Genomic DNA, 227,042 nt, shown 5'->3' on the forward strand with positions numbered 1-227,042 from the left:
GCTGTCGAAGATCCCGATGAACCGTTTCCTTCTGCCGGAAGAAGCGGCGTCGCTGATCGTGTGGCTCACGTCGGAGGACTGTGCGTTCAGCACCGGCGCGGTGTTCGACCTGTCGGGCGGGCGCGCGACGTACTGAGCGGTTCGCCGGCCCGCGCGACGCGGCCGGATCGACAACGGCGGCCCACCGCCGGACTGGAGACAACGATGGAGAGCCGTTTGCCGCTGGCAACGGAGAACGCGATCGGCCGCGCGATGCGCCGCCTGCTGCCGTTCCTGTTGTTGATGTACGTGCTCGCGTTCCTCGACCGCGCGAACATCGGTTTCGCGCAGAAGGCGCTGCAGCACGACACCGGTCTGTCGAACACCGCGTTCGCGTTCGGCGCGGGCGTGTTCTTCATCGGTTATGCGCTGTTCGAGGTGCCGAGCAACCTGCTGCTGCATCGCTTCGGCGCGCGCCGCTGGATGTGCCGGATCATGGTCACGTGGGGGCTGGTGTCCGCCGCGACCGCATGGGTCAGCACGCCGACGGAGTTCTACGTGCTGCGGTTCCTGCTCGGCGTCGCGGAAGCGGGGTTCTTTCCGGGCATCGTCTATTACCTGACGCAGTGGTTTCCGCAGTCCGCGCGGGCGCGCGCGATCGGCGTGTTCTACTTCGGCGCGCCGCTCGCGTTCATCGTCGGCGGTCCGCTGTCGGGGCTGCTGATCGACCTGCACGGCACGTTCGGCCTCACCGGCTGGAAGTGGCTGTTCCTCGTCGAAGGGCTGCTCGCGGCGGCGGTCGGCGTGTGGGCGTTCTGGTATCTGGCGGACCAGCCGGCCGACGCGCCCTGGCTCACCGGCGACGAACGCCGCGCGCTGACCGACGCGGTGCGCCACGACGCGCGCGAAGCGGCGGCGCACGGTCCCGCCGACGTGCGGGCCGCGTTGTTCGACCGCCGCGTGCTCGCGTATGCGCTGATCTACGCGCTGATCCAGATGAGCGTGTACGGCGTGATCTTCTTCCTGCCGCAGCAGGTCGCGTCGCTGCTCGGCACGTCGGTCGGCCTGAAGGTCGGGCTGCTGACCGCGGTGCCGTGGCTGTGCGCGGTCGCGCTCACATGGAGCGTGCCGCGCCGCGCGGATAAGCGCGTATCGCATCGCGCGTGGGCAGTGCGGCTGCTGGTGCTGTCGGGGCTCGGCATCGTGGTGTCCGGTGTCGCCGGCAACGCGTTCGTCGCGATGCTCGGCCTGTGCTGCGCGGCGAGCGGCTTCATCGCCGCGCAGCCGCTGTTCTGGACGTTCCCGACGCGCCATCTCGCGGGCGCGGCGTCGGCCGGCGGCCTCGCGCTCATCAACGCGCTCGGCAGCCTCGGCGGCTTCTTCGCGCCGGCGCTGCGCGCGGCTGTCGATCGCGCGTTCGCGTCACACGCGGCGGGCCTCGAAGTGCTCGGCGTCGCGAGCGTCGCCGCCGCCGTGCTCGTGATCTTCGTCGTCCCGCGCTCGCGCGCGCCCGCGGACGGAACCCCGTTCGAGCCGCCCGCCCAGCGCGCGCGGTAATCCCCTCAAGGAGCAAGCGTCCATGGCCATGCCCACCATCAAACACGTCCGCGCGTCCGTCGTGCGCGGCGGCGGCGCCGACTATCACGACCAGCCCGACGGACACTGGATCGACGACCACATCTCGACGCCGATGGCGCGTTATCCGGAGTACCGGCAGAGCCGCCGCTCGTTCGGCATCGACGTGCTCGGCACGCTCGTCGTCGAAATCGAGGCGAGCGACGGCACGGTCGGTTTCGCGGTGACGACCGGCGGCGAGATCGGCGCGTTCATCGTCGAGCGGCATCTCGCGCGTTTCCTCGAAGGCCAGCGCGTGACCGACATCGAGAAGATGTGGGATCAGATGTACTACGCGACGCTCTATTACGGGCGCAAGGGCGTGGTGCTGAACACGATCTCCGGCGTCGATCTCGCGCTGTGGGACCTGCTCGGACAGATTCGCCAGGAGCCGGTGTATCAACTGCTCGGCGGCCCGGTGCGCGACGAGCTGCAGTTCTACGCGACCGGCGCGCGGCCGGACCTCGCGAAGCAGATGGGTTTCATCGGCGGCAAGCTGCCGTTGCAGCACGGGCCGGCCGAAGGCGAGGAGGGCTTGCGGATGAACATCGAGAAGCTCGCCGCGATGCGCGAGCGCGTCGGCGACGACTTCTGGCTGATGTACGACTGCTGGATGAGCCTCGACGTGCGCTATGCGACGCGGCTCGCGTCCGCCGCGCACGCGTACGGGCTGAAGTGGGTCGAGGAATGCCTGCCGCCCGACGACTACTGGGGTTATGCCGAACTGCGCCGCAACGTGCCGCGCGGGATGATGGTGTCGACCGGCGAGCACGAGGCGACGCGCTGGGGTTTCCGGATGCTGCTCGAAATGGGCTGCTGCGACCTGATTCAGCCGGATGTGAACTGGTGCGGCGGGATCACCGAGCTGATCAAGATTTCCGCGCTCGCGGACGCGCACAACGTGCTGGTCGCGCCGCACGGGTCGTCGGTGTACAGCTATCACTTCGTTGTCACGCGGCACAACTCGCCGTTCGCGGAGTTCCTGATGATGGCGCCGGGCGCGGACAAGGTGGTGCCGATGTTCACGCCGCTGCTGCTCGACGAACCGGTTCCGGTGAACGGCCGGATGAAGGTGCCGGACGCGCCGGGTTTCGGCGTGCGGCTCAATCCGGACTGCAAGCTGTCGCGGCCTTACACCCACTGACCCGCCCTGGCGGCCGAGGCGCCGCCGTCACGAGGAGAAACGCGTGCTGCTCAACGACAAGGTGGTGATCGTCACCGGCGGGTCGCGCGGGATCGGCCGCGCGATCGCGCTCGCGTGCGCGCGCGAGGGCGCGGACGTCGCGATCAATTACTGGGGCGACAACGACGCGTCGTACGGGCGTCGCGCCGCGATCGCCGAGGTGCTCGACGAGATCGGCCGGCTGGGGCGGCGCGCGATCGCGATCGAAGGCAACGTCGCCGCGCCGCAGACCGGCATCGACCTCGTGCGCCAGACGGTCGAGCGTTTCGGCAAGGTGGACGTACTCGCGAGCAACGCGGGCATCTGCCCGTTCCATTCGTTCCTCGACATGCCGCCCGCGGTGCTCGAACGCACGATCGGCGTGAACCTGAACGGCGCGTTCTACGTGACACAGGCGGTCGCGCGGCAGATGAAGGAGCAGGGCAGCGGCGGCGCGATCGTCGCGACAAGTTCGATCAGCGCGCTGGTCGGCGGCGGGATGCAGACGCACTACACGCCGACGAAGGCCGGCGTGCATTCGCTGATGCAGTCGTGCGCGATCGCGCTCGGACCTTACGGGATCCGATGCAATTCGGTGATGCCCGGCACGATCGCAACCGACCTGAACGCGGAGGATCTCGCGGACGAAACGAAGCGCCGCTACTTCGAGCAACGGATTCCGCTCGGGCGGCTGGGCCAGCCCGACGACGTCGCGGAATGCGTGGTGTTCCTCGCGTCGGACCGCGCGCGTTATGTGACGGGCGCGGCGCTGCTGGTCGACGGCGGGCTGTTCGTGAATCTGCAGTAGGCCGATTCAGCAGGCGGCGAGCGGCGACGCGCGCCGCGGGACCCGGGCGCCGCCGCCGGGCGAGAGCGGCTGTGTAAGCGGCGGCGGGAACGGTTGCGAAAAGCGGCGCAGCAGGCCGACGAAATGTTCGGCCGGCTCCGCGAGCGGTTCGTCGTTGCGCGTCAGGATGCCGAAACCGGGCAGGCTCTTGCCGATTTCGAGCGGCAGCGTGACGAGCAGTCCGCCGCGCACGTGATCGCGGACGACCGACTCCGGCAGCATCGCGACCGCGTCGAAGTTTTCGAGCAGTTGCAGCGTCGCGAAGATCGACGCGCATTCGGTCAGGTTCACCGGCGTCGCGAGTCCCGCGCGCGCCAGTTCGCCTTCGAACAGTTCGCGCGCGGGGCTCGCGATCGGCTGCGCGACCCACGGCCAGTCCATCAGTTCGGCGAGCGCGACGTTCGCGCGCCGCGCGAGCGGATGCCGCGCGCGCACGACGAGCACCAGCGTTTCGCGCGCGAGCGGCTCGAAGCCGAAGTCGTTGTGTTGCAGCGGCGTGGTGAGGCGGCCGAGCGCGAGATCCACTTCGCGGCGATGCAGCAACTGCACGACCTGGTCGCTGGTTTCGCCGAGGATGCGCACGTTCAGCAGCGGCCGTTCGGTCTTCAAGGCGGCGACCGCCTGCGCGAGCAGGTCGGGCGCGGCGCCCATGATCGCGCCGACGGTCAACTGGCCGTGGCCGCCGCGGCGCTTCACGTCGAGGTCTTCGGCGAAACGCGTGAGATCGGTGAGCGCGCGCCGCGCATAGGCGAGGGTGACGACGCCGAGCGACGTCGGCTGCATGCCGCGCGCATTGCGCTCGAAGAGGCGGAAGCCGAATGCCTCTTCGATGTCGCTCAGCATGCGGCTCGCGCTCGGCTGGGCGACGTTGATCGCGTCGGCGGCCTGATGCACGTTGCGCGCGTCGTCGAGCGCGACGAGCAGCGCAAGATGCTTGAACCGGAGCCGGTTGACGAGTGCGACAGCGGCTGTCTGGTGGTTCATGAACCCCCGCGATTCGGTTTGTGGATCGCCCGATCCCAACATCGGATTGTTTGGCTATCGGTGTGCGAATTATAGTCGCTGAACACGGCGGCGAGACAACCGGCGACACAACCGTCGATATAACGACAGGCAGGCTGGACGGAGACATCACGATGGAGACGATCGCCTTTCGGATGCGGCTCGATCCCGGTCAGCGGGACGAATACGAGCGGCGTCACCGCGCACTCTGGCCCGAACTCGCCGACGCGCTGCGCGACGCGGGCATCAGCGACTACTGGATCTTCGTCGACGACTCGAACGGTCATCTGTTCGCGGTGCTGAAGCGCCGCGACGATCACACGATGGACCGGCTGCCGCATCTGCCCGTGATGCGCAAATGGTGGGATTACATGGCCGACATCATGCAGACCGAACCGGACGGCGCGCCGGTGCAGCAGCCGCTCGACGCGGTTTTCCATCTGCGCTGAACGGACCGGAGCACGCGATGCAGGTCGTCGATCCGCACGTCCACTTCTGGGACCTCGCCGCCCATCATTACCCGTGGCTCGCGAATCCGGGCACGTCGTTCGTCGGCGATGCGCGCGAGCTGAAGCACGACTATCTGCCGGCCGATCTGCGGCGCGACGCCGGCGGCATCGACGTGCTGAAAGTCGTGCACGTCGAGGCGAATCACGATCCGGCCGATCCGGTCGAGGAGACGCGCTGGCTGCAATCGCTCGCCGATGCGAAAGAGCCAGGCTGGCCCGATGCGATCGTCGCGGCCGCCGACCTGAGCGATGCGAACGCGGAGCGCACGCTGGCCGCGCACGCCGCGTTCGCGCGCACGCGCGGCATCCGCCAGATCCTGAACGTGCACGACAACCCGCTGTACGACTATGTGGGACGCCATTATCTGCGCGACGAAGCGTGGCGCAGGCGCTTCGGGCTGCTCGCGCGTTACGGGCTGTCGTTCGATCTGCAACTGTATCCGTCACAGATGGCCGACGCGGCGGCGCTCGCGCGCGAGCATCCGGACGTGCAACTGATCGTCAACCACACGGGGATGTTCGTGGACCGTGACAGCGTCGCCGGTTATCGCGCGTGGCGCGACGGGCTGCGTTTACTCGCCGCCTGTCCGAACGTCGCGATCAAGATCAGCGGACTCGCGATGTTCGATCATCGCTGGACCGTCGAGAGCCTGCGCCCGTACGTGCTCGAAACGATCGACGCGTTCGGTGCCGAGCGTGCGATGTTCGCGTCGAACTTTCCGGTGGACCGGCTGTTCGGCACCTACGGCGACCTGTGGCGCGCGTATGCGTCGATCGTCGCGGGCGCGAGCGACGACGAACGCGCGGCGCTGTTCGTGCGCAATGCCGAACGCGTGTATCGATTAGGCGGCGAGCAACGATGACCTCGACTCCCGACTCGAACAGGGCGGCGCAACCCGGATCGCAAGCCCGACCGCAAGCCCGACCGCAAGCGCAGCCGCGCGGCGTGCCGCGTCTCGAACTGCGCCATGCGACGAAGGCGTTCGGCCGGGTGCGCGCGCTCGCCGACGGCACGCTCGCGCTGTGGCCCGGCGAGGTGCACGCGCTGCTCGGCGAAAACGGCGCGGGCAAGTCCACGCTCGTGAAGATTCTCGCCGGCGTGCATCAGCCCGACGGCGGCGAACTGCTCGTCGACGGCGTCGAGCGGCGTTTCGCGACGCCCGCGCATGCGCGCGACGCCGGCATCGCGGTGATCTACCAGGAGCCGACGCTGTTCTTCGATCTGTCGGTGGTCGAGAACATCCACATGGGCCGGCAGCCGGTGGACCGCTTCGGCCGCATCGACTACGACGCGATGCGTCGCGAGGTCGGCGAACTGCTTGCGTCGCTCGGCGTGGATCTGAAGCCGGAGCGGCTCGTGCGCGGTCTGTCGATCGCGGACCAGCAGGTGATCGAGATCGCGAAGGCGCTGTCGCTGAACGCGAACGTGCTCATCATGGACGAGCCGACCGCGGCATTGTCGCTGCCGGAAGTCGAGCGGCTGTTCGCGATCGTGCGCCGGCTGCGCGATCGCGGCGCGGCGATCCTGTTCATCACGCACCGGCTCGACGAGGTGTTCGCGCTGACGCAGCACGTGACGGTCATGCGCGACGGCGCGAAGGTGTTCGACGCACCGACCGCGACGCTGACCACCGATGCGATCGTCGCGAAGATGGTCGGCCGCGACCTCGCGACGTTCTATCCGAAGGCGGACGTGAAGCCGGGCGACGTGAAGCTGCGCGTGCGCGGCCTCACGCGCCGCGGCGTGTTCAGGGACGTGGCGTTCGACGTGCGCGCGGGCGAGATCGTCGCGCTCGCGGGGCTGGTCGGCGCGGGGCGCAGCGAGGTGGCGCGCGCGATCTTCGGCATCGATCCGCTCGACGCGGGCGACGTGCAAGTGGACGGCCAGCGGCTGAAGCCGGGGCGTCCGGCCGCCGCCGTCAAGGCCGGCCTCGCGCTGGTGCCGGAGGACCGTCGCCAGCAGGGGCTCGCGCTGGAGTTGAGCATCGCGTGCAACGCGTCGCTGACGGTGCTCGGGCGGCTCGTCCGGTTCGGTTTCCTGACGGGCGGCAGCGAACTGCGGCTCGCGCGGCGCTGGGGCGAACGGCTGCGCCTGAAGGCCGGCGACCTGAACGCGCCGGCCGGCACGCTGTCGGGCGGCAACCAGCAGAAGGTCGTGCTCGGCAAATGGCTCGCGACCGGGCCGAAGGTGCTCATCATCGACGAGCCGACGCGCGGCATCGACGTCGGCGCGAAGGCGGAAGTTTATGGCGCGCTCGCGGAACTGGTCCGCGAGGGGATGGCGGTGCTGATGATTTCGAGCGAGCTTCAGGAAGTGCTCGGCATGGCCGACCGCGTGCTGGTGATGCACGAAGGCCGGATCACCGCTGACATCGCGCGCGCGGATGCAACCGAAGAGCGGATCATGAGCGCGGCGCTCGGCGAGTCCGACGCTCACTGGGGGCATGCCGCATGATGCGCCACACTACGACGCCCCCGAACGGCCTGCACCCCGTGCACGCGACGCGCCGGCTGCGCGGCGCGGGCGGTTTGGCGGCCGCGCTCGCGAAGAGCCGCGAGACGACGCTGTTCGTCGTGCTGCTGCTGATCGTCGGCGGCACCGCGCTCGCGCGGCCGCAGTTTTTGAACCTGCAAAACCTGCGCGACGTGCTGCTGAACGTGTCGATCGTCAGCCTGCTGACCGCCGGCATGACGATCGTGATCCTGATGCGCCACATCGACCTGTCGGTCGGCTCGACGGTCGGTGTCAGCGCATATGCGGTCGGCAGCCTGTACGTCGCGTTCCCGCAGATGCCGGTGGTCGTCGCGCTCGCGGCCGGCGTCGCGATCGGCGTGGCCGCAGGCGCGATCAACGCGCTGCTGGTCGCGCTCGGCCGGGTGCCGTCGCTGGTGGCGACGCTGTCCACGCTGTACATCTTTCGCGGCGCGGACTACGCGTGGGTGCACGGCGGCCAGATCAACGCGACGAGCCTGCCGGACGCGTTCTCGCGGCTCGCGACCGGCGCGCTGTCCGGCATCCCGACGCTCGCGCTGATCGCGGTCGTGCTGCTGGTCGGCCTGTCCGCGTATCTGAAGCGGTTTCGCGGCGGCCGCGAGTTCTATGCGATCGGCTCGAACCCGGAAGCCGCGCGGCTCGCGGGCATCCGCGTGGAGCGCCGCGTGAGCGCCGGTTTCCTGATCAGCGGCGCGATCGCGGGTTTCGCGGGCGCGTTGTGGCTCGCGCGCTTCGGCACCGTCGACGCGAGCACCGCGAAAGGGATCGAATTGCAGGTGGTCGCGGCGGCGGTGGTCGGCAGCGTCGCGATTACCGGCGGCGTCGGCACGATACTCGGCGCGACGCTCGGCGCGCTGGTGCTGGGGGTCATCAGCATCGCGCTTGTCGTGCTGCACGTATCGCCGTTCTGGGAGCAGGCGATCGAAGGCGCGCTGATCGTCGCGGCGATCGCGGCGGACACGCTGCTCGCGCGCTCGGTTGCGAAACGGATGACGAGGAAACGCGATCATGGCTAGACCCGATTCCGTGTTGACCGCGCGCCGCGCGTCGCGCGCGCCCGGCTGGGAGGCGCTGCTCGTCGTGATCCTGATCGCGTCGCTCGGCGTCGGGCGCTGGTTGTCGCCGGTGTTCCTGACCGGCGCGAACCTCGAAAACGTGCTCGCGGACCTCACCGAGGTCGCGCTGATGGCGCTGCCGATGACGCTCGTGATCGTCGCGGCGGAAATCGACCTGTCGGTCGCGTCGGTGCTCGGCGCGTCGAGCGCGCTGCTCGGCGTGCTGTGGCACCTGGGTCTGCCGATGCCGGCCGCGATCGCGCTGGTGCTGGTCGCGGGCGCGCTCGCGGGCCTGTTCAACGGCCTCGTGATCGTGAAGCTGAACCTGCCGTCGCTCGCGGTGACGATCGGCACGCTCGCGCTGTTTCGCGGCCTCGCGTACGTGCTGCTCGGCGACCAGGCGATCGCCGACTTCCCGCCCGCGTACACGCTGTTCGCGATGAACACGCTCGGCAATACGTTCATTCCGCAGCCGTTCGCGATCGTGGTCGTCGCGGCGTTCGGCTTCACGTTGCTGCTGCAGGCGACCGCGTTCGGCCGCAGCCTTTATGCGATCGGCGCGAACAGCACGGCCGCCGCGTTCTCGGGCATCGACGTGCCGCGTCTGAAGCTGCGGCTCTTCGTGATCTCCGGCGCGATGAGCGCGCTCGCCGGCGTGCTGTACACGCTGCGTTTCACGAGCGCGCGCGGCGACAACGGCGAAGGGTTCGAACTGTCGGTGATCGCGGCGGTGCTGTTCGGCGGCGTCAGCATCTTCGGCGGGCGCGGGTCGATGGTCGGCGTGCTGCTGTCGCTCGCGATCGTCGGCGTGCTGAAGAACGCGTTGACGCTCGCGGACGTGTCGAGCGAGACGCTGACGATCGTGACCGGCGCGCTGCTGCTCGCGTCGGTGCTGATCCCGAACATGGCCGCGCGCTGGCGCGCGGTGCGCGACCGGCGGATCGTCGCGCGCTCGACGACGTAAGAGCAGCAGGCAGGCGTTGTGAAGAGGGCATGGACCCCGCCGGGCAGCAGCCCGGCATTCATCGAGGAGACACTTTCATGTTCAAGCCAGTACGTGGGGCCGGCGCGGCGCTGTTGTGCGCGCTGCTGCTCGGAGGGACGGCCGCGCACGCGGCCGGCATCAAGGACGGCCTGAAGATCGCGTTCGTGCCGAAGCAGATCAACAACCCGTACGAGGTGATCGCGGACAACGGCGGGATGGCGGCGATCGGCGAGTTCAAGGGCGTCGGCAAGGTGGTCGGACCGTCGGACGCGGGCGCGTCGTCGCAGGTGTCGTACATCAACACGCTGACCACGCAGCGCCAGGACGTGATCGTGATCGCCGCGAACGACGCGAATGCGCTGGTGCCGTACCTGAAGCGCGCGATGGCGCAGGGCATCAAGGTCGTCACGTTCGATTCGGATACCGCGCCCGAGGGCCGCCAGGTGTTCGTGAACCAGGCGGACGCGGAGAGCATCGGGCGCGGCCAGGTGCAGCTGGTCGCGAAGCTGATGGGCGGCGAGGGCGAGTTCGCGATCCTGTCCGCGACGCCGAACGCGACGAACCAGAACACGTGGATCAGGTGGATGCAGGAGGAACTGAAGAAACCCGAGTACGCGAAGATGAAGCTCGTGAAGATCGCGTACGGCAACGACGACGACCAGAAGTCGTTCGTCGAGACCCAGGGGCTGTTGCAGGCGTATCCGAACCTGAAGGCGATCGTCGCGCCGACGACCGTCGGGATCGCGGCGGCCGCGCGCTACATCTCGACGTCGTCGAGCAAGGGCAAGGTGGCCGTGACCGGCCTCGGCACGCCGAACCAGATGCGCGCGTTCGTGAAGAACGGCACCGTGACGGCGTTCCAGTTGTGGGACCCGGGCCAGCTTGGTTATCTGGCCGCGTATGCGGCGGCGAACCTCGCGTCGGGGACGATCACCGGCAAGGAGGGCGACTCGTTCGACGCGGGCAAGCTCGGCAAGCGGACGGTCGGCAAGAGCGGCGAGGTGATCCTCGGGCCGCCGACGACGTTCGATGCGTCGAATATCGACAACTTCAATTTTTGAGTGAGCGGCGGGCGGTGCGGCGCGAAGCGGCCGCTGGCGGGCGAAACAGGATGATCGCGAAGCCGGACCGGCCGTGCGGCGCCGGGTAGGCCGTCGCGTTCGCGAGGTCGGCTCCTGGGGCAGGGCGCGGATATCGCGGGGGCAGTTTCCCTGTGCTGCGGACGGTTAACCGGGAGGTTGCCGTCGAGCCATCCGTTGCGGGCCGGGCGCGACCGGCCGCTAGAACCGCACGCCGGTCCCGCATCCGCCCGCGAAACCGCCGCCGCTGCCGCCCGCCGCGCCGCAGAACACGCCGCAGCCGGACAGCGCCGCCGCGACCAGCACGCAGACCGCCGCCGCGCGAAGCCGGCGGACATAACGCGCGGTTCTCGCGAGCGCGTGAGTTGGCGCGACGCGACAGGACAGGCGCAAACCGCTGGCAACAGTGGGTCGTAGACGCATCATGGTTCGCTTACCGAACGTTTCGCCGCGCGCGGCCGGCCGGATCGACGGCCGCCGCATCGGCGCATGACGATCACCCTACCCGATCCGGCGACCGCGATCCGCGCGCGACGCTTCCGTCCCCACAATCGACCACGCGCGCCACGGCCGTCGCGCGCATCGGACACCGGCGTGCGCGCCGGAATTTGCCTGCTAGAATGCGTGAGCCGTAACGTAGTGGACCGCTGATGAAATTGCTTGATGCACTGGTCGAACAACGGATTGCCGCCGCTGCCGCGCGCGGCGAGTTCGACGATTTGCCGGGTGCCGGCGCGCCGCAGGAACTGGACGACGACGTGCTCGTGCCCGAGGAGGTGCGGGTGGCGAATCGCATCCTGAAGAACGCGGGTTTCGTGCCGCCGGCCGTCGAACAACTGCGCGCGCTGCGCGACCTGGAGTGCGAACTGGCGACCGTCGGCGACGACAAGGCCGGGCAGTGCCGGTTGCGTGCGCGGATGCTCGCGCTCGACATGGCGCTCGAATCGCTGCGCGGCGGGCCGATGGTCGTGCCGCACGAGTATCGCCGGCGCATCGTCGAACGGCTTTCCGGGCGCTCGCTCGCCGGGGGCGCGGACGCGGCGGAGAAGCCGTGACCGCTGCCACCGCGACGCCCGCCGACGTCGGCGCGACCCCGCCGGCGGATGCCGGGGCCGGGTGTTCGTCGGCGTCGAGTTCCGATCCTGTCCGTTCCGATTCCACGACTTCCCCGACTTCCCCGACTTTCCTAATGTCCGCCGATGCTTCGGGCGACGGCTCCGATTCGCATGGAGTCGCGGCCGGAACCTCCGACGACAGTCAGGCCGATTCCGGCGCACCGTCCACTGACGACGCCTACGTTGCGCCGGACACGTCCGCAACAGCCCCGATCACCGACCGCGACCGCCGCTTCATGCGGCTTGCGCAGGCCGCCGCCGAAGAGGCGCGCGCGGCCGGCGAAGTGCCGGTCGGCGCGGTGCTGGTGCGCGGCGACGAAGTGATCGCAACGGGCTTCAACCATCCGATCGGCGGACACGACCCGTCCGCGCACGCGGAAATGGCCGCGTTGCGCGCGGGTGCGCAGGCGCTCGGCAACTACCGGCTGCCCGGCTGCGAGCTGTACGTGACGCTGGAGCCTTGCCTGATGTGCGCGGGCGCGATCATGCACGCGCGCATCGCGCGGGTCGTGTTCGGCGCGTACGATCCGAAGACCGGCGCGTGCGGCAGCGTCGTCGATGCGTTCGCGAACGGGCAGTTGAACCATCACGCGGCGGTCGTCGGCGGCGTGCTGGAGGACGAATGCGGCGCGTCGCTGCGTTCGTTCTTCGCGGAGCGGCGGCGCGCGAGCCGCGCGGCCCGCGACGCGGCGCGGGCGGCCGGTTCTTCGCAGGTCCAGACGCAGGCCGGCTCGCCTGACACCGACAACGACACCGATCTCGACCCCCACCGAAGCGAATCCTCATGAGCGCCCACCGCACCATCGAACTGATTGCGCCTTCGGGCTATCCGCACGATCCGGCCGCGATTCATCGCGCGCTCGAACGGCTGCATGCGCAGGGCCATCGCGTCGAAGGCGTCGACGCGACCGAGCGGCGTTATCTGCGCTTCGCGGGCACCGACGGCCAGCGCGCGGCGGAGCTGAACCGGCTCGCGGACGCGTCGCGTCCGCTGCCGGACATCGTGCTCGCGGTGCGCGGCGGTTACGGCGCGGTGCGGCTGCTGCACGGCCTCGACTACGACGGATTGCAGAACCGCCTGCGCGGGCAGCCGGTCGCGTTCGTCGGCCACAGCGACTTCACCGCGATCCAGTTGGCGCTGCTCGCGCGCTCGGGGCTGACAACGTTCGGCGGCCCGATGCTCGCGAGCGATTTCGGCGCGGACGAGGTGAGCCACTTCACGATGCGTCACTTCTGGAACGCGCTGACGACGCCGACCTTCACGCTGAAGGTGAACGCGCCGCAGCCGCAGCCGGTCAGCGCGTCGGGGATGCTGTGGGGCGGCAACCTTGCGGTGCTGACGTCGCTCGTCGGCACGCCGTACATGCCGCCGGTGCAGGGCGGCATCCTGTTCGTCGAGGACGTGAACGAGCAGCCGTTCCGGGTCGAGCGGATGATCTATCAACTGCATCTGTCGGGGATCCTCGCGCAGCAGCAGGCGCTGGTGCTCGGTGATTTTTCGGGCGGCAAGGCGTTCGACTACGACAACGGCTACGACCTCCAGGCGATGGTCGAGCAGGTGCGCTCGGTCGTCGGCATTCCGGTGCTCACCGGACTGCCGTTCGGCCATATCGCGGACATGGTGACGTTGCCGGTCGGCGCGTCCGCGAAGCTCGAAGCGGACCGGCACGGCTTCGAATTGACGGTCAGCGATTATCCGCACCTCGGTTAGATTCCGGCTCGCCGCGCATCGCAGACAGGAAGCGCCCGCGAAGGGCGCTTTTTTACGTCCCTCTATGCAACTAACTGTCTGTTTCTATCGACGTCATCGAACGGAAATCGCCACCGGTTCTCCACAGGATTGTTGACAAAAAATCGTCCAGCAGGATGATGGGTTTTCCCCTTCAAGGTGCGAAATTCCCTTTAAAGATGCGGGATTCCCCATAATGCTGCATGCGCTTCGGCGCGCCGCCTGAGTATTTTCCCGACCGTGGCCGATAAAATTGTTGACAATCTTTATGTCCAATCTAGGATACCCACCATCAAGGCCAGCCCCATGCGAAACCCCGTGACCGACGCCGACACGACCAGCACGAAGCCCGACGCGATCGCCGCGCGCATCCGCGACGCGATCCTGGAGCATCGGCTGTCGCCCGGCGCGAAGCTGACCGAAGCGCAGTTATGCGAAGTATTCGGCGTGAAGCGCGGCCCGATCCGGCAGGCGCTCGCGCTGCTCGCGACCGACCATCTCGTGGACCTGGAGCCGAATCGCGGCGCGTTCGTCGCCAGCCCGTCGCTCCAGCAGGTGCACGAGGTGTTCGAGATGCGGCGGATCATCGAACTGGCCGTGGTCGAGCGCGTGTGCAGCGCGCATCACGGCGCGCGGCGGCTGAAGAGCATCGGCGAGTCGATCCGCCGCGAGCGCAAGGCGTTCGAGGGGCGCGATTTTCCGGCGTGGATCCGGCTGTCCGGCGAATTCCACACGGCGCTCGCGGAGCTGACCGGCAACACGGTGCTGTGCGACTGCCTGAACGGCCTCGTCGCGCGCTCGACGCTGATCTCTGCGCTGTACGAGTCGCCGGGACGCAGCCCGTGTTCGTTCGACGATCACGCGGCGATCCTCGCGGCGCTCGAAAGCGGGCGCGCGCAGGAGGCCGCCGAATTGATGACGCGCCATCTGCAGGCCGTCGAGTTGAGGATGCTGGATCGGCCGGCCCGCGCGGCCGTCGATCTGCAGGAGGTGTTCGGCGCGCGCGACAGCGCCGCCGGGTCGCGTTGACGTGACACCGCTCCCGCGAGGGACGCGTCGGCCGGCCAGGCAGAACAATCAGCGGATCGAACCGGGATCGGGCCTGGGCGCGAGCATACGCGACCGGCGGACCGCGTTCGTCCCTCGCCCGCGTAGTCGTGGCGGCATCGACCCGGTGCCGGCGGCAGACGGCGGGCGGCTGCGGTCCCGCGCGCGTCGAGCGGCGGGCATGGGGTCGGGCGTGCGTAACTGGCACGCACGATGCAAGCGGCTGTGACCGGTTTTTCCTGTCGGCGTATCCACCACGAGGAGCGGATCATGGCTCAGTTCAGCGCAGCACCAGGCAATCCCGCGGTTCCCGGTTTCGAATCAGACGACGGCGGCGATCCGTCCGGCGGCGGCCGCGTGCCGGCCGGCTACAGCGAGCGGCTGTACAACCACGACCTCGCGCCGCTGCGCGACCAGACCTGGGGCGCGTACAACATCTTCGCGTTCTGGATGTCCGACGTGCACAGCGTCGGCGGCTACGTGTTCGCGGGCAGCCTGTTCGCGCTCGGCCTCACGAGCTGGCAGGTGCTGATCTCGCTGCTGGTCGGCATCGGCATCGTGAACGTGCTGTGCAACCTGATCGCGCGGCCGAGCCAGCGTCACGGCGTGCCGTATCCGGTCGCGTGCCGCGCGACGTTCGGCGTGCTCGGCGCGAACCTTCCGGCGGTGATCCGCGGGCTGATCGCGGTCGCGTGGTACGGCATCCAGACCTATCTCGCGTCGAGCGCGCTGGTGATCGTCATGCTGAAGTTCTTCCCGCAGCTGATGCCGTATGCGGACGTGCACCGGCACGGCATGCTGGGCCTGTCCACGCTCGGCTGGACCGGCTTCATGACGCTGTGGGTGCTGCAGGCGCTGGTGTTCTGGAACGGGATGGAGACGATCAAGAAGTTCATCGACTTCGCCGGCCCGGCCGTCTACGTCGTGATGTTCGCGCTCGCCGGCTACATGGTGTATCGCGCGGGCTGGAGCAACATCGGCCTGAATCTCGGCGGCGTCAAGTATCACGGCGCGGAAGTGATCCCGGTGATGATCACCGCGATCTCGCTCGTCGTGTCGTACTTCTCCGGGCCGATGCTGAACTTCGGCGACTTCTCGCGCTACGGCAAGACGCTGAAGAGCGTGCATCGCGGCAACTTCTGGGGGCTGCCGGTCAACTTCCTCGCGTTCTCGCTCGTCACCGTGATCACGACGTCCGCGACGCTGCCGGTGTTCGGTCAACTGATCACCGATCCGGTCGAAACGGTCGGCCGCATCGACCAGCCGACCGCGGTGATCCTCGGCGCGCTGACGTTCACGATCGCGACCATCGGCATCAACATCGTCGCGAACTTCGTGTCGCCGGCGTTCGACTTCTCGAACGTCGCGCCGCGCCGCATCAGCTGGCGCGCAGGCGGCATGCTCGCGGCGGTCGCGTCGGTGTTCATCACGCCGTGGAACCTGTTCAACAACCCGGCGGTGATCCACTACACGCTCGACGTGCTCGGCGCGTTCATCGGCCCGCTGTACGGCGTGCTGGTGGTGGACTTCTATCTGGTGAAGCGCGGCCGTCTCGCGGTCGACGATCTGTACACCGTGTCGCCGTCCGGCGCGTACTGGTACAGCGACGGCGTGAACTGGCGCGCGGTCGCGGCGCTGCTGCCGGCCGCGCTGATCGCGGTGCTGTGCGTGATGGTGCCGGGCCTGAGCGGCGCGGCGAATTTCTCGTGGTTCATCGGCGCGGCGCTCGGCGCGCTGTTCTATCGCGCGCTGACGATGGGCGCGACCGCGCGCGCATGAACCGCATCGCTGGGGCAATAACGGAGGCGCCATGCGCATCAAGCTGATCAATCCGAACACGACGCAGCGGATGACCGCCGCGATGGGCCAGTGCGCGCGCGCGCTGGTCGCGCCGGGCACCGAGGTCGTCGCGGTGAGTCCGCCGATGGGGCCGCCGTCGATCGAAGGGTATTACGACGAGGCGCTCGCGACGCCGGGCCTGCTCGCGGAGATCGAGGCGGGCGAGCGCGACGGTTTCGACGGTTACGTGATCGCGTGTTTCGGCGACCCCGGCCTTTATGCGGCGCGCGAACTGGCGCGCGGGCCGGTGGTCGGCATCGCGGAAGCGGCGATGCACGCGGCCAGCGTGCTCGCGCCGGGTTTTTCGGTGGTCACGACGCTGGCGCGCACGCGCGGGATGGCGTGGCATCTCGCGGAACGTTACGGGATGACGCGCTTCTGCCGCAACGTGCGGGCGATCGACGTCGCGGTGCTCGAACTCGACGAGCCCGGCTCGTCCGCGCGGCTCGCGATCGTCGACGAGTGCCGCCGCGCGCTCGACGAGGACGGCGCGGACGCGATCGTGCTCGGCTGCGCGGGGATGACGACGCTGTGCGCGCAGATCGAGGACGCGCTCGCGGTGCCGGTGGTCGACGGCGTGACGGCGGCGGTCAAGTGGGTCGAAGGGCTGGTCGCGCTGCGGCTCGTGACGGCGAAGCGGGGCGAGTTCGCGCGTCCGCTGCCGAAGCGTTACGACGGCGAATTCGCGCGCTTCAGTCCGGCCGGCGCGGCGACGGACCCGGCTTCGGACCCGCCGGGCGCACCGGGCGCGCGTCCGCTGCGCTTCGGGTAAACGCGCAGCGGACCGGACGCGCTCATACCGGCGGGTTGACCCGCATTATCTGCATCGGTGTATGGGCGCGCCGGAGCGATTTCGCTACACTGGTCCGCACCTGAAGGGCGCGCGGCGCGTGGGTTCGGCACCGGTTCACGCTGTATCCCGCGTTGTTTTCCGCATGCCGCGCGCGTTCCGTTCCGTCATCGTTCAGTCGTCGCCTGTCAACCATGCCACTCGATCCCCACTACCCCCGCGATCTCATCGGCTACGGCCGTCATCCGGTGCAGGCCCACTGGCCGGGCCGCGCGCGCGTCGCGGTGCAGTTCGTGCTGAACTACGAAGAAGGCGGCGAAAACTGCGTGCTGCACGGCGACGCCGGCTCCGAGCAGTTCCTGTCCGAGATCGTCGGCGCGGCTGCGTATCCGTCGCGCCACATGAGCATGGAGTCGATCTACGAATACGGGTCGCGCGCGGGCGTGTGGCGGATCCTGCGCGAGTTCGAGAAGCGCGGGCTGCCGCTGACGGTGTTCGGCGTCGGCATGGCGATCGAGCGCAACCCGGAAGTCGCGCGCGCGTTCGTCGAGTTGGGGCACGAGATCGCGTGCCACGGTTATCGCTGGATCCACTATCAGGATGCGACGCCCGAACTCGAAGCGGAGCACATGAAGCTCGGCATGGAGGCGATCGAGCGGATCGCCGGCGTGCGCCCGCTCGGCTGGTACACCGGCCGCGACAGCCCGAACACGCATCGGCTCGTCGCCGAATACGGCGGTTTCCTGTACGACTCCGACTATTACGGCGACGACCTGCCGTTCTGGATGGAGGTCGAGGTGACGGGCGGGCAGACGACGCCGCAGCTGATCGTCCCGTACACGCTCGACACGAACGACATGCGCTTCGCGACGCCGCAAGGCTTCAACACCGCGGATCATTTCTTCACGTATCTGCGCGACGCGTTCGACGTGCTGTACGAGGAGGGCGACGAAGCGCCGAAGATGCTGTCGGTCGGCATGCATTGCCGGCTGCTCGGCCGTCCCGGACGCTTCCGCGCGTTGCAGCGGTTCCTCGATCACATCGAGCGGCACGACCGCGTGTGGGTCACGCGCCGCGTGGACATCGCGCGCCACTGGCGCGAAAAACATCCGTGGCAGCCGGGGACGACGGAATGAAAGTCATGCGCCATACGCTCGAACAACTGAACCGGATGTCGGCCGGCGCGTTCGTCGCGGCGCTCGGCGGCATCTTCGAACATTCGCCGTGGGTCGCGCAGGCGGCGGAGCCGCAGCGTCCGTTCGACAGCATCGACGCGCTGCACCGGACGATGGCGCACGCGGTCGAGACGGCCGGCGAGGCGCGCCAGCTCGCGCTCATCAACGCGCACCCGGAACTGGCCGGCAAGGCGGCGGTGCGCGGCGAACTGACCGCCGAATCGACCCGCGAGCAGAGCGGCGCGGGCCTCGACCAGTGCACGCAGCAGGAGTTCGATACGCTGCAACGGCTGAACCGCGCGTATCGCGAGCGGTTCGGCTTCCCGTTCATCCTCGCGGTGCGCGGTTACGACCGGCACGGCATCATCGCGAACTTCGAGGCGCGCGTGCAGAACAGCCGCGTCGACGAACTGCGCGCGAGCCTCGACCAGATCTACCGCATTGCGCGCTTCCGGCTCGACGAGCTGATCGACGCGTGACGCGACGCACGCGCCCGGCGACCGCCGCGGCGCGCCGCACCCGTACTCACGACAGACCCGAAGGACGACAACGATGGCAATTCCGACTCTCGACCCCAATGCGCCGGACTTCACGCGCCGCTACGTGAACCTCGCGGACCCGCGCCTCGGCGCGCTCGCGCTCGAAGCCAGCGACGATTTTTTCGCGCCGAAGGAGCGGATGCTGAACCCGGAGCCGGCGGTGTTCATTCCGGGCAAGTACGACGACCACGGCAAATGGATGGACGGCTGGGAGACGCGCCGCAAGCGCACGGCCGGTTACGACTGGTGCATCGTGAAGCTCGCGCGCGCGGGCGTCATCAAGGGCCTCGACATCGACACGAGCCACTTTACCGGCAACTATCCGCCGGCCGCGTCGGTGGAAGCAGCGTTCATCGCGGACGGCGAGCCGGGCGCGACGACGCAGTGGACCGAGATCGCGCCGTCGATGACGTTGCAGGGCAACAGCCACCATTACGTCGACGTGAGCGCGGACGCAGCCTATACGCATCTGCGCGTGAACATCTATCCGGACGGCGGCGTCGCGCGGCTGCGCGTGTACGGCCAGCCGCAGGTGGACTGGAACGGCGCGAGCCGCACCGAACTGTTCGACCTCGCGGCGATGGAGAACGGCGCGTACCTCGTCGCCGCGAACAACCAGCACTTCGGCCTCGCGTCGACGCTGCTGATGCCGGGCCGCGGCGTGAACATGGGCGACGGCTGGGAAACGCGCCGCCGCCGCGAGCCGGGCAACGACTGGGCGATCATCGCGCTCGCGCAGCCGGGCGTGATCCGCAAGATCGAAGTCGACACCGCGCACTTCAAGGGCAACTATCCGGACCGCTGCTCGTTCCAGGCCGCGCGCGTGACGGGCGGCACCGACAGTTCGCTCGTCACGCAGGCGATGTTCTGGCCGGTGCTGCTCGGCGAACAGAAGCTGCAGATGGACCGGCAGCATTACTTCGAGAGCGAACTCGCGTCGCTCGGGCCGGTCACGCACGTGCGCTTCAACATCTACCCGGACGGCGGCGTGTCGCGCGTGCGCCTGTGGGGGACGCTCGCGTGACCCCGGCCGACACGGAGACGCAACGATGACCGATGCCGCGAACAGGCTCGCGATCGAGCCGCTGACGCGCGAAGCGTTCGCGCCGTTCGGCGACGTGATCGAACTCGCAGGCGCGAAGCAGATTCCGATCAACCTCGGCACGACGATCCGCTATCACGACCTCGCGAAGATCGACGTCGCGGACGAAAGCGGGCGGCCGCTCGTCAACGTGTTTCGCGGCCAGCCGCGCACGCTGCCGTTCGAGGTGACGATGATGGAGCGCCATCCGCTCGGCAGCCAGGCGTTCGTGCCGCTGAACGACCGGCCGTATCTGGTCGTCGTCGCGCCGGCCGGCGACCTCGATCCGGCCGCGATCCGCGCGTTCGTCACGAGCGGATGGCAAGGCGTGAATTATGCGAAGGGCGTCTGGCATCATCCGCTGCTCGCGCTCGGTGAGGTCAGCGACTTCATCGTCGTCGATCGCGGCGGCGACGGGTTGAACCTCAACGAACAGGACCTGCCGGATTCGCTGTGGCTGACCGGTGACGCGTTGAAGGCGGCGCTCGGCTGATACGGTTCGATCGGCTGTGCGCATGAGGCCGCGATGGGAATCGCGGCCTTTTGGTTGTTCGTGATGGACACGGCTTCGCCGCGTGCGTTCGTCGTGCGCCTGTCTCGATCCGCCAGCGCGGCGGAATTCGCCGATTGATCTTCGCGGCGAGGTGGCTCATATTCGGATGACTTATTCGTCCGCCGTCCGGCGGCCCGATGTCGAGGCCGACGTGGTACGGACGGCGGCCGTTGTCAGACGCCATCGAAGCCGTAGCTCTGCCGATGTTCGACGAACCTGGTCGAGACGATGCCGGTCCATTGCAGTGTCCGAACTGCGGGACCCAACTCGGGACGCCGCTGATGTTTTGTCCCCGGTGCGGCGCGAACCAGCTTGCCGGCGCTTCGCCGGCGGAGGCCGCCGTGGGTGACGGCGAGCCCGAAACGCACGAGCCGCACGAACCGCACGAGCCGCCGAACGGCATCGCGCGCCGTCTGCGCGCTTGCTGGAGCGCATTGCCGGCCGGTGCCGCCGCTGCCGCTAGTGCCGCCGGCGCGGCGATGAACGGCGGCGAACACCTTGCGTTCGAATACGATTCCGTCGATGAGGAACGCGAAGCCCATCGCTCGCGATGGCCGCTTTATGCGTGCAGCGCGTTGGCGGTCGTCGCGCTTGCGCTCGCTGCTTACGTGATCTCGTATCGCAACGGGCGGCCGGCGGCTCCACGGGTTCAGGTCGTCGAAGGCGTCATCGCGAGGCAGCAGGGTGATGCGGCAGTTCAGACGCCCCGGTCGTCGGCGTCGCGCGGCGTGCCGACCGCCGCCGTATCCGCGCCGCCGGCTACCGCCGTCACGCGCGCGGATGCGGCCCGGCAGGGCGCGGCCGCTCAACGAAGTCTTGCCGATCAGCGCGCTTCCACGTCGAAGAACAACGCCGCGATAACCGGCAACCTCGCCAGTGCGCGCGCCGGTCTCGACAGGAACAGTCTGTGGCCCGCGCGCAGGGCGATCACGAGCGTGCTCGCGGTGCAGCCCGGCAACGCCGAAGCGCAGCGGCTGCGCGCCGACCTCGTGTCGCGCGAACAGCAGCGCGACGCGCTGCTCGGTTACGCGCGGTTATGCGAGCGCGAACGGCAATGGAGCTGCGCATGGGAGAACGCGGGCCGCGCGGTGACGATCGACACGTCGAGCCGCGAAGCGAAGCGGCTGCTCGCGCGCTCGATCGCCGGGCAGCGGTCCCGTTCGCGCAGCCGGTCGTATGGGCCGGCCGCGGACGCGCGGGATGCGCGGGATGCGCGAAATATGCGGGATACGCGAACCGGCCAGTCGTCGTTATGGGCGCATCATTGACGTCGCGGCGCAACGCACCACGCGTTTGATCGTGACGTCGCGGCCGCAAAGAGAGGCAAGCGCCGTCCGTCTCGCGCGTCGAATCACTTCGCCGCGCCGCCCTCGAACCACGCGGCGATCTTCTGCCGCTCGCCGTCGGTCATCTGCGTGACGTTGCCGAGCGGCATCGCCTTCAGCGTGACCGCCTGCTGATACAGCCGCTGCGCGTTCTGCGCGACTTCGTCGGGCGTGTCGAACAGCACGCCGGCCGGCGCGGCGCCCATCAGCGTCGGATGCGCGGAATGGCACGCGGCGCAGCGCTGCTGGAGGATCGGCATGATCTCCGCGAGCTTCGGCGCGGGCACATTCGCGGCCTCGGCCTGCGGCACCACCGGGCGCGGCAGCGTCCACCCGAGCGCGACGAACATCAGCACGACGCCCGCGACCGGCAGATACCACAGCACCTGGCCGCGATGGCGCATCACGAAGAACTGGCGGATCAGCGCGCCGGCCAGCATGATGACCGCGAGCACCGCCCAGTTGTACGGATGCGTGTACGTCATCGCGTAGTGGTTCGACAGCATCGCGAACACGACCGGCAGCGTGAAATAGGTGTTGTGCACGGAGCGTTGTTTGCCGCGCTTGCCGTAGATCGGGTTCGGCGTGTCGCCTTTCAGCATCGCGTCGACCATCTTGCGCTGGCCGGGGATGATGACGAAAAACACGTTCGCGGACATGATCGTCGCGAGCATCGCGCCGACGATCAGATACGCGGCGCGGCCCGCGAAGATGTGGCACGCGAGATACGCGGCCGCGAGCACGTACAGCCCGACGCAGACGCCGAGCAGCCGGTCGCGCGCGCCGAGCAGCCGGCACAGCGAGTCGTAGACGATCCAGCCGGCCGCGAGGAAGCCGAGCGCGGAGAAGATCGCGACGACCGGCCCCATGTCGAGCACGTTGCGGTCGATCAGGTAGGTGTTCGGCGCGAACAGGTACAGCACGGTGAAGAGGCTCGCGCCGGACAGCCACGTCGTGTACGACGGCCACTTCGACCAGTGCAGGTCCTCGGGCATCTCGGGCGGCGCGACCGTGTACTTCTGCATGTTGTAGAAGCCGCCGCCGTGCACGTGCCACAGCTCGCCGAACACGCCGCGGCGGCGCTGGTTCGGATCGGTCGGCGGCTTCAGCCCGTTGTCGAGCGCGACGAAGTAGAACGACTCGCCGATCCACGCGATCGCGACGACCACGTGGAACCACCGCAGCGCGAGATTCAGCCAGTCGGTAATAAAGCCTTCCATGAAACTCCTCCACTTCGGGTCGCGACGGCGCGCGCGTCGCGCATGCCGATGCGCGTCGCGCAATCGTTCGCGTGCGCGCCTCGCGGTATGTGAGCGTGCGGGCGCGGTGCGCTGGCGGCCGTCGCCGGTTGTTCTATGTCGATGGTTGCGGGGCTAAGCGCGCCTAGCTGCCGCGATATGTGCTGTACGACCACGGTGATACGAGCAGCGGCACGTGATAGTGCGCATCGGCATCGGCGACGCCGAAGCGCAGCACGACGCGATCGACGAAGCGCGGTTGCGGCAGCGCCGCGCCGGTCGCCGCGAAGTAGTCGCCGGCATGGAACACGAGTTCGTATTCGCCGGCGACGAACGCTTCGCCTTCGAGCAGCGGCGCGTCGCAGCGGCCGTCCTGGTTCGTGACCGTGGTTTTCAGCAGACGCCGCGCGTCGCCGCTGGCGAGCGCGTGCAGCTCGATCCGGATGCCCGCGCCGGGACGGCCGTTCGCGGTATCGAGCACATGGGTAGTCAGCTTGCCCATTCGCAGTATGTCCTTGTGTGAATGCGAGGTTCGGCGGCAGCCCGGTCCCGTCGGAGGTTGCGGCGGATCGAGGCTCCACGTCTGTGGCTACATACCCGTCGGCGGATCGAAGCGAGCGCCGTGTCACGCATTGTAGGAACGATCGTCCGATCCGCACATCACCGATAGGAAAGATAATGCCCGCGGCATGAGCCCGTTCGTCGCCGGCCGCCGGCGCGTCCCGGATGCGCGGCGGCGCGGACGATCAAGCCCACCCGCACGGCCGATCGTACCGGTGCCAAAATTGGCCGTTATATCGCCGCACTGAAGCCCGGTATCGGCGCTGCGCGGATTGCCAGCGCATTTTTGGCCGCAGAAGGTAGCAGCATGCGCGGCGCGGCTTCCGGGTTCGGCGCGATTCATCATTCATCCGCGGCGGCCGGTTTCGGCCGCCGCGGCACCCACCGGAGCGAAGAAGCCCATGCCACACCCCACGGACCCCGCCGCGAGCCGGGCTGCGACCCGCGCGAAAAAAACGCTGCTGGTCAAGCACGCGGACGTCGTCGTGACGATGGACGGCGCGCGCCGCGAGATCCGCGACGGCGGGCTGTACGTCGAGGACAACCGGATCGTCGCGGTCGGCCCGACCGCCGAATTGCCGGCGAGCGCGGACGACGTGCTCGATCTGCGCGGCCACCTGCTGCTGCCGGGGCTCGTGAACACGCATCACCACATGTACCAGAGCCTCACGCGCGCGGTGCCGGGCGTGCAGGACGCGGAGCTGTTCGGCTGGCTCAGCGGGCTCTACAAGGTGTGGGCGAACCTCACGCCCGAGATGATCGAGGTGTCGACGCTGACCGCGATGGCCGAACTGCTGCTGTCGGGCTGCACGACGTCGAGCGATCACCTGTACCTCTATCCGAACGGCAGCCGCCTCGACGACAGCATCCGCGCGGCGCGCGCGATCGGCATGCGCTTTCATGCGAGCCGCGGCAGCATGAGCGTCGGGCAGAAGGACGGCGGGCTGCCGCCGGATTCGGTCGTCGAGCGCGAGGACGCGATTCTCGCGGACACCCAGCGGCTGATCGAGACGTATCACGACGAAGGCCGCTACGCGATGCTGCGCGTGGTCGTCGCGCCGTGCTCGCCGTTCTCGGTGAGCCGCGACCTGATGCGCGAGTCCGCGAAGCTCGCGCGGCACTACGGCGTGTCGATGCATACGCACCTCGCGGAGAACGTGAACGACGTCGCGTACAGCCGCGAGAAGTTCGGGATGACGCCGGCCGAATACGCGGAGGATCTCGGCTGGGTCGGCCGCGACGTCTGGCACGCGCACTGCGTGCAGCTGGACGAGCACGGCATCGGGTTGTTCGCGCGCACCGGCACCGGCGTCGCCCATTGCCCGTGCTCGAACATGCGGCTTGCGTCGGGGATCGCGCCGGTCGGCCGGATGCGGCGCGCGGGCGTGCCGGTCGGGCTCGGCGTCGACGGCTCCGCGTCGAACGACGGCGCGCAGATGGTGGCCGAGGCGCGTCAGGCAATGCTGCTCGCGCGCGTCGGTTTCGGTCCCGACGCGATGACCGCGCGCGAAGCCCTGGAGCTTGCGACGCTCGGCGGCGCGCAGGTGCTCGGCCGCGACGACATCGGCGCGCTCGCGCCGGGGATGGCCGCCGACTTCGTTGCATTCGACCTGCGCCAGCCGCTGTTCGCGGGCGCGCTGCACGACCCGGTCGCGGCGCTGGTGTTCTGCGCGCCGTCGCAGGTCGCGCTGAGCGTGATCGACGGCAAGGTCGTCGTGCGGGACGGCGTGTTGCAGACCGTCGAACTGGGACCGCTCGTCGAGCGGCACAACCGGCTCGCGGCGCGGCTCGTCGAAGCGGCGGGTTGAGACGCGATGGCTTGCGATCAGGTGACGGCATGTGCGGGAGCGGATGCGCGCGACCCGTCGCGCCGCGCGCATCGCTGCGCGCACGGCTTACGCGTTCTCGACCAGCGTTTTCGTCGCGTCCGCCACGAGTCCGCGCAGCCAGCGCACCTCGTCCGAGTAATGGCAGCGTTCGTGCCACAACTGGTAGTACTGCATCGGCGGGAAGTCGAGCGGCGCGGGCACGACGGTCAGCGCCAGGAAGCGCGCGTAGTGGTCCGCGAACAGGCGCGTCGTCGTGAAGATCAGGTCCGACTTGATCAGCACGTACGGCGCGAGATTGAAGTACGGCAGCGTGACGACGACGTGGCGCTTCAGCCGCTCGCGGGCGAGGTGCACGTCGATCGCGCCGCGCTGGCCGACCGAGTACGGCGTCGGCGCGAGGTGCGGCGCGTTCAGGTACTGGTCGAGCGTGAGGCCGCCGCGCTTCGCGAACGGGTGCGAACTGCTCATCAGGCAGACGATCTCGTCGACGAACAGGTTCGACAGGTGCAACTGCTCGGGCGGCTCGGGCCAGTTGCCGACGACGATGTCGAGCTTGCCTTCTTCGAGCGCCAGTTCGTAGTCGAACGCGGGGCCGAGCGAGTGGAATTCGAGCGTCGCGTTCGGCGCGGCCTGGCGGAAACGCTCGACGACGGTCGGCACGAACAGCGTGTTCAGATAGTCGGGGCAGCCGATCCGGTAGCAGCGGATCGACGTCGCGGGGTCGAAGCTGTGCTGCTGGAAGCGGATCCGTTCGATCTCGCGCAGCGCGTTCTGCACGGGTTCGAGCAGGCGCAGCCCGTATTCGGTCGGCACCATGCCCGATTTGCCGCGCACCAGCAGCGGGTCGCCGGTGATGTCGCGCAGCCGGCGCAGCGCGGCGCTGATCGCGGGCTGCGACTGGTTGAGCTTGACGGCGGCGCGGGTGACGCTGCGCTCCATCAGCAGGGTGTGCAGGACGCGCAACAGGTACGTGTCGATCGCCTCGCGTTGCTGGCTCATGAACTCTCCGGGGTTATATGTTCTGGCTGATCGATGGGCTTCGTGGGTATATGACTTTTAGTATGGACATAAAAGGCCGTCAAGCGCCGTTTCGCCCGGAAAGCCACGCGGCGCGCGGGCGGCGGGATTTTTGGCGGCTCGACGCGCGGACGGCGAACAGGTATCGTTTTCGCCGCGGCTGCGGCAGTGCGCGGGGCGGCAGCCGCAACGCGGACAGCAGGCAATAACGTACTACGACGGAATTTTCATGGGCGACACTTCTTCAGCAGGCACTTCAGCCGGCGCTCCGCAACCGACCCGCACCGCAGGTGCGGTGCCGCGGCTCGAACTGGTCGGCATCAGCAAGCAGTACCCGGCGGTGCGCGCGAACGACGACGTGACGCTGACCGTCGCGCCCGGCGAGATTCACGCGCTGCTCGGCGAGAACGGCGCGGGCAAGAGCACGCTGATGAAGATCGTCTACGGCGCGGTGCGCCCGGACGCCGGCGAGATCCGCTGGGAAGGGCGGCCCGTCGAGATCGCGAGCCCGGCCGCCGCGCGCCGGCTCGGCATCGGGATGGTGTTCCAGCATTTTTCGCTGTTCGAGACGCTGACCGTCGCGGAGAACATCGCGCTGTCGCTCGACGAGCCGTTCGAGCTGAAGGCGCTCGCCAAACGCATCGGCGAGGTGTCGTCGCAATACGGGCTCGACGTCGATCCGCAGCGGCACGTGCACAGCCTGACGGTCGGCGAGCGGCAGCGCGTCGAGATCGTCCGCTGCCTGCTGCAGAACCCGCGCCTGCTCATCATGGACGAGCCGACCTCGGTGCTGACGCCGCAGGCGGTGCGCAAGCTGTTCGGCACGCTGCGGCGGCTCGCGGCCGAGGGGTGCAGCATCCTCTACATCAGCCACAAGCTCGACGAGATCCAGGAACTGTGCGACACCGCGACGGTGCTGCGCGGCGGCAAGGTCACCGGCAACGTGACGCCGCGCGAGGAAACCCACGCGTCGCTCGCGCGGCTGATGGTCGGCCGCGAACTGCCCGACTACACGCGCCGCGCGCACCGGCCGGGCGACGTGCTGCTCGACGTGAAGCGGCTGTCGATGCCGAGCGACGACCCGTTCGGCACGTCGCTCGCGGACGTGTCGTTCGCCGTGCACGCGGGCGAGATCGTCGGGATTGCCGGCGTGTCCGGCAACGGCCAGGCGGAACTGCTCGCGGCGCTGTCCGGCGAGCGGATCGGCGACCGGCGCAGCGTGCCGGACGATGCGGTGACGATCTGCGGCAAGCCGGCCGCGCGGCTGTCGGCGGGCGCGCGGCGCTCGCTCGGTTTCGCGTTCGTGCCCGAGGAGCGGCTCGGGCGCGGCGCGGTGCCGGCGATGTCGCTGTCCGAGAACGCGCTGTTGACCGCGCATCGCGAGGGGATGGTGCGCTCCGGCTGGCTGAAGCTCGGCGCGATGCGCGCGTTCGCGGAGCGCTGCATCGGCGCGTTCGACGTGCGCTGCGGCGGCCCGGACGCGCTCGCGCAGAGCCTGTCCGGCGGCAATCTGCAAAAGTACATCGTCGGCCGCGAGATATTGCAGGCGCCGAAGGTGCTGGTGGTCGCGCAGCCCACGTGGGGCGTCGACGTCGGCGCGGCGTCGTTCATCCGGCAGCAGTTGCTCGACCTGTCCGCGCGCGGCGTCGCGATCCTCGTGATCTCCGAAGAACTCGAAGAACTGTTCGACATCTGCGACCGGATCGCGGTGCTCGCGGGCGGCCGGCTGTCGCCGGCGCGGCTCGCCGGCGACACCAATGCCGAGGAGATCGGCCGCTGGATGGCGGGGCTGTTCGGCGACCGCGCCGGCGGCGAGCCGCCCGCGCAGGCCGAACCGGCCGCGCACGCGTGAACAGGCGATAGCGGCCACCGCCGCACGACCGGGACGCCGGCGCGCATGCGCCGGGTAGCTGACTCCCCGGCACAACAACGTTAAAGACCGACCACCGACTTCATCGCCATGATTCTTCCGTTCCGACTCGAAGCCCGCACGACGCCGTCCCGGACGATGCGCTTCGCCGTCCCGCTGATCGCCGCGCTGCTGACGCTCGCGTTCGGCTACCTGATTTTCGGCCTCGTCGGACGCGATCCGGCGCAGGCGATGTATGCGTTTTTCGTCGAGCCGCTGTCCACCGTGAACGGCTGGTCCGAACTGCTGCTGAAGGCGTCGCCGCTGTGCCTGATCGGCCTCGGCCTCGCGGCCGGTTATCGCGCGAACGTGTGGAACATCGGCGCGGAAGGGCAGATGGTGCTCGGCGGGATCGCGGCGAGCGGCGTCGCGATCTGGTGCGACCAGTTGAGCGGCTGGTGGATCCTGCCGGCGATGATGCTCGCGGGCATCGCGGGCGGCATGGCGTGGGCCGCGATTCCCGCGTGGCTGAAGACCCGCTTCAACACCAGCGAGATCCTGACGAGCCTGATGCTCACCTACGTCGCGACGCAACTGCTGATCTACCTCGTCAGCGGCCCGTGGCGCGATCCGAACGGGATGAACTTCCCGCTCTCCGAGATGTTCAGCGGCGACGCGCTGTTTCCGACCTTCGGCGGCGACTGGCGCTGGCACTGGCTGCGCGGCACGCGCCTGAACGCGTCGATCTTCATCACGGTGATCGCGGTGCCGCTCGTGTGGCTCTTCATGCGGCGCAGCTTCGCCGGCTACCGGATGAGCGTCGGCGGCCTCGCGCCGCTCGCCGCGCGCTACGCGGGTTTCTCGGAGCAAAAGACCGTGTGGACCTCGCTGCTGCTGAGCGGCGGCCTCGCGGGCCTCGCGGGGATGGGCGAGATCGCCGGGCCGATCGGCCAGTTGCAGGCGACGTGGTCGCCGGGTTACGGCTTCACCGCGATCATCGTCGTGTTCGTCGGGCGGCTGCATCCGGTCGGCATCGTGCTCGCGAGCCTGCTGATGGCGCTGCTGTATCTCGGCGGCGAGGCGGTGCAGACCTCGCTGCAACTGCCGCAGGCGCTGTCCGGCGTGTTCCAGGGGCTGCTGCTGTTCTGCCTGCTCGGCGCGGACCTGTTCGTGAACTACCGGGTGCGCCGCCGCACCACCAGGGTCACGGCTCCCGCCGCGCATTGAGCGCGCCGCGTCACTCCACCAACGATTAGCCCTTTCGAAGAATCATGGACATTCAACAAGCCAGCGCGCTCGCGTCGAGCGCCGTCACCGCCGCGATCCCGCTGATGTTCGCGGGCGTCGGCGAACTCGTGACCGAGAAGTCGGGCGTGCTCAACCTCGGCGTCGAAGGGATGATGCTGATGGGCGCGGTCACCGGCTACGCGGTCACGAGCGTGACCGGCAGCCCGTGGCTCGGCCTCGTCGCGGGGCTTCTGGCCGGCGCGGCGATGGCGCTGCTGTTCGCGTTCCTCACGCTGACGATGCTCGCGAACCAGGTCGCGACCGGGCTGTCGCTGACGATCTTCGGCGTCGGGTTGTCGGCGTACGTCGGCAAGCCGTACACGTCGGCGGCGGTCGCCGCGAGCATCGGCGCGTGGCCGATTCCGGGGCTGTCGCACCTGCCGGTGCTCGGGCCGGCGCTGTTCAGCCTGACGCCGGTGGATTACCTCGCGTTCGCGATGTTCGCGGTGGTCGGCTGGTTCCTGTACCGCACGCGCGCCGGGCTCGTGCTGCGTTCGGTCGGCGAGTCGCCGCAGGTCGCGCACGCGGTCGGTTTCCCGGTGATCGGCGTGCGCTACGGCGCGACGCTGTTCGGCGGCGCGATGGCCGGTCTCGCGGGCAGCTACTACTCGGTCGTGCAACTGCATCTGTGGCAGGAGCAGCTCACCGCCGGACGCGGCTGGATCGCGCTCGCGCTCGTCGTGTTCGCGACGTGGCGGCCGGGGCGCCTGTTGATCGGCGCGCTGCTGTTCGGCGCGGTGACCGGCCTGCAGTTCTACGCGCAGGCGATCGGCGTGCCGGTGCCGACGCAGTTCCTCGCGATGCTGCCGTACGTCGCGACGGTCGTCGTGCTCGTGCTGATCTCCCGCAACCCGAACACGATCCGGCTGAACGCGCCGGCCTCGCTCGGCAAACCGTTCTTCTCGGCGGCGTGAAGACGCCGCCGCTCAACCATCACTACACCAACGGATTTCACGACAGGAGATCGACAATGAAGAAAACCATCCTGACCGCGTTCGCCGTCGCCGCCGCGTGCGGCGCGGCCGCGCCCGCCGCGCAGGCGGCCGACGTCCCCGGCGTCGCGTTCGTCTACCTCGGCAACCCGGGCGACGCGGGCTGGACCTTCGCGCACGACCAGGGCTCGCGCGCGGCGGAAGCGAAGTTCGGCAACCGGATCAAGATCACCCGGGTCGAGAACGTGCCCGAGTCCGCGGACTCCGAGCGCGTGTTCCGCGACCTCGCGACGAAGGGCAACAAGATCATCTTCGGCACGAGCTTCGGTTATCAGGACTTCCAGCTGAAGGTCGCAAAGGACTTTCCGGACACCGTGTTCCTGCACGCGACCGGCTACAAGAAGGCGCCGAACTTCGGCACCTACGACGTGCGGATGTACCAGGGCGCGTATCTGGCCGGCGTCGCCGCCGGTTACGCGACCAAGACCAACACGCTAGGTTTCGTCGCGTCGGTGCCGATTCCGGAAGTCGTGCGCAACATCAACGCGTACACGCTCGGCGCGCGCTCGGTGAATCCGAAGGTCCACACGAAGGTCATCTGGATCAACAGCTGGTTCGATCCGGGCAAGGAGAAGCAGGCTGCCGAAACGCTGATCGGGCAGGGCGCGGACGTGCTGCTGCAGAACACCGATTCGAGCGCGACGCTCGCGACCGCCGAGGCGAAGAAGGTCCACGCGTTCGGCTGGGATTCGGACATGAAGAAGTTCGGCCCGGACGCGCACCTCGGGTCGGTCGCCGCCGACTGGGGCGTCTACTACAGCGCGGTGATCCAGCAGGTGCTCGACGGCAAGTGGACGAACGCGCCGGTCTGGTGGGGCATCCCGCAGAAGGCGGTCGATCTGGCGGACATCAACACCGGCGCGCTGCCGCCGGCCGCGGTGAAGGACGTCGCCGCGAAGCGCGAGCAGCTCGCGAGCGGCAACTGGGACGTGTTCACCGGCCCGATCAAGGACCAGACCGGCGCGGTGAAGATTCCGGCCGGCAAGACGCTGACCGATCCGGAACTGCAACGGCTGAACTGGTACGTGGACGGCGTGGACGGCTCGCTGCCGAAGTAAGCGGTGTGCGGCGGGGCGGCGGGGCTCGCGTGGCGGGTGCGCCGCCGTTGCCGGTTTTTGCGCAGGGATCGACTCATCGATGCACGGCCGCGCGGGGCGAACGCCCCGCGCGGCCGTTTTGCTTTTGCCGTGGACAGCCGCCGTGCGTCCGTCCGTGCGCTTACTCGTCGATCCGCAGCCCGACCTTGATCGTGACCTGCCAGTGGACGATCTTGTCGTTCTCGATCTGGCCCCGGGTGTCGATGACCTGGAACCAGTGCAGGTTGCGCAGCGTCTTCGATGCGCGCCCGATCGCGCAGCGGATCGCGTCGTCGCTCGACTGGGTCGACGAGCCGGTCAGTTCGATCTGCTTGTACACGTGGTCGTTCATGTTCGCGTCTCCTTTCGTTCGTCACAGGGTCCATCGAGTATAGGCAAGCGCCATGCCGCCGCTGCCGCACCCGCGCGGCGCCGGTATCATGGGCGCTCCGCGTTGTCCCGACGCGTCGCGAGGAAGCTGCAAGGTGGAAAAAGTACAACTGGGGTTTTGCGGGCCGGGGCTGATGGGCGCGCCGATGATCCGTCATCTGCTGCGCGCCGGGTTCCCGGTGCAGGTGTGGAACCGCACCGCCGCGAAAGCGCATGCGCTGGTCGCGGACGGCGCGCAGGTCGCCGCGACGCCGCGTGAGATCGCGCGGCGCGCGGATGTCGCGCTGCTGTGCGTCGCGGACGCGGCGGCGGTCGAAGCGGTCGTGTTCGGCGTCGACGGGCTGCTCGGCGCGCCGTCGTCGCCGGATCACGCGCCGCTGCGCGTGAAGCGGATCGTCGATCATTCGAGCATTCCGCCGGACGTCACGCGCGAGTTGGCCGCGCGCGCGGCGGCGCATGGCGTCGGCTGGGTCGATGCGCCGGTGTCCGGCGGCGTCGCGGGCGCGCAGGCCGGCACGCTCGCGGTGATGGCGGGCGGCGCGGCCGCCGACGTCGACGCGGTGACGCCGCTGCTCGGCGCGTACGCGGCGCGCGTCACGCACATGGGCGGCGCGGGCGCCGGGCAGACGACGAAGCTGTGCAACCAGGCGATCGTCACCGCGACCGTCGCGGCGATCGCGGAGGCGGTGAGTCTCGCGCGGCGCAGCGGCATCGACGCGACGAAGCTGCCGGACGCGCTCGCCTGCGGCTGGGCCGATTCCGCGCTGCTGCGCACGTTCGTGCCGCGGATGACGCAGGACGACCTGCTGCCGATCGGCGCGCTGAAAACGTTTCAGAAGGACGTCGACACAGTCGCGGCGGCGGCGCAGCAGACCGGCACGCCGATGCCGGTGTCCGGCGCGGTCCAGCAGGTGCTGCGCCTCGGCGCGGCGATGGGGCTCGCGGACGCGGACCTGTCCGCGTTCATCGACGTGCTGCGCACGCCGCGTCGCGGCTGACGCCGCAGCCGCGATACGGGCGGCCGCGGCGTCGGCCGCAACCCGTCCGCCGACCCGGCAGACGCCCGCGAAATGTCATAACCTGCTAAAATTACAGGTTTTTCGTCGATCCAGTTGATCGACTTACCAGGGACTTTCCAGGAACCCACCGTGCTGTCTACCGCCAACATCACCATGCAATTCGGGCCGAAGCCCCTGTTCGAGAACATCTCGGTCAAATTCGGCGAAGGCAACCGCTATGGCCTGATCGGCGCGAACGGTTGCGGCAAGTCCACGTTCATGAAGATCCTCGGCGGCGACCTCGAACCGTCGTCCGGCAACGTGATCCTCGAACCGAACGTGCGTCTCGGCAAGCTGCGTCAGGACCAGTTCGCGTACGAGGACGTGCGCGTGCTCGACGTCGTGATGATGGGCCACACCGAGATGTGGGCCGCGATGACCGAGCGCGACGCGATCTACGCGAACCCGGACGCGACCGACGACGACTACATGCACGCCGCCGAACTCGAAGCGAAGTTCGCCGAGTACGACGGCTACACGGCCGAATCGCGCGCGGGCGAACTGCTGCTCGGCATCGGCATCGCGATCGAGTTTCACAACGGCCCGATGAGCGGCGTCGCGCCGGGCTGGAAGCTGCGCGTGCTGCTCGCGCAGGCGCTGTTCTCGAAGCCGGACGTGCTGCTGCTCGACGAACCGACCAACAACCTCGACATCAACTCGATCCGCTGGCTGGAAGATGTTCTGAACGAGTACAACTCGACGATGATCATCATTTCCCACGATCGACACTTCCTGAACCAGGTCTGCACGCACATGGCGGACATGGACTACGGCACGCTGAAGGTCTATCCGGGCAACTACGACGACTACATGCTCGCGTCCACCCAGGCGCGCGAGCGTCAGCAAGCCGCGAACGCGAAGGCGAAGGAACGCGTCGCCGACCTGCAGGACTTCGTGCGCCGCTTCTCCGCGAACAAGTCGAAGGCGCGCCAGGCGACCAGCCGCCTGAAGATGATCGACAAGATCAAGATCGAGGAATTCAAGCCGTCGTCGCGGCAGAATCCGTTCATCCGCTTCGAGTACGAGAAGAAGCTGCACAACATCGCCGTGGTCGCGGACTCGATCACGAAGAAGTACGACCGCGAGATCTTCCGCAACTTCGGGATCAGCGTGCAGCCGGGCGAGCGCATCGCGATCATCGGCGAAAACGGCGCGGGCAAGACGACGCTGCTGCGCGCGCTGTATGGCCAGCTCGCGCTCGACGGCGGCTCGATCAAGTGGGCGGAGAACGCGAACATCGGCTACATGCCGCAGGACACGTACGAAGAGTTTCCGGACGACGTGACGCTGATGGACTGGATCGACCAGTACCGCAAGGAAGGCGACGACGAGCAGTCGGTGCGCGGCACGCTGGGCCGTCTGCTGTTCAACGCGGACGACATCCGCAAGTCGGTGAAGGTGCTGTCGGGCGGCGAGAAGGGCCGCATGATCTGGGGCAAGCTGATGCTCGGCCGCCACAACGTGCTGCTGATGGACGAGCCGACGAACCACATGGACATGGAGTCGATCGAGTCGCTGCAGATCGCGCTGGAGAAGTACGACGGCACGCTGATCTTCGTGTCGCACGACCGCGAGTTCGTGAACGGGCTGGCGAACCGCGTCATCGAAGTCAAAACCGACGGCACGATCAACGATTACAGCGGGAATTACGAGGACTTCCTGGCGAGCCAGGGGGTGCAGTAAGTCCCCTCCATTGCGTGCCCATTGAGGCGACGGAACGCGTCGCCTCAATGGGCCGCTGTATGCTCGACTCCGAAGTCGACGATCTTTGCCTCATCGATCTGTATCGGCCATGAGGCCGACTGTGACGCACCACGATTAGCCTGGCTCCGGGCCGATCCAGCCGCAACGCAATGACCCGGGCGGCCATCGCCCGCAGTTCCACGATGGCGGTGATCCCACGACAGTTGCGGCGCCGCACGGGTTTGTCCTGCTCCACGGCGATCGAAGCGTGACGATGCGTAGCGCGACTGCCATCTCCATTCAGCCTCCCGAAAGCCCGATCTGACAGGCGCGCGGAGCATTGCAAATGAATACGCGCTTCGTGTTGATGGCAATCATGAATACAACAGTATTCCGAAGTGTCGACGCCCATATTTGACTATTCGCAAAATGGGCAGTAGGCGGCAAGCGACTATTGACCCTTTCTCACGTTTATCGAGGATGCGGGTCATCATGTTTCCATCTCATTCGTTTGCGCCATTGAAGATTCGCGGCCGTACGCTGCTGCCCGTCGTCCAGGGCGGCATGGGTGTCGGCATATCGGCGCACCGGCTGGCTGGCAGCGTCGCCCGCGAGGGAGCGGTCGGCACGATCGCCAGCATCGACCTGCGCCATCATCACGACGATCTGATCGAAATGTGCCGCGCCGATCCGCAGCATGAGACGCTCGAACGCGCGAACCTGATCGCGCTCGCGCGCGAGATCGAAGCCGCACGCAAGCTGTCGGGCGGCAACGGGATGATCGCGGTGAACGTGATGAAGGCGGTCCGCGCGCATGCGGACTACGTGCGCGTCGCGTGCGAGAACGGCGCGGACGCGATCGTGATGGGCGCGGGCCTGCCGCTCGATCTGCCGGATATGACGCAGGGCTTCGACGTTGCGCTGATCCCCATCCTGTCCGACTCGCGCGGCGTCGCGCTCGTGCTGAAGAAGTGGATCAAGAAGGGCCGCTTGCCGGACGCGATCGTGATCGAGCATCCGGCGCACGCGGGCGGCCACCTGGGCGTCACGAACATCGACGACATGGCCGATCCGCGTTTCGAGTTCGACCGCGTGCTCGCGGAACTCGAAGCGGTCTACGCATCGCTGGGGCTGTCGCGCGACGACGTGCCGCTGATCGTCGCGGGCGGCATCAACAGTCACGAGGCCGTGCGCAGGTGGCTCGGCGCGGGCGCGAACGGCGTGCAGGTCGGCACGCCGTTCGCGGTGACCGAGGAGGGCGACGCGCATCCGAACTTCAAGCGGGTGCTCGCGGACGCCAAGCCGGAAGACATCGTCGAATTCGTCAGCGTGACCGGGTTGCCCGCGCGCGCGGTGAGGACGCCGTGGCTCACGCGTTATCTGCGCAACGAGTCGCGTGTGCGCGTGAAGCTCGGTCCGCTGAAGCTGCCTTGCACGACGAAGCTCGAATGTCTGTCGGTGTGCGGGCTGCGCGACGGCATCGAGAAGTTCGGCCAGTTCTGCATCGATACGCGTCTCGCGGCGGCGCTGCGCGGCGACGTCGCGAACGGGCTGTTCTTCCGCGGCCGCGAGGCGTTGCCGTTCGGCACCGCGATTCGCAGCGTCCGCGACCTGCTCGAACTGCTGCTGACCGGCGTGGCGCGACCGGCGGTCGCGCGAAGAGCGGCATTTTCACTCGGTTGATTGTTGTCAAAACTGCGAATTCCCCACGCTCTGACAATGCGTGAGCCCTACTGGGCGTACGAAAAAATAACGGGGAATTCGCCATGAAACGTCAAATCAAGTCAATCGCGGCAGCCGCCGCGCTCGCGCTCGGCACCGTCGCCTTCACCAGTCTTGCAGCGACGCCGGCCCGCGCGGCCGACGCGGCGCCCGCTGCGGCGCCTTCGGCCGCCGTGCCGAACGGCGGCATCTACGCCGGCGACTGGCTCGTGCGCCTGCGCGGGATCGGCATCATGCCGGACGCGTCGTCGAACGGCACGCTGAAGGCGCTGAACGCCGACGTGAACAATACGATCGTGCCGGAACTGGACTTCACCTACATGGTGATGGACAACGTTGGCGTCGAACTGATTCTCGGCACGTCGCGCAACCAGGTCACGTCGAGTCTCGGCCGGCTCGGCGGGGTCGGCGTGCTGCCGCCGACGCTGCTGCTGCAATATCACTTCAATCACGCCGGCAAGATCCGCCCGTATGTCGGCGCGGGTCTGAACTACACGCTGTTCTACAACAACGGGCTGCAGGCCGGCGGCCAGCACGTGTCGATCGACAACCATAGCTTCGGTCCGGCGCTGCAGGCGGGCGTCGACATCCAGGTCGCGAAGAACGTGTTCGTGAACGCGGACATCAAGAAGATCTGGATGCGCACCGGCGCGTCGTTGAACGGCTCGTCGCTCGGCACGCTGTACATCGACCCGCTGATCGTCGGTATCGGCGTCGGTATGAAGTTCTGATGCGCGCGGTTCGCCCGTGCGCGAACCCGTGCCTCGAAAGCGAAAACGCCGGCTTTGTCCGGCGTTTCTTTTTGCTCGCGCAAAATTTTCGCGCAAGAGCGGGCCGGTCAGGACGGCTTCTGCCGGAACCGCATCGCGGTGCCTTCGAACTGGATGCGGTCCCATACCGCGCGTTTTTCGTCGTCGGTCATGAACACCCAGTTCGACACTTCGATCGCGGTGCGGCCGCAGCCTTTGCAGATATCGTCGAACAGCGTCGAACAGACGCCGATGCAGGGGCTGTCGGGAAGGTCGTGCAGATTGGAAGCCATCGGAAAGCTCGGGGTCGCGGCGCGGCGGAAGGTTCGCGCCCGCCGGCGCTCGCGTATGTCGTAGCGGAAAGTCCCGCTATGGTAGCCGATTCGCGCCGCGGGCCTGACGGACGGCCGCGCGGACGCCGTCAGCGCGCGATGCTGTAGCCGATCCGCGCGATCCAGTGCTGCCGGCGGTTGTAGTCGAGGATGTCCTCGCCGTAGCCGTTGAAATAGCCGACCCACAGATAACCGCCCCACGCGCTGCCGAGCAGCCGCGCGAGCGGATAGGTGAGCTGCGCGTCGACGCTGCCGTACCAGTGTTTCGTGCCCTTGCGCAGCGTCGTCGCGAGTTGCAGGCCGTCCGGGCTGCCGTATTTGACCAGCAGATCCGCATAACCGCGATACGCGGCGATGTCCGGGTTGTCGTGCTTCGACAGGTAGTAGTAGAGCTTCGGCGATACGGTCAGATGCGTCGACGTCAGGTCGCCGAACTCCCATGTCGGCCGCACGAACACGATGTTGATCCCGCGCGAGTCGTCGCCGCTTTTGCCGTTCGACTCGTGGCCGACGCCGGCCGCGATGCCCATCCGCGAGTACCACGAACTGGCCCAGCCGGTGTCCGCGAGGTAGTAGAACAGTTGCGGCTCGTAGCTGGTGTCGCGGAACGGCGCGGACGTCGCGCTCAGATCCCAGATCGACGTCTGCGTGTACGCGAAATACAGGTTGTCGACGAAACGCTTCGAACGCAGGTCGTCGGGCATCAGGATCCGGTATTTGAAGCTCAACTGGAAACGCGCGCTGGTGTCGCCGTTCTTGCCGGCCGCGACGTAGATCGGCTCGTAGAACGACAGCCGGTCGAGCGCGTTGCGGCTCGTCGTCGAAAGCGTGTCGGCCGGCGTCGCGATCGCACCGACCGTCGCGGCCGGTGCGGCGCCCGTGCTCGTTGTGGTCTGCGTGGACGTCGTCGTCTCGCTTTGAGCCTGTTCGGCGGCGATCACCGCCAACTGGTCCGGCCCGCGGTTCAGCACGACGAGCGACGGCGACGCGTCGAATCCCACCGTGTCGACGCGCACCGCGCCGCGCGCGGCGGCCGGCCACGGCGCGCGAAAACGCACCTTGCGGTACTGGCCCGGTTCGAGCGTCAGCGTGTCCGGCACCCCGGGCTCGCGGCGCAGTTCGAGCGGCGCGGGCGGCTGGTCGCCGTTCGTCAGCGTCACGCGCAGCGTCGGCGGGACCGTCGCGTGCAGCGGCGCGGCGTCGTCGGCGGAATAGAGCAGCGTCAGTTCGAGCGGCTCGGACGCGGCGGCCTCGCGCGGCGGTTGCAGCAGCGCGACGGCCGCGTGGGCGGCGAGCGGGCCGCAGGCGCAGACGGCGGCGATGAGCGCGGCCACGGCGTGCGATGCGGGCCGCCGCAGCGGCGCTGCCAACGGCCCGCTCGGCGTGAACGGGAAGGCGGGCTTCAGCGCGCGGCGTCGGACAGGCGGCCGCGTATCGACATCGGCATCGGCGTTCTTCATGTTGTCGTCCCGGGCGAAGGCGCGCGAAGTCGCGCGGGCGGCGGCGTCGGGCGCCGCGGCGGATACGTTGACAGACGGCTTTGTATCATGCCTCGTCGTCTCAGGCAGCGCGGCGCGACGCGCCATGCGCGGCGGGTGGCCGCGTCACCCGGCGTCCATCCGCGCCGCGCGCGGCCGGACGGACGTTACGGAAAGCCCGGGTCTGGAAGCGCAACGCAAAGCGGCGCGCAGCCTCGGGCAATCCGGCCGCAGGGTCCGCTGGCCGAACGGGCTGCCCACGCATATTTTTGGTGGACACGCGCCGATAACCCGATAAAATTGCGCGCGATTTACCGTCCGGCCCGGTCCGGCAACGCGCGCGGAGAGGCCTGTCCTGTTTGCGCGACAGCGCGGGATTTATTTTGTCGCGTGCGATGATTGATGGTAGGTTTCGGTTTCTCAAGGGGGCCGCGCGGCGCGCGGCATGACGCGGGTGGACCGCTGGCGCTCGCCGGCGCGCACAGGGAAAAGGTGGAGAACGGGATGAAAAGACGGGTGATGGGCCAGCTGGCCGCGCTGGTGCTGTGTGCCGCGCCGTGGGTCGCGTCGGTCGCGAAGGATACGCAGTTGAACGTCTACAACTGGTCCGACTACATCGCCAAGGACACGATCCCGAACTTCACGAAGCAGAGCGGCATCAAGGTCCGCTACGACAACTACGACAGCGACGACACGCTGCAGGCAAAGCTGCTCGCGGGCAATTCCGGTTACGACATCGTCGTGCCGACCAGCAACTACGCGGGCAAGCAGATCGCGGCCGGCATCTTCGCGCCGCTCGACAAGTCGAAAATCCCGAACCTGAAATACCTCGATCCGCAACTGATGGCGCTCGTCGCCGGCGCGGACCCGGGCAACCGCTTCGCGGTGCCGTGGGCGTACGGCACGACCGGCCTCGGCTACAACGTGACGAAGGCGCAGCAGATTCTCGGCAAGGACGTCGCGCTCGACAGCTGGGACATCCTGTTCAAGCCGGAAAACATCTCGAAGCTGAAGGCGTGCGGCGTGTCCGTGCTCGACGCGCCGGACCAGATGTTCGCGGCCGCGCTGCACTACATCGGCAAGGATCCGATGTCCACGAACCCGGACGACTACCGCGCCGCGCTCGCGATGCTGAAGAAGATCCGTCCGTACATCACGCAGTTCAACTCGTCGGGCTACATCAACGACCTGGTCGGCGGCGACATCTGCTTCGCATACGGCTGGTCGGGCGACGTCGTGATCGCGAAGCACCGCGCGCAGGAAGCGAAGAAGCCGTACAAGGTCGAGTACTACATCCCGAAGGGCGGCGCGCCGATCTGGTTCGACGTGATGACGATCCCGAAGGACGCGCAGCACAAGGACGCCGCGCAGGAGTGGATCAACTACATCGAGACGCCGCAGGTCCACGCGGCGATCACGAACGAAGTCTATTACCCGAGCGCGAACGCGGAAGCCCGCAAGTACGTGTCGAAGGACATCGCGAACGACCCGGCCGTGTATCCGCCGCCCGAGGTCGTGAAGACGCTGTTCCTGCTGAAGCCGCTGCCGCCGGAAGTCCAGCGGCTGCAGACGCGGCTGTGGACCGAGTTCAAGTCGGGCCGCTGACGGCGGGCGCCGGCAGCGAAACGCAATACTCCGAGCCCCCGGCGATCGCCGGGGGCTTTGTTCGTCAATCCCCGTAAATCGACATGGCAGGGCCGGGAGAATCATGAGTGACCAGTCGAGCGCGCCGGCCGCACCGGGCGCGCTGCTTTCGGGCAGTGCCGCCGCGGGCGACGCGGCGGACAACTTCGTGCAGGTGGTCGACGTCGTCAAGCAGTTCGGCGACACGACGGCGGTCAGGAACGTCAGCCTGTCGGTGAAGAAGGGCGAACTGTTCGCGCTGCTGGGCAGTTCGGGCTGCGGCAAGTCCACGCTGCTGCGGATGCTCGCCGGCCTTGAGTCCGTCACGTCGGGCAAGATACTGATCGACGGCGAGGACCTCGCGGCGCTGCCGCCGTATCGCCGGCCGGTCAACATGATGTTCCAGTCGTACGCGCTGTTCCCGCACATGACGGTCGAGTCGAACGTCGCGTTCGGGCTGCGCCAGGAAGGCGTGAAGAAGGCCGAACTGAAGGAGCGCGTGCAGGGGGCGCTCGAACTCGTGCAGATGGCGCGTTACGCGAAGCGCAAGCCGCATCAGCTGTCCGGCGGCCAGCAGCAGCGCGTCGCGCTCGCGCGCTCGCTGGTGAAGCGGCCGAAGCTGCTGCTGCTCGACGAGCCGATGTCCGCGCTCGACAAGCAGATTCGCCAGCGCACGCAGATCGAGCTGGTCAACATCCTCGACAAGGTCGGCGTCACCTGCATCATGGTCACGCACGACCAGGAAGAGGCGATGACGATGGCCGGCCGCCTCGCGGTGATGAGCGAAGGCCAGATCGTGCAGCTCGGCACGCCGCACGAGGTGTACGAGTATCCGAACAGCCGCTTCTCGGCCGAGTTCATCGGCTCGGCGAACCTGTTCGACGGCCACGTCGTCGAGGACGAGCCGGACCACGTGTTCGTCGAATCGACCGAACTGCCGGTGCGGCTCTACGTGAACCACGGGATCACCGGGCCGCTCGGGATGCCGGTCACGATCTCGGTGCGGCCGGAGCGCGTCGCGCTCACGCGCAAGCCGCCCGAAGGCACGTTCAACTGGGCGCACGGCGTCGTGAAGAACATCGCGTACATGGGCGGTTATTCGCTGTATCACGTGCTGCTCGATTCGGGCAAGACGGTGATCGCGAACATGTCGAGCCTCGCGCTGTCCGAGATCGACTCGCCGACGTGGGACGACGAGGTGTACGTGCGCTGGAGCGCGTCGGCCGGCGTGGTGCTGACGTCATGAAGGCCGCGCTCACCCGCGTCGCGCAGTGGCCGGTGCGGCGCTTCGGGCTGTCGGGCCGCACGGCCGTGATCGCCGGGCCGTTCGTCTGGCTGCTGCTGTTTTTCCTCGTGCCGTTCCTGCTCGTCGTGAAGATCAGCTTCGCGGACCAGCAACTCGGCATCCCGCCGTATACGCAGCTCGTCACGTTCGCGGACGGCGTGCTGCACATCGCGCTCGACCTGTCGCACTACGCGTTCCTGTTCCAGGACAGCCTGTATTTCGCGACCTACGTGAATTCGGTGGTCGTCGCGGCGATCTCGACGCTGCTGTGCCTCGTGATCGGCTACCCGATGGCGTATTACATCGCGCGTTCGAGCCCCGCGCGGCGCAACCTGCTGATGATGGGCGTGATGCTGCCGTTCTGGACGTCGTTCCTGATCCGCGTGTACGCGTGGATCGGCATCCTGAAGAACAACGGGCTGCTGAACAACTTCCTGATGTCGATCGGGCTCATTCACGTGCCGATCGAGCTGTACCGCACGAACACGGCGGTCTACATCGGGATGGTCTATTCGTATCTGCCGTTCCTCGTGATGCCGCTGTACGCGCACCTCGTGAAGATGGACATGACGCTGCTCGAAGCCGCGTACGACCTCGGCGCGAAGCCGTGGCGCGCGTTCGTCGAGATCACGCTGCCGCTGTCGAAGAACGGGGTCGTCGCGGGCTGCCTGCTCGTGTTCATTCCGGCGGTCGGCGAGTACGTGATTCCGGAACTGCTCGGCGGCGCGAATACGCTGATGATCGGCCGCGTCATGTGGAACGAGTTCTTCGACAACGCGGACTGGCCGATGGCGTCGGCGGTCACGTGCGCGATGGTGTTGCTGCTGCTGGTGCCGATGGCGCTGTTCCAGCACTACCAGGCGAAGGAACTGGAGGGCCGCGGACGATGAAGCCGAACCGCGCTCTTCAGATCCTCGCGCTCGGCCTCGGCTTCGCGTTCCTGTACATCCCGATCGTCAGCCTGATCGTCTATTCGTTCAACGAGTCGCAGCTCGTCACCGTGTGGACGCGCTTTTCGACGCGCTGGTACGTCGCGCTCGTGAACGACGACGAACTGATCGCGGCCGCGTGGCTGTCGCTGCGGATCGGGCTGATGACCGCGTTCGCGTCGGTCGTGATCGGCACGTGGGCGGGTTTCGTGCTCGCGCGGATGGGCCGCTTTCGCGGCTTCACGCTGTACACCGGGATGATCAACGCGCCGCTCGTGATTCCCGAGGTGATCCAGGGCATTTCGCTCCTGCTGCTGTTCGTCGAGATGGGCAAGCTGCTCGGCTGGCCGGCGGGGCGCGGCGTCTTCACGATCTGGATCGGCCACGTGATGCTGTGCATCTCGTATGTCGCGATCATCGTGCAGTCGCGCGTGCGCGAACTGAATCCGTCGCTGGAGGAGGCCGCGCTCGACCTCGGCGCGACCCCGCTGAAGGTGTTTTTCACGATCACGCTGCCGCTGATCTCGCAGGCGCTGATGGCCGGCTGGCTGCTGTCGTTCACGCTGTCGATCGACGACCTCGTGCTGTCCGCGTTCCTGTCCGGCCCCGGTTCGACGACGCTGCCGCTCGTCGTGTTCTCGCGCGTGCGGCTCGGGCTGAACCCGGAGATGAACGCGCTCGCGACGCTGTTCATCCTCGTCGTCACGATCGGCGTCGTGCTCGGCAATCATTTCATGCAGCGCGCCGAACGGCGGCGCACGGCGATGGCGCAGTAGCCAGTAGCGGGCCGGCACGTTGGGCGCGGGGACATCGAAAGGCGCGGGGTGAACACCTCGCGCTTTTTTTTCGACGTGCGCTGGCGGTTCGGCCATGTGCGCACGGTCGTTTGCACGGCGCGCGGAGCATGGCGCTATGATCGGGGGCGGGCCGAACCGGCCCGGCAGCGGAAGCACGATGATCGAAGCTATGTTGGCGCGCGGCGCGTTCAGCGCGGGTTGGGACCAGTTGATCCGGCTATGGGAGCTGATCGTGATGGTCTGCCGCTTTCTGTGGGAACTGCTGCGGCTGTTGAGCGGCGGCGGATGACGCACGCGGCGCGCGAACCCCATGAGGGCACACGATGATTATTGAAGACTCCACCCGCCGCTTCAGCGACCGGGTCGCGGATTACGTGAAGTACAGGCCGACGTATCCGCGCGAAGTGGTGACGTTCGTGCACGCGGAATGCGCGGTCGCGCCGGGTGCGCCGGTCGCCGACATCGGCGCGGGCACCGGCATTTCGGCGCGGCTCTTTCTCGACGCGGGGCATCCGGTGTTCGCGGTCGAGCCGAACGCCGCGATGCGCGCGGCGGCCGATGCGTGGCTCGCCGGTTTCCCCGCGTACCGCAGCGTCGCGGGCACCGCGGAGGCGACGACGCTCGACGCCGCGAGCGTCGATCTCGTGATCGCCGCGCAGGCGTTCCACTGGTTCGACAAGGCGGGCGCGCGGCGCGAGTTCGCGCGCATTCTGAAGCCGCGCGGCGCGATCGCGCTGTTCTGGAACAGCCGCCTGCTCGAAGGCTCCGCGTTCCTGACCGGCTACGAGGCGCTGCTGCAACGCTATTGCCCGGACTATGCGCGGGTCGCGGAAAGTTATCCGGACGACGCGGCGATGGCCGACTGGTTCGGCGACGGCTTCGAGCACAGGACCGTGTTCCCGAACGCACAGTGGCTCGACTTCGACGGGCTGAAAGGGCGGTTGATGTCGTCGTCGTATGCGCCGAAGGCCGGCGATCCGCATCATGAGCCGATGCTGGCCGCACTGCGCGAACTGTTCGACGCGACCGCGCGCGATGGCCGCGTGAACTTCGAATACGAGACGCGCGTGTACGCGGGCCGCCCGCTGCGCGACCGCGCGTGAGTCCTGTGAGAGTGGCTCGCGGGATCAGCGCGCGAACACGTAGTCGCGTTCGCGCACGCGCCGCGTGCGGCGCCGGAACTCGAACGTGAAGCCCGGCCAGATGGCGGTGTTGCGGCCGTCCTTCGTCTGATACCAGCTGCGGCAGCCGGACTGCCACACCGACCGCTTCATGTCGCGCTGAAGCCGCTCGTTGAACGCGTGCTGCACGTCGGCGCGCACGGCCATCGAGCGCGCGCCGTTGCGCCGTAGCGCGCGGATGCAGTCCGCGACATAGCGGATCTGCGACTCGATCATGTAGATCATCGAGCTATGCCCGAGGCCGGTGTTCGGGCCGGCGAGCAGGAACAGGTTCGGGAAGCCGGCGACGGTCGTGCCGAGATACGCCTGCGGGCCGTCGCGTCGCCACGCCGCGCCGAGATCCGCGCCGTTCGCGCCGACGATCTCGAACGGCGCATCGGCGTCGTTGAAGCGAAAGCCGGTGCCGCAGACGATCGCGTCGAGCGGATGATGCGCGCCGTCGGCGGTCACAATGCCGTCCGCGACGATCTCGCGGATCGCGGTCGTCACGACGTCGACGTTCGGCTGCGCGAGCGCCGGATAATAGTCGCTCGACAGCAGCACGCGCTTGCAGCCGAGCACGTAGTCGGGCGTCAGTTTCGCGCGCAGCGCCGGGTCCGCGACCTTACGCGCGAGATACGCGTGCGCGAATTTCATCGAGCCGCGCATCAGCCGCGGGTTCGCGATGAACGCGAGCGCATGCGCTTCGAGTTGCCAGTAGATCGCGCCGCGCACGATCCGTTGCGCGAGCGGCAGGCGCGCGAACAGCCGCTGCGTTCGCGGGCCGATCGCAAGATCGCGGCGCGGCAGCACCCATGGCGCGGTGCGCTGGAACACGGTCAGACGCGCGACACGCGGCTGGATCTGCGGCACGAACTGGATCGCGCTCGCGCCGGTGCCGATCACGCCGACGCGCATGCCGTCGAGCGCATAGTCGTGATCCCAGCGCGCGGAGTGGAACAGCCGGCCTTCGAACCGTTCGATGCCGTCGATGTCCGGCATCGCGGGGCGCGACAGCGGACCGCTCGCGGCGATCAGCAGATCGGCTTCGACGGTTCGACGCGCGCCGTCGCAGTCGACGTCGATCGTCCAGACGCCGCGCGTGTCGTCGAAGCGCGCGGCGCTCACGCGCGAGCGGCAGCGGATGAACCGCTCGACGTCGTACCTGCGCGCGCAATGCAGCAGGTACGCGAGGATTTCGCGCTGCGTGCCGTACGTGCGCGACCACGCGGGATTCGGCTCGAACGAGAACGAATAGAGGTGCGAGGGCACGTCGCACGCGGCGCCCGGATAGGTGTTGTCGCGCCACGTGCCGCCCGGCGTGTCGCCGGCTTCGTAGATCGTGAACGATTCGATGCCGAGGCGTAGCAGGCGGATCGCCATGCCGATGCCGGCGAAGCCGCTGCCGACGATCGCGATGCGCGGCGTCGTTGACGGACCAGAGCGCATGCTGTTCCCGTGTGATGGAGATTGACGCGACGCCCGCGTTGCTACGCGGCGTCCGGAAAAGCGGACGGGCTCCGCGAGGAGCCCGTCGTCGTATGGCGTCCGGCGCGAGCGCCGACGCGTTATGCCGGCGCGGCCCGGTTTTCGATGGGTTAGCTGTTGTCCCAGTTGCCCGAGTCGCCGTTGCTGCCCATGTCGACGCCGCCGGAACCGCTGCCGTCGTCCCAGTCGTTCGAGCCCTGGCCGAAATCGACGCCGCCGTCGTTGTTGCTGCCGTCGCGCTGGATGCGGCGGCCCTCGTCGTCGACCAGCACGTCGCGTTCGATCACGCGGTCGCCGCGTCCGCCGCCGAGCACCTGGCCGAGCAGCACGCCGGTCAGCAGGCCGCCCATGCCGCCGCCGAACCCGCCGCCGCCTTGCTGTACGATCACCTGCGGCGGTTGTTGCGGCGGATACGGGCCTTGCGGCTGACGGCCGAAGTTCGCGTCGGCTTCGCGCGCATACGGGGAGTCGCCGCCCGCCGGCGCGGCTTGCGCGGGCGCCGCGTTCGGATCGGGGCGGCCTTCGGCGCGCGCCTTCAGGCTTTCCACCTGGCGTTCGAGATCCTCGATCTGATACGGCGGCACCGGATTCGCGCTGTTCGACAGCGCCTCGACGAGACCGCGCAGTTGCGTCTCCAGACCTTCGGTTTCGCGTTCGAGCACGTCATGGCCCGCGGCGGTCGACAGCTTCAGGTCGAGCTTCAGCGTGCGCACCGCGTTCAGCAGTTCGGTCGCGCGCCGCAACTGGTCACGGCGCTCGTCGCCCGCCTTCGAGTCCTCGGTGGACTTCGCGCGGCGCAGCGTCCAGCGCAGCACGAGCGCGACCAGCGCGATCACCAGCGCGATGCCGATCCATGCGCCGATCGACGGCCCGTGATGCGCGCTTGCGCCGAGCGCGGCGACGGCCGGCGCGGCCGCGGCCTGCGGCTGCACGAACGGATTGGCGGCGCGGCTCGTCGTGCCGCCGTTCGCGCGCGCGGCGTCGGAGCGGATGCGCGACTCGATCTGCGCGAAACGCGACGGCGACGCGAAGTGCAGTTGCGGATCGAGCGACTTCGCCTGCTCGATCTGCGCGAGCGCGTCCGCATAACGGCCTTCGCGATGCAGCACCTGCGCATACAGATAATGGGCGTGCGCGCTGTCCGGATGCGCTGCGAGCACCTGCACGAGCCCGGCGTCCGCGCGCTGCCAGTCGCCTTGCGACATCGCGGATTCGATTTGCTGGACGGTCGGTACCGCAAACGCCGCGCCGCTCGCGAACGCGAGCGAGGCGAGGAGGGCGGCGAGAAACTTTTTCATGTGCCAAGCCGGGCGGCTTCGACGCCCGTCTCCATGACGATTCGGAAAACGTGGATGCGGCGCACGATGACACCGCATCCGGTCACGTCCGCCGCGTTACTGCGCGGGCGTGTTCAACTGCTTCTTCAGTGCTTCGAGCCGGTCGTCGACGGACGGCCCCTTGTTCAGCGCGGCGAGCTTGTCCTCAAGCGCCTTGCCGCTCGACACGTCCGCCGAGTTCAGGCGTGCATCGGAGCGCGCGTTCGACAGCGAGACCTTTTCCTCCAGCCGCTCGAAGTCGCCGGACAGATTCTTGCCGCCGATGCCGCCGAGCGCGGTGGCCGCGACGTCCTTCGCCTGCGCGATCTGCTGCTTCGCCTGCAGGATGTTCGAGCGCGCGTTCAGGTCGTTGCGGCGCTGGCGCATCTCGTCGATCTGCTGCTTCAGTTGATCGACGGACGGTTCGAGTTTCGCGAGTTCGGTGGCGAGCGCGTCGCGCTCCGCTTCGGCGGTGGCCTGCGCGCCGAGCGCCTCGCGCGCGAGCGCTTCATCGCCGGATTGCAGCGCGCGCTTCGCGCCGTCCTCGTACTTCTTCGCCTTGTCGGCCGCGACATCGCGCTTGCTTTGCTGCGTCGCGACCTGCGCCTGGATCTCGATGAGCGAGTTCTCGGCCTTCGCGATGCTTTCGTCCAGTTCGCGCACGATCTGGCGCGCGTCGCGGGACGGGTCCTGCACGGATTCGGCTGCGTCGTTCAGCAGCCCCTTGAGCGTGCGCGAGATGGTGTCAAAAAGCGACATGAATTCCTCCATGGATTGAGATCGGCAGGCGGCCTGCCGAGATGCATGCATGCCCGGTTCGCGGGTCGGCTCTCGTGAGCTTACGCCGCTTTGTGCGAGCCGCGCATGTTGCGCGCAAATCGGGGCGGTAACGCCGATTGCAATAGCGCGCGCAGCGGTTTTGTCGCATTGCGTTCGCTCGCGTGAACTGCTACGGGCGCCGTTGCTGGCGGATATTACACCACGGCTGATCTTAAACGCGGCTTAAAGCCGCGGGTCGCGGCGGCGGGCATGGAAATGCTCAGCGCGTTGCGGGGTGGGGGCTAGCGGGGGTATCGAGCAGGGTGAAACCGTTTCGATGCGAGCGATGAATGACGTTGCGGGGCAACGGGTTACTTTGCGGAACACGGTGCGGGTCGAACGGGATCGCGCGTGCGCGTTCGGATAGATGCTTGCTGCGTCGGCGGCGCTGCCGCACCCGGCTTCGCGTCTCCGCTCAAGCGAAGTGGCCGTCCTCGGGCGCGGGGCCGCCGCGATGTTCGTCCGCGTCGTCGTGCGCGATCGCGGGCCGCATCGCTTTCGCGAACGGCGACGACGACAGCGAACGCGGCGGATCGTCTTCGAGACGCGTTTCGTTGGTGCAGGAAAGCCCGGCGTCGTCGGCTTCGGCGCTCAGGCGAGCGACCGCCTGCGCGATCTCGCGGGCCGCGCGTCCCACGTCCGGTTCGGCCGCGAGCGGTGAAGCCGCAGTGAGCGGATTCGCGTGTTGCGTTTCGTCGATCGCGGGAGCGTGGCCAGCCTGCTGCACGAGCGGCGCGGATTCGTCCGTGTGGTCGCGAGCCTCCGCGCGTTCATCGTGCGACTGCGCGGCCTCTGTCGCTTCCTGCGCCGCGAGCGTGCCGCGCAGCGCGCTGCCGCGCCCGTGCCGCAGCGGCCGCGCCGCCTTGCGCAGCACTTGCGCGAGCGCGTCCGGCTCGCGCGGCGCGTTCAGCCGGTCGACGATGCTCGCCGCCTTCACCTGGTCGCTGGTCGCGCTGAACGCGATCACCGCGCGGCGCATCAGTTCGCTGACGCTGATGCCGAGCCCGTCGGCGGTGGCAGCGATCGCGCGCTTCTGCGCGGGCGTGACGAAGACGACGATGCGTTCACTAGGCTTGTTCATGGTCGGCGGACTCGGCTTCGTGGGGCCGCGGTTCCGGTCGCGCGAAACAGCCGCGGGACGCGGGGCGTGATGCGAGAGGTTTGGCGTGCGGCTGGAATTCATCATACGGCGTCACCGCCGATCCGCAAGCGAAGCGTGTTCCCACGGTGCGGCGGCGCGCATACGGGCGGCGCAAGAATATGCCGCGCGATCAAGCGGTTGGCGCGTTTTCCGGCGACTTGTCCCCAAGCCTGTGAACAGTTTCTGTGTATAACCGCGGAAGCCGCGCATCGAGCGGCTTTTTTCGCGCCGTAGCCCCGGCGGGCCGCGCACGCGTGGAATTTCTTACAAAAAAAGCCGGTCCGGCCCGACGGAAATTTATTTAGAATGCGCTGTTACATTGTGCGCGGCGGCAAAACGTCGTCGCGCCGCGCGGCCGAACGGGGGACGGGGCCGCGCGAAAGCGGCGTTCCGCCGGGCGCCGCCGCGACGAGCCGCAGTGGCGCGATGACGCCATGACCCAGATTCTTGCGCGCGAGCCGCGCGCAGCAGGGGCGTGAACGATCCGCGCCATTCATTCCAGTCATGCCTATCATTAAACGACCGCCATCACCGCAGTACCCGAACGACGATCGGGAACCTTCCTTCCACCACGGCAACGGCAGCGAGCCGCCGCGCCACACCACGTCGCGCGACGGCGTCGCGCGCCGGCGTTCGCTCGGCGCGTCGATCGCGCTCGGGTTCTTCGGCCTGATCGCGACGCTGGTCGTCGTCGGCGCGCTGATCGCCGGTTATGCGCTCGTCGTGATGGGGCCGCAGTTGCCGTCGCTCGACGCGCTGACCGACTATCGCCCGAAGGTGCCGCTGCGCGTATATACCGCCGACCACGTGCTGATCGGCGAGTTCGGCGAGGAGCGGCGTCAACTGGTGCGCTTCCAGGACATCCCGGACGTGATGAAGAAGGCGGTGCTCGCGATCGAGGACTATCGCTTCTACGAGCACGGCGGCGTCGATTTCGTCGGCATCCTGCGCGCGGGTTTCGCGGACCTCTCGCATGGCGGCGCATCGCAGGGCGCGAGCACGATCACGATGCAGGTCGCGCGCAACTTCTTCCTGTCGAGCGAAAAGACCTACACCCGTAAGATCTACGAGATGCTGCTCGCGTACAAGATCGAACGCGCGCTGACGAAGGACCAGATTCTTGAGCTGTACATGAACCAGATCTATCTGGGCCAGCGCGCATACGGTTTCTCGGCCGCCGCGCGCGTGTACTTCGGCAAGGACCTGAAGGACATCACGCTTGCCGAGGCCGCGATGCTCGCGGGCCTGCCGAAGGCGCCGTCCGCGTACAACCCCGTCGTGAATCCGCGCCGCGCGAAGATCCGCCAGGAGTACATCCTGAAGCGGATGCTCGATCTGAGGTACATCACGCAGGCGCAGTACGACGAAGCGCTGAAGCAGCCGATCGTGACGCGCGGGGCCGGCAACGAGTACAGCGTGCACGCGGAGTACGTCGCGGAAATGGTGCGGCAGATGATGTACGCGCAGTATCGCGACGAAACGTACACGCGCGGGCTCACCGTCACGACGACGATCGACTCCGGCGACCAGGACGCCGCCTATCGCGCGGTGCGCAAGGGCGTGATGGACTACGAGCGGCGTCACGGCTATCGCGGGCCGGAAGGTTTCGTCGCGTTGCCGGCCGATAGCGACGACCGCGAGCAGGCGATCGACGATGCGCTCTCCGACCATCCGGACAACGGCGAGATCGTCGCGGCGGTCGTCACGTCGGCCGCGCCGAAGGAAGTGAAGGCGCAACTGCTCGACGGCACCGCGATCACCGTGAACGGCGACGGGCTGCGGTTCGTCGCGGCCGCGCTGTCGCCGCGTGCGTCGCAGACGCTCGCGATCCGGGCTGGTTCGATCGTGCGCGTCGTCGCCGACGACAAGGGCAACTGGCAGATCACGCAACTGCCGCAGGTCGAAGGCGCGCTCGTGTCGCTGACGCCGCAGGACGGCGCGATCCGCGCGCTGATCGGCGGCTTCGACTTCAACAAGAACAAGTTCAACCACATCACGCAGGCGTGGCGTCAGCCGGGTTCGAGCTTCAAGCCGTTCATCTATTCGGCCGCGCTCGAAAAGGGCCTCGGGCCGGCCACGATCATCAACGACGCGCCGCTGTACTTTCCGCCGACGACGCCGGGCGGCGACGCGTGGGAGCCGAAGGACGACGACCAGCCGGACGGCCCGATGCCGATGCGGCTCGCGTTGCAGAAGTCGAAGAACCTCGTGTCGATCCGGATCCTGTCGTTCATCGGCACGAAGTACGCGCAGGACTACGTGACGCAGCGCTTCGGCTTCGACGCGGACAAGACGCCGCCGTATCTGCCGATGGCGCTCGGCGCGGGGCTCGTCACGCCGTTGCAGTCGGCGGGCGCGTACTCGGTGTTCGCGAACGGCGGTTACCGGATCAATCCGTATCTGATCGCCGAGGTGGACGACGCGCATGGTCAGCCGCTGCTGAAGGCGCAGCCGCTCGTCGCCGGACAGAACGCGCCGCAGACGCTGACGCCGCGCAATGCGTTCGTGATGAACAGCCTGCTGCATTCGGTGGCGACCGCCGGCACCGGCGCGGGCACGAACGTGCTGCGCCGCTCGGACCTGCAAGGCAAGACCGGTACGACGAACGACGCGAAGGACGGCTGGTTCGCCGGTTATCAGCGCACGCTCGTCGCGGTGGCGTGGATGGGTTACGACCAGCCGAAGAGCCTCGGCAGCCGCGAGTTCGGCGCGCAGCTCGCGCTGCCGATCTGGGTCGAGTACATGCAGCGCGCGCTGCGCGGCGTGCCGCAGGAAGAGCCGCCGACGCCGGACGGCGTGACGACTGTCGACGGCGAACTGTTCTTCGCGGACAAGACGCCGGGCAATGGCTTCGTCGCGAGCATCGGTCTCGATGCGGCGAATCCGGCGGGCGGCGCGACCGACATGGTCGGCGGTGTCGGGCCGGCCGGGATGACGCCTCCGCCGCCCCCTCCGCCGGACGTATCGTCGAACGAGAAGAAGCAGATCATGGACTTGTTCGAGACGAACAAGCCTTGATCCGGGGGCCGTTCGCCGACGCGACCCGAAATGTCGCGTCGGCTGCGGACCGCATCACGACCATCACGCCATCACGCGCACGCGTCACATCTGCGATTGCAGGTAGTTCTGCAATCCTGTCTTGTCGATCAGACCGATCTGCTTCTCCAGCCAGTCCGTGTGATCTTCCTCGGTATCGGCCAGCATGGCGCGGAGAATTTCCCGCGTCTGGTAGTCGTTGACCTGCTCGCAATACGCGATGACTTCACGAAGGTGCGCGACGACCTTCAGTTCGAGTTCGAGATCGTTCGCCATCATCTCGGGAACTGACTTGCCGATGGTGAGCGGGTCGCGCTTCGACAGATCCGGGACGCCCTCCAGGAACAGGATGCGCGCGATCAGCTGCGACGCGTGATCGAGTTCTTCGGCCATCTCGTGAGCCACGTGCTCGTGGAGCTTCGGAAGCCCCCAATAGGCGTACATCCGCGCGTGAGTGAAGTATTGGTCGGCTGCGGTCAATTCGCCCGCCAGCAGCGCATTCAGATGGGCGAGGACTTTCTTGTCACCTTTCACGGCTTCTCCTTGTTCGTCCGGGGCAGACGGTCGTTTGGTCCAAACGAGCTTACAGACGGGCTGCCGGAGAAAGGCGCGGCGGGCGGTAGCGCAGGGGGCGGTGGAAAGACGCAGGTCATAGGGGCGGGGGGATGCGTAGCAACATCGAACTGCACTGCGAGCCGTATCGCCAGTTGACGGCGCTGCTTTTGCGACCTCGCCGCCGACGCGACGGTTCAGTTTTGGTCCGGTGGCGTTCATCGAGGATGGTTCTCCGGCGCTTCACCGAGAATCACGACGGCGCGATGCCTCGCGCGCTGCTGTTCCGTATCCGCATCGTGACGAACCCCTCGTGTAAGCGAACAGAATCCGTGGACAACCATGCAGGCTCGACATCGCCCGCTTCAAGCCTTGCTCGCCGCCGCCTCAAGCGCATCGTCGAGCCGGTCGTTACCCCAGTACATATCCTTGCCGACAAAAAACGTCGGCGCGCCGAACACGCCGCGTTCCCGCGCGGTCTGCGTCGCGGCGCGCAGCCGTTGACGGTTCTCGTCGCTGACGGCCGCGTCGAGAATCGCCCGGGCCGGCAGCCCGAGCCGGTCGAGTATCTCGGTGGCGACTTCCGGCGTATCGACGTCGCGATCCTCGCCATAGTTGAGCCGCATGATCTCGCGGCACCACGCCGGCTGCCACGGCTCGCCTTCGCCCAGCACCGCAATGCGCGCCGGCAGTACCGCGCGCCGCGGAAACACCGTCGGCTGCCGCCACGGCAGACCGTACCTGCGGCATTGGCGCTGCATGTCCTGCCATACGTACGCGCCTTTTTCCTTCTGCACGACGAACGGCGGCGCGTCCCAGCCGAGCGCGTCGAAGATCGGCCCGAGCATGAACGGACGCCACGCCACCGCGACGCCCGCGCGCAACGCGGCGTCCTCGATGCGCATCACGCTCAGGTAACTGTAGATGCTGCTGAGATCGAACCAGAATTCGATCGACGGCGGTTGCGGCGACGACATCGGCAATGTCTCCTGTTCGTTGCGGCGTCGCGCGACACGCGCGCGATGCGTTTACCGGATCAGCCGATGATACCGTCGGCGACCGCGCCGGTCATTCGCCGCCGGCCCGAGTCGCGTTGGTCGCACCGGCCGCCGCTGCGGACGTTGCAGCGGGCGACGACGCGCCGGCGTCGGTACCGACCGGCGGATTCCCCATCGCCTGAAAGAGCGCGGCGGTATCGGACAGCCGCGCGCCCCGATAGCGGATCTCGTCGAGCCGCGCGTTGCGCCATTGCTGTTCGCTGACGCGCACCGACGAATACGGCACCGCGCCTAGCCGGTAACGTTCGACCGTTTCGTCATGGACGGTTTCCGCGAGCCGCGCGGACCGGCTGGACGCATCGAGCGCCTGCGCGTCGTGATCGAGCGCGGCCAGCTGGTCCGCGACGTTCTGGAACGCGGTGAGCACCGTTTGCCGGTACGAATCGTTCGCGGCTTCGTACGACGCGAGCGCCGCGCGCCGCTGCGCGAGCAGCGCGCCGCCGTGAAAGATCGGCTGCGTGAGCGACGCGCCGATGCTCCACAACGCGCCCGCGCCCGACGTCGCGGCGGGCCACGTGAGCCCGGCCTGGCCGATCGCGGCGGACAGCGTGATGCTCGGGAACATCTGCGCGGTCGCCGCGCCGACGTCGGCGGCCGCGGCCTTCAGCGCGGCGTCCGCCGCCTGGATGTCGGGCCGCGCCTTCAGCAGTTCCGACGGCACGCTGACCGGCACCTGTTCCGGCAGCGCAATGCCGGCGAGGTCGAGGTCCGGCGGCGCGTTGTTTGGCGTGCGGCCGAGCAGCACCGCGAGCGCGTGGCGCGTCGCGATCCATTGCTGGCGCAGCGCCGGCAGGCTCGCGGCGATCGCGTCGGCGTTCTGCTGTGCGCTGAGCGCGTCCGCGTGCGACACCGCGCCGAGGTCGTAACGCTGGCGCTGGTCGTCGGCCTGTCCGCTGGCGAGCGCGAGCAGCCGCCCGGTCGTGTCGATCTGCGCGTGCAGCGTCGCCGAGCCGATCGCGGCGGTCACGATGTTCGCGGCGAGCGAACGCCGCGCGGCGTCGAACTGGAACGCCTGCATGTCGAAGCGCGACAGCAGCGCGGCGTTGTTCAGCCGCGTCGCGCCGAACAGGTCGAACGTGTATTGCACCTGCACGAGCCCGGCGAACAGGTCGTTTTCGAGCTTGTCGACGCCGAGCGCCGGAATGCCCGGCGAGCGTTGCCGCGCGGCGATGCCGAGCGCGTCGACGGTCGGCAGGATCGAACTGCCGACCTGCGCGCGCAACTGCTCGCGCGCCGCGTTCAGGCTGTGCTGCGCGGCCGCGAGGTTGGGGCTGTTGCGCAGCCCTTCGTCGACGAGCGCGTTCAACGCGTCGGAGCGGTACAGCGTCCACCACTGCGGCACCGGCGGCGCGCCGACGACGAACTGTTGCGATACGCCTTGCGCGGCGACCGTGCGTTCCGGCTGCGGCTCGGCACCGTAATGCGCGGGCTGCGGCATCGCGGGCGGCGCGCCGCCCGGCCCGAATGCGCACGCGGCGAGCAGCAGTGCGGCGGATGCCGCCGCGAGCGCGGCGCGAGGAAATGGCGCTTTGGGCGCGGGTGCAATGTCGCTTGCGTCTCGCTGGGCAGCATCGTCCGCGCAGCCGAAACGTGAGTTGGCCTTTATCGCCTCGTAACGAACAGAGAACCGAAGCCGCTTCATGATGCCACTCCATCGTCCGACGGCCCGCGTGGTTCGCCGGTCTCGCTCGCTTTCACCCGAAACGCGGTCGCGTACAGCGCGGGCAGGAAGAACAGCGTCAGCACGGTCGCGCTCGTGATGCCGCCCATCAGCGCGGTCGCCATCGGCCCGAAGAAGTTCGAGCGCAACAGCGGGATCAGCGCGAGCACCGCGGCCGCCGCGGTCAGCGTGATCGGGCGGAAGCGCCGCACTGTCGCGCCGACGATCGCGTCGAAACGCGGATGGCCGGCGCGGATGTCCTGCTCGATCTGATCGACGAGGATCACCGAGTTGCGCATGATGATGCCGAACATCGCGATCACGCCGAGCATCGCGACGAAGCCGAACGGCTCGCGGAACACGAGCAGCGCGAACACGACGCCGATCAGCCCGAGCGGCGCGGTCAGCACGACCATCATCACGCGCGCGAAGCTCTGCAACTGGATCATCAGCAGCGTCAGCACGGCGATCACGAAGATCGGAATCTGCGCGTTGATCGACGCCTGACCCTTCGCGCTTTCCTCGACCGAGCCGCCGACCTCGATCCGGTACCCGGCCGGCAGCGACGCGCGCACGGCTTGCAGCCGGCCTTCGACGACGCGCGTCACGTCGATGCCCTGCGCGCCGCCGATCACGTCGGCCTGCACGGTGATGGTCGGCTGGCGGTCGCGTTCCCAGATCACGCCGTATTCGAGGCTGTTCACCAGATGGCCGAGCGAGCCGAGCGGCACCGGACCGTTGGGCGTCGGCAGCGCGAGCGTCAGCACGCGCTCGGGATCGACGCGCTCGTTTTGCGGCGCGCGCAGATCGACGCCGATCAGCTTGTCGCGTTCGCGATATTGCGTGACGGTGTAGCCGGACAGCGTCATCTGCAGGAAATTCGCGACGTCCTGCGACGACACGCCGAGCTGCCGCGCGCGCTGCTGGTCGATCTCGAAGTGCAGCGAGCGTTCGGCGGGCTCGTCCCAGTCGAAGTTCACGTTGTCGGTGCCGGGCGTCGCGCGCATCACCGACGCGACGCGCGTTGCGATCTCGCGCACGGTCGCGATCTCGTTGCCGCTCACGCGGAACTGCACCGGATAACCGACCGGCGGCCCGTTTTCGAGCCGCGAGAGCCGCGTGCGGATCGCGGGGAAGTCGTTGCGCAGTTTCGGCGCGAACCACGCGGCGAGTTTCTCGCGATCCTCGACCGACTTCGCGGTAATGACGAACTGCGCGAAGTTCGGCTGCTGCAACTGCTGGTCGAGCGGCAGGTAGAAGCGGGGCGCGCCGGTGCCGACGAAGTTCACGAAATGATCGATTTCCGGGCGGCCATCGAGCGCCTGTTCGAGACGTTTCGTCTGCCGCAGCGTCGCGTCGAACGATGCGCCTTCGGGCAGCCGCACGTCGACGAGCAGTTCGGAGCGGTCCGAACTCGGGAAGAACTGCTGCGGCACGCGCGTGAAGCCGAACAGCGCGAGCACGAACAGCGCGATGGTCAGCGCGAGCACGAGCATGCGCCGCTCGACGCACCCCCGGATCCAGCCGCGCAGCCGCTGATAGAAACGCGTGTCGTAGATGTCGTGTTCGTGGTCGCCGGCTCCGGTTTCTTCGTGCGCGGCACGCCTGCGCTCCGGCAGCAGCCGGTAGCCGAGCAGCGGGATCAGCACGACTGCCGCGAACCACGACGCGATCAGCGCGATCGCGGACACCTCGAAGATCGAGCGCGTGTATTCGCCGGTGCTCGACTTCGCGAGCACGATCGGCAGGAAGCCGGACACGGTGACGAGCGTGCCGGTCAGCATCGGGAACGCGGTGCTCGTGTATGCGAACGCGGCGGCGCGCGTGCGGTCCCAGCCCTGTTCGAGCTTCACCGCCATCATCTCGACCGCGATGATCGCGTCGTCGACGAGCAGCCCGAGCGCCAGCACCAGCGTGCCGAGCGACACCTTGTGCAGCCCGATGTCGAACAGGTTCATCATCAGCGACGTGATCGCGAGCACGATCGGAATCGAGATCACGACGACCATCCCGGTGCGCACGCCGAGCGACACGAGGCTCACGAGCAGCACGATGCCGACCGCCTCGGCCACCGCCTCGACGAAGTCGTCCACCGAGCGCGACACCGCGTCCGGCATGCTCGACACCTCGACGAGCTTCAACCCGGCCGGCAACTGCGCGCGTAGCTGCGCGACGCGCGCATCGAGCGCGCGGCCGAGCCGGATCACGTCGCCGCCCGGCTGCATCGTCACGCCGACGCCGAGCACGGCTTGGCCTTCGAAGCGCATCTGCGTTTTCGGCGGGTCCTCGTAACCGCGCCGGATCGTGGCGATGTCGCCGAGCCGAAACGAGCGGCCGTTCACGTGGATCAGCGTGTCCGCGAGCGCGCGCAGGTCGGTGAACTGGCCGCTCGGACGCACGAACACGCGGTCGTCGGCGGTCGTCAGCGTGCCGGCCGGCGACACGCTGTTCTGCGCGTTCAGCGCGTCGCCGATCTGCGTCGGTGAGATGCCGAGTCGCGTCAACTGGGTGTTCGGAATCTCGATGAAGATCCGCTGGTCGGGGTCGCCGAAATAATCGACCTTCGCGACGTTCGGCACGCGCAGCAGTTCGGCGCGCAGCGTGTCCGCGTAGTCGTGCAGTTGCGCGGGCGAAAAGCCGTCGCCTTCGAGCGTGTAGATGTTCGTGTAGACGTCGCCGAATTCGTCGTTGAAGAACGGCCCCTGCACGCCGGCCGGCAGCGTCGTTGCGATGTCGCCGACCTTCTTGCGCACCTGGTACCACGTTTCGCGCACTTCGCTGACCGGCGCGGAGTCCTTCATCGTGAAGAACACCAGCGATTCGCCGGGCCGCGAATAGCTGCGCAGGAAGTCGATGTACGGCGTCTCCTGCAGCTTGCGGCCGATGCGGTCGGTCACCTGGTCCTGCACCTGGCGCGCGGTCGCGCCGGGCCAGAAGGTCTGGACCACCATCACGCGGAACGTGAACGGCGGGTCTTCGGACTGCGACAGCCGCGTATAGGACAGCGCGCCGAACAGCGTCGCGAGCGCGACGAGGAACACGACCAGCGCCTGGTGGCGCAGCGCCCATGAGGACAGGTTGAAACGCCCCTCGCGTTGGGGGGGGCTCATGACGCGAAGTCCTCGGGATGCAGCGGCGGCACCGGCCGCACCTTCTCGCCGGCGTTGACCGTGTGCACGCCTTGCAGCACGATGCGCTCGCCGTTGGCGAGACCCGACGACACGGTGATCGTGCGCGCGTCGTAGCGCGTCACCGCGATGCGCCGCAGTTCGAGCACGTTGTCGGCGCGCACGATCCACAGCGCGGGCGCATTGCCGTCGTGGAACAGGGCGGTCGCCGGCACCGTGAACGTCGCGCCGGCCGATGCGGTGTTCGCCGCGAGGATCACGTTCGCGGTCATCCCGAGCCGCACGTCGCCGTCCGGGCGATCGAGCGTGAGGTTCGCGCGCCACGTGCGGCTTTGCGGATCGGCGGCAGCCGCGAGTTCGCGCACGTGCGCGGCATAAGTGCGGCCCGGCAGCGCGGGCAGAATGACCTGCGCGGCCTCGCCGGCGCGCAGCGCGGCGATCACGTTCTCGGGCAGGTTGCAGACGACGTCGATGTCGCCGGACCACGCGAGGTTGTACACGGCCTGGCCGGCCTGCACGTTCTGGCCGGTGTCCGCGTTCTCGGCGGTGATCGTGCCCGCGTGCGTCGCGACGAGTTCGGTGTAGCGGCGCTGGTTCTGCGCGAGCGACCACTGTTGCTGCGCCTGGGTGCGGGCGGCGTCCGCGGACGCGTAGGAGTCCTGGGTCTGCTCCAGCTGCGCGCGCGCGATCAGGTTCGCGTTGGCTTGCGCGGTATCGCGGTCCAGTTGCTGTTTAGCGAACTGGTAGCGATGCTGCGCGGCGTCGAGCTGCGCCTGTGCGCTCGCGAGGTTCTTGTCGTAATCCGAAGGATCGAGCCGCGCGACGACCTGGCCGTTTTTCACGCTGTCGCCGAGCCGCACGCTGCGCTCGACGATCTTGCCCGCGACGCGAAACGACAGCGGCGTCGAATAACGCGCCTGCAGTTCGCCGGGGAACGACGCGCTGCCCGCGCGCTGGTCGGCATGCACGACCGCGGAGACGACGGGCCGCGGTTCGGGGGCGGCGGGCGCGTGCTTGTCGCACGCGGCGAGCAGCAGCGAGCCGCACAGCGCGAGCGCGCCGGCGACGCGCCGCAGTTCCTTCGCATTGCCCGATGGCCGGCGGGACTGCCGGTGCGCGATGCCGGATGCGCTACGACCGCAACGATTCACATGAACCTCGATACGCAGGGGGCGAACGGACCCGCAGTCGTGCGGCGAACCTGGTCGCGCCGTGGCCGGTGTCCGCCCGGGCATGCAGCGCACAGGCGGGCCTCGGCCCATGGATGATGAGGCGGATTCTAATACACCCTTGTATCTGGATGCAAAGATGTATTTTCATGCCCGATAGATGCTAGACTCGCGAGCATGAAACGTACACGACTCACGCGCGAACAGAGCCGCGAGCAGACGCGCGAGCGCCTGCTCGACGCCGCGCAGGCGATGTTCACCAAAAAAGGATTCATCGGCGCGAGCGTCGAGGATATCGCGCTGGCGGCCGGTTATACGCGCGGGGCGTTCTATTCGAACTTCAGCGGCAAGGCGGAACTGTTCGTCGAACTGCTGAGGCGCGATCACGAAACGATGCAGGCCGGCCTGCACGCGATCTTCGATACGCCGGCGCCGCGCGAGGAAATGGAAGCGCGTGTGCTGGCGTACTACAGCCTGCTGGCGCAGAACAACAAGGCGCTCGTGCTGTGGGTCGAGGCGAAGCTGCTCGCGACGCGCGACGCGCGCTTCAGGACGCGCTTCAACGCGTTCATGAAGGAAAAGCGCGAGGAGTTGAAGGCGTATATCGAGGAGTTTTCGGCGCGCGTCGGCACGCCGCTGCCGCTGCCGCCGGACGTGCTGGTGGTCGGGCTCATCGGGTTGTGCGACGGCGTGCAGTTCCTCGCGGCCGGCGATCCGCAGCAGATCACGCAGCCGCTCGTCGAGCAGGTGCTGTCGGTGTTTTTCTCGCGCGTGGTGTTCGGCCGCGATCCGTGAGCGGGGCGGCTTGCCGTCCTTGCGGTGCCTAGCCGCTGACGCCCGGCCCGTAGTTGCTGCCGATCAACTGCGTAACCGACTCGATGTCGCGATAGTCCTGCTCGGGCAGCCCGTCGAGGATCGCGAGCACTTCGTTGCTCGCGCCGGCCGCGCTCGCGGCGTCGACGATCTCATCCTTGTTCGCGGGCCATTGCACTTCGCGCAGCACGTCGCTGAACTGCAGGTCGATCGGCTCGTCGGGAATGCGGGAAGCGGGCATGCTGATGTCCTCGATTGCAGAGTGGGGTCGTCGTGGTCCGAGCATACACGATCCGGCGCGCGGCCCGCGTGCGGGCAGACGTCGGCAATCAACGTCGGCAGTCAGCATGGGAAGAGTCGGCGAGATGTCAGGTCTGCTGGTGCAGGTCCGGGGCCATCGAGCGGTCGAGGCGGCGCGACTTCGGCAGTTTCAGGTACTCCCAGCGTTGCGGGCCGGGACTGGATGCGGCGGGCACGTCGGGCGCGGGCGGCGCGACCGGCACGTCGAGCAGGTAACGCTGCGCGGCGACCGCGGGGGCGGCGGTCGGCTGGGCAGCGGGAATTTCCCGTGCGGTGTGGCTCGGTGCGGCGAAGCACGATGCCGACAGCAGCGCGGCGGTCAACAGCGTCGAGGTTTTCATCACTCGACCTCCTCTCTCAAGCGGCCCGCGCAATACAGCAAGCATTGTGCCGTCGCGATCGGCGGCCGCGCGACGATGCCGGCGGGATTCGCCGGACCATGCCGCGGCAGGTGCTTCATCATCGCAGTAAACGGATGCGTGCGTCGCGAACGGACGTACTTTTATTCGCGTATCCGATATGAACGAGCCGGGCCGCCATAACGAAGCGGCCATAACGCAGCCGCTATCAGCGCAATCCGTCGAAGCGCGTCCACGGCCACGACGGCCGGTCGCGCATGTAGCCGTTCAGCCAGTTCCATTGCGGATGGTGCTTCATGAACGACTGCGCATCGAACGCGCGGCCGCACGGGTGGCCCCAGCGCGCCCAGAACGCGAGGCCGCGCGCCATCTCGCTGTCGACGACCTTGCCGTCGTTCGCGCCCCACGGATTGAACGGCCCAGGGTCCGAGCCGCCGAAACGCGCGTCGTCGAGTTCGAGGTGGCCGCAGATCGTCCGCGAGCACGGATTGTCGTTGCGGTCCAGATAGACGTCGTGATGGTCCGCGATCATTTCTTTCGCGACTTCCACGTCGATCCTGCCATGGTGCAATTCGGCCAGTTGCATGAAGCGCAGCCGGCGCGCGCCGTTGCGGCGCACGTCGGTGTAGTCGTCGCCTTCGCCCACGCACTCCTGGTTGCGGATCTTCAGGTCGGTCGCCGCGTTGAAGCCGCTGAAGAAACCGTCCGTCGTGCGCTCGAATCCCGCGTGCTGGAGGCCCAGTTCGTAGCGCGCGATCTCGCCGGTGTTTGCATCGCCGAGCAGCCAGCTATTTGCATAACCGCCGTTGTTCGCGACCGAGAACATCTCGCACCATTCGCCGATGCTGCGCGCGTATTGCGTCGCGCGCCGCGACCGGTAGAACTCCGGCGCGCCGGACGCGCGATAGCCGACGAAGTTCGAAATCGTCGTCTCGGTAATCATCAGCCCGGCGGACGTGACGCAGAAGTCGGTGAGGCTGGCGATGCAGCCCGGCAGCCCTTGCATCAGGATGCGGTGGCCGGTGTCGGGCACGATGTCGAACACGACGTTGAACGCATCGCCGGCCGCGTAGCGGTCCCACGAGTTGTGCGCCATCACGATGCGGCCGTCGCGGGTCGCGCTGCCGGTCGCGATGAACGCGCTGCAATGGTGGCCGCGCCGGCCGCGCCACGGCTTCGCCGCGAGTTGCGGCTGCTGCGCGGCCGCGTGGTGAGTCGGCCACCAGCCTTGCAGCAGGTCCATGTAGCCGTTCCACGCCAGCACTTCGGCGAACGGCAGCTTCGCGCCGTCCGCGATGCCCTGGATTTCGTCTGCGAATTCGGCGTCGAGCTTCGGCGCGAACTGCGAAACGGCGGCCTTCACGAACGTGTCGAAGTCCTCGCCGGTGTCCCACCTGGCCAGATGGCGCGCGGTGCGGATCGCATTGCGGATCTCGTTCGCGAGCAACTGGCCGTGCTGTTCGCCGCGGTCGTACGGTTCGCCTTCGAGGTGGACGAAGATCCAGCCCGCATGGTCGCGGCGCACGGCATCGATGGACGGTTCGCTCATCTTCGCTCCGGTATGACCGCTGGGTTGAAACCGCCGCGCGGCTGGTGTTCATTGTAGAAAATCCGGCGGTCTTTTGGCGCGCAGCGGGTGGGGTGTGCCGTGCGACGTGTGCGGGAGGGGGGCTGGGAACATCGCTTGCGCGGGCATCCGAACGACGCGCGACAAACGAACGGCCGGAAGCCGGACAGGGCCGCGAACCGAAGGCTCGCGGAAACGCCGAACCACCTACCGCGCCGGATTCATCCGCTGATAGGCATCGAGCAACGCGGTCTTGTACACGACCCCGGCAAGCAGCGGCTCGCGCGCGCTCTCGATCACCGGCAGCCGCTCGCCCTGGAACGCCATGAAGTGCTGCAAGCCGACCGCGAGCGGCATGTCCGGCGTCAGCACGTCGAAGTGCGGCTGAAGATAGTCCGCGGCGGTCCGGCTCGACGTGTCGCGTCCTTCGAGCAGGTCCGACGTGATGTCCTTCAGCGCGACCGCGCCGACGAAGCGCCCGGCATCGTCCGTCACGTACAGGTACTTGACCGGATATTCGAGGAACACGCGCGTCATCTCGCGCACGGTCGCGCCGGTCGTCACGACGGTGTCGGCCGGGCGGATCAGCTCGCGCATCTGCGTCGAGCGCAGCCGCAGGCGCTCCGCTTCCTCGCGGTTGCGATGCAGCGTGATCTCGTACATCGACGCGTTGCCGGTCGAGCGCGCGACGAAATACGCGACCACGCACGCGAGCATCAGCGGCAGCATCACCTGATAGCTGAGCGTCATCTCGAAGATCATCAGGATCGCCATCAACGGCGCCTGGGTCGCGCCCGCGAGGAACGCGCCCATCCCGACCATCGCATACGCATACGGCTCGGACGTGCCGTGCGGCCATAGCGCGTGCATCCCCTGGCCGTACAGCGAGCCGAGCACCGCGCCGACGAACAGCGTCGGCGTGAACACGCCGCCGATCGCGCCGGAACCGACCGTCGCGGCGGTCGCCACCAGCTTGAACACGAGCACCGTCGCGAGCGCGGTCCACGTCCACGGCGAATGCAGGATCGAGTTCACGACGCTGTAGCCGTTGCCCCAGACCTCGGGCACCCACACCGATAGCACGCCGACCACGAGGCCGCCGGCCGCGAGCGTGACCGGCAGCGGCGTCGGCAGCCGCGCGAAGCCGGCCTTCGACGCATCGAGCAGCCGCAGGAACTGCGGCGCGAGCGCCCCGCACAGCAGCCCGAGCCCGACGAACAGGAACACCTCGACGCCGGCGACAGCCGGGAACACCGGCATCTCGTATGGCGGCCGGTAGCCGGCGAACTCGCGCATCGTGATGTTCGCGACGACCGACGCGACGACGATCGGCCCGAAGCTCTCCATCGCGAGCGAGCCGAGCACGATCTCGGTGACGAAAAACGCGCCGGCGATCGGCGCGTTGTACGCGGACGTGATGCCGGCCGCCGCGCCGCACGCGACGAGCAGGCGCAGCCGCGGCGGATCGAAGTGGACCCAGCGGCCGATCAGCGACGCGGCGAGCGCCGCCAGTTGCACCATCGGGCCTTCGCGGCCGATCGAGCCGCCGGTCGCGATCGTGAACAGCGACGACACGCTGCGCCAGAGGCTGCGGCCGACCGGCATCGCGCCGTCGCCGATCGCGACCGCCTCGACGTAGTCGGTGTGGATCGGCGCGCCGCTGCCGCCGCCGCGGTTCATGCGCCGCGCGACGAGCAGCACCAGCCCCGCGACGAAACCGCCGGCCGCGGGCATCCAGATCCGCGTGGTCCACGGCAGGCGGCGCGCCATCTCGACGAAGCTGCCGTCGGTGCCGGTGAGCGCGCGTTGCAACAGCGCGATTCCCTCGCGGAACAGCACCGTCGCGCATGCGCCGGCGACGCCGACGATCACCGACCAGATCAGCATCGTGTGCGCGTCGGACAGGCGAAAAAGGTCGCGTGCGCGGGTGCGCAGTTTCAGCAGGAATGACAGCACGGCGGGCAGGGCGAAAGGTTGGGGGAGCGGCGCCGGGCGCAAGAATAGCATCGCGCCCGGGCCGTGCGTAGCCGTGCAGGAGGCGGCGGAGGCGCCGCGCGGCATGGACCTAGCGCACCGCCTTGTCGAGTTCCGGGTAGTGCCGGAAGATGCCGCTCTCGTTGAACGGTATGCGCCGGCCGGACGCCGCGTAGGCGGCGATGTTCGGCCGCTTCGCGACCGCGTCGTGCAGCGCGACCACGTGCGGATAGTGGTCCGCGAAGTGTTTCGTTGCCTTCGGGAACGCGTAGCGCAGCCCTTCGACGATCTGGAACATCGACAGATCGACGTACGAAAGCGCGTCGCCGACCATGTGGCGTTTGTGGCCGTCCGGGTTTTGCAGCAGCACGCGCTCGAAGTAATGCATGAACTTCGGAATCCGATGCTGGATGAAGTCCGATGCACGCGCCTTCGCTTCGTCCTTCTGATCCTCGTAGTACAGGTTGCCCGAAATCGGATGATGGGTGTCGTGCGCCTCGGTCACGAGGTCCGCGATCGTCAGTTGCAGGCCGTTCGCGACGTAGCGCAGCCCCTCGTCCTTCGGCGCGAGCCCGAGTTTCGGGCCGAGATAGAACAGGATGTTCGCGGTCTGCGGCACGATCAGGTCGCCGTCCTTCAGGAACGGCGGCGCGTACGGCGGATGCGGTTCGCTGCGGCTGTCGAGCAGCGCCATCATCGCGCCGGTGCCCAGCCCGTCCTGCTCCGGCCCGCGCGTGACGTCGACATAGTCGGCTTGCGCTTCCTCCAGCGCGAGCCGCACGAATTCGCCCCGGCCTTGCAGGCCGTCCCAGTAATACAGTTCGTATGCCATCGGTGCTCCTTCCATGAAGGCGCCTGCAACAGGCCAGACCGCACAGTATCGCGCGCCAAGCGCGGTTGTGGCGCGGACGTGCGACGGTGCGGGGGCGGCGAGGTGCGGCGCGAGGTTCGACGTGTTTGCCAGGGCGGTTGTGGCGCGGCGCGATCGGGTTGCCTCGTCCACGGTCGCGCGGCGCACGCGGGTCGACGCGGCGGCGGCTGGCGCGTTGGCCGGTACGACGGCCGGCGTGATCGCTCCGCCCACTTCGACGGCCACGCGATTCGCACGCGCCGCACCGTTCGTATCGTTCGCACCGGCCATCGCAATCGCCCGCCACAACGCAGCAAGCCCCGCACCCGGCGGGGCCTGCTGCCCGACGCGCCGCGGCGCGCGGACCGGTCGTCATCCGAACAGCCGCTCCACCGCCCACGTGATCCCGAGTCCGCCGGCGATCAGCCACACATACAGGATCAGCCCGGTGGTCAGCGCGCGCGGGCCGGCCTCGCGGATCTGCGATACGCGGGTTTCGATGCCGAGCGCGGTCATCGCCATCGTCAGCGCGAACGTGTCGAGGGTGTTCGCCGTGTCGGTCGCGACGGCCGGCAGCACGTGCAGGGAGTTCACGACGACGAGCATCAGGAAGCCGAGCGCGAACCACGGCACCGCGAGCTTGCGGCTGCCCTGCGCGTGGTGCGCGCCTTCCGCTACGCGGCCGCGCGCCGGGCGGTTCAGCCACACGCCGAGCGCGAGCAATACCGGCACGAGCAGCATCACGCGGGTCATCTTCACGATCGTCGCGATGTGCGTCGCTTCCGGGCTCACGTTGCTCGCCGCGCCGACGACCTGCGCGACCTCGTGGATCGTGCCGCCGAAGAAGAGGCCCGCGCCGAGCGTGTCCAGATGCAGCCAGCCGGCGCGGTACAGCAGCGGGTACAGGAACATCGACAGCGTGCCGAACAGCACGACGCTGCCGACCGCCATCGCGCTCGTGTGCGGCTTCGACTGCAGCGTCGATTCGAACGCGAGCACCGCGGCCGCGCCGCAGATCGCGCTGCCGGCGGCGGTCAAAAGCGCGGTGTCGCGGTCGAGTTTCATCACCTTCATGCCGACCCACGTGCCGATCGCGAGCGTGCCGACGACGATCGCGACCGATTCGACGAGGCCGGGCAGGCCGACCTGCGCGATTTCCTGCAGGCTCACGCGCAGCCCGAAGAAGCCGACCGCGATCCGCAGCAGCTTGCGCGCGGAGAAGTTGACGCCGGCGGCCCAGCTTTCGGGCATGCCGTCGCGCAGCGCGTTGCCGTAGATCGTGCCGGCGACGATGCCGACGATCAGCGGGCTGATGCCGAGCCCGGCGATCGCCGGCAGCGAGGCGACGCGGGTGACCGCGGCGGCGAACAGCGCGACGAACAGCACGCCGTTCAACTGGCCGCGGGTGGAAGGCAGCGGATGGGCAAGGGTAGGGGACGAGGTGGACATGACGGTTCAGGTCGGTTGTCAGCGAATGGCCTAATCCTAATTCGCGTATATCAATATGAAAAATCGTGATTTGCGACGTAAAATATCGGCTGATCTGATAGATTTAGAAGATGACCCCGGAGCAACTGATAACCTTTGCCGTCGTCGCCGAGCAGCGGAACATCAGCCGCGCGGCGCTCGAACTGCATCTGTCGCAGCCGGCGGTGTCCGGGCAACTGCGGCTGTTGCAGGAGGAATTCGGCGAGCCGCTGTACCAGCGCGACGGCCGCGGCGTGCGGCTCACGCCCACCGGCGAGCAACTGGCCGTCTACGCGGCGCGGCTGCGCGACACGTGGCGCGACGCGCACGCGTTCCGCGACGCGCTGCGCGGGCTGGAGCGCGGCACGCTGAGGATCGGCGCGAGCACGACGCCGGCGAGTTATCTGCTGCCCTATCTGATCGCCGCGTTTCACCGTCAATATCCGGAGGTCCGGCTGGAGACCGCGAGCGGCAACACGTCCGACGTGGTCGGGATGCTCGGCTCGCTCGACGTCGCGATGATCGAAGGGCCGGTCGGCGCGCAACTGCCGCCGGACACGGCGGTGCATCCGTGGCGCGACGACGAGATCGTCGCGATCGTGCCGCGCGGGCATCCGCTGGCGGCGGACCCGCAGGAAACCGTCGTCACGCTCGACGCGCTCGGCGCGCACCCGCTGGTGCTGCGCGAGGAAGGCTCGGGCGTGCGGCAGATCGTCGAGCGCGCGTTCGCGCGCGCGGCGGTGCCGATGCGCGTCGCGCTCGAAATCGCGGGCGTCGAGGGCGTGAAGGAGGCGGTGCGCGCGGGGATGGGGATCGGTTTCGTGTCCGCGATGTCGATGCGGCACGAGGACAGCGCACTGTGCCGGCTGCGGCTCGGCCCGGTACCGCTCGCGCGGCGCTTCTCGATCCTCGTGCCGCACGTGCGCGCGGCGTCGCGCGTCGCGCAGCGTTTTCTCGACCTGTGCATGCAGGACGCGGCGCCGGACTGACGTCCAGGGATTTCCACAATGGCGCGCCAGGCCGCGCCGGCGCACTATCCGCCAAACTTCACTGGCGCTGACGCGCCTTTTTTCTGGATCGATCTGGAACCGGTTCCAGGCGAGATCGGGCGAAGTGGCGACACGGCAGGCATGACGGGCAGGACGGCAATGACGGAAGTGGCAATAGTGGCGAGCGCGTTCGGCGCGGAGACGATCCGGCGCGACGGACACGCCGCGTGGATCGACGCGGCGCGGCGCGCGGGCGCGGCGGCGTTCGAGGTGCGGCGCGAACTGATGGCCGACGCGGACGTGAATAACGACGCGCTGGCCGCGCTCGGCGCGCGGATCGCCGGCGCGGGCCTGTGGCCGGTCTGGTCGACGCCCGACACGTTGTACCGCGACGACGGCGCGCTCGACGAAGCGGCGCTGCGCGCGGCGCTCGATCACGGCCGCGCGCTCGGCGCGCGTTTCGCGAAGCTGCAACTGGGCGCTTTCGCCGGTGACGCGCACGCGGCGCAACTCGCCGCCGTGCTCGCGCAAACGGGCGGCGACGGCCGTTTGCGCGTCGTCGTCGAGAACGGCCAGTTGGCCCAGGGCGGCACGCTCGCGCAGTTCGTCGCGCTGTTCCGCGCGCTGGACAACTCGCCGGAGATGAACGCGCGCCGCGCGATCGGCATGACGTTCGACATCGGCAACTGGCAGTGGCCCGGCGAGCCGCTGCTGCTCGCGGCCGCGGCGCTCGCGCCGTACGTCGAGTACGTGCATTGCAAGGCGGTGACGGGAACCGGCGCGCGGCGCTTCGCGACCGCGCCGGCCGCCGACGATCCGCTGTGCCGCGCCGCGTTCGCCTGGCTGCCGCCCAGGGCGCCGCGCGGCATCGAATTTCCGTTCGATCCGCTTCGCGTCGCGGACGACGCCGCGCGTTATGTCGGATGGCTCGCCGCCGCTTGACCGCGCACCGATCGCCGGACCTCGCATCAGACCCATCCGTACACCAGCAGGAGCGCATTGCATGACCGCATCACTCGATGTCATCACCTACGGCGAAGCGATGGCGATGTTCGTCGCGACCGAAGCCGGCCCGCTCGCGAGCGTGTCGCAGTTCGCCAAACGCGCGGCCGGCGCGGAGCTGAACGTCGCGACCGGGCTCGCGCGCCTCGGCTTCAAGGTCGGCTGGATGAGCCGCGTCGGCGCGGACTCGTTCGGCCAGTTCGTGCGCGACGTGCTCGCCGCCGAACGCATCGACGCGCGCGCGGTGACCACCGACGAGCGTTTCCCGACCGGCTTCCAGTTGAAGTCGAAGAGCGACGACGGCAGCGATCCGGCGATCGAGTATTTCCGCCGTGGCTCGGCCGCGAGCCGGCTGTCGCTCGACGACTACCGGGCCGACTACGTGCTCGGCGCGCGTCACCTGCATCTGAGCGGGGTCGCGCCGGCGATCTCCGAAAGCTCGCGCGAACTTGCGTTCAAGCTCGCGCGCGAGATGCGCGCGGCTGGCCGCACGATCTCGTTCGATCCGAACCTGCGGCCGACGCTGTGGCCGTCGCGCGAGACGATGGTCGCGACGCTGAACGAACTCGCCGCCTACGCGGACTGGGTGCTGCCGGGCCTCGGCGAAGGCCTCGTGCTGACCGGCTCGGACCGGCCCGACGAGATCGCGCGGTTTTATCTGGAGCGCGGCGCGCGCGGCGTGATCGTGAAGCTCGGCGCGGACGGCGCGTATTTCCGCACCGCGGACACGGAAGGCTTCGTGCGCGCGCAGCCGGTCGCGCGCGTCGTCGATACGGTCGGCGCGGGCGACGGCTTCGCGGTCGGCGTGATCAGCGCGCTGCTCGACGGGCGTTCGCTGCCGCAGGCGGTCGCGCGCGGCAACCGGATCGGCGCGCTCGCGGTGCAGGTGATCGGCGATTCGGAAGGCTTGCCGGATCGCGCGCGGCTGGACCGCCTCGAAGCAATGGATGCGCAGGAGCCGGCCGCCGCCGAAGCCGGCTGACCGGCGCGGCATACGTCTTGCCACGGCGGCGGCAGCGAACGGGCCATGAGCCACGACCCGCGCCGCCGCCAACGACTACCTCAAAGGAGACAACGATGACCCCGACTACGCTCGCACCGCGCCGCTGGTGGGCGATCATGCCGATCGTGTTCATCACCTACAGCCTCGCGTATCTGGACCGCGCGAACTACGGCTTCGCGTCGGCGGCCGGCATCAACCGCGACCTCGGCATCAGCGCCGGGCTGTCGTCGCTGATCGGCGCGCTGTTCTTCCTCGGCTACTTCTTCTTCCAGATTCCCGGCGCGATGTACGCGGAACGCCGCAGCGTGCGCAAGCTCGTGTTCGCGAGTCTCGTGCTGTGGGGCGGCTGCGCGGCGCTGACCGGCGTCGTCACGAACATCCCGTCGCTGATGGTCATCCGCTTCGCGCTCGGCATCGTCGAGGCCGCGGTGATGCCCGCGATGCTCATCTTCATCAGCCACTGGTTCACGAAACGCGAGCGTTCGCGCGCGAACACGTTCCTGATTCTCGGCAACCCGGTCACGGTGCTGTGGATGTCGGTCGTATCCGGGTATCTCGTGCATTCGTTCGGCTGGCGTCACATGTTCGTCGCGGAAGGCGTGCCGGCGGTCGTCTGGGCGGTCTGCTGGTGGCTGCTCGTGCGCGACCGGCCGGCCGACGTGGCGTGGCTGACCGACGCCGAGAAGCGCGACCTCGACGCCGCCTTGCGCGCGGAGCAGGCGGCGATCCGTCCGGTGCGCAACTACGCGGACGCGTTCCGCACGCCGGCCGTGATGCTGCTGAGCGCGCAGTACTTCTGCTGGAGCATCGGCGTGTACGGCTTCGTGCTGTGGCTGCCGTCGATCGTGAAGAACGGCTCGTCGCTCGGCATGGTCGAGACCGGCTGGCTGTCCGCGCTGCCGTATCTCGCGGCGACGATCGCGATGCTCGCGACGTCGTGGGCGTCGGACCGCACGCAGCACCGCAAGCGTTTCGTGTGGCCGTTCCTCGCGCTCGGCGCGCTCGCGTTCGCCGCGTCGTATGCGCTCGGCGCGACCCACTTCTGGCTGTCGTACGCGCTGCTCGTGATCGCGGGCGCGGCGATGTACGCGCCGTACGGCCCGTTCTTCGCGATCGTGCCGGAACTGCTGCCGAAGAACGTCGCCGGCGGCGCGATGGCGCTGATCAACAGCATGGGCGCGCTCGGCTCGTTCGTCGGCTCGTACGTGGTCGGCTATCTGAATGGCGCAACCGGCTCGCCTGCGGCATCCTATGCGTTCATGAGCGCCGCGCTTGTCGTCGCGGTCGGCCTCACGCTCGCGGTGAAGTCCCGGCCCGACGACGCCTCCGCGGCCGTCACGCCCCTGCACGGAAAACAACGGACATGAAACCCACAATCGTCGCCTACAAGACCCTGCCTGCCGACGTGTCGGCGTATCTGCGCGAGCACGCGGACGTCGTCGAAGTCGACGCGGACCAGCCGGGCGCGCTCGCGGCCGCATTGCGCGACGCGGACGGCGCGATCGGCGCGAGCGTGAAGATCGCGCCGGCGATGCTCGACGGCTCGCGCGTGAAGGCGCTGTCGACGATCTCGGTCGGTTACGACAACTTCGACGTGGCGGACCTCACGCGGCGCGGCATCGTGCTCGCGCACACGCCGGACGTGCTGACCGAATCGACCGCCGACACGGTGTTCTCGCTGATTCTCGCGAGTGCGCGGCGCGTCGTCGAGCTGGCCGAATGGGTAAAGGCCGGCCACTGGAAGGCGAGCATCGGCCCGGCGCAGTTCGGCGTCGACGTGCAGGGCAAGACGCTCGGCATCGTCGGGCTCGGCCGCATCGGCGGCGCGGTCGCGCGGCGCGCGGCGCTCGGCTTCAACATGCGGGTGCTGTACACGAACCGCAGCCCGAATGCGGACGCGGAACGCCTGTATGGCGCGCGCCGCGTCGAACTCGACGAACTGCTCGCGACGTCGGATTTCGTGTGCCTTCAGGTGCCGCTCACCGACGCGACGCGACACCTGATCGGCGCGGCCGAACTGCGCAAGATGAAGCGCGACGCGATCCTGATCAACGCGTCGCGCGGCGCGACGGTCGACGAGCCCGCGCTGATCGACGCGCTGCGCGACGGCACGATCCGCGGCGCGGGGCTCGACGTGTTCGAGACCGAGCCGCTGCCGGCCGATTCGCCGCTGCTCGCGATGCCGAACGTCGTCGCGCTGCCGCACATCGGTTCCGCGACGCACGAGACGCGCCACGCGATGGCGCGCTGCGCGGCCGAGAACCTGATCGCCGCGCTCGACGGCACGCTGACCCGCAACGTCGTGAACCGCGAGGTGCTCGCGCGATGACGGGCGGCGTCGTTCCGCGGCGCGCGACGATCAGCGACGTCGCGCGCGAGGCGGGCACCGGCAAGACCAGCATCTCGCGGTATCTGAACGGCGAGCTGAACGTGCTGTCGCCGGAACTGCGCGCGCGGATCGAGGCGGCGATCGAACGGCTCGACTACCGGCCGAACCAGATGGCGCGCGGGTTGAAGCGCGGCCGCAACCGGCTGATCGGCCTGTTGATCGCGGACCTCGCGAACCCGTATTCGGTCGAGGTGCTGCAAGGCGTCGAGGCCGCGTGCCACGCGCTCGGCTACATGCCGCTGATCTGCCACGCGGCGAACGAAGTCGAGATGGAGCGCCGTTATCTGCAATTGCTGACCACGTATCGCGTCGAAGGCGTGATCGTGAACGCGCTCGGCGTGCGCGAGGCGACGCTGCGGCCGGTCGGCAGCGGCGGGATTCCGGCGGTGCTGATCGACCGCGCGGTGGAAGGGCTCGACGCGGACGTGGTCGGCCTCGACAACGCGGCGGCCGCGCGGCTCGGCACCGAGCATCTGCTGGCGCGCGGCTACGACGACATCCAGTTCGTCGTGCAGCCGTTCGAGCACGTGAGTTCGCGGCGCGAGCGCGCGCATGCGTTTCGCGCCGCGCTCGACGCCGCGCCGCCCGCGCGCGGCGGCACGCTGGTGCTCGACCTGCAGGACGAGGACGCGGTGGTCCGCGCGTTCGCGACGCTCGACGAGCGGATCGCGGACGCCGCGCGACGCGGCGCGCGCTGCGCGCTGTTCGCGGCGAACGCGCCAGTCGCGCTGCACGTCGCGCTACATCTGAAGGCGCGTTACGGCGTGCAATGGCAGCAGCGGGTCGCGCTGCTGTCGGTCGACGATCCGGACTGGGCCGAACTCGCGGGCATCACGACGATCCGGCAGCCGACGCACGAGATCGGCTATCGCGCGGTCGAATTCCTGAACGAGCGGATCGAAGGCGCGGCGGTCGCGGCGCGCGTGGCGGCATTCGCCGGGGAACTGGTCGTGAGGGCTTCGACCGGCGGTTGAGTGGGCGTCGTGTGGCGCGCAGGAATCGGGCTGTGCGGACTCGATGGCGGATTTCGGCTCGGTCGGCGAGGCCGAGTCGGCCAGGGCTGCGGGCAAGCAGGGCAGGCAAGTTTCCTCGCACTGCCCGATCGCGCATTCGATGCCGCGGCGTCCCGCTGCATACGGCGTTCGCCACACGTCAGGCGGCCTCATATGCGTCCGCGCCCGAATATCTGCGATCATTCGGGCTGCGGCGCGCATCGAGCGCGCCGATCGACGCAAGGAACGTTATGCCGGTAGCCCCCCTCACGCTGATCTGCCTTTCGCTCGCGACGGCGCTCGTCGCACTCGCTCCGATCATCCTTTATCGACGCCTCGCGAAGCCGTTCGCGCTCGACTGGCGCGACACCGTCGCCGGCATCGCGGTGTTCGCGCTGTTCGCGACGGTGATCGAGCGCGCGCTGAACGGCTACGTGCTGCGCGCCGACGGCCCGGCCGCCGCGTGGCTCGCGAATCCGGTCGCGTTCGTCGCGTATGGCGCGCTGGTCGCGGGCGTCTGCGAAGAGGTCGGGCGCTACCTCGCGATGCGGATGCTGAACGGGCGCAGCGGCGTGCGCGGCAACGCGCCGGTGGACAGCACGGGACTCGGCTACGGGATCGGTCATGGCGGCGCGGAGGCGTGGCTCGTCGGCGTGCTCGTGCAGGTGCAGTGGATCACGTTCGCGGTGCTCGCGAACCGCGGCGAACTCGATTCGCACCTGACCAACCTGAGCGTCGATGCGGTGCTGCGCGTGCATCTGATTCTCGCCACGCTGTCGCCGCAGTTCGCGGGCATATTCGTGATCGAGCGCATCGCCGCGCTGGTGTTCCAGCTTGGCCTGTCGGTGCTGATGTGGCGCGGCGTACGCGCGGGCTCGAAGACGATCCTGCCGGTCGCGATCGCCGCGCATGCGCTGATCGATCTGCCCGCCGCGATGTATCAGGCGCGGCTCGTTTCGCTGACGGTCGTCGATGGCGTTTATGTGGCCGCCGCGATTCTCGTCGCGATCGCGCTGTTCAGGGCCTGCCGTTCGAACCGGCCCATCGCGCGCGCCGCATGAGCGCGCGCCGGCCCGGTCCTCTCAACTGAATTCGTGGGAATCGATGGAAGCTTATCTGTACGAATGCGCGAGTCCCGATTTCGAGGAACTCGCGCGCGTGATCGCCGACCTGTTCCCCGAGCAGACGCGTTTCGCCGAACTGCCGGCCGACGACGGCACGCCGCAATTGACGGTCCACTGGGTCGCGATGCGCTTTGGCGCCGCCGCGCGCCGGATGACGATCACCATCGCGATCGCGCCGGCCGCGCTCGCGCGTTATCGCGCGTTGCCGGCGCGGCTGCGGAGCCGCAGCTTCGCGGTGCTGCGCGCGTATGTCGAAGCGACGCTCGGCTCGCTCGAAGAACAGCACGCGAAAGGCGAGAGCGTGCCGCGCGAAGTCGAGATCGCGCTGGACGAAGAGTTTGCGTGATGGGTTTGGGGTTTGGGGTTTGCGTGATGCGTTTGCGTCGGCGCGTTTGCGTCGGCGCATTTGCGTCGGATCACGCGCGGGTGGTGCGCCTGGCGAAGTCAGTCCGCGATGCGATACACCTTCGCGAACCGCGCGGCCTGCACGACGCCATAATCGCCCGGCGCGTACTGCATCACCCAGTCGCCGGCCGCGCCGGTCAGCCGGTCGCCGCCGGTTGCGGAGCGCACGATCGTGAACGGCTCGTCCATCCGTTTCGCGAGCACGACGGCCGGGCGGTTGCGATAGCGGCCCGGCTCGCCGTGTGCGAGTGACGGATCGGCGGGCAGGTACTTCGGATCGAAGCGTTCGCGCGACACGACCCAGCGGTCGCCGGTCGAGCCGGTGATGAGCGCGTCGCCGCGCGCATAACGGTTCGGGCCTTCGAGGCTCATCAGTTCGCCCGTGGCCGGGGCGAATTCGACGGTGACGGTTTCGTCCTTGACGACGCGTTGCGCGGCGGGATCGCTGCGCAGGTCGAGTTGGGTCAGTTCGATCATGAGAGGGCGGTGCGGGTCGTGCGTTCGGCAGGCGTGCTGAAAAGACGACGGCCGGGTCATGGTTCAACCATGGCCCGGCCGTCGCGCGGCCCGCAAGCGTACCGCGAAATCGACCGGCGCGCACGCCGGCCGATCGTCGATGTGGCGCGGGCCGAACGCGCCCGCTGCTGCTAGTGTTGCTTGTTGACGCCAGCGCGCTTATTGCGCGTCGGCGGCGCTGGCCGGCGCGGCTTCGGCCGGCTTCGCGCCGCGCTTGCCGTGATGCGCGCCACGGCGGGCCGGCGGCTGGCCATGCTCGCGGAACGTCGTGTCGGCGAGCGCCTTCTGTTCCGGCGACAGGCTGTTGTACAGCGGCTCGAACGCGCTGACGAGCTTCTGCATGTCGTCCGCGTGGACCTGCGAGATCTGCGCGTACTGCTTCATGTCGTCGAGCGCGGAACGCTTTTCGGTGGCCGCGCGTTGTTGAAACAGTTGGCTCATCGACTGGCCGTTCGCGCGCATCACGTCCGCGAATGCGTTCCACTGCGTTTCCTGCGCCGGCGTGATCTTCAGCGCGGAGTGCAGGTAGGCGATGCGTTCCTCGACGCGCTGTTCGCGATGCGCGGCGGCCGATGCGGCCGTGGGCGCGGCAGCCGGTGCCGCGGTCTGTGCGAACGCACTGCCGATCGACAGCGTGGCGGCAAGAACGACAAAAGCTTTCTTCATTGTTGCTCCTTGAATCGTTTCGTAGCGAGATGGCGCGATGCCTGTTCATCGCAGCCGCTATTAGTACCACGTTATCGCGGCATCGCACCCCGGTTGCGACAACTGCTTACAAACGAAACGCATCGTAAGCCCGCGGTATGTCGCGCGATAATGACGGCACTTCCCTTCACCGTGAGCCTTTGATTCGATGAGACCGCCGCGCCTCGACCAGCTCGACGAACTCGACCGCAGCCTCGTCGCGCTGCTTCAGGAAAACGCGCGGGAGAGCGTCGCGAATCTCGCGCGCCGGCTCGGCGTCGCGCGCACGACGGTGCTCGCGCGGATCGCGCGGCTCGAACGCACGCAGGTGATCGCGGGGTACGGCGTGCGGCTCGGGCAGGACGTGCTCGACGCGAGCATCCAGGCATGGGTCGGCCTCATCATCGGGCCGAAGCACGGCGCGGACGTGCAGAAGCGTCTCGCGAAGATGCCCGAGGTGCAGTTGCTGTGCGCGGTCAGCGGCGAGTACGACTATGTCGCGTGGCTGCGCGCGGATTCGCCGGAGCGGCTGAACGATCTGCTCGACCAGATCGGCGCGATGACCGGCGTCGAACGCACGACGACGTCGATCGTGCTCGCGCGCAAGGTCGATCGCGGCTCGGTCACCGGCTGACGCGCATCGCACGCGGAACGGTGTTTTCGACGTTTTGCAGTATGAGTTCGTCGAAATGACGAAAATACCGGTCGAAACGCAGCATTTTGCGGCTCGCAACTGATTTTGCACCTCCCTAGACTGGAGCCGATACGGGCGCGGCCTGTCCGGACACCAGAACAAAGGAGATGCTCATGAAAGTTGCGATCGCAGGCGCGGGCCTGATCGGCCACACCATTGCGCAGATGCTGCGCGAGACCGGCGACTACGAAGTCGCCGCATTCGACCGCGACGCGCACGCGCTCGACGCCCTCGCGGCGGCCGGCATTCCGACCCGCCGCGTCGATTCGGCGGACGCGGCCGCGCTGCGCGCCGCGTTGCAGGGTTTCGACGTGCTCGTGAACGCGCTGCCGTATTACCTCGCGGTGAACGTCGCGGCGGCCGCGAAGGGCGCGGGCGTCCATTATTTCGACCTGACCGAGGACGTGCGCGCGACGCACGCGATCCGCAGTCTCGCGGACAGCGCGGAGCACGTATTCATGCCGCAATGCGGGCTCGCGCCGGGTTTCATCGGCCTTGCCGCGCATGCGCTCGCGAACCGCTTCACCGGGATCCGCGACGTGAAGATGCGGGTCGGCGCGCTGCCGCAGTTCCCGACCAATGCGCTGAAGTACAACCTGACGTGGAGCGTCGACGGACTCATCAACGAGTATTGCCAGCCGTGCGAAGCGATTCGCGATGGCCGGACGCAATGGGTGCAGCCGCTCGAAGGCCTCGAACATTTTTCGCTCGACGGCGTCGAGTACGAGGCGTTCAACACGTCGGGCGGGCTCGGCACGCTGTGCGAGACGCTGGCCGGCCGCGTCGGCGCGCTCGACTACAAGTCGGTCCGTTATCCGGGCCATCGCGACCTGATGCAGTTCCTGCTCGAAGACCTGCGCCTCGCCGACGACCGCGACACGCTGAAGTCGATGCTGCGCCGCGCGGTGCCGTCGACCGGGCAGGACGTCGTGCTCGTGTTCATCACGGTGACGGGGATGCGCGACGGGCAACTGGTGCAGGAGGTGTTCACGCGCAAGGTGTTTGCCGGCACCGTCTGCGGGATGCCGATGAGCGCGATCCAGATCACGACCGCGGGCGCGATGTGCGCGGTGCTCGACCTGTTCCGCGAGAAGAAGCTGCCGCAGGCGGGGTTCGTGCGTCAGGAGCAGGTGCCGCTCGATGCGTTTCTCGCGAATCGCTTCGGACGGCTGTACGACGGCGCGCCGCTCGACGTGCGGGTCGCCGCGTGAGCGTGGCGCGGAGGCAGATGCAATGACGAAAGCCGGCGCTTCAGCCGGCTTTTTTCATGGCGTTTTTCAATCGGCGTTTTTCGCGGGATCGGCGACGATGCGGCGGACCAGCGCGTCGAAATCCGCATTGGTCGGCGCGGTGTTGTCGAATATCAGCAGACCGTCGCATTGCGCATCGGACGGCTCGAAGCGGCGCTGCCGGTATTCGTCCCAGTGCGAGAGCTTGTACGCGTCGCCCGGGTTGGCGCGCCGCTCGATGCGCTCGCGCGCGGCCGCTTCCGACGTCTGCACCCACACGACGCTGACCGCGACCTCGGGGCCGACGCGCAGCCATTCACGATCGAACAGCCGCCGGTCGCGCACCTCGCGCGACAGCGGCCCGACGACGATCGCGCCGACGCCCATTGCGAGGTTCTCGCGCGCGGTGTCGAGCAGCCCCTGATACTCGGGGTCGCGCAGATGCTGGAGGAACAGCGGGCTGTCGCGGTCGTTCGGATCGCCGGTGAGCATGCCCATCACGGCCGCGCTGTAGCGGCCGTACAGCGTGTCCTTGTCGAGCAGGCAGAGCGGTTCGCCAGTGGCCTGCGCAAGCGGCGCGGCGAGTCGTTTCGCGAGCGTGGTCTTGCCGGTGCCGGCGTGTCCGCAGACGAACACCAGCCGCGTCACGTGCGGGTGTCCCGGGTGTCGCCGCCCGATGTGCTGTTGGTGTCGCCGTCGAGGAGCTTGCCGTTCGCTTCGAGCCACATCACGTTGATGATGCCGAAGCCGAGCGCCACGCCGATGCCGAGAATCCACGAGAAGTACCACATCGCGCTGTCTCCTGTCGATCGGAGTTAGCGCTTTAGCGCTTACTCCGATCCCATGCAAAGCGGTCGATCGGAGTTAGCGCTTCAGCGCTTACTCCGGTCCCATGCAAAGCGGTCGATCGGAGTTGGCGCTTCAGCGCTTACTCCGGTCCCATGCAAAGCTGCCGATCGGAGTTAGCACTTCGCTTCAGCGCATACCCCGATCCCATAAAGACGGTTGCCGTTGTACCTGGCGTTCCTGCCGTGATTCCGGCGAACGACGCCGGACGATGCGGACAAGCATATACCATCGATCCGGAGCGCGACCAGCCGCGAGGCGGGGCAGAGCCGGGTCATGCCTGCCGGATGATCGACGACGGTTGACGCGCGCCTTCCGATGCACGGTCTAGCAGGCGTTTGCGCGAACCGCCCAGCCTGCAACGCCCAACCCGCAACGATCGTGCGCCCACCCACGCAAGCCGCCGCTCGCCGCGGCCGCCCGGCCCGCGCGGCGGTTATCATGGGCGCGGGTCGCGGTCGCGCGGCCGCCGCGTCATCCGGGGGGAATCCGCCTATGCGTCCACACACGGTCGCCGCGTTCGCGCTCGTCGTCGTCACGCTGGCCGGCTGCGCCGAGTCGCCCGCGCCGCCGGTGCCGTTCCGCCCGGTGCCGGCCGACCGGATCGTCGCCGCCGGCTTCACGCAGCCCGGCGACGGCCTCGTGCTCGTGGACGTGCGCCGCGAGCGGTCAGCGAACGTCATCGTCCGGTTTCGCGCCGCGCCGGTCTATGTCGACGGCGAGCGCGTGGCCGACTTGATGAACGGCGAGCATCTCGTGCTGTACCTGAAGCCGGGCGAGCATCGGATCGGCGTGTCCACGCAGTTCGATCCGGTCGTCGAGATCCGGTTCGTCGTCGATGCGCGCCGCGTGAACCGCGCGAGCGTCGGGTTCGACGCGGACGACCGGGTCGCGATCCGCCGCGTCGCGCGCTGAGCCGGCGGCGTGCGGCAGCGGCGGCCATGGCGGCCGGCGTGGGCGCGGCGAACGCCTGAACGCCCCGGGCGCCGCAATCGGCGTCGCCGCGCGGAACCCCTTAAACTGGCGGCCGATGCGTATTCGACGCACCCCCGCAACTCACCCCATCATTGCGCGTGCAACGCGCGCGCTGGCAGGACAGGACGACATGCTCATCAATTGCGCCGCGTATCAGGGCGGCAGAAAACTGGCCGACGTCGCGATCCCGGACATCAGCGACTATCTGTCGAAGCCCGAGTGCTTCGTGTGGGTCGCGCTGAAGGACCCGGACGCGGGCGAGATGGCCGCGATGAAGGAGGAGTTCGGGCTGCACGAACTCGCGATCGAGGACGTGATGAACGGCAACCAGCGGCCGAAGATCGACGAGTTCGGCAACACGCTGTTCGCGGTGCTGCACACGATCGAACTGGACGACGACGGCGAACTCGTCACGGGCCAGGTGAACGTGTTCGCCGGGCCGAACTTCGTGCTGTCGGTCCGGCATCGCGCGCAGCAGGGTTTTCGCGACGTGCGCGCGCGCTGCGAGCGCGAGCCGGAACTGCTGAACGAGGGCGCGGGTTTCGTGCTGTATGCGCTGATGGACAGCGTGGTCGATCGCTACATGCCGGTGATCGAGGCGCTCGCGAACGAGATCGACGAACTGGAGGACCGCATCTTCGAGAAGCAGACGCTCGCGGCATCGCGCGCGATCATCGAGGACCTGTACTCGCTCAAGCGCCGCCTCGTGATCTTGCAGCACCATGTCGCGCCGCTCGTCGATGCGGTCGGCAAGCTGGTCGGCGGCCGCATTCCGCAGATCTGCGTCGGCATGCAGGCGTATTACCGCGACGTGTACGACCATCTGGTCCGGGTCGCGAACTCGATCGACGCGCGCCGCGAGATGGTCGTCACCGCGGTGCAGGTGAACCTCGGCATGATCTCGCTCGCGGAGAGCGAGGTGACGAAGCGGCTCGGCTCGTTCGCCGCGCTGTTCGCGGTGCCGACGATGATCGCCGGCATCTACGGGATGAACTTCCAGTACATCCCCGAGCTGCACTTCCGTTTCGGTTATCCGCTGTGCATTGCGATGATGGTCGTGATCGACGTGGTGCTGTTTTTCCTGTTCCGCCGCGCCAGCTGGCTGTGACGGTCGCGCGCGCGGACCGGACCGCGCGCGTCGGGCCGCCGCATGCGCTGTGTGCGCAGCAGCACCGCCTGGCGTTGACACCGCGAACGCCGCGCGCCGAGAATGGGTGCGCGACAACGTTTTCCACGCGCCGCGCACGCTGTTCCGCATCCTCTACGGGTTCGCCCGGAGCCCCGCCGCCGCGGGGCGGATCCACGGGCGGACAGGCCGACAAAAAGACGAACCACCAGGAGACTGCCACGATGGAATCCCGCTATCGCCGCCGCGTCGTCGCGGCCGCCGTCGCGCTCTGCGCGGCCGCCGCGCTGCCGCTTGCCGCGCAGGCGCAGCAGCCGGCCGGCGGCAAGCCGAAGGTCGCGCTCGTGATGAAGTCGCTTGCGAACGAGTTCTTCCTGACGATGGAGACCGGCGCGAAGGACTACCAGAAGCACAACGCGTCGACGTTCGACCTCGTGACGAACGGCATCCGCAACGAGACCGACACCACCGCGCAGATCCAGATCGTCGAACAGATGATCGTGTCGAAGGTCGATGCGATCGTGCTCGCGCCAGCCGATTCGAAGGCGCTCGTGCCGGTCGTGAAGAAGGCGGTCGACGCCGGGATCATCGTCGTCAACATCGACAACCGGCTCGACCCGGACGTGCTGAAGTCGAAGGACCTGAACGTGCCGTTCGTCGGCCCGGACAACCGCAAGGGCGCGCGCCTCGTCGGCGACTATCTCGGCAAGCGGCTGAAGGCGGGCGACGAGGTCGGCATCGTCGAGGGCGTGTCGACGACGACCAACGCGCAGCAGCGCACCGCCGGCTTCAAGGACGCGATGCAGGTCGTCGGCGCGAAGATCGTGTCGGTGCAGTCCGGCGAATGGGAGATCGACAAGGGCAACGCGGTCGCGTCGGCGATGCTCAACGAATACCCGAACCTGAAGGCGCTGCTGTGCGGCAACGACAACATGGCGATCGGCGCGGTGTCGGCGGTGCGCGCGGCGGGGCGCCAGGGCAAGGTGCTCGTGGTCGGCTACGACAACATCGACGCGATCCGGCCGATGCTGAAGGACGGCCGCGTGCTCGCGACCGCCGACCAGTTCGCGGCGAAGCAGGCGGTGTTCGGCATCGACACGGCGCTGAAGGCGCTTTCCGGCCACAAGAAGCAGTCGGAGTTGTCCGGCGTCGTCGAAACGCCGGTCGTGCTCGTGACGAAGTGAGGAGGTCCGGCGTCGTAGTCCGGCGGCCATATCGCCGTCGTGATGTCTGAAATAAATGCTCAAGAAAAGCGCCGCGCGGCCGTTATTTGATACGTAACGACCATGCGGCAAAGCGCCGGCGAAGCGTTGGCAAAGCGTTGGCCGAGCCCGGCGGCGTCGCCGGATGCGGTGCGGGCCGGACCTCGCGCATCGCACGGCGCGGCGGCATGGTTCCGACTCAGCCGGCGCCGCAGAGGCCGCCGGGCTGCCGGGAGCGCGCGCCACGAGCGCGTCGGCGTCCCATGGCACGACCGTGCGCGGCAGGTGGCGCGCGGTTCGCGACAACAGGATCGTGATGGATGCAAACGCCCCCGACGGGCCGTCGTCGTCAGCACCGCCCGTGCTGACCGTGACGGGCGTCGGCAAGACTTACGAGCAGCCGGTGCTTACCGACGTGAGCCTTGCCCTGCATGGGGGCGAGGTGCTGGCGCTCACGGGCGAGAACGGCGCGGGCAAGAGCACGCTGTCGAAGATCGTCGGCGGGCTGGTCGCGCCGGATGCCGGCGCGATGCAACTGCTGGGCCGCCCGTATGAACCCGCGAGCCGCCGCGACGCCGAGGCGCTCGGCGTGCGGATGGTGATGCAGGAGCTGAACCTGCTGCCGACGCTGACCGTCGCCGAAAACCTGTTCCTGAACCGGCTGCCGCACGGCGGCCCGCTCCGTTTCGGCTGGATCGACCGCAGGCGGCTCGACGCCGACGCGCGCACGGCGATGGCGCGGGTCGGACTCGACGCGATCGACCCGGCGACGCCGGTCGGCGAACTCGGGATCGGCCATCAGCAACTGGTCGAGATCGCCCGCAACCTGACCGGCGACACCCGCGTGCTGATCCTCGACGAACCGACCGCGATGCTGACCGGCCGCGAAGTCGCACTGCTGTTCGAGCAGATCGCACGGCTGAAGGCGCGCGGCGTCGCAATCGTCTACATCTCGCACCGGCTCGACGAACTCGCGCGGATCGCGCAGCGCGTCGCGGTGCTGCGCGACGGCCGGCTGGTGCGCGTCGACGCGATCGGCAGCCTGACGCCCGAGAAGATCGTCGCGGCGATGGTCGGGCGCGAGATCGGCGAGCGGATCGACCTTGGCGAGCGCCGCATCGGCGCGCCGCTGCTGAAGGTGGAGGGGATCGGCCGCGGCAGCGTCGTGCGCGACGTGTCGTTCGACGTGCGCGCGGGCGAAATTTTCGGCCTCTCCGGGCTGATCGGCGCGGGCCGCACCGAACTGCTGCGGCTCGTGTACGGCGCGGACCGCCGCGACCGCGGCACGGTCGCGCTTGCGCCGCGCGGCGGCGGCGAGCCGGTCCCGGTGCGCATCGACTCGCCGGTGGACGCGGTGCGCCACGGTGTCGCGCTGATCACCGAGGACCGCAAGGGCGAAGGTTTGCTGCTGCCGCAGCCGGTCGCCGCAAACGTGACGCTCGGCCAGCTGGGCGCGGTGTCGCGCTACGGGATCGTCGACGCGGCGCGCGAAAACGCGCTCGCGCGCCGGCAGATCGACGCGCTGCGGATTCGCACGAGCGGCCCCGCGCAGCCGGTCGCGGAACTGTCGGGCGGCAACCAGCAGAAGGTCGTGATCGCGCGCTGGCTCGCGCGCGACTGCCGGGTGCTGCTGTTCGACGAGCCGACGCGCGGCATCGACGTCGGCGCGAAGTTCGACATCTACGCGCTGATGGGCGCGCTGGCGCGGGAAGGCCGCGCGCTCGTCGTCGTGTCGAGCGACCTGCGCGAGCTGATGCTGATCTGCGACCGGATCGGCGTGATGTCGGCGGGGCGGATGGACGCGGTGTTCGCGCGCGGCGAATGGAGCGAGGATGCGCTGCTCGGCGCGGCGTTCGCCGGCTACCGCAGCCGCGACGCGCTGCTCGGCCACGCGGCGGCCGGCGTGGAGCGCGCGCGATGACCGGCCAGCCGCTGCACGATCCCTCTCAAGCGGGCGCGAAGCCGGCCGGCACGCGCTTCGGGCTGTCGAACTATCTCGGCCTCGGGCTTGCGCTCGTTGCGATGATCGTGCTCTTCTCGCTGCTCAGTTCGCATTTCCTGACCTACGACACGTTCAGCACGATCGCCAACCAGATCCCGGATCTGGTCGTGATGGCGGTCGGCATGACGTTCGTGCTCATCATCGCGGGGATCGACCTGTCGGTCGGCTCGGTGCTCGCGCTCGGCGCGTCGGTGGTCAGCGTCGCCGCGCTGCGCTGGCACTGGCCTGCGCTGCCGGCCGCGCTGCTCGGCGTCGCGGCGGCGGCCGCGGCCGGCACGCTGACCGGCGCGGTCACGGTCGCGTGGCGGATTCCGTCGTTCATCGTGTCGCTCGGCGTGCTGGAGGCCGCGCGCGGCCTCGCGTACCGGATGACCGATTCGCGCACCGCGTACATCGGCGACGCGTTCGACTTCCTGTCGAACCCGATCGCGTTCGGCATTTCGCCGGCGTTCGTCGCGGCGGTCGCGGTGATGGGGGTCGCGCAGCTCGCGCTGACGCGCACGGTGTTCGGCCGCTACCTGATCGGGATCGGCACGAACGAGGAAGCGGTGCGGCTCGCGGGCGTCGATCCCAGGCCGTACAAGGTCGCGGTGTTCGCGCTGATGGGCGCGTTGTCCGGGCTCGCCGCGCTGTTCCAGATTTCGCGGCTCGAAGCGGCGGACCCGAACGCGGGCGCCGGCCTCGAACTGCAGGTGATCGCGGCCGTCGTGATCGGCGGCACGAGTCTGATGGGCGGGCGCGGCTCGGTCATCAGCACGTTTTTCGGCGTGTTGATCATCTCGGTGCTGGCCGCCGGTCTCGCGCAGATCGGCGCGAACGAGCCGACCAAGCGGATCATCACCGGCACGGTGATCGTCGTCGCGGTCGTGCTCGACACGTACCGCAGCCGGCGGCGCAGGCCATGACAGGCAGTTGACGTGAGTTCGGTCCGCGCGGGGTCGCCGGACCGTCGGGGGCAACCGCGGTTCCGGCGCGCGTGCGGCGCGGCCGGAGCGGCGACAGGCGGTAACGAGGCAGGGAGTATCACAGGGAAATGGCGACGATCAAGGACGTGGCTGCGGTGGCGGGGGTGTCGTTCACCACGGTGTCGCATGTCGTGAACAATTCGCGGCCGGTATCGGCCGACGTGCGGGCGAAGGTCGAACTGGCGATCCGCGAGCTGAACTACGTGCCGTCGGCGGTCGCGCGCTCGCTGAAGGCGCGCTCGACGGCGACGGTCGGCTTGCTGGTGCCGAACGGCACGAATCCGTATTTCGCGGAACTGGCGCGCGGCGTCGAGGACGCGTGCGCGGCGAAGGGTTACTGCGTGTTCTTCTGCAATTCGGACGACGATCCGGGCAAGCAGCAGAGTTACCTGCGGGTGCTGCGCGAGAAGCGGATCGACGGCCTCATCGTCGCGTCGGCCGGCGACGACGCGGTGCTCGCGCGGGCGCTGTCGGACGCGAGCGAGCCGATCGTGGTCGTCGATCGCAACATCGAGGGCCTGAACGCGGACCTCGTGCAGATCGATCACGAGCGCGGCGCGTGGCTTGCTACCCGCCATTTGCTGAAGCTCGGGCACGTGCGGATCGGCTGCATCACCGGGCCGGTGACGACGGCGGTCAGCGCGATGCGCGTGCACGGTTTCCTGCGGGCGCTCGCGCAGCGCGGGATCGAGATCGCGGAAGGGGCGATCGTCGAGAGCGACTTCACCGGCGCGGGCGGCTACCAGGCCGCGCAGCGGCTGTTCGACACGGTGCGGCCGACCGGGATCTTCGCGGGCAACGACATGATGGGCATCGGCGCGCTGCGCGCGGCGGCCGAGCGCGGGATCGCGGTGCCGACCGACTGCTCGATCATCGGCTTCGACGACATCGAACTCGGGCATTACACCTATCCGTCGCTGTCGACGGTCGGCCGTTCGGTGCGCGCGCTCGGCGAGATGGCCGCGCACACGCTGATCGAACGGATTTCCGGCATCGCGAAGGCGGCCGGCACGCCGATGCGCCGCCGCGTGGTCGCGCCGCGGCTGCTCGCGCGCGAATCGACCGGGCCGTGGAGCGGCGCGGCCGGGGAAACGTCGCTCGCCGCGGCGTAACCCCGGCGGCGTGCCGCGCGGGCGAGACGACCCGGCGGCGGAGTTTCTGCGAGGAGCGGACATGGCGGCGACAGACGAAGCAGGTCCGGAAGTGGCGGACGTTGACGAAACGGCGCTCGGCGCGCGCCTCGGCCGGGTCGCGGTGGTCGGCAGCCTGAACATGGATCTCGTCGCGCGGGCGCCGCGCCTGCCGCGCCCCGGCGAGACGCTCGCCGGGCACGCGTTCGCGCAGGTCGCGGGCGGCAAGGGCGGCAACCAGGCGGTCGCCGCCGCGCGGCTCGGCGCGGACGTCGCGATGATCGGCTGCGTCGGCGCGGACCCGAACGGCGAGCTGCTGCGCGCGGGCCTCGTCGCGGAGCGGATCGACTGCGCGGCGCTGGAAACCGCCGCGCATGCGTCCACCGGCGTCGCGCTGATCGTCGTGGACGACGCCAGCCAGAACGCGATCGTGATCGTCGCGGGCAGCAACGGCGAAGTGACGCCCGCGACGATCGCGCGGCACGAGGCGGCGCTCGCGCGCGCCGACGTGGTGGTCTGCCAGCTTGAGACGCCGCCCGACGCGGTGCGCGCGGCGCTCGCGACCGCGCGCCGGCTCGGCAAGACGACGATCCTGAACCCCGCGCCGGCGACCGGGCCGCTGCCCGACGACTGGCTGCCGCTGGTGGACTGGCTGGTGCCGAACGAACTGGAGGCGGCCGCGCTGACCGGGTTGCAGGTGACCGTGCCGGGCGAGGCCGCGCAGGCGGCCGTTGCGCTGCGCGGCGCGGGAGCGAACAACGTGCTCGTGACGCTCGGCGCGCAGGGCGTCTGCGTGCTGATCGGCGACGCGCCGGCCGAGCACTGGCCGGCCCCGCGCGTCGCGGCTGTCGATACGACCGCGGCCGGCGACACCTTTATCGGCGGTTTCGCCGCGCGGATCGCGGCCGGCGTCGAGCCGCGCGACGCGATCCGCTTCGCGCAGCGCGCAGCGGCGCTGTCGGTCACGCGCGCGGGCGCGCAGCCGTCGATTCCGACGCTCGACGAACTCGCGTGACGGCGTTTTTTCCGCACTTCTTCCCGCTGCTTTCCGCCGCTTCCCGCTGCTTCCCCCGCAATATTCTTTTTGCATCTTTTTTTGCCTGCGACTAGATAGTTTCCCTACGGATGCGCCTGTCAAGGCGATAGAAAGCGTTGCCGTAAACGTATTCAGGACGTCGGACGCTGCGCGGGACCGGCGCCTGGCGGCGGACTCGCTGCGCGTTCGCTGTCACGACAACAAGCCGACCAGGCCAACAGGCACTACGTGGTGGGGACGACGATGAACAAGGGCATCACGATCAAGGCGCGGATCGGGTTGGCGATGGCGTTTCTGGCCGCGCTGGTCGTCGCGATCAGCGTGCTCGGCCTGCTGGGCCTCACGCGCTCGAACAACGCGAACCGCGACACCTTCACCGAGCGGATGCCGGCCGCGATCGCGGTCGCGTCGGCGGAGCTGTATGCGTCGCGCGAGCGGCTCGTGCTCGACCGCGCGGCGTTCCTGATCGGCACGCCGGAAGTCGACGCGACGCTCGCCCGCGCGCGGATGATGCGCGGGATCTCGGACGACTGGTGGAAGAAGTTCCTCGACCTGCCGCGCAGCGCGGAGGGCGACCGGCTCGCGCAGACGGTGTCGGCGCGACGCGACGCGCTGCATGCGGCGGCGGATGCGTTCGCGGCGACCGTCAAGGCCGGCGACACCGCGAGCGTCGTGCCGGGCGCGAGGGCGCTGCAGGCGGCATACGACGGGCTCTCGAAGGCCGACGAGGAACTGAACCGCTATCAGACCGCGCACGCGCAGACCAGCTTCGACGACGCGCAGGCCGCGTTCTCGCAGTTGCGCATCGCATGCATCGCCGCGATGGTCGCGGGCATCGCCGGGGCGGCGCTGTCGTTCGTGTGGCTGCGCCGCGCGATCGCGCGGCCGCTCGCGGACGCGCTCGGCCACTTCGACGCGATCGCGGCGGGCGACCTGCGGCGGCCGGTCGTCGTGCACGCGCGCGACGAGATGGGCGAACTGCTCGCCGGCATCGCGAAGATGCAGCGCAGCCTGATCGACACCGTGCGCGCGGTGCGCTCGGGCAGCGAGTCGATCGCGACCGCGACGCGCGAGATTTCGGCGGGCAACCTCGACCTGTCGTCGCGCACCGAACAGCAGGCGTCGGCGTTGCAGCACACCGCGTCGAGCATGGATGAACTGACCGGCACGGTGAAGCAGAACGCCGACAACGCGCGCCAGGCGAGCGGGCTCGCGGCGACCGCGTCGGAGATCGCGAACCGCGGCAGCGCGGTCGTCGACCAGGTGGTCGGCACGATGGGCGACATCAACGACAGCTCCGCGAAGATCGCGGACATCATCACGATCATCGAGGGCATCGCGTTCCAGACCAACATCCTCGCGCTGAACGCGGCCGTCGAGGCGGCGCGCGCGGGCGAGGAGGGGCGCGGCTTCGCGGTGGTCGCGGGCGAGGTGCGCGGCCTCGCGCAGCGGTCGTCGGCGGCCGCGAAGGAGATCAAGGCGCTGATCGACGCGTCGGTCGAGCGGGTGCAGGCCGGCTCCGCGCTCGTCGACGAGGCGGGCCGCACGATGGGCGAGATCATCGGCGCGGTGCGGCGCGTGACCGACATCATGGGCGAGATCGCGGCGGCGTCCGGCGAGCAGGCGCGCGGGATCGACGACGTCGCGCGCGCGGTCGCGCAGATGGACGAGGTCACGCAGCAGAACGCGGCGCTGGTCGAGCAGGCGGCCGCCGCCGCGCAGTCGCTGGAGGACCAGGCGGGCCGGCTGCGCGAGGCGGTTGCGGTGTTTCGGGTCGATGACGGTGCGCAGGGGACGGTGGTCAGCGGCGCGCATGAGGTGGGTCGGCCTGCCGCGCGGGCTGTCGTTGCCGGCGCGGCGGCAACGGGCGCGGGGACGGCCGGCGCGGTGTCGCAGCGCGCGGCTGCGACCGCTTCGGCCTCGGCCATCTCGGCCACCTCGGCTGCCTCGGTCATATCCGCCCGTCCGGCTGCTGCCGTTCGCGACCGCTCACCGGCCCCGGCGCGGGCGGCACCGAAACCGCGTCGCCCCGCGCCGGCGCTCGCCGCGGCTCCCGTCGCGGCGAGCGCCGATCACGACTGGGAAACCTTCTGAGCCGCAGCAGCTGCGGACGCCGCCGTCCTGGATGATGGACAGAACCGCCGCAGCGGCAGCCGCGGCGGTTTTTTTATGCGCTTCGGTGACCCGACGCACGCTGCCGCACGAAGGTTCCGGTACATTGTCGGGCGCGGCGTCGTCGCGGGGCGATGCCTGCCGATGCGGCGATCCGCGCGCGGTACACTGCGCGTTGACCGGACGCAGGCGTCGCGCGGGGCCGGCCGCGCTGCCGCGTCACGCACCCAGGGGTAGCGTCCGGACCGGCGCGCAACGTCGCGCCGGCCGCGGCGCCGTACAACAAAAGGACTCGGATATGACGCATGACGATCTCGCGCAACGCCTCGTGAATGCGCGCCGCCGGCATCACCTGATCGAATCGGTCGCGCCGGAGCGCCTGCCGCCCGACGCCGCGACCGCGTATGCGATCCAGCAGGCGGTGATTGCCGGGCTCGGCACGACGACCGGCGGCTGGAAGATCGGCGCGCGCACGCCGGGCGGCGAAGTGTCCGGCGCGCCGATTCCCGCGCCGCTCGTCCAGGCGTCGCCGGCGCGCGTCGAGCGGCATGCGTTCTTTCGCGTGCTCGTCGAACTGGAGATCGCGTTTCGTTTCGCCGCGCCGATCGCGCCGCGCGCGGACGCCTATGCGCGCGACGAAGTGCTCGCGCAGGTCGGCCAGATCCTGCCGGCGATCGAGATCGTCGACAGCCGCTTCGCCGAATGGCCGAACGTCGCGCCGCTTGCGCAGCTCGCCGACGCGCAGAACAACGGCGCGCTCGTGACCGGTCACGCGCTGCCTTATGCGACGCTCGCGCGTTCGCTCGACTTCGTCGCCCCCGAACTCGAACTGTCGTTCGACGGCGTGTCGCTCGTGCCGGAAGCGACCGGCAACCCGGCCGGCGATCCGCGCGAGTTGCTCGTCTGGTTCGTCAACCATTGCGCGGCGATGGGCATCACGATCGAGCCGGGCTGGACCGTGACGACCGGCTCGTATGTCGGCGCGCACCGGATCGACGGCCCCGGGCTCCTGCATGGACACGTCGACGGCCTCGGCGAAGTCGAAGTCCAGTTCGTCTGATCGCTTCGCGGTGCGCGCGTCGCAGCCCGGCGCGCGCCGCTTCTTCTGTTCATTGCTTCGTCCCGCTTCTTCGTCCTCCCTCTTCGTTCCGCTTCTTCGTTCCGCTGCTTCGTCCCGCTTCTTCGTTCCACTTCCTCGCGCCACTTTCCGTTTGTTCCGCCCGCCGGCCAGCAGACGTCACTCAACGGGCGCATTGTTTCTGTCTCCGATCCAGTTCGACGCACGTTGCGCGTTCACGCAGCGCGTGCGCATGAATGCTTCGTGCGTGACTCAATGCGTGCGTCATGTTCGCTTCACGTTCGTATTCGCATCGGCGTGACACGCGTTTCGCGTTCGGGGCGCCCAGCGCATCGGCATAAAGCCACTACTCGCGAAAGGGAGTAACGCACCGCGTGCGGCGTCGACGTGCGCGTGCGCGGCAGCCCACCGACGCGCGTACATACGACGCGTAAGAAAGAAAAAATGTTGGTACGCAACGACAGCATCGAACAAAAAACATTTCGTTCGCCGAGCGTCGTTACGCGACGCCGATAGATGTTTCGGCGTCCGGCAAAGACGCGCGGCGCGTGCCGCAGCGTCGGAAACCGCTGCGATGTGGGCGGCCCGGTCTGAAAATTGCACAGCGGCGAAGCGGTGCCTGGTGAGGTCGTGTCGGACATCGTTCGGATAGGGGTTTTGACGGTCCGGGTCCGGCGCGAATTTGCAGTGAAAAAAAATTTGAAAAGGTTTAGGATGAATTCGAGCGATGTCGTTTCCCGATAGCGCGCCGCGCACGACATCGGTCGCAGACTTCGGCGAGGAGGTAGCATGGATATCTACAGCAGCTTCGCGACCCGCTTCGAAAAAACGCGAGAGGAGGAGTTCTCGCTTGAGGAGTATCTCGCGCTCTGCAAGGAAAATCCCAGTGCGTATGCCACGGCGGGCGAACGCATGCTGACGGCGATCGGCGAACCCGAACAGATCGATACACGTAACGATCCGCGCCTGTCGCGCATCTTTGCGAACAAGGTCATCAAGGTTTATCCCGCATTCCGCGAGTTCTACGGCATGGAGGACGTGATCGAGCAGGTGGTCTCGTACTTCAGGCACGCGGCGCAAGGACTCGAAGAGAAGAAGCAGATCCTGTATCTGCTCGGCCCGGTCGGCGGCGGCAAGTCGTCGATCGCCGAGCGTCTCAAGCAGTTGATGGAACGGGTGCCGTTCTACTCGATCAAAGGCTCGCCGGTGAACGAGTCGCCGCTCGGCCTCTTCGACTACGACGAGGATGGTCCGATCCTCGAAGAGCAATACGGCATTCCACGCCGCTACCTGAAGAGCATCCTGAGCCCGTGGGCGGTCAAGCGCCTGCACGAATACAACGGTGACATCCGCAAGTTCCGCGTGGTGCGCCGTTATCCGTCGATCCTGCGGCAGATCGGCATCGCGAAGACCGAGCCGGGCGACGAAAACAACCAGGATATTTCGTCGCTCGTCGGCAAGGTCGATATCCGCAAGCTCGAACAGTACGCGCAGGACGATGCGGACGCGTACAGCTACTCGGGCGGCCTGTGCCTCGCGAACCAGGGCCTGCTCGAATTCGTCGAAATGTTCAAGGCGCCGATCAAGGTGCTGCACCCGCTGCTGACCGCGACGCAGGAAGGCAATTTCAAGGGCACCGAAGGATTTGGCGCGATCCCGTTCTCGGGCATCATCCTCGCGCACTCGAACGAGTCCGAATGGAAGGCGTTCCGCAACAACCGGAACAACGAAGCGTTGCTCGACCGGATCTTCGTCGTGAAGGTGCCGTATTGCCTGCGCTACTCGGAAGAGATGAAGATCTACGAGAAGCTGCTGCGCAACTCGTCGCTCGCCGACGCGGTGTGCGCGCCCGGCACGCTGAAGATGATGTCGCAGTTCTCGGTGTTGACGCGCCTTGCGGAACCCGAAAACTCCAGCCTGTTTTCGAAGATGCAGGTCTACGACGGCGAGAACCTGAAGGATACCGATCCGAAGGCGAAGTCGTATCAGGAGTATCGCGACTTCGCGGGCGTGGACGAAGGGATGACCGGCGTCTCGACGCGCTTCGCGTTCAAGATCCTGTCGCGCGTGTTCAACTTCGACTCGACCGAGGTGGCGGCGAACCCCGTGCACCTGATGTACGTGCTCGAACAGCAGATCGAGCGCGAACAGTTCCCGCCGGAAACCGAGCAGAAGTATCTGTCGTTCGTGAAGGACGTGCTCGCGTCGCGTTACGCGGAGTTCATCGGCAAGGAGATTCAGACCGCTTACCTCGAATCGTATTCGGAGTATGGGCAGAACATCTTCGACCGCTACGTCACGTACGCGGACTTCTGGATCCAGGATCAGGAGTTCCGCGACCACGACACCGGCGAGAGCTTCGACCGCGCGGCGCTCAACGCGGAGCTGGAGAAGATCGAGAAGCCCGCCGGCATCAGCAATCCGAAGGACTTCCGCAACGAGATCGTCAACTTCGTGCTGCGCGCGCGCGCGTCGAACGCCGGCAAGAACCCCGCGTGGATCAGCTACGAGAAGCTGCGCGTGGTGATCGAGAAGAAGATGTTCTCGAACACGGAAGAACTTCTGCCGGTGATCTCGTTCAATGCGAAAGGATCGGCGGAAGAGCAGCGCAAGCACGAGGACTTCGTGAACCGGATGGTCGCGAAGGGTTATACGCCGAAGCAGGTGCGGTTGCTGTGCGACTGGTATCTGCGCGTGCGCAAGTCGTCATGAGCGACACCGCCGACACCGACGACGCGGCTTTACCGGCCGCGACCGCCGCCCGCCGGCGGCGTGCGTGGGCTTCCGGCGGGGCGCGGGCTGCATGGCCATAACGGGGCCGTAAAAGGGTCCTGGAACGGCGTGCATGCCCGGCGTCCCGCCCATTCGAAACTGGAGCGGGAGACTGGATGTGCTTCATCAAATCATCGACCGCAGGCTGGCAGGCAAGAACAAGAGCATTGCAAACCGCGAACGCTTTCTGCGTCGCGTGAAAAACTACATTCGTCACGCCGTTTCGGAGGCGGTGCGTGACCGCAGCATCAAGGACATACAGAACAACCAGAGCATCACGATCCCGCGCAAGGACATCGCGGAGCCGTCGTTCCGGCACGGCGCCGGCGGCCGGCGCGAGATGGTCCATCCGGGCAACGAGGACTACGTGCGCGGCGACCGCATCCCGCGGCCGCAGGGCGGCGCGGGCGGCGGCGGCAGCCAGGCGAGCAACGACGGCGAGGGGCAGGACGACTTCGTGTTCGAGCTGTCCCGCGAAGAGTTCATGCAGTATTTCTTCGACGACCTCGAACTGCCGCGTCTCGTGAAGACGCATCTGCTCGCGGTGCCGACGTGGAAAAGCATCCGCGCCGGCTGGGCGGCCGAAGGCACGCCGAACAACATCGACGTCGTCAGGTCGCTGCGCAGCGCGCTCGGCCGCCGCATCGCGCTCGGCGCGCCGCTCGTGAACGAGCTTCACGAACTCGAACAGCAACTGGAAACGCTGAAAGCGGACCCGTCCGACCGGCGCGAGGAAATCCGGGTGCTCGAAGAGGAAATCCACCATCTGCGCGGGCGCATCTGGCGCATTCCGTTCATCGATCCATTCGATCTGCGCTACATCAACCGGGTCAAGCAGCCGCAGCCGTCGAGCCAGGCCGTGATGTTCTGCCTGATGGACGTGTCCGGCTCGATGGACGAGCAGCGCAAGGACCTGTCGAAGCGCTTTTTCATCCTGCTGTACCTGTTCCTGAAGCGCAACTACGAGCGCATCGAGGTGGTGTTCATCCGCCACCACACGCGCGCGGAGGAAGTCGACGAAGACACGTTCTTCCATTCGACCGAAAGCGGCGGCACGGTCGTGTCGAGCGCGCTGGAACTGATGAAGCAGGTGATCGAGGACCGTTATTCGCCGACCGACTGGAACATCTACGGCGCGCAGGCGTCGGACGGCGACAACTGGACCGACGATTCTCCCAAGTGCCGGAAGATCCTCGCGGATGACATCCTGCCGAAGGTGCGCTATTTTGCGTATATTCAGGTGACGCCGGAAGAGCAGAATCTCTGGCTCGAATATGCGCAGCTCGCGCTGTCGCAGCCGCATCTGGCCATGAAGAAGGTCGATACGGCGGCCGACATCTATCCGGTGTTTCGCGAACTGTTCGAAAAGCAGGTGGCCACCACATGACGACAAGGCATCTGCACAACGAGGCGCGCGGCTATGAGCCGGAGCGCAGCAAGCGCGGCGGGCAGGAGCACGGTCAGGGCGGGGACGATGCGCAACGGCCGGCCGCGGAGGCGGGGGGACACGAAGTGGAGCCCGCGCCGCTCAAGTCCGGGTCGCCCGGGCAAAGGGAAGTCCGCATGAACGTAGCCGACAGAAGGCCGTTGCCGTGCCCGTCCGACTGGACCTTCGAACTGATCGAGGAGTACGACACGCACATCTCGCATGTTGCGGAGCAATACGAACTCGATGTCTATCCGATCCAGCTCGAACTGATCAGCGCCGAACAGATGATGGACGCGTACGCGTCCGTCGGGATGCCGGTCAACTACCGGCACTGGTCGTTCGGCAAGCACTTCCTCTCCACCGAGAAGAGCTACCGGCGCGGCCAGATGGGTCTCGCGTACGAGATCGTCATCAACTCGAATCCGTGCATCGCGTACCTGATGGAAGAGAACACGATGACGATGCAGGCGCTCGTCATCGCGCACGCGGCGTACGGACACAACTCGTTCTTCAAGGGCAACTACCTGTTCCGGCTGTGGACCGACGCGCACGCGATCATCGACTATCTCGTGTACGCGAAGAACTACATCGCCGAATGCGAGGAACGGTTCGGGCTCGATCGCGTCGAGGAACTGCTGGACTCGTGCCATGCGCTGATGAACTACGGCGTTGACCGCTACAAGCGGCCGCAGAAGCTGTCGCTCGAACGCGAGGCCGCGCTGCGGCGCGAGCGCGAGGCGTATCTGCAGTCGCAGGTGAACGAACTGTGGCGCACGCTGCCGGCGAGACAGGCGCCGCTCGCGGAAGAGATCGAGGAGCGTTTTCCGCCCGAGCCGCAGGAGAACCTGCTGTACTTCGCGGAAAAGAACGCGCCGCTGCTGGAGCCGTGGGAGCGCGAGGTGATCCGCATCGTGCGCAAGATCGGCCAGTACTTCTATCCGCAGCGGCAGACCCAGGTGATGAACGAAGGCTGGGCGACGTTCTGGCATTACACGCTGCTGAACACGCTGTACAACCAGGGCAAGCTGGAAGACGGCTTCATGATGGAGTTCCTCCATTCGCACAGCAACGTGATCTACCAGCCGCCGGTCACGAAACCGTACTACAGCGGGATCAATCCGTATGCGCTCGGCTTCTCGATGATGAGCGACATCCGCCGCATCTGCGAGTCGCCGACCGAAGAGGATCGCCGCTGGTTCCCGGAACTCGCGGGCAGCCCGTGGCTGAAGGCGCTGCACTACGCGATGCGCAACTTCAAGGACGAGAGCTTCATCGCGCAGTATCTGTCGCCGCACCTGATCCGCGAGATGCGGCTCTTCTCGGTGCTCGACGACGACATGCGCGACGCGCTCGAAGTGTCCGCGATCCACGACGACAGCGGTTATCAGTACGTGCGCCAGGCGCTGTCGCGTCAGTACGACATGCATCACCGCGAGCCGAACATCCAGGTGTGGTCGGTCAACATGCGCGGCGACCGCAGCCTGACGCTGCGGCATTTCATGAGCGACAACCGCCATCTGTCCGGCGACACCGACGAAGTGCTGCGCCACATGGCGCGGCTGTGGCAGTTCGACGTGTACCTCGAAAGCGTCGACGAGAACGGTACGGTCAGGAAGCGTTATGACTGCCGTTACTCGCCGCCGCCGATCAAGGTATAGATACCGGTTTTTACAGCGTTCCTTTCAGCAGTTGCTTTCGGCCAGCCTTCGGGCTGGCCTTTTTTATGGCGGCCGGCAGCGTGGCCGGTATCGGCAGCCGTCGCACCGCGGGAGTGAAACCGGATCGGTGTTTGCCCTGACGAGGTGCGCGGTTCCCTGAACCGGTGCGGCTGATATATCATGCTTCGATATATTCACGTGCCGTGCATCTTTGCTCCGGAAGACGCGGCACGCTTTTTATCGACAGCCGATACTCACCGTGCCCGATCCGATCCTCGACTGGTTTTCCCGTTTCCGTCCGTCGCAGACCCGCGTGCGCTGGCCCGAGCGCATGCGCGCGTGCGTCGGCGCCCTGGTTGGCATCGCGCTGACCGGCCTTGCAATGCGGTTCGCGCCGGGCGGCGGCGCGGCGATGCCGCTGCTGATCGCGCCGATGGGCGCGTCCGCCGTGCTGCTGTTCGGCGTGCCGGCGAGCCCGCTCGCGCAGCCGTGGTCGATTTTCGGCGGCAACCTGGTGTCGGCGTTCGTCGGCGTCACATGCGCGACGCTGATCGCGCAGCCGGTCGATGCGGCCGCCTGCGCGATCGCGCTTGCGATCGGCGCGATGTTCGCGCTGCGCTGCGTGCATCCGCCGTCCGGCGCGGTCGCGCTGACCGCGGTGCTCGGCGGCCCGTCGATCCACGCGCTCGGCTACGGGTTCGTGCTCGCGCCGGTCGGCGTGCAGACGCTGCTGCTGCTCGGCTCGGCGCTCGCGTATCACGCGGCGACCGGGCATCGTTATCCGCACGCGGCGGCCGCGTCGGCGCCCGACGCGCCGGCGGACCGGCAAAAGCAGCCGCCGACGTTCACCCATGCCGATTTCGAAGCCGCATTGAGCGGCCGCGACGACTGGCTCGACATCGCGCCGGACGATCTCGAAGCGCTGCTGCGTGACCTGCAACGGCATGCGTACGTCCGTGCGTCGCAGGACGTGACCGCCGCCGACATCATGTCGCCGCCGGCCGCAACGGTGCCGGCTACCGCGTCCGCCGCCGACGCGTGGCAACTGCTGCATCGGCACGATGCCGACGCGCTGCCGGTCACCGACGCGGCGCGCCGCGTGGCGGGCGTCATCACGCGCGACGGTCTGCACAGAGCGGGCTTCGCGCACGACGCCGCGCGTCCGCGCGGCCTCGGCCTGCGCCGGCCGGCGCGGCGCTTCGACCGGCGCGCAGCGGGCACGCCGGTCCATGCGCTGCTCGACGCCGCACATCCGACGATCCATCACGGACATCCGGTGGTCGATCTGCTCGCGCTGTTCGCGCGCGGCGCACACGCGCATCTGCCGGTGCTCGACGACGAAGGACGGCTTGCCGGCATCGTCACGCAGGCCGATCTGATCGCGGGCCTGCATCGGCAGACGCATCGCTACCGGCGGCAGCCGACCGCCTGAGCATCGGCCTTTACCCGCGCGAAGGTTCGCCCATTTATATCAAATTATGATATGTTTGCCGCTCGTCAAATCGAGCGTCGATTCATGAGCAAACGTCACAGCGGCCTCGCGAAGGCCGATTTCGAGCAGTTGTCCGAGTTCCGCTACCAGATGCGCCGCTTCGAGCGTTTCTCGGAGCAGGCCGCGCAGGCCGAGGGCATCACGCCGCTGCAATACCTGTTGCTGCTGCACATCAAGGGATATCCGCAGCGCGAATGGGCGACGATCGGCGAACTGGCCGAGCGGCTGCAGGCGCAGCATCACGGCGTCGTGTCGCTGGTGTCGCGCTGCGAGGCGCTCGGGCTCGTCGAGCGCCGGCCGAGCGAGGTCGACCGCCGGCAGGTCGAGGTGCATCTGCTCGAACCCGGCGAGACGCTGCTCGCGAAACTCGCGCAGAAACATCGCGCGGAACTGAAGTCGCTGGCCGGCACGTTCCGCGTCCCGCAGATCGATCGATAAACAAGGCCCGTCCATCGTCATGCACGCCGCCCCGCACAAACGCGATTTTTCCGTCAACGCGAGACTGCCCGGCATCTGCGCGCTCGCCGCCGCGATCGGCGTGTTGAGCACGGCCGCCGCGTACGTGCTGCTGCACCTGATCCGCTTCTTCACGAACCTGTTTTTCTTCGGCAGCCTGTCGTTCGCGGACCGCTCGCCGGCCGGCCATGCGCTCGGCGCGTGGGTCGTGCTGGTGCCGGTCGCGGGCGGCCTGATCGTCGGGCTGATCGCGCGTTACGGGTCCGAGCGGATTCGCGGCCACGGCATTCCGGAGGCGATCGAGGCGATCCTGTTCGGCCGCAGCCGGATGTCGCCGAAGGTCGCGATCCTGAAGCCGCTCGCGTCCGGCATCGCGATCGGCAGCGGCGGGCCGTTCGGCGCGGAAGGGCCGATCATCATGACCGGTGGCGCGCTCGGTTCGCTCGTCGCGCAGTGCGTGCGGCTGTCGGCGGCCGAGCGCAAGACGCTGCTCGTCGCCGGCGCGGCGGCCGGGATGACCGCGGTGTTCGGCACGCCGGTCGCCGCGGTGCTGCTGGCGGTCGAACTGCTGCTGTTCGAATGGCGTCCGCGCAGCCTGATTCCGGTTGCGCTCGCCTGCGCGGTCGCCGGCTTCGCGCGCGGCGCCGGGTTCGGCACTGGCGTGCTGTTCCCGCTCGCGACCGCGCCGGTCATGCCGCTGTCGCTCGTGTCGTGCGTGATCGCCGGCCTGCTGTGCGGCGCGCTGGCGGCGGGGCTGTCGGGCGCGCTGTACAAGGTCGAGGATCTATTCGCGCGGCTGCCGGTGCACTGGATGTGGTGGCCGGCGATCGGCGGCCTCGCGGTCGGCATCGGCGGGTGGATCGAGCCGCGTGCGCTCGGCGTCGGTTACGACGTGATCGGCGATCTGCTGCATCTGCAACTCGGCTGGCAGACCGCAGCGGCGATCCTCGGCGTGAAGGCGGTGATCTGGGTGATCGCGCTCGGCTCCGGCACGTCGGGCGGCGTGCTCGCGCCGCTGCTGATGCTCGGCGCGGGGCTCGGCGTGCTGACCGGCCACCTGCTGCCCGGCGGCGAGCCGCTGCTGTGGCCGCTCGTCTGCATGGCCGCGACGCTGGGCGCTACGCTCGGCGCGCCGCTGACCGCGATCGTCTTCGCGTTCGAACTCACGCACGACGCGAACGCGCTGCTGCCGCTGCTCGCGGCGACGCTGGTCGCGCATGCGCTCTCGACGGTCGTGATGCGCCGCTCGATCATGACCGGGAAGATCGCGCGGCGCGGCCGCCATATCTATCGCGAGTATGGCGTCGATCCGCTGGAGCGGCATTACGTGGACGAAGTGATGACGCGCGACGTCGAGACGATCGACGCGTCGCTCACGGCGCAAGCCGCGCTGGCGAAACACTTCGATGCGACGCAGACGCATCGTGCGTATCCGGTCGTCGATGAAGCGGGCGCGGCGGTCGGCGTCGCGGATCGCGCCTCGTTGATGGCGCTGGCGGCCGATGAGCGGTCGCAACATGCGCCGCTGCTGAATTCGCTGCACGTTCGCATGCCGGCGGTCGCGCTCGCCGACGAGACCTGCCGGCTCGTGGCGACGCGCCTTGCGGTGCATGGGCTCGAACGGCTGCCGGTCGTCGCGGACCGGCAGTCGATGCGGCTGACCGGCATCGTGTCGCGCAGCGATCTCGTGAAGCTGTCGCTCGCGCACTTCGACGACGAACATCGGCGCGAGCGTTTCAGGCGTGTGTTGCCGGCCGGCGGCGTTAAACGGCGAGGGCGGAAAGCGCGACGCGCGATGGCGGCGCGTTAGCGGTTCGGGCGAAGCATGACGACGTGCGCAGACACGCCGATCCTGCGGCTCGCTGCTTCGCTTGACCGATGACCGACGCGGCGTCGTCCGCCGCCCTGACAGCTTCAACGACTCACCTGCCCATAAGCGAGCGACAGCCGCGTCGCCCCCGATCCCGCGCTACCGGCTACCATACGCGCTTGTCCATAAAAACGGGGGCACGCGGATGCGCGAGCCGAAAGGAACAGGAACGGCCGATGGCGATTGAACTGCTCAGGGGCATACGCCCGCTGACGCGCGCGTCGGCGCTGCGCGACGCGCTGGCCGGCGCAACGCTCGCATCGATGAACGTTCCGCAACTGCTCGGTTATGCGCGCATCGCCGGGATGCCGGCGGTCACGGGCCTCTACACCGGCTTCCTGCCGCTGATCGCGTTCGCGTTGTTCGGCGCGTCGCGCCACCTCGTCGTCGCGGCCGACTCGGCGACCGCGACGATTCTCGCGGGCCGCCTGTCCTCGATGGCCGCGCCGTCGAGCGCCGAATACGTCGCGCTCGCGGGCGCGACCGCGCTGCTGACCGCCGGCCTGCTGCTGCTCGCGCGGATCTTCCGCCTCGGTTTCCTCGCGGACTTCCTGTCGCGCACGGTGCTGGTCGGTTTTCTCGCGGGCGTCGGCATGCAGGTCGGCATCGCGATGCTCGGCGACATGGCCGGCCTGTCGATCTCGTCGCCGCGCACGACCGAGCAGGTCAGGCAGATCGTGTCGCAACTGGGCGGCATCCACTGGCCGACGCTCGGCATCTCGGCGCTGGTCGCCGCATCGATCCTGATCTTCCGGCGCTACCGGCCGCACTGGCCCGTGCCGCTCGTCGCGGTGGTCGGCGGCATCGTCGCGAGCAGCACGCTGCACTTCGCCGCGCACGGCATCGCGGTCATCGGGCCGGTCGCGGGCGGGCTGCCGTCGCTGCGCCTGCCGCTCGTGAACTGGACCCAGGTGCTCGATCTGCTGCCGGTCGCCGCGTCGTGTTTCGCGATCATCGTCGCGCAGAGCGCCGCGACGAGCCGCGCGTTCGCGGAGCGTTACCGCGAGCGCATCGACGACGACACGAACCTGCTCGGCCTCGCGGCCGCGAACGCGGCGGCGTCGCTGTCCGGCGCGTTCGTCGTGAACGGCAGTCTCACGCAGACCGCGATGGCCGACCAGGCCGGCGCGCGCAGCCAGTTCGCGCAACTGACGTTCGCGGTCGTCGTGCTGGTGGTGCTGCTGTTCCTGAGCCGCTGGCTGCAATACCTGCCGCATTGCGTGCTGGCGAGCGTCGTGTTCACGATCGCGTGCGGGCTCGTGCAAGGGCGCGCGCTGCTGGACATGCGGCACGAGAGTCCCGGCGAACTCGCGCTCGCGATCGTGACCGCGCTCGCGGTCGTGACGGTCGGCGTCGAGAACGGGATTCTGCTCGCGATCGCGCTGTCGCTGCTGCGGCACGTGCGGCATTCGTATCGTCCGCACACGATGATGCTCGCGCCCGGCGACGGGGGACGCTGGCTGCCGGTGCCCGCGCAGCCGGGCCGCGAGACCGCGCCGGGGCTGATCGTCTACCGGTTCGGCGCGGACCTGTTCTACGCGAACGATCACCTGTTCGTCGACGAGACGCACCGGCTGATCGGCGCGGCGCCGACGCCGGTGCGCTGGTTCGTCGTCGATGCGGCGGCGATCACCGACATCGACTATTCGGCCGGGCGCTCGGTCTGCGACCTGTGCGACGAGCTGGCGAAACGCGGCGTGCGCGTGATTTTCGCGCGCGTGAATCCTTATCTGCGCGCGGACATGGACCGGCACCGGATCACCCCGGTCGTGGGCGCGCAGAACCTGTTCGAGACGCTGCACGAAGCGTTGGCGGCGGTGCACCCGGATCTCGGCGCGCGCTCGGAGACGTGATGCGCGACGAAGAAGGCGGGTGCGGCAGCACTTGGTGAACGGGCTCGCGCGGCATCCCTCATCACGCAGCGTCAACCCGCAAGCCGTTTTCAAACCCCCACGCGCCGGGCCTCGTTCGCCCGCGATCACGGCGGCTTGTCTTATTGACGCCACGACCGTCATCCGCGATCCTCGCGTTATTCAGCGTCCGCGCATAAGCGCGGTCCAGCGAGGAGATTCCGATGAGCGCGCAGTCCGCAAGATTCGCCGAACCGTCGAGGTGCGACAGGCGCGGCAGCCGGCCGGGTTGCGCACCCGCCGGTTGCAGCAGCAACGATGGACGCGGCAGCCATCCATTGCCTCGCGTCGTGCAGGCCGCGTGGCCGCGCGGTTCACATGGCGCGTGGACTGCCTGCCATTCGAAAGCGGGGCCGATATGGCGACATTGAAGGACGTCGCCGCGCTCGCGGGCGTCGGTCTGTCCACTGCGTCCCGCGCGATCTCCGGCAACGGCCCGGTGTCCGCCGACGCGGCCGCGCGCGTGCACGCCGCGATCGAGGCATTGAACTTCCGCCCGTCGTCGATCGGCCGCGCGATGGCGACGCAGTCGCTCGGCATCATCGGCATCTTCGTGCCGACGTTCTTCGGCTCGTATTACGGGACGATCCTGAAGGAGACCGACGCGGAACTGCGCAGCGTCGGCCGCCATGTCGTCGTCGCGACCGGTTATGGCGAACTGTCGCCGCGCGAGCAGGCGATCGAGGGGGTGCGTTTTCTGATCGGCCGCGACTGCGACGGCATCGCGGTCATCAGCCACGATCTGCGCGACGACGACCTTGCGATGCTGCACGGCCTGCATCCGCGAATGGTGTTCGTGAACCGCGCGTTCGCGCAGATAACGGAAGCGTCGTTCTGCGTCGATCACTTCGGCGGCGGCGTGCTGGCCGCGCGCACGCTGGTCGAGCACGGCCATCGCGACATCGCGGTGATCGCCGGGCCGGACACGGCGACCGACAACGTCGACCGGATGAACGGCTTTTTCGCGGAACTGGAACGGCACGGCATTACGCGCGAGTCGGTGCCGTTCGTCGCGTCGGACTTCTCGCTCGAAGGCGGCTTCAGGTCCGTGCGCGTGCTGCTCGACATGCGGCGGCGCTTCACGGGTCTGTTCTGCGCGAACGACACGATGGCGGTCGGCGCGCTCGCGCAGTTGCAGCAGTCGGGCATCTCGGTGCCGCACGACCTGTCGGTGATCGGCTACGACGACGACTATTCGGCCGCGTACACCGCACCCGCGCTGACGTCGGTGCATATCCCCACCGCCGAATTGACGCGCAACGCGGTGCGCTGGCTGCTGAACCAGTGCTATCGGACCACGTGGTCGATCGAGCGGGACTTCCCGGTCAGCGTGACGATGCGCGCGTCGGTCGCGAAAGCGCCTGACGCGCGCGTATCGGAGCCCGCGACGAGATAAAGCGAAGCGGGCGGCAACGGCAACGCGCCGCCGCCGCCCGCGTCATCGCGGTATCAATGCGCCGGCTGCCATGTGCCGGTCAGCGACTTCAGGAACGCGACGATCGCATCGACGTCCGCATCCGACAACTGCGTGCCGACCTGATACTTCGCCATGTCGCGCACCGCGTCGCGCAGATCGGCGCGGCTGCCGTCGTGGAAATACGGCGCGGTCAGTTCGACGTTGCGCAGGCCCGGCGTCTTGAACGCATGACGGTCGAGCGGATCGTGCGTGACGCCCCAGCGGCCGTTGTCCGCATCGGTCAGCCCGTTGCTGCGCGCGGCGAAGTAGTCGGCCGCGCGGCCCATCCGTTCGAACGACTGCCCGCCGAGGTTCTTGCCGACGTGGCACGTCGTGCAGCGGTTCGCCTTGAACAACTGGTAGCCGCGCACTTCCTCGCTGTTCAGCGCATGCGCGTCGCCGCGCAGGTAGGCGTCGAAGCGGCTCGGCGTCAGCAGGGTCTTTTCGAACTCGGCGATCGCGTCGGTGATGTTCGCGCCGGACCAGCCGTTCGGATACACCTTCGTGAACGCGGCGGTCAGCGCGTCGTCCTTCTTCAGCTTGCCGACGATCTGATCCCACGACGTGGACGCCATCTCGATCGGGTTCAGCGGCGGGCCGCCCGCCTGGTCCTGCAACGTGCCGGCGCGGCCGTCCCAGAACTGCATGTGGTTCAGCGCGGCGTTGAACACCGTCGGCGCGTTGATCACGCCGATCGTGCCGCCGACGCCCGGCGAGAGTTTTTTGTTGTCGACGCCGCCGGTGGACAGCGAATGGCAGCTTGCGCACGAGATCGAGTTGTCGGCGGACAGCCGCGGGTCGTGGAACAGTTGCAGCCCGAGCGCGACCTTGCGCGCGTTGGTCGGCAGCGATTTCGGCAGCGGCTGCACCGGCTCGTTCGCGAACTCGGGCGCGACGCCGTGCGTCCCGTAGGCGGTCTTGCGCTGCGACGCGATCCAGTCGAGCAGCGCGCTGCGGTCCGCGTCGGTCAGGCCGGTCGTCCAGTGCACCGAGCGGAACAGCGCCGGCGGCATCGAGCCGTCCTTCGCGACCGCTTCGAGCTTCGCGAGGTCGGCTTCGGGCGCGGGTTTGCCGTCCGCGAGCGCCGCATACAGCGTGTCGAGGCGGAAGTAGCGCAGGCCGGTTTGCACGTCGCGGTCGGACAGTTGCCGGATGCCGGGCAGCGCCGCATAACCGGGCAGCACGGCATTCGCCGAGTGGCAGTAGTAACACGCGTTGCGGTCGAGCACGTTGCGGATGCGGGCCGCTTCGGGCGAAGCGGCGGGCAGCGCGGCGGCCGCTGCGGCGTAGTGGGTATCGTGGCGGTATGCGAGGCCGGAGACGGCCAGGTAGCCGAGCACCACAGCGGCGATCAGCACGGTCAGGAGTTTTTTCACCTGTGTTCCTATCTTGATTTCTATCCGGATTCCTTAGCGGGGCGATCCGGACGGAAATCCGCAGGCTGAACGGGGCCGGCCGGATCAGGCGTCGATGCTACTGAATGCCGGCGAGCGCCTATTGCGGCGCATCAACAGGCGAGCGGGCGCCCGCGAAACATTCGCGTGTCCCTGGGCGTACGTCGAAGAAGAGCGCCGTCGCGCGTTCTTGCGCGTTCCCGCGCGGACGGCGTGCGGGTGAAGAAGGCGCGCGCGTTACGGCCTGGGCACGCGGCCCATCAGATAAAACTCGTCGTTCGGCCGCATCGAGATCGTGTTCGCGAGCCGGTTCGACAGCCCGAAAAACGCGGTGATCGCCGCGATGTCCCATGCGTCCTCGTCGCTGAAACCCTGCGCGCGCAACGTGGCGAAGTCCGCGTCGTCGACGGACGCCGAATCGCGGCACACCTTCATCGCGAAGTCGAGCATCGCGCGCTGGCGCGGCGTGATGTCGGCCTTGCGGTAGTTGACCGCGACCTGGTCGGCGACGCGCGGCGCCTTCTCGTAGATGCGCAGGATCGCGCCGTGCGCGACGACGCAGTACAGGCAGTCGTTCGCGGCGCTGGTCGCGACGACGATCATCTCGCGCTCGCCCTTCGTGAGCCCGCTTTCCTTCAGCATCAGCGCGTCGTGATACGCGAAGAACGCGCGGAACTCGTCGGGCCGGTGCGCGAGCGCGAGCAACACGTTCGGCACGAAGCCGGCCTTGTCCTGCACTTCGACGATGCGGCGGCGGATGTCGTCGGGCCACGCGGCGGGGTCCGGGACCGGATAACGGCTGATCGGCGGGGTGGTCATAGAGGGTCTCCCTGGGTATCGTTTCGGGCGATTGTAGCGGGCAAGGCACGCGCCTTGCGCGGGCGGCCAGTTTGATCGCCCGACGGAACACGCCGATGAACGGGACTCGCGCGCCATGCTTTGTCGTATCGCCGCATCTGGACGATGCGGTGTTCAGTTGCGGGATGCTGCTCGCGACGCATCCGGAATCGGTCGTCTGCACGGTGTTCGCGGGCGAGCCGCCGGGACGCCGCGAAACGCCGTGGGACCGCGCGTGCGGGTTCGCGGATTCGCGGCAGGCAATGCAGACGCGCTGGAACGAGGACCGTCGCGCGCTGGAGCATTGCGGCGCGCGTGCGGTGCATCTGCGTTTTCTCGATTCGCAGTATGCGCCGCTGCCCGCTGCGGACGACGTCGCGGCGGCAATAAGCGATGCCTGGCGGCGCAGCGGCCTTGCCACGCTCGTCGTGCCGCTCGGGCTTTATCACTCGGATCATCTGCTGACCGGCGACGCGTGCTGCCGGCTGCTGCGCAGCGGGCGGCCCGGCTCGTGCATCGCGTATGAGGACGCGCTGTATCGCACGCGGCCGGGGATCGTGCGCGACAGGCGCGACGCGCTCGCGCGGGCGGGCGTGACGATGTCGTCGCTGCCCGACGACGCGCTCGGCGCGCGAAGCGGCGGCGCGGCGGCGGCTGTCAAGCGTCGCGCGGTGCGCACGTATCGCACTCAACTGCGCGCGTTCAACGACGCTTATCCGTACGATCTCGCGGAACCCGAGCGATTCTGGATACTGGCGGCGATGTAGCAGGCGGTGTTCGTCACACGGTGAGCGTGCAACGGTCGGGTCGGTCCGCAACGCCGAAATGCCGCAACGCGACGATAAAACGGCCAATGTCCCGCAGACCTCAAGCCGGTTCCCGCATCTCAACCGACCACTTTCGCTGTTTCTTCCTGCCGCGTCGTCGTCTCGCGGTGAGCGGCCATACGTTCCTTTTTCGCCACGATCCTGCGCATTTCGACGACCCGCGGATCGACGGCATGGCGTCGGCGCATCGCCCAGCCGATGCCCCGCAGCAGAGCGCCGGTGTCCGCGAGCAAATGGCCGCCGCGCGCGCTCGCGACACACGCCTCCAGCGTCGCCGCCGCAACGTCGCGCCACGGCAGCCGCAGCCAGGCGACGAGCGCCGCGTTGCGCGCGAGCAGCCGCTGGCGCAAGCCGCTGTCGCGCCGTGCCGACGGCCGATGCAGCACGGTCATCGCATCGCAATAGACGATCGCGTGGCCCGCATCGAGCAGGTCGAGCGCGACCAGTTCCTCCTCGCCGCCGATGAAGAGCCGAGGTTCATATCCGCCGAGCGCGCGAAAGAGCGATGTGCGGAACACGCACGCGCCCGCCATGTAGCCGACGAGCGACGGCCCCGGCAGGTCGTGACGGTCGAGCGGACTCGCGCGCATCGCATCGCAGGTCGGGTCCGGGTCGCGCGCGTCGCCGACCACCACGCGCGCGCTCAGCACCGCGACGCGCGGCCAGCGGTCGAGCAGCGCGACCGCGTGCGCGAGCGAGCCGGCCTGCCATTCCGTGTCGTCGTCGCTGAACGCGACGTAGTCGGTCGATGCGAGCGCCGCCGCGCGATTGCGGCCCGCCGCGCCCAGGTTCGTCGCGCAGCGCACGACGCGCACGGACGGAAAGCGTTCCGCGAGCGCAGCGGCGGTGCCGTCGGTCGAGCCGTTGTCCGCGACGATCACCGGCACACGCTCCGGCAGCGATTGCAGATGCTCGACCGTGCGCAGCACTTCGCGGCGACGGTTGTGCGTGAGAACGACGACGGTGATGCGGGCCTTCATGCGCGGTCCTCCGGACGTGCGGCCCGCGACGCGCGGGCATTCGCGGCTGGTCCGCAAGGCGCGTTCCCGGCGCTGGCTTCAACGGGTCCGGGCGCGGCCGGCGCGACGTCCGCGGCACATCGATTGCGAACGATGACGGGGCGCGGTGTGCGCCGTTCACGCGGCACGATACGGCCGCATCCGGCATTCGCAAACAGATTCACCTGCAAAGGAGAGCGACGATGAGCAGATCGACGAAGACGACGAAGAGACTCGTGGCCTGTGCGTTCACGATGGCTTCGCTGGCCGTTTCGGGCGCGGTGTTCGCGCAGGGCGGCGGGGCGGGGGGCGGCGGCGGCGCGGGCGGTAGCGCCGGGGGCGGCGCGGGCGTGGGCGCCGGCGGCGGGACGGCCGGCGGCGCGGCGGGCCTGGGCGGCAACGGGGGCGCGACCGGCGGCGCGAACAGCAGCGGTTACGGCTCGCCGGGCGTGACCGGCACCGGCGGCGGCGTGGGGACCGGCACCGGCGCGACGCCGAACGCCGCGCCCGGCATGCGCGCGGGTCCGTCGATGAATGACGGCACGATGGGTTCGCCGCGCCCGACTCCGCCGGCCGCCATGCCGTACAACAACGACAACGGCCAGTAGCCTGGTGCGGCGCAACGAATCGACGTCGGCGAAACCGCCGCGAACGGGCTCGCGCAAGACGCTCGTTGCCGCCGCGCCACCCCAACCGGACATGCCGCGCTTTCATGCGCGGCGTGCCGGTCCCGATCGAACGCCAATCCGTATCACCAGGCACCCGGTTTGCTGACTGGGAACCGGACATCGGCGGAGCGTGTATCCGCCCGCCGCAATCAAGGATGAGGAGGTAATGCAATGGCTGCCAAGCTCGATAAATGCAGGGTCGCGATTCTGGCCGTGGACGGCTTCGAGGAAGCCGAACTGACCGAGCCGCATCGCGCGCTGACCGACGCCGGCGCGAAGGTCGATGTGATCTCGCAGAAGGACGGCGAGATCCAGGGGTTCCGTCACGTGGACAAGGGCAGCAAGGTGAAGGTCGATCGCACCTTCGGCAGCGCGCGCGCCGACGACTACGACGCGGTCGTGCTGCCGGGCGGCGTCGTCAACGGCGACGCAATCCGGCTGATCCCGGAGGCGCAGGCGTTCGTGAAGTCCGCGAACGCGGCGCACAAGCCGATCGCGGTGATCTGTCATGGCGGCTGGCTGCCGGTGTCGGCGGGCATCGTGAAGGGCCATACGATGACGAGCTGGCCGACGCTGCAGGACGACATCCGCAACGCGGGCGGCACGTGGGTCGATCAGCGCGTCGTGCGCGACGGCAACTTCATCACGAGCCGCAAGCCGGACGACCTGCCGGCGTTCAATGCCGAACTGATCTCGTGTCTCGCGGCGCAGAGCGGGGCCGCAGCGTGAGCGCCGACGTGTCCACCGCGCGCGACGGACAGGACCGGGCCGGCGCGGGCAACGCCGCCGCGCCGCGCGTGACGTTTCCGGACGAGCCGCCGGTATTCGACGGCGCGAACATGCTGATGCGCTTCGTCGTCGATCTGGACGGCGAGCCGGTCGTCTGCGCGATCACCGCCGAGGCGCTCGAAGACCACTTCGGCGCGGATTCCGCACTCGAAGCGGTGTTGTCCGCCGCGTTTGCGCGCGGCCGCGCGCGCATCTGCGCCGCCTGCGCCGAGGCGATCCGCGAGACCGGCGGCAGCGTCGTGCTGCACAGCGGACGCTTCCGCGCGGCCAGCGGCTGAAGCAGGACGGGCGACGCGCGTAGCGCAATGCGCTGCGCGTGCCGCCTGCAAGGAGGTCATATGTCTTTGATCGTGGCAGGACGCTTCACGACCTTCGACGACGCCGAGACGGCCATCGGCCGCCTGCGCTCGAACGGTTTCGTGGACGAGGACATCTCGCTGTTCTACGTGAACCCGGGCGGCCAGCACGCCCGGTTTCCGGTCGGCGGCGACCGTTATGCGGACCCGCAGGCGCGCACGGCGTCGCTCGGCGCAGGCGCGGGCGTCGCGGCGGGCGCGCTGATCGGCATCGTCGTCGCGCTCGCGCTGTCGTATTTCCTCTTTCATACGCTGCTCGTGCTGGCGATCGCGGCCGGGATCGGCGCCTATGTCGGCTCGCTCGCGGGCGCGATGTGGCAGACCCGCGGCGGCGGCCATCGTCCCACGCCGGACGCCGCGCACGAACCCGACGGCACGCCGCGCACGCGCGAATCCGGCGTGCTGCTGGCGGTGCACGTCAGTCCGCAGACCCAGCAGCGCGCGGCCGAACTGCTGCGCGACGCGGGCGGCATGGAGGTCGAGCGCGCATCGGGGCGCTGGCAGGATGGCCGCTGGGCCGACTTCGATCCGACCCGCACGCTCCAGCCGGTCGGCCGGATGAACGGCTAGGCGGCATCGGTATCGGCATCGGCGCGCAGCCGCTTTGTCGAGCGGCCCGCGCCGGAAAGCGCCGCGCAGCAGGCAGTGAAAAAACGCAGTACGGCAAACGGGCACGACCCGAAAACAGGAGGTAGTCATGCTTCAATACGCAGCCATCTTTTTCGTGATCGCGATCATTGCCGCCGTGTTCGGCTTCGGCGGCATTGCGGCCGGCGCAGCGGCCATTGCGAAGGTGCTGTTCTTCATCTTCCTCGTGATCTTCCTCGTCACGCTGCTGCTCGGCGTCGTGCGGCGCGGTTAGTGCGCGCGCCCCGTAACGGCGTAACGACCCGAACGACGGGCAGGACCGGCGCCGCGCAGCGGCGCGGCGTCGGACCCGGCCCGGGTTTTCTTTCGCGTGGGATTCGCCAGGAGGACTGACGCCATGCCGCGGGCAATCTGGAAAGGCGCGATCAGCTTCGGCCTCGTGTACGTGCCGGTCGAGGTGTATCCGGCGACGCGCGCGACGCATACGTCGTTCAATCTGCTGGACCGCCGCTCGCTGGATCCGGTCGGCTACCGGCAGATCAACAAGCGGACCGGCAAGGAGGTCGCGCGCAAGGACATCGTGCGCGGCTACGAATACGAGAAGGATCGCTACGTCGTCGTGTCCGACGACGAGATCGCGGCGGCGAGCCCCGAATCGACGCAGACCGTCGATATCGTCACGTTCGTCGAGGCCCCCGCCGTGTCGTTCCTGTATCTGGACACGCCGTATTACCTCGCGCCGGACCGGCGCGGCGACAAGGCGTATGCGCTGCTGCGCGACGCGCTCGCCGCGAGCGGCAAGATCGGCATCGCGCAGGTCGTGCTGCACAGCAAGCAGCATCTCGCGGCGCTGGTGCCGGCCGGGCCGGTGCTCGCGCTGAACACGCTGCGCTGGGCCGACGAGGTGAGGGCCGTGGACGAACTCGGCAAGCTGCCGGGCAGCGCGAAGGCGGCCGGCATCAGCGCGCGCGAGATGGAGATGGCGCGCAAGCTGATCGACGACATGAGCGCTACGTGGGACCCGGCCGACTATCACGACACGTTCCACGACGAGATCCTCGCGCTGATCGACCGAAAGGTGCGCGAAGGCAAGACGACGGAAGTCGAGCCGGTCGAGACGCAGGCGCCGCAACGGCGCTCGGCGGATATCGTCGACCTGTCCGAACTGCTCAAGCGCAGTCTCGGCCAGCGGCGCGGCGGCGACGCGGCGAACGACGGCGCGCGCCGCAGTGCTCGCGAAGCCGCGTCCGATGAAGAAAGTCCGGATGACGATGCGAACGCGCCCGCCGCGAACGGCCGCAGTACGCGCCGCAGGACGAAGACGGCCACCCGCGGCGAGCCGCCGGACGCGCCCGCGTCGGCGTCCGCCGCGCGCAGCCGCAACGGCGGCACGCCGAAGCGCAGCCGCCGCGCCGCGTGAAGGAAGGATGAGCGGTCCGCAGGGATTTTCGGGAGTCAGCGACGATGAATCGCAAGCTCGATACCTACCAGTCGATGCGCCGCTTCGGCGAGACGCCGGAGCCGCCCGGCGCGCGCGCCAAACGCGGCAGCGCGCGGGCCGCGCACGACCTTGCGTTCGTGATCCAGCGCCACGACGCGCGGCGGCTGCATTACGACTTCCGGCTCGAACTGGACGGCACGTTGAAGTCGTGGGCCGTGCCGAAGGGGCCGAGTCTCGACCCGTCGGTGAAGCGTCTCGCGGTGCACGTCGAGGATCATCCGCTCGAATACGGATCGTTCGAAGGCGTGATTCCGGAAGGCAGCTACGGCGCGGGGACCGTCGAGATATGGGACCGCGGCACGTGGCGTCCGGTGGGGACGCTGCGCGACGCGCGCGAAGGTTACGAACGCGGCCGGCTGAAGTTCGAACTCGACGGCGAAAAGCTGCACGGCAGGTGGATGCTCGTGCGCAGCCGGATGGATGACACGAAGCAGGAGCAGTGGCTGTTGATCAAGGAGCGCGACGAGAACGCGGTGGGCCAGGACGAGTTCGACGTCGTCGCGGACGGCGGCCCGCCGGTCGGGCGCAGGCGCGACGGCGCGGCGAAGCGGCGGCCCGCGGGCGCGAAAATCTCGAACGCGTCGAACGCGTCGAACGCGTCGAACGCGTCGAACGTGTCGAAGGCGTCGAAGGCCGCGGGCAACGGCCGCGAGGCGGAGGCGAACGGCGCGGCGTCGGCCCACGTCGCGCAGGCCGGCGTCGCGGCGAGCACGCTGCCCGATCCGGCGGCGGCCGCATCGAAGCGGACCGCGCGCGGCAAGCATGCGAAGGAGGCCCCGCTGGCAGGCGCGGTGCGCGCCCCATTGCCGGCCACGCTCGCGCCCGAACTGGCGACGCCCGCCGATGCGCCGCCGGCTGGCGACGACTGGCTGTACGAACTGAAGTTCGACGGCTACCGCGTGCTCGCGCGCATCGAGCGGCGCGGCGGCAAGACCGACGTGCGGGTGCTGACGCGCGCCGGCAACGACTGGACCGACCGTTTCCGCGCGCAGGCCGACGCGCTGCGCGAACTCGACGTCGACTCCGCGTGGCTCGACGGCGAGGCGGTGGTGCTCGACGCGCACGGCGTGCCGGACTTCCAGGCGCTGCAGAACGCGTTCGACGCGAACCGGCCGCAGGACATCGTGTTTTATCTGTTCGACCTGCCGTACCTGAACGGCGACGATCTGCGCGGCGTGCCGCTCGAACAGCGGCGCGCGCGGCTGGGCGAACTGATGCAGGCGACGAAGAGCGACGCGCTGCGCTTCTCCGATGCGTTCGCCGGCGATCCATGGCAACTACTCGAAGCGGCGTGCGAAGCCGGCCTCGAAGGGCTCGTCGCGAAACGGCGCGACAGCGACTACACGTCGACGCGCAGCAGCGCATGGCTGAAGCTGCGTTGCTCGCGCCGCCAGGAGTTCGTGATCGGCGGTTATACGGAGCCGTCCGGCAGCCGCATCGGTTTCGGCGCGCTGCTGGTCGGGGTGTACGACGGCGACGGACAGTTGCAGTACGCGGGCCGCGTCGGCACCGGCTTCGACAACCGGCTGCTCGATTCGCTCGCGCGCGAACTGAACGCGCGCGAGAGCCGCAGGATGCCGTTCGCGCGCAAGCCGCCGGCCGATGCGCGCGCGCCAGTGCATTGGGTGAAGCCGGAACTCGTCGCCGAATGCCGGTTCAAGACGTGGACGAGCGACGGGATCATCCGCCAGGCGTCGTTCGTCGGGCTGCGGCGCGACAAGCCCGCGAAGGAGATCATTCGCGAGCAGCAGGGGCCGGCGGTGAAGGGCCAGGGCAACGGCCGTGGTCACGCTACGCGCGAACAACCGAAACGGGCGCGAGCGTCGAATGCCTCGCCCAAAACCTCGAACGACACCCTCGCCGGCGTACGAATCTCGCACCCGGACCGCGTGATCGACGCGGACAGCGGCACGCGCAAGCTCGACCTCGCGCGTTACTTCGAATGGGTCGCGCCATGGTTCCTGCCGCATCTGCAAAAGCGCCCGGTCGCGCTGGTGCGCGCGCCGGACGGCGTCGGCGGCGAACTGTTCTTCCAGAAGCACGCGACGCGTCTCGACGTGCCGAACGTCACGCAGCACGCGGGACTCGATCCGGGCCATCAGCCGCTGGTGACGATCGAGAACGTCGCGGCGCTCGTCGGCGCGGCGCAGATGGGCACGATCGAACTGCACACGTGGAACGCGCTGGTGACGAGCATCGAGAAGCCGGACCGCATCGTGTTCGACCTCGATCCCGATCCGTCGCTCGGCTGGGACAGGATGATCGACGCCGCGCGGCTCACGCGCGAACTGCTGCATGAACTCGGCTTCGAGTCGTGGTGCAAGACGAGCGGCGGCAAGGGGCTGCACGTGGTCGTGCCGCTCGCGCGCCATGCGGGCTGGGACGACGCGAAGGATTTCGCGCACGCGGTCGCCGACCACATGGCCGCGACGCTGCCGGACCGCTTCAGCGCGAAGATGGGGCCGCGCAATCGCGAGGGGCGCATCTTCGTCGACTATCTGCGCAACAACCGCGGCGCGAGCACGATCGCCGCGTATGCGCCGCGCGCGCGGCCGGGTCTCGGCGTGTCGGTGCCGATCGCGTGGGACGAACTCGACCGCACGACCGGCGGCGCGCAATGGACCGTCGCGAACCTGCGCGAACGGCTCGATGGGTTGCGCTCGGACCCGTGGGCCGGTTATGCGCAGGCAAGGCAACGCATCACGGCGGCGGCGAAGCGGCGGCTGCGCGGCGCGTAGTAGCCGCCGCATCCGCGACTGCATCCGCGATTAAACAAACGGAGGACTACGATGAACGACCGTCAACGACATCAACCCCAACCGCAGGCTGCCCGCCAGGCAGAGAAGCACGAAGGCAGGCATCCGCGCCACGAAGGCGACGAGCCGATCGCGCAGCGCGACGAACACGAGCCGCGCTCGGTCGGCAAGCAGGCGCATCACGACATCGAGCAAGGACAGAAGGACACCGACCGGCGCGGCGGCGACGAGTATCAGGAGCGCACGCAGAACGACCAGCACGCGAACCGCAATTCGCGCGGCGGGCAGAAGCCGCCCGAGCGACACTGACCAGCACTAACGGACACGCGCACGAGCCGCCGCGTCGATCGACACAAAAAGAGGCCGCTTCGGCAAAGACGAACCGAAGCGGCCGACATGATCGACGCGGATTTCCCGTCCGACCTGCCCGGCGCGTATCGCGCCGGGCGCCACACAAACGCTGCGTTCTATCGCGTCACCGCACGACTTACAGCTTCACGCCGCCGGCCTCGGGCGGTTCATAACGGGGGTCCTCGCCGGGCAGCGCCGTGTCGGTGTCCCAGTACGGATCGCGGCCGTAATACTGATGCACGGAACTGGCCCAGGTCCGGTCCGCCATCGACGGCCAGTGGTCCTTGTCGAACCCCGGCGCATCCTTTACGCGCTCGGACGGCATGGCGAGCAGGAAGCACTTGCGGTTCGTATCGAGCGTCAGCGCGCTCCATGGGATCGCGAGCAGCTTGTCGCCGATGCCGAGAAAACCGCCGCTCGACATCACCACGTACGCGACGCGCCCGGTCTGCACGTCGAGCATGATGTCCTTGACCTTGCCGACTTCTTCGCCGTCCGAACTCAGCACGCGATCGCTGTCGAGCGTGCTCGCGGCCATCACGTCGGGGCCGGGGCCGGCTGCGGTTTCGCTTCCCTTGCCGACAATGCGTGCGCCATTGCCGGTCGGGCCGGAAGAAGGGATGGTGTTCGCCATGATGGACTCCTTTAGGTGACGGGATGCCGTTGCATTCCCGATGCAGGGATTCAGCAATGGCCGTTCCGCGAACGGTTCTCCTGTGGCGCGCGCCCGCGCCGCGCGGCGTTGAAAAAACTCCCGCGCGCGGTGCAGGCTTTGCAGGGGTGACGGCGCCGTGTCGCCGCCGCGTGGCGCTTCACGTTTTTCCGCCGCCGTCGATGCCCGCGCCGTTGCGCCAGACGTCCTTGCCCCGCTCGGACAGTTCGCCGCTGCTGTGCTGCGGGTCCGGCCCGGTGCCGTGGACGGCCATGTCGCCGCCGGGCGGCTCCTGAGCCTTCTGCTTTTCGCGCTTGCGCTGCGCGACGCGTTCGTCGTGCGAGCGGCCTGCGTAGTCGTTCATCGTTGCTCTCCATCGCGGGACGGTTGGGTGGCGGTCGTGCGCAGTCGATGCCCGGCGCCGTCCCGCAGGCGGCGCGCGCGCAACCGGTATGGCGCCTGTCGTCGTAAGCGGCATGCGCCGCGCCTGCATCGGGAAGCGCGCATCCCGCGTGCCGCCTTTCGCCGCGCCGACGGGCGTGCCGATTGCTGAAATCGCGGCGAGCGCAGCCGGCTCCAGTCCGACTGCATCCGGATTCAACCCTTGTTGCGGGAGACACGCAGATGGCGACCACGGTCAGCGACTTCATCGTCGAACGGCTACATCAATGGGGCGTACGGCGCATGTTCGGCTACCCCGGCGACGGCATCAACGGCATGTTCGGCGCGTTGCAGCGCGGCGGCGGCAAGATCGAGTTCGTGCAGGCGCGGCACGAGGAAATGGCCGCGTTCATGGCGAGCGCGCACGCGAAATTCACCGGCGAACTCGGCGTCTGCATCGCGACGTCCGGCCCCGGCGCGGCGCATCTGCTGACCGGCCTCTACGATGCGCGGCTCGATCACATGCCGGTGCTCGCGATCGTCGGCCAGCAGGCGAGGGCGGCGCTCGGCGCGCACTACCAGCAGGAACTCGATCTCGTGTCGATGTTCAAGGACGTCGCGAGCGCGTACGTGCAGCAGGCGAGCGTGCCCGCGCAGGTGCGGCACCTCGTCGATCGCGCGGTGCGCATCGCGCTCGCGAGCCGCACCGTCACCGCGATCGTGCTGCCGAACGACCTTCAGGAACTGCCGTTCGAGCCGCCCGCGCGCAAGCACGGCACCGCGCATTCGGGCGTCGGTTATTCGCGGCCTGAAGTCGTGCCGCGCCGCGACGATCTGGAGCGCGCGGCCGAAGTGCTGAACGCGGGGCGGCGCGTCGCGATGCTGGTCGGCGCGGGCGCGCTGAACGCGACCGACGAAGTGATCGCGGTCGCGGACCGGCTCGGCGCGGGTGTCGCGAAGGCGCTGCTCGGCAAGGCCGCGGTGCCGGACGACCTGCCGTGGGTGACGGGCTCGATCGGCCTGCTCGGCACGAAACCGACCGACGAGATGATGATGTCGTGCGACACGCTGCTGATGGTCGGCTCCGGTTTTCCATACTCGGAATTCCTGCCGAAAGAAGGCGACGCGCGCGGCGTGCAGATCGACATCGACGCGGGCATGCTGAGCGTGCGCTACCCGATGGAGGTGAGCCTCGTCGGCGACAGCGCGGCGACGCTGCGCGCGCTGCTGCCGCTGCTCGAACAGAAGAGCGCCGAATCGTGGCGCGAGCGGATCGAACGCTGGAACGACCGCTGGCAGCGCACGCTGCACGAGCGCGCGCACGCGCCGACCGGCGGCGCGGTGAACCCGCAGCGGATCGTCACCGAACTGTCGTCGCGGCTGCCGGACGGCGCGATCGTCACCAGCGATTCCGGCTCGTGCGCGAACTGGTATGCGCGCGACCTGAAGATCCGGCGCGGCATGATGTGCTCGTTGTCCGGCGGCCTCGCGTCGATGGGCGCGGCGGTGCCTTATGCGATCGCCGCCAAGTTCGCGCATCCGTCGCGGCCGGTGATCGCGATCGTCGGCGACGGCGCGATGCAGATGAACAACATGGCCGAACTCATCACCGTCGCGAAGTACTGGAAGGACTGGACCGACCCGCGCTGGATCTGCGTGGTGCTGAACAACCAGGACCTGAACCAGGTGACCTGGGAGCAGCGCGTGATGGAAGGCGACCCGAAGTTCGTCGCGTCGCAGCAGATCCCCGACGTGCCGTATCACCGCTTCGCGGAGATGATCGGGCTCGCGGGCCTGTACGTGGACGACGCGGAACAACTCGGGTCCGCGTGGGACGAGGCGCTCGCGGCGGTGCGGCCGGTCGTGATCGAGGTGAAGACCGATCCGGAAGTGCCGCCGCTGCCGCCGCACATCACGCTGGACCAGGCGAAGCATTTCGCGCAGACGCTGATGGAAGGCGACCCGGCCGAGCGCGGCGTGATCGCGAACACCGCGCGGCAGGTGCTGTCGAGCGTGCTGCCGGGAAAGAAGGATTGAGCGCGCGGGCGGCGGGCCGCGCGGGCCCGCGCCGGTCGTGCCAGCAGCGCCGTTAGCGCGATGCCTGCCGCTGCGTGTCGCTCCATCCGCCGCCGAGCGCCTTGTACAGCGACACGAGATCGGTGCACACCTGCAACTGCGCCTGCTGCGCGTCGCGTTGCGCGCTGTTCAGTTGCCGCTCGGCGTCGAGCACGTCGAGGAACGACACCATGCCGTGACGATAGCTGTCGCGCGCGAGTTCGTACGCGCGCTGCTGCGCGGCGGCCGACGCGTCGAGCGACGCGAGCCGCGCCTGGTCGGTGCGATACACGGCGAGCGCGTTTTCGACGTCGCGCAGCGCAACCAGCACGGTCTTGCGGTAGTCGATCGCGGCCTCGACCTCGCGCAGCTTCGTCAGCCGCAGATTCGACACCAGCGCGCCGCCCTCGAAGATCGGCAGCGACACGCTCGGCCCCCACGACCAGAACAGATGCGACCAGCGCGCGAGATCGCCCGGCGTCGTCGCGCGCGTGCCGGCTTGCGCGCCGAGCGAGAGGTCCGGATAGAACTGCGCGACCGCGACGCCGACGCCGGCCGTCGCCGCGTGCAGCGACGCTTCCGCGCGGCGGATGTCCGGCCGCCGGCGCGCGAGCGTCGAAGGCAGGCCGACCGGCACGGCCGGCGGCGTCCGCGGCAGCGCGGCGGCCGGCGACAGTTGCGCGTCGAGCGCGCCCGGCGCTTCGCCGACCAGCACCGCGAGGCCGTTCAACGCCTGCGCGATCTGCTGGTCGTATTGCGGCAGCAGCGCCTCGGTCTGCGTGCGCTGCGCGTCGGAACGCTCGACGTTCAGTTCGCTTTCGAGCCCATGCCGCGCGCTGTTGCGCGCGAGTTCGACCACTTCGCGCTGCTGGTCGATCAGCGATTCCGCGATCGCGCGCAGCGCCTGCGCGCCGCGCAGTTGCAGATAGGTTTCCGCGACCTCCGCTTCGAGCGACACCTGGGCGTCGTGCTGCGTTTCGGCCGCGACGTCGGTCTGCGCATTCGCGGCCTCGACCGAGCGGCGCACGCGGCCGAACAGGTCGAGTTCCCACGATGCGTCGAAACCCGCCTGCCACAGATTGACCGGCGCGGTCAGCTGGTCGAGCGCGCTCGTCGCGCCGCGTTGCGCGGCCGCGCCCGCGCCGGGCGCGAAGCGGTTCAGCGGCGAATCGGGCGCGCCGAGCCGGTTCACGTCGTCGTACACGCCGTTCGATTCGAGCAAGCCCTTGATGCCCAACTGCTCACGCTCGTAACTCGCGCTCGCGCGCACGTTCGGCAAACCCTGCGCTGCGGTCTGCTGCACCTGCTCGCGCGCCTGCGCGATCCGCACGACCGCTTCGCGCAGATCCGGGTTGTCCGCGAGCGCGCGGTCGATCAGCGCGTCGAGCGTCGGGTCGCCGAAACTTTGCCACCAGCGCGGGTCGGGATCGGCTTCGGCGGCGGGTGTCGAAGGCGGCGTTTTCGCCGTTGCGTTCGCGTCGGCGCCGCGTTGCGGGTCGCGCCATGCGGCCGGCGCGTTCGCCTGCGGCGGTTTGAAGTCCGGGCCGACCGTGCAGGATGCGAGGGTTAATGCGGCCACGATGGCTGCGAGGCGAGTCGGGGCAATTCGACGGGTTCGTGGCGACGCGGCGAGACGGCCACCCGAAACGACCCGCAAGACAGGCAGCAAAGCAGGCAACGAAGCGAAAGCCTCCCGCATCTCAATGTCCTCCTGAGCCGCCGGCGGCCTTCACCGGCGCGAAGAAAAACGCGACCGGCACGAACACCGCGCAGAACACCGCGAGGATGCCGAACACGTCGATATACGCGAGGATCGTCGCCTGCGACACGAAGGTCTCGTACAGATGCCCGTTCGCGGTCTGCATCGCCTGCGCGAGCGGCTGGCCGGTGAAGTCCGCGACCGCCTGCGCGCCGCGCTGCAACGCGTCCTGATAGTTCTGCGACAGCGGCGACAGATGATCGGACAGATGCGCCATCTGCGCCTGCGAGCGTTCGCGGATCAGCGCGGTCGACAGCGAAATGCCGATCGATCCGGACACGTTGCGGAACATCGTGAACAGCGCGGACGCGTCGTTGTTCAGCGCGGGCGGCACGCTCAGGTACGCGAGCGTCGTGACCGGCACGAACAGGAAGCCGATCGCGATCGACTGCGCGCTGCGCAGCTTCACGAGCGTCGCGTAATCGACGTCCGGCACCAGCGTGCGCGCGTAGATCAGCGCGACGGTCAGCAGCACGAAGCCGGTCATCACGAGAAAACGCGTCTGGATATGCGGCATCAGCCGGCTGATGATGGGTATCTCCATCGTGATGAGCAGCGCGCCCGGCGACAGCACGAGGCCCGCGAGCGTCGCCGTGTAGCCGAGCTGCTGCTGCGCGAGCTGCGGCACGATCACCGCGCTGCCGTACAGCACCGTCGCGAACGCGGAGATCATCACGCAGCCGAGCGCGAAGTTGCGGTCGCGCAGGCAGCGCAGATCGACGACCGGATGTTTTGCATACAGCAGCCGCAACGTCGCGCCGACGAGGCCGGCCACCGCGAGCGCCGCGAACGTGACGATGAACGGCGACGAGAACCAGTCGTCGTCCTCGCCGCGGTCGAGCATCACCTGCAGACAGCCGAGCCCGATCGCGATCAGCGCGATGCCGGGAAAATCGACCTCGCGCCAGTTCATCCGCTTCGACGTGACCTCGCGGACCCACGGCGGGTCCTCGACCAGCTGCATCACCGCGAGCGTGGTCAGCACGCCGACCGGCACGTTCAGCAGGAACACCCAGCGCCACGTGAAGTTGTCGGTGATCCAGCCGCCGAGCGTCGGCCCGAGTACCGGCGCGACGACGATCGCGACCGCCGAGATCGAAAACGCGCGGCCGCGCTGGCTCGGCTCGAAGGTGTCGAGGATGATCGACTGCTGGTTCGGCTGCAGGCCGCCGCCGAAGAAGCCTTGCAGCACGCGGAACACGACCAGTTGCCCGAGGCTCGTCGCGATCCCGCACAGGAACGAGCAGACCGTGAACGCGACGATGCACAGCAGGAAATAACGCTTGCGGCCGAGCACGCGGCCGAAGAACGCGGAGATCGGCAGCACGATGCCGTTCGCGACGAGGTACGACGTCAGCGCCCACGTGGCCTCGTCGTAGCTCGCGGACATCGTGCCGGCGATGTGCGGCAGCGCGACGTTGACGATCGTCGTGTCGAGCACTTCCATGAACGCGGCGAGCGTGACCGCCACCGCGATCAGCCAGGGATTCGCGGCGGGTCGCCAGTTCTTCGGGTTCTTCTGGCCGCCCGGGTGCGCGTCGCTCATTCAGTGCCTCAAGTACACGGTCGGCTCGACCGACAGCCCGAGCGGCAACGGATGATCGGCGGGCATCCCGTCGTCGATCACGATCTTCACCGGCACGCGCTGCACGATCTTCACGAAGTTGCCGGTCGCGTTCTCGGCCGGGAACGCGGAGAAGCGCGAGCCGCTGCCGAGCTGCACGCTGTCCACGTGGCCGTGCAGTTCGAGCTTCGGATAGGCGTCGACGCTGATCTTCACCTTGTCGCCGGCGCGCATCCGGTCCAGTTGCGACTCCTTGAAGTTCGCGGTGATCCACACTCGCGGCGTGACGATCGAGAACAGCGACGCGCCCGCCTGCAGGAAGCTGCCGTACTGCACGTTGCGGCGCGTGACCCAGCCGTCCGACGGCGCGCGCACGTCGCACCAGCCGAGGTTCAGTTGCGCGGCGTCCAGTTGCGCCTCGGCCGCGCTGACCTGCTGGCGGCGCTCCTCGACGGCCGCGACCGCCGCGCGAATCTGCTGCGGCACGAGGCTCGCCGTTTTCAGTTGCGCCTGCGCGTTCATCACGTCCGCGTGCGCGCTGCGCTGCTGCGCGTCGGCGGTGTCGACGTTCTGTTGCGACGTCGCGCGCTGATCGACCGAATGCTGCCGCTGGTACTCGGCCTGCGCGCGGGCGAACTGCGCGGTCGCGGTTTCGATCTGCGCGCGCGCCTGCTGGTATTGCGCGGGGAACTGCACCCGCGCGATGTCCAGTTGCGCCTGCGCGGCGTCGAGCTGCGCGAGCGCGAGGCCCAGTTGCGCGCGCGCCTGTTCGACCTGCGCCTCGTAATCGCGCCGGTCGATCTCGACCATCAACTGGCCCTTGTGCACGTACACGTTGTCGTCGATCGCGAGCTTGGCGACGTAACCCGACACCTTCGGCGCGATCGTGATCGCGTTGCCGTCGGTGTACGCGTCGTCGGTGCTCTGCTGGTTGCGCGTGGCGAGCCACCAGATCAGCGCGCCGATCGCGATCAGCACGACAACGACCGCGAGGACGATCAGCGGCTTCTTGCCGGGGCCGCGTGGCTTCCGGTCGTCATTGCCGTGCTGGTCGCTGTCGCCTTTCTGCCTGCCGTCGTCGCCGGTTTTCTTCGCCTCGCCGTTGCCGCCGCCGTGATGGGCCGCATGACGCGGGCCGCCGCGATGCCGGCGCGCCCACGCGCCGACCGACGTTGCCGCGCGCTCACGCATGATGGCTGCCGCGTGGAAGCGCCGCGCGCACGCGGCGGCTCGGGTCGCGCCGCGCCGAATGCAGCGCGGCGGCAGGCGTATGAGCGAGCATCGAATGGCGGGCTTTCGGGGCCGAAAGCAGCGGGGACTCGCGATGACGCGATGCAGGAGGGAAGGTGTGCCTGTGCACGGGACGCTCCTTGATCGAACGAAAACGTCGTCCGGCCGTGTTGCCTGGAAAAAAACGGATGCACGGTCGAAGCGGATGCCGGTCAGCAAACCGCGTGCCGCCGTGCGCCGACGCGCGGCGGAACGCGCATCGTTCGCGGCACGCGAACTGCTGAAACGGTTGGCCGATGCTTCACCGACCCGCGATCCCTCCAGGAGGACACCATGAGCACACTCGACCCCGACAACGATCTGCCGCAACCCGACGTGCCGGGCCGCGACACCGGCGCGCTCGGTCCCGGCGATTCGTCGGACAGCGGCAGCGACTTCGCCGGCGCGAAGCGCCACGACTTCGACCGCGACACCGAACTCGACAATCACGCGCTCGAAAGCGGCGAAGCGGAGGCGGCGAGCGACAGCGACCGCTCGGGCACCGGCGAACGCGCGGCGGCGGACGGCGACGAGAACCTGTCGCCGGATGCGGACGTGCTGCCGGACCGGATCGATTCGTTTCCGTCGGCGGATGAAGCCGACGAAGCGGACGAAGCGGACGAGCGCGATGAATGAGAAATGAGTAGCAACACGAGGACGAAAGCGCGGCGACAGGTACGACGGTTGCGCACCCTGACGCTCGCTGCAAACGCAGCGGTTCCCGCGCGACCCGACGCGCGCGGTGCCGCGCAGTGCCGCGCAGTGCCGAATAACGACGGACGAAGCCCAACAGGCAGCGGAGGTGATGAACGTGGAAACCCAGGTCAGCTATGGCGGCTGCACGATCCGGCCGATCGTGACGGCGACGGACGACGGCCGGTTCATCGCATCGGCGGTCGTCACCGGTCCGCACGCGCGCGACGGACAGACGCTCGGCGCGCAAGCCGATTTCGGCCGGCGCGAAGAAGCGGCCGATCGCGCCATCGAACTGGCGATCGTGGACATCGACCGCAGGCGGTCCGTCCCGGACGGGCAACGGGATCGCTGACGCGCATCAATCTTTATTGAGCGCGCGACCGGCGGCCATCACGTTGTCACCGTGCGCACCTAAGCTCCCGGCTGGGTGACCGCTTTGCAGTCGCCGGTCACGTCATTCTGTCTCTGGAGAAAAGTAATGTTGAGCCCACACGAATTCGCGACGCTGATGCTCGTGCGCAGCGCGCCGGACCAGGTGGACATGAATCGCGCGGAACTCGATACGCTGCTCGAACAGCAACTGGTCGCGCTCGAACAGCTTGCCGAGGGTTATCGCCGGTTTTCGGTGACGCGCAGCGGCGCATCGCTGCTGGACACGTTCAGTCGCCCGGACCGCGAGGACGCGATGAGCCGTGACGCAGAGCCCGGCGCGGACGAACTCGCCTGACGGGCCTGGTCGCGCGGTAACGCCGCGCGGTGATGCCACCGCGCCGCCCGCTCCGGCGGCGCTTCCGAAGGCGGATCGCCTTCCGGTACAGGCGGCGGGTCATCGCCGGGTTGCGGGGGCGGTGGCTGATGAGGAGGGTCCGGCGGACCCTGCGGGTCTTCGGCAGGCAGATGCTCGTCCAGTGCGGGGGCGAACGCATCACGTTCGCCGCTTTTCACCTCGATCGTCTCCATCGTCTCTTCTCCCTCTGTTTCCCGGGCATGCGACGGCCGCACGCAGCAATGCGGCAATGCGGCCGCTCATCGCTCGACCGACCACGCCGCCGCTTCTCCCGCCTCGGTCACGAGCCGCGACAGTTCGCGCTCGACGCGTTCGTCGTCCGGCTTCGCGCGCCAGCGCACCTCGAACCGTTCCTCGACGCGCGCATCGTCGGTGGCGCGTGCCAGTCCGCGTCGCGCGATCCGGCAGCCATGGGGCTTCAGCGACAACGCGAGCCGGGCGGCGACCGTATCGCGCGGATCGGCCCCCGCGCGATGCACGATCGTCAGCGATACCCGGCGGCCGCGCGGCAGCCAGCGTTCCACGCGCGAAAACGTCCGCAGCACGACCAGCCCGAGCACCGTGCCCGCGATCGCGAGCGCATATTGACCGCCGCCCGCGCATAACCCGATCACCGTGACGAACCACATCGTCGCGGCGGTCGTCACGCCGCGCACGAGGCCTTCGCGATGCAGGATCGACCCCGCGCCGATGAACCCGACGCCGGACAGGATCCCGAGCGGCAACCGCATCAGGTCGAGCGACACGAACGAATCGGCCGGCTTGCCGTGCTGCGTGAGCAGCACGTTCACCTGCATCATCGCGATGCATGCGGCGAGGCATACGAGCAGCGTCGTGCGCAGCCCGGCCGCGTTGCCGGACTCGCCGCGATTGAGCCCGATCAGGGTGCCCGCAACGGCCGCGATCGCGAGCCGCAGCGCGAAGTCGGGCCATGTGGGATCAAGCGGCATCGGGTCCATGTGGTTCGCTTCGGCGGCGGATGCGGCGCGCCGCTTACAGGAACGGCTGGCCGCCCGTGACCGCGAGCGTCGCGCCGGACGTGTAGCTCGACTCGTCCGACGCGAGCAGCACATAGGCGGCCGCGAGTTCGGCCGGCTGGGCCGGCCGCTTCATCGGCACGGCCAGGCCGAATTCGCGCACGTCGTCGGCGGGCATCGTCGATGGGATCAGCGGCGTCCATACCGGCCCCGGCGCGACGCAGTTCGCGCGGATGCCGCGTTCCGCGAGCAGTTGCGCGAGGCCGCCGGTGAAGTTCTGGATCGCGCCTTTCGTCGCCGCATACGCGAGCAGTGTCGGACGCGGCTTGTCCGCGTTCACCGAGGCGGTGTTCACGATCGCCGCGCCGGGTTTCATGTGCGGGACCGCCTCGCGCGTGATCCGGAACATCGCGCCGAGGTTCGTATCGAACGTGCGGTCCCATTCTTCGTCGGTGATCGACTCGATCGTGTCGTGCGTCATCTGGTACGCCGCGTTGTTGACCAGCACGTCGATGCGGCCGAACGCGGCGACGGTGTCCGCGACGATCGTCCGGCAATGCGCGCGGTCCGTGATGTCGCCGGCGATCAGCAGCGCGCGGCGGCCAGCCTCCTCGACGTAGTGCGCGGTTTCGCGGGCGTCGTCGTGCTCGTCCAGATACGCGATCGCGACGTCCGCGCCTTCGCGCGCGAACGCGATGCACACCGCGCGGCCGATCCCGCTGTCACCGCCGGTGACGAGCGCGATCTTGCCCGCGAGCCGGCCGGACCCGCGGTAGGTCCGTTCGCCGTGATCGGGCTGCGGATCGAGCGGCGCGGTGCGGCCGGGATGCTGATGCTGCTGCTGTTCGGGAAACGGTGGAGCGGGGCGATGGGTGGACATGATGGGCCTCCTGGCGGTAGCGGTTCGATGAGGCGATGAGGTGGTGCAATGAAGGTGGTGCAATGAAGGTGGTGCAATGAAGGTGCAAACCGCGTGCCGCCGCTATCGCAGGTGCAGGGCGCGCGGTCTCGTCATTCGCCGCCCGCGAGTTTCGCCGCGCGCCGCAGCGCGGCGACGAGATCGGCGCGCGCCCGTTCGCGCGCGTCGGGGTCCGGCGCGCGCAGCACGTACGACGGATGCCACGTCGCGACGAGCCGCCGGCCGCGCGCATCGCCGACGTGGCCGAAGTAGTCCTGCAACCGCGCGGCCGGCTGGTCGAGCACCGCGCGCAACGCGGTCACGCCGAGCGCGACGATCACCGTTGCCCGCACCTTCGACAACTCGCGCTCGAACCAGTACGCGCACGCTTCGATCTCGCGCTGCGCGGGCGTCCGGTGCAGCCGCCGCTTGCCGCGCAGCGTCCACTTGAAGTGCTTCACGGCGTTTGTCACATAGACGTCCGACCGGCGGATGCCCGCGTCATGCAGCGCCGCGTCGAGCAGCGCGCCGGCCGGGCCGACGAACGGCTTGCCTTCGCGGTCCTCGCGGTCGCCCGGCTGCTCGCCGACCAGCATGATCGCCGCGTGCGTGGAGCCGATGCCCGGGACCGGCTGCGTCGCGTCGCGCCACAACGCGCAGCGGCGGCATTCGTCGAGCGTGTGCGGCGTCTGGTCCGGATCGACGTCGGGGTCGCGCGGTTTCGATGCGCCGCGTGCACCGCGCGTGCGTGCGGGCGAAGAAGGTTCGTGTGCCATGTTCGCTACTCCTGCGGCTGCCGCGCGGCGCGCTCAACGCTCGGACGCGCGCAGCCGCTGATACCAGCCCATCAGCGGCGCGGCCGAGACGCCGTGCACGACCACCGACGCGAGAATCACGCCGAGCGCCGGCGCGGCGAGGACCGCGATTTCGCCGCGCGGCGCGGCCTCGAAGGCATACGCGAGGTAATACACGGAGCCGATGCCGCGTATGCCGAACCAGCCGATGAGACGCCGCTGCGCGCGCGTCGCCGGCGACCCCGCGAGCGCCACCACCACCGCGAACGGCCGGATCACGAGAAACAGCAGCGCGGCGAGCACGAAACTCGTCCACGCGAACACGTCCGCGCCGAGGCCGGCCAGCACGTTGCCCGCGACGGTCATCACCGCGGCCTCCGCGATCCGCTCCATCTCGATCGTGAAGCCGAGCACCGACTGCGCCATGTACGCGTGCGCCTTGTCCGGGTGCGATGCGGTCGCGGTGACGTCGGTCGAATCGATCGTGCCGACCACCTCGTCCGGCGGCCGCGCGCCGCTCGCGCGATGCTCGACGCGCCGCATCGTGACGCCCGCCGCGAACACCGCGATGAACCCATAGGCGCCGACCAGCTGCGCGCAGCCGAACGACAGCGCGATCAGCCCGAGCGCGAAAAAACCTTCGAGGCCGAGCGCCTTTTCGTAGTGCGTGCGCAGGTAAGCGACCGTGTGCGTGGTGAGCCAGCCGAGCGCCGCGCCGATCGCGAGCGCCCCGACGATGCCCCACAGCGCATGCAGCGTGAACGTGGCGGCCGCGCCCGGCTCGTGCAACGAAGGGTCGTGCGCGGTCAACGCGAGGCCGAGCAGCGCGAACGGCATCGCGATGCCGTCGTTCACGCCGCCCTCGGCGGACAGCGCGAAACGCACGAAATCGAGGTCGCCGGGGTTGCGCACCTGCACGTCGTGCGCGAGCACCGGGTCGGTCGGCGCGAGGATCGCCGCGAGCAGCAGCGCCGCGCCGAAGCCGACCGGCAGCAGCCACGCGGCCGCGAGCGCGAGCAGCGGCACCGTCACCAGCATCGCGACGATGCCGAGCCGCACCGGCAGCCGCCACAGCCGGTTGCCGAAGTCGACGCGCAGACGCAGCCCGATCGCGAACAGCGACACGAGCAAGGCGATCTCGGTCATCACGCGCAGCGTGTGCGCGTCGCGCGCCAGATCGATCTGCACGAAACCGACCACCGGCGCGCCGAGCGCGAAGCCGATCGCGAGGTAGAACATCGACGCGCTGCACGGCAACTGCTTCAGCGTCGACGCGGCCAGCGCCATCACGACCAGCACCGCGCCGGTCAGCACGAACCACAGCGCCTCATGCATCGGCGGTGTGGCGCATGCGGAGCATCGTTCCGGACGACTGCGTTTCATGCCGTAGCGGCTGTTCGCGCGAGAGCGGGTTCATCATGGGCTCCGTTTGTTTTATTGAGTGTCGATGGTCCGATGCAGCAATGGCCGTTCCTTGCCCGTCTCGATGCGCGTTGGCGACGGTCGGCAGCTATTGCAACGCGGCTGGAATTCTTGCCGGCGTGTTTTCGCGGCGTGCCGCGCTGCAACGCGAACGATGAGTCGATCGCGCAGGGAACGGACATTGCTGAAGCTGTGCACAGGGATCGCGGCGTGGCCGCCGCGTCCTCGTTGAACACTTCGATGTTTTGACCAAAAGGAGCTTGACTGATGAACACACGTACCACGCTGATAGCCGCATCGATGGCGGCCCTGCTGGCCGCAGCCGGTTCCGCGTTCGCCGCGGGGCCGGGCGGCGGCGGAGAGAACGAAAACGGCGCGACCGGCGCGGGCACCGGCGCCGATGCGAGCGGCGTCTACTCGCCGCCGACGCGAGGCATCGAGCAGGGCGCGACCGCCGAGGGCAGCACGAAGGGCGTGCGCACGTCGCATAAGCGCATGCATCACGCGAAGAAGCCGATGAACGACACGACGAACATGCCGGGCGCGGACGCGAGCAGCGACACGAAGGGGCAGTGATGAGGCCCGATGCCGCCGCGCATCGCGCGGGTCAGGCGGCCGGTTCGCTCGCGCATGAGGCGCGCGCGCCGCGCCGCCGCGATGGTCACGCGAGCCACGACAGCGAGCGCGTGCGCGCGTCGGCCGGCGCGGGTGTCGAATATCAGTTGCTGCGCCTGCCCCCGAACGGCTGGGTGCCGAACAACCGCGCGCTGCCGGTGATCGTGTACCGGCGCGCGCTGTTGCCGGACATGGCCGATCCGGCGTCGCTCGCGGACGCGTTCGACGCGCGTTTCGCCGCGCACGGCTGGCCGCCGCAGTGGCGCGACTCGGTGTTCGATTACCACCATTTCCATTCGACCGCGCACGAGGTGCTCGCGGTGTTCGCCGGCCGCGCGGAACTGATCGTCGGCGGACCGGGCGGCCACGCGCTGCGCGTGTCGGCCGGCGACGCGCTGCTGTTGCCCGCCGGCACCGGCCATTGCCTTGTGTCGCGCGCCCCCGGTTTCCAGGTGACGGCCGGTTATCCGGCCGGCCAGCAATGGGACATTCGCCGCGAGGCGCTGACGCCGGAAGAAGCGAGCGCGATGGAAGCGTTGCCGTTTCCGCGCAGCGATCCGTTGTGCGGCGACCATGGGCCGTTACTGGACCATTGGCTCGCAGGCGGCGAAGCCAGTCGGAGAGACCTGTGACAGACGATATCGAAGCGATGATGAGCGCGTGGCGCATCGACCGTTTCGGCGGCCCGGATGCGCTGCGCAATGAAACGATTCCGGCGCCGCGCCCGGCGCGCGGCGAAGTGCTGCTGAAGGTGCAGTCGGCCGGGCTCAATCCGGTGGACCTCAAAACCCGCGAAGGGCGTTATCCGCTGATCCGCGCGGACGCGTTGCCGTTCACGCTGGGCCGCGACGTCGCGGGTGTCGTCGCGCAATGCGGCGAAGGCGTCGAAGGATGGGCGCGCGGCGTGACCGCCTATGCGTTCGTCGGCCAGGGGCAGGGTGCGTTCGCGGATTACGTGGCCGTGAGCGCGGCTGCGCTGTCGAAGCCGCCGGCAACGTTGTCGCTCGCCGACGCGGGCGCGGTGCCGCTCGCCGCGCTGACCGCGTGGCAGGGGCTGTTCGACCACGGCAAGCTGGAGCGCGGCGAGCGCGTGCTGATCCACGGCGCGAGCGGCGGGGTCGGCCAGTTCGCGGTGCAGTTCGCGCGCGAATGCGGCGCGCACGTGTACGCGACCGGCTCCGGCGAATCGCTCAATCTGCTGAAGGCGCTCGGCGCGGCCCACACGATCGACTACCGGAAGGACCGCTTCGAGGACGTCGCGAAGGACATCGATCTCGTGTACGACCTGATCGGCGGCGATACGCAGCAGCGTTCGTGGAGCGTGCTCAGGCCGGGCGGCGCGCTGGTGTCGACGCTGAACGAGCCGTCGCAGGTCGAGGCGTCGAAGCACGGCGCGCGTGCGACCCGCTACACCGCGCGGCCGGACGGCGGGCAACTGGCCCGCATCGCGCAGTGGATCGACCGCCGCGCGGTGCGCGTCGAGATCGTCGCGCGTTATCCGTTCGCGCGGCTGCCCGATGCGTTCGAGCGGCTCGCGCAAGGGCATCTGCGCGGCAAGGTCGTCGTGACGCGCGACGCGTAACGGCGGCGCGATTATTTGGCCAGATCTGCGGCCATCCCGAATTCATCGCCCAGTTCATCCGCCGCCAGCGCGCGGCGGAAATAATCGATCGTCGAGCGCAGGCCGTCGTCCAGCGCCGTGTGCGGCCGCCAGCCGAGCAGCCGTTCCGCGCGCTCGATCGCCGGTTTGCGATGCCACGGATCGTCCACCGGCAGCGGCCGGAATTCGACCGGCGACGGCGAGCCGGTCAGCTCGACGATCCGCTTCGCGATGTCGAGCATCGTGATCTCGTGCGGATTGCCGAGGTTCACCGGGCCGCCGGGATCGGCCGGCGCGTTCATCAGCCGGATCATTCCGTCGATCAGGTCGTCCACGTAGCAGAAGCAGCGCGTCTGCGAACCGTCGCCGTATACGGTCAGCGGCTCGCCGCCGAGCGCCTGCATCACGAAGTTCGACACGACGCGGCCATCGCGCGGATGCATCCGCGGCCCATAGGTGTTGAAGATCCGCGCGATCCGCACGTCGAGGCCATGCTGCCGCCGGTAGTCGGTGCACAGCGTCTCCGCGCAGCGTTTGCCCTCGTCGTAGCATGAACGCGGGCCGATCGGGTTCACGTGTCCCCAGTAGTCCTCGGTTTGCGGATGAACCCGCGCGTCGCCGTACACCTCGCTGGTGGACGCCTGCAACAGCTTCGCCTTCACGCGCTTCGCGAGGCCGAGCATGTTGATCGCGCCGTGCACGCTGGTCTTGGTCGTCTGCACCGGATCGAACTGGTAGTGGATCGGCGACGCGGGACACGCGAGGTTGTAGATCTCGTCGATTTCGACATACAGCGGAAACGTTACATCGTGCCGCATCAGTTCGAAGTTCGCGTTGTCGAGCAGGTGCGCGACGTTGCGCTTGGTGCCGGTGTAGAAGTTGTCCACGCACAGCACGTCGTGCCCCTGCGCGACGAGCCGCTCGCACAGGTGCGAGCCGAGAAAACCAGCGCCGCCGGTGACGAGAATGCGTTTGCGGATCAGTTCCTTCATGGTGGAAGTCCTGGGTCGGGTTCGGTTCGTCGGTACGCGTTTTTCCGTTCACGCGCAGACCGCGTGCAGCGCATCGTTCCAGTCGTACACGAAGCGGTCGATGTGGAAACGTTCCAGCGCGGTGCGCCGCGCGGCGTCGCCGAGCCGGCGCGCTTCGGTCGGGTCGTCGATCAGCACGCGCATCGCGTCGACGAGGCGGTCGAGCCGCGTATCGACGATGCCGTTGTCGCCGTTACGGATCACGCTCGCGAGTTCCGTGGTGGCGAGGCCGACGATCGGCATGCCGATCGTCATCGCCTCGACGATCGCGAGGCCGAGGCTCGTCCAGCGGATCGGGTTGAAGAAGAACCGGTAGCGTGCGGTGAACGCCGCGAGCGCGAGGTTCGAAATCTCGCCGATGCCGCCGGCGCTTTGCGCGTCCATCCCGACCAGATCGAGCGGCACACGCTCGCGCAGGTCAGCGAACACGTCCGCGCCGAGCCGCCGCCCGCGTTCGCGCAGGTGGTTGACGACGACGATCCCGCGCGGCACGTCGCCGGCATAACGGACGCCGTCGGGCACGACGACGCCGTGTTCGATCACGCGGGTCGGCGTCGCGCCGCTGTCCCACATCAACTGGTTGAAGTGCGTGACGTGCACGAGCAGCGTGTCGCGGTCGTCCACCCAGTGGCGCTGCGCGAACGGCGCTTCCTGTGGGGGATCGTGCTCGATGTACACGCGCGGCAGCCGGCGCTGCGCGTCGCTGAGCAGCGTGTGACGATCCGCGTCCCAGTGGCTGCGATGCTGATAGACGATCGCGTCGAACTCGCGCGACGCGATCTCCGACGCATCGACCTCGTGCACGTTCGCCCCCCACGGCAGCACGCCGGCGCGGCCCGCGTAACCGGGCGGCCGGCCCGGTTTCGCGACGACGTAGAAGTCGTGCGGCGCCTGCGTCAGGTAGTACAGGTAGTTGCCGTGCACGTGCCAGGTGAGCACGCGCAGCGGGCGGGCGTCGCGCATCAGCATCGCGGGTTTCCTCCGTGGGATCGGGGTTCGTCGCGTCGGGCACGGGAAAGCGCCGTGAACGCGGGCATGGCCGCGCGTTCGAGTTGCGCGCGCGCTGCGTCGATCACGTGCGCGACGCCGACGTTCAGCGCGCACGGATGCCCGTACGGGCAGTCGCGGAACATGCATGGCCGGCACGCGGGCCAGTCCGCCAGCACGCGGTGGCGGTCGTGGTCGAGCGGCGCCCAGCGGCGCGTGTCGCTGCCGGACGCGACCACGACGCTGCGCGTATGCATCGCGGCGGCGACGTGCGACAGGCCGGTGTCGTTGCAGACGACCAGCCGCGCATGCGATACGAGCGCCGCGAGTCCCCCGAGCGACGTTTCGCCGGCGAGGTGGCGCGCGGGCTGCGTCATCTCGCCGATCACGCCCGCGGTCAGTTCGATCTCGCCGGCCGTGCCGGTCACCGCGATCTGCCAGCCTTCGAGCGCGAGTTCGTCCGCGACCGCCGCGAAGCGTTCGGCGGGCCAGCGCCGCGACGGCAACTGCGCGCCCGGATGCACGAGCACCAGCCGCTCTGGATGCAGCCCGTGACGCGCGACGAGCCGCGCGTAGTCGTCGAGGTCCGCGCCGGTCAGCGGGAACGACAGCGCCGCGTCGCGCGCGTCGATGCCCATCGCGGTCAGCAGCGCGTTGTAGCGCTCGGGCTCGGGCAGGTCGTCCGGCCACGCGATGAAACAGCCTTCCGGCGGCGTTTCGTCCGGCTGCGAAAAACCCGCGAGCGCACGCGCGCCGAATCGCGCGACGAGTCCGTTCGCGATGCCGCCGCTGCCGTGCAACTGGATCGCGAGATCGAAACGCCGCGCGCGCATCGCGTCGATGAACGCGGGCAGGCCCGATTCGTCCTCGGGCTGCTCGGGGAAACCGCGCGCGCCAGGAAAGACTTCGAACGCGTCGATCAGCGTCGCGTAACGCGCCGCGAACGCACGCGCCCACGGCAGCCCGATCAGCGTGACGTGCGCAGCCGGCAGCGCGGCGCGCAGCGCGCGCAACGCGGGGATGCAGCACAGCAGGTCGCCGAGTTGCAGCGCGCGAAAGATCGCGATGCGGCGCGGCGCAACGGTGTCGATGAAGGTCGTCATCGCAGGCGCGCTCATAAGAACCACACGCGATAACGGACGGCTCCGTTGAGCCGCCAGAAGATCGACAGAAACGGAATCCATAGGGACGTCCACGCCATTTCCGCGACGTGCGCGACGCTTCTGCGCGTGCCGCGCAGCCGTCGCACGCAAAAACCCGCGGTCAGCACGAGCCACACGGCGAGCGCGCCGAGCGCGACGTCGACGCGGTCGAACAGCAGCGCGACGAGACCCCACAGCGCCGCGCACAGGATCGCGTAATAGAGCAGCGGCGGCCCGGACGAGATCCGCTGCCGGTACAGTTGCGGATGCTTGCGAAACAGCAGCGCGTCATAGCGGCTCTTTTTCTGCTGCGCGAGACTCACGCCCCAGCGCGCGGGCCGCACCGGATGCACGACGAGCGCATCGTCGGCGCGCACGACTTCGGCCCCGGCGCGCAGCAGCGTGAACTGAAGGTCCGAGTCCTCGCGCCACGCGGCGGTGAAGCGTTCGTCGAAACCGCCGGTCTGCACGAGCAGCGTGCGGCGCACGAACGCGTTCGCGGTCGCGAATTCCGCATGCGCAAGGCCGCTCGCATCGAGTTCGTAGTCGGTCGGTTGTTCGTCGAGCGGCACGACGATCCGGCCCGCCGCCGCGTCCGCGCGGTCGAGCGCGGCGACGCCCGCGCGCAGCCAGTCGGCCGCCGGCTGGGTGTCGTCGTCGGTGAACGCGATCAGCGGCGCGCGCGCCGCGCGCCAGCCGGCATTCCGCGCGCCGGCCGGCCCCTGGGTCGCGGTCACCGCGACGTAGCGGAGCGCGACACCGCGCGGCCGATGCTCGGCCGCGAACGCGTCCACGGTCGCGCGCGTCGCATCGTCCGGGCCGTCGTCGCAGACGACGATCTCGTAGCGCGACGGCTCGAAGTCCTGCCGGACGAGCGCGTCGAGACAGGTGCGCAGCAGGTCGGGCCGCCGCCACGTCGGCACCACGACCGACACGTCCAGATGCGCGAGCAGCGCGCCCGGATAACCGTCGTTCACCGGCTCGCTCGCGCCGATCGTGCGCGGCTCGCGCGCTTCGACGTCGGCGGGTCGCACGGCGGGCCTCATGCCGTTGCGTGCGGCTTGCGCACGAGAAACGGGCCGATCACGAGCGCGTCGAGCGGCGAAGTCCAGAACGATTCGAGCGCGTCGCGCGGCGAATTCACCATCGGCTCGCCGCGCGTGTTGAACGACGTGTTCACCAGCACCGGCACGCCGGTGCGCGCATGGAACGCGGCAATCAGGTCGTAATACAGCGGATGCTGCGCGCGGTTCACGGTCTGCACGCGCGCGGTGCCGTCCACGTGGCGCACGGCCGGAATCCGCGCGGCCTTGTCGGGCTGCACGTCGAACACGAACAGCATGAACGGCGCGCGGCCCCCGTCGACGAACCAGTCGGCCGCATGCTCTTCGAGCACGACCGGCGCGACCGGGCGGAAGTCCTCGCGGTCCTTGATCTCGTTGAGCTTCGCCTGCATGCCCGGATCGACTGGCGACGCGAGGATCGAACGTGCGCCGAGCGCGCGCGGGCCGAATTCGGTGCGCCCCTGGTACCAGCCGATCACGTGGCCGTCCGCGAGCAGCCCGGCGGTCTGGTTCGCGATGTCGGCGAGCCGCGTGTACGGCGTCTTCGACCACTTCAGGAACGCTTCGATTTCCTCGTCGCCGTACTCGGGGCCGAGGTACGCGTGATCCATCGTCCAGTGCCGCGCCGGCTTGCGGTCCGGCGCGGCGTCGGCGCGCTGCCGGTAATCGATCCACAGCGCCGCGCCGAGCGCGGTGCCGGCGTCGCCGGCCGCGGGCTGCACCCACACGTCGTCGAACGGCCCGTGATCGCGGATGAACGAGTTCATCACGCAGTTCAGCGCGACGCCGCCGGCCATGCACAGCTTGTCGAGGCCGGTGCGCTGGTGCAGCCAGTGCGCGAGTTCGAGCACCGTCTCTTCGAGCACGCGTTGCAGCGAACACGCGATGTCGAAGTGCCGCTGTTCCAGCGGGCCGCCGCGTTCGCGCGGAGGACCGAAGCGCGCGATCAGTTGCGGCTCCGCGACCGTGTAATGGCCGTTGCCGCGGTAGCGGACGATCTCGCGGAACGCGTCCGCATAAAGCGGTTTCCCGTACGACGCGAGCGCCATCACCTTGTACTCGTCCGACGAGTGCAGAAAACCGAGCCAGTCGGTCACCTGTTCGTACAGCAGCCCGAGCGAATGCGGCAGCTCCACCTGGGTGAGCCGTTTATAGTCGCCGTTCGCGAACCGGCCGAGGCTCGTCGTCACGCCTTCGCCGCGGCCGTCCATCGTCAGCACTGCCGCTGCGTCGAACGGGCTCGCGAGAAACGCGCTCGCCTCGTGCGCGAGATGGTGCTCGACGAAGTGCCATTCGAAGCCGCGCTCGCGATCCACTCCCGCGAAGCGCTTGCGCAGATGATGCGGCGCGCCGTCGAGCAGTTGCGCTTTCGCGTTCACCACATAGGTGAGAAACAGCGGGTCCCACGGCGAGCCGTTCGGCTGCGCCTTCGCGCGCGCCGGATCGAACGGTAGCGAGACCGTCGCCGGCGGCTTGCCGGACGGCATGCCGGGGAACAGCGACGGGTCGTACGAGTACGCGACGTGATCGACGTCCGCGAGCGTGATGCCGGCGGCCTTCAGGCAGTAGTCGATCGCGTCGAACGGCAGTTGCCACGCGGAAAACGGCACCGGCCGCTTCGCGTGCTTCACGTGCGTGAAGCGTTCGTCCTCGGCGGCCGCGAGCACGACGCCGTCGCGCATCAGCGCGGCCGCGCTGTCGTGATAGACCGCATTGATTCCGAGCGTGTACATGGGCGTTCCCATCCTCATCGTGGTTGAGCGGCGCGGGGCGGCGTCGTCATGTGTCGTCGTGCGTGTTCAGGCCGGCCGTTCGTCCGCGGTCGTCGCGAGCGGCGGTTCGGGCTCATGATCCTCGCTGGGTTCGTCGTCGCGCGGCAGGCCCGGTTGCAGCAGATCGAGCGCGGCTTGCGCGACGGCTTCCGGCTCGATGCCGAGCAGGCACAGGTGATGACCGGCCGGGCATTCGCCGCGATAACACCAGCGGCACGCGACGTCGCGATACAGCAGCCGGTGCGGCGTTTGCCATGGCGTGTGCTGCGGGTTCGTCAGCGCGTAGAGATCGACGACGGGCGTGCAAAGCGCCGCCGCGATATGGACCGGGCCGCTGTTGTTCGCGATCAGCAGCGCGGCGGATTCGATCAGCGCGACGAATTCGCCGAGCGCGAACGCACCGGCGAGATCGATCACGGATGCGCGGGTGGCCGGCTGCACCGCGTCGAGCACGCCGCGCGTCAGCGCCGCTTCGCCGGCGCTGCCGGTCAGCAGCACGCGGCAGCCGCTCGCGCGGATCAGCGCATCGAGCGCGAGCGCGTAACGTTCCGGCGGATAACGGCGCGACGCAGCAGTCGCGCCCGGATGCAGCACGACGTAGCGTTCGCCGCGCGCGATGCCGAGCGTCGCGAGCCGCGCGCGCAACGCGTCGCGATCGGCGTCGTGCACCGCGATCCGCAAACGCGGATCGTCCGTTTCCGCGCCGACTTCGCGCACCAGCGCGAGTTGCCGTTCCACCTCGTGACGCACGCCCGCATGCGGCTCCGGCTCGACGACCCAATGCGTGAGCAGCGCATATGGATTCTCGCGGCAATGCGCGAGCCGGCGCGGAATGCCGGCCTCGTAGCACAGCGTCGCGGCGGGCAGCGGGTTCTGGCTGTACACGGTGAAGATCGCGGCCGCGTCGAAGCGCGCATCGCGCAGACGTTCGACCAGCGCCGCATGATCGCGCGGGGTTCCGCGCGGCGCTGGGTTCACCCACGGCGCGTCGTATTCGATCAGGTCGTCCACGTCGGCGAGAAACGGCGCTACGGCCGCGCCGGCCGGCGACGTGAGCAGCGTGAGGTTACGGCCCGGCGCGGATGCGCGCAGCGCGCGCAACGCGGGCGTCGTCATCAGCACGTCGCCGAGATGATCGACGCGGATGCACAGAATCCGCTTCACGTCCGCGCCCCACGGCTCGGACAGCGGAGTCGCGCGGCGCGTGCTGGCGTGGGCGACGGCCGGCGCGATCGCGAACGGCGTCGTGTTCATCGCGGGACCGCACGGGTCTGCGCGAACGGCCGGCCCGACGCGCGCGGATGCTCGTAGTCGAACGTGTCCGCGATCATCTGCGCCGCGTCGCGCAGGTTAGTGACGATCGCATACGGCACGCGTTCGGGCGCGGACTGCCATTCGGTCTCGTTGCCGCAATCCGCGAGGATCGTGCGGCAACCCGCGCGCTGGCCGGCTTCGACGTCGTCGAGAATGTCTCCCACCATCCAGCTCGACGCGAGTTCGACGCCGTGCTCGTGCGCGGCGCGCAGCAGCAGACCGGGCGCGGGCTTGCGGCAATCGCATGCGCGCGCATACGGATGCACGCTGCCGTGCGGATGATGCGGGCACGCATAGAAGCCGGACAGCGTCGCGCCGCACGACGCGAACATCGCGTGCAGTTCGGCTTCGACGCGTTCGAGCGCGTCGTGCGGAAAGCGGCCGAGCGCGACGCCGCTCTGGTTGCTGACGACGAAGAGGCGCAGCGGATAACGCGCGAGCAGCGCGAGCGCGTCGGCCGCGCCGCGCGCGAAGCGCATTTGTGCGGGATCGACGTTGTACGGCACGTCGTCGAGCAGCGTGCCGTCCTTGTCGAAGAACACCGCGGGCCGCGACGGCGCGAGAGAGGGCAACGAATCGAACATGGTGGCGGGCGCTCCGTGGTCAGCCGAACGCGCGCAGCGTCGCGCCGCCCGCCGCCGCGACGCGCGGCTCGCGGTCCGGGTCCGCGCGCGGCGGCGCGAGTTGCAGGTAGACGTCCTCCAGTTCGCGCGCGATGCCGCGCCACGTGAAGTGCGCGTTCGCGCGTGCGCGGCCCGCTTCGCCCATCTGTTGCGCGCGCGCCGGATCGCGGCTCAGGTGTTCGAGGCGCTGCGCGAGCGCGTCCGGGTCGCGCGGCGGCACCAGAAAACCGGTCTCGCCGTGGCGCACCGTATGGCGAATCCCGCCGACGTCCGAGCCGATCACCGGCGTCGCGCACGCCATGGCCTCGACCGGCGTGATGCCGAACGGCTCGTACCACGGCGTCGTCACGAACACGTCGGCCGCGCTGTAGTAGTAGCGCAGCAGTGCGCGGTCGCGGCGGCCGACGAACGTCACCTGGTCGTCGATCCCGCCGCGATGCGCGACGCCGCGCAGCCGCGCGATCTCCGGCGTCGCGATCTCGTTCGGCGTTTCCGCGTCGCCGCCGACCACGTACAGCTGCGCGCGCGTGCCATAACGACGGCGCAGCGCGCCGATGCCGGCCACCACGTTGTCGATGCCCTTGCGCGGCACGAGGCGGCCCAGTTGCAGCACGATGAACGCGTCGCGCGGCCAGCCGAGCGCGTCGCGCGCATCGTGGCGCGCGACCGGATGGAACTCGCCGGGATCGAACCCGCATGCGACGAGCGAGATCCGCGCCGGGTCCGCGCGATACAGCTCGACCAGATCGCTTTCATCGGCCGGGCATTCGGCGATCACGCGATCCGCGCGGCGCACGAGTTCGTCCTCAATTGCGAAACGCTCGTCCGGAAAGCCGTCGTCCGCGCCCTGGTGCAGCCGGCGCACGCGGCCGAGCGCATGGAACGTCATCACGAGCGGCACCTTCAGCGTGTCCTTCACCTTCAGCGCGGCGAGGCCCGACATGAAGAAGTTCGCGTGGATCACGTCGTACGGGCGGCGCTCCTTGCGGCAGAAGCCGACCAGAAACTCCGCGAACGCGGGCATGTACGGCAGCAGCCGTTCCTTCGGCAACTGCATCGGCGGACCGGCGGGGACGTGGATCACGCGCACGCCGTCCATGTCCGAGACCAGCGGCAGCAGCGCACGGTCGCGCCGCGTGAACACGTCCACCTGATGCCCGGCGCGCAGCAACTGGCGCGCGACGTGAGCGACGTACACGTTCTGTCCGCCGGTATCGACGCCGCCCGCGACGGCGAGCGGCGACGCATGTTCACTGACGAGGGCGATCTTCATTGCGGATTTCCTTCACGAGAGGCGCTAAAGAGGGATGGCGTCCGGTGACGACACGTGCGAAGCGTTCAGCAGTTGGTGTGCCACCCCCCGCGAAGCCGCGCGCGGCGCGGTGATGCGGGGTTTGGCGAAGGTCGGGATGACTGCCGGATGCGGATCGCGTGCGCGGCAGAGGCCAGCCGCCGCTGTGGCATTCCCTGTTTTTACATGGCGCTTGTAAATACGCGGGACGTGGGCCGCTTTTCGTGAACACGCCCGACGATTAGCGCGGTCGCGACCGGGCGCGCGCCTTGCCTGCGACGTCGAGCGCCAGACCTCGGGGGACGCGCCGATGACCGCTGCAACCGAACGGAACGCACAACGCTTCGTGAGGCGACGCCTCGCGCGCGATCTCGCGCAGGCGTTGTGGTTGCATCGCGGCGCGACGTTCGCGGCCGCCGCGCTGATGATCGTCGGCCGGCTGTGCGCCGTCGCGGTGCCGATCGCGCTGAAGCATCTGGTGGACGGGCTCTCGCACGTGCCGGTGCAGGTCGTCGTGCCGGTGTTCGTCGTGCTCGCGTATGCGCTGCTGCGGTTTCTCGGCGACGCGTTGAGCGAGGCGCGCGACGTCGCGTTCAGCATCGTCACGCAGCGCGCGGTCGCGTCGTTTCGCGAACGCACGTTCGCGCACCTGCACCGGCTCGGCGCGCGTTTTCATGCGGGGCGCGAGACCGGCGCGATCGTGCGCGACGTGCAGAAAGGCTCGGACGGCATCGGCTTCCTGCTCGGCACCGCGCTGTTCGCGGTGCTGCCGACGCTGCTCGAAATCGGCGTCGTCGTCGCGATCGTCGCGGGCCGTTATTCGTCGGCGTTCACGCTGGTGATCGGCCTGACCTTCGTCTGTTACGCGATCCACACGTCGATCTTCGCGCGGCGGCGGCTCGTGTTCCAGCGCGAGGTGAACCGGCTCGAAGCGCAGGCGGACAGCCGGCTCGTCGACAGCCTGCTGAATCAGGACACCGTGAAGTATTTTTCGAGCGAGCCGCACGAAGTGGAGCGGCTGCGCGGCGTGCTCGACCGCTGGGTCGACGCGCGGCTCGCGAACCAGCGCGCGCTGACCGCGCTGCACGTCGGCCAGAGCGCGGTGATCGCGGCCGGCATCGCGGCGACGATGCTGTTCGCGGTGCAGTACGTCGGCACCGGGCAGATGACGGTCGGCGACCTGGTGCTGGTGAACGCGTACATCATCCAGGTGTGCGCGCCGCTGAACACGCTGGGCTTCGTGTTTCGCGAGGCGAACGACGCGCTGGTCGACATCGAAAGAATGTTCGGGATCCTGTCGGTGCGCGGCACGGCCGGCGAGGACGTCGACGTGCCGGACGCAAAACCGCTCGCCGTCGCGCGCGGCGAGGTGGCGTTCCGGCACGTCGATTTCGGCTACGATCCGGAGCGGCTGGTGCTGCGCGACATCGACTTCACCGCCGCGCCGGGCTGCACGCTCGCGGTGGTCGGCGGCAGCGGCTCCGGCAAATCGACGCTGATGAAGCTGCTGTTCCGTTTCTACCGGCCGTTGCAGGGCGCGATCGAGATCGACGGCCAGGACCTCGCGACGCTCACGCAGAAGAGCCTGCGCGACGCGATCGGCATCGTGCCGCAGGATACCGTGCTGTTCAACGACACGATCGCGTACAACATCGCGTACGGCCGCCCGGACGCGACGCGCGCGGACGTCGTGCGCGCGGCGCGCGCCGCGCAACTGGACGAGCTGATCGAGCGGCTGCCGGACCACTACGACACGCGCGTCGGCGAGCGCGGCGTGCGGCTGTCGGGCGGCGAGCGGCAGCGGATCGCGATCGCGCGCGCGATCCTGAAAGACCCGCGGATCATGGTGTTCGACGAGGCGACCTCGGCGCTCGACACGCGCTCGGAGCGCGCCATCCAGCGCGAACTGACGCGGCTCGCGCAGGGGCGCACGACGATCGTGATCGCGCATCGGCTGTCGACCGTCGTCGATGCGCACCGCATTCTCGTGATGGAGCATGGGCGCATCGTCGAGCAGGGCACGCACGACGAACTGCTCGCGCGCGACGGCGTGTACGCGAAGATGTGGGCGATGCAGTGGCAGCAGGGCGACCTCGAACACGCGGAGCGGCGGCTCGCGGCGCGGCCGGTCGAGGCGGCCGCGTTCGTCGCGCGGATCGAGGATCGGCTGCGCGACGACGCGGCGGCGGCCGGCGTCACGCTCGCGATGACCGCGCCGGACGATCTGCCGTGCGTCGTCGCGGACGCGGACGCGTTGCAGCAGGGGCTGCTGCAACTGGTGTCGAACGAGATCGCGTGTGCGCCGCGCGGCGGCCGCATCGAGATCGACGTGCGCCGCGAAGCGAATCACGCGCTGATCCGCGTGGCCGGCGGCGGCGGGCAACCCGCGCCGCTCGACGAACGCACGGCCGCCGCCATCGAGGCCGCGCTGCGCGATGCGGGCGCCACGTTCACGCTCGATCCGGACGGCCCGCGCATCGGTTATGCGGTCGTGCTGCCGGTGCTCGCGGTCGCGACGGCGGCGGACCGGACGCCGCCCGCGCCGCGCGCGCTCGACGGCGTGGCGGTGATGGTGCTCGACGACCAGGAGGAAACGCGCGATGCGCTCGATGCGCTGCTGTCGCTGCACGGCGCGACGGTGAGCGTCGCGGCGTCGGGCGAGCAGAGCCTCGCGCGGTTGCGCGAGACGCCGCGCGCCGCGTGGCCCGACGTGCTGTTATGCGATCTGGTGCTGGCCGACGACGAGGACGGCCGCGACGTGCTGGCCGCGATCCGCGTGCTGGAATCGCAACGAGAGCAGTCGCTGGCCGACCGGGGCGGGACGGCGCGCCTGCCCGCGATCGCGCTGACCGGTTATGCGGACGACGCGCGGCCGGGCGGCTCGCGGCCCGAACTCGACGCGCAGTTCGCGCGTCATCTGCGCAAGCCGGTGCCGCCGGACACGCTGATCGAAGCGATCCTCGCCGCCGCGCGCCGGCCGGTCAGGACGCCGCGCATCCTATGACGCGGGGTCGAGATGCAGCACGCTCGCGACGAGCGCGCACCCGAGACAAGGCCGGTGATCGATAGCGCGCTCTCCCGCGCGCGATGGCGTCCAGGCAGAATGGTCACGAGGTTCTCCCGAGACGGTGCGATGCCGGTGCGAAACCGGCGGGATACGGCCGGATACGGCCGGAGCCGCCTCACGCATGCCGTGCGCGAGCAGTCGTCCGCCATGGCGGTCCCCCGCTCACAGCGCGCGGCAGGCCTCGGCGCACGCCCGGCACGCCTCGCTGCAAGTCTTGCAGTGCGCGGCCGGATGGCGCGAGCATTCGTCCGCGCAGCGTCCGCACAACCGCGCGCACAGTTCCGCATAGTCGGTCGCGAATTCGCTGTCGCGCGCGAGCGCGTCGGACAGCAGCCGGCACATCGCCGCGCAGTCCGCGTCGAGACGGATGCATTTTTCCATCTCGTCGATCCGCTTCAGAGCAAGGCATGCGGACGCGCACTGCACGCACGCCGCCGCACAGCGGTCCGCCGCTTCGCGGCAACGGTGTTGAAGTTCGTTCATGATGCGGTCCTCGCTGCGGAGATGACGGCAACGCGACGTGCATCGGCCGTTCCCGCACCGGACGCGCGGCTTCGACGCCCGGTCGCCAACAAGCAGCGGAACGGAAGCGGGGGACCGCGCGTTACGCGGTCACGAGCCGGTCGATGATTTCGAGCAGTTGCGCCACCGCGAACGGTTTGCGCAGGAAGCCGGCCGTCTGCACGTCGGGCGGCGGCGTGACGAGCGCCGATACGAGCACGACCGGCACACCCGCTAGCGTCCGGTCGTCCCGCATCGCGCGGGACAGATCCATCCCGTCCATCTCGGGCATCATGCAGTCGGACACGACCACGTCGGGCCGTTCCGCCCTCGCGGTGCGCAGCGCGGCCGCGCCGTTCGCCGCCGTTGTTACCCGATATCCTTCCTGTCCGACCAGTTCCTTCAGCGCGCACAACGCATTGGTATCGTCGTCCACCAGCAGTACGGTTGCCATGCAATTGCTCCCCAAGGCGGCCTTGTGGGCGGCCGCATCCGCGCGGAACCTCGGTTCCGGCGGCGCGCGGTCGCCTGGCGAGGCGCCGCGCGGTTGTCCCGGCTCCACGCGCGACGATGCGTTTTGCGTGGCCATTGGCTGGTAGCCAGCAAGCGCCGTACCCGGGGGCCGTCGCCGCTGCGGCGCATGGCGGGGCGCGTAATAGCCCGCCTTCCGGCGGCGATCGGTCGGCGTGCTCATGGCTTGCGTCCGAAAGCGATCCGCAGTTGCCGCTTCGCGCGTTGCAGCGTGTCGCGCCGCTCCTTCGGCAGATTGCGGCCCGCGCGGTTCACGTAGAAATTCAGCATCGACATCGCGGACTGGAACGGCGTGCCTTTGCGCCGGCGGCTGTGCGTGGACGAGCGTTTCAGCGACGCGGCGATCTCGCCCGCGTTGCCGCTGCGGAAGATGTCGCGTTCGATGTCCATCGCGTCGCTGCGTTCGGTCACGCCGTGCGACCAGCGATTCGTGGCCGCCGCGCGGTTCGAACTGTTGCGGCGGCGATGGTGCGCGGACGGGCCGCGATGGGATTGGGTAGTTGTTGCGGTCATGGTGTCGGCCTCCTGTCCGGATTGGCGTTATTGGGGGAGCGGGGTAGAGCGAGAAGTGGCGCTGCCCGCGAGTGCGGACGGCTCGACGCTGCTAGCGCAGCCGCGCGATGTCCTTCGACACGTCAGCGGGCGTCTCGTAGCGATGCGACGGCAGTTTGCCGAGCAACTCGACGATCGATTCGTCCGCGTGATGCTGGCGCGCGGTATCGACGAGGCTGTCGCGGGTCGCCGGATAATCGACGCCGCCAAGCGCCTTCTGGATCTCGACCGGGGTGGGTTGATGCGAAGGTTGGGTCATGATGGCCTCCATGGAAAGATGAGAGAAAAACGGCGTGTCAGCGCGGCTGCGAAACAGATCCAGAAACAGGTTGAGAAACGCCTTCGAGCGTGTTCGCGACCTCGTCGCGCGACGCTCCGTCCGCGCGGGTCGCGATGTCGCCGAGCGACAGCGTGCCGACCAGTTCGCGCGCGTCGTTGACGACCGGCACGCGGCGCACCTGCGCGTCGGCCATCCGTTGCTGAACGAGATCGACGTCGTCGTCCTCGCAGCACCATTCGACGGCGGCGGTCGCGACTTCCTCGACGGCCGTATCGGGCGCCGCGCGGACCGCCAGCGCGCGCACGGCGAGGTCGCGATCGGTCACCATGCCGACCATCCGCCGGCCGTCGCAGACCGGCAGCGCGCCGATGTCGTAGCGCGCCATCAGGCCGGCCGCTTCGCGAATGGTCGTTGACGGCGCGACGTGCACGACGTCGCGGGACATGATTTCGCGTACGTGGATCATGCGGTCCTCCCTTTTCAGTGACAGTGGAACAGCGCACTTTCGTCGAAGCACCGACCGTTCCGCGGACGCTTCTTGCTCCCTTCTTGCCGCACGGGCATGGACGTTGCAACCAGTCTGGCGTCGACGACTTCGGAAGCTAGGGATGAAAGCCGCTACGATCGCCATCACGCGTCGCTGCGGCCCGTTGCTGATCGTCGCGACGATCGCCCCGGGGCGCGATGGGCGGTGCGGGCGCGCGGACAACACGTCCGGCATGAGCGTCCCGGCGCGAGCGGCTGACCGGCCCGGCCGTCACGCCGGCCCCCGCGCCGCCGACGGACGCGAGCCAGTAGCCGCCGTAGCAACCACGACGAACAACTCGCGCGAAGCCGGCGACCGGTAACGAACGAAACCGGCTTTACACGATTTACAGCGCCGCAGGAAGTGGGACGAACCGTTCGACGAACGCGGCGCGGGAGAACCGAACGATGACCTTACGTTTCACTACCGGGTCCGCGTCGCGGGGCAGCGCGCCGCGCGGCACTTCGCGGACGCACTATCAGGTGAACATCTGCGGCGGCGATTTCGAGCACGTGAAGGCGTGTTTCCGGCGCTGGAAGGAAGAGCCGCTCGTGTACTGGAGCAGCCACCGGATGTTCGAGGGCAAGGAAGAAGTGCGGCCCGTCACGGACCGCGTGATCGGCGACGGCGAGGTCGCGCAGGCGATGCTGCGCGAGATGTGCGACCCGCACGCGCCGTATGCGCTGGCCGCCGAAGTGCGCGCGGACGGACGCGACATGTGGCTCGTGATGGCGGCGTACGAGGACTGAGACGGCGTGCCGCGCTCAACGGTCCGGCGTGCACGCCGAGAGCAGCGTCGCGAGCCTGCGTTCCGCGATGCTGAGGCCCGCGCTGCGCACCCGGCAGCGCAGCGCGGGCAATTGGCCCGCCGCAAACGCTTCGATGATCGCCGGATGGATATAGCTGGCGCGGCAGACGGCTGGCGTATTGCGTAACAGGGCGGCCACTTCGCGCGCGACCTGCACGACCGCGCTGCGCGCCGCGCGTGCGCTGCGCGGCGGCTCGGCCGCGCGCAGCCGTTCCAGCGCGATCGCGCTCGCCGCCCACGTGCGATAGTCCTTCGCGGTGAACGCGTCGCCGCCGGCCGCATGCAGATAGGCGTTCACGTCAGCGGCGCTGATCTTGTGGACGCCGTTGGCGTCGACATAACGAAACAGCGCGCGCCCGCGATGTTCCGCGCAGCCGCGGATCACGCGCACGACGTCGGGGTCGTCGACCGGCACTTCATGGCTGATCCCGTGTTTGCCGTTGAAGCACAGCGTCAGCCGCTGGCCGTCCGTGCGCAGGTGGCGTTTGCACAGCGTCGTCAGCCCGTACGACGCGTTCTCCCGCACGTATTCCTCGTTGCCGATGCGTACCAGCGTGCTGTCGAGCAGCCTGACGATCGCGGCGGCGACCTTGTCGCGCGGCAGGCCGCGTTGGCGCAGATCGGCGGCGACGCGCGCGCGGATGCGCGGCAGCGCCCGCGCGAAGCCGGCGAGTTTCGCGAACTTGTCGCGGTCGCGCGCGTCGCGCCAGCGCGGATGGTAGCGATACTGCTTGCGGCCGCGCGCATCGCGGCCGGTCGCCTGAAGATGGCCCAGTTCGTCGGCGCAGATCCATACGTCGGTGTACGCGGGCGGGATCGCGAGCGAGTCGATGCGCGCGATCGTCTCCGCGTCGCGGATGCGGCGGCCGTCGGTGTCGAAGTACGCGAAGCGATCGCCTTGCGGGCGGCGCGTGTAACCCGGCGTCAGGTCGCTGCTGCGGCGTAGCGCGCGAGCGCGGGGCGCTGCTTTTTCCGCGAGAAAGGGCGGCGGGACCGCCGAACGCGTGGCTGCGAGTTTGGCATGCCGGGCACGCGGCTCCACGCCTGCGGACGCAGCGCCTCGTTCCGGCTTGCGGCGCGCGGAACCGTTCGATCGTTCCATCGCGGCCGGTTTTTTCTGCCGCCCCACGCGGACCGTTCGTTTTGCCGGCGCATCCGCATCGTCCGCGGGGGCGGACGGTCCGGGAGGCGGTGACGTGTCGATCCGCATCGCCGTCGCGCCGCTCAGCGGCGTTCGTCGTGGCCGGCCAGCGGCGCGCCGCCGCGCGGCGGCCGGGCGCGGCCGGTTCGCAGCTCCGCGGCCGTGCGTTCGACCGCGCGCAGATGCCACGCGCCGCTCACGCTGAATCCGCGCGTCAGCGAGAACCACGTCGCCGCGCCATGGATCGACCGCAACTGCTCGTGCGCGTCGATCGCGAAACCGCCGAGCGTCAGCAGCGCGGTCGCGTCGGCATCGATCAGCAGCGTCGCGTTGCCGGTGTCCAGAATCTCGCCGTGCGCCGGCAGCGCGATGCCCGCGCACGCCTGTCGCGACCATGCACGCCGCGTCGTGTCGAGCCACACGACCGCGTAGTCGTGGCACGCGGTGGGATCGACGCTGTTGACCAGAATGGACACACGCATAAGACCTCCACCATGCGGCTCGAACGGAGAAAAGGGCGGCGCACGGATGCGGGCCGGCTACAACCAGCTTACTGCCTGCGCAGCTCGGCGGGCGGCACTTTCATCGATTGCCGGTATTTCGTGACCGTACGCCGCGCGACGACTACGCCCTGTTCCGCGAGCATCCGCGTGAGCACGACGTCGGACAGCGGCTCGCGCCGGTCCTCGGCCGCGATCATCTCGGTGATCAGCGCGCGCACCGCGGCGGCCGAGCAGGTGCCGCCGCTCTGCGTCTCCAGTTCGCGCGGGAAAAACCGCTTGAATTCGAAGGTGCCGCGCGGCGTCGCCATGTACTTGTTGCCGGTCGCGCGCGAGATCGTCGATTCGTGCAGCCCGAGTTCGTCCGCGACGTCGCGTAGTTGCAGCGGCCGCAGCGCGATTTCGCCGTACTGGAAAAACGCCTTCTGTCGCGCGACGATGCATTCGCCGACCCGCAGGATCGTCTGGCAGCGCTTGTGCGCGTTCCGGATCAGCCAGCGCGCCTCCTGCAACTGCTGCGCGAGCGGCGAGCGCGCGCCGTCGCCGGACTGCGCGTACAGCTCCGCATACAGCGAATGGATGCGCGCGCGCGGCATCACGGCCGGGTTGATCGCGACGACGAGCCGGTTGCGCACCTGCCGCACGATCACGTCCGGAATCACGTAACCGCCGTCCGTGCGCCCGTATTCGTTGCCGGGGCGCGGGTCGAGCCGGCGCACGAGCGCGGTCGCGACGCGCAGCGCCTCCGGGTCGCAGCCGAGGTGGCGTTGCAGCTCGCCGTGCTCGCGGCGCGCGAGCCGTTCGAGATGATGGGTGACCATCTCGCGCGCGAGATCGCGGCCGGGCGTCGACGCGGGCAGTGCGTCGAGTTGCAGCGCGAGGCATTCGCCGAGCGAGCGCGCGCCGATGCCGGGGCGGTCGAGCGACTGCACGACGCGCAGCGCGACGCGCAGTTCCGCTTCGGTCAGCGGCGGCATCATGTCGGCGACCGGCGCGAGGTCCGCGAGGTCCTGGCGCAGATAACCGTCGTCGTCGAGCGCCTCGATCACGACGCTCGCCGCCACGCGGTCGCGGCCCTGCAGGCGCGACAGCCGCAGCGATGCGTGCAGTTGCTCGTGCAGCGTCAGTTGCGCGCTGGTCCAGTCGGCGGGGTCGGCTGCGAAATCGTCGTTGTCGCGCGTGCCCGACGGCGATCCGGACGGGCGCAGCGGCATGTCCGCCGGCTCCGCGTAACCGCCGTCGTCGGGCAAGGCGTCGGACAGCGTGTCGGACGCATCGCGGGTCAGCGCGCCGTCGTCGGTCGCCGGCTCGGCGGCGGTGTCGGACGGCGGCGCGGCGGATTCGCCCGGGCCGGCTGCTTCGTCCTGCGAAGGAGGCGCGTATTCGAGGAACGGATTCGTTTCGAGCGCTTCGCGCAGTTCCTGCTGGAATTCAAGGGCCGACAACTGCAACAGGCGCACCGCCTGTTGCAGTCGCGGCGTGAGCGCGAGGTGCTGCCGGGTGTGCAACGCGAGGGTCGGGGGCGGCATGACGGTCCTTGCCAGGGTTCGGTTTATCGGAGGAGTGGGCCAGTTCAAGCAACGGCCGTTCCTGTTTGCGCGTGCGGACGCTGCTTGTGGCCGGTGGTTGTCGCCGGGCGGCACGGGGAACGGCCGATGCTCGAACGCAGGCCGCCTCGCGCGGCCCGCGGTACGCGCCTTACCGGTATCGCTAGAAAAATGGAAGCGTCGAAGCGAAAGCGGGCCCGCGTCAGCGATGAATCGCATCGCGCAGCCGCGCGACCTTGGCGGCGGACACGGGTGGCGCGTCGTTGCCCCATGCGCCGCGCACGAAGTTGATCGTCTATGCGAGCCGGTCGCGAAAGCCTGGCATCCTTTGCGGCGAGTCGTCGCGGCTTGCGCTGCCTTCGATCACGATCCGCAGCGCGCTGGCCGGATCGCTCGCGAGCACAAGCGCGCGGCCCGCCAGCGCCGACATCCAGAACGCGTGCACGACTCCGCGCTGTCGAGTTCGACCGCGACCGGCACGCCGACCGGGAGGGGGATTTCATGCGCGGTATCGAACGCCGCACCCTTGGGGGCCGGCGTTGTCCGGCTACGCCGCTTTCCACCATCAGTCGTTCGAGGTCACGCGCAGCATGAACGCCGCGCGCTGCGGCGGCTGCGCGATGGCCGCCAGCACGCGCAGCATCGCGACGAGCGCGCCGAACAGCAGCACGGTCGAGATCACGGTGCCGATGCCGACGATCGCGTTGGCCGTGCGTGCGCCGTCGTCGGCATCGCTCGCGGGACGCCTGTGCATCAGCGCGATCGCAAGCAGCGCCGCGATCACGATGCAGACCAGCACGCCCAGCGCCGCGAGGCCCGAGTCGAGGGCGCGCACCGGCTGCGCGACCGGGCCGTCGTCAGGCAGGGAGTCCGCGAGTCGCGTGTCGGCGCGACCTGCGCAGGAGGCTGCGGCGAGCGTGGCCGCCGTGGCGGGGAGGACTGCCGCGCGGCGCTTCATCGCCGCTCGGTCCGCTTCGGGGCCCCGCGCCGTTCAGGGCTCGTGCGCGAGATCGGGTTCGAGCGTGGCCGCGATTTCCTCGGCCATCCGCGCGGCCTGATCGAGCGCGTCGGCCTCGCGCGGCACGCTCGTGCTGCCTTTCGCGGTCGATACGAGGCGGTCGGACGCGCCGCGTTCGACCACGTTCACGCACCAGAAGAACCCGCCGTCCGCGGCTTCGATCGCGCTCGGCAGAATCAGGAAATGACCTTTCAGAATGCGCTGGGTTCTCATCGTATTGCTCGCTTTCGTCGCTTTCGTAGCAGTTTGCGTGGAGCGCGCGGCTCCGGATTCACGCGTGGGCGGCGATCGATGCCGACACCTCGTTGAAGCTGCCGAACGATTCGTCCGGCAGCGTGCGCAGCGCATCGACAACGTCGGCGGGCGCGTCGTGCTCGCGCGCGCTGTCGATCAGCGTGTCGCGGCGGGCAGGGTACGACACGTCGTCGATGGCCTGCTGCACGCGCTGCTTCAATGCGTCGAGCGCGGCGTCGTTCGGCGGACGCTGGCCGGATGAGCCGGCGGCGGGCGCGGGAGTGGAGGGCATCGGATTCACCTCGGTAGCGGTCGGCGCGGATGCGCCGCTTTCGCGTGCAGCAGGCCGCGTGCCCGAATGGCCTTAATGACGATGGGCGAAGCGGTCCGCTTCATCGCACGGCACGTCGATTGCGAAATGAAAGGCATCGCGCGACACACAGGCATCGAGCCGAACGCGCGCGATGGACCCGGATCAACCCGGAAAACGAACGGAGGACCGCAATGAAAATGACCACAGCCGTGTGCGTGTGCGCGCTCGTCGCCGCTCCCGCGCTTCACGCGCAGACCGCGACGACCGAGGCCGCGTCGACGACCGCCGCGAACCCGCTGCCCGCCGCCGATCGCGACTTCGTGCAGGCAGCGTCGATGGCGTCGTCGACCGAGATCGATGCGGCGAAACTCGCCGCCAAAAACACCGACAACAAGGACGTGAGGTCGTTCGCGCGCAAGATGATGCTCGATCACGCGAAGCTTACCGTGCAGTTGAAGATGGCGGCGCCGCACGGCGTGCAGGTGCCGAAGGACAATTCGGACCCGGCGGTGCTCGATGCGTTGAGGCCGTTGAAGGGGGCGCAGTTCGATCAGGCTTACGTGCAGAAGGTGGGCCTCGACGGACACAAGGAGGCGATCGCCGCGTTCGAAAAGGAAATCGCCGAAGGGCAGGATGCGTCGCTGAAGAAGGCGGCGACCGGCGCGTTGCCGACCATCAAGGAGCACTATCAGATGGCGCAGCAGCTTGCGCAGAAGGTCGGGGTGGGGCAGTAGGGCGCTACGCGTCGAAAGGGGGCGTGCGGGTTGCGTGATCTGCGTGCCGCGCGAGTTCGCTTCTTCTTCGCTTCGAACGGGCGGTGATCGTTTCGCGTGGGCGCTGGCGGGAAGCGGTCGAAGGGTACGTCACGCGACTCGCACCGAGCGCCGCCCGTTCGTCGTCGCCGGCCGCGGTTCCGCCTCGCACGCGAAAATCGTTTCATCGAGCGCATTCACCGACGGTCTGCCGAGCAGCGCCATCGTGCGCGCAAGTTCATCGGCGAGAATCGCCAGCGCGCGCGCCGCGCCGTCCTCGCCTGCCGCCGCCAGCCCATAAAGCGCCGCGCGCCCGACCAGCACCGCATCCGCGCCGAGCGCGAGCGCCTGCGCGATGTCGCTGCCGCGCCGGATGCCGCCATCCATCAACAGCGCGATACGGCCTTTCGCGAAACTCGCGACCTCGGGCAGCAGGTCGAGCGGCGAGCCGACGAGGTCCAGTTGACGCCCGCCGTGATTCGACAGCACGACGCCGTCCACGCCGGCATCGATCGCGCGGCGCACGTCGTCCGCCGCCAGCAGGCCCTTCACGATCAGCAGGCGCGGCCAGCGTTCGCGCAGCCACGCGAGGTCGTTCCAGTTCAGCGACGCGTCCATCCGCTCGCGCAGCCAGTGCGCGGTTTGCGGCGCGGACATGCGGGTGCCGGTGAACGCCTCGACGTTGACGAAACGCGGACCGCGCCCGCGCCGCCAGATATCCGCGAGCCAGCGCGGATGCGCGAGCGTTTCGATCCGGCTCGGCCAGCCGAGCACCGCCGGACGCACGTAGTGACGCCGGTCCCATTCGCGGTTGCCGTACACGGGGCCGTCCACCGTCAGGACCAATGCCGAACAGTGAGCGGCGAGCGCGCGGTCGATCAGATGCAGGACGAAATCGCGGTCGCGCAGCACGTACAACTGCATCCAGTGCGGGGTGTGGAGTCGCGCGGCGACCGCGTCGATCGTCGCCATCGACACCATGCTTTGCGCGAACGGCACGCCGGCTTGCGAGGCGGCCGCCGCGAGCCGCAGGTCGCCCTGATCGGTAAGCAGGCCGTTCAGCCCGGTCGGCGCGACGACGAGCGGCAGCGGCAGCGTCTGGCCGAACAGCGTCGTCGACAGGTTCACGGCGCTCACGTCGACGAGCGCGCGCGGCGCCAGCGTGCGCTGCGAGAACGCGTCGCGGTTGCGCGCGAGCGTGACCTCGCGTTCCGCGCCGCCTTCCAGATACTCGGCGACGAACGCCGGCAGCCGCCGGTGCGCGGCGCGGCGCAGATCTTCGATCGCAACGGCGCGCTCGACGCGTCGGCCCGCGTAGTGCGTTCGGGACGTCGGCCACATACAGGGGACCCATAAAGAGAATTCAGAATTAAAAGTATCGCCGTAGCGACCATCGTGTCAAGGAAACAAAACTACCTTGAAAGAACGGAAATTTTGTTCCGTGGACAGCCGGACGAATTGTCGATAATCTGAATTCAGAATATCGAAAAGGAGGCTGGAATGGACCCCATGCAGCGGCACGAAATACAGCGGCGCGGTTCGCGCGCGCCGGATTGCAGCGAAGCGGAATGGGCCGCGCGCGTGAAGCTCGCCGCGACCTACCGCGTGTTCTTCATGCTCGGCTGGCACGAACTGATCTTCAACCACATCACGCTGCGCGTGCCGGATGCGCAGGACCAGTTGCTGATCAACCCGTTCGGCCTCGCTTACGACGAGGTGACGGCGTCGAATCTCGTGAAGATCGATTTTTCCGGGAAGATCCTCGACGGCAGTCCGTGGCCGGTGAATCCGGCGGGCCTCACGATCCACAGCGCCGTGCATGCGAACGTGCCGGACGCGCATTGCGTGATGCACATCCATACGACGGCGAGCGTCGCGGTCGCGTGCATGGAGGACGGGCTGGAGGACAACAACATCTATTCGTCGCAGCTTCACGACATGATCGCGTATCACGCGTTCGAAGGCACGACGGTCCACGACGACGAGAAGGGGCGGATGGTCGCGTCGCTCGGCGACAAGCGGCTGATGATCCTGCGCAACCACGGTCTGCTCGCGCACGGCGCGACGCTCGGCCATGCGTTCGTGCTGCTGTGGACGCTCAATCGCGCGTGCGAGATCCAGCTCGCGACGCATTCGATGCGCGGCAACACGCTGCGGGTCGATCCGCGCATCAGCGAACGGTCCACGCGCGACGCGCTGCAGTACGATCCGCGTTTCGGCGCGGGCGAGCAGGTGCTCGACGCGCTGATCCGGCGGCTGGACCGGACCGACACGCGTTATCGCGAGTAGCGGCGGCCCGACGCGCTTTCACGCCGCTTCCGCGCGTAGCCCGCCGCGCCCGACAGGCGCGGCGGGTTACGCGCGTTCAGCGAACATCTCGATCAACGTGTTGCGCAACCAGCGAATGCCCGCATCGCTCGCGAAACGCACGTGCGTATGCACACTCACGTCGATCGGCGGCAGGTCGAGCGGCAGCTTCAGCAGCCTGAACGCGCGCGCCCGGTTGAAACGTTCGGCGATGCTGCGCGGAAAGATCACCGCGAGGTCGGTCTGCCGGACGATCTCCGGGGCGACCGTGAAATGCGGCAGCCGCAGCACGATATCGCGCACGAGGCCCGCGTCCGCGAGCCACCGTTCGATCAGCCGGTGGCCGGTCGCGTCGGTGCTCGCATACACGTAGCGCAGCCCCGCGAGATCCTCCTTCGTCAGTTTGCGTCCCGCGAGCGGATGCCCGCTGCGGAGCAGGCATACGTGCTCGTCGTCGAACAGCGGATCGCTCACGCAGCCGTCGTCGAGTCCCGGCACGTAACCGAGCGCGAGATCGAGTTCGCCCGCGCGCATCGCCGCGCCGACGGATTCCGCGGGCATCGGCACGATCTCGAAGCGGATGCCCGGCGCGCTTTGGTCGAGCGCCGCGAGCAGCGGCGGCAGAAAAAAGAACTCCGACATATCCGACATCGACACGCGAAACACGCGCGACGCGCTCGCCGCGTCGAAGCGGCCGTGCGCCTGCATCGCCTGCGTGATGATGCCGAACGCTTCGTCGAGCGGGCCGTGCAGCCGCACGGCCGCTTCGGTCGGCACCATCGTCTGCGGCGTGCGCACGAACAGCGGGTCGTCGAACTGCACGCGCAGGCGGCGCAGCGCGTGGCTTACCGCGGGCTGCGTGAGGCCGAGCCGTTCGCCGGCGGCGGTGAGGCTGCGCAGATCCCAGATCGCGAGGAACACGCGCAGCAGGTTCAGATCGGGCAGGCCGCTATTCGTGTGGTTCATGGCGTTCATTAATGGTGCGAATTTGACGCGACGTTGCGTCACTTCTATCGTGAGTCCATCCCCGGCCGCGCATGGTTTTACGCGGCCGCCTTCCAGCCGGAACGCGTTTTATGGAGTCCCGCCGATGAATCTCCTCGATGCTCGACCCGCTGCCTTGCAGACGAACGAGCCGATGCCCGCCGTCGTTGCCGACGCACTCGATCTCGACACGGTGATAGCCGAGATCGCCGCGCGCCGCGACGAATTCGATGCGCTGTCCCACGTGCCGCGCGACATGATCGCGAAAATGAAGCGCGCCCGCATCTTCCGCGCGAGCACGCCGAAGCGTTTCGGCGGCGATGCGCTGCCCCCGGCCGAGTTCCTGCGGGTGCTGGAGCGGATCGCGGTGGCGGACGGTTCGGCCGCGTGGGTGGCGGCGTTCGGTTCCGCGAACGTCTATCTTGCCGCGTTGCCGCTCGACACGCAGCGCGAGATCTACGCGGGCGGGCCGGACCAGGTGTTCGCGGGCGGGCTTTATCCGCTGCAGCCGGCGGCGGCCGAGCCGGGCGGCTGGCGCGTCAGCGGCCAGTGGCATTTCGCGAGCGGCTGCAAGGGCGCGGACTGGATCGGCGTCGGCATCGGCGGCACGCCGCCGGGCGGCGCGGGACCGAACGCGGGCAAGCCGCTGACGGCCGTGTTTCCGGCGGCGGAGGTCGAGATCGTCGACAACTGGAACGTGGTCGGCATGCAGGGCACCGGCAGCCACGACCTGCGCTTGCACGACCGGTTCGTCGCGGACGCGTGGACGTTCGTGCGCGGCGGCAGCGCGCTCGTCGACGAGCCGCTGTACCGCTATCCGGCCGTGTCGTACCAGGCCGAGGTTCACGCGGCCGTGAACGTCGGGCTCGCGCGCGCCGCGCTCGACCTGCTTGCCGGGATGGCGGGCGGCGCGAAAACGACGACCGGCGCGCCGCGTCTCGCCGACCGCGCGTATTTCCGCATCGAACTCGGCAAGGCCGAAGCGCAGTGGCGCAGCGCGCGCGCGTTTTTCTACGAGGCGTCCGAAAGCGCATGGGACACCATCGTCGCCGGCGATCCGCTGCCGGCCGCCGACGCGAGCCTGCTGCGGCTCAGCGCGACCCACGCGGCGCAGGTGTCGGCGGACGTGGTGCAGCTCGCGTACCGGCTGGCGGGCATCGCCGCGATCTATCGCGAGCACCGGATGCAGCGGCTGGTGCGCGACGCGATGGTCGTCACGCAGCACGCGTTCCTCGGCGAGGCGACCTATGACGGCGCGGGCGCGATCTTCGCCGGCATCGCGCCGACCATCACGCCGTATCCGTAAGCGATGGAGTCCGTCATGCCTACCTCTGGGCGCACGCTGTTTCGCGACGCGATGGCGCATCTGTCGGCGGCCGTCAACGTCGTCACGACCGACGGCCCGCATGGCCGCGGCGGCATCACCGCGAGCGCGGTCTGCTCGGTGACCGACTCGCCGCCGACGATGCTCGCGTGCATCAACCGGTCGAGCGCGCTGCACGACGTGCTGGCGGGCAACGGCGCGGTCTGCATCAACGTGCTGCCCGCCGACCGTCAGGAACTGGCGCGCCATTTCGCGGGACTCACGGGGCTGCCGATGGGCGAGCGTTTCGACGCGGGCGGGCAGTGCTGGCGCGCGGGGCGTCTCGGCGTGCCGGTGCTGGTCGATGCGCTTGCAAGCATCGAAGGGCGGATCGTCGAGATGAAGGGCGTCGGCTCGCATTCGGTGATGTTCGTCGAGGTCGAGCACATCGCGCTGCGCGGCGACGGCGACGGGCTGATCTATTTCGGCCGCAATTTTCATCGGCTGCCGCGAACCGTGCAGCCGTCCGCCGCTGGTTGAGGATGAGGCCGCACCGTGGTCCGGCGCGGCTTTTTCGCTGTTTCTCCGCGGGTTTCTCTACGGACCGAACGCGCGGCCCGTCAAAACGCCTGCGAGACGCTGAGCATCGGAAAGTGCAGCGTCTCGCCGCCGAACGGCGGAAAGTGCTGGAAGTCCTCGCGCATCGTTTGCCGGACCGGCGACGCGAGCGCGTGCTGCAGCGCCTGCGGCGAGTCGAACACGACCTTGTTCCGCTGCATCGCGTTCGAGCGTCGACCCGGTAGCGTGCCGCGATAGTCGACGCGCGTATAGATCTCGATTTCCCGGATGCCCGGGAAGCGTCCCATGATCGGCGGATGGTGATCGAGGTAATGCGCGAGCCACGCGTTGAAGTCGTCGGCCGGTCCTTCATAGCTGACCAGATACGTGCAGCGCGAACCGCCATTCTCGTGCGGCGCCGGTTCCGGCGTCGGGAAGCGGCGCACCGCCATCGCCTGGTGCGTGAGCGTTGCGCCCGCGAGCGCGGGAAACCGCGCGGCGTCCGTGAACGCATGCGCGGCGCCGCCGTCGCGCAGCACGTCTTCCAGTTTGTTCAGGTCGTCGAAATAGAACTGCAGCGCGCAGCGCGGCGGCGCGCCGTCGTGCAGATAAGGGTCGCGCGTGCCGCCCGGCACCGGCGTATGAACGACGACGCGCCGCAGGCCGGCCATCGTCGCCGCGACGTCGGTAATTGCCGCGTGATCGATTGCGGCCGCGTCATCCGGCGGCGACGACGCGCGGGGTGGGGCGATCAGAAAGAGACAGACGTCCATGAGCGCGATCCGTTTTCGGGGTGGGCGCGGCGCAGGCGATAACGCTTGACGCTGCATTCCGGCCATCATAATCTGAATTCAGAATGTTGCAAAAAAGATCGACGCGGTACGCAACGAGTGCCGAACGCATCGTGGCGCGGCCGCTTTTTTTTCTCACTCCACAAAAGGGATACCCTCGTGATCGACGCGCATTGTCATAGCAGCAGCATTCTGGTCCGGACCGACGCGGCGCGCGCGTTCCGGCTGATGGCCGACGGCGGGCGGCAGGGCCGCTGGGCGCTCGGCAGCTGGCGTCGCCGCCAGGTCGATGTCAACACGTTCGTCGGCGAATCGATGTTCACCGGCGCGGCGACGTGGGTGCGCCTGCATGCGGACCCGGAGCGCCTGACGGTCGATTACGAAGTGGCCGCGAGCGAAGGCGCGCTGCGCTTTCGCAATGCCGCGCGCGTGATCGACGGACCGGCGCTGGGGCACCCGGCGGGCACGGCGGTCGTCACGCTGTTCACGTGGCGGCTCGCGGACCAGAGCGACGACGCGTGGGCGCAGATCGGCTCGACGCACGAGACGGAGATGTTCCTGATCCGCGCGCTGCTCGAATCGGGCCGCGACGGCGAGGATGACGATGACGGCGACGGCGAAGCATGACGGGCCGGTGGGGGCGAAATCGCTTGACGCTAAATTTGAAACCCAATAATCTGAATTCAGAATTTTTTGTGACGTGCCGATCGAGGCACGCTACCCGTTCAGATCGTCGACCGTCGTCCAGCCACCTATCCGATGCAAAACAGTCCTGAAGTTCACGACCTGCCGAATCCCAAGACCTTGCACGCTCTGTTCGCCGCCCGGCGGCGTCTGTCGTGCGCGTGGTTTTCGGTCGGCAGCGCGACCCTGTTCGAGATCGGCGTCGCCGCGCGGCCCGACCTCGCGGTGATCGATCGCCAGCACGGCCTGTGGGACCGCGCGTCGATGGAAGCCGCGATCGGGCTCGCACGTTATCAACTGCCGGTCGTCGTGCGGGTTGCCGAGAATTCCGCGCATGCGATCGCCGAGGCGCTCGATGCGGGCGCGGCGTCCGTGCTCGTGCCGCTCGTCGAAAGCGCGGAAGAGGCGAAGCGCGCCGTCTCGCACGGGCGTTATCCGCCGTTCGGCGCGCGCTCGGGCGGCGGCGTGCGGCCGTTGCTCGCCGGCCCCGCGGCGATGAAGGCCGACGGCGAACGCGTGTCGATCGGCGTGATGATCGAGACGGTGGCGGGCGTCGAGCAGGTCGAGTCGATTGCGGCGGTGGAAGGTCTCGGTTATCTGTTCGTCGGCACCGGCGACCTCGCGCTGTCGCGCGGCGACGCGCCCGGCGCGATCGCGCGCGACTGCGAACGCATCCTCGCCGCCGCGCACGCTCGCGGTCTGCCGTGCGGGATCTTCACCGGCGACGAGGCCGATGCGCGCGCGCAACTGGCGCACGGCTTCGACTTCGCGGTCGCGGCCAACGACATCGACGTGGTGCGCGGCGGTTTCGAGCGCGCGGTCGCCGCGCTGCGCGCATGAGGGGCGAACGATGAGCGAAGTTTCCAGCGGCGCGGTTCCGGCGGCGCAAGGTTCGCCGGCCGACCTCGTCAGGCAGTTGCTCGACGCGCTCGGCGCGGACCTCGTGACGGCCGGCGCCGACCTCGGCACGCGCCGCCACTGCGACTGGAGCGGCACGCCGGGCGCGGACCCGGTCGCGCTGATCCGGCCGCGCTCGACCGCCGACGTGTCGCGCGCGCTTGCGCTGTGCCACCGGCTCGGCCAGCCGGTCGTGATCCAGGGCGGGCTGACCGGCCTCGCGGGCGGCGCGAACCTGCGCGGCGGGGAAGTGGCGTTGAGCCTCGAACGGATGAGCGCGATCGAGGAGGTCGATCCGGTGTCCGGCACGATCACCGTGCAGGCGGGCGCGATCCTGCAACGCGTGCAGGAGGCCGCCGACGCGGCCGGCATGATGTTTCCGCTCGATCTGGGCGCGCGCGGCAGCTGCACGATCGGCGGCAACCTCGCGACGAACGCGGGCGGCAACCGCGTGATCCGCTACGGGATGGCGCGCGAGCAGGTGCTCGGCATCGAGGCCGTGCTCGCGGACGGCACCGTGATCGGCGACATGCACAAGATGGTGAAGAACAACAGCGGCTACGACCTGAAGCAGTTGCTGGTCGGCAGCGAAGGCACGCTCGCGGTCATCACGCGGGCGACGCTGAAGCTCGCGCCGCGCCCGGCCGGGCTGCTGACCGCGTGGTGCGGGCTGCCCGACTATGCGTCGGTCACGCGGCTGCTGCACTACGCGCGCGCGCATCTGTCCGGCGGCGTGTCGGCGTTCGAGGTGATGTGGCCGAGTTATTACGACTACGTGCTCGAACACGTGCGCGGGCTGCGCGCGCCGCTCGACACGCGCCATGCGTATTACGTGCTGCTCGAAAGCCCGGCGTCGGACGCGGAGCGCGACGCCGCCGGCTTCGAGGACGTGCTGGGCGAGATGCTCTCGGAAGGCGTGGTCGAGAACGCCTCGATCGCCAGCTCGAACGCGGACGCCGCGCGTTTCTGGGCGGTGCGCGACGCGCCGGCCGAGTTCCCGGTGCTGATGCCGGGGCTGATCGGCTTCGACATCGGTTTTTCGACCGCCGACATCGGCGCGGTCGCCGCGCAGTGCGAAACGATGCTGCACGCACGCTGGCCGGACATGACGACGCTGGTGTACGGCCATCTCGGCGACGGCAACCTGCACGTGATCGCGCATCTCGACGACGCGCCGCCCGACCTCGCGGAGCAGGTCGACGAGGCCGTCTACGACCTGACGCGCGCATGGCGCGGCTCGGTGTCCGCCGAGCACGGCATCGGCAGCAAGAAGCGCGCATACCTCGGCCATACGCGCGACGCCGGCGCGCGCCACGCGATGCACGCGATCAAGCGCGCGCTCGATCCGGCCAACCTGCTGAATCCGGGCAAGGTGCTCGAACCTGTTTCTCCGTCTGTCGATCTTCCGGGAGCGTCGTGATGCTGCGGCTCATTTCCACTGTCCTGTTGCGCCGGCTGGCGGCGGCGATTCCCACGCTGCTGATGCTGTCGCTGATCGTGTTCGTCGTGCTGCGGCTGATTCCGGCCGATCCGCTCGCGATGATGCTGCCGCCGAACGCGACGCCCGCCGACGCGGCCGCGCTGCGCCATCAACTGGGCCTCGACAAGCCGATTCCCGCGCAGTTCGGCATCTGGCTCGTGAACGCGCTGCATGGCGACTTCGGCGCGTCGATCTCGTTCCAGCAGCCGGTCGCGACGCTGATCGGCTCGACGCTGCCCGCGACGCTCGAACTGTGCCTGACCGCGCTCGCGCTGTCGCTCGTCATCAGCGTGCCGGGCGGCGTGCTCGCGTACTCGGTGGTCGAGCGGCGCGCCGAATTCCCGGTCGGGCTCGGCGTGGTGCTGATGCAGTCGGTGCCGTCGTTCCTGTGGGCGCTGCTGCTGATCGCGCTGTTCGGCGTGTGGCTGCCGCTGCTGCCGTTCTCCGGCCGCGTCGGCGACGGCATTCCGATGCCGCACCTGACCGGCTTCCTGCTGGTGGACTTCGTGCTGAAGGGCGAATGGAGCGACTGGCTGAGCGCGGCGAGCCATCTCGTGCTGCCGTCGCTCGCGCTCGCGTTCGGCTTCGCGCCGCTCGTGATCCGCGTGCTGCGCTCCAGCCTGCTCGACCAGCGCAACGAGTCGTACGTCGGCGTCGCGCGGCTGCGCGGGCTGTCCGAGCGCCGCATCCTGTGGCGTCACATGCTGAAGAACGCCGCGCTGCCGGCGCTGACGATGATCGGCGTGCAGTTCGGTTTCCTGCTCGGCGGCGCGCTGCTCGTCGAGATGATCTTTTCGTTTCCCGGTGTCGGCAACCTGATGGTGCAGGCCGTGCGCAACAACGATCTGGTGCTGATCCAGGGCATCGCGGTCGTGTTCTGCGCACTGATGCTTGTCATCAACGCGGTCGTCGACACGCTGTACGTGATCATGAATCCGCGCCTGCGCAAGGCCGCGTGAGCGATCGGAGCCTGCCCATGTCCACGACCCCCACGACTTCCCCATCGCCTTTTTCGTCCAAGCCCGACCCCGAGACCCCGATGCCGCGCGATTCCGTGTCCGCCGAACCGGCCGAACCCACCGTTGCCGCCGGCCTTGCCGCCAGTCCGGCGCGGCGCGCGCGCCCGCGCATCGGGCGCAACCTGCGTTCGCTGAACCTGTGGCTCGGCGGCGCGATCGTGCTCGGCGTGGTGTTCTGCGCGCTGTTCGCGCCGTGGCTCGCGCCGCACGATCCGCTCGACCAGGACCTGCTGCACATGCTGACGCCGCCCGCGTGGATGAGCGGCGGCGACGCGGCGTTCCCGCTCGGCACCGACAGCCTCGGCCGCGACGTGCTGTCCCGGCTGCTGTACGGCAGCCGCGTCGCGCTGACGGTCGCGGTGATCGCGGCGTTCGGCGCGGGCCTCGTCGGCAGCGTGCTCGCGATCCTCGCCGGCTACTTCGGCGGCTGGGTCGATCGCGCCATCAGCTACCTCGTCGACCTGTGGATGTCGTTTCCGCCGGTGGTGCTGTCGCTGGTGCTGATGGTGAGCCTCGGCGTGGGCATCGACAACGTGATCCTGTCGATCGTGCTGGTGGACTGGACCCGCTTCTGCCGCGTGGTCCGCTCCGAGGTGATGGTGGTGCGCCAGCGCGACTACGTGCTCGCCGCGCAGCTGCTGAACCTGTCGCATCTGCGCATCATGCTGCGCGAGATCGTGCCGGCCGCGCTGCCGCTGATGATCACGCTGTTCTCGCTCGAAATGGGCGTCGCGATTACCGTCGAGGCGCTGCTCAGCTTCATCGGCCTCAGCGTGCCGGCCAACGTGACCGCGTGGGGCGTGATGATCGCGGACGCGCGCGTGTCGATGCACGAGGCGCCGACCGGGCTGCTGTTCCCGATGCTCGCGATCGTGATTACGGTGCTCGGCTGCAATCTGCTCGGCGACGGCCTGCGCGTCGCGCTCGATCCGCGCATGCGCGGCAGGGGGGAATGACGATGTACGGACTTCTTCACGAGGCGGCCATTGATGGCGACGCCGCCGAACCGGTCCTCGCGCTCGACGGCGTGACGCTGACCGCGACCTTCGGCGCGCAGCCGGTCGCCGCGCTGCGCAACCTGCGGCTGTCGATCGGGCGCGGCAAGGTGCTCGGCGTCGTCGGCGAATCCGGCGCGGGCAAGAGCATGCTCGGGCGGCTGATCTCCGGCCTGCTGCCGGCGGGCTTCGACGTGACGTCGGGTTCGATGCGCTTCGGCGGCCGCGACCTGCTGGCGATGCCGGCGCGCGAGCGCCGTGCGCTGCTCGGCCGGCAGATCGCGTTCGTGCCGCAGGAGCCGCTGACGGCGCTCGATCCGCTGTGGACGATCGGCCGCGCGTTCGACGAACACCTCGCGCGCATCGGCGTGCCGCCCGGCGAGCGCGCCGCGACCGCGCTGCACGCGCTCGAATCCGTGCAGTTGCCGGTGCCGCAGCAGATGCTCGGGCGTTATCCGCATCAGCTGTCGGGCGGCCAGTGCCAGCGCGTGCTGATCGCGATGGCGTTCGCGAGCAACCCGGCGCTGCTGATCGCGGACGAACCGACCACCGCGCTCGACGTGCTGACGCAGACGCGCGTGATGACGATGCTCGCGGACCAGCAGCGCGAGCACGGCAGCGCGGTGCTGCTGATTACCCACGACCTGCGGCTGGCCGCGCACGTCTGCGACGAGATCGCGGTGATGTATGCGGGCGACCTGGTCGAATACGGCCCGGCGCGCGACGTGCTCGACGCGCCGCGCCATCCGTACACGCGCGCGCTCAAGTACGCGACGCCGGACCTGCAGGGGCCGCGCCGCCGGTTGCCGGTGCTGCCGCATCAGATGCCGGGGTTGTCCGCGCTCGCGGGGATCGCCGGCTGCCGGTTCGCGCCGCGCTGCCCGGTCGGCGACCGCGCGTGCGCGGCGTCGCAGGCGGAGCGGGTCGCGCCGGACGGCCATCGCGTCGCGTGCGTCGACGCGTGCGAACACGCGGCCGTGAGCGACGACGACACGCCGTTGCCGCCGCTGCCGACGGCCATCGACGGCGAGCGGCCGGTCGCGGAGCTGCGCGAGGCGTCGCTCGTCTACACGAGCCGCAACGGGCTGTTCGGGCGCGGCAAGACGACGTTCGAAGCGGTCAAGCCGCTGTCGCTGCGGATCTTTCCCGGCGAGTTCGTCGGCATCGTCGGCGAGAGCGGCAGCGGCAAGACGTCGGTCGCGCGGCTGCTGATGGGCATCGAGCCGCCGACCGACGGGCGCGTGCTGATCGGCGGCGAGGACGTGACGCATGGCGAGGTCGCGCGCGTGAGACGCGCGCGCGAGCAGGTGCAGATCATCTTCCAGGACCCGCAGTCGGCGCTGAACCCGCGCCGCACGGTCGAGCGGCTGCTGACCCAGGCGCTGGAGGCCGCGGGCCTGCCGCCGCTGGACGTCGCCGCGCGGCTCGCGCGCGCGCAGGCCGTGCAGCGCGACGTCGGGCTGCCGGCCGACACGCTCGGCCGGTTCCCGACCCAGCTGTCGGGCGGCCAGAAGCAGCGCGTGAACATCGGCCGCGCGTTGTGCGCGGCGCCGCAACTGATCGTCGCCGACGAGATCGTGTCGGGCCTCGACGTGTCGGTGCAGGCGCAGATCCTGAACCTGCTGCTCGAACTGCGCCGCGAACGCCAGATCGCGCTGCTGCTGATCTCGCACGATCTCGCGGTGGTGCGTTACCTGTGCAGCCGCGTGCTGGTGATGCGGCGCGGCGAGATCGTCGAACACGGCGCGACCGAGGACGTGTTCGCGTCGCCGCGCCATCCGTACACGAAGGCGCTGATCGACGCGGTGCCCGGCGACGCCGGCGTGCCGTGGCCGCCCGCGCCGCTGGAGGCGGCCGCGTAGACAGGGCGGCCCGCGCAGGGCGACCCGCGCCGGCGGGCGGGCCGGGCGCGGGCACTACAATAAGCGGTTGCAACCGGCGGCCGCCGCGACGGCGGAACAGCAACCGGGAAAAGCATTGAACGGGAGAACATCATGACCACCGCCGAACCGACGGCCATCAAGCAACCGCGGCGCACGGCGCTGCGCCAGACGACGCTGATGGAGTCGGTCTATCAGGAGATCCTGGCGCGGCTGCAGTCGGGGCAGATCGGTCCCGACGACCGCGTGCTCGACTACGAGATCGCGAAGGAATTCGAATGCACGCGGATGCCGGTGCGCCAGGCGCTGCTGCGGCTCGTCAACGAGGGGTATCTGGTCGGCACGACGCGTGGTTTCGTCACGCCGGTGCTGACCGGCGAGGACGTGCGCGAGATCTTCGACGTGCGCCGCCTGCTCGAACCGAGCGCGGCGGCCGGCGCGGCCGCGGTGCTCACCGACGAGCAGATGGCCGCGATGAGCGCCGCGTACCGTAAATGCCGGCGCGGTTTCGAACGCAAGGACATCGCGCTGATGACCGAAGCGAACGTCGAGTTCCGCGGCATCTGGCTCGAAGGCGTGCTGAATTCGCGGCTGAAAGGCACGATCCTGCGCTTCGCGGACCACGCGCGCCAGGTGCGGCACGGCACGATGACGAAACCCGGCACGCTGGAGCTGATCGTCGACGGAATGCAGGCGCTGCTGAAGGGCTTCATGGAGCGCGACCCGGTGCAGGTGCGCGCGGCGACGCTCGCGTTCATCGACGACGCCGAGCAGCAGTATTTCCTGACCGTGGACGACGCAACCTGATGGCCGTCCGACCCGGCGCGGCGATGCAGGACTTCGCGGGCGTGGCGATCGTCGCCGCCGTCGAAGTGCCGTACCGCCGCCATCCGCCGCCCGGCACCACGACGGCGGGCCTGCTCGCCGCGGCGCTGACCGATGCGCTCGGCGCGGCCGGGCTCGATGCAAACGAGGTGGACGGGCTCGGCGTCGCGTCGTTCACGCTGCCGCCCGATCACGCGATCGACTTCGCATGGCGCGCGGGACTGCGGGTGCGCTGGTGCATGGACGACTGCCACGGCGGCGCGAGCGGCGTGAACCTGCTTCAGCACGCGGCGCGCGCGATCCAGTCCGGCGACGCGGAAATCGTCGTGCTCGTCAGCGGCGATCATTTCGAGGCCGCCGATTTCACTGCGCTCGTCGAGAACTACAACGCGACCACGCGCGCGTTTCTGCGGCCGCTGCGCACCGGCGGCCCGAATCCGCTGTTCGCGATGCTGACGCAGCGCCAGATGGCGGCCACCGGCCTCACGCGCGACGACTATGCGGCGCTGTGCATCGCGCAGCGCGACTGGGCTGTGCGCAACCCGCGCGCGGTCTATCGCGAGGCGCTCACGCGCGACGCGTATTTCGCCGCGCCGATGGTGGCCGAGCCGCTGTGCCGCCTCGATTGCGTACCGGTCGTGTCCGGCGCGAACGCGCTCGTGCTCGCGCCGGCGACGCATCGTTGCGCGCGCGCGGCGCCGGTGGCGATCCGCGCGCTGCGCGCGTCGTACAACTTCGATCAGCAGCACGGCGACGGTCTCGTGACCGGTCTCGCGTCGATTCGCGACGCGCTGTGGCGCGACGCGCGGTTGTCGCCGCAACAGATGGATATCGTGTCCGTCTACGACGACTATCCGGCGATGATCGTCGCGCAGCTTGCGGACCTCGGTTTTGCCGATGGCGAGAGTGGCGACGGTTTGCGCTCGCTGATTCACGACCGCATTGCACCGCGCGAACTAGCCGTCAATCCGTCCGGCGGCCAGTTGTCGGTCGGGCAGGCGGGCGCGGCGGGCGGCATGCACGGTCTCGTCGAGGCGGTCGCGCAGTTGCGCGGCGAGGCGGGCGAACGGCAGGTCGAGGGCGCGCGGTTCGCGGTCGTCAGCGGTTATGGGATGGTGCAGTACCGCTACGGAATGTGCGCGAACGCGGTCGTGCTGGAACGCGGGGAGGGGCCATGGCGGCGTTGACCGTGTTCGAATGCGCCGCGTGCGGCCACCGCGAGTTTCCGCGGCCGCTGCTGTGTCCCGCCTGTGGCGGGATGCAGTTCGTCGCAGCGGATGCGGGCCGCGGACGCGTCGAGGAAGTCACGGCGCTGCATCGGCGGTCCGCTGACGGCGACGAACTCGCGTGGCTCGCGACCGTGCTCACTGGCGCGGGACCGCGCGTGATCGCGCGGCTCGACGATGCGCCCGGGCAGGGCGCTGTCGTCGCGCTGCGGATCGACGCCGACGGCGCGATCCGCGCGGAGCCGGTCTAGCGGCGGTGCGTCCGTAGCGGCGATGACCGGCGTCGTGTGCGAAGGCGGCCGGATCGGGCCGGGGAATCGGGACGATAGGCGCGATATCGACACGGTAGCGGCACGATATCGGCATGGCACGCGTAGGCGCCGCCGTCCGCTTCTCCCGGCGACGGCTTGCTTGCCGTCATCTTCGCAAGCCCGTTTTTCAGCGGTCGGCGGCGACCGCGAACCTACCACGATCGCCGCCGGCAGCGGCCGCACGCGACGCGGCCCGCCGCCCGCTCAATGCGTCGCCACGCGCCGCTTGAATTCGCGCAGATCGAAGCACAGCGGCGCGTTCAACGGATCGTTGCCGAGCGCCGCGAGTTGCGTCTTCTGCACCTTGTTGGTCGACGTGACCGGCAGCGTTTCGACGAACGATACGTAACCGGGCGCCTTGAAATACGCGAGCCGGTCGAGACACCACGCCTGCAACGCGCGCGCCGTCTGCGCGTCGCGCGCCACGCCCGGCGACACGATCACGCAGGCCATCACTTCCTCGTCGCGCAGCGGATCGGGCGCGGCGATCACCGCCGTCTGCCGCACGTCCGGATGATCGAGCAGGCACGCTTCGACCTCCAGCGCGGCGATGTTCTCGCCGGAGCGGCGAATCACGTTCTTCTGCCGGTCCACGAAATGCAGGCTGCCGTCGTCGCCTTCGCGCACGACGTCGCCGGTATGGAACCAGCCGCCGCGCCACGCTGCTTCGGTGGTGGCCTCGTCCTTCAGATACCCGCGAAAGAAACCGAGCCTCGGTTCGGCGCCCGCGCGGCGCACCAGCAGATGGCCGGGCGTGCCGCGCGGCACGTCGCGATCGTGCTCGTCCACCAGCCGCACTTCGATCTCCGGGCGCGGGCGGCCGAAGCAGCGCGAGCCGACGTGCCGCGGCTCGCGGCTCGACGCGATCACCGCGCCGCCGCCGGTCTCGGTCATCGCCCAGCCCTCGATCAGCGGGAAGCCGAAACGCTGTTCGAACACGAGTTGATGGCGTGGATCGACGTTCGCGCCGTAGCCGAACCGCACGTGGTGCGGCGGCGACCCGCCGTCGAGCGACAGCAGGATCGCCGGCATCACGCCGAGGTAATGGACGATCGTCGCGCCGCTCGCGGCGACGTCAGCCCACCAGTCGCGCGGATGGAAGCGGTCGAGCTGGATCACGCAGCCGCCGGACAGCACCATCGCCATCGTCGAGCACGCGAGCGCGTTCATGTGAAAGAGCGGCAGCGGCGTAATCAGCCGCTCGACGCCGGGCCGCACTTCGCACAGGCCGCCTTCGCTGAGATACAGCTCGCCGATCGACACGAAGTAGCGGTTGTCGAGGATGCAGCCCTTCGGCTTGCCGGTCGTGCCCGACGTGTAGAGGATCGCGCATTCGTCGTCGAGGCTCGCGCGATGCGAGCCGTCCGTCGCGACGTCGGCCGCGCGCGGCAGCGGCCCGGCTTCGGCGTCGGCAACAGCGAGCGGCACTTGCAGGTCCGGCGTGTCGAGCGCCGCGCGCAACAGCGGCAGCGTGCGTTCGACGCCGACCGCGAGCGCGATCTCGCTGTGCTGCGCGACATAGGCGATCTCGTGCGGCCGCGAGTCGGGATTCAGCGGCACCACGCCGACGCCGAGCGCGTTCAGCGCGAAGAAATGGAAGAAGAACGCCGGCCGGTTTTCGAGCAGCAGCGCGACGCGCATGCCCGCGCGATAACCCGCTTCGCGATAGCGCACGATCTGCCGCTCGATCTCCGCGAGCGTCTGCGCGTAGGTGAGCGTCAACGCGTCGGAGGCATCGTCGGCGGACGCCGCGTAACGGCGCTGCGCGGAAGCCGGAATGTGCAGGAAGTCGTGATGCGGATGACGGGCCGCGGTTCGGGCGAAGGCTGCGTAAGGCGAAACAGGTCGACTATCGGAAATCATGGCGAACGGAAATCGAAGATTGACGGGCGCGGCGGCGTGCGCCGCCGGCCCGGGTCGGAAAGAACGGGATCAAGCGGGGATCAAGCGACGATCAAGCGGCGCGCAAGCCGGCTTCACGCATCAGCGGCAGCACGCGCTCGCAGAAGAATGGCAGTTCGTCCGCGTAGTTGACGAACGACAGCGCCGCGCCGGCGAAGCCGCAGGCGTGCATCGCGGCGAGCCGCCCGACGATCTGCTCCGGCGTGCCGACGAGCGGAAAACTGCCGGTGCCGGCCGCAAAGCGTTGCCGGTACTCGATGAACGCGCGGTCCTCATGGCTGCTGCTGAAGCCTTTTTTCTGCCGCACGTGATAGTCGAGCGCGGCTTCGTCGGTGTATTCGACGGAATAGCGGTGGTAGTAGTCGAGCGCCTCCTGTTCGGTCGCGCGGCAGACCACGTGCGCGACGGTATAGACGCCCAGTTCGCGGCCCGCCTGCGCGCCGCGCTCGCGGATGTCACGCACGTGCTCGCGGCCCGCGTCGAGGTCGGTGAACGTCGTGAACAGGTAATCGCAGTGACGCGCGGCGAAGTCGCGGCCCGGCGCGCCGAACGCGGCGTTCATCGTGACCGGGCGCGGGCTCTGCAACGAGACCGGCCGCGAAATCGCGCCCTTCAGCCGGTAGAACTCGCCGTCGAAGTCGAACGGTTCCGCGCTCGTGTAGAGCCGCGTCAGGATCTCGCTCCACTCGGCGGCCTGACGGTACGCGTCGTGTTCCAGCGTGACGCCGAACATGTCGAATTCATCCGGATTCCAGCCGCACACGATGTTCAGTCCCGCGCGGCCGTGGCTCACGTGATCGATCGTGGCCAGCGCCTTTGCCGCATAGACCGGATGCACGAGCGGCACATGCACGGTCGAGAACAGCGCGATGCGCCGGGTGAGCGCGGCCAGCGCCGCCGCGAACGTGAACGTCTCGAACGAATGCTCGCGCACGTGCGTCGTGCCGCCGAAGCCGCGCCAGCGCGCGATCGGCAGGAAAAAGTCGAGTCCGCCGGTATCGGCGGCGATGGCCGCGCGCTGCACGTCGTCCCAGCCGGCGCGCCACTGCTCGGGCACCGTCGTGAAGGTCAGGCCGCGGTCGGCGTTCGCGGCGAACACGCCGACCTTGAACGGATGCGGGTCGCGCATCGGGTTGGCGGGGGCAGGCGTCACAGGGGCGGCCTCTCTGGCGATGGATTGTCGATACAAGGATACTGAATTCAGAAAATTGTCGTGTCAAGCTGCTCGACGGGAGTCGTGGTGAAGCAATCCGTTCATCCGGTGCAAGGTTCGCCGCCGACGCTCGCAAAAAAGGCGAGGAGAAAAAGCGGTCAACTTGCGATGCAGCATGGAAGTGGGGTTTTTCATTACCAGTGCACACAATTTTGACGCGTTCTTGACGTGGGTTTTTTACTCCCATAATCTGAATTCAGAATGTTGATTGAGGTGAACATTCTGGCGTCAGGATGACCGTCTTGGAGCGGTGCCCCGACGCACGCAGCAGGGTGAAGTCCCATTGATAAACCAGTCGCTCAACCCTTCGACCGCTTAACGGAATCCCACGTGAAAACTCCTCTTGTCACCGCCTCGCTCGCCGCGCTTTGCGCGAGCGGCTCTGTCTGGGCTCAAAGCAGCGTTACGTTGTACGGCATCATCGACGAAGGCCTGACCTTCTCGAACAATCAGCTTGGCGAAAAATCCTGGCAGATGCAAAGCGGCATCTCGCAGGGCAGCCGCTGGGGCCTGCTCGGCTCCGAGGATCTCGGCGGCGGGCTGTCCGCGGTCTTCCGGCTCGAAAACGGCTTCGACATCAATTCGGGCAAGCTGCTGCAACAGGGCCGCGAGTTCGGCCGCGGCGCGTACGTCGGGCTGTCGAGCAACACCTACGGCACGCTGACGTTCGGCCGCCAGAACGAACTGATGGGCGACTACGTCGGCCAGTACACCGCGAACGGCAACTGGGGCATTTTGTTCCCGCACCCGGGCGACCTCGACAACACCGGCATCGACTACCGGGTGAACAACGCGGTGCGCTATGCGTCGCCGGTGATTCACGGCGTGCAGGCCGGCGCGGTGTACGGGTTCGGCAACGTGGCGGGCGAGCTGAACCGCGACGCGGTCAAGTCGTTCGGGCTCAAGTATTCGGGCGGCCCGCTCGCGCTCGCGGCCGCGTTCACGACGATCGACCACCCGGCCGAGGCGGTGCCGGAAGGGGTGTGGACGTCGACCAACGCGATCGACGGCAACTACGGCCTCGCGGCGTCGAAGTACCAGTCGTTCGGCTTCGCGGGGCAGTACACGTTCGGCGCCGCGAAGGTCGCGGCGATCTACACGAACACGCGTTTCATGGGCCTCGACCCGACGGTCGGCGCGAACATCGGCGGCCACGTGACGTTCCAGATCTTCGAACTGGTGGCCGGTTATTTCATCACCCCCGCGCTGCAGCTGGGCACCGGCTACAGCTACACCGAAGGCAACGTGTCGGCCACGTCGCAGAAGCCGAAGTACCACAACGTCGATGCGATCGCCGACTACTTCCTGTCGAAGCGCACCGACGCGTATCTGCAGGCGACGTGGATGCACGCGGCCGGCGACGCGCAGTACGCCGATCTCGCGCCGGTGCTGCAACGCTCCAGCACGTCGAACCAGATCGAAGTGCGGCTGGGGCTGCGCCATCGATTCTGACCACTGATAATCGGATTTCCCGGGCCGGCTGTCCGCATGATGTTGTCCGCATCGGCGGGCGGCGGCCCTTCGTACCTTTTTGCGTATCTTCAACCGGCGCGCGCGCCGGCCTCACAGGAGGATAGATGGACAGTTACGAGATCGACATGAAGCGCCGCCAGCTGCTGCTGGGCGCGCTCGCGGCCGGCGCGGGCGGGCTGCTGCCGTGGGAGCGGGCGCTCGCGCAGGGCCATCCGGCCGACCAGGTTCTGAACATCGCGTACATCTCGGACGTGCCGACGTGGGACCCGACGGCGATCACCGTGCCGCAGGCGCAGTCCATCTACACGACGGTGTTCGATTCGCCGCTGCGTTATTCGCCGAAGCTCGTGCTCGAAGGGCGCCAGATCTCCGCATGGAAGTGGCAGGACAAGAACGCGCAGCGCCTCGAAGTGACGCTGCGCGACGACATCCTGTTTCACGACGGCTCGAAGCTGACGACCGCCGACCTGAAGTACAGCCTGCACGACCGGCCGTCGGCCGATCACAAGCTCGCGGTCGGCGGGATGTTCCAGACGCTGAAGGACGTCGAGATCGTGTCGCCGACGCGCGCGGTGCTGGTTTACAGCAAGCCGACGCCGGCCGCGCCGATCTATCTCGCGTTTCTCGCGGGTTACATCGTGCCGAAGGCGTACATCGAGAAGGTCGGCATGGACGGTTTCCTCGCGAAGCCGGTCGGCGCGGGTCCGTACCGGCTGGTCGACTATCAGCGCGGCTCGCGCATCGTGCTGGAGGCATTCGACAAGTACTGGGGCGGCACGCCGGCGATCCGCCACGTGACGTTCGAGGTCGCGACCGAGCCGTCGGCGCGCGTCGCCGCGGTGGAGTCGGGCCGCGCGGGCGTCGCCGTGCAGATTCCGCTGCGCGAGGCGCAGCGGCTCGCGAGCGTGCCCGGCATTACGACGAAGATCTATCCGTACAGCGAGATCTACATGCTGCGGATGCCGAACTACGTGAAGCCGTTCGACGACGAGAACGTGCGCGCGGCGATGCATTATGCGATCGACACCGCCGCGTTGTCGAAGGCGTTTTACGGCGGCATCGCGCGGCCGCTGTCGGTGACGGCGACGCCGGGCTCGGCGGCCGACGTGCCGGGCTTCAGGTTTCCGTACGATCCGCAGCGCGCGATCGCCGCGCTCGCGAAGTCCGGCTACGGGCCGAACAAGCCGGTCCGCGTGCCGTTCCTGACGACGAACGGCACCTTCCCGAGCGACTACGACATGGCGCGCGCGATCGCCGGCATGTGGCAGCGCGTCGGCATCCAGGCGGACCTCACGCAGACCACGATGGCGAAGGTGATCAGCGAAATCCAGGCGACCAAGATGAGCGGCGTGCTGCTGTACAGCTGGGCCAACGCGACCGGCGACCCCGAGAACTACACCGGGCGCATTCTCGATCCGCGGCTGCGCTTTTCCGCATGGAAGGACGACGCGCTCGCGCCGCGCGTCGAGGCGCTGATGACCGAGGTGGACGAGGACAAGCGGATGGCCGGTTATCGCGCGCTGAGCCAGGAGGCGTCGGAGAAGTCGTGGGTCGTGCCGCTGCTGCAGGCGGTCACGACGATTGCGTACCGCTCGGACGTCGACGTCAAGATTTTCGACAGCGGCTACATCCTGCCGGTCGACTACAGGCTCAAGGGATGACCGGTTTTCGTGGAGACACATGCGATGCGGATTGAAGATTCGATTGCCTTCGTGTCGGGGGCGAACCGCGGCGTCGGCGCGGGGTTCGTCGCCGGGCTGCTCGCGCGGGGCGCGCGCAAGGTGTACGCCGGGATGCGCGACGCCGATGCCGCGCGCTTCGACGACCCGCGCGTGGTGCCAGTGCCGCTCGACGTCACGGCGCCGGCGCAGGTGGCGCAGGCCGCCGCATTGGCCGGCGACGTCACGCTGCTGATCAACAACGCCGGCATCAACCGGCTCGAACGCGTGGCCGGGCCGCGCGACCCGGGCGCCGCGCGCGCCGAGATGGAGGTGAACTATTTCGGCACGCTGGAGATGTGCCGCGCGTTCGCGCCGGCGCTGACGCGCAACGGCGGCGCGCTCGTCAACATGCTGTCGATTCTCGCGCGGGTCGCGCTGCCGTCGATGGGCTCGTTATGCGCGTCGAAGGCCGCCGCGCTGCGGATGACCGAGGGCGTGCGCGCGGAACTGGCCGGGCGCGGCGTGCGCGTGCTGGCCGTGCTGCCCGGCGCGATCGACACCGACATGAGCCGCGATTTTCCGCCGCCGAAACTGGCGGTCGCGGAGGTCGTCGATGCGGTATTCTCGGCGCTCGAAGCGGACCCGGGCGGCGCGGACGACGTCTATGTCGGCGCGATGGCCGAGGGCGTCGCGGCGGGGCTCGCCGCCGACCGCGCCGCCGTGCTCGCGCAGTTCGCGGCTTATCTGTAACGACTTTTCGCCAGGAGACAACGATGAGCGGTCAAACAATCCAGGTGGCTGCGCGCGACGGCGGCAGCTTTTCGGCTTATCTCGCGAAACCCGCGCAGGGGTCCGGGCCGGGCCTCGTGCTGTTGCAGGAGATCTTCGGAATCAACGGCTTCATGAAGGCGATGGCCGACCGGTACGCGGAAGAGGGTTACGTCGTGCTGGTGCCGGACCTGTTCTGGCGGATGAAGCCGGGCGTCGTGCTCGGTTACGGCGACGCCGATTTCGCGCAGGCGCTCGACTATCACGACCGCTTCGACGAGAAGCTGGCGATCGACGACGTCGCCGCGACGCTCGACGCGGTGCGCGCGCTGCCGGAGCAGGCGGGCAAGGTCGGCGTGATCGGCTATTGCCTCGGCGGCCGGCTCGCGATGCTGACCGCCGCGCGCACCGACGTGGACTGCGCGATCAGCTATTACGGCGTGAACCTGCAGAATCATCTCGACGAAGCGGCCACGGTCCGCTGCCCGATGATGTTCCACTTCCCCGAGAACGATGCGTTCTGCCCGGCCGACGCGCGCGAGCGGATCATCGCCGCGTTCGCTTCGCATCCGGCGGCCGAGTGTTATGTGTATCCGGGCTGCGATCACGCGTTCGCGACGCCCGAGCGCCCGCAGTTCGACAAACCCGCCGCGCTGATGGCGTATTCGCGCACGATGGCGATGCTGCGCAAGGTGCTCGGCCCCGTGCACGACCTCAACGAGCTGTGGGAAAAACACTGCTATTACGAGTTCGCGACGCGCGACGTCGACGCGATCATGCCGACGATGGTCGCGCAGCCGTACGTGAACCACGTTCCGACGATGACGGGCGGCGTCGGTCACGATCAGCTGAAGCGTTTCTACAAGTACCACTTCGTCGATTCGAACCCGGCCGACACGCGGCTGATTCCGATCTCGCGCACGATCGGCGCGGACCGCATCGTCGACGAGTTCGTGTTCTGCGCGACCCACGACCGCGAGATCGACTGGCTGCTGCCCGGCCTCGCGCCGACCGGCAAATACTTCGAGGTGCCGATGCTCGCGGTGGTGTGCTTCCGCGGCGACAAGCTGTACAACGAGCACATCTACTGGGACCAGGCGTCGGTGCTCGTGCAGATTGGCGTGCTCGATCCGGCCGGACTGCCGGTTGCGGGCATTCAGACCGCGAAGAAGATGATCGACGAGACGCTGCCGAGCAACACGCTGATGCCGAACTGGGCGTCGAGCGAAGGCAAGCCGATCTGATCGAGGGGAGAGCGGCCGCCTCATGCAATGACGAGGCGGCTGCGCCTGGCCGGCGACGCTTCGGCGCGCCGCCGGTCAAGCGCTGGAATCAACGCATGAAAAGCCCGCCGTTGACGTCCCAGCATGCGCCGGTCGTGAACCACGCGTGCTCGGCCGCGAGCAGCACGGCGACGTCCGCGACGTAGTCGGCGCTGCCGAGGCGGCCGGCCGGAATGCCGGCGACCAGCTTGTCCAGCAGGTCGGCCGGCACGCTGTCGTGGACGATGGGCAGATCCATCGGCCCCGGCGAGATCGCATTCACGGTGACGCCTTGCGCGGCGAGGTCGCGCGCGAACACCTTCGTCAGATTGAGCACGCCGGCCTTCGACGCGGCGTAGTGCGCGCCGGTCGCGGTGCCGCCGTTCTGCCCCGCGAGCGACGCGATGTTCACGATCCGGCCGCCGCCGTGCGCGGCGAAATACCGGCCGAACACCTGGCAGCCGAACAGCACGCTGCGCAGGTTCACGTCGATTGCGCGGTCGAACTGCTCGGCGGTCACGTCCATCACCGGCACGACTTCCGAGCGGCCCGCGTTGTTGACGAGCGCATCGATGCGCTGCCACGCGGCGAGGATCGCATCGCGAGCCGTCTCGAACGCGGCCTTGCTGCACACGTCGAGTTCGAGCGCGAGCGCGCGCGAGCCGTCGGGACTCAGTTCGGCGGCGACGTCGCGCGCCATGTCGATACGGACGTCGCCGAGCGCGACGCGATAACCGGCAGCAAAAAAACGCCGCGCGAGCGCCGCGCCGAGCCCTTGCGCCGCGCCCGTCACCAGCACGACACGGTCCGTCATGCAAGCGTCTCCTGGGCCGCGAGCGCCGTCTCGAACTGCGCGGCGAGCGCGCAGACGAGTTCGTCGGCACCCTTGCGGGCGACGATCTGCAAACCCGCAACGAGCGGCGACCCCGCGATCGGCAGCGGCAGGCTGATCGCCGGATGGCCGCTCAGGTTGAACGGCCGGATCAGCGACGACATCGCGATCACCGACGTGCCGCTGCGCGCGGCGTCGAGCGTGATCGGCAGCGCCGGCAGCGTCGGCAGCACGATTGCATCGACGCTGTCGAGCACGCGGTCCACCTCGGCGGTGAAATCGCGGCGCACGGACTCGGCGGCCTCAAGATCGGCGGGCGTCGTCAGCGAGGCGTGGCGCAGGCGCGCGTCGAGATCGGGGCCGAGCTTGCCGGTCTCGATCAGATGGCCGAACGCGCGCCACGTTTCCGCGTTGATTACGACGAGCCCCGCGTCGAACGCCGCGCGCAGACGCGGCAGCTCGACGTCGCGCGCGGCGAAGCCGGCAAGCGACGGCGCGCGCGCGACCGCGTCGCGGATCTCGCGCAGCGCATCGACCGCGACGATGCCGATTTTCGCGGCGCTCAGCGGCGTGGCCGCGGCGATCTCGTCGAAGCCCGGCGCGATGGCAGCCATCACGTCCGTCAGCGTGGTCATGTCGCGCGCGAACGGGCCGACGCAATCGAGCGTCGACACCAGCGGCGCGACGCCGTGGCGCGACACGCGGCCGAACGTCGGTTTCATGCCGATCACGCCGCAGCACGCGGCGGGGCCGCGCACGGAGCCGCCCGTGTCGGTGCCGAGCGCCGCGCAGGTCAGGTGCAGGCCGACCGCCGCCGCCGAGCCGCTCGACGAGCCGCCGGGAATACGGGTCTCGTCCTGCGGATTCTCCGGCGTGCCGGTGTAGTCGTTGATGCCCGTCATGCCGAATGCCAGCTCGTGCATGTTGGTTTTGCCGACCACGCGCCAGCCCGCTTCGAGCAGCCGTTCGACCACTTCCGCGTGCGCGGCGGCCGGCGGCGCGTTGGCGAGCGCGCGGCTGCCGGCGGTGGTCGGATAACCGGCGACGTCGATGCTGTCCTTGATCGCGATGCTCGGGCCGTCGGCGTCGCCGAGCGAAAACTCGCTGATGAACTCGTTCATGGCAGTCAGGTTTCGGTGGGGGAGGGAACGACTTGCCACGGCGCGTCGAACAGGCGCCGGGTCCGGAAATGCCGGATCAGCCATGCGCCCGAGGTTGCGCACGGCACGAAGTCCACGTCGATTCGCGCGGCGATCAGTTCCGCGCTGCCCGCGACATAACCGGACGCTTGGAGCATCAACCAGCGGCCGCTCGCGTGCGTCGCGTCGGCGGCCACGTCGATCCGCTCCGCGCTCAGGAAATGCGTGTTGACCGAGAAGTGCTGCGTCGGCGGCAGATAACGCGTCAGCATTGCGAGAATCGCGTCGCGCCCTTCGAGCCGGCCGAACTTGCTCTCGTAGAGCGGGCCGACGCCTTCCCATACGGCGTCGTCAGCGAACAGCGACGCGAGCGTCTCGTCCGCGAACCCGCCGGCCGGCACGTCGCACAGCGCCATATAACGCACCATGGTCCGCTGCACCGCGCGTTCCGCTTCGAGCGCAACCACGCGGCGCAGCAGTTCCGCGTACGCGGCGGCCGGCGAATCCGGCGCGGAAGCAGGGGGCTTCACGACGCCTCCGGCACGCGCAGCGCGCGGCCGACGCGCGCCTCGATCTTGCCGTAGCGCCACAGGCTGTAGTCGCCGACCGGGGTCGTGCGATACAGGTTGCAGACTGCGGCGACGGCGTCGAGGTCGGCCACGTCGGCCATGATGTAGAAGGTCCAGGGCGCGCCGCCGGACGCGCCGACGGCGAGCCGGTCGTCGTCCATGATGCCGAGCACGCGGACGCCTTCCATCGCCTCGACCGCCGAAAGCATCGCGCCATAGGCCTGCCACACCGCGCCGGTTTCGCCGCGCGGCAGGTCGAAGAAATTCTGCGTCACGCCGCAGCAGAACAGCACGCGCAGCGGCAGCGTCGCGGTGTCAGCCATGAGAGGGCTCTCCAGTTGTCGCGCCGTCTTGCGCACGCCCATGAGCGGGCGTGCAAAGTCAGAGCAGGAATCCGATCGCGTTCAGCGTATCGGTCGAGTCGATCAGACGGACCACCTTCTGCACGATGCGCGGCTCGTCGTCCGACAGGTCGAGCCGGTGTTCGAGGTCCGCCGCGAACAGCGTCGGGGTGCCGCGCTTGTACGCGACGACCACCTGCGCGGAACGCACCGTGACCAGCGCGCTGTTCCCGTCGTCGCTTTCGTCGAGCGCGAAGCGCGACACGGTTCGTATCGTGCGCGCCGCATCCGACACCGACGGCGAGTAACCCGCGAGCATCCGCTGCACGCGCAGCTCGCGCATCGCGTGGTCATCGTAGGCGTAGTTCAGCGTGGCCGCGAAGTCGGTCGCGTGCGGATCGATCGGCACCACGTAGTGGCCCGCGCCGGACCACAGTCCGAGCCAGCGGCCATAGTCCTTGCGGTCGAGCAGTTCCGCCTCGCGCCAGATGAACTGCATCGCGCGCACGAGCGTCGGCTGCGCGAGCATCGTTTCGATGTCGTTCACGATTGCGGCTCCATCATCAGCTTCCATTGCGCATACGCGGCGCGCATCCCGGTTTCGTCGGTGGCGTGCGCGGTCTTCTGGCCGTCCGGCGCGGTGGTCTCTCGGTTCAGCCCGCGGTTCACGAGGATCGGCACGTCGGGGCCGGCATACGAGCCGCGCTGCACGCGCTCCCACGCTTCCGCGTCGTCCGGGCTGCCGAAGCCGAGCGGCCCCTGGAAGTGTTCATGCACGCGCAGGCGCACCTGGTTCGCCTCCTCGGGACCGCCGTCCATGCCGAGCGCGACGTGGCGGATCTCCGTTTCGTCGACCGAGATCGGCCGCAGCACGCGAAAGAACGACATCGACAGCGCCAGGTTCGGAAACAGGTTCACGTTGAAGCCGACGCCCATCAGCGAGCGCACGATGCGCCGCACTTCGTCGGGCGCATACGACTTCGCGAGCGACGCGGCGAGCGCCTCGTGACGCACCGGAAGCGGCGCGCCGTTGTCGTCGTCGAGATCGATCAGTTCCGGCATCAGCACCGCGACGCTGTGGCCGTTGCCGAGCGAACGGCAGAACGCGCCGTCGCTCGTCATGAAGCTGGTGATCGCGGCCGCGGTTTCGTCGTCGATGGTCTTCATCCACGACTTGTGGACCACCGGGAAGTGATAGAGATCGGTCGTGTTCTCCAGCTGGATTTTCCAGTTGCCCTTGAAGCGGAAGCGGTGCTCGCCGTTCACCTTGACCGGATAACCGGCGCCCTGTTTCATGAACAGGTCGATCCACGGTTTCGCGCCGCCGAGGAAGTCTTCGAGCGGCTCGATCGTCGGGTTGAAGCTCGCGAAGATCAGCCCCTGATAGATGCCGACGCGCAGCGAGCGCAGCGGCAGTTCGCGCTTGTCCGCGATGCCTTCGTAGCCGTCGCCATACGGCAGCGCGCGCAGCGCGCCGTCGAGGCCGTAGCTCCAGCTATGGTACGGACACGTGAAGCCGCGCGCGTTGCCCTTGTGCTGCTCGCAGACCGTCGCCGCGCGATGGCGGCAGCGGTTTTCGAGCACGTTGACCGAGCCGTCGCGATCGCGCACGACGATCACCGGCTGACGGCCGATCACCGTGGTGCGGAAGTCGCCGGGGTTCGGCAACTCGCTTTCGTGCGCGACCCAGATCCAGGTCTGATAGAAGATCCGGTCGAGTTCCGTTTCGAACAGCGCCGGATCGTTGTACAGCGAAGGCATCACGCGGTCGGGTTCGACCCGCGTGCGCAGCGCGCTCGTGTCGATGGCCTGACAGGGCGGCTGAAGGATGTCGCTCATCGGTGACCTTTGTGGGGAAAGAGTTTGTGCGCCTGACGATGGATGCAGTGTCGGCCGCGGCTTCGAATCGGTCAAATTCATCTAAAATCAGTCCCTCCATCAATACGGCAAATGACATGACGTCGCTCGACCACGTCGATCTGAATCTGCTGCGGGTGTTCAACGCGATCATCGAGGAGCGCAGTCTCACGCGGGCCGGACAGCGTCTCGCGCTGTCGCAGCCCGCGGTCAGTTATGCGCTGGGCCGGCTGCGCACGCTGTTCGACGATCCGCTGTTCATCCGCACGCGTGTCGGCATGCAGCCCACGCCGATCGCGCTGGAACTGTCGGGAATCGTCGGCCGCGCGCTCGACACGGTGCGCGAGGCGCTGCGTTACGCAGAGCGGTTCGATCCCGCCGTGAGCACGCGGACCTTCCGGCTGTCGTTATCGGATGCGGGGGAGCTGGCGTATCTGCCGCCGATCTGCGAGGCGCTGCACCGGCTCGCGCCGAACGTGCGGCTGCGCATCGAGCCGACGCCGGTCGAGCAGATCGAGGAGGCATTGCGGGTGAGCCGTCTCGACTTCGCGATCGGCAACCTGCCGGAACTGGCCGCGCATACGCGGCACCGGCTGCTGTTCGACGAAACTTACGTATGCATGACGCGCAAGCGCCGCGGTCTGCCGCGCGGGCCGCGGATCGACCTGGCGTCGTTCACGGCCGCGACCCACGTGCAGGTGCTGTCCGTCGAGCACAGCCATCATGCGCTGGAGGATGCGTTTCGCGCGCATGGAGTCGGCCGCAATACGGTGCTCGAACTGCCGCACTTCGTGGCGCTGCCGAGCGTGCTCGCGGTGACCGGTTATTACGCGACGCTGCCGCGCCGGCTCGCGCAGATTTTCAACCGCGATGGGGAATTCCGGATCTACGAACTGCCGGTCGAACTGCCCGGCGCGTCCGTGACGATGCACTGGCACGAGAACTTCGACGGCGACGAAGGCAACGTGTGGCTGCGCGAACTGATGACCGACATCGTCCGCACGTTCGACCGGCAACTGGGCAAACGCGCCTAGAGGTCGAGCACGAGAAGAGGGGAGCGCGAGCGGGACACGCAGCAGCAGATCGTCTTGCCGCCCGCGCGTTCGGCCTGGCTCAGGCAATGGTCGCGATGGTCGGGCTCGCCGTCGACCACGTCGATCATGCAGGTGCCGCAGACGCCTTCGCCGCACGACGTGTCGATTTCGACGCCGATCGACGCGAGCGCGTCGACGATCGAGATGCCGGGGTTCACGCGCACGGTTTGGCCGCTGCGGGCGAGGCGGATGTCGAAGGTGCTGGCGTTGGCCGTTGCGTCGGGCGCTTCGGTGCGATCCGCTTCGGCCGAGAAGCGTTCGAAATGCACGGCGTCGGTTGGGACATGGCGGCTGGCCGTGTCGATCACCTGATCCATGAACGGGCCTGGGCCGCAGGTGTAGACGTGCGCGTCCGCTTCGCATGGCGCGAGGATGCCGGCGAGCGTCGTGTCGAGGTCGGCGGGTTCGACGCCGCAGTGGAGCCGCAGACGTTCGCCGAATGGAGATTGGGTCAGCAGCGGCAGGAACGCCGCGTGGGCCTCGCTGCGCACGAAATAATGCAGGACGAACGGCGCGCCGTCGCGGACCAGTTGGTACGCCATGCTGACGAGCGGCGTCACGCCGATGCCCGCGCCGACCAGCACGTGCGAACCGGCCTGCGGGGCGAGGCGAAAGCGGTTGCGCGGTGCGCCGATGACCAGCTGCGTGCCGACTTCGACGTGGTCGTGCAGCGCGCTCGACCCGCCTCGCGACGCGGGTTCGCGCTTGACGGCGAACACGTGACGGCGGGTGTCGTCGGGGTCGCCGCACAGCGAGTATTGCCGCACGATGCCGGACGGGCCGGTGACGTCGATATGCGCGCCGGCTTCGTACGCGTCGAACGGCGCGCCGTCGATGCGGGATACGACGAACGAGCGGATACCGGGAGCTTCGTCGCGGATGGCGTCGACGCGGACGGGATGAAGCGATGATTTCATGGGCGTGGAGACGGCGTAGGTCGGTGCGTGGACTGATTGCTGGACGCGTGGCGAGCATACGGGCCATCGGTGCATCTGACCAATCGATAATAAAAGGCTTGGGGTATTGGTGAGGTTTATAGCGGGGGGGCTGCGGATTCGGTGCTGCGTTGGACCTTCGGACCTGGCGGGTCGGCAGGCTACCTTGGTGATGGGAATTCCTGGTCTGCTTGCGTGATTTTACATAAGATAAATTATCAACGTTAAGTCTGTAGGTCCCAAATAGAAATGTCGGGTTTCCGCTAAATAGAAATGTCGTGTTTTAGGTAGTTTGAGCGCCGGACATCCGCTCTGGGAGCCGGCGATGAACGCGACTGGGACGATCACGATGACGATGCGCGAGGTGGACAGGTTCAAGGTCATCCAGGCGGTAACGGAGGCGCGGCTCAAGCCTGGCCAGGCCGCCGTGCGGCTCGGGCTGAGCGTGCGACAGGTCGAGCGGCTGGTGCTGCGCTATCAGGCCGCTGGCGTGGCGGGACTGGTATCGGGCAAGCGTGGCCGTCCCGGCAACCACCAGCTGCCGCCCGGCAAGGCGCAGCGTGCGCTGGCGCTGATCCGCGAGCGCTACCCGGATTTTGGGCCGACGCTGGCCTGCGAGAAGCTGCGGGAGTGTCACGGCATCGGACTGGCGGTCGAGACGGTGCGTACGCTGATGCGGGCAGCCGGGCTGTGGATTCCGCGCAGGGAGCGTCCGCCGAAGGTCTACCAGCCGCGCAACCGACGTGCGTGCCTGGGCGAACTGATCCAGATCGACGGCAGCGATCACCGCTGGTTCGAGGACCGGGCGCCCGCCTGTACGCTGCTGGTGTTCATCGATGACGCGACCGGGCGCCTGATGGAGCTGCACTTCACGGCCACCGAGTCGACCTTCAGTTACTTTGAGGCGCTGGCGAAGTATCTGAAGGTGCACGGCAAGCCCGTCGCGTTCTATAGCGACAAGGCCAGCGTCTTCTATGTGAAGCAGCGCTCGCAGACGGCGGGCAAAGGCGTCACGCAGTTTGGCCGCGCCCTGTACGAACTGAACATCGACGCATTCTGTGCGAACACGAGCCAGGCCAAGGGCCGTGTGGAGCGCGCCAACCTGACGTTGCAGGACCGGCTGGTGAAGGAGTTGCGCTTGCGTGGGATCAGCACGCGGGAGGCGGCCAACGCTTATGCGCCCTCCTTCATCGCCGACTTCAACCGGCGTTTCGGCCGGCTACCGAAGAGCGATTACGACGCGCACCGGCCGCTGCGTGCTGACGAGGATCTGCGGCAGATCCTCGCGTATCGCGTGCCACGCAAAGTCTCCAATGCGCTGACCGTGCAGTACGACCGCGTGATGTATCTGCTCGATGACACGCCCGTTAGTCGCGGGCTGATGCATGAATACGTCGAGGTCGTTGAATACCCCGATAGCGTCATCGAGGTCCAGGCCAGTGGTGTGACGCTACCGTACCGGCAATACGATCGCATCGCACGTGTCGATCAGGGCGCCGAGGTCGAGAACAAGCGGCTCGCGAGCGTGCTGGAGGTGGCCCGTTGCGTACAGGCGATGCGTGACGATCGCTGGGCGGCGGGCTCGCCCTCACGCACCCATTGCGGTGAAGAGGTTCGCGCGAAGAAAGCGCTTGTCGGGCTGAAGAAACAGCGCGCCATTGACGTTGCCGACATCAATCATGCTGTTCTGGACGTCAGTGCCAAAACAAGGCGGGAACGGGGGGCGGCTGCGCCGCCCAACCCGGAAACATAAGAAAAAGCACACCAAAACCCGACATTTCTATTTAGCTGGAGGCACGACATTTGAACTTGGCGGAGACATCGCATGTTGCGGCAAAGCTGTAATGTCGTACCTGGGCAAAGCCGAAACGTCGCATGTCATGCTGGCTGACCTTTGATGGGAGGCTCGCATGACGACATCCGGGACGATCACCATGACGATGCGCGAGGTAGACCGGCTCAGGACAATCCAGTCGCTGGCCGATGGGCTGCTGATGACGTGGCAGGCCGCTGAGCGGCTCCATCTGAGCCGGCGCCAGGTTGAGCGGCTGACCGTGCGCTATCGCAGCCAGGGCGCGTCGGGACTGCTGTCACGGCATCGTGGGCATCCGAGCAACTACCAGTTGGCAGACGGCGTGGCCGAGCGCGCGTTGAACCTGATTCGGGATTGTTACCCGGACAGCGAGCCGGCCGGCTGATGGCGCTGTGCTTCACGACGACCGCATCGACCGTCAGCTACTTCGAAGCGATGCAAAGAAAGTCAGTCATCCCCAGCATACGTATAACCCACCGCCGGCGGCAATGGTCCCTTGATGCGGCCGCCCTGCTGCTTCTGCTCCCACGCATGAGCAAGAATTCCAACCGACCGCGACAGGATGAAGAGCCCGCGCGCCAGCGGCGGAGCAAAGTTCAGTTCGCCATACACCACGGCGGTGGCGCCGTCGATGTTCATCGGAATCCGCGTGCCGGTGCGCTGCTCCAGCGCGCGTTCGACGAGGCGTCCCACCCGTGCGTAACGCCCGGTCGCAGCCCCCGCCTCGACGGCGTCCTCGACCAGCGCCAGCAGCCGCACCGAGCGGGGATCGACAGGATGAAACCGGTGCCCGAAACCGGGAATCATCTTGCCGTGCGCGGCGACGAACGCGTCGAGCGCGGCATGGACCGCCGCTTCGAGTTCGAGCCCATCGTTCGCTCTCGCCAGCACGTCGGCGTAGAGTTGCAGGCATTGTTCGCCCGCGCCGCCGTGAACGCCGTCGAGCACATTGATCGCGGACGCCATGGCCGCGTTGAGCGGCGCGCCGCACGTCACGGCCATCCGCGCGATGGCGATCGACGGCGCCTGCGGCCCGTGATCGACCGCCGCCACCAGCGCGGCCTCCAGCAGCGCAAGCTCCGCCGGCGTGGGCTCGTCGTCGCGCAACATCAACCAGACCATGCGCGCGTACCCCGCGTGACCGATCAGCGTCTCGATCGGACGCCCCTTGATCCGGATCTCGCCCGGCCGGATGTCGATGATCCGCGTGGTCCACCAACGCTTCGTCTCGGCCAGCAGATCGGCCGCCTTCCCTGCCCATGTCGTCATAACGTTCCGTCCTCGCGCCAGCGCGCCACCTCTTCCCGGCTGAACCCCGCTTCGAGCAGGACGGCCTCCGTATGCGCGCCCAGTTCCGGCGGTCCGAGTTCGACCGATTGCGGCTTGCCGTCGACATGAAAGCCGCTGCGGGTCACGGTGATGGGATCGCCGGACGGCGAAGCCGTTGCCGGCACGGTCATCGTCAGGTTGCGGTGAGCCACCTGGGGCTGCGCGAGCGCCTCCTCGACGCTCAGCACCGGCCCCGCCGGCACGCCGGCCTCGTTCAGCCGCGCCTCCCACCACAGCGCATCGTGCGCCGACAGATGGCGCTCGATTTCCGTCGTGAGCGCGACGCGGTTCAGCTTTCGCGCTTCGCGCTCCGCGAAGCGGGGATCGGCCGCCAGCGCGTCCGCGCCGAGCACGCGGCATAACGCTTCGAACTGTTCCTGCTTGTTGGCGGCGATATTGAGCAAGCCCCGCCCGGTGCGAAACGCGCCGGACGGACTGGCGGTGAAATTGTCGTTGCCCATCGGCACCGGGCTGCGCCCCGCGATCAACTGGTTCGACACGATCCAGCCCATCGTGACGATCGCGGAATCGAGCATCGAAACGTCGATGAAGCTGCCCTCGCCGTCGCGCTGGCGCCGCACGAGGGCGGCGGCGATCGCAAACGCGGCGGTGATGCCGCCTATCGTGTCGCAGACCGGATAACCGACGCGCAACGGCGCGGAGTAGCGGTCGCCGGTGATGCTCATCACGCCGGACCGGCCCTGGATGATCTGGTCGTAGGCCGGCGCGGTCGCCAGCGGCCCGCCTTGTCCGTAGCCCGAAATGGAGCAGTACACGAGGGTCGGCCGGACCTCCTTCAACGCCGCGTAGTCGAGGCCGAGCCGGGCCATCACGCCGGGCCGGTAGTTTTCGAGCACCACGTCCGCTTCGGCCACCAGCCGCCGGAAAATCGCCTTGCCGGCTTCGCGCTTGAGATTCAGCGTCATCGAACGCTTGCCGGCGTTCTGCGCGAGAAACGACGTTCCCATGCCGCGCCGGTTCAGCGCGGGATCGGCGCCCAGCTGGCGGGCCAGGTCGCCGGTCCCCGGCGTTTCGATCTTGATCACCTCGGCGCCGAGCAACGCCAGCTGATAGCCGGCGAACGGCCCGGCGAGCACGTTGGTCAGGTCGAGCACCCTGACGCCCGTCAGCAAGTTACCGCTCATCGTGTCCCCTTGTTCTGCTTCTGATCGTCATCCGGAAACCGGCTGACGTCTGCCGCTGTCGCGGCGCCGTGGCTACAACGCGCCGACCAGTTCCGGGACCGCCTGGAACAGGTCCGCGACCAGCCCATAATCGGCCACGCCGAAGATCGGGGCTTCCGCATCCTTGTTGATGGCCACGATCACGCCCGAGTCCTTCATGCCCGCCAGATGCTGGATCGCGCCGGAAATGCCCACGGCCACGTAAAGCTCCGGCGCCACGATCTTGCCGGTCTGTCCCACCTGGCTGTCGTTCGACGCGAACCCCGCGTCCACCGCCGCGCGCGATGCGCCCAGCGCCGCGCCCAGCCGGTCGGCCAGCGGCTCCAGCACCTGCCGGTAGTGTTCCGCGCTGCCGAGCCCGCGCCCGCCGGACACGACGATGCGCGCCGAAGCGAGTTCAGGTCGCTCCGAAACCGTCAGCGTGCGGCTCACGAACGACGACAGCCCGCTGTCGGGGGCCGCGTCGATCGCGACGACCGGCGCCGGCTCGCCGTCGGTCCGAACCGGATCGAAGCTCGTCGGCCGCACCGTAAGCACTTTCTGCGCGTCGCAGGATTCGATCGTCGCAATCGCATTGCCCGCATAAATGGGCCGTCGAAACGTCGATGGCCCGTCGATCGCGATGACATCGCTCACCTGCGCCACGTCGAGTCGCGCCGCAATGCGCGGCGCGACGTTCTTGCCGTAGGCGGTCGACGGCGCGACGACGTGCGTATAGTCCGGCGCGATCGCCATGACCGTTCGCTCGACGTTTTCCGCCAGCCCCTGCGCCAGTTGCGGCGCGTCCGCAAGCAGCACTTTCGCCACGCCGCGCGCCCGCGCGGCCATGTCGGCGGCAGCGCGCGCATCGCAGCCCGCGACGAGGACATGAACGTCCCCGCCGATCGCCTGCGCTGCCGCAATACAGCTCAGCGTCGCCGGATGAAGCGCGCTGTTGTCGTGATCCGCAATCACCAGAACCGTCATCATCTTCTCCTCACAGCACCCGGGCTTCGGCTCGCAGACGCTCGACCAGCGACTGGACGTCCGGCACCCTGATCCCCGCGTTGCGCGGCGGCGGCTCGGTCACCGCCAGCACTTTCAGACGCGGCGTCACGTCGACACCAAGCTCCGCCGGCGTCAAGACTTCCAGCGGCTTCTTCTTCGCTTTCATGATGTTCGGCAGCGTGACGTAGCGCGGCTCGTTCAGCCGGAGATCGACCGTGATGACCGCCGGCAAACGCAGCGCCACGGTTTCCGCGCCGCCGTCCACCTCCCGCGAAACGACGGCCTGGCCGTCGGCGATCTGCAAGGCCGATGCGAACGTCGCCTGCGGCAGCCCCGCCATCGCCGCCAGCATCTGGCCGGTCTGGCTCGCGTCGTCGTCGATCGCCTGCTTGCCGGTGAAGACGAGTTGCGGCCGTTCCCTTGCGACGATCGCGTTCAGCAGTTTCGCTACCGCCAGCGGCTGCAATTCCGGCGCCGACTCGATGCGCACGCCTCTATCCGCGCCGATGGCCATCGCCGCGCGCAGCGTTTCCTCGCATGGCGCGGGACCGCACGACACGGCGATCACCTCCGTCGCAACGCCCTGCTCCTTCAACCGTACGGCCGCCTCCACCGCGATCTCGTCAAAGGGATTCATGGACATCTTCGCGCTCGACAGGTCGACGCCGCTGCCGTCGGCCCTGACCCGCACTTTCACGCTGTAATCGAGTACCCGCTTGACTGCCACTACGATCTTCATGATCCTCGTTCCCGTTGGTTTGGCGCGCATTGGCGGCGTATTGACGTATTGACGTGGCGTATTGCCGTATTGGCCGGCCGGCACCGCCCGGCCACCATGCGCGCCCGTGATGTCATCCGCGGCATTCCTGGCCGTTCGCCGGCGAAGCGGGATGCGCGTCCGCAGCCGGCGGGCGGTTCCTGCGCCTGCGCATCGCGCCGTAAATGGCGAACCCGATCTGCGCGACGATGAACAGAATCGAAATGCTCATGAACGCGGCGCTGATCGGACGCTGGAAAAAGACCGTCAGATCGCCGCGCGACAGCAGAAGCGACCGGCGGAAGTTCTCCTCGACGAGCGGCCCCAGCACGAACCCGAGCATGATGGGCGCGACCGGAAAGTCGAGCGCAAGCAGGATCGCGCCGATCACCCCGAACACCAGCACCTCGCCGACTTCGAACAGGCTGTTGTTGGTGCTGTACACGCCGACGGCGATGAAGAACAGCGCCGCGGGATGCAGGTAGCGGTACGGCACCTGAAGGAGCTTCACCCACACGCCGATCAGCGGCACGTTCAGCAGCACGAGCAGCACGTTGCCGACCCAGAAGCTCGCAATCAACCCCCAGAAAAGGTCGGCGTGCTCGGTGATCAGTTGCGGCCCGGGCTGGATGCCCTGGATCAGCAGCGCCCCGAGAATCAGCGCCATCACCGGATCGCCGGGAATGCCGAGGCTCATCGTCGGAATGAAGTCCACCTGGGTCTTCGAATGCGACGCGGCTTCCGGCGCCGCCACGCCCTCCAGCGCGCCGTGGCCGAAACGTTCCGGCGTCCGGGAGATCTTTTTCTCCACCGCATACGCGAGGAAGGTGGTGATCGTCGGCCCCGTGCCGGGCATCGCGCCGAACAGGGCGCCCATCAGCGTGCCGCGCACCATCGGGGCCACCGCCACCTTGAGTTCCTTCCGGCTCGGCCGCATGTCGCGCAGGCTCATCTTCACGCTGCTCCCCGCCACCTGCATGCGGTTCACGTTGCGCAGGAATTCCGCCACGCCGAACAGCCCGAGCGCCAGCGCGACGAGTTCGATGCCGTCCGCCAGCTGGTAAAAGCCGAGCGTGTAGCGCAGCGTGCCGGTGTTGACGTCGGTCCCGACGGTTCCGAGCAGCAGCCCGAGGAGCGTCATCGAGATGCCTTTCAGCGGCGATCCCCGGGACATGGTGCCGCCGGCCAGCAGACCGAGCAGCATGATCGAGAACAGCTCCGCCGGGCCGAACTTGAACGCGACCTTCACGAGCAGCGGCGAAGCGAAGATCATGATGATGATGCCGACCGACGCTGCGAAGAACGACGAGATGATCGTGACGCTGAGCGCGGTCCCGCCTTTGCCCTGCCGGGTCAACGGATAACCGTCGAGACAGGTCACCGCGTGCGGCGGATGACAGGGCAGATTCAGCAGGATCGCCCCGATCGCGCCGCCGTATTGCGACCCGTAGAAAATGCCCGCCAGCATCAGCACGGCAGCGATCGGGTGCATCGTATAGGTCAGGGGCAGCAGGATCGAGATGGCCGACAGCGGCCCCATGCCGGGCAGCACGCCGATCAGGTTGCCGACCAGCACGCCGAAAAACGACCACATCAGGTTCTGAAGCTGGAACGCGACGCCGAAGCCGTGCCACAAATCAATCAGGGATTGTCCGATCATCGCTTAGCCCCACGAAAACAGCGGAAACTGCAACTGGAGCGCCCACCAGAAGACCACGACCGCCAGCACCGTCATCGAGACGGCGAGGGTCAACGCGCTCTTCCATGTGTTCCCGCGGTCGCCCATTGCGGAAATGAACACGACGGCCAGCGTCGCCGGCACGAGGCCGCCGTATTTGCCCACGACGACGAAGGCGGCAATGCCCGCCAGGATGCACGCCCATGCCTTCCATTCCGGCGGCAGCCGCGCCTCCTTCTCCCGCGGCGTCGACAGACGCGTCACCACCACGATGGCCGCCCCGATGACGGCCATCAGGACGCCCAGCGCAACCGGAAAAAACCCCGGCCCCATCGCCGTCAACGTACCGACGTTGTACGACATGCCCCGTGCCATCGCGCCGAGCCCGGTCACGACCATCAACCCGCCCGCCAGATACTCCTTGCGGTTACCGCCTGCCAGCTTCTGCATGACTGCGTCTCCTCCTGGTTCTTTCGGCCACACCACCGTGCGCCCCGGACGAGCCGGGGTCCTCTTCGCGCGCGGCACACCGCTGCACGCTCCGAAGCCCTGCCCGACGCGCGGGAATCACGTGGAAACGTTGCTATGCGCCCGCTTCCCTGTCAATGCATTCCCGCGCCGGATAGTCCGATCGCCCGGCCATCCGGGCGGCATGCGCAGCAACACGCATGCCGCCGGCGCGCCTAGAAGCGCGTACGCAGACTCAACCCCGCGCCGAAGTTGTTGCGCGCGCCGGCGAAGCTGATCGGCGCGTTCAGATCGTTCACCGAAGCGCCGCTCAGGTGCGTGTGATCCATCTCCAGATACACGTCCGTGCGTTTGCTGAGCAGGTAGTCGGCGACGCCGTAGACGGTCTGGATCGTTCCGTTTCCGCCGGGCGTGACGTTGTGCGCGTAGTCGTACGAGTACGACAGCGTGAACACCAGGTCCGCGGCGGGTTGCCAGGTGGCGCCCACATGAACGTTCAGATCGTTACGGGCTTTCGTCTGCGGACCGGCCGCCGTCGTCAGGTTGTTGATGATCCCGGTGTTGGCGAGCGCGCCGCCGCTGTTGGCCGCCGCCACCGCGAAGCCGGCATCGCGCCGCGCATCGAGGCCGTACAGATACAGTCCGAACGGACCATACGTGTACAGCGTGCCGACCGAGCCTACCACGAGCTTGTGCCCCTGCGCATCCTTCGACTCGGCACCGGCCACGCCGACCTTGCCGCCGTTGAACGCGTAAATCGCGGAGCCCGCGGTCGTGCTGCCCGAACTGTTGCTGCCGGGCTGACCGCCGAGCGAACGCTGCAGCTTCAGCGCCACCGGACCGAACTGGTTGTCGTACTCGACGGTGTCGTCGAAGCGGCTACCCGTGAAGAACAGCGACCACTCCGTCGCAGGCAGGTTGCCTCCGCCGATCGGGTCGAAGGTGAACGCGAAGAAGCTATAGACCGCGCCATATTGCCGGCCGAGCTTCAGCGTGCCGAAACGGTCGCTCTGCAGGCCGACCCACGCGAACCGTCCGAACAGTTGCTGCTGCTGGTCGGACTTGCCGGTCGCGATGTTGTATCCCGACTCCAGATTGAAGATCGCACTCAGCCCGCCGCCGAGATCCTCCGAACCGCGGAGCCCCCACCGGTTGCCGTTGATCGCGCCTTCGCTCATCGAAAGCGCATTGCCGTTTCCGCCCGTCTGGAACCGTACCGCTTCGTCGATCAGGCCGTACAGCGTCACGCTGCTCTGCGCATGGCAGGCGGTTGCCGCCGCCATCATGGCCGCGGCGATAGTCAGCTTTCTCAAGATGTCTCCTCATTTAAGTATTTTCTTGACGACACGTGATGAGTCTCCGGCCCCGGGGTCTCCTCGTCCCGGCATCCGAAACCATCTTCTTCAACGCACTTCTATCTATTCGTAGTAGTGCATATCATGGTGACGACAGCGGCCGCGTCGAATCCGGTTCGCAGGGAAAGCGCCGCCGCAAACCGTCGCGGTCCTCGCAGCCGTTTCGGAAAACGCGTCAGCGGCTATGGGTTGCGAGCGCGCTTACCCGTTATCGACTTCGCCGGCTTGAGTTTAAATACCCCTTGCGCAGCGAGTAAGGCGTCACGCATCAATTCATCTTTGACAACTCGTCACGGACGGCCCGCGCCGCGCAACGCCTCCATCTCCGCGAGTGCAGCAGCCGCGGCCTTGCGCATGAGCCCCTGGTCCGACGACACGATAAAAGCCGTCGCGCCGCTGGCCTGAAACGTCGGCGCTTCCCGCGCGTCGCCGACCATGACGCAAACGGGCTTGCCGACCGCACGGGCCGCGCCGGAAATCCGCTCGACAGCGGCCAGCACCGCCGGCGCGCCGGCGGACGGCGCACCGAGCGCGACGGCGAGGTCCGCCCGCCCGACAAACACCGCGTCCAGCCCCTCCACCGCCACGATTGCGTCGATCTCGTCGAGCGCCTCCGGATCTTCGATCATCGCGATCACCGTCGTGCGGGCGTCCTGCCGCCCCACGCTCTGCTGCATCGGCGCGCTGCCATAACCGCCGGCACGCGGCGCACCGGAATAACCGCGCCGTCCGGGCCGGAAACGGCACATCCGGACCACTTCAGCTGCCCGCGAGGCCGAGTTCACGTGGGGGACGAGGACACCCTCGGCGCCGCAGTCGAGCGCCGTGCCGATCTCCGGGGCGGTTCCGCCGGCGACCCGCACGAGCGCGGGGATGTCCGTCGCATGGGCCGCCAGCATGGCCACGTCGATTGCGCCACGGTCGAAAGCGGCATGTTCCGCGTCGATGACGACGAAGTCGTACCGCAACTGACCGAGCAGTTCGATCGCATGCGACGTTGGCGTCTTGATGAAAGTGCCGACCAGAAAATCTCCCGAAGCAAGACGCGCACGGAAAGACGGTGCATTCTCGCTGCTGTGTCGTTCTGACATGATTTGGATACCGAAATGTATGAAACAGGGCTCCGCACGAATCGTGCGAAGCGGCGATGGCCGTGCAAACCAGTTTCTCTCTCGCGCAACCTCCCCCGCTGCTGACCGCCGTGCTAACGGCGCGCCGGCGGATAGGCCCGCACCGCTTCCTCGTTGATCCCGGTGCCCCAGCCCGGCCGGTCGGACAGAACCAGCACACCGTCTTCGATGACCGGCGGATGAGTCACGAATTCGCGAGCCCACGGCACATGGTCGACGTCGATCTCCATGATCCTCAGGTTGGGAACCGCCGCCGCGAACTGCGCGCTGATGCATTCCCCGAGGCAACCGCCGTAACTATGTGTCGCGACATTGACGTCGTAGCTGTCCGCGAGGCTGGCCATCTTGACCGCCTCCAGAAAGCCGTTCCAGTTCACGTCGATGATCGCCACGTCGACCGCCTGCAGGTCCAGGTAAGACCGCAATGCCCGGCGGCCGTAGACGGCTTCGCACGACGCAACCGGACAGTGGCCCGCGCGCCGCACGGCCGCCAGCGCAGCCGGCTCGGGCAGGTCGATTTCAAGCCACGTCAGATCGTGCGGCGCGACCGCCCGCGCGATCTGCCATGCGCCTTCAGGCCGGAAATGACAGTTCGCGTCGAGCATCAGCATGACGTCGTTTCCGGCGCCTTCGCGAAACGCGGCGAGCAGTTGATCGACCGACTGCAGCACCTGCCGGTCGACATTCAGCTCGGGAAAACCCGGCGACCAGCCGAACCCGGGACCGAAGCTGCGCAACTGCCCCTGGTCGTCCAGCAGGATGCTCGCCTTCAGCGCGCCGAATCCGCGCTGCCGGACCTCAGCGCCAAGCCGGACGATGTCGTCGAGCGTGCGAACCGGCTCGACGCCCAGCACCTGCGCATGACGCAGCCGGTAGCTGCCGCAATGCGACCAGTACAGCGGAATGCGCGTGCGGACCTGGCCGCCGAACAGCGCGGACACGGGCACGCCCAGCGCGTGCGCCTTGACGTCGAAGAGCGCGTTGAGCAGCGCGGCGACGGCCTGGCTGTTGAGCCCGCCCGGCGCCTGCCGAGTGCGCGCGCGCAGCAGCGCGTCGATTTGCTCGATCTGCCGGGGATCCGCGCCGACCAGCAGGCGTCCGAGCCCTTCGATGACCGCGGTCAGCCCCGCGTTTCCCGCATCGGTCCGGTACTCGGACCAGCCCACGAGCCCTTCGTCCGTCGACAGCTTGACGAACGAGATCGTGTACCAGCCGGCATCGGCATGCAGGGTTTCCAGTGCGGTGATTTTCATCGCGTCGCGCTCAGGCCGTCGTGGCCTTTTCTCCCTTGAACAGCGCGTCGATCCGGCGGTACGCGATCTGCCAGCGGCCGTCCGCCGCGCGTTCGCACCGGTCCGTCACGTCGGCGATCAGGATCGGCGGCTCCGACGGCAGCACCGGCTGCCCGTCGGCCGCATGGAGCAGCAGCACCCAGCGCGCGGTGGCACTGCGCTCGCCGATTTCCGACACGCGCAGGTTGCAGACCAGATGCCTCGATACGCGCTCGCCGCGAGCGTGACGGTCGGTGTAGAACGCCTGGATGGCCGCGCGTCCTTCGCGGGTGCGTCCGGCGCTGCTTTCGAACACGCCCTGCTCCGTGTAGAACGCGTGCGCGGTGCGCCCCCAGTTGTGGTCGACGTCGTGCCAGTAATCGGCCAGCAGCGCGTCGATTTCCATCCTGATCGCCAGCGGTGAAGACAGTTCCATACGTATTCCCTCGATCGGTGTGGTCGGTTCGACTGTCGGTCGCGCGCGGGTCATTTCACGTGCAGGTTGGCGCGGACCACCACGGGCGCCCATGTCTGGCCCTCGGTGTCCATGAACTTCTGGAATGCCACGTAATCCTGCCGGAACGGAATCGCGCCCACGTTCGCGAGGCGCTGCCGGGTTTCCGGCTGATCCAGCGCCGCGCTCACCGCGTCGCTCAACACCTTGAGCACCGCCGGCGGCGTGCCGGCGGGCGCCACGAGGCCGTACCACGCCGAGCGGGCGAGTTCCGGATAACCCTGCTCGGTGACCGTCGGCACGTCGGGCAACGACGGGATGCGCGCCGGCGAAGTCACCGCGAGCGCCCGCAGCTTGTCGCCCTTCACGAACGGCAGGCCCGAGGCCACCGAATCGGAAATCAGCCCGACGTAACCGCCCACCACGGCGGTCACCGCCGGCGCCTGGCCGGGGTACGGCACGGAAAGCAGCTTCAACTGCTGGTTCTGGTCGAGCATCGCCATTTCGACGTCCGTGATGATGCCGATGCCGCCGCTCGCATAACTCAGTTTGCCGGGCTGGCTGTGCGCGTAGTCGACCAGCTCGTGAAGGTTGTGAACCGGCACGGCCGGATTGGCGAGGATCAGCAGCGGCGACGTGCTCCAGCCCGCGACGGCCACCAGATCCTTGTGCGCATCGAAACCCGGATGCGCCCAGACAGTCGGGTTGATGACCGTCGCCGCCGTGGCGAGCAGCAGCGTATAACCGTCAGGCTCCGCATGAGCGACATAGGTCGTGCCGATGTTGCCGCCGGCGCCCGCGCGGTTCTCGACGACGATCGGCTGGTGCAGGCGCGCGCCGACGCTCGCGGCGATCAGCCGGCCTTGCACGTCGCCGCCGCCGCCCGGCGAAAACGGGACGATCAGCCGGATGGGCTTCTCCGGATAAGCGGCCAGCACCGGAGTGCTGAACGCCGCGACAGCCCATGCCATTGCCAATACACGTCTCCACTTTTTCATTCGTGCTTTCCTGTTCAGGTTGAGTGATTTTCGAGGATCGCGAGGTTCGGCTCGATGCCCAGCCCTGGCGCCTGGGGCACGGCGAACCGGCCTTCGCGTGGCACGGTCCCCGCATCGAACGGCCCTTCTTCGAGGTCGTAAAACAGATGTTCGATCCATGCGCCGGGCGCGAGCGCCGCGCAGACATGGATCGTCGCCAGCAGGCCCGGTCCGAAGTACGGCGAATGCGGCGTCACCAGCACGCCGTGGCGGGCCGCGCAGGCCGCGATCCGGCACAGCGCCGCGATTCCGCCGAGCTTGGTCACGCTCGGCTGAACGAAATCCAGCGCGTGGCCTGCGATCAGGCGTTCGAGGTCGCCAACCGACGCCGCGTTCTCCCCGGCGGCGACCGGCACCGACGTGCTGTCGCGCAACGCCGCGAGCGTCGCGTGGTCGTCCGGCGGCCAGATCGGCTCTTCGAGCCAGCGCACGTCGAACGCCGCCATCGCCCGGCTCGCCGCGCGCGCCTGCGACAGGTCCCACGCGCAATTGACGTCGACCATCAGCGGGGTGCGGGTGGGCCTGAGCACCCCGGCCGCCGCGCCGATCGCCGCCAGGTCGACTTCGTGCAGCTTGACGGCCGCATAACCGCGGGACAACGCTTCCCGGCACTCGCTCGCGACCACCTCGGGCGCGTGATAGCGGATCAGGCTCGCGTAGGCCGGCAACGACGTCGCGGCGTGGCTCGCGATCAGCGCGTGAACCGGCTTGCCCGCCGCCTTGCCGCGCAGGTCCCACAGCGCGATGTCCAGTCCGCTCAGCGCGTAGACCACGGGACCGCTCGCGCCGAGCAGATGCAGCGTCCGTTCGAGACCCGGCAGCAAGCCGTCGTCGAGCACGTCCTGTCCGGCGCAGCGGGGGGCGACGATCTGCGTCAACGCTTCGAGCGTCGTGGATGCCACGCCGAAGTGGCCGAACGCTTCGCCCCAGCCGGTCAGTCCTTCGTCGGTATCGACGCGCACCAGCACGGTTTCGTGCCAGGGCCGGGAAACCGTGCCGCCGAGCAGCACGGCTTCGCGATGATGAATGCGCTGCCGGTAGACCAGTCCGCTGACCTTGGTGATTCGCATGGGGTAAATACCTGCTCCGGTTGCTCACGGGGGCCGGCAACGGCGCGGACCAACCGCGGCGCCGGGCATTTCGATGGAGCCCAGTATAGCGACGGGAAGCCCCGGAACCGGGACCCGCGTGCCGGGATTTCGCGCTCCGAAAAATCGGTATCGCGCGCTGTACCCGCCCCACGGCCGCGCGTACATTTTGCCCCGTCGCCCGCCGGCAAACGCCGGCGCGAAATCGCGACAGCGCGGCCTTTCCCCTTCCCCATCCGAGCCGGAGTCAGCATGCCCACACCCGTTCGCCCAGTCAGTTACACCCGCTACGACGAGATCGACCCCCAGCAAACCGGACCCGACGGCACGCGAACCTGGATCGCGCGCGGCGCCAATTTCGTGGTGACCGTGTCGCGCGTTCGCGCCGGCTCGGTGCTGTCGCGCGAGAACCATCCGGACGAGTACATGGTGCTGCTGCCGGACACCGCCGCCACGCTGGACGCGGCGGACGCGCACGTCGAGGCCGCGGCCCAGACGCTCGCGATCATGCCGCCCGGCGCCAGCGCCGTGACGGCCCGCGACGACGGCCTGATCGTGCGGATCTTCTCGAACGAGGCGGCCGACCTGCTCGCGCTCGCGTCGAACGGCGAGCTGTACGCGGACGGCGCGCCGGACGTCGCCGCGCTCGTCCCGTGGCCGTCGCCGCCGGACGGTTTCCGGATCCGCGTCTATCCGCTCGCCGAGCATGTCCGCCCCGACGTCAACGCACGCGTATTCCGCTCGTCGAACCTGATGCTCAACATCCTCAACGTCCGCGAAACCCCGCGCGACACGAGCCGGCTCAGCCCTCACGCGCACGGCGACTTCGAGCAGGGCTCGCTCGCGCTGTCGGGCGCCTATGTGCATCACTGCCGTTATCCGTGGGGACCCGATCTGCGCACGTGGCGCGACGACGAGCACACGCAGATCGGCAGCCCTTCGCTGATGGTGGTCCCGCCCGGCGTGGTCCATACCAGCATGAACGTCGGCAGCGAACCGGGCTGGCTGATCGACATCTTCGCGCCGCCGCGGGCGGATTTTTCGGCGCGTCCCGATTTCGTGCGGAATGCGGCCGAATATCCGATGCCGCCGGTCAATCCCTGACCCCGGCCAGGGTGGCACCCAATTCCCGGCAGGCGGACATGTCGCGATAGTGGTTCCTTTGGTCGGAGCATGTCCATGGCGTCCTTTCCCCCGGTACAGTCCGTCGTGCGCGCGATGCAGTTGCTACAGGCCCTCAATACCCGGCCCGTTTCCACCATCGACGTGTTGCACAAGCAGACGGGCATCCCCAAGCCGTCGCTGGTCCGGCTGCTGCAGACCTTCGCCGAAATCGGGGTCGTGCGTCATGCGCCCCAGCACGGCGCCTATCTGCTGACTTCCCGGGTGTGCTCGCTCGCGTCCGGCTATCACGGCGAACCGAAGGTGGTCGAGGCATCGGCCCCGCTGCTCGACGATCTGACGAAGCGCATCAAATGGCCGGCCGCCCTCGCGATGTACGAAGACAATGCCGTGTTCGTCCGCTACAGCACCATTCCGATTTCGCCGCTCGCGCTGCTGCATTCGACCATCGACATGCGGCTCAGCCTCGTGAGCCGCGCGCTCGGCCGCGCGTACCTCGCGTTCTGCGACAACGACGAACAGGATTTCCTGCTGACCGCGCTGCAATCGTCGAAGTATCCGGAGGACCACTGCGCACAGGACGCCGACTCGATCCGCCGCGTGCTGGACGAGGTTCGCCGCGACGGTTATGCGAAGCGCGACCCCGGCGTGCGGCCGGTCTCGCACACGATCGCGGTGCCGGTGCTGTATGCGAACCGGGTTCAGGCGTCGATCGGCATTACGTTCTTTGCGTCGACCCTGTCGGTGCCGCAGGCCGTCGAACGTTATCTGGACGACCTGCTCGACACCGCCGACCGCATCGCGGCCGCGCTGTCGCAGATGCAGCCGTCGTCGTCCCCCAGCCGGCGCGATAGCCGCAGCGCAGCGGCCAGCACGCCCCGCGTCCTGCGCGACAGATCGGCCGGCGAACCGGCCGGGCGCGCCGTCGCGCTCGCCGAACACGAGCCGCTATGCTGAAGCGAAAGCGGCCCGCTCCCCCTTGAACAACGGAAGCCCCATGGCCGATTTCCTGACCGTTTCCACCGCCGGCCTCGACGCGCCGGATGCGTACCGCCTGCTGACCGGCGCGGTGGTGCCGCGCCCGATTGCGTGGATCACCACGCTCGGTCCGAACGGCGTGTCGAATGCCGCGCCTTTCAGCTCATACAACTTCATTGCGCACAGTCCGCCGATGGTGGCCGTCAACATCGCGCTGCGCGACGGCGAACTCAAGGACACGGCGCGCAACATACGCGCGACCGGCGAGTTCGTGATCAACGTGGTGACCGCCGACACGCTCGACCTGATGCACGAGTGCGGCGCGGAATTCGGCCCGGAAGTGAGCGAGCCGGAGCGGCTGAACATCGCGCTCCTTCCCGGGCAGTTCGTCGGCGCGCCGCGCATCGCGGCGTCGCCGGTCCACATGGAATGCCGGCTCGACCGCTGGATTCCGCTGGGACAAGGCATCAACACGCTGTACATCGGCGAGGTGCTCGCCTTTCACCTGTCCACCGACGTCTACGACGGACGTCACATCGACAGCGCGCGGCTGCGTCCCGTCGCGCGGCTCGGCGGCCCGCACTACGCGCTGATCGACAACATCGTGTCGAGGGCGGCGCGCCACACGGGCGCCAGGCCGCGCCATACCCACGTCCGTCCGCCCGCGTCCGCGGACGACACCGGCCGTTCATAACCACGTCCAGCGGGAAATCGCACCATGAGTTGCAGCGAAGACAAGCTCAGTTCCATCATCGTGCTGGTCCGGGTCGCGGAGTGCAGCAGCTTCACCGAGGCGGCGTTCCGGCTCGGCATGTCGGCGTCGGGCGTCAGCCGCGCGATCGCGCGCCTCGAAAAGCGGCTCGGGGTTCATCTCGTCAAGCGCACGACCCGCGGGCTCAGTCTGACCGACGAAGGCGTGGTGTACGTGGAACGCTGCCGGCTCGTGCTGGCCGAGCTGGAGGACGCCGATGCGCACATCATGAATCAGCGCAGTTCGCCGAGCGGCGTCACGCACGTGCAGATGCCGCCGGCCTTCGCGCGCAAGGTCGTGCTGCCGGCGCTGCCGCAGTTTCTGGAGCGCAACCCGGATCTGCAGGTCGAAGTGGAACTGAGCGGCAGGACGCCCGACCTGGCCGAAGAGTCGATCGACGTCGCGCTGCGCTTCGGCCATCCGCGCGATTCGCGCATCGTCGCGCGCAAGCTCTGCCATATCGCGAGCGTCGTCTGCGCGTCGCCACGCTACCTCGAACGTCACGGCGCGCCGGCGACCCTCGACGACCTGACGCGCCACCGCTGCCTCACGTTCGTGAATCCGCGCACCGGACGGCACGATCAATGGTCGTTCGTCGACGGCGGCCACACGCGATCGGTGCCGGTCCGCCAGGTGCTCAGCTCGAACGACATGCAGACGCTCGTCGATGCGGCCGTCGCGGGGTCCGGGATCGTGAACGTCGCCGACATCAACATCACGGACGAAATCGCGTCAGGCAGGCTGGTCCCCGTGCTGACGGATTACGTGCCGACGCACTACCCGCTTTATCTGCTCTATTTGCCGAACCGGCATCTGACCCGGCGCGTGCGCTGCTTCATCGACTTCATCGTCGACCTGCTGCAAACCGACCCGGCGCGGCCGTGCGTCGACGCGACGGCCCGCGCGGCAGCGGGTTATACGCCCGCGCGCCGCGTCGGGCCGCTTCATTCCGTGTCGTAACAATCCAGCGCGCGGGACAGCGCGTCGACCCATGCGTCGCCGCGCGCCGCGCGCATCAGCGACCGCGTGCGGCTCATGATCGTGCGCGGCACGCCGGCGATGGTCTGCGCCCAGCCGTCGGTCTCCTGCGCGAGCCGCTCGGCTGGAACGACGGCCGTGGCCCAGCCGCGGCCCAGCGCGTCGGCGGCGGACACCGGCGTGCCGCGCGCCAGCAGTTCGAACGCGGCGAGCCGCCCGACGCAATGCGTGAGCAGCGGCGTCACCATGTACGGCGCGATGCCTTTCGAGAGTTCCGGGAACGCGAGGCTCGCCTGCCCGGCCATCACGACGACGTCGCCGCACAGCGCGAGCACGGCGCCCGCGCCGACCGCCGGGCCGTTGACCCCCACCACGACCGGCACGGCCAGGCCGGCGAGGCGCAACTGCACGCTCGCCAGGAGTTCGAGCCGGTTGCGCGCCGCGGACGGATCGCGCCGGCCCTCCATCTCGCGCAGGTCGACGCCGGCGCAGAACACGTTGCCCGCGCCGGTCAGCACGACCGCGTTGACCGACGCGTCCTGCTCCACGCCGGCCAGCACGGTGGACAGCGCGTCGAGCAGCCGCGTATCCAGCGCATTGCGTTTCGACGGCCGGTTGAGCACGATCCGCAACACCGGACCGTGCCGCTCGCTGACCAGCGCCGGCTCGTCGCCGGCCTCGACCGGCGGACCGGATGACGCCGTGGTCTGACTCACGATACGCGTGCCTCCAGGGTCAACTGATGCGGATGTCGGCCGCCTTGATGACCTTCGCCCATTTCTGCGACTCGGCCAACATCATCTGGCGGTACTGGTCCGGCGTGCTGCCCTGGGCGATGGCGCCCTGCAGGCCGATCTTCTGCTTCACGTCCGGCATCGCCAGCACCTTGACGAGGCCGGCGCGAAACTTGTCGGTGATGCCCTGCGGCGTGTTCTGCGGCGCGACGATGCCGTAGTCCGATTCGACCAGCAGTCCGGGCTGGCCCAGTTCGGCCGTGGTCGGCACGCTGGGGATCTGCGGCACGCGCTCCGGCATGCACACGGCCAGAATCCTGATGCCGTGCGAGACGAACGGCAGCAGGCCCGACAGATCGGAGCACAGCAGCTGGATCTCGTTGCTCATCAGCGCCGTCACGGCGGGGGCCGCGCCGGTATACGGCACGTGCACGATGTTGATGCCGGTGAGCTGCCGCAGCAGTTCGGCGCCGAGGTGCGGCGTCGTTCCCACGCCCGCGGAGCCGTAATTGAGCTGCCCCGGCTTGCTCTTTGCCAGCGCGAGCAGTTCGCCGAACGTATTGACCTTCAGCGATTCGTTGACCGCGACGACCTGCGGCACGCGCCCGACGAGGCTCACGTAGTTGATCTGCGACGCGGTGTAAGGCAGTTTCTGCAACTGGGGCAACGCGGTGATCGCGCCGGGAACGCCGAACCCGAACACGGAGCCGTCCGGCGCGGCCTTGATCACGTAATAAAGGCCGATCGATCCGCCCGCCCCACCCTTGTTCTCGACGATCACGGGCTGGCCCAGTTCGTCGCCCAGTTTCGCGGACACGACCCGCGCGAGTCCGTCCACCGGACCGCCGGGCGGATACGGCACAACCAGTCGAACCGGCCGCCTCGGCCAGTCGTCGTCGGCGCGGGCCGCCGGACTCAGGATGGCCGCGCCGGCCATGCCCGCCAGGGCCGTCACGAAGTGGCGTCTCAACATCGTTGTCTCCTTTTGTTTTTGCCGCACTGTTGCACGGTTGCCGCTTATTTCGCGCCGTCTTCCGGCTCCGCCGCGCGCAACGCTTTGGACCACTGCGCATCGTAATCGGCGGGACGCTTTTCGAGGAACGAGGAAAATCCCTCCTGCCACTCCTGCGGGTCCAGGGCTTCGAGCAGCGCGTCGATGCCCGCCCAGTCGTCGGGCGCCGTGCGCCCGAGGCGGCGCTTGACGGCCGCCACCGCGTTGGGCGGACAGGCCGCGATCTGCTGCGCGAGTTCGAGCGCGCGATCGACCAGTTCGGCACCGTCCACGATCTGGTTGACGAGGCCGATCGACTTCGCTTCTTCCACGTCGAAACGCCGCCGCGTCAGGATCAGTTCGAGCGCCTTGCGACGGCCGACGATCTCCGGTAGACGCACCAGCGCGGTCCTCGGCAGCACGCCGAGGCCGAGTTCGGGCATCGCGAAGCGCGCGTTTCCGGAAGCCAGCACGAGGTCCGCGGACAGCAGCAGTTCGATGCCGCCGCCGAGCGCCAGCCCATCGACAGCGGCGATGACGGGGCGAGGGTCGTCGATCAGCGCGCGGAACAGCACGAGCGGCGTCAATGCGTCCGGCGCGGCCTTGCCCGGGTACAGCCAGTCGCCGTTGAGCATCTCGCGGATATCCGCGCCCGCGCAGAAATTGCCGATGCCCGACGCGATCACGAGCGCCCGCGCGCCGCTTGCGCGGCTGCGCCGGATGGCATCGAGCATCGCCTGCACCTGGCGCGTCGACAGCGCGTTGCGATGCGCTTCGTCGTGCATGGCGATCAGCGCCGCATGGCCGTGCATCGACAGGCTGACGCCTTCCAGGGGACCGCTCATCGCTCCTCCCTGCCCGCTGTGCCGGCCACCCGGGTGACCGACGCGTCCACCGCACGCGCTTCTCCGCGGCTGACGGTGACGGGATTCATCTCGATCTGGACCACGTCGTCGTTATCGATAAAGCAGCGGGCCAGCCGGTCCAGCAGAGCGACGGCCGCGTCGAAGCCGGACGCGCCGCGCCGCCCTTCGTGCAGGATCGCGCCGATCGTCGTGCGCTTCAGCGCGCGCGCGAAGGCGGCCGCCGACGCCGGCAGCGGGACGAACTGGACGTCGCCGAGCGCTTCGGTCCAGATGCCGCCGGAGCCCGTCATCAGCAGCGGCCCGAACACGGGATGCACGAACACGCTCGCGATCAGTTCGAGACCCGGCCGGAACTGGCTGAGGATCAGCGACGCGCCTTCGCGCCGCAGACGTTCGGCGGCGTCGGCCAGTTCGTCGGCATTGCGGATGTCCAGCACCACGCCGCCGCTGTCCGAGATATGCGTCTCGGACACGTCCTGCTTGAGCACGACCGGATAACCCAGCGATGCCGCCGCTTGCGCCACGCCATCGGACTGCACGGCGGCAAAACGCGCGACCGGCACGCCGTTGCGTTGCAGGAAGGCCATGCTGTCGCCTTCGCTGAGCGTCACGGCATTGCTCCCGGCGTTCGCGGTCCGCGCTGGCCGGCGCAGCGGTGCTTCGTCGACGCTTGCCGCCCTCATCGCCCGGAAGCAGCGCACCAGCAGATTGGCGCTGCGAAACACCGGGATGCCGGCCTGGGCCAGAATCCCCGGCGATTCCGCGTCGTAGCTGCCGCCGGTCCACAGCAGCACCAGCGGGCGGCCGATCGCGGGCGTGAGCGCCGCGAGGCTCTGGCAGGTCGCCCGGTAGTCCGCCGCCGCGGTGATGATCGGCACGATCGTCGTGACGGACGGATCGTCGGACAGAATCCGGATCGTGTGGTCCTGCAACGTGGGGTCGACGTAACCCTGGGTCGTCAGATCGACGGGGTTCTGCACCGCGATGAACTCGGGCAGCACCTCGCGCAGCCGTCGTTGCGTGGTCTCGGCGAGCGGCGCGAAGCGCATGCCCGACAGATCCACCTGGTCGGAGAACAGCACCACGTTGCCGCCGGAGACGGACAGCGCCGCGATGTCGTCGCCGTTCGCCGCCGTAATGCCCCGCCGCAGCAGGCTCGTACAGCCGACCGCCTCGTCGAGATCGTCCACGAACACGAGGCCGGCGTGCTGCGCACAGTCGCGCGCCACCCGGTAGTCGCCCGCGAGCGACCCCGTATGCGACTTCGCCATCGCCACGCCGGTCTCGCCCCGGCCGACCTTCAACAGCACCACCGGCTTCACGAGCCCGCGCCGCTCCACGACCTCGACCAGCTGCGCGACGATCGCATCGCTTTCGATCAGCATCACGACCACACGGGTCTTCGCATCGTCGAAGAAAAACTCCAGCAGGTCGGCAAACGAGACGCCCGCGGCATTGCCGCTCATCACCAGATAGCTGAGGTCGATGCCGGCCTGCGCCATGAACCACGACGCCGAATACGCAAGGCCGCCGCTCTGCGAGACGATCGCCACGTCACCGCTGTCCGACTGATGCTCCAGGGTCGGCACGCTCGTCGCGAACAGGCCGTCCACGAGGTTCGCGAAACCCATCGAGTTCGGTCCGAGAAACGTCATCTCGCCCGCCGCGTCGACCAGTTCCGCCTGCAGCCGGCTGCCCTCCTCGCCCAGCTCGGCGTAACCGGCGGCGATGATCGTCGCCGAGCGCACGCCCAGCCGGCGGCAGTCGGCGAGCACTTGCGGCACCTGGTCGGCCGGCAGCGCGATCACGCAATGTTCGACCGGCTCGCCGATCGCGTCGAGCGACGGGTAGCAGCGCAGGCCGAACAGTTCCTCCGCGCGCGGGTTCACAGGAAAGATCCGGCCGCTGTAGCGCCCGCGCGCCATGGTGGACAGAATGCGGCCGGAGACTTTCTTGACGGAGGACGACGCGCCGACGATCGCAATCGAGCGGGGACACAGCAGGGTCTGGACAGGGTTCGGATTTTTCATGGTGGATTCGGTCACGGCCGGTTAACCGAGAAGGTTTCTGGCGATCTGGAGGCGGTGCATTTCCGACGTGCCTTCGCCGATCCGGAACGCCCGCGCGTCGCGATACATCCGCTCGACCGGCAGGTCGCACACGTAACCCGCGCCGCCGAAGATCTGCACGACCCGGTCCGCGACCCGGCCGACCATTTCGCTGCCGTACAGCTTCGAGCGCGACGCCGCGATCCGCACGAGCCGGTCGCCGTTGTCGGCCAGCGTGGCCGCGTGATAGGTCAGCAGACGCGCGGCCTGCAATTCCACTTCCGAATCCGCGAGCATGAACTGGATCGCCTGGTGCTCGCCGATCGGCTTGCCGAACGTGACGCGCTGCGTCGCGTAATCGACGGCCAGTTCGAGCAGTTCGGCCGCCATCCCGACATAGCGGCCCGAGTACTGGATGCGGGTCGAGTTGATCGTCGCCATGATGCAGTCGAAGCCTTCGCCGACCTTGCCCAGCACGTGCGCGTCGCTCGCCTCGTAGTCGTCGAGCGAGAACACGCTGAGCGAGCTGCCGTGCCAGCCCATCTTCTTCAGCGTGCGCAGGTAGTGGAACGCCGGGCTCTTGCAGTCGACGATGAACATCGTGTAACGCGAGCGCAACGGCGCGTCCGGGTCCGTCACGGCGAGCAGGATCACGTAGTCCGCCGTCTTCGCGCTCGAAATGAACTGCTTGGTGCCGTTCAAAATCCATTTGTCTCCGTCGCGCCGCGCACGCGTCGCGACCCGGCCGAAATCGGAGCCGGCGTCGGGTTCCGTGATCGCATAGGCCAGCAGCTTGTCGGCCTTCAGGATCGGATCGAGGAACCACTCGCGCTGCTCGGGGTTCACGAACCGCAGGCTGCCCGGCAGATAACCGAGCGTGGCGGCGAGCGGAATCGTCGTGCGCCCGAGTTCTTCGCCGATCACGGCCTGCGCCAGCGCGCCCAGGCCGCCGCCGCCCAGCGCCTCGGGCAGGTTGTGCCCATACAGGCCGAGTTCGACGGACAGCTTGCGCAATTGCCGGTCGACCGCCGGGTCGACTTCGTCCGCTTCGTCGACCTGACGTTCGAGCGGTCTCAGGTTTCGATCGACAAACTGCTTGACGGTTTGCCGGATCATCTCCAGTTCGTGAGGCAACGTGAAATCCATACGACCCTTTGGTTTGCAGATGAAGGAGCCCGCCGACGCGGGCGCGCCGGTCCGGGCAGCGTTGAGGTTTTTGCTGGCTTTCTAGCGATGTTTTTTCGGTTCCGGCGCGACGTAGGGAATGCTGTCCCGCGCCGCCTTGCGCAACGCGCGCACGGAATCGGTCTGCTGCTCTTCCTGTACGTGGGCGAGCAGCCCGCCCGCACGCGAGATGACCGCGAGGCCGCGCATGATGTCCGGCTCGAAGCCCATTTCGAGAAGCAGTGCGCCGATCATGCCGGTGGCGTTGATCGTCAAATGCTTCTGGTAGATGCGATCGACCACGGCCGACAGGGTCAGCAGGAATTCGACGTAACGGCCGGCGAGGCCGGATTCGCGCGCGATGTCGAGCAGCCGCGGCGTGCGCGGATCGTCGGGCTTGTGATGCGGGTGTCCGAAGCCGGGCACCGGCGCGCGGCGCTCGCGGTAGTCGCGGACGAGCCGCTCGCAGTAGTCGGCGGCCGGCTCGCCCGACGCCACGCCGAGCTTCAGCAGTCTGGCGCAGTCCTCCATCGTGCCGGCGAACACGTTGCCGACCGTCACGAGCCCGGCGGTCATCGCAACCTGCACTTCGGACGGCACGCTGTGCGCGGCCAGCCGCGCGATGAGCGCCGACGGCGTGAGGCCGTGCTCCATCAGCGTCACCAGCACGGCGTCGAGCGCCTTCGTTTCGGCCGGCGTCGGGAAACGGTCGCGCAGCAGAAAGAAAACCATCTCGGTATAACTATGCTTGCCGATCAACTCGTCAACGAGGTCGTAGCCCCGGATTTCGATCCGGTCGATCAGCACGTTGGCGATGTGGGTTTGCGCGTCGGACATGGTGTAAAAAGGCTGGACGTGAAGGTCTGCGGAAGACCGCAGCGGGAATGGGCCGGATGCGGTGCCCTGGGAAGGATGTCTCGTTCGTCGTAATTTGAATCGAGTGTAAGCAGCGCCGGCAGCGCCGGAAAGCGGCTGCCGATCAATTCAGCTGTGACAACAAATCAACGGGAGTTGGGGCGTTTCCCGCGGCCGGCATGGGCTGGCGTGGCCGCATTGACGGTTGATCTTGCGAGATCCTTTCCGGGGACCACCGGATGTCGCCTGCCGGGAGCAAGGCTCCACGGATTCAGTCGCGCCGCAACATGCGCGATGGCGTCGAACGGCCACGCACGAGCCGCTGGATCGGCTATCTAAAACGGCTCATTGCAGATAGATTGCGATCACCATATAATTGACCTATCGAATCGGCGGAGAGCTTCATGAGGGTCAGTCGCGCGCAGGCGGAAGAGAATCGGCAGGCGGTCATCGAGTCGGCCGGCCAGTTATTCCGTCAACATGGTTTCGACGGGGTCGGCTTGAACGATCTGATGGGGGCTGTGGGCCTCACCCAGGGCGGGTTCTACAAACAGTTCAAGTCGAAAGACGACCTGGCGGTTCAGGCCTGCGACCGCGTTCTGGCGGTCAGCGCGGAACGATTGACCCGCATGGTCGACGACAGCGGCGATGATCCGCTGGCCGCCATAGTCAGCCAGTATCTGTCGTGCACCCATCGCGACCGGATCGGTGAAGGCTGCATCTTCCCCGCACTCGGCACCGATGCCGCACGGCATAGTCCGGAATTGATCCGAAGTTTCGAAGCCGGCATCCGGTCGTATCTGAAGGTCCTCGACCGTGCCGCGGAGGCTTCGTCCCCGGACAGGCCAGAGAAGGACCCCACCGTCGTGCTCTCGACGATGGTGGGCGCCCTTTTGTTGTCCCGCCTCGTCGAAGACGAAGCGCTTTCCCGCCGGATACTCGATGCGGCGACGCGCAGCCTTATCGGGGGCAATGACAGTCCCGAAGCGGACGCCCGTTAACTCTCGGGGCTGACTGCTCGGCCCAGGAAATACGGCCCAATACAGGTTCGCCATTCTTGACGGCGTGCCGCACGCCGGCCCATCGACGCGCTCGAATTCGCGTCGAGCCTCTATCCTTTATAGTAAGGAATGCCACTCATGCGTTATAGACTTTTCGGAAAACATACCGGCCTCCGGGTATCGGAGCTGGTGCTGGGCGCGGGCAGTTTCGGCACGCGCTGGGGCCATGGCGCCGAACCCGACGAGGCCCGTCGCATCTTCGACGCCTACGCGGATGCCGGCGGCAACTTCATCGACACGGCCAACGGCTACCAGTTTGGTCAGTCGGAAGAAATCCTGGGCGAACTGCTGGCCGGTCGGCGCGACGAGTTTGTCCTGGCCACGAAATTCACGATGCGGACGGACAACACCTCCGGGCTTCTCGTCACGGGGAATAGCCGCAAGGCAATGGTTGCGTCGGTGGAGGCGAGCTTGAAGCGGCTCAAGACCGACCGGATCGATCTCTACTGGGCGCACGTGTCCGATGGCGTCACGCCCGTCGAAGAGATCGTGCGCGGTTTCGACGATCTCGTCCGGGCCGGAAAGATTCTGTATGCCGGGCTGTCCGATTTCCCGGCGTGGCGGGTAGCGCGAGCCGCGACGATCGCCGAGCTGCGCGGCGCGGCGCCCATCGCGGGGCTTCAGGTCGAGCACAGTCTCGTCGAACGCAGCACCGAACAGGAACTGCTCCCGGCCGGCCACGCGCTCGGCCTCGGTGTCGTCGCGTGGTCGCCGCTGGGCGGCGGCATGCTGACCGGCAAATATCGTCACGGTGAAAAAGGCCGCGCGGAAGGTTTCGGCGGCAGGGTGTTTCAGGCCGAAAACTCGCCGCAGCGCACGGCCGTCCTCGACACGCTGATCGCCATCGCGCAGGATGCCGGCGTCACGCCGGGCGAAATCGCCATCGCATGGGTCGCGGCCAAGGGTTCGCTTCCGATCATCGGGCCGCGCACACTGGCGCAACTCGAAAACAATCTCGCTGCCGCGAACGTGACACTGTCGCCACAACAGATTGCACGTCTCGACGAAGTGAGCGCGATCCCGTTTGGCTTTCCCTACACCGTCATCAACGATCCTGAAACCCGCCAGTTGTACACGGGCGGCAAAGCCGATCAGTTCGACGCCCCTTCCAGAATCGTTGCTTGAGGAGCGATGCAATGACCAGAATTCTCGTTACCGGCGCGACCGGCGGCCTGGGCAGCCAGGTGGTCGAATTCCTGCTCGATCGTGTTCCCGCCCGCGATATCGTCGCGCTGGCTCGCGATCCCGCAAGGCTGCCGTCGTTCGCGGCACGAGGCGTAGAGATCCGGACCGGGGACTATCTGGACCCCGCGTCGCTTGAGCGCGCCTTCGCGGGCGTGGACAAATTGCTGCTCGTATCGGCCCGAGCCTTCACCGATGCCTTTACGCAGCATGCGAACGTGGTCGAGGCGGCAAAGCGGGTCGGCGTGCGCCATCTGCACTATGTCTCGCTCCAGAAAGCCGAAGGCAGCACGTTCGAAATCCCGGCGGTGACGCAATGGGAGCGGGAAACCGAGGCGCTGTTGCAGACCTCGGGGCTCGATGTGACGATCCTGCGCAACACGATGTATTTCGACACCCTGCCTTTCGGCAAGAGCGTGACCGAAGCCGGCATCCGGGTGCCCGCCGGCCGGGGCCGCGGAGCCTTTGCCAGCCGGCGCGACCTTGCGGAAGGCGCCGCCGCTGCGTTGTGCGGCGACGGTCATGAAGGCAAGCGCTATACGCTCGGTGGTAGCGAAGCCGTCGATATGGCCGATATCGCGGCGGCGATGTCCGAAGCGGGCGGACAAGCGATCGACTATCGCGAAGTGCCGGTCGCCGAATTCATCGAGGCGCGCATCGAGGAAGGATTTCCCGAACCGGTGGCCGAGTTTGCCGCCGCCTGGTTTCAGGCCATCGCGGCGGGTGAATTTTCCGAGGTCACGGGAGACCTGGAGCGTCTTATCGGGCGTCCGCCTCAATCGGCGCGAGATTTCTATCGTGCCTCGCATCGCGCCTGATCGGCGTTCAATGTGCCGATCACGGCGAGCATAACCATGATCGGCACACGTCTCGATGTTCTGGTCGTCTCGCGGCCGGCGCAACAGCGCAGCAGAGCATTTCGGCTGGTTCTCCGGCTTCGAGCGGCATGTCCCAGGATGCCCTCGTCTGCGCCCCGGCAGCATCAGCCGCTTTTACGTCCCGACCCAAAGCGCACCGCTACCCAAACAGGCATAACGAGGGCGATCCACGCCGCCACATGCCAGATCCCGCTACCCAGCAGCGCCGACAACAGCCCAAAGACCGTCGTCGCCGCCAGAACGAGCGGAATACGCCATACCCGGTAAAACGCCGCAGCCCGATCTGTCCGCGCTCGCATTCGTCAATTTTTGCTGAAAAATAAAATTGTATAGCGGTTATCCTGATTTCATTGGATTTTCTCGCGTACCTTTCGTTCTTCCAGCGAAATTTGTATAGCCATCACATTGATTTTAAATGATAAAAGTAAGAAAAGACCATGCGCTTTTGTAGGATCTGTCGCTTGCCGGGAATTTCTCACATGTCGGAAAGTTGCCCAGCGCCCATTCCAGATCAAAGGTGAATGGAAAAATGGGGGGCAAAATAAAACATTTTGCTTCGCGGCTACGCCAGCGTGGGTTCGCTCTGTTTTCGACGGAGGGCCGCGCACGCACGGGGTATCCCGAATTGGGCATGCGTGCCGGACGGTGAGTCCGTCGCAGACTATTCCGTCATGGACCCTATCAAGAAATTTAGCTCGTTCCACGATTGGTATTTAACGGGAATTTCTACGGACCTTGATGCAGGCGTCGTTGAACTTGCATTGATGTTCGACAACAAGAAGGACCGTGCTCGCGCCCGGTTCCAAGGTGCGACGCGCTGCCTTGTGACGGATTTTCTCATTCAAAACATCATCTACGACTTGAAAGTGCTCACTGATTTTGAGTCATCTGATTACAAACTCGCTCTCGATGCGCTCGAAAAGTCGTATTTCGGGAAAGAAAACCGACCTAATAAGGCCATCGCATCCGTAAGAGCCACAATAGGCGCTGAGTTGCTTATTGAATTCGATACAGTGAATATTGTCGTTGACCCGCAGTGACGAGCGCACAGCTTGGCGGCGCTTGCCTACATGGCAATCATGACGCTGTGTGCAGCGAAGTCGGATTTTGACGCGGGAGTCGGCGCGGCACGCGTGCTATACAAGTTTGTTTTTTTGTACCATACAACTCTATTTTGTCTCAACATCAATCCCGTTCCCTGTCGCCCACCCGCCGCGTCGCCGGCGCCTGTCCGGATTCCGGCGCACCGGCGAGTCGTCTGTATCGTTCGGCGCGAGCCTTGTGCCGTGCGATCCACAGGTACACCCCGCTGCCCAGGATCGCTATCGTCATGACATCCAGCAACGCCCAGATAATCTTGAGAGGAAGCCCCGCGTAGTCGCCGAAATGCAGCGGCCTCGCAGTCAGCAACGTGGTCAGATACCAGGGCAGCGACGGTTTTGCCGTCATGCGTCCCGTTCGCGCATCCACCAGCACCGGCGTGGCGAGTTGCGAGGTCAGCGGCGTATCGCCGTGAGTCCAGATCAGGTAATGGTATGGGCTGCCCAGCCGGCCGTCCGGAAACCGGATGCTGCGCACGGTTTTTCCCGGCTCCGCGCGCAACGCCGTTTCGTAGGCCGCCTGTACCGAGCCGGGACGCGAAGGCATCGGCTGATTCCGGTACGCCGCCAGCAGCGCGCCGAGTTCGGTGTTGCGCCAGACGTCGTACAGCGGCGTCGAAAGCTGGTTGATGATGCCGGTCGCGCCGACGCACAACACCCAAGCCACGGTCACGATGCCCAGCAGGTTATGAAGATCGAGCCAGCGGATGCGCGCCGGCCGGTCGTGGCGCACCGTGCCGAATGGCAGTTTCTTCATGAACGGACCGTACAGCGCCACGCCGGACACCGTCGCGATCACGAATAGCAACGCCATGGCGGCGAGAAACAGTTCGCCGGGCAGTCCGGCGAACCAGTCCGTGTGCAGCCTGAACATCAGGCCGATCCACAACGGCGACGTGTGTTCGCCGGATCGTGCGGCGTGAATCACCCGCCCGCTGCGCGCGTCGAAACGCACCACGTGATCGAGGCCGCGCGCCGCGTCATACGACGGGCCGAGCCCCATCCAGATCTGGCCGCTGTCGTCCTCGATGCTCAGCCAGCGCACCGTTTCGCCCGGAAAAACGCCGCCCGTCCCGACGGCGGAGGCGACGAGCCGGTCGAGATCGACGAGCGGCGTGTCCGCGGACAGCGCGGCCGCCGGCGGATCGCCGCGCCAGTGTTCGCTGATCTCGTCGAGAAAGATGAGCGGCAGGCCGGTGAGGCAGACGATCAGCAGAAACAGCGTGCAGACGAGGCTGCTCCACGTATGCAGCCGCAGCCAGAGGCGCGTCGAAGGAGCCATGAGCGGAGCGCGCCGTGCTTACAGTGCGAGGCTGACCGACACGAGGAACGTGCGCGGGCGGCTTTGCATGACGAACCCTTGCCCGCCGATCCAGTAGCTCCGGTTCGTCAGGTTCTCGACGTTGAAGCGAAACGCGGTCTGATGACCGGCAATCACGGTCTGGTAGCGCACCCCTGCGTCGTAGCGCGTCCATGCCGGCACAGACTGCTGGTTGCCGGCGTCGATGTATTCGGACCCGGTGTAGATCACGCGTCCGCTGACGGTCAAGCCGGGCAGGAAAAACGGATCCCATTCCGCGCCGAGGTTCAGCTGGAACCTCGCGGTGCCGGTCACGCGCTTGCCGTCGTTGGCGCCGTTGGCGGTGCTCGTCTGACGCGCATCCATCAGCGCCGCGCCGCCGAGCAGACGCACGCCGCGCGCAATCTCGCCATACGTGTTCAGTTCGAGGCCTCTGGTTCTCTGTTCGCCGTTGACGCCGTAGGTGAGATCGTCGGCCTGCGCGTTGGGGGTGGTGATCTGATACGCGCTCAATGTGGTCATGAAGCGGCCGAAATCGTATTTCGCGCCTATTTCATACTGCTTCGACACGAACGGCGCAAAGCTCTGCCCCGCGTTGCTGTAGCCGACGGGAGCCTGTCCGCCCTGTTGCAGACCTTCGATGTAATTCGCGTACAGCGACAGGTCCTCGGTCGCGCGCAGGTTCAGGCCCACGGCCGGCGTGAGCGCGGTCTTGTCGTAGTTCGAGGTCTGGACGCCGGTCGTCGAATAGTTCTTCGCGCTGACGCCCTGCTCGCGCAGGCCGACCGTGAGTTGCACGCGATCGTGCAGCACGGACATCGTGTCGGCGAACGCGATGCCATACAGTTCGGTTTCCGTGGTGCGAGGCACGTTGTCCGAATCCGCAAGCCCGGCGATGCCCGGCTGCGGGATGAACACCGGGTGATACAGGTTCGTATAGGTGGTTTCGAGCGTCGTCGCGACAATGCCGTTGTTCTCGCGCAGGCCCGACAGCGCAAACGACCAGTTGTGTTTGACCGGCCCCGTTTGCAGCGTGCCGCGCACGCCTGTTTCACCCGAAATCGTGTTGCGATACAGCGGCCAGTAGACCTGGTTCTGGCCGACGGCGCCGGCGCTGTTCATCAAAAAGGAGTTCGCGAATAGCTGCTCCTCGCGAAACTCCGAGCCGCCGATCGCCGCATACGCGGTCATGTCGGGCGTGATGTCCACTTCGCCGCGCGCGGTGGCGAACGTGGTGCGCGTGTTGTCGTACGACCACGCGTTCTGCCAGTTCGACTTCGGGTCGGACGGCGGCGCGGGAATCCTGAAGGTGCTGCTGTACATGTACAGCGTGCGCGCCGGCGAATCGTTGTCGTTCTCCCGATAGCCGAAGTTCGTCGACAGGCGCACGTGGTTGTCGGGGCTGCGCCAGTCCATCGCCAGGGTGGCCGTGCCGACCCTGCGCGACTGGTTGTCCGCCTCGGTGTCGCCATCGCGGTAAGCGCCGTTGAAACGGATGCCGAACTGCCGGTCGTCGCCGAAGCGCCGGCCGACGTCGACGCTGCCGCCGAACTGGCCGCCGATATAACCGAACGACACCTGCGCCAGTGGATCCTCCAGCGCCCGCTTCGGCACCTGATTGATATATGCGCCGACCCCGCCGATCGGCCCGAGTCCGTTGAGCAGCGCGTTCGCGCCGATCAGCACCTCGATGCGTTCGATCGATTCGATCCCCGGCGTCCCGATGCCGTACAGGCCGTCGTACGCGATATCGAGCTGCGACACCTTGTTGCCGCGAATGGTGAAGTCGGTCGAGCCGTCGTTGTCGGGATAAAGAATGCGCACCGACGGATTGTTCGCCAGCACGTCCGTGACGGAATACGCCTGCTGGTCCTGGATGAGCTGTCGCGTGTAGCTGACCGTGTTGAACGGCGTGTCCATCACGTCGCGGTTGCCGAGCAGACCGACGCGTCCGCCGGTCGCGACTTGCCCGCCGGCGTACGGAACGGGCAACGCGTTCGGGCCGCTCGCCTGACCGTTCACTTTCACCGCGGGCAACACCGCGCCTTCGGCCGCCGACGTATCGACGCTGGCCGCGCGCAGCACGTAGCTGCCGCGGATGGCGCCGGGCGCCGCGTCGAGACCGCTGCCCGCGAGAATGGCCGAGAAACCGGCGGCGAGCGGGTAATCGCCATGCAGCCCCGGACTGGCGCGGCCGGCGGTCAGTTTGCTGTCGATGGTGAGCAGCACGTTCGCTTCGCTCGCATAGCGGTTGAGCACCTGATCGAGCGTGCCGGCCGGAATGTCGTAGTGGCGGACGCCCGCGGATAGCGGTGCGGCGAGCGCCATGGCGGGCGCGAGCGCGAGGCAGCACAACAACGTGCGCGGTGGCGTGAAGCGGTGGTTCATTCCCGGTGTTCCTTTCTTGTTCGAGTGGATCGACAGTGCTTTCCTGGTATCCCGAACGAGAAAGAAAAAGTGCTACCCGACGACGAAAAAAATCGGTGCGCGGGCAAAGCCGTGGGTCAGTCCGGCCGGACCGTCACCCAGTAGCGCGTCGCGTAGTGAATGCGAACCGGCAGCGCCTGCTGCAGCGACGCGAGCGCGCGGTCGGTATCGGCCAGCGGAAAAACACCGGAGACGCGCAACGCGGCCACGGCGGGGTCGGTCCGGACGAAGCCGCTGCGATACCGGCCGAGTTCGCGGACAAACGCGTCGAGGCGCATCTGCTCGACCACCAGCTGGCCGCGTGTCCAGCTGGCCGAGCCGGCGTCGACGGGCGACAGCGCGTTCACGCGATCGGCGAAGAAGGAGGTGCTCTGGCCGGCCTCGACGCGCAACGCCTGCGTCGCGTGAGCGGGAAGCACGGACACGGCGCCCTCGTGCACCGCGACATAGGACAGCGCGTCGCCCTGTCTGACCGTGAAGCGGGTGCCGAGCGCCTGCACCGAACCCTGCGCCGTTTCGACGATGAACGCGCGGTACACGGCGGACGTCTCGTGAGCGGTGGCGACGTAGATCTCGCCGGAGCGGAGCAAGACGCGACGCTCGCTGGCGGTGAAGCGCACGTCGAGCGCCGTGCCGGTGTTCATCATCAGATGCGTACCGTCGGCGAGCACCAGGTTCCGCTGCTCGCCGGTCGCCGTGCGATAGTCGGCCGTCCAGTCGCGCCACGGCAGGCCGTCGCTTGCGGCCCACGTCAGCGCGCCCGCTCCGCCCGCGAAGACCAGCGAGCGCAGCACCGCGCGACGCCGCGCCCGCAGGCGCGCGCCCCGCAAGGTCGGCGCGGCGAGGCTCGCGGGCACGGCGCCGAGGCGCTCGTCGAGGGATTGCACGCGTTGCCATGCCGCCTCGTGCGCGGGATTCGCGCGCCGCCAGCGTTCGCACGCCTCGTGTTCGTCGCGGCTCGCTTCGCCGGACCATAGCGTGACGAGCCATTGCAACGCTTCAGCGAGGATGGCATCGCCTTCCGGTTGTACCGACGCGGACGACGGATTCAGACGAGGGCTCATCCCGCGAACGTGGAAAAGCACGCGAGCGCGGCCTTCAGCATGTACTTGCGCACGCTGGCCACCGAAACGTTCAGCTTGACGGCGATATCGGAATACGTCAGGCCGTCGAAGCGCGACAGCAGAAACGTCTCGCGTACCTTCGGCGGCAGCGACGCGAGCGCGGCGTCGATTTCAGCCAGCGTCTCGATCACGATGGCCTGCTGTTCCGCCGACGGCCACAGATCCTCCGGCATCAGCGCGAGCGAATCCCGGAACGCTGCTTCGATCTGCCTGCGCCGGTACAGGTCGACGACCAGTCCGCGCGCGATCTGCATGAGATACGCGCGCGACTCTTCCGGCTGCGGCAGCCGGCGCGACGCGATCAGGCGGACGTAGGTGTCGTGGGCGAGGTCCGCGGCCTCGAAGCTGCAGCCCAGCTTGCGCCTGAGCCAGCCATGCAGCCACGCATGATGATTCACATAGAGAGAATGGACGACATCCGTCCCGGAAGCAGACATAACCATGCCCAGCGCCGATCGATGAGGGCCTCATTGTAAATGAGAATTAATTCTATTTCTACATTTCGGGGCGACGTGTCGTGGCTCAAGCACCGTCTGCCTGGCGAGGAAAAGGAAATATCGATGGATGCCTGCCCGGTTGCGCTCGCGTGAGCAGGGCGTCGCCATTGCGGCGCCCTGCTCCGCCTCAAGCGCGGCTAGAACCGATGCACGATGCCGACGGCCAGCCCGACCATGCTGGGCGACGACGAAGGCGTCGAGTTGAAGCCGTCGCCGATCGTCGCCGTCGCGTTGATAATCGATTTGCCGTCCGTGCCGAGCGTCTTGCCGTTCGCGCGCTGATACGCCTCCACCGCATACAGGCCAGTGCGCTTGGACAGCGCGTAATACTGGGACAGATTGAACTGCTGATACTGTGCGGCACTCGTGATGCCGTTGGCCCTCGACGCGCGCGTGTAGCTGTAGCCCGTCGCGAAGTCCCAGGCGGCCGCCGGCTTCCAGTGCAGCACGACGCCGCCCGTGTTCCAGACCGCCTGATCGCGGAACGACGACCCGACGCCCGGGATGTACTGCACGTTCGTATAGGTCGCCGTGATGTCGAACTGGCTGTTGAACGTATACCCCGCGCCGACCGCAAAGCGCTGCTGCGCCTGCGCCGTCTGGTAGCCGTTGGTCACGGCCGACACGCCGGCCTGCGCGCCGGCGTTCGACGTCGTCGAGTCGACCCCGAACGGGCCGCCGCCTGACGTCGAGTTGTTGATCCGCGAGAAGCCCACCGCGAAACCGAGCGGCCCCTGCGAATACTGGATCCCCGTGGCCCACGTCGAGCCCCGGTTGATGCTGCCCGGCACGCCCGCAAGCGAATACGAGCCGCTGAACTTGAAGCCGTACAGTTTCGGCGACGTGTAAACCAGCGTATTGTTCGCGCGATAGATCGTATCCAGGCCATCCAGATCGCCCGGGTGAGCGCCGAAGAAACCGGTGAGCCAGTTCACAGGGCTGTACGGCAACAGCATCTGCACATACGACGCATACTGGCGGCCCGCCGTGAGCGTGCCGTACCTGTCGTTCGTCATCCCGACGAATGCCTGGCGGCTGAACATCAGGCCGCTTGTCGCCATCGCGCCGTTGGCGGGACTAAAACCCTGTTCGAGCGTGAAGATCGCCTTCGTGCCGCCGCCCAGGTCTTCCGCGCCCGTCAGGCCAAAGCGGCTGCCCAGCCAGACGCCGGTGAGCATCTTGACCGCCGAGCGGCCGCCCGACGTCGATCCGAGCGTCGTCGCACTCGATTGATAACCGATGCCGTTATCGACCACGCCGTACAGGGTCACCGTGCTCTGCGCGAAGGCTGGAAGCGCGACGAACACCGCTGCGCCGGCCAGTGCCGCTTTAACTTCCGGGAAGTGCTTTTTCATCTCCATGTCCTTTTTATGTTTGAATGAATTCCAGGCGTTGGGTATTACAGGTCGTAGAAAAGCAGCACACTGCCTCCGACAGTGCGCACCGGTTAAAAAATTCGATAACGTCAGGGATAAAAAATTAATACGTCCGCTTGACGAACTCGACTATCAGATTCGAAATGACATGCGCTCGCCTTCCTCGACTGGCGTCAACCTGCCGGTGAAAAGCCATGAGGCCGGCAATCCGCCGCGTCGATGGCGGCGAATCGGCGCGTCTTTTCCCGCCTGCCCGGCAACGCCGGCGAATCAGATCACCTGGGCGTATTGCGCGTATTGGGCGTATTGGGCGTGTTTAGAGGCCGGACAATGCGACCGTTCAAAAAACCCTGCACATCTTCCAGAACGCCCTGGTAAATGAGCCGGTAGTTTTCCTCCGTCACGTATCCGATATGCGGAGCGAGCACCACGTTGTCGAGCGCAAGGAACGGATGATTCGCCGGCAGCGGCTCGACATCGAACACATCGAGCGCCGCACCCGCGATGCGGTTTCCGCGCAACGCGCCGAGCAGCGCCGTCTCGTCGGCGATCGGGCCGCGCGACGTATTGACCAGATACGCGCTGGGTTTCATCAACCCGAACTCGCGCTCGCCCAGCAAACCGCGCGTGCGGTCCGACAACTTGAGATGGATCGATATCACGTCGGATCGCGTCAATAGCTCGTCCAGTTCGACGCGCTGCGCCCCCGCGGCCTGCGCCGCCTCGGCCGTCAGACGATGGCTCCAGCCCAATACGTTCATGCCGAGCATGTTTCCGTAACCCGCCATCTGCCGCCCCAGATTGCCGAGCCCAAGCACGCCGAGCGTCTTGCCGTGCAGGCCGACACCGAGCTTCGTCTGCCAGCGCCCCGCGCGCATCGCGCGTTCGTCCTGCGGCATCCAGCGCGTGACGGCGATCATCATGCCGAGCGCCAGTTCCGCGGCCGGGGTGCCGAGATCGTCGGTGCCGCAGACCTGGATGCCGCGCTCCGTTGCCGCGTCGATATCGACGGCGGCATTCCACATCGCCGCCGTGATCAGCAGCCTGAGATTCGGCAAGCGTTCGATCAGCGCGCGCGGCACGCGGGTGCGCTCGCGCATCAGGAACACGGCGTCGAACGGATGCAGCCGCTCGGCAAGCGCCTCGACCGAATCGAGATGATCCTGAAACGCCTCCACGGTAGCGTGCGGTTTCAGCGCGTCCCACTCGGCCATCCGCATGGCGACGCCCTGGTAATCGTCAAGTAATGCGACTCTCATTACGAAGAAACCTCGTCGGTGAAGACTCTATTGATCGGAGGAAGAAACGGCTTCGGACGGTTCCTGGAACCGGGGCTTCGAACGCTCGGACCACGCCTGTTTCCTCGCGAGCACGCGATGCAGCACCTCCCCGAGAATGCCGCGGCGAAACAGCATCACGACGACCACGAACGTCACGCCGAGCACCAGATTCCCGCTGTCGGTGATGGTGCTCAACTGATCGCGCAGGAACAGCACGACACCCGCGCCGAGCATCGGCCCGTACACCGTCCCCGCGCCGCCGAGCAGCGTCATCATGATCGGCTCGCCGGACGCCCGCCAGTACACGGATTCGAGACCGACGAATTCGTGCGCAAGCGCGAACAGGCCGCCCGCGACGCTGATGACGAACGCCGACAGCACATACGCGCGCAAACGCAGCCCGCGCACGTCGTACCCGATGCTGAGCATCCGTCGCTCGCTGTCGCGCGCGCCCGCGAGGGACAGCCCGAACGGCGAGCGGATGATCCTGAACACGAACGCAACGGTCAGCGCGACGACGACGAGCGCGAAGTAATAGAACGCGACCTGGTTATGCAGGCTCAGCCCGAACAACGATCCGCGCGTGATGCCGTGCAGTCCGTCCTCGCCGCCCGTATAGGCCGGCGACTGGTTGACGACGAAATAAACGATCTCCGCGAGCGCGAACGTCACCATCGAAAAGTAGATGCCCTGCTTACGGGTGATCAACGTGCCGAATGCGAACGCAACGAGCGTGCTGACCGAGATGCCAGCGACCAGGCCGATCCACATCGGGAAATGCAGCTTCGCGATGAAGATGCCGGTCAGGTACGCGCTCGCGCCCCACCACGCCGCCTGCCCGAACGACAGCAGTCCGCCGAACGAGAACAGCAGGTCGAAACCGAGCGCGCACAGGCCCCACAGCACGATGTCGCACGCCAGCACCGGATAGATGAGCCACGGCAGCACGATGCCCACCAGCAGCGCCACGAGTTTCGCCTGCCAGCTCATCACGACCCGGCGGGGGCCGGCATCGATGGGCGTGTAGTGCAGCGGAAAATGCGCGACATCGACGCCGCGGAAGATGCCGCCGGGCCGCACGATCAATACGACGATCATCACGATGTACGTGGCGGCCGTCGCGACGGGCGGGTACCAGATCGCCGCCAGCGTCGAAATCACGCCGACGAGAAAACCCATCACCACCGACCCGACAATCGAGCCGAGTCCGCCCGCGACGACGACGGCAAAGGTCGTCGCGATCATCTCCTGCCCCATGAACGGAGAGATGTTTTTCAGCGGCGAAGCGAGCACGCCAGCCAGCGCCGCGAGCCCAGCCGAAAACGCGAACACGCCGGACACCAGCAGCGGCACGCGCACGCCGAAGCAGCGCAGCAGGTTCGGCCGTTCGGTGCCCGCCCTGACGAGCGCGCCCAGACGCGTGCGCTCCAGCATGAACCAGGTCCCGCCGCAGATCACGAGCGACGCGACCAGCACGAAGAAGCGGTACTTCGGGTAGATCACGAAGCCGAGATTGACGGCGCCCGCGAGGCTCTGCGGAACGAGAAAAGGCGCGCCCTGCACGGCGAAGAAATGCCGCATCGCGTCTTCGATGATCAACGTCAGCCCGAATGTGAGCAGCAGGTTGTACGACGGATCGGCCTTGTACAGATGGCGCAGAAAGAGCCGCTCCAGCACGAGGCCGAACAGGCCGATCACAAGCGGTCCGACGATCAGCGCGGCCCACAACGAAAGACCGAACTGCGAGCCGAGCACGAACGCGATGAACGCGCCGAGCATGTAGAGCGCGCCGTGCGCGAAGTTCACGACGCGCATCATGCCGAATATGACGCTCAGCCCGAGGCTCATCATCGCAATGAACCCGCCGTTGACGAGGCCGTTGAAGAGTTGCAGCACGTAGTATTGAGTCACGATTGCCTCATCACGGATGCGTTGTAAGGGTCTGCACTACCAGTCGTGCTTGCAGGTGCTGGCCGAAGCGGGCATGAACGCCTCGTCGCCCGGAACCGTCATGAGCACCTTGAACACGTCGTCCGGCCCCTTGACTTCCTGCGGGTTCTTGACCTGCTCCAGATACATGTCGTGGACGACGATATGGTCGGCCTTGCGCCACGTCGCGTGGCGAGCGAAGAAGTCGTCGAACGTCGAGCCTTCGAGCGCCGTCGCAATACGGTCGGGGTCGTCGCTACCGGTGCGCTTCACGGCTTCGAGGACTTGCGTCACCGCCGAGTAGTTGCCCGCATGCAGGCTGCCCGGCGTAAAGCCGAATCGTTTCTTGAAGCGCGTCGCCCATTCGCTCGCGCGGGTGTCCATGTTCCAGTACCACGGGTCGGCGAGAATCGCACCGGACCATGCCGGCAGCCCGAGCGCGGCCACGTCGCTCAGGTTCATCTGTCCCGGCACCATGCGGATGCTTCCGTTCATCAGGCCGAACTCGCCCGCCTGCTTGGTGGCGTTGCGCAGGTCCTGGCCCGATTCGAGAATGCCGATCGCGTCCGCTTTCGACGCCTGCGCCTTGAGCAGGTAGCTGGAAAAATCGTCGTTGGGGAACGGCACCAGATCGTTGCCCACCACTTCCCCGCCGGCTGCCTTGGCCGCGCGGCTGAACTGCTCAAGCAGCGAATGGCCGAATGCATAGTCGGCCGTGATGAAATACCAGCGCTTCGACCCGAGCTTCGTCACGCGAGTCGCGGCGAGATTGGCGAGCGCATAGGTATCCCAGGCGTAGTGCCACGCATACCGGGTGCAGTACCTGTTGGTCAACTCCGTGGTTCCGGGGCTCACGAACGTTGTCGTGACCTTGTACTGCTTCGCGAGCTTGGCGACTTCGATCGCGGCAGCCGAGCCCGTCACGTCGGTGATCAGATTCACGCCCTGCGTTTCGATCAGCTCGCGCGCCTTGTTGACCGTGATGCCGACGTCGAGCTTGTTGTCCAGCACGATCATGCGAATCGGCACCCCGTTCACTTTTCCGCCGAAATCGTCGATCGCCATCTTCACGGCATCCACCGAGCCCTTGCCCGAGGTGTCCGAATAAACCGTCGACAGATCGGTGATCACCAGCACGGTGAACACCTTGTCTTTCATCTGTGCATACGCACTACCTGCCGTGAGTGCCGCCATCATCAGCACTCCCGCCCCTCTTCTTGCGAACCGCCGTACAGATTCGAATCCCACGTTTGTCTCCTGGTCTGACCGCTTCCATGTCACTGCCTGTTGAAGCCCGCAGAAGTAAATGCTCGCTGAATAACCCGGCAATGCAATTTACCTTGATAAATTTATTTTTTATATTTTATATTCCTCAAGACACGACGATGTCAACCCAGGGGCAATGCGAATGCATGCGCACCGGGACTGCAAACCATACTTTCACGGTCTTTCGTGGAGGAGACACCAGATGAATTATTCGGCAAGCACCGCGCAGACGCACAGCACGCGGGCCACAACGAAGCACGGGGGAGCGCCGCTCACCCTCGAAGCCCGGGGCCTCGGCAAAACCTTCAATGGTTTTGTCGCCGTGTCCGACGTGAACCTGCACTTTTCCGGCAACGGCGTGTTCGGCATCATTGGCCCGAACGGCGCCGGCAAGACAACGTTGTTTGGACTTTTGAGCGGCTTCATCAAGCCTTCCACCGGCGCGGTGTCATGCAACGGCGAGGAGATTTCGAGGCTGGAACCGGAAGCGGTCGCGCGTCTCGGACTGATCCGCAGCTTTCAGATCACCAGCATCTTTGGGCATCTGACGGTCGCCGAGAATCTCGCGATGCCGATGCAGCGCCGCGACAGCAGCGGCAACCAGTTCTGGCGCGTGAATCGCGCGCTCGACACGTACCGCGACGAGATCGATGAAACGATGCAGCGCGTCGGCATCGCATCGTCATGGCGCGACCAACCTGCCGCCGATCTGTCCTATGGCCTGAAGCGTTCGCTGGAACTCGGCGTCAGTCTCGCGGCAAGGCCGCGCATCCTGTTGCTCGACGAGCCGACGGCCGGTATGTCCACGCAGGATATCGGCCACATCATCGATCTCATCCGCGACGTTGCCGCCGAGCGCATGGTGATCATGGTCGAGCACAATCTGCGCGTGGTCTCCGACCTCGCGCGGGAAATCGTCGTGCTGCAACAGGGCCGGGTACTGACGGTTGGCCCCTATGCCGAAGTCCGGCAGAATCCGCAAGTCATCGAAGCCTATCTGGGCGGTCAACGGGAGCATGGCCATGCTTGAGGTCCGCAATCTCCAGGCGTCGTACGGCGAAACGCGCGTCCTGCAAGGCATCAACTTCGACGTGCAGGCGGGCGAAATCGTGACGCTGATTGGGCGCAACGGCGTGGGCAAGACGACGACGCTGCGCGCCATCATCGGCGATATCGCCCAACGCTCGGGCGAGGTCCGGTTTCGCGGCGTCGATATGCTTGCGATCGGACCGGAACGAACCGCGAAGGCGGGCATCGGTTATGTCGCCGAAGATCGCGGCATCTTCGCGACGCTGACGGTGCGCGAGAATCTGACCGTTTCGCCCGTGCGCGGCCCCGCCGCGTGGCCGCTCGAACGCATTTACGAGCAGTTCCCCGTGTTGCGCGAGCGCGGCGATCAGCCCGCGTCGACGCTATCGGGCGGCGAACAGCAGATGCTCGCGATCGCCCGGCCGCTTTGCATGGGCTCCGAACTGATCCTGCTCGACGAACCCACGGAAGGCCTGGCGCCGGTGATCGTCGACCGCATCGGCGAGATCATCCGGCGGCTCAAGGAGGACGGCCGCACGATTCTGCTGGTCGAACAGAATCTGCGTTTCGCGATCTCGGTCGCGGACCGGCACAACCTGATGGTCGATGGGCGGATCGTGCAGACGCTGTCCAATCGGGACGTGATCGAACGCGAGGAGCAACTGCTCGAACATCTCGGAGTGTGAGGGGCAACGCGGAAACCCGTTGGCGCTCTTTGCTCGCGGCCGGAAACGTGGCGGCCGCGAGGGCGCTTTCGATTTCGTGGCGGCTTTTGCTTGCGGCCCGCACGTTGAAATCGGACAAAGACCAGCAAAACCGCCGCCGCGAACTACCCCGCTTCGCGATGCAACCGGGGCGTCGCGCGCTCCCCGCCACTCCCGCTCCGCCCTTCGACCCGCGCCACAACGCGCGCATAGTCGTCGGGCGTATCCATATCGACGGTAAACCGGTCGCTCGCTGCGTCGTACACGAACACTTCGTCCGCGTGCTCCGCGATCAGCTTGCGGCAGCCGGGATTCACGTGCCCGTTCACGACCTCGGGCGCATAGCTCGCCGCGAACAGCACCGGATTGCCGCGCTGTCCCTCGAACCTCGGCACGAGGATAGACCCGCGCGGCATCGCCGCATACGCATCGATCAACTCGCGATAGTCGCGCGATTCGAGCAGCACCTGATCGGCAAGACAGATCATCACGACGTCGCAAGCCGCGCGCAATGCAGCGACGCCGGCCGCGACCGACGTCATCTGTCCGTCGCGATAACGCGGGTTGGGCTGAAACTCCACCGGCAGCCCGTCGAGCGCATCGAACACCGCATGCGCATTAAAGCCGGTCACGACGACGACCTCCTGCGGCTGCGCGCCGAGCACCGCGTGCACGACGCGCCGCACCGCGGGCTCGCCATCGACCGGCAGCAGCAGCTTGTGCCGCCCTTCCATCCGCGACGACAAACCCGCCGCGAGCACCACCGCGGAAAACGTCGGCAACGGCGGCGTCCCGTGTGTCTCGTCGTACAGCACGGTCATCTGCCCTCTCCTTTCGCGCCCTGCGCGGCAATGGCCAGATAACGCTCCGGCGCGCGCTCGAACTCCGTCTTGCAGCAGTCGCAGCAGAAATACACGCGCTCGCCGCGATACTCGACCACGTGTTTCGCGGTCGCGATCTCGACGCTCATCCCGCAGACCGGATTCACATAACGGCCAACAGCCTGCGCGGGCCGCGCGTCGATGGTCTCGCAAGGCGGCAACGGCGGCACCGGCTCGGTCGTCACCGTCGCCAGGTCCGCGCCGGAAACCGCCGGCGCCGCGCTCGCCTGCTCCAGTTCATGCCGCAGCGCGACGAGCCCCGCCACCGCGCCGAGCGCGATCTCCTGCGGCGTATGCGCATGGATCGGCGGCCCCGCCGGCGCGCGCAGCGCCGCGAGCCGCGTTTCGCCGATGCCGCGCAGCCGCATCGCATCGCGCAGCCGTTCCGCCTTGCGCTGGCTCGCGATCAGCAACACCGCCGACGCAGTGCTGCGCAGCGCGGCTTCGAGCGCATCCTCGTCGCCGTCGCCCTGGGTCGCGACGAGCATCAGCGCGGGCGTCATCCGGCTCAACGCGTCCGCATCGAAGCGCGCGCCGCGCGGCGAGTCGGCCGCGATCGACGCGCGCAGGCCTACCCGCCGAGCGAGCACGCAGGCCTCGTGCGCGGCCGGCGTCGCGCCGAACACGACGACGAGCGGCGCAGGCACCGTCGGCTGGATGAACAGTTCGAGCGCGCCGTTGCTCGCGCACGGCATTGCGTGCGATTCGACCTCGGCGTCCGGCGCGCCCGGCTCGTTGCTGATCCGCACGCGCTTCGGCTGCCCCGAGCGGATGGCGTCGCGCGCCGCGTCGATCACGATCGGGCGCGAACAGCCGCCACCGATCCAGCCGTGCAGCGTGCCGTCGCCTTCGACCAGCGCCTGCGCGCCGACGCGCGTCGAGGTCGGCGGCGCGGCGCGGATCACGGTGACGACCGCGAACGGCTCGCCGGCGTCGATCAGCCGTTGTTCGAGTTGCAGCAGCGTATCGGTATCGGCCACGGAGACAACGGCAGGTTCGACGATATCGGCGTTCATTGCAGCCTCGCCAGCACTTGAGGAAAGATGCGTTCGACGCTCGCGAGATCGCGGCCGCCCGCGAGCAGGTCCAGATGCGGCAGCGCGGCCCGCATTCCCGCGCTCGCCGGCGTGAAGCCGGGGCTGTCCGCGAGCGGGTTCAGCCACACGACCGAATGACAGCGGCGGCGGATCGCGGCGAGCGCGTCGCCCAGTTGCGCGGCGTCGCCCGCGTCGTAACCGTCGCTGACGATCACGACCGCGGTGCGCGCATGCAGCAGCCGCGCCGCGTGCCGCCGGTTGAATTCGGTGAGGCTGTCGCCGATCCGCGTGCCGCCGGCCCAGCCTTGCGACAGCAGTTGCAGCCGCTCCTGCGAGCGCCATGGGTCCGGGTCGCGCAGCGCGTCGCCGATGCCGGTGAGCCGCGTATGGAACATGAACGTGTGCACGTCCGGCACGTGCGCGCCGAGCACGCGCGCGAGCCGCAGATAGAAGAAGCTGTACAGGCTCATCGAGCGGCTCACGTCGAGCAGCAGCACGATGCGCGGACGCCGCCGCTGCCGCCGTCGCCAGCCTAGTTCGACCGGCAGCCCGCCGCGCGACACGCTGCGCCGGATCGTCCAGCGCAGGTCGATCGCATGGCCCGTGCTCGCGCGGCGCTCGCGGCGCGTTTCGATGCCGCGCAGACGCTGCGCGAAACGGCGGATCGCGGCGTCGATCGCGAACAGTTCGTCGCGCTCGTGCAGATGGCGAAAGTCCGCGTGCGCGAGCGACGCGTGCGACGTCGCGCCTTCGTCGGCGGTCGAGCCTTCGCCGTCCGGCGCACCGCCGCCGCGCTGGTTCGCGAGTTTCAGCGGCGTGCCTTCGCTCGTGTCGCGCGGTCCCGCGTCGGCTTCGGCGCTATCGTCGTCGTGCGCGAGCGGTCCCG

The 227,042-nt window shown here is 68.2% G+C and carries 214 protein-coding genes and 1 pseudogene (2 of these 215 running past the window's edge); 114 read left to right on the plus strand and 101 right to left on the minus strand.

All coding sequences use genetic code 11. From position 1 onward, the window contains the following. From BLV92_RS08375 to lra1, 4 genes are all read left to right on the plus strand, one after another. Positions 1-136, plus strand: partial view of an SDR family NAD(P)-dependent oxidoreductase gene (locus BLV92_RS08375; protein ID WP_090543969.1) — the 3' portion only. Its footprint begins 617 nt before the window's first position; 136 of the gene's 753 nt are visible here — the last part of the coding sequence; its start codon lies beyond the left edge, outside the window; the stop codon is at positions 134-136. 68 nt (positions 137-204) lie between these two features. Beyond that, the gene (locus tag BLV92_RS08380; RefSeq protein WP_090543971.1) at positions 205-1,536 is read left to right on the plus strand and encodes an MFS transporter; all 1,332 of its coding nucleotides are present in this window, start codon (positions 205-207) and stop codon (positions 1,534-1,536) included. A gap of 22 nt (positions 1,537-1,558) precedes the next feature. After that, complete coding sequence (gene rhmD, locus BLV92_RS08385) at positions 1,559-2,737, plus strand: L-rhamnonate dehydratase (protein ID WP_090543973.1); 1,179 nt, start codon at positions 1,559-1,561, stop codon at positions 2,735-2,737. 43 nt (positions 2,738-2,780) lie between these two features. Next, complete coding sequence (lra1, locus tag BLV92_RS08390) at positions 2,781-3,563, plus strand: L-rhamnose 1-dehydrogenase Lra1 (RefSeq protein ID WP_090543975.1); 783 nt, start codon at positions 2,781-2,783, stop codon at positions 3,561-3,563. A 6-nt stretch (positions 3,564-3,569) separates the two neighbouring features. Here lra1 and BLV92_RS08395 read toward each other — a convergent pair whose 3' ends face one another. Continuing rightward, positions 3,570-4,586 (minus strand): LysR family transcriptional regulator, encoded by a 1,017-nt coding sequence (locus tag BLV92_RS08395; RefSeq protein ID WP_090543977.1) that lies wholly within the window; start codon positions 4,584-4,586, stop codon positions 3,570-3,572. A 152-nt stretch (positions 4,587-4,738) separates the two neighbouring features. On the opposite strand from BLV92_RS08395, the gene BLV92_RS08400 reads away from it, so the two are divergent. The 6 genes from BLV92_RS08400 to rhaS all read left to right on the plus strand — a co-directional run bounded on the left by BLV92_RS08400 (position 4,739) and on the right by rhaS (position 10,708). Beyond that, positions 4,739-5,053, plus strand: a complete 315-nt coding sequence (locus BLV92_RS08400; RefSeq protein ID WP_090543979.1) for an L-rhamnose mutarotase — start codon at positions 4,739-4,741, stop codon at positions 5,051-5,053. Positions 5,054-5,070: 17 nt separating this feature from the next. Continuing rightward, on the plus strand, positions 5,071-5,976 hold the full coding sequence (locus tag BLV92_RS08405; protein ID WP_090543981.1) for an amidohydrolase family protein: 906 nt from the start codon (positions 5,071-5,073) through the stop codon (positions 5,974-5,976). Positions 5,977-6,059: 83 nt separating this feature from the next. Beyond that, on the plus strand, positions 6,060-7,568 hold the full coding sequence (locus tag BLV92_RS08410; RefSeq protein WP_244283763.1) for a sugar ABC transporter ATP-binding protein: 1,509 nt from the start codon (positions 6,060-6,062) through the stop codon (positions 7,566-7,568). Next, the gene (locus tag BLV92_RS08415; protein ID WP_090543985.1) at positions 7,565-8,623 is read left to right on the plus strand and encodes an ABC transporter permease; all 1,059 of its coding nucleotides are present in this window, start codon (positions 7,565-7,567) and stop codon (positions 8,621-8,623) included. Before BLV92_RS08410 ends, BLV92_RS08415 begins: the two co-directional genes overlap by 4 nt. Further along, positions 8,616-9,626 (plus strand): ABC transporter permease, encoded by a 1,011-nt coding sequence (locus BLV92_RS08420; RefSeq protein WP_090543987.1) that lies wholly within the window; start codon positions 8,616-8,618, stop codon positions 9,624-9,626. The genes BLV92_RS08415 and BLV92_RS08420 overlap by 8 nt, the downstream gene beginning before the upstream one ends. 77 nt (positions 9,627-9,703) lie before the next feature. After that, complete coding sequence (gene rhaS, locus BLV92_RS08425; RefSeq protein WP_090543989.1) at positions 9,704-10,708, plus strand: rhamnose ABC transporter substrate-binding protein; 1,005 nt, start codon at positions 9,704-9,706, stop codon at positions 10,706-10,708. Positions 10,709-10,927: 219 nt separating this feature from the next. Here rhaS and BLV92_RS08430 read toward each other — a convergent pair whose 3' ends face one another. Then, complete coding sequence (locus BLV92_RS08430) at positions 10,928-11,152, minus strand: hypothetical protein (protein ID WP_134166481.1); 225 nt, start codon at positions 11,150-11,152, stop codon at positions 10,928-10,930. A gap of 224 nt (positions 11,153-11,376) precedes the next feature. On the opposite strand from BLV92_RS08430, the gene BLV92_RS08435 reads away from it, so the two are divergent. The 10 genes from BLV92_RS08435 to BLV92_RS08480 all read left to right on the plus strand — a co-directional run bounded on the left by BLV92_RS08435 (position 11,377) and on the right by BLV92_RS08480 (position 20,534). Then, positions 11,377-11,781: a DnaJ family domain-containing protein gene (locus tag BLV92_RS08435; protein ID WP_090543993.1), complete on the plus strand. Its 405-nt coding sequence runs from the start codon at positions 11,377-11,379 to the stop codon at positions 11,779-11,781. 134 nt (positions 11,782-11,915) lie between these two features. Beyond that, entirely contained in the window at positions 11,916-12,629 is a 714-nt protein-coding gene (gene tadA, locus BLV92_RS08440) for a tRNA adenosine(34) deaminase TadA (protein WP_244283764.1), read from the plus strand. After that, the gene (gene ldcA / locus BLV92_RS08445; RefSeq protein WP_090543995.1) at positions 12,626-13,552 is read left to right on the plus strand and encodes a muramoyltetrapeptide carboxypeptidase; all 927 of its coding nucleotides are present in this window, start codon (positions 12,626-12,628) and stop codon (positions 13,550-13,552) included. Before tadA ends, ldcA begins: the two co-directional genes overlap by 4 nt. Before the next feature lie 324 nt (positions 13,553-13,876). Then, entirely contained in the window at positions 13,877-14,599 is a 723-nt protein-coding gene (locus BLV92_RS08450; protein WP_090543997.1) for a GntR family transcriptional regulator, read from the plus strand. Between the two features lie 288 nt (positions 14,600-14,887). Beyond that, positions 14,888-16,396, plus strand: coding sequence for an NCS1 family nucleobase:cation symporter-1 (locus BLV92_RS08455; RefSeq protein ID WP_090543999.1), 1,509 nt, complete (start codon positions 14,888-14,890; stop codon positions 16,394-16,396). 31 nt (positions 16,397-16,427) lie between these two features. Beyond that, positions 16,428-17,228, plus strand: a complete 801-nt coding sequence (locus tag BLV92_RS08460) for an aspartate/glutamate racemase family protein (protein ID WP_090544001.1) — start codon at positions 16,428-16,430, stop codon at positions 17,226-17,228. 212 nt (positions 17,229-17,440) lie between these two features. After that, on the plus strand, positions 17,441-18,382 hold the full coding sequence (puuE, locus tag BLV92_RS08465) for an allantoinase PuuE (protein ID WP_090544003.1): 942 nt from the start codon (positions 17,441-17,443) through the stop codon (positions 18,380-18,382). Beyond that, entirely contained in the window at positions 18,379-18,900 is a 522-nt protein-coding gene (uraD, locus tag BLV92_RS08470) for a 2-oxo-4-hydroxy-4-carboxy-5-ureidoimidazoline decarboxylase (protein WP_090544005.1), read from the plus strand. Before puuE ends, uraD begins: the two co-directional genes overlap by 4 nt. A 73-nt stretch (positions 18,901-18,973) precedes the next feature. Further along, positions 18,974-19,984 carry an allantoicase gene (alc, locus tag BLV92_RS08475; protein WP_090544007.1) on the plus strand — a complete coding sequence of 337 codons (1,011 nt, stop codon included), beginning with the start codon at positions 18,974-18,976 and terminating at the stop codon, positions 19,982-19,984. A gap of 25 nt (positions 19,985-20,009) precedes the next feature. Further along, on the plus strand, positions 20,010-20,534 hold the full coding sequence (locus tag BLV92_RS08480) for an ureidoglycolate lyase (RefSeq protein ID WP_090544009.1): 525 nt from the start codon (positions 20,010-20,012) through the stop codon (positions 20,532-20,534). Between the two features lie 233 nt (positions 20,535-20,767). On the opposite strand, the gene BLV92_RS31455 is transcribed toward BLV92_RS08480, so the two are convergent. Continuing rightward, positions 20,768-21,136: a hypothetical protein gene (locus BLV92_RS31455; protein WP_110332470.1), complete on the minus strand. Its 369-nt coding sequence runs from the start codon at positions 21,134-21,136 to the stop codon at positions 20,768-20,770. Positions 21,137-21,169: 33 nt separating this feature from the next. Here BLV92_RS31455 and BLV92_RS08485 point away from each other — a divergent pair, with 33 nt between their 5' ends. Then, complete coding sequence (locus BLV92_RS08485) at positions 21,170-21,862, plus strand: hypothetical protein (RefSeq protein ID WP_143040663.1); 693 nt, start codon at positions 21,170-21,172, stop codon at positions 21,860-21,862. An 83-nt stretch (positions 21,863-21,945) separates the two neighbouring features. On the opposite strand, the gene BLV92_RS08490 is transcribed toward BLV92_RS08485, so the two are convergent. Then, positions 21,946-23,139: a urate hydroxylase PuuD gene (locus BLV92_RS08490; protein ID WP_090544013.1), complete on the minus strand. Its 1,194-nt coding sequence runs from the start codon at positions 23,137-23,139 to the stop codon at positions 21,946-21,948. Positions 23,140-23,302: 163 nt separating this feature from the next. Then, complete coding sequence (uraH, locus tag BLV92_RS08495; RefSeq protein WP_090544016.1) at positions 23,303-23,659, minus strand: hydroxyisourate hydrolase; 357 nt, start codon at positions 23,657-23,659, stop codon at positions 23,303-23,305. A 460-nt stretch (positions 23,660-24,119) separates the two neighbouring features. Between uraH and BLV92_RS08500 the strand changes: the two genes are divergently transcribed. Continuing rightward, complete coding sequence (locus tag BLV92_RS08500) at positions 24,120-25,526, plus strand: 8-oxoguanine deaminase (protein WP_090544018.1); 1,407 nt, start codon at positions 24,120-24,122, stop codon at positions 25,524-25,526. Between the two features lie 87 nt (positions 25,527-25,613). Here the strand turns inward: BLV92_RS08500 and BLV92_RS08505 are convergent, their stop codons facing one another. Further along, positions 25,614-26,546, minus strand: coding sequence for a LysR substrate-binding domain-containing protein (locus BLV92_RS08505; RefSeq protein ID WP_090544020.1), 933 nt, complete (start codon positions 26,544-26,546; stop codon positions 25,614-25,616). A 247-nt stretch (positions 26,547-26,793) separates the two neighbouring features. On the opposite strand from BLV92_RS08505, the gene BLV92_RS08510 reads away from it, so the two are divergent. The 4 genes from BLV92_RS08510 to BLV92_RS08525 all read left to right on the plus strand — a co-directional run bounded on the left by BLV92_RS08510 (position 26,794) and on the right by BLV92_RS08525 (position 31,750). After that, complete coding sequence (locus tag BLV92_RS08510) at positions 26,794-28,416, plus strand: ABC transporter ATP-binding protein (protein ID WP_090544022.1); 1,623 nt, start codon at positions 26,794-26,796, stop codon at positions 28,414-28,416. Positions 28,417-28,524: 108 nt separating this feature from the next. After that, entirely contained in the window at positions 28,525-29,640 is a 1,116-nt protein-coding gene (locus BLV92_RS08515; protein WP_090544024.1) for an ABC transporter permease, read from the plus strand. A 44-nt stretch (positions 29,641-29,684) separates the two neighbouring features. Further along, complete coding sequence (locus BLV92_RS08520; RefSeq protein ID WP_090544026.1) at positions 29,685-30,614, plus strand: ABC transporter permease; 930 nt, start codon at positions 29,685-29,687, stop codon at positions 30,612-30,614. Between the two features lie 56 nt (positions 30,615-30,670). Further along, positions 30,671-31,750: a BMP family ABC transporter substrate-binding protein gene (locus tag BLV92_RS08525; RefSeq protein ID WP_090544028.1), complete on the plus strand. Its 1,080-nt coding sequence runs from the start codon at positions 30,671-30,673 to the stop codon at positions 31,748-31,750. 160 nt (positions 31,751-31,910) lie between these two features. Here the strand turns inward: BLV92_RS08525 and BLV92_RS08530 are convergent, their stop codons facing one another. Further along, on the minus strand, positions 31,911-32,120 hold the full coding sequence (locus tag BLV92_RS08530; protein WP_090544030.1) for a dodecin: 210 nt from the start codon (positions 32,118-32,120) through the stop codon (positions 31,911-31,913). Between the two features lie 88 nt (positions 32,121-32,208). On the opposite strand from BLV92_RS08530, the gene BLV92_RS08535 reads away from it, so the two are divergent. The 4 genes from BLV92_RS08535 (at position 32,209) to BLV92_RS08550 (ending at position 37,352) form a co-directional block, all read left to right on the plus strand. Next, positions 32,209-33,156, plus strand: coding sequence for an NAD(P)-dependent oxidoreductase (locus tag BLV92_RS08535; protein WP_090546926.1), 948 nt, complete (start codon positions 32,209-32,211; stop codon positions 33,154-33,156). A 150-nt stretch (positions 33,157-33,306) separates the two neighbouring features. Next, positions 33,307-34,899, plus strand: coding sequence for an ABC-F family ATPase (locus tag BLV92_RS08540; protein WP_090544032.1), 1,593 nt, complete (start codon positions 33,307-33,309; stop codon positions 34,897-34,899). A 492-nt stretch (positions 34,900-35,391) separates the two neighbouring features. Further along, positions 35,392-36,582 carry an NAD(P)H-dependent flavin oxidoreductase gene (locus BLV92_RS08545; protein WP_090546927.1) on the plus strand — a complete coding sequence of 397 codons (1,191 nt, stop codon included), beginning with the start codon at positions 35,392-35,394 and terminating at the stop codon, positions 36,580-36,582. Between the two features lie 83 nt (positions 36,583-36,665). Then, on the plus strand, positions 36,666-37,352 hold the full coding sequence (locus BLV92_RS08550; RefSeq protein WP_090544034.1) for an OmpW/AlkL family protein: 687 nt from the start codon (positions 36,666-36,668) through the stop codon (positions 37,350-37,352). Positions 37,353-37,459: 107 nt separating this feature from the next. Here BLV92_RS08550 and BLV92_RS08555 read toward each other — a convergent pair whose 3' ends face one another. Both BLV92_RS08555 and BLV92_RS08560 read right to left on the minus strand, forming a co-directional pair. Next, positions 37,460-37,663, minus strand: coding sequence for a DUF1289 domain-containing protein (locus BLV92_RS08555; protein WP_090544036.1), 204 nt, complete (start codon positions 37,661-37,663; stop codon positions 37,460-37,462). A 128-nt stretch (positions 37,664-37,791) separates the two neighbouring features. Then, entirely contained in the window at positions 37,792-39,162 is a 1,371-nt protein-coding gene (locus tag BLV92_RS08560; protein WP_090544038.1) for a phospholipase A, read from the minus strand. Between the two features lie 522 nt (positions 39,163-39,684). Between BLV92_RS08560 and BLV92_RS08565 the strand changes: the two genes are divergently transcribed. The 6 genes from BLV92_RS08565 (at position 39,685) to BLV92_RS08585 (ending at position 44,917) form a co-directional block, all read left to right on the plus strand. Then, positions 39,685-40,785, plus strand: a complete 1,101-nt coding sequence (locus BLV92_RS08565) for a polyamine ABC transporter substrate-binding protein (protein WP_090544040.1) — start codon at positions 39,685-39,687, stop codon at positions 40,783-40,785. 103 nt (positions 40,786-40,888) lie between these two features. Continuing rightward, positions 40,889-42,049 (plus strand): ABC transporter ATP-binding protein, encoded by a 1,161-nt coding sequence (locus BLV92_RS08570; protein ID WP_090544042.1) that lies wholly within the window; start codon positions 40,889-40,891, stop codon positions 42,047-42,049. Then, positions 42,046-42,978, plus strand: a complete 933-nt coding sequence (locus tag BLV92_RS08575) for an ABC transporter permease subunit (RefSeq protein ID WP_090544045.1) — start codon at positions 42,046-42,048, stop codon at positions 42,976-42,978. Before BLV92_RS08570 ends, BLV92_RS08575 begins: the two co-directional genes overlap by 4 nt. Then, on the plus strand, positions 42,975-43,793 hold the full coding sequence (locus BLV92_RS08580; RefSeq protein WP_090544047.1) for an ABC transporter permease subunit: 819 nt from the start codon (positions 42,975-42,977) through the stop codon (positions 43,791-43,793). Before BLV92_RS08575 ends, BLV92_RS08580 begins: the two co-directional genes overlap by 4 nt. A gap of 178 nt (positions 43,794-43,971) precedes the next feature. After that, complete coding sequence (locus BLV92_RS32880; protein WP_256216052.1) at positions 43,972-44,103, plus strand: hypothetical protein; 132 nt, start codon at positions 43,972-43,974, stop codon at positions 44,101-44,103. Positions 44,104-44,137: 34 nt separating this feature from the next. Further along, on the plus strand, positions 44,138-44,917 hold the full coding sequence (locus BLV92_RS08585) for a class I SAM-dependent methyltransferase (protein WP_167627006.1): 780 nt from the start codon (positions 44,138-44,140) through the stop codon (positions 44,915-44,917). Between the two features lie 24 nt (positions 44,918-44,941). On the opposite strand, the gene BLV92_RS08590 is transcribed toward BLV92_RS08585, so the two are convergent. The 4 genes from BLV92_RS08590 to BLV92_RS08605 form a co-directional block, all read right to left on the minus strand. Beyond that, entirely contained in the window at positions 44,942-46,423 is a 1,482-nt protein-coding gene (locus BLV92_RS08590; protein ID WP_090544049.1) for a flavin-containing monooxygenase, read from the minus strand. A 149-nt stretch (positions 46,424-46,572) separates the two neighbouring features. Beyond that, a complete protein-coding gene (locus tag BLV92_RS08595; protein ID WP_090544051.1) occupies positions 46,573-47,760 on the minus strand; it encodes a tetratricopeptide repeat protein in 1,188 nt (395 codons plus the stop codon). Between the two features lie 96 nt (positions 47,761-47,856). Then, positions 47,857-48,537 (minus strand): PspA/IM30 family protein, encoded by a 681-nt coding sequence (locus BLV92_RS08600; RefSeq protein WP_090546931.1) that lies wholly within the window; start codon positions 48,535-48,537, stop codon positions 47,857-47,859. A 475-nt stretch (positions 48,538-49,012) separates the two neighbouring features. Further along, positions 49,013-49,678: a hypothetical protein gene (locus BLV92_RS08605; RefSeq protein WP_090544053.1), complete on the minus strand. Its 666-nt coding sequence runs from the start codon at positions 49,676-49,678 to the stop codon at positions 49,013-49,015. A 564-nt stretch (positions 49,679-50,242) separates the two neighbouring features. Here BLV92_RS08605 and BLV92_RS08610 point away from each other — a divergent pair. After that, positions 50,243-52,756 carry a penicillin-binding protein 1A gene (locus BLV92_RS08610; protein ID WP_090544055.1) on the plus strand — a complete coding sequence of 838 codons (2,514 nt, stop codon included), beginning with the start codon at positions 50,243-50,245 and terminating at the stop codon, positions 52,754-52,756. A gap of 84 nt (positions 52,757-52,840) precedes the next feature. Here the strand turns inward: BLV92_RS08610 and bfr are convergent, their stop codons facing one another. The 5 genes from bfr to BLV92_RS08635 all read right to left on the minus strand — a co-directional run bounded on the left by bfr (position 52,841) and on the right by BLV92_RS08635 (position 60,248). Continuing rightward, positions 52,841-53,308 (minus strand): bacterioferritin, encoded by a 468-nt coding sequence (gene bfr / locus BLV92_RS08615; RefSeq protein ID WP_090544057.1) that lies wholly within the window; start codon positions 53,306-53,308, stop codon positions 52,841-52,843. A gap of 383 nt (positions 53,309-53,691) precedes the next feature. Beyond that, on the minus strand, positions 53,692-54,303 hold the full coding sequence (locus BLV92_RS08620; protein ID WP_090544059.1) for a 2-hydroxychromene-2-carboxylate isomerase: 612 nt from the start codon (positions 54,301-54,303) through the stop codon (positions 53,692-53,694). A gap of 91 nt (positions 54,304-54,394) precedes the next feature. Then, positions 54,395-56,026: an efflux transporter outer membrane subunit gene (locus tag BLV92_RS08625; RefSeq protein ID WP_090544061.1), complete on the minus strand. Its 1,632-nt coding sequence runs from the start codon at positions 56,024-56,026 to the stop codon at positions 54,395-54,397. Further along, positions 56,023-59,106, minus strand: coding sequence for an efflux RND transporter permease subunit (locus BLV92_RS08630; RefSeq protein WP_373681827.1), 3,084 nt, complete (start codon positions 59,104-59,106; stop codon positions 56,023-56,025). The genes BLV92_RS08625 and BLV92_RS08630 overlap by 4 nt, the downstream gene beginning before the upstream one ends. A gap of 44 nt (positions 59,107-59,150) precedes the next feature. Then, positions 59,151-60,248: an efflux RND transporter periplasmic adaptor subunit gene (locus BLV92_RS08635; protein WP_244283816.1), complete on the minus strand. Its 1,098-nt coding sequence runs from the start codon at positions 60,246-60,248 to the stop codon at positions 59,151-59,153. 270 nt (positions 60,249-60,518) lie between these two features. Here BLV92_RS08635 and BLV92_RS08640 point away from each other — a divergent pair, with 270 nt between their 5' ends. Continuing rightward, complete coding sequence (locus BLV92_RS08640) at positions 60,519-61,136, plus strand: TetR/AcrR family transcriptional regulator (protein WP_090544067.1); 618 nt, start codon at positions 60,519-60,521, stop codon at positions 61,134-61,136. Positions 61,137-61,164: 28 nt separating this feature from the next. Here BLV92_RS08640 and BLV92_RS08645 read toward each other — a convergent pair whose 3' ends face one another. The 6 genes from BLV92_RS08645 to BLV92_RS08670 all read right to left on the minus strand — a co-directional run bounded on the left by BLV92_RS08645 (position 61,165) and on the right by BLV92_RS08670 (position 67,653). Continuing rightward, entirely contained in the window at positions 61,165-61,395 is a 231-nt protein-coding gene (locus tag BLV92_RS08645) for a DUF2795 domain-containing protein (protein WP_090544069.1), read from the minus strand. Between the two features lie 127 nt (positions 61,396-61,522). After that, on the minus strand, positions 61,523-61,795 hold the full coding sequence (locus BLV92_RS08650) for a hypothetical protein (RefSeq protein ID WP_090544071.1): 273 nt from the start codon (positions 61,793-61,795) through the stop codon (positions 61,523-61,525). Positions 61,796-62,021: 226 nt separating this feature from the next. Further along, on the minus strand, positions 62,022-63,362 hold the full coding sequence (locus tag BLV92_RS08655) for a C45 family autoproteolytic acyltransferase/hydrolase (RefSeq protein ID WP_090544073.1): 1,341 nt from the start codon (positions 63,360-63,362) through the stop codon (positions 62,022-62,024). Positions 63,363-63,587: 225 nt separating this feature from the next. Beyond that, complete coding sequence (locus BLV92_RS08660; protein WP_090544075.1) at positions 63,588-65,336, minus strand: ClcB-like voltage-gated chloride channel protein; 1,749 nt, start codon at positions 65,334-65,336, stop codon at positions 63,588-63,590. A 109-nt stretch (positions 65,337-65,445) separates the two neighbouring features. Beyond that, the gene (locus BLV92_RS08665) at positions 65,446-66,186 is read right to left on the minus strand and encodes a glutathione S-transferase (protein WP_090544077.1); all 741 of its coding nucleotides are present in this window, start codon (positions 66,184-66,186) and stop codon (positions 65,446-65,448) included. A 390-nt stretch (positions 66,187-66,576) separates the two neighbouring features. Beyond that, a complete protein-coding gene (locus BLV92_RS08670; protein ID WP_090544078.1) occupies positions 66,577-67,653 on the minus strand; it encodes a YeiH family protein in 1,077 nt (358 codons plus the stop codon). Between the two features lie 110 nt (positions 67,654-67,763). Between BLV92_RS08670 and BLV92_RS08675 the strand changes: the two genes are divergently transcribed. From BLV92_RS08675 to BLV92_RS08710, 8 genes are all read left to right on the plus strand, one after another. Beyond that, positions 67,764-68,660 (plus strand): LysR family transcriptional regulator, encoded by an 897-nt coding sequence (locus BLV92_RS08675; protein WP_090544080.1) that lies wholly within the window; start codon positions 67,764-67,766, stop codon positions 68,658-68,660. A gap of 159 nt (positions 68,661-68,819) precedes the next feature. Then, positions 68,820-69,602, plus strand: a complete 783-nt coding sequence (locus BLV92_RS08680; protein ID WP_090544082.1) for a TIM barrel protein — start codon at positions 68,820-68,822, stop codon at positions 69,600-69,602. Positions 69,603-69,663: 61 nt separating this feature from the next. After that, positions 69,664-70,644, plus strand: coding sequence for a sugar kinase (locus BLV92_RS08685; RefSeq protein ID WP_090544084.1), 981 nt, complete (start codon positions 69,664-69,666; stop codon positions 70,642-70,644). A 95-nt stretch (positions 70,645-70,739) separates the two neighbouring features. Then, positions 70,740-72,032, plus strand: coding sequence for an MFS transporter (locus BLV92_RS08690; protein WP_090544086.1), 1,293 nt, complete (start codon positions 70,740-70,742; stop codon positions 72,030-72,032). Beyond that, entirely contained in the window at positions 72,029-72,994 is a 966-nt protein-coding gene (locus BLV92_RS08695; protein ID WP_090544088.1) for an NAD(P)-dependent oxidoreductase, read from the plus strand. The genes BLV92_RS08690 and BLV92_RS08695 overlap by 4 nt, the downstream gene beginning before the upstream one ends. Further along, positions 72,991-74,028 (plus strand): LacI family DNA-binding transcriptional regulator, encoded by a 1,038-nt coding sequence (locus BLV92_RS08700; protein WP_090544090.1) that lies wholly within the window; start codon positions 72,991-72,993, stop codon positions 74,026-74,028. Before BLV92_RS08695 ends, BLV92_RS08700 begins: the two co-directional genes overlap by 4 nt. Positions 74,029-74,297: 269 nt before the next feature. Next, on the plus strand, positions 74,298-75,107 hold the full coding sequence (locus tag BLV92_RS08705) for a YhfC family intramembrane metalloprotease (protein ID WP_090544091.1): 810 nt from the start codon (positions 74,298-74,300) through the stop codon (positions 75,105-75,107). A gap of 43 nt (positions 75,108-75,150) precedes the next feature. Continuing rightward, the gene (locus BLV92_RS08710) at positions 75,151-75,516 is read left to right on the plus strand and encodes a DUF3022 domain-containing protein (RefSeq protein ID WP_090544093.1); all 366 of its coding nucleotides are present in this window, start codon (positions 75,151-75,153) and stop codon (positions 75,514-75,516) included. Between the two features lie 98 nt (positions 75,517-75,614). Here BLV92_RS08710 and BLV92_RS08715 read toward each other — a convergent pair whose 3' ends face one another. After that, positions 75,615-76,052, minus strand: coding sequence for a PGDYG domain-containing protein (locus tag BLV92_RS08715; protein WP_090544095.1), 438 nt, complete (start codon positions 76,050-76,052; stop codon positions 75,615-75,617). A gap of 198 nt (positions 76,053-76,250) precedes the next feature. Continuing rightward, on the minus strand, positions 76,251-76,757 hold the full coding sequence (locus BLV92_RS08720; protein WP_090544097.1) for a Spy/CpxP family protein refolding chaperone: 507 nt from the start codon (positions 76,755-76,757) through the stop codon (positions 76,251-76,253). Positions 76,758-76,944: 187 nt separating this feature from the next. On the opposite strand from BLV92_RS08720, the gene BLV92_RS08725 reads away from it, so the two are divergent. Beyond that, positions 76,945-77,409 carry an Lrp/AsnC family transcriptional regulator gene (locus tag BLV92_RS08725; RefSeq protein WP_090544099.1) on the plus strand — a complete coding sequence of 155 codons (465 nt, stop codon included), beginning with the start codon at positions 76,945-76,947 and terminating at the stop codon, positions 77,407-77,409. A 173-nt stretch (positions 77,410-77,582) separates the two neighbouring features. Then, positions 77,583-78,680 (plus strand): saccharopine dehydrogenase family protein, encoded by a 1,098-nt coding sequence (locus BLV92_RS08730; RefSeq protein WP_090546933.1) that lies wholly within the window; start codon positions 77,583-77,585, stop codon positions 78,678-78,680. 66 nt (positions 78,681-78,746) lie between these two features. On the opposite strand, the gene BLV92_RS08735 is transcribed toward BLV92_RS08730, so the two are convergent. Together BLV92_RS08735 and cydX are read right to left on the minus strand one after the other, a co-directional pair. Further along, complete coding sequence (locus tag BLV92_RS08735; protein ID WP_090544101.1) at positions 78,747-79,346, minus strand: P-loop nucleotide/nucleoside kinase family protein; 600 nt, start codon at positions 79,344-79,346, stop codon at positions 78,747-78,749. Then, on the minus strand, positions 79,343-79,489 hold the full coding sequence (cydX, locus tag BLV92_RS08740; RefSeq protein ID WP_090544103.1) for a cytochrome bd-I oxidase subunit CydX: 147 nt from the start codon (positions 79,487-79,489) through the stop codon (positions 79,343-79,345). Before cydX ends, BLV92_RS08735 begins: the two co-directional genes overlap by 4 nt. 550 nt (positions 79,490-80,039) lie before the next feature. Between cydX and BLV92_RS08745 the strand changes: the two genes are divergently transcribed. From BLV92_RS08745 to BLV92_RS08825, 17 genes are all read left to right on the plus strand, one after another. Then, positions 80,040-80,459: a hypothetical protein gene (locus BLV92_RS08745; protein ID WP_243842409.1), complete on the plus strand. Its 420-nt coding sequence runs from the start codon at positions 80,040-80,042 to the stop codon at positions 80,457-80,459. 190 nt (positions 80,460-80,649) lie between these two features. Further along, the gene (gene corA, locus BLV92_RS08750; protein ID WP_090544105.1) at positions 80,650-81,627 is read left to right on the plus strand and encodes a magnesium/cobalt transporter CorA; all 978 of its coding nucleotides are present in this window, start codon (positions 80,650-80,652) and stop codon (positions 81,625-81,627) included. Between the two features lie 242 nt (positions 81,628-81,869). Continuing rightward, positions 81,870-82,829, plus strand: a complete 960-nt coding sequence (locus BLV92_RS08755; protein ID WP_090544107.1) for a sugar ABC transporter substrate-binding protein — start codon at positions 81,870-81,872, stop codon at positions 82,827-82,829. A 334-nt stretch (positions 82,830-83,163) separates the two neighbouring features. Continuing rightward, the gene (locus BLV92_RS08760) at positions 83,164-84,768 is read left to right on the plus strand and encodes a sugar ABC transporter ATP-binding protein (protein WP_090546934.1); all 1,605 of its coding nucleotides are present in this window, start codon (positions 83,164-83,166) and stop codon (positions 84,766-84,768) included. Further along, positions 84,765-85,754 carry an ABC transporter permease gene (locus tag BLV92_RS08765; protein ID WP_090544109.1) on the plus strand — a complete coding sequence of 330 codons (990 nt, stop codon included), beginning with the start codon at positions 84,765-84,767 and terminating at the stop codon, positions 85,752-85,754. The genes BLV92_RS08760 and BLV92_RS08765 overlap by 4 nt, the downstream gene beginning before the upstream one ends. Positions 85,755-85,882: 128 nt before the next feature. Further along, positions 85,883-86,926: a LacI family DNA-binding transcriptional regulator gene (locus BLV92_RS08770; protein WP_090544111.1), complete on the plus strand. Its 1,044-nt coding sequence runs from the start codon at positions 85,883-85,885 to the stop codon at positions 86,924-86,926. 61 nt (positions 86,927-86,987) lie between these two features. Continuing rightward, positions 86,988-87,959, plus strand: a complete 972-nt coding sequence (gene rbsK / locus BLV92_RS08775; RefSeq protein WP_090544113.1) for a ribokinase — start codon at positions 86,988-86,990, stop codon at positions 87,957-87,959. A gap of 264 nt (positions 87,960-88,223) precedes the next feature. After that, entirely contained in the window at positions 88,224-90,074 is a 1,851-nt protein-coding gene (locus tag BLV92_RS08780; RefSeq protein ID WP_090546936.1) for a methyl-accepting chemotaxis protein, read from the plus strand. 316 nt (positions 90,075-90,390) lie between these two features. Then, positions 90,391-91,152: a 2-keto-4-pentenoate hydratase gene (locus tag BLV92_RS08785; RefSeq protein ID WP_090544115.1), complete on the plus strand. Its 762-nt coding sequence runs from the start codon at positions 90,391-90,393 to the stop codon at positions 91,150-91,152. Between the two features lie 807 nt (positions 91,153-91,959). Next, positions 91,960-93,882, plus strand: a complete 1,923-nt coding sequence (locus tag BLV92_RS08790; protein WP_090544117.1) for a PrkA family serine protein kinase — start codon at positions 91,960-91,962, stop codon at positions 93,880-93,882. 178 nt (positions 93,883-94,060) lie between these two features. After that, complete coding sequence (locus tag BLV92_RS08795) at positions 94,061-95,329, plus strand: YeaH/YhbH family protein (RefSeq protein WP_090544119.1); 1,269 nt, start codon at positions 94,061-94,063, stop codon at positions 95,327-95,329. Beyond that, positions 95,326-97,029, plus strand: a complete 1,704-nt coding sequence (locus BLV92_RS08800; protein WP_090544121.1) for a SpoVR family protein — start codon at positions 95,326-95,328, stop codon at positions 97,027-97,029. Before BLV92_RS08795 ends, BLV92_RS08800 begins: the two co-directional genes overlap by 4 nt. A 259-nt stretch (positions 97,030-97,288) precedes the next feature. Further along, positions 97,289-98,461: an HPP family protein gene (locus BLV92_RS08805; RefSeq protein WP_244283765.1), complete on the plus strand. Its 1,173-nt coding sequence runs from the start codon at positions 97,289-97,291 to the stop codon at positions 98,459-98,461. An 84-nt stretch (positions 98,462-98,545) separates the two neighbouring features. Continuing rightward, a complete protein-coding gene (locus tag BLV92_RS08810) occupies positions 98,546-98,959 on the plus strand; it encodes a MarR family winged helix-turn-helix transcriptional regulator (protein ID WP_090544123.1) in 414 nt (137 codons plus the stop codon). Positions 98,960-98,978: 19 nt separating this feature from the next. Continuing rightward, positions 98,979-100,787, plus strand: coding sequence for a chloride channel protein (locus BLV92_RS08815; protein ID WP_090544124.1), 1,809 nt, complete (start codon positions 98,979-98,981; stop codon positions 100,785-100,787). 236 nt (positions 100,788-101,023) lie between these two features. Then, positions 101,024-102,700: a SulP family inorganic anion transporter gene (locus BLV92_RS08820; RefSeq protein ID WP_090544126.1), complete on the plus strand. Its 1,677-nt coding sequence runs from the start codon at positions 101,024-101,026 to the stop codon at positions 102,698-102,700. Positions 102,701-103,115: 415 nt separating this feature from the next. Then, a complete protein-coding gene (locus BLV92_RS08825; protein WP_090544128.1) occupies positions 103,116-104,153 on the plus strand; it encodes a substrate-binding domain-containing protein in 1,038 nt (345 codons plus the stop codon). 53 nt (positions 104,154-104,206) lie between these two features. Here BLV92_RS08825 and BLV92_RS08830 read toward each other — a convergent pair whose 3' ends face one another. Beyond that, positions 104,207-105,589, minus strand: a complete 1,383-nt coding sequence (locus BLV92_RS08830; RefSeq protein WP_090544130.1) for a cytochrome c peroxidase — start codon at positions 105,587-105,589, stop codon at positions 104,207-104,209. A 255-nt stretch (positions 105,590-105,844) separates the two neighbouring features. Continuing rightward, the gene (locus tag BLV92_RS08835; protein ID WP_090544132.1) at positions 105,845-106,426 is read right to left on the minus strand and encodes a peroxidase-related enzyme; all 582 of its coding nucleotides are present in this window, start codon (positions 106,424-106,426) and stop codon (positions 105,845-105,847) included. A gap of 95 nt (positions 106,427-106,521) precedes the next feature. Between BLV92_RS08835 and BLV92_RS08840 the strand changes: the two genes are divergently transcribed. Then, complete coding sequence (locus BLV92_RS08840) at positions 106,522-107,211, plus strand: PIG-L family deacetylase (RefSeq protein WP_090544134.1); 690 nt, start codon at positions 106,522-106,524, stop codon at positions 107,209-107,211. 119 nt (positions 107,212-107,330) lie between these two features. Here the strand turns inward: BLV92_RS08840 and BLV92_RS08845 are convergent, their stop codons facing one another. Continuing rightward, complete coding sequence (locus BLV92_RS08845) at positions 107,331-108,251, minus strand: glycosyltransferase family 2 protein (protein ID WP_090544136.1); 921 nt, start codon at positions 108,249-108,251, stop codon at positions 107,331-107,333. Positions 108,252-108,472: 221 nt separating this feature from the next. On the opposite strand from BLV92_RS08845, the gene BLV92_RS08850 reads away from it, so the two are divergent. The 8 genes from BLV92_RS08850 to BLV92_RS08885 all read left to right on the plus strand — a co-directional run bounded on the left by BLV92_RS08850 (position 108,473) and on the right by BLV92_RS08885 (position 115,236). Continuing rightward, positions 108,473-108,877, plus strand: coding sequence for a hypothetical protein (locus BLV92_RS08850; protein WP_167627007.1), 405 nt, complete (start codon positions 108,473-108,475; stop codon positions 108,875-108,877). Between the two features lie 231 nt (positions 108,878-109,108). After that, positions 109,109-109,666, plus strand: coding sequence for a type 1 glutamine amidotransferase domain-containing protein (locus tag BLV92_RS08855; RefSeq protein WP_090544138.1), 558 nt, complete (start codon positions 109,109-109,111; stop codon positions 109,664-109,666). A gap of 8 nt (positions 109,667-109,674) precedes the next feature. After that, the gene (locus tag BLV92_RS08860; RefSeq protein WP_243842420.1) at positions 109,675-110,004 is read left to right on the plus strand and encodes a DUF1488 family protein; all 330 of its coding nucleotides are present in this window, start codon (positions 109,675-109,677) and stop codon (positions 110,002-110,004) included. A 60-nt stretch (positions 110,005-110,064) separates the two neighbouring features. After that, on the plus strand, positions 110,065-110,652 hold the full coding sequence (locus BLV92_RS08865) for a hypothetical protein (protein ID WP_090544140.1): 588 nt from the start codon (positions 110,065-110,067) through the stop codon (positions 110,650-110,652). Positions 110,653-110,779: 127 nt separating this feature from the next. Continuing rightward, positions 110,780-110,944 (plus strand): DUF1328 domain-containing protein, encoded by a 165-nt coding sequence (locus BLV92_RS08870; RefSeq protein ID WP_090544142.1) that lies wholly within the window; start codon positions 110,780-110,782, stop codon positions 110,942-110,944. A gap of 123 nt (positions 110,945-111,067) precedes the next feature. After that, positions 111,068-112,090 (plus strand): non-homologous end joining protein Ku, encoded by a 1,023-nt coding sequence (gene ku, locus BLV92_RS08875; RefSeq protein WP_090544144.1) that lies wholly within the window; start codon positions 111,068-111,070, stop codon positions 112,088-112,090. A 44-nt stretch (positions 112,091-112,134) separates the two neighbouring features. After that, positions 112,135-114,909 (plus strand): DNA ligase D, encoded by a 2,775-nt coding sequence (gene ligD, locus BLV92_RS08880; RefSeq protein ID WP_090544146.1) that lies wholly within the window; start codon positions 112,135-112,137, stop codon positions 114,907-114,909. Between the two features lie 51 nt (positions 114,910-114,960). Further along, positions 114,961-115,236, plus strand: a complete 276-nt coding sequence (locus BLV92_RS08885) for a hypothetical protein (RefSeq protein WP_090544148.1) — start codon at positions 114,961-114,963, stop codon at positions 115,234-115,236. A gap of 178 nt (positions 115,237-115,414) precedes the next feature. On the opposite strand, the gene BLV92_RS08890 is transcribed toward BLV92_RS08885, so the two are convergent. Continuing rightward, positions 115,415-115,912, minus strand: a complete 498-nt coding sequence (locus tag BLV92_RS08890) for a PRC-barrel domain-containing protein (RefSeq protein WP_090544150.1) — start codon at positions 115,910-115,912, stop codon at positions 115,415-115,417. A gap of 178 nt (positions 115,913-116,090) precedes the next feature. After that, complete coding sequence (locus tag BLV92_RS08895) at positions 116,091-116,294, minus strand: hypothetical protein (RefSeq protein ID WP_090544152.1); 204 nt, start codon at positions 116,292-116,294, stop codon at positions 116,091-116,093. A gap of 260 nt (positions 116,295-116,554) precedes the next feature. On the opposite strand from BLV92_RS08895, the gene BLV92_RS08900 reads away from it, so the two are divergent. Then, positions 116,555-118,348: a thiamine pyrophosphate-requiring protein gene (locus tag BLV92_RS08900; RefSeq protein ID WP_090544154.1), complete on the plus strand. Its 1,794-nt coding sequence runs from the start codon at positions 116,555-116,557 to the stop codon at positions 118,346-118,348. 52 nt (positions 118,349-118,400) lie between these two features. Here the strand turns inward: BLV92_RS08900 and BLV92_RS08905 are convergent, their stop codons facing one another. The 3 genes from BLV92_RS08905 to BLV92_RS08915 are packed head-to-tail and all read right to left on the minus strand — an operon-like array spanning position 118,401 to position 122,880. Then, complete coding sequence (locus tag BLV92_RS08905; protein ID WP_090544156.1) at positions 118,401-120,065, minus strand: efflux transporter outer membrane subunit; 1,665 nt, start codon at positions 120,063-120,065, stop codon at positions 118,401-118,403. A gap of 1 nt (position 120,066) precedes the next feature. Further along, positions 120,067-121,671 (minus strand): DHA2 family efflux MFS transporter permease subunit, encoded by a 1,605-nt coding sequence (locus BLV92_RS08910; protein ID WP_090544157.1) that lies wholly within the window; start codon positions 121,669-121,671, stop codon positions 120,067-120,069. Beyond that, positions 121,672-122,880: an HlyD family secretion protein gene (locus tag BLV92_RS08915; protein WP_090544159.1), complete on the minus strand. Its 1,209-nt coding sequence runs from the start codon at positions 122,878-122,880 to the stop codon at positions 121,672-121,674. A gap of 372 nt (positions 122,881-123,252) precedes the next feature. Between BLV92_RS08915 and BLV92_RS08920 the strand changes: the two genes are divergently transcribed. From BLV92_RS08920 to BLV92_RS08930, 3 genes are all read left to right on the plus strand, one after another. After that, a complete protein-coding gene (locus BLV92_RS08920) occupies positions 123,253-123,594 on the plus strand; it encodes a chemotaxis protein (RefSeq protein ID WP_090544161.1) in 342 nt (113 codons plus the stop codon). A 106-nt stretch (positions 123,595-123,700) separates the two neighbouring features. Beyond that, the gene (locus BLV92_RS08925; protein WP_244283766.1) at positions 123,701-124,006 is read left to right on the plus strand and encodes a hypothetical protein; all 306 of its coding nucleotides are present in this window, start codon (positions 123,701-123,703) and stop codon (positions 124,004-124,006) included. Positions 124,007-124,132: 126 nt separating this feature from the next. After that, entirely contained in the window at positions 124,133-124,381 is a 249-nt protein-coding gene (locus BLV92_RS08930) for a hypothetical protein (protein ID WP_090544165.1), read from the plus strand. Between the two features lie 299 nt (positions 124,382-124,680). Here BLV92_RS08930 and BLV92_RS08935 read toward each other — a convergent pair whose 3' ends face one another. The 4 genes and pseudogenes from BLV92_RS08935 to BLV92_RS08950 form a co-directional block, all read right to left on the minus strand. Beyond that, positions 124,681-125,391: an MgtC/SapB family protein gene (locus tag BLV92_RS08935; RefSeq protein WP_309147434.1), complete on the minus strand. Its 711-nt coding sequence runs from the start codon at positions 125,389-125,391 to the stop codon at positions 124,681-124,683. A 43-nt stretch (positions 125,392-125,434) separates the two neighbouring features. Continuing rightward, positions 125,435-126,301 (minus strand): glucose 1-dehydrogenase, encoded by an 867-nt coding sequence (locus tag BLV92_RS08940; protein WP_090546943.1) that lies wholly within the window; start codon positions 126,299-126,301, stop codon positions 125,435-125,437. Positions 126,302-126,429: 128 nt separating this feature from the next. Further along, positions 126,430-127,095: pseudogene (locus BLV92_RS08945) on the minus strand (UdgX family uracil-DNA binding protein); the annotation flags it as partial. A 30-nt stretch (positions 127,096-127,125) separates the two neighbouring features. Continuing rightward, complete coding sequence (locus BLV92_RS08950; RefSeq protein ID WP_090544171.1) at positions 127,126-128,445, minus strand: cation:proton antiporter; 1,320 nt, start codon at positions 128,443-128,445, stop codon at positions 127,126-127,128. 120 nt (positions 128,446-128,565) lie between these two features. Between BLV92_RS08950 and BLV92_RS31465 the strand changes: the two genes are divergently transcribed. From BLV92_RS31465 to BLV92_RS08965, 4 genes are read left to right on the plus strand one after another with little or no spacing between them, the layout of a single operon-like run. Then, positions 128,566-128,781: a hypothetical protein gene (locus tag BLV92_RS31465; RefSeq protein ID WP_143040664.1), complete on the plus strand. Its 216-nt coding sequence runs from the start codon at positions 128,566-128,568 to the stop codon at positions 128,779-128,781. An 18-nt stretch (positions 128,782-128,799) separates the two neighbouring features. Next, positions 128,800-129,108 (plus strand): hypothetical protein, encoded by a 309-nt coding sequence (locus BLV92_RS08955; protein WP_090544173.1) that lies wholly within the window; start codon positions 128,800-128,802, stop codon positions 129,106-129,108. Next, positions 129,105-129,779, plus strand: coding sequence for a cupin domain-containing protein (locus tag BLV92_RS08960; protein ID WP_244283767.1), 675 nt, complete (start codon positions 129,105-129,107; stop codon positions 129,777-129,779). The genes BLV92_RS08955 and BLV92_RS08960 overlap by 4 nt, the downstream gene beginning before the upstream one ends. Beyond that, a complete protein-coding gene (locus BLV92_RS08965; RefSeq protein ID WP_309147433.1) occupies positions 129,776-130,729 on the plus strand; it encodes an NADP-dependent oxidoreductase in 954 nt (317 codons plus the stop codon). The genes BLV92_RS08960 and BLV92_RS08965 overlap by 4 nt, the downstream gene beginning before the upstream one ends. Before the next feature lie 11 nt (positions 130,730-130,740). On the opposite strand, the gene BLV92_RS08970 is transcribed toward BLV92_RS08965, so the two are convergent. The 8 genes from BLV92_RS08970 to BLV92_RS09005 all read right to left on the minus strand — a co-directional run bounded on the left by BLV92_RS08970 (position 130,741) and on the right by BLV92_RS09005 (position 139,953). Beyond that, positions 130,741-131,739, minus strand: coding sequence for a UDP-glucuronic acid decarboxylase family protein (locus tag BLV92_RS08970; RefSeq protein WP_090544177.1), 999 nt, complete (start codon positions 131,737-131,739; stop codon positions 130,741-130,743). Positions 131,740-131,787: 48 nt separating this feature from the next. After that, a complete protein-coding gene (locus BLV92_RS08975) occupies positions 131,788-132,747 on the minus strand; it encodes a glycosyltransferase (protein WP_373681823.1) in 960 nt (319 codons plus the stop codon). Next, positions 132,741-133,868 carry a glycosyltransferase family 9 protein gene (locus BLV92_RS08980; RefSeq protein WP_373681822.1) on the minus strand — a complete coding sequence of 376 codons (1,128 nt, stop codon included), beginning with the start codon at positions 133,866-133,868 and terminating at the stop codon, positions 132,741-132,743. The genes BLV92_RS08975 and BLV92_RS08980 overlap by 7 nt, the downstream gene beginning before the upstream one ends. An 11-nt stretch (positions 133,869-133,879) precedes the next feature. Then, entirely contained in the window at positions 133,880-134,953 is a 1,074-nt protein-coding gene (locus tag BLV92_RS08985; RefSeq protein WP_090544181.1) for a glycosyltransferase family 2 protein, read from the minus strand. After that, complete coding sequence (locus BLV92_RS08990) at positions 134,950-136,704, minus strand: carbamoyltransferase family protein (RefSeq protein ID WP_090544183.1); 1,755 nt, start codon at positions 136,702-136,704, stop codon at positions 134,950-134,952. The genes BLV92_RS08985 and BLV92_RS08990 overlap by 4 nt, the downstream gene beginning before the upstream one ends. Positions 136,705-136,770: 66 nt before the next feature. Then, the gene (gene waaF, locus BLV92_RS08995; RefSeq protein WP_090544185.1) at positions 136,771-137,997 is read right to left on the minus strand and encodes a lipopolysaccharide heptosyltransferase II; all 1,227 of its coding nucleotides are present in this window, start codon (positions 137,995-137,997) and stop codon (positions 136,771-136,773) included. After that, positions 137,994-138,641: a D-glycero-alpha-D-manno-heptose-1,7-bisphosphate 7-phosphatase gene (locus BLV92_RS09000; protein ID WP_090544187.1), complete on the minus strand. Its 648-nt coding sequence runs from the start codon at positions 138,639-138,641 to the stop codon at positions 137,994-137,996. The genes waaF and BLV92_RS09000 overlap by 4 nt, the downstream gene beginning before the upstream one ends. Positions 138,642-138,660: 19 nt before the next feature. Further along, positions 138,661-139,953 (minus strand): glycosyltransferase family 4 protein, encoded by a 1,293-nt coding sequence (locus tag BLV92_RS09005; RefSeq protein WP_090544189.1) that lies wholly within the window; start codon positions 139,951-139,953, stop codon positions 138,661-138,663. Positions 139,954-140,281: 328 nt separating this feature from the next. On the opposite strand from BLV92_RS09005, the gene BLV92_RS09010 reads away from it, so the two are divergent. After that, positions 140,282-142,975, plus strand: coding sequence for an ATP-binding cassette domain-containing protein (locus BLV92_RS09010; protein ID WP_090544191.1), 2,694 nt, complete (start codon positions 140,282-140,284; stop codon positions 142,973-142,975). A 225-nt stretch (positions 142,976-143,200) separates the two neighbouring features. Here BLV92_RS09010 and BLV92_RS09015 read toward each other — a convergent pair whose 3' ends face one another. From BLV92_RS09015 to BLV92_RS09035, 5 genes are all read right to left on the minus strand, one after another. Then, complete coding sequence (locus BLV92_RS09015; RefSeq protein WP_090544192.1) at positions 143,201-143,521, minus strand: four-helix bundle copper-binding protein; 321 nt, start codon at positions 143,519-143,521, stop codon at positions 143,201-143,203. A 121-nt stretch (positions 143,522-143,642) separates the two neighbouring features. Further along, positions 143,643-143,993, minus strand: coding sequence for a response regulator (locus tag BLV92_RS09020; RefSeq protein WP_090544194.1), 351 nt, complete (start codon positions 143,991-143,993; stop codon positions 143,643-143,645). A gap of 236 nt (positions 143,994-144,229) precedes the next feature. Continuing rightward, the gene (locus BLV92_RS09025) at positions 144,230-144,583 is read right to left on the minus strand and encodes a DUF3175 domain-containing protein (RefSeq protein WP_090544196.1); all 354 of its coding nucleotides are present in this window, start codon (positions 144,581-144,583) and stop codon (positions 144,230-144,232) included. A 91-nt stretch (positions 144,584-144,674) separates the two neighbouring features. Beyond that, the gene (locus tag BLV92_RS09030; protein WP_090544198.1) at positions 144,675-144,881 is read right to left on the minus strand and encodes a DUF2795 domain-containing protein; all 207 of its coding nucleotides are present in this window, start codon (positions 144,879-144,881) and stop codon (positions 144,675-144,677) included. A gap of 37 nt (positions 144,882-144,918) precedes the next feature. Continuing rightward, positions 144,919-145,368 (minus strand): CBS domain-containing protein, encoded by a 450-nt coding sequence (locus BLV92_RS09035; RefSeq protein ID WP_090544200.1) that lies wholly within the window; start codon positions 145,366-145,368, stop codon positions 144,919-144,921. A gap of 467 nt (positions 145,369-145,835) precedes the next feature. Here BLV92_RS09035 and BLV92_RS09040 point away from each other — a divergent pair, with 467 nt between their 5' ends. Next, complete coding sequence (locus BLV92_RS09040) at positions 145,836-146,177, plus strand: hypothetical protein (protein ID WP_090544202.1); 342 nt, start codon at positions 145,836-145,838, stop codon at positions 146,175-146,177. 15 nt (positions 146,178-146,192) lie between these two features. Here BLV92_RS09040 and BLV92_RS09045 read toward each other — a convergent pair whose 3' ends face one another. The 7 genes from BLV92_RS09045 to BLV92_RS09070 form a co-directional block, all read right to left on the minus strand. Beyond that, positions 146,193-147,338, minus strand: coding sequence for a DNA topoisomerase IB (locus BLV92_RS09045; RefSeq protein WP_090546948.1), 1,146 nt, complete (start codon positions 147,336-147,338; stop codon positions 146,193-146,195). 122 nt (positions 147,339-147,460) lie between these two features. Beyond that, complete coding sequence (locus tag BLV92_RS09050) at positions 147,461-147,859, minus strand: DUF3564 family protein (RefSeq protein WP_090544204.1); 399 nt, start codon at positions 147,857-147,859, stop codon at positions 147,461-147,463. A gap of 68 nt (positions 147,860-147,927) precedes the next feature. Then, positions 147,928-149,406, minus strand: a complete 1,479-nt coding sequence (locus BLV92_RS09055) for an RNA polymerase factor sigma-54 (protein ID WP_090544206.1) — start codon at positions 149,404-149,406, stop codon at positions 147,928-147,930. 313 nt (positions 149,407-149,719) lie between these two features. Then, entirely contained in the window at positions 149,720-149,854 is a 135-nt protein-coding gene (locus tag BLV92_RS32885; protein WP_256216056.1) for a hypothetical protein, read from the minus strand. Positions 149,855-149,989: 135 nt separating this feature from the next. Then, positions 149,990-150,382 (minus strand): hypothetical protein, encoded by a 393-nt coding sequence (locus BLV92_RS09060; protein WP_090544207.1) that lies wholly within the window; start codon positions 150,380-150,382, stop codon positions 149,990-149,992. Positions 150,383-150,415: 33 nt separating this feature from the next. Beyond that, a complete protein-coding gene (locus tag BLV92_RS09065) occupies positions 150,416-150,655 on the minus strand; it encodes a hypothetical protein (RefSeq protein WP_090544209.1) in 240 nt (79 codons plus the stop codon). A gap of 58 nt (positions 150,656-150,713) precedes the next feature. Next, positions 150,714-150,968 (minus strand): DUF2795 domain-containing protein, encoded by a 255-nt coding sequence (locus BLV92_RS09070; protein WP_090544212.1) that lies wholly within the window; start codon positions 150,966-150,968, stop codon positions 150,714-150,716. Between the two features lie 218 nt (positions 150,969-151,186). On the opposite strand from BLV92_RS09070, the gene BLV92_RS09075 reads away from it, so the two are divergent. Beyond that, entirely contained in the window at positions 151,187-151,723 is a 537-nt protein-coding gene (locus tag BLV92_RS09075; protein ID WP_373681826.1) for a DUF4142 domain-containing protein, read from the plus strand. 129 nt (positions 151,724-151,852) lie between these two features. Here the strand turns inward: BLV92_RS09075 and BLV92_RS09080 are convergent, their stop codons facing one another. Then, positions 151,853-153,082: an alpha-hydroxy acid oxidase gene (locus BLV92_RS09080; protein ID WP_090544216.1), complete on the minus strand. Its 1,230-nt coding sequence runs from the start codon at positions 153,080-153,082 to the stop codon at positions 151,853-151,855. 168 nt (positions 153,083-153,250) lie between these two features. On the opposite strand from BLV92_RS09080, the gene BLV92_RS09085 reads away from it, so the two are divergent. Beyond that, the gene (locus BLV92_RS09085) at positions 153,251-154,030 is read left to right on the plus strand and encodes a class II aldolase/adducin family protein (protein ID WP_244283818.1); all 780 of its coding nucleotides are present in this window, start codon (positions 153,251-153,253) and stop codon (positions 154,028-154,030) included. Between the two features lie 66 nt (positions 154,031-154,096). On the opposite strand, the gene BLV92_RS09090 is transcribed toward BLV92_RS09085, so the two are convergent. Further along, entirely contained in the window at positions 154,097-155,014 is a 918-nt protein-coding gene (locus BLV92_RS09090) for a LysR family transcriptional regulator (protein WP_090544219.1), read from the minus strand. A gap of 172 nt (positions 155,015-155,186) precedes the next feature. Here BLV92_RS09090 and BLV92_RS09095 point away from each other — a divergent pair, with 172 nt between their 5' ends. Continuing rightward, on the plus strand, positions 155,187-156,338 hold the full coding sequence (locus BLV92_RS09095) for an acyl-CoA dehydrogenase family protein (RefSeq protein ID WP_244283819.1): 1,152 nt from the start codon (positions 155,187-155,189) through the stop codon (positions 156,336-156,338). 15 nt (positions 156,339-156,353) lie between these two features. After that, positions 156,354-156,875: a flavin reductase gene (locus BLV92_RS09100; RefSeq protein ID WP_090544223.1), complete on the plus strand. Its 522-nt coding sequence runs from the start codon at positions 156,354-156,356 to the stop codon at positions 156,873-156,875. A gap of 80 nt (positions 156,876-156,955) precedes the next feature. Here BLV92_RS09100 and BLV92_RS09105 read toward each other — a convergent pair whose 3' ends face one another. Then, positions 156,956-157,666 (minus strand): EthD family reductase, encoded by a 711-nt coding sequence (locus tag BLV92_RS09105; RefSeq protein ID WP_090544225.1) that lies wholly within the window; start codon positions 157,664-157,666, stop codon positions 156,956-156,958. Positions 157,667-157,843: 177 nt separating this feature from the next. On the opposite strand from BLV92_RS09105, the gene BLV92_RS09110 reads away from it, so the two are divergent. From BLV92_RS09110 to BLV92_RS09150, 9 genes are all read left to right on the plus strand, one after another. Beyond that, a complete protein-coding gene (locus tag BLV92_RS09110; RefSeq protein ID WP_090544227.1) occupies positions 157,844-158,311 on the plus strand; it encodes a hypothetical protein in 468 nt (155 codons plus the stop codon). 132 nt (positions 158,312-158,443) lie between these two features. Continuing rightward, entirely contained in the window at positions 158,444-159,208 is a 765-nt protein-coding gene (locus BLV92_RS09115) for an HpcH/HpaI aldolase family protein (protein WP_090544229.1), read from the plus strand. Between the two features lie 10 nt (positions 159,209-159,218). Further along, positions 159,219-160,685: an FAD-binding oxidoreductase gene (locus tag BLV92_RS09120; RefSeq protein WP_090544231.1), complete on the plus strand. Its 1,467-nt coding sequence runs from the start codon at positions 159,219-159,221 to the stop codon at positions 160,683-160,685. After that, on the plus strand, positions 160,685-161,704 hold the full coding sequence (locus BLV92_RS09125) for an ABC transporter permease (protein WP_090544233.1): 1,020 nt from the start codon (positions 160,685-160,687) through the stop codon (positions 161,702-161,704). Before BLV92_RS09120 ends, BLV92_RS09125 begins: the two co-directional genes overlap by 1 nt. Before the next feature lie 80 nt (positions 161,705-161,784). Continuing rightward, positions 161,785-162,720 (plus strand): ABC transporter permease, encoded by a 936-nt coding sequence (locus tag BLV92_RS09130; RefSeq protein ID WP_090544235.1) that lies wholly within the window; start codon positions 161,785-161,787, stop codon positions 162,718-162,720. A gap of 2 nt (positions 162,721-162,722) precedes the next feature. Beyond that, positions 162,723-164,621, plus strand: coding sequence for a dipeptide ABC transporter ATP-binding protein (locus tag BLV92_RS09135; RefSeq protein ID WP_090546950.1), 1,899 nt, complete (start codon positions 162,723-162,725; stop codon positions 164,619-164,621). A 132-nt stretch (positions 164,622-164,753) separates the two neighbouring features. Continuing rightward, positions 164,754-165,446: a GntR family transcriptional regulator gene (locus BLV92_RS09140; protein ID WP_090544237.1), complete on the plus strand. Its 693-nt coding sequence runs from the start codon at positions 164,754-164,756 to the stop codon at positions 165,444-165,446. Beyond that, a complete protein-coding gene (locus BLV92_RS09145; protein WP_244283768.1) occupies positions 165,446-166,651 on the plus strand; it encodes a thiolase family protein in 1,206 nt (401 codons plus the stop codon). The genes BLV92_RS09140 and BLV92_RS09145 overlap by 1 nt, the downstream gene beginning before the upstream one ends. Continuing rightward, positions 166,639-166,941, plus strand: coding sequence for a PhlB family protein (locus tag BLV92_RS09150; RefSeq protein WP_090544239.1), 303 nt, complete (start codon positions 166,639-166,641; stop codon positions 166,939-166,941). Before BLV92_RS09145 ends, BLV92_RS09150 begins: the two co-directional genes overlap by 13 nt. Positions 166,942-167,205: 264 nt before the next feature. Here the strand turns inward: BLV92_RS09150 and BLV92_RS09155 are convergent, their stop codons facing one another. Both BLV92_RS09155 and BLV92_RS09160 read right to left on the minus strand, forming a co-directional pair. Next, on the minus strand, positions 167,206-168,864 hold the full coding sequence (locus tag BLV92_RS09155) for an AMP-binding protein (protein WP_090544241.1): 1,659 nt from the start codon (positions 168,862-168,864) through the stop codon (positions 167,206-167,208). Positions 168,865-168,955: 91 nt separating this feature from the next. Next, positions 168,956-170,056: an LLM class flavin-dependent oxidoreductase gene (locus tag BLV92_RS09160; protein WP_208325461.1), complete on the minus strand. Its 1,101-nt coding sequence runs from the start codon at positions 170,054-170,056 to the stop codon at positions 168,956-168,958. A gap of 390 nt (positions 170,057-170,446) precedes the next feature. On the opposite strand from BLV92_RS09160, the gene BLV92_RS09165 reads away from it, so the two are divergent. The 4 genes from BLV92_RS09165 to BLV92_RS09180 all read left to right on the plus strand — a co-directional run bounded on the left by BLV92_RS09165 (position 170,447) and on the right by BLV92_RS09180 (position 175,262). Next, positions 170,447-171,568 (plus strand): porin, encoded by a 1,122-nt coding sequence (locus BLV92_RS09165; protein WP_090544246.1) that lies wholly within the window; start codon positions 170,447-170,449, stop codon positions 171,566-171,568. 125 nt (positions 171,569-171,693) lie between these two features. Next, entirely contained in the window at positions 171,694-173,250 is a 1,557-nt protein-coding gene (locus tag BLV92_RS09170; protein ID WP_090544248.1) for an ABC transporter substrate-binding protein, read from the plus strand. 24 nt (positions 173,251-173,274) lie between these two features. Next, positions 173,275-174,000, plus strand: a complete 726-nt coding sequence (locus BLV92_RS09175; protein ID WP_090544250.1) for an SDR family NAD(P)-dependent oxidoreductase — start codon at positions 173,275-173,277, stop codon at positions 173,998-174,000. A 23-nt stretch (positions 174,001-174,023) separates the two neighbouring features. Beyond that, complete coding sequence (locus BLV92_RS09180; protein ID WP_090544252.1) at positions 174,024-175,262, plus strand: dienelactone hydrolase family protein; 1,239 nt, start codon at positions 174,024-174,026, stop codon at positions 175,260-175,262. Between the two features lie 88 nt (positions 175,263-175,350). On the opposite strand, the gene BLV92_RS09185 is transcribed toward BLV92_RS09180, so the two are convergent. From BLV92_RS09185 to BLV92_RS09210, 6 genes are read right to left on the minus strand one after another with little or no spacing between them, the layout of a single operon-like run. After that, a complete protein-coding gene (locus BLV92_RS09185) occupies positions 175,351-176,094 on the minus strand; it encodes an SDR family NAD(P)-dependent oxidoreductase (RefSeq protein WP_090544254.1) in 744 nt (247 codons plus the stop codon). Then, positions 176,091-177,233, minus strand: coding sequence for an amidase (locus BLV92_RS09190; RefSeq protein ID WP_090544256.1), 1,143 nt, complete (start codon positions 177,231-177,233; stop codon positions 176,091-176,093). Before BLV92_RS09190 ends, BLV92_RS09185 begins: the two co-directional genes overlap by 4 nt. Positions 177,234-177,238: 5 nt before the next feature. Further along, the gene (locus BLV92_RS09195) at positions 177,239-177,781 is read right to left on the minus strand and encodes a nuclear transport factor 2 family protein (protein ID WP_244283769.1); all 543 of its coding nucleotides are present in this window, start codon (positions 177,779-177,781) and stop codon (positions 177,239-177,241) included. Beyond that, positions 177,778-178,143: a hypothetical protein gene (locus tag BLV92_RS09200; RefSeq protein WP_090544260.1), complete on the minus strand. Its 366-nt coding sequence runs from the start codon at positions 178,141-178,143 to the stop codon at positions 177,778-177,780. Before BLV92_RS09200 ends, BLV92_RS09195 begins: the two co-directional genes overlap by 4 nt. 58 nt (positions 178,144-178,201) lie before the next feature. Next, entirely contained in the window at positions 178,202-178,690 is a 489-nt protein-coding gene (locus BLV92_RS09205) for an aromatic-ring-hydroxylating dioxygenase subunit beta (protein WP_373681825.1), read from the minus strand. Between the two features lie 14 nt (positions 178,691-178,704). Continuing rightward, positions 178,705-180,000, minus strand: coding sequence for an aromatic ring-hydroxylating oxygenase subunit alpha (locus BLV92_RS09210; protein WP_090544262.1), 1,296 nt, complete (start codon positions 179,998-180,000; stop codon positions 178,705-178,707). A 116-nt stretch (positions 180,001-180,116) separates the two neighbouring features. Between BLV92_RS09210 and BLV92_RS09215 the strand changes: the two genes are divergently transcribed. Beyond that, the gene (locus tag BLV92_RS09215) at positions 180,117-181,052 is read left to right on the plus strand and encodes a LysR family transcriptional regulator (protein ID WP_090544264.1); all 936 of its coding nucleotides are present in this window, start codon (positions 180,117-180,119) and stop codon (positions 181,050-181,052) included. Here BLV92_RS09215 and BLV92_RS09220 read toward each other — a convergent pair. After that, positions 181,049-182,029 (minus strand): PDR/VanB family oxidoreductase, encoded by a 981-nt coding sequence (locus tag BLV92_RS09220; RefSeq protein ID WP_090544266.1) that lies wholly within the window; start codon positions 182,027-182,029, stop codon positions 181,049-181,051. The two genes, BLV92_RS09215 and BLV92_RS09220, sit on opposite strands and share 4 nt — an antisense overlap. 343 nt (positions 182,030-182,372) lie before the next feature. On the opposite strand from BLV92_RS09220, the gene BLV92_RS09225 reads away from it, so the two are divergent. Together BLV92_RS09225 and BLV92_RS09230 are read left to right on the plus strand one after the other, a co-directional pair. Next, entirely contained in the window at positions 182,373-183,800 is a 1,428-nt protein-coding gene (locus tag BLV92_RS09225) for an ISNCY family transposase (RefSeq protein WP_090544268.1), read from the plus strand. A gap of 157 nt (positions 183,801-183,957) precedes the next feature. Further along, positions 183,958-184,245: a helix-turn-helix domain-containing protein gene (locus BLV92_RS09230; RefSeq protein ID WP_110332467.1), complete on the plus strand. Its 288-nt coding sequence runs from the start codon at positions 183,958-183,960 to the stop codon at positions 184,243-184,245. Positions 184,246-184,307: 62 nt separating this feature from the next. On the opposite strand, the gene BLV92_RS09235 is transcribed toward BLV92_RS09230, so the two are convergent. The 12 genes from BLV92_RS09235 to BLV92_RS09290 form a co-directional block, all read right to left on the minus strand. After that, positions 184,308-185,129, minus strand: coding sequence for a citryl-CoA lyase (locus BLV92_RS09235; RefSeq protein ID WP_090544270.1), 822 nt, complete (start codon positions 185,127-185,129; stop codon positions 184,308-184,310). Continuing rightward, positions 185,126-186,334, minus strand: a complete 1,209-nt coding sequence (locus BLV92_RS09240; RefSeq protein ID WP_090544272.1) for a CaiB/BaiF CoA transferase family protein — start codon at positions 186,332-186,334, stop codon at positions 185,126-185,128. Before BLV92_RS09240 ends, BLV92_RS09235 begins: the two co-directional genes overlap by 4 nt. Positions 186,335-186,406: 72 nt before the next feature. Next, complete coding sequence (locus tag BLV92_RS09245) at positions 186,407-187,339, minus strand: electron transfer flavoprotein subunit alpha/FixB family protein (RefSeq protein WP_090546956.1); 933 nt, start codon at positions 187,337-187,339, stop codon at positions 186,407-186,409. 10 nt (positions 187,340-187,349) lie between these two features. After that, the gene (locus BLV92_RS09250; RefSeq protein WP_090544273.1) at positions 187,350-188,099 is read right to left on the minus strand and encodes an electron transfer flavoprotein subunit beta/FixA family protein; all 750 of its coding nucleotides are present in this window, start codon (positions 188,097-188,099) and stop codon (positions 187,350-187,352) included. Positions 188,100-188,211: 112 nt separating this feature from the next. Then, positions 188,212-189,777: a tripartite tricarboxylate transporter permease gene (locus tag BLV92_RS09255; protein ID WP_090544275.1), complete on the minus strand. Its 1,566-nt coding sequence runs from the start codon at positions 189,775-189,777 to the stop codon at positions 188,212-188,214. Positions 189,778-189,780: 3 nt separating this feature from the next. Next, positions 189,781-190,245 (minus strand): tripartite tricarboxylate transporter TctB family protein, encoded by a 465-nt coding sequence (locus BLV92_RS09260; RefSeq protein ID WP_090544277.1) that lies wholly within the window; start codon positions 190,243-190,245, stop codon positions 189,781-189,783. A gap of 233 nt (positions 190,246-190,478) precedes the next feature. Beyond that, positions 190,479-191,576: a porin gene (locus BLV92_RS09265; RefSeq protein WP_243842725.1), complete on the minus strand. Its 1,098-nt coding sequence runs from the start codon at positions 191,574-191,576 to the stop codon at positions 190,479-190,481. A 332-nt stretch (positions 191,577-191,908) separates the two neighbouring features. Beyond that, the gene (locus BLV92_RS09270) at positions 191,909-192,709 is read right to left on the minus strand and encodes an HpcH/HpaI aldolase family protein (RefSeq protein ID WP_090544281.1); all 801 of its coding nucleotides are present in this window, start codon (positions 192,707-192,709) and stop codon (positions 191,909-191,911) included. 113 nt (positions 192,710-192,822) lie between these two features. Continuing rightward, positions 192,823-194,001, minus strand: coding sequence for a mandelate racemase/muconate lactonizing enzyme family protein (locus BLV92_RS09275; protein WP_090544282.1), 1,179 nt, complete (start codon positions 193,999-194,001; stop codon positions 192,823-192,825). A gap of 10 nt (positions 194,002-194,011) precedes the next feature. After that, on the minus strand, positions 194,012-194,455 hold the full coding sequence (locus tag BLV92_RS09280; RefSeq protein WP_166676708.1) for a nuclear transport factor 2 family protein: 444 nt from the start codon (positions 194,453-194,455) through the stop codon (positions 194,012-194,014). 50 nt (positions 194,456-194,505) lie between these two features. Continuing rightward, entirely contained in the window at positions 194,506-195,444 is a 939-nt protein-coding gene (locus BLV92_RS09285) for a Bug family tripartite tricarboxylate transporter substrate binding protein (protein WP_166676707.1), read from the minus strand. 41 nt (positions 195,445-195,485) lie between these two features. Further along, entirely contained in the window at positions 195,486-196,580 is a 1,095-nt protein-coding gene (locus BLV92_RS09290) for a mandelate racemase/muconate lactonizing enzyme family protein (RefSeq protein WP_090544287.1), read from the minus strand. A gap of 270 nt (positions 196,581-196,850) precedes the next feature. Here BLV92_RS09290 and BLV92_RS09295 point away from each other — a divergent pair, with 270 nt between their 5' ends. The 4 genes from BLV92_RS09295 to BLV92_RS09310 all read left to right on the plus strand — a co-directional run bounded on the left by BLV92_RS09295 (position 196,851) and on the right by BLV92_RS09310 (position 200,409). Next, positions 196,851-197,702, plus strand: a complete 852-nt coding sequence (locus tag BLV92_RS09295) for a cupin domain-containing protein (RefSeq protein ID WP_134046601.1) — start codon at positions 196,851-196,853, stop codon at positions 197,700-197,702. Between the two features lie 75 nt (positions 197,703-197,777). Next, a complete protein-coding gene (locus BLV92_RS09300) occupies positions 197,778-198,677 on the plus strand; it encodes a DNA-binding transcriptional regulator (protein WP_090544290.1) in 900 nt (299 codons plus the stop codon). A gap of 40 nt (positions 198,678-198,717) precedes the next feature. Continuing rightward, positions 198,718-199,392, plus strand: a complete 675-nt coding sequence (locus BLV92_RS09305) for a flavin reductase family protein (RefSeq protein WP_090544292.1) — start codon at positions 198,718-198,720, stop codon at positions 199,390-199,392. 24 nt (positions 199,393-199,416) lie between these two features. Next, positions 199,417-200,409: a LysR family transcriptional regulator gene (locus BLV92_RS09310; RefSeq protein ID WP_090544294.1), complete on the plus strand. Its 993-nt coding sequence runs from the start codon at positions 199,417-199,419 to the stop codon at positions 200,407-200,409. On the opposite strand, the gene BLV92_RS09315 is transcribed toward BLV92_RS09310, so the two are convergent. The 6 genes from BLV92_RS09315 to BLV92_RS09340 all read right to left on the minus strand — a co-directional run bounded on the left by BLV92_RS09315 (position 200,394) and on the right by BLV92_RS09340 (position 207,067). After that, positions 200,394-201,143: an enoyl-CoA hydratase/isomerase family protein gene (locus BLV92_RS09315; protein WP_166676706.1), complete on the minus strand. Its 750-nt coding sequence runs from the start codon at positions 201,141-201,143 to the stop codon at positions 200,394-200,396. The genes BLV92_RS09310 and BLV92_RS09315 overlap by 16 nt on opposite strands. Positions 201,144-201,162: 19 nt before the next feature. Continuing rightward, a complete protein-coding gene (locus BLV92_RS09320; RefSeq protein ID WP_090544298.1) occupies positions 201,163-202,134 on the minus strand; it encodes a Bug family tripartite tricarboxylate transporter substrate binding protein in 972 nt (323 codons plus the stop codon). Positions 202,135-202,178: 44 nt separating this feature from the next. Then, entirely contained in the window at positions 202,179-202,997 is an 819-nt protein-coding gene (locus BLV92_RS09325) for an enoyl-CoA hydratase/isomerase family protein (protein ID WP_090544300.1), read from the minus strand. Next, positions 202,994-205,048, minus strand: coding sequence for an acetate--CoA ligase family protein (locus BLV92_RS09330; RefSeq protein WP_090544302.1), 2,055 nt, complete (start codon positions 205,046-205,048; stop codon positions 202,994-202,996). The genes BLV92_RS09325 and BLV92_RS09330 overlap by 4 nt, the downstream gene beginning before the upstream one ends. 21 nt (positions 205,049-205,069) lie before the next feature. Beyond that, positions 205,070-206,200, minus strand: coding sequence for an acyl-CoA dehydrogenase family protein (locus BLV92_RS09335; RefSeq protein WP_208325559.1), 1,131 nt, complete (start codon positions 206,198-206,200; stop codon positions 205,070-205,072). A 93-nt stretch (positions 206,201-206,293) separates the two neighbouring features. Beyond that, positions 206,294-207,067: a citryl-CoA lyase gene (locus BLV92_RS09340; protein WP_090544306.1), complete on the minus strand. Its 774-nt coding sequence runs from the start codon at positions 207,065-207,067 to the stop codon at positions 206,294-206,296. Positions 207,068-207,489: 422 nt separating this feature from the next. Here BLV92_RS09340 and BLV92_RS09345 point away from each other — a divergent pair, with 422 nt between their 5' ends. The 4 genes from BLV92_RS09345 (at position 207,490) to BLV92_RS09365 (ending at position 211,246) form a co-directional block, all read left to right on the plus strand. Continuing rightward, on the plus strand, positions 207,490-208,086 hold the full coding sequence (locus tag BLV92_RS09345) for a TetR/AcrR family transcriptional regulator (protein ID WP_090544308.1): 597 nt from the start codon (positions 207,490-207,492) through the stop codon (positions 208,084-208,086). Positions 208,087-208,224: 138 nt separating this feature from the next. Beyond that, the gene (locus BLV92_RS09350; RefSeq protein WP_090544311.1) at positions 208,225-209,271 is read left to right on the plus strand and encodes an aldo/keto reductase; all 1,047 of its coding nucleotides are present in this window, start codon (positions 208,225-208,227) and stop codon (positions 209,269-209,271) included. Positions 209,272-209,282: 11 nt separating this feature from the next. Continuing rightward, positions 209,283-210,146 carry an SDR family oxidoreductase gene (locus BLV92_RS09355; protein WP_090544313.1) on the plus strand — a complete coding sequence of 288 codons (864 nt, stop codon included), beginning with the start codon at positions 209,283-209,285 and terminating at the stop codon, positions 210,144-210,146. Positions 210,147-210,877: 731 nt separating this feature from the next. Next, entirely contained in the window at positions 210,878-211,246 is a 369-nt protein-coding gene (locus BLV92_RS09365) for a hypothetical protein (RefSeq protein ID WP_090729916.1), read from the plus strand. Between the two features lie 145 nt (positions 211,247-211,391). On the opposite strand, the gene BLV92_RS09370 is transcribed toward BLV92_RS09365, so the two are convergent. The 8 genes from BLV92_RS09370 to BLV92_RS09405 all read right to left on the minus strand — a co-directional run bounded on the left by BLV92_RS09370 (position 211,392) and on the right by BLV92_RS09405 (position 222,568). Continuing rightward, positions 211,392-212,588: a PepSY-associated TM helix domain-containing protein gene (locus BLV92_RS09370; RefSeq protein WP_090544319.1), complete on the minus strand. Its 1,197-nt coding sequence runs from the start codon at positions 212,586-212,588 to the stop codon at positions 211,392-211,394. An 18-nt stretch (positions 212,589-212,606) separates the two neighbouring features. Further along, the gene (locus BLV92_RS09375) at positions 212,607-214,994 is read right to left on the minus strand and encodes a TonB-dependent receptor (protein WP_090544321.1); all 2,388 of its coding nucleotides are present in this window, start codon (positions 214,992-214,994) and stop codon (positions 212,607-212,609) included. 116 nt (positions 214,995-215,110) lie between these two features. After that, positions 215,111-216,097, minus strand: coding sequence for a FecR domain-containing protein (locus tag BLV92_RS09380; RefSeq protein ID WP_090544323.1), 987 nt, complete (start codon positions 216,095-216,097; stop codon positions 215,111-215,113). Beyond that, positions 216,094-216,594: a sigma-70 family RNA polymerase sigma factor gene (locus BLV92_RS09385; RefSeq protein ID WP_090544325.1), complete on the minus strand. Its 501-nt coding sequence runs from the start codon at positions 216,592-216,594 to the stop codon at positions 216,094-216,096. Before BLV92_RS09385 ends, BLV92_RS09380 begins: the two co-directional genes overlap by 4 nt. A 197-nt stretch (positions 216,595-216,791) precedes the next feature. Then, complete coding sequence (locus BLV92_RS09390; protein WP_090546958.1) at positions 216,792-218,009, minus strand: porin; 1,218 nt, start codon at positions 218,007-218,009, stop codon at positions 216,792-216,794. Positions 218,010-218,305: 296 nt separating this feature from the next. Continuing rightward, a complete protein-coding gene (locus BLV92_RS09395; protein WP_244283770.1) occupies positions 218,306-219,244 on the minus strand; it encodes a D-2-hydroxyacid dehydrogenase family protein in 939 nt (312 codons plus the stop codon). A 72-nt stretch (positions 219,245-219,316) separates the two neighbouring features. Then, on the minus strand, positions 219,317-221,221 hold the full coding sequence (locus BLV92_RS09400; protein ID WP_143040666.1) for an ABC transporter permease: 1,905 nt from the start codon (positions 221,219-221,221) through the stop codon (positions 219,317-219,319). A 36-nt stretch (positions 221,222-221,257) separates the two neighbouring features. After that, a complete protein-coding gene (locus BLV92_RS09405; protein WP_134046582.1) occupies positions 221,258-222,568 on the minus strand; it encodes an ABC transporter substrate-binding protein in 1,311 nt (436 codons plus the stop codon). A 139-nt stretch (positions 222,569-222,707) separates the two neighbouring features. Here BLV92_RS09405 and BLV92_RS09410 point away from each other — a divergent pair, with 139 nt between their 5' ends. Together BLV92_RS09410 and BLV92_RS09415 are read left to right on the plus strand one after the other, a co-directional pair. Then, entirely contained in the window at positions 222,708-223,535 is an 828-nt protein-coding gene (locus BLV92_RS09410) for an ABC transporter ATP-binding protein (protein ID WP_090544333.1), read from the plus strand. Then, positions 223,528-224,220 (plus strand): ABC transporter ATP-binding protein, encoded by a 693-nt coding sequence (locus BLV92_RS09415; protein WP_090544335.1) that lies wholly within the window; start codon positions 223,528-223,530, stop codon positions 224,218-224,220. The genes BLV92_RS09410 and BLV92_RS09415 overlap by 8 nt, the downstream gene beginning before the upstream one ends. A 143-nt stretch (positions 224,221-224,363) precedes the next feature. Here the strand turns inward: BLV92_RS09415 and BLV92_RS09420 are convergent, their stop codons facing one another. The 3 genes in view from BLV92_RS09420 to BLV92_RS09430 are tightly spaced (each overlapping or abutting the next) and all read right to left on the minus strand, a layout consistent with a single transcriptional unit that may run on beyond the window. Further along, positions 224,364-225,059, minus strand: a complete 696-nt coding sequence (locus BLV92_RS09420) for a nucleotidyltransferase family protein (protein WP_090544337.1) — start codon at positions 225,057-225,059, stop codon at positions 224,364-224,366. Then, the gene (locus tag BLV92_RS09425) at positions 225,056-226,135 is read right to left on the minus strand and encodes an XdhC family protein (RefSeq protein WP_090544339.1); all 1,080 of its coding nucleotides are present in this window, start codon (positions 226,133-226,135) and stop codon (positions 225,056-225,058) included. The genes BLV92_RS09420 and BLV92_RS09425 overlap by 4 nt, the downstream gene beginning before the upstream one ends. Further along, positions 226,132-227,042 carry the 3' portion of a vWA domain-containing protein gene (locus BLV92_RS09430; protein ID WP_090544341.1) on the minus strand. Its footprint extends 319 nt past the window's final position, so only the last 911 of its 1,230 coding nucleotides appear in the window; its start codon lies off the right edge, out of view; the stop codon is at positions 226,132-226,134. The genes BLV92_RS09425 and BLV92_RS09430 overlap by 4 nt, the downstream gene beginning before the upstream one ends.

Origin of the sequence: Paraburkholderia caballeronis (genome assembly GCF_900104845.1) — a bacterium.
Taxonomy (GTDB): domain Bacteria; phylum Pseudomonadota; class Gammaproteobacteria; order Burkholderiales; family Burkholderiaceae; genus Paraburkholderia; species Paraburkholderia caballeronis.

Bases quoted from the DNA above. Each gene is read 5' to 3' on its own strand.
- BLV92_RS08380 (WP_090543971.1), top strand. From the start codon at position 205: ATGGAGAGCCGTTTGCCGCTGGCAACGGAGAACGCGATCGGCCGCGCG.
- rhmD (WP_090543973.1), top strand. From the start codon at position 1,559: ATGGCCATGCCCACCATCAAACACGTCCGCGCGTCCGTCGTGCGCGGC.
- BLV92_RS08395 (WP_090543977.1), bottom strand. From the start codon at position 4,586: ATGAACCACCAGACAGCCGCTGTCGCACTCGTCAACCGGCTCCGGTTC.
- BLV92_RS08400 (WP_090543979.1), top strand. From the start codon at position 4,739: ATGGAGACGATCGCCTTTCGGATGCGGCTCGATCCCGGTCAGCGGGAC.
- BLV92_RS08405 (WP_090543981.1), top strand. From the start codon at position 5,071: ATGCAGGTCGTCGATCCGCACGTCCACTTCTGGGACCTCGCCGCCCAT.
- BLV92_RS08415 (WP_090543985.1), top strand. From the start codon at position 7,565: ATGATGCGCCACACTACGACGCCCCCGAACGGCCTGCACCCCGTGCAC.
- BLV92_RS08420 (WP_090543987.1), top strand. From the start codon at position 8,616: ATGGCTAGACCCGATTCCGTGTTGACCGCGCGCCGCGCGTCGCGCGCG.
- rhaS (WP_090543989.1), top strand. From the start codon at position 9,704: ATGTTCAAGCCAGTACGTGGGGCCGGCGCGGCGCTGTTGTGCGCGCTG.
- BLV92_RS08430 (WP_134166481.1), bottom strand. From the start codon at position 11,152: ATGATGCGTCTACGACCCACTGTTGCCAGCGGTTTGCGCCTGTCCTGT.
- BLV92_RS08435 (WP_090543993.1), top strand. From the start codon at position 11,377: ATGAAATTGCTTGATGCACTGGTCGAACAACGGATTGCCGCCGCTGCC.
- tadA (WP_244283764.1), top strand. From the start codon at position 11,916: ATGTCCGCCGATGCTTCGGGCGACGGCTCCGATTCGCATGGAGTCGCG.
- ldcA (WP_090543995.1), top strand. From the start codon at position 12,626: ATGAGCGCCCACCGCACCATCGAACTGATTGCGCCTTCGGGCTATCCG.
- BLV92_RS08450 (WP_090543997.1), top strand. From the start codon at position 13,877: ATGCGAAACCCCGTGACCGACGCCGACACGACCAGCACGAAGCCCGAC.
- BLV92_RS08455 (WP_090543999.1), top strand. From the start codon at position 14,888: ATGGCTCAGTTCAGCGCAGCACCAGGCAATCCCGCGGTTCCCGGTTTC.
- BLV92_RS08460 (WP_090544001.1), top strand. From the start codon at position 16,428: ATGCGCATCAAGCTGATCAATCCGAACACGACGCAGCGGATGACCGCC.
- puuE (WP_090544003.1), top strand. From the start codon at position 17,441: ATGCCACTCGATCCCCACTACCCCCGCGATCTCATCGGCTACGGCCGT.
- uraD (WP_090544005.1), top strand. From the start codon at position 18,379: ATGAAAGTCATGCGCCATACGCTCGAACAACTGAACCGGATGTCGGCC.
- alc (WP_090544007.1), top strand. From the start codon at position 18,974: ATGGCAATTCCGACTCTCGACCCCAATGCGCCGGACTTCACGCGCCGC.
- BLV92_RS08480 (WP_090544009.1), top strand. From the start codon at position 20,010: ATGACCGATGCCGCGAACAGGCTCGCGATCGAGCCGCTGACGCGCGAA.
- BLV92_RS31455 (WP_110332470.1), bottom strand. From the start codon at position 21,136: ATGGGCTTCGCGTTCCTCATCGACGGAATCGTATTCGAACGCAAGGTG.
- BLV92_RS08490 (WP_090544013.1), bottom strand. From the start codon at position 23,139: ATGGAAGGCTTTATTACCGACTGGCTGAATCTCGCGCTGCGGTGGTTC.
- uraH (WP_090544016.1), bottom strand. From the start codon at position 23,659: ATGGGCAAGCTGACTACCCATGTGCTCGATACCGCGAACGGCCGTCCC.
- BLV92_RS08500 (WP_090544018.1), top strand. From the start codon at position 24,120: ATGCCACACCCCACGGACCCCGCCGCGAGCCGGGCTGCGACCCGCGCG.
- BLV92_RS08505 (WP_090544020.1), bottom strand. From the start codon at position 26,546: ATGAGCCAGCAACGCGAGGCGATCGACACGTACCTGTTGCGCGTCCTG.
- BLV92_RS08510 (WP_090544022.1), top strand. From the start codon at position 26,794: ATGGGCGACACTTCTTCAGCAGGCACTTCAGCCGGCGCTCCGCAACCG.
- BLV92_RS08515 (WP_090544024.1), top strand. From the start codon at position 28,525: ATGATTCTTCCGTTCCGACTCGAAGCCCGCACGACGCCGTCCCGGACG.
- BLV92_RS08520 (WP_090544026.1), top strand. From the start codon at position 29,685: ATGGACATTCAACAAGCCAGCGCGCTCGCGTCGAGCGCCGTCACCGCC.
- BLV92_RS08525 (WP_090544028.1), top strand. From the start codon at position 30,671: ATGAAGAAAACCATCCTGACCGCGTTCGCCGTCGCCGCCGCGTGCGGC.
- BLV92_RS08530 (WP_090544030.1), bottom strand. From the start codon at position 32,120: ATGAACGACCACGTGTACAAGCAGATCGAACTGACCGGCTCGTCGACC.
- BLV92_RS08535 (WP_090546926.1), top strand. From the start codon at position 32,209: ATGGGCGCTCCGCGTTGTCCCGACGCGTCGCGAGGAAGCTGCAAGGTG.
- BLV92_RS08545 (WP_090546927.1), top strand. From the start codon at position 35,392: ATGTTTCCATCTCATTCGTTTGCGCCATTGAAGATTCGCGGCCGTACG.
- BLV92_RS08550 (WP_090544034.1), top strand. From the start codon at position 36,666: ATGAAACGTCAAATCAAGTCAATCGCGGCAGCCGCCGCGCTCGCGCTC.
- BLV92_RS08555 (WP_090544036.1), bottom strand. From the start codon at position 37,663: ATGGCTTCCAATCTGCACGACCTTCCCGACAGCCCCTGCATCGGCGTC.
- BLV92_RS08560 (WP_090544038.1), bottom strand. From the start codon at position 39,162: ATGAAGAACGCCGATGCCGATGTCGATACGCGGCCGCCTGTCCGACGC.
- BLV92_RS08565 (WP_090544040.1), top strand. From the start codon at position 39,685: ATGAAAAGACGGGTGATGGGCCAGCTGGCCGCGCTGGTGCTGTGTGCC.
- BLV92_RS08570 (WP_090544042.1), top strand. From the start codon at position 40,889: ATGAGTGACCAGTCGAGCGCGCCGGCCGCACCGGGCGCGCTGCTTTCG.
- BLV92_RS08575 (WP_090544045.1), top strand. From the start codon at position 42,046: ATGAAGGCCGCGCTCACCCGCGTCGCGCAGTGGCCGGTGCGGCGCTTC.
- BLV92_RS08580 (WP_090544047.1), top strand. From the start codon at position 42,975: ATGAAGCCGAACCGCGCTCTTCAGATCCTCGCGCTCGGCCTCGGCTTC.
- BLV92_RS32880 (WP_256216052.1), top strand. From the start codon at position 43,972: ATGATCGAAGCTATGTTGGCGCGCGGCGCGTTCAGCGCGGGTTGGGAC.
- BLV92_RS08585 (WP_167627006.1), top strand. From the start codon at position 44,138: ATGATTATTGAAGACTCCACCCGCCGCTTCAGCGACCGGGTCGCGGAT.
- BLV92_RS08590 (WP_090544049.1), bottom strand. From the start codon at position 46,423: ATGCGCTCTGGTCCGTCAACGACGCCGCGCATCGCGATCGTCGGCAGC.
- BLV92_RS08595 (WP_090544051.1), bottom strand. From the start codon at position 47,760: ATGAAAAAGTTTCTCGCCGCCCTCCTCGCCTCGCTCGCGTTCGCGAGC.
- BLV92_RS08600 (WP_090546931.1), bottom strand. From the start codon at position 48,537: ATGTCGCTTTTTGACACCATCTCGCGCACGCTCAAGGGGCTGCTGAAC.
- BLV92_RS08605 (WP_090544053.1), bottom strand. From the start codon at position 49,678: ATGAACAAGCCTAGTGAACGCATCGTCGTCTTCGTCACGCCCGCGCAG.
- BLV92_RS08610 (WP_090544055.1), top strand. From the start codon at position 50,243: ATGCCTATCATTAAACGACCGCCATCACCGCAGTACCCGAACGACGAT.
- BLV92_RS08620 (WP_090544059.1), bottom strand. From the start codon at position 54,303: ATGTCGTCGCCGCAACCGCCGTCGATCGAATTCTGGTTCGATCTCAGC.
- BLV92_RS08625 (WP_090544061.1), bottom strand. From the start codon at position 56,026: ATGAAGCGGCTTCGGTTCTCTGTTCGTTACGAGGCGATAAAGGCCAAC.
- BLV92_RS08640 (WP_090544067.1), top strand. From the start codon at position 60,519: ATGAAACGTACACGACTCACGCGCGAACAGAGCCGCGAGCAGACGCGC.
- BLV92_RS08645 (WP_090544069.1), bottom strand. From the start codon at position 61,395: ATGCCCGCTTCCCGCATTCCCGACGAGCCGATCGACCTGCAGTTCAGC.
- BLV92_RS08650 (WP_090544071.1), bottom strand. From the start codon at position 61,795: ATGAAAACCTCGACGCTGTTGACCGCCGCGCTGCTGTCGGCATCGTGC.
- BLV92_RS08655 (WP_090544073.1), bottom strand. From the start codon at position 63,362: ATGAGCGAACCGTCCATCGATGCCGTGCGCCGCGACCATGCGGGCTGG.
- BLV92_RS08665 (WP_090544077.1), bottom strand. From the start codon at position 66,186: ATGGCATACGAACTGTATTACTGGGACGGCCTGCAAGGCCGGGGCGAA.
- BLV92_RS08670 (WP_090544078.1), bottom strand. From the start codon at position 67,653: ATGTCCACCTCGTCCCCTACCCTTGCCCATCCGCTGCCTTCCACCCGC.
- BLV92_RS08675 (WP_090544080.1), top strand. From the start codon at position 67,764: ATGACCCCGGAGCAACTGATAACCTTTGCCGTCGTCGCCGAGCAGCGG.
- BLV92_RS08680 (WP_090544082.1), top strand. From the start codon at position 68,820: ATGACGGAAGTGGCAATAGTGGCGAGCGCGTTCGGCGCGGAGACGATC.
- BLV92_RS08685 (WP_090544084.1), top strand. From the start codon at position 69,664: ATGACCGCATCACTCGATGTCATCACCTACGGCGAAGCGATGGCGATG.
- BLV92_RS08690 (WP_090544086.1), top strand. From the start codon at position 70,740: ATGACCCCGACTACGCTCGCACCGCGCCGCTGGTGGGCGATCATGCCG.
- BLV92_RS08695 (WP_090544088.1), top strand. From the start codon at position 72,029: ATGAAACCCACAATCGTCGCCTACAAGACCCTGCCTGCCGACGTGTCG.
- BLV92_RS08700 (WP_090544090.1), top strand. From the start codon at position 72,991: ATGACGGGCGGCGTCGTTCCGCGGCGCGCGACGATCAGCGACGTCGCG.
- BLV92_RS08705 (WP_090544091.1), top strand. From the start codon at position 74,298: ATGCCGGTAGCCCCCCTCACGCTGATCTGCCTTTCGCTCGCGACGGCG.
- BLV92_RS08710 (WP_090544093.1), top strand. From the start codon at position 75,151: ATGGAAGCTTATCTGTACGAATGCGCGAGTCCCGATTTCGAGGAACTC.
- BLV92_RS08715 (WP_090544095.1), bottom strand. From the start codon at position 76,052: ATGATCGAACTGACCCAACTCGACCTGCGCAGCGATCCCGCCGCGCAA.
- BLV92_RS08720 (WP_090544097.1), bottom strand. From the start codon at position 76,757: ATGAAGAAAGCTTTTGTCGTTCTTGCCGCCACGCTGTCGATCGGCAGT.
- BLV92_RS08725 (WP_090544099.1), top strand. From the start codon at position 76,945: ATGAGACCGCCGCGCCTCGACCAGCTCGACGAACTCGACCGCAGCCTC.
- BLV92_RS08730 (WP_090546933.1), top strand. From the start codon at position 77,583: ATGAAAGTTGCGATCGCAGGCGCGGGCCTGATCGGCCACACCATTGCG.
- cydX (WP_090544103.1), bottom strand. From the start codon at position 79,489: ATGTGGTACTTCTCGTGGATTCTCGGCATCGGCGTGGCGCTCGGCTTC.
- BLV92_RS08745 (WP_243842409.1), top strand. From the start codon at position 80,040: ATGCGTCCACACACGGTCGCCGCGTTCGCGCTCGTCGTCGTCACGCTG.
- corA (WP_090544105.1), top strand. From the start codon at position 80,650: ATGCTCATCAATTGCGCCGCGTATCAGGGCGGCAGAAAACTGGCCGAC.
- BLV92_RS08755 (WP_090544107.1), top strand. From the start codon at position 81,870: ATGGAATCCCGCTATCGCCGCCGCGTCGTCGCGGCCGCCGTCGCGCTC.
- BLV92_RS08760 (WP_090546934.1), top strand. From the start codon at position 83,164: ATGGATGCAAACGCCCCCGACGGGCCGTCGTCGTCAGCACCGCCCGTG.
- BLV92_RS08765 (WP_090544109.1), top strand. From the start codon at position 84,765: ATGACCGGCCAGCCGCTGCACGATCCCTCTCAAGCGGGCGCGAAGCCG.
- BLV92_RS08770 (WP_090544111.1), top strand. From the start codon at position 85,883: ATGGCGACGATCAAGGACGTGGCTGCGGTGGCGGGGGTGTCGTTCACC.
- rbsK (WP_090544113.1), top strand. From the start codon at position 86,988: ATGGCGGCGACAGACGAAGCAGGTCCGGAAGTGGCGGACGTTGACGAA.
- BLV92_RS08780 (WP_090546936.1), top strand. From the start codon at position 88,224: ATGAACAAGGGCATCACGATCAAGGCGCGGATCGGGTTGGCGATGGCG.
- BLV92_RS08785 (WP_090544115.1), top strand. From the start codon at position 90,391: ATGACGCATGACGATCTCGCGCAACGCCTCGTGAATGCGCGCCGCCGG.
- BLV92_RS08790 (WP_090544117.1), top strand. From the start codon at position 91,960: ATGGATATCTACAGCAGCTTCGCGACCCGCTTCGAAAAAACGCGAGAG.
- BLV92_RS08800 (WP_090544121.1), top strand. From the start codon at position 95,326: ATGACGACAAGGCATCTGCACAACGAGGCGCGCGGCTATGAGCCGGAG.
- BLV92_RS08810 (WP_090544123.1), top strand. From the start codon at position 98,546: ATGAGCAAACGTCACAGCGGCCTCGCGAAGGCCGATTTCGAGCAGTTG.
- BLV92_RS08815 (WP_090544124.1), top strand. From the start codon at position 98,979: ATGCACGCCGCCCCGCACAAACGCGATTTTTCCGTCAACGCGAGACTG.
- BLV92_RS08820 (WP_090544126.1), top strand. From the start codon at position 101,024: ATGGCGATTGAACTGCTCAGGGGCATACGCCCGCTGACGCGCGCGTCG.
- BLV92_RS08825 (WP_090544128.1), top strand. From the start codon at position 103,116: ATGGCGACATTGAAGGACGTCGCCGCGCTCGCGGGCGTCGGTCTGTCC.
- BLV92_RS08835 (WP_090544132.1), bottom strand. From the start codon at position 106,426: ATGACCACCCCGCCGATCAGCCGTTATCCGGTCCCGGACCCCGCCGCG.
- BLV92_RS08840 (WP_090544134.1), top strand. From the start codon at position 106,522: ATGAACGGGACTCGCGCGCCATGCTTTGTCGTATCGCCGCATCTGGAC.
- BLV92_RS08845 (WP_090544136.1), bottom strand. From the start codon at position 108,251: ATGAAGGCCCGCATCACCGTCGTCGTTCTCACGCACAACCGTCGCCGC.
- BLV92_RS08850 (WP_167627007.1), top strand. From the start codon at position 108,473: ATGAGCAGATCGACGAAGACGACGAAGAGACTCGTGGCCTGTGCGTTC.
- BLV92_RS08855 (WP_090544138.1), top strand. From the start codon at position 109,109: ATGGCTGCCAAGCTCGATAAATGCAGGGTCGCGATTCTGGCCGTGGAC.
- BLV92_RS08865 (WP_090544140.1), top strand. From the start codon at position 110,065: ATGTCTTTGATCGTGGCAGGACGCTTCACGACCTTCGACGACGCCGAG.
- BLV92_RS08870 (WP_090544142.1), top strand. From the start codon at position 110,780: ATGCTTCAATACGCAGCCATCTTTTTCGTGATCGCGATCATTGCCGCC.
- ku (WP_090544144.1), top strand. From the start codon at position 111,068: ATGCCGCGGGCAATCTGGAAAGGCGCGATCAGCTTCGGCCTCGTGTAC.
- ligD (WP_090544146.1), top strand. From the start codon at position 112,135: ATGAATCGCAAGCTCGATACCTACCAGTCGATGCGCCGCTTCGGCGAG.
- BLV92_RS08885 (WP_090544148.1), top strand. From the start codon at position 114,961: ATGAACGACCGTCAACGACATCAACCCCAACCGCAGGCTGCCCGCCAG.
- BLV92_RS08890 (WP_090544150.1), bottom strand. From the start codon at position 115,912: ATGGCGAACACCATCCCTTCTTCCGGCCCGACCGGCAATGGCGCACGC.
- BLV92_RS08895 (WP_090544152.1), bottom strand. From the start codon at position 116,294: ATGAACGACTACGCAGGCCGCTCGCACGACGAACGCGTCGCGCAGCGC.
- BLV92_RS08900 (WP_090544154.1), top strand. From the start codon at position 116,555: ATGGCGACCACGGTCAGCGACTTCATCGTCGAACGGCTACATCAATGG.
- BLV92_RS08905 (WP_090544156.1), bottom strand. From the start codon at position 120,065: ATGCGGGAGGCTTTCGCTTCGTTGCCTGCTTTGCTGCCTGTCTTGCGG.
- BLV92_RS08910 (WP_090544157.1), bottom strand. From the start codon at position 121,671: ATGAGCGACGCGCACCCGGGCGGCCAGAAGAACCCGAAGAACTGGCGA.
- BLV92_RS08915 (WP_090544159.1), bottom strand. From the start codon at position 122,880: ATGCGTGAGCGCGCGGCAACGTCGGTCGGCGCGTGGGCGCGCCGGCAT.
- BLV92_RS08920 (WP_090544161.1), top strand. From the start codon at position 123,253: ATGAGCACACTCGACCCCGACAACGATCTGCCGCAACCCGACGTGCCG.
- BLV92_RS08930 (WP_090544165.1), top strand. From the start codon at position 124,133: ATGTTGAGCCCACACGAATTCGCGACGCTGATGCTCGTGCGCAGCGCG.
- BLV92_RS08935 (WP_309147434.1), bottom strand. From the start codon at position 125,391: ATGCCGCTTGATCCCACATGGCCCGACTTCGCGCTGCGGCTCGCGATC.
- BLV92_RS08950 (WP_090544171.1), bottom strand. From the start codon at position 128,445: ATGCATGAGGCGCTGTGGTTCGTGCTGACCGGCGCGGTGCTGGTCGTG.
- BLV92_RS31465 (WP_143040664.1), top strand. From the start codon at position 128,566: ATGCAGCAATGGCCGTTCCTTGCCCGTCTCGATGCGCGTTGGCGACGG.
- BLV92_RS08955 (WP_090544173.1), top strand. From the start codon at position 128,800: ATGAACACACGTACCACGCTGATAGCCGCATCGATGGCGGCCCTGCTG.
- BLV92_RS08970 (WP_090544177.1), bottom strand. From the start codon at position 131,739: ATGAAGGAACTGATCCGCAAACGCATTCTCGTCACCGGCGGCGCTGGT.
- BLV92_RS08975 (WP_373681823.1), bottom strand. From the start codon at position 132,747: ATGCTGATGCGCGACGCCCGCCCGCTGCGCGTGCTCACCTGGCACGTG.
- BLV92_RS08980 (WP_373681822.1), bottom strand. From the start codon at position 133,868: ATGACGACCTTCATCGACACCGTTGCGCCGCGCCGCATCGCGATCTTT.
- BLV92_RS08985 (WP_090544181.1), bottom strand. From the start codon at position 134,953: ATGAGGCCCGCCGTGCGACCCGCCGACGTCGAAGCGCGCGAGCCGCGC.
- BLV92_RS08990 (WP_090544183.1), bottom strand. From the start codon at position 136,704: ATGTACACGCTCGGAATCAATGCGGTCTATCACGACAGCGCGGCCGCG.
- waaF (WP_090544185.1), bottom strand. From the start codon at position 137,997: ATGAACACGACGCCGTTCGCGATCGCGCCGGCCGTCGCCCACGCCAGC.
- BLV92_RS09000 (WP_090544187.1), bottom strand. From the start codon at position 138,641: ATGTTCGATTCGTTGCCCTCTCTCGCGCCGTCGCGGCCCGCGGTGTTC.
- BLV92_RS09005 (WP_090544189.1), bottom strand. From the start codon at position 139,953: ATGAAGATCGCCCTCGTCAGTGAACATGCGTCGCCGCTCGCCGTCGCG.
- BLV92_RS09010 (WP_090544191.1), top strand. From the start codon at position 140,282: ATGACCGCTGCAACCGAACGGAACGCACAACGCTTCGTGAGGCGACGC.
- BLV92_RS09015 (WP_090544192.1), bottom strand. From the start codon at position 143,521: ATGAACGAACTTCAACACCGTTGCCGCGAAGCGGCGGACCGCTGTGCG.
- BLV92_RS09020 (WP_090544194.1), bottom strand. From the start codon at position 143,993: ATGGCAACCGTACTGCTGGTGGACGACGATACCAATGCGTTGTGCGCG.
- BLV92_RS09025 (WP_090544196.1), bottom strand. From the start codon at position 144,583: ATGACCGCAACAACTACCCAATCCCATCGCGGCCCGTCCGCGCACCAT.
- BLV92_RS09030 (WP_090544198.1), bottom strand. From the start codon at position 144,881: ATGACCCAACCTTCGCATCAACCCACCCCGGTCGAGATCCAGAAGGCG.
- BLV92_RS09035 (WP_090544200.1), bottom strand. From the start codon at position 145,368: ATGATCCACGTACGCGAAATCATGTCCCGCGACGTCGTGCACGTCGCG.
- BLV92_RS09040 (WP_090544202.1), top strand. From the start codon at position 145,836: ATGACCTTACGTTTCACTACCGGGTCCGCGTCGCGGGGCAGCGCGCCG.
- BLV92_RS09045 (WP_090546948.1), bottom strand. From the start codon at position 147,338: ATGGAACGATCGAACGGTTCCGCGCGCCGCAAGCCGGAACGAGGCGCT.
- BLV92_RS09050 (WP_090544204.1), bottom strand. From the start codon at position 147,859: ATGCGTGTGTCCATTCTGGTCAACAGCGTCGATCCCACCGCGTGCCAC.
- BLV92_RS09055 (WP_090544206.1), bottom strand. From the start codon at position 149,406: ATGCCGCCCCCGACCCTCGCGTTGCACACCCGGCAGCACCTCGCGCTC.
- BLV92_RS32885 (WP_256216056.1), bottom strand. From the start codon at position 149,854: ATGTCGGCGCTGGCGGGCCGCGCGCTTGTGCTCGCGAGCGATCCGGCC.
- BLV92_RS09060 (WP_090544207.1), bottom strand. From the start codon at position 150,382: ATGAAGCGCCGCGCGGCAGTCCTCCCCGCCACGGCGGCCACGCTCGCC.
- BLV92_RS09065 (WP_090544209.1), bottom strand. From the start codon at position 150,655: ATGAGAACCCAGCGCATTCTGAAAGGTCATTTCCTGATTCTGCCGAGC.
- BLV92_RS09070 (WP_090544212.1), bottom strand. From the start codon at position 150,968: ATGCCCTCCACTCCCGCGCCCGCCGCCGGCTCATCCGGCCAGCGTCCG.
- BLV92_RS09075 (WP_373681826.1), top strand. From the start codon at position 151,187: ATGACCACAGCCGTGTGCGTGTGCGCGCTCGTCGCCGCTCCCGCGCTT.
- BLV92_RS09080 (WP_090544216.1), bottom strand. From the start codon at position 153,082: ATGTGGCCGACGTCCCGAACGCACTACGCGGGCCGACGCGTCGAGCGC.
- BLV92_RS09085 (WP_244283818.1), top strand. From the start codon at position 153,251: ATGCAGCGGCACGAAATACAGCGGCGCGGTTCGCGCGCGCCGGATTGC.
- BLV92_RS09090 (WP_090544219.1), bottom strand. From the start codon at position 155,014: ATGAACCACACGAATAGCGGCCTGCCCGATCTGAACCTGCTGCGCGTG.
- BLV92_RS09095 (WP_244283819.1), top strand. From the start codon at position 155,187: ATGCCCGCCGTCGTTGCCGACGCACTCGATCTCGACACGGTGATAGCC.
- BLV92_RS09100 (WP_090544223.1), top strand. From the start codon at position 156,354: ATGCCTACCTCTGGGCGCACGCTGTTTCGCGACGCGATGGCGCATCTG.
- BLV92_RS09105 (WP_090544225.1), bottom strand. From the start codon at position 157,666: ATGGACGTCTGTCTCTTTCTGATCGCCCCACCCCGCGCGTCGTCGCCG.
- BLV92_RS09115 (WP_090544229.1), top strand. From the start codon at position 158,444: ATGCAAAACAGTCCTGAAGTTCACGACCTGCCGAATCCCAAGACCTTG.
- BLV92_RS09120 (WP_090544231.1), top strand. From the start codon at position 159,219: ATGAGCGAAGTTTCCAGCGGCGCGGTTCCGGCGGCGCAAGGTTCGCCG.
- BLV92_RS09125 (WP_090544233.1), top strand. From the start codon at position 160,685: ATGCTGCGGCTCATTTCCACTGTCCTGTTGCGCCGGCTGGCGGCGGCG.
- BLV92_RS09130 (WP_090544235.1), top strand. From the start codon at position 161,785: ATGCCGCGCGATTCCGTGTCCGCCGAACCGGCCGAACCCACCGTTGCC.
- BLV92_RS09135 (WP_090546950.1), top strand. From the start codon at position 162,723: ATGTACGGACTTCTTCACGAGGCGGCCATTGATGGCGACGCCGCCGAA.
- BLV92_RS09140 (WP_090544237.1), top strand. From the start codon at position 164,754: ATGACCACCGCCGAACCGACGGCCATCAAGCAACCGCGGCGCACGGCG.
- BLV92_RS09145 (WP_244283768.1), top strand. From the start codon at position 165,446: ATGGCCGTCCGACCCGGCGCGGCGATGCAGGACTTCGCGGGCGTGGCG.
- BLV92_RS09150 (WP_090544239.1), top strand. From the start codon at position 166,639: ATGGCGGCGTTGACCGTGTTCGAATGCGCCGCGTGCGGCCACCGCGAG.
- BLV92_RS09155 (WP_090544241.1), bottom strand. From the start codon at position 168,864: ATGATTTCCGATAGTCGACCTGTTTCGCCTTACGCAGCCTTCGCCCGA.
- BLV92_RS09170 (WP_090544248.1), top strand. From the start codon at position 171,694: ATGGACAGTTACGAGATCGACATGAAGCGCCGCCAGCTGCTGCTGGGC.
- BLV92_RS09175 (WP_090544250.1), top strand. From the start codon at position 173,275: ATGCGGATTGAAGATTCGATTGCCTTCGTGTCGGGGGCGAACCGCGGC.
- BLV92_RS09180 (WP_090544252.1), top strand. From the start codon at position 174,024: ATGAGCGGTCAAACAATCCAGGTGGCTGCGCGCGACGGCGGCAGCTTT.
- BLV92_RS09185 (WP_090544254.1), bottom strand. From the start codon at position 176,094: ATGACGGACCGTGTCGTGCTGGTGACGGGCGCGGCGCAAGGGCTCGGC.
- BLV92_RS09190 (WP_090544256.1), bottom strand. From the start codon at position 177,233: ATGAACGAGTTCATCAGCGAGTTTTCGCTCGGCGACGCCGACGGCCCG.
- BLV92_RS09200 (WP_090544260.1), bottom strand. From the start codon at position 178,143: ATGGCTGACACCGCGACGCTGCCGCTGCGCGTGCTGTTCTGCTGCGGC.
- BLV92_RS09205 (WP_373681825.1), bottom strand. From the start codon at position 178,690: ATGCTCGCGCAGCCGACGCTCGTGCGCGCGATGCAGTTCATCTGGCGC.
- BLV92_RS09210 (WP_090544262.1), bottom strand. From the start codon at position 180,000: ATGAGCGACATCCTTCAGCCGCCCTGTCAGGCCATCGACACGAGCGCG.
- BLV92_RS09215 (WP_090544264.1), top strand. From the start codon at position 180,117: ATGACGTCGCTCGACCACGTCGATCTGAATCTGCTGCGGGTGTTCAAC.
- BLV92_RS09220 (WP_090544266.1), bottom strand. From the start codon at position 182,029: ATGAAATCATCGCTTCATCCCGTCCGCGTCGACGCCATCCGCGACGAA.
- BLV92_RS09225 (WP_090544268.1), top strand. From the start codon at position 182,373: ATGAACGCGACTGGGACGATCACGATGACGATGCGCGAGGTGGACAGG.
- BLV92_RS09230 (WP_110332467.1), top strand. From the start codon at position 183,958: ATGACGACATCCGGGACGATCACCATGACGATGCGCGAGGTAGACCGG.
- BLV92_RS09235 (WP_090544270.1), bottom strand. From the start codon at position 185,129: ATGACGACATGGGCAGGGAAGGCGGCCGATCTGCTGGCCGAGACGAAG.
- BLV92_RS09240 (WP_090544272.1), bottom strand. From the start codon at position 186,334: ATGAGCGGTAACTTGCTGACGGGCGTCAGGGTGCTCGACCTGACCAAC.
- BLV92_RS09245 (WP_090546956.1), bottom strand. From the start codon at position 187,339: ATGACGGTTCTGGTGATTGCGGATCACGACAACAGCGCGCTTCATCCG.
- BLV92_RS09250 (WP_090544273.1), bottom strand. From the start codon at position 188,099: ATGAAGATCGTAGTGGCAGTCAAGCGGGTACTCGATTACAGCGTGAAA.
- BLV92_RS09255 (WP_090544275.1), bottom strand. From the start codon at position 189,777: ATGATCGGACAATCCCTGATTGATTTGTGGCACGGCTTCGGCGTCGCG.
- BLV92_RS09260 (WP_090544277.1), bottom strand. From the start codon at position 190,245: ATGCAGAAGCTGGCAGGCGGTAACCGCAAGGAGTATCTGGCGGGCGGG.
- BLV92_RS09270 (WP_090544281.1), bottom strand. From the start codon at position 192,709: ATGTCAGAACGACACAGCAGCGAGAATGCACCGTCTTTCCGTGCGCGT.
- BLV92_RS09275 (WP_090544282.1), bottom strand. From the start codon at position 194,001: ATGAAAATCACCGCACTGGAAACCCTGCATGCCGATGCCGGCTGGTAC.
- BLV92_RS09280 (WP_166676708.1), bottom strand. From the start codon at position 194,455: ATGGAACTGTCTTCACCGCTGGCGATCAGGATGGAAATCGACGCGCTG.
- BLV92_RS09285 (WP_166676707.1), bottom strand. From the start codon at position 195,444: ATGGCATGGGCTGTCGCGGCGTTCAGCACTCCGGTGCTGGCCGCTTAT.
- BLV92_RS09290 (WP_090544287.1), bottom strand. From the start codon at position 196,580: ATGCGAATCACCAAGGTCAGCGGACTGGTCTACCGGCAGCGCATTCAT.
- BLV92_RS09295 (WP_134046601.1), top strand. From the start codon at position 196,851: ATGCCCACACCCGTTCGCCCAGTCAGTTACACCCGCTACGACGAGATC.
- BLV92_RS09300 (WP_090544290.1), top strand. From the start codon at position 197,778: ATGGCGTCCTTTCCCCCGGTACAGTCCGTCGTGCGCGCGATGCAGTTG.
- BLV92_RS09305 (WP_090544292.1), top strand. From the start codon at position 198,718: ATGGCCGATTTCCTGACCGTTTCCACCGCCGGCCTCGACGCGCCGGAT.
- BLV92_RS09310 (WP_090544294.1), top strand. From the start codon at position 199,417: ATGAGTTGCAGCGAAGACAAGCTCAGTTCCATCATCGTGCTGGTCCGG.
- BLV92_RS09320 (WP_090544298.1), bottom strand. From the start codon at position 202,134: ATGTTGAGACGCCACTTCGTGACGGCCCTGGCGGGCATGGCCGGCGCG.
- BLV92_RS09325 (WP_090544300.1), bottom strand. From the start codon at position 202,997: ATGAGCGGTCCCCTGGAAGGCGTCAGCCTGTCGATGCACGGCCATGCG.
- BLV92_RS09330 (WP_090544302.1), bottom strand. From the start codon at position 205,048: ATGAAAAATCCGAACCCTGTCCAGACCCTGCTGTGTCCCCGCTCGATT.
- BLV92_RS09340 (WP_090544306.1), bottom strand. From the start codon at position 207,067: ATGTCCGACGCGCAAACCCACATCGCCAACGTGCTGATCGACCGGATC.
- BLV92_RS09345 (WP_090544308.1), top strand. From the start codon at position 207,490: ATGAGGGTCAGTCGCGCGCAGGCGGAAGAGAATCGGCAGGCGGTCATC.
- BLV92_RS09350 (WP_090544311.1), top strand. From the start codon at position 208,225: ATGCGTTATAGACTTTTCGGAAAACATACCGGCCTCCGGGTATCGGAG.
- BLV92_RS09355 (WP_090544313.1), top strand. From the start codon at position 209,283: ATGACCAGAATTCTCGTTACCGGCGCGACCGGCGGCCTGGGCAGCCAG.
- BLV92_RS09365 (WP_090729916.1), top strand. From the start codon at position 210,878: ATGGACCCTATCAAGAAATTTAGCTCGTTCCACGATTGGTATTTAACG.
- BLV92_RS09370 (WP_090544319.1), bottom strand. From the start codon at position 212,588: ATGGCTCCTTCGACGCGCCTCTGGCTGCGGCTGCATACGTGGAGCAGC.
- BLV92_RS09375 (WP_090544321.1), bottom strand. From the start codon at position 214,994: ATGAACCACCGCTTCACGCCACCGCGCACGTTGTTGTGCTGCCTCGCG.
- BLV92_RS09380 (WP_090544323.1), bottom strand. From the start codon at position 216,097: ATGAGCCCTCGTCTGAATCCGTCGTCCGCGTCGGTACAACCGGAAGGC.
- BLV92_RS09385 (WP_090544325.1), bottom strand. From the start codon at position 216,594: ATGTCTGCTTCCGGGACGGATGTCGTCCATTCTCTCTATGTGAATCAT.
- BLV92_RS09390 (WP_090546958.1), bottom strand. From the start codon at position 218,009: ATGAAAAAGCACTTCCCGGAAGTTAAAGCGGCACTGGCCGGCGCAGCG.
- BLV92_RS09395 (WP_244283770.1), bottom strand. From the start codon at position 219,244: ATGGCCGAGTGGGACGCGCTGAAACCGCACGCTACCGTGGAGGCGTTT.
- BLV92_RS09410 (WP_090544333.1), top strand. From the start codon at position 222,708: ATGAATTATTCGGCAAGCACCGCGCAGACGCACAGCACGCGGGCCACA.
- BLV92_RS09415 (WP_090544335.1), top strand. From the start codon at position 223,528: ATGCTTGAGGTCCGCAATCTCCAGGCGTCGTACGGCGAAACGCGCGTC.
- BLV92_RS09420 (WP_090544337.1), bottom strand. From the start codon at position 225,059: ATGACCGTGCTGTACGACGAGACACACGGGACGCCGCCGTTGCCGACG.
- BLV92_RS09425 (WP_090544339.1), bottom strand. From the start codon at position 226,135: ATGAACGCCGATATCGTCGAACCTGCCGTTGTCTCCGTGGCCGATACC.